The following is a 230686-nucleotide window of genomic DNA, read 5'->3' on the forward strand; positions in this document are numbered from 1 at the left end:
ACATGCTGTTGTCAGCATAACTATTTGCAGCGTGGTAGGGATACTCATACGCTCCATTCCGGTACCGTTATTCCACTCAGGACGTAATTCAGGAATTGAACCCATAAGTACGACCAGAATGATACCGGTAAGGAAAATCAGCAATCCTCTCTTCGCCTCTTTTGTCACTATATTGGCTGTTCGCTCTTCAGCTTTTACTGATTCAAACTCACCTTCAGCAACCCTGCGTTGGAATTCCGGATCATTTTTAAGCTCATGACCTCTTTTAAAGACGAACAGGCAGCCGACAACGCAGCCAAGGAACGTTCCGGGAACGGTGACTAACAAGATATCTAAAGCAGAGACATGTAATCCAGCAAGGACAGCAATTGTCCCTGTAACGACCGCACTGACCGGGCTGGCAATAAGCCCAAAATTGGCAGCGATTACTGACATCGACATGGCTCTCTCTGGCCGTACCCTGGCATCTGCTGCAATTTCAGCAATGACTGGATAAACCGAAAAGGCAACATATCCTGTTCCGCAGATAGCAGTAAAAAGGTAAGCGACTGCGGGGCCGAGGAAAGTGATCGCGCCCGGCCACTTTCTGAGGATCCGTTCTGCCATCGTAACGAATAAATCAAGCCCGCCAGCCGCCTGGAGGATTGTGATGCAAGTGATAACCGCAAGGATAATAGAAATAACAGTGAAAGGAGGTGAGTCGGGAGGGAGTCCAAAACCAAAAGTCAGGATAGCGAGTCCTAACCCGCCAGCAGCCCCCAGGCCAATCCCACCAAAACGCCCACCTATACCGATACATATAAGTACTATCGCAAACTGAGTTACGAATAACACCATAATTAATTCCTTTTTATTAACAAATGGCTTGGTATAATTTGAATAATAGGGGCTATAATCTTACCATAACAGTATATTAAGCAATCTAACTTATTAGATTATTTATACTCATCAGTTTTGCAGCACTTTAATCCGAGAGTGTTTATGGATAACAAAAACGAACTGTTTGAAAGTATTAAAAATTATCTGCTTGATGATGCTAACCGCAATGCTGATGGTCGCATTGAAACTGAAACTGAGCTTGCCGTTCGTTTTAATACATCAAGATATAAAGTTCGTCAGGCGCTTAGCACACTGGTACAGATGGGAATGTTGGAACGATCTCCTCGTCGTGGCAGCGTCTTGAAGAATTTGGAACAGCACAACATAAATCACCAGTTGTTAATGCAGTTTGATTTGTCTGGGTTTGATATCACAGAATTTACAGAGGCAAGGATCCTGATTGAGTGCGCGATTATCCCTCTGGCAACGCGTAGAATTTTTCCGGCGATGCTCTCCAAACTTGAAAATGAGCTAAGGCTTATTGAAGAGAATGCGGATAACCCCCAGGTGGCCGATCGTCACGATAGAGATTTTCATTTGCTCTTGCTACAGGCGAGTGGCAACCGGGTGCTGCAGGTTTTCTCTGATGTCCTCATTACTTATTTTGAGAAAACAAGGGAGTCGTTACCTGCGAACGATCGTCAGTATTTTCTTGATACGGCGGCAAAACAGAGGGAAATACTGCTTCATATTAAAAAAGGGGATGCGCAGATGGCATCGGAGTTGATGAGAGCACATTTGCTGGAAAAACGGCTGTAAGTCTTCTGTTAATCTGGTCAGAGCATGTTTACCGTTGGGTCCCCGCAACGCCGGGGATTTTTTTTACCTGAGATTAACCTGATTTAGTGAGCTATTCCTCAGCACTTATTTGTTATTGCTGTATCTTCTGCGTGAATGAAGCGAATGCTTCATATTCAAAAGGAGAATATTGAAATGGGAAAACTCACGGGCAAAACAGCATTGATTACGGGCGCATCTCAGGGTATTGGCGAAGGGATCGCCAGAACATTTGCCCGCCATGGCGCGAACCTAATCCTGCTGGATATCTCCGATGAGATTGAAAAACTGGCGGATGAGTTGGCTGGGCGCGGGCACCGTTGCACCGCCGTACACGCTGACGTCAGAGATTTTGCGTCGGTCACGGAAGCGGTAAAACGCGCGAAGAAGATTGAAGGCAAAATCGATATTCTGGTCAACAATGCGGGCGTATGTCGCCTCGGCAACTTCCTTGATATGAGCGATGAAGATCGCGATTTCCACATTGATATCAACATTAAAGGCGTCTGGAACGTGACGAAAGCCGTTCTGCCGGAGATGATTGCGCGCAAAGACGGGCGCATCGTAATGATGTCCTCTGTGACCGGCGATATGGTTGCCGATCCGGGCGAAACGGCCTACGCGCTGTCGAAAGCCGCAATCATCGGTTTGACCAAATCTCTGGCGGTGGAATACGCGCAGTCCGGCATTCGCGTTAATGCTATTTGCCCGGGCTACGTTCGTACGCCGATGGCGGAAAATATCGCTCGTCAGTCTAATCCGGAGGATCCTGAATCCGTATTAGTCGAAATGGCAAAAGCGATCCCGATGCGCCGCTTGGCCTGCCCACTTGAGGTTGGTGAACTGGCGGCATTCCTGGCGTCGGATGAGTCCAGTTACTTGACTGGCACGCAAAACGTGATTGATGGCGGCAGCACCCTGCCTGAAAGCGTTAGCGTCGGCGTCTGATTGATGCCGGTCTCCTCCCCGTGTGCTGGGGAGGAGGTACCCTTATTCTCTTTTCAACTTTCAAATCATCAAACGGTATATAAAACCGTTACTCCTTTAGCACTGGTTATAAATATGATGACCATAAGAAAGTCATTAAATTTATAAGGGTGCGCAATGGCCGTTAACTTACTGAAAAAAAGAACCCTGACGCTGGCAGCAATGCTGTTGCTGGTGGGTCAGGCGCAGGCAACGGAGCTGCTGAACAGTTCATACGATGTCTCTCGCGAGCTGTTTGCCGCCCTTAACCCGCCGTTTGAACAGCAATGGGCGAAGGATAACGGCGGTGACAAACTGACGATTAAACAATCTCATGCCGGGTCATCAAAACAGGCGCTGGCGATTCTGCAGGGGCTGAAAGCCGATGTGGTGACCTATAACCAGGTGACCGATGTGCAGATCCTGCATGACAAAGGCAAGCTGATCCCAGCCGACTGGCAAAGTCGTCTGCCGAATAACAGTTCGCCATTCTATTCCACCATGGCGTTTTTGGTGCGTAAGGGTAACCCGAAGAATATCCACGAATGGAACGACCTGGTTCGCCCGGACGTGAAACTGATTTTCCCGAATCCGAAAACCTCCGGTAACGCGCGTTATACCTATCTGGCTGCGTGGGGTGCGGCAGATAAAGCGGATGGTGGGGATAAAGCCAAAACTGAACAGTTCATGACCCAGTTTCTGAAAAACGTGGAAGTGTTTGATACCGGCGGTCGCGGGGCAACCACCACATTCGTGGAACGCGGCCTGGGCGATGTGCTGATCACCTTTGAATCAGAAGTGAACAACATCCGTAAACAGTATGAAGACCAGGGCTTCGAAGTGGTGGTGCCGAAGGTCAACATTCTGGCGGAGTTCCCGGTGGCCTGGGTAGATAAAAATGTGCAGGCTAACGGTACTGAAAAAGCGGCAAAAGCGTACCTGAACTGGCTGTACAGCCCGCAGGCGCAAGCCATCATTACCGATTTCTACTACCGCGTGAATAATCCGCAGGTGATGGACAAACTGCAGGATAAATTCCCGCAGACCGAACTTTTCCGCGTGGAAGACAGGTTTGGCTCGTGGCCTGAGGTAATGAAAACGCACTTTGTCAGCGGCGGTGAGTTGGACAAACTGTTGGCGGCGGGGCGTAAGTAAATGTTTGCTGTTTCTTCCCGACGCGTGCTGCCCGGCTTTACCTTAAGTTTGGGCACCAGCTTACTGTTTGTCTGCCTGATTTTGCTGCTGCCGCTTAGCGCGCTGGTGATGCAATTGGCGCAAATGAGCTGGGCGCAATACTGGGATGTGATTACCAACCCGCAGGTGGTGGCGGCTTATAAAGTGACGCTGCTGTCGGCGTTTGTGGCGTCGATTTTTAACGGCGTGTTTGGTTTGCTGATGGCGTGGATCTTAACCCGCTATCGCTTTCCGGGCCGTACGCTGCTGGATGCGCTGATGGATCTGCCGTTTGCGCTGCCTACGGCGGTAGCAGGTCTGACGCTGGCATCGCTTTTTTCGGTCAACGGTTTCTACGGCGAGTGGCTGGCGAAGCTGGATATTAAAGTGACCTACACCTGGCTTGGCATTGCGGTGGCGATGGCTTTTACCAGCATTCCATTCGTGGTGCGTACCGTGCAGCCGGTGCTGGAAGAGTTAGGTCCGGAGTATGAAGAAGCGGCGGAAACGCTCGGCGCTACGCGCTGGCAGAGCTTTCGTAAAGTGGTACTGCCGGAGCTGTCTCCCGCGCTAGTCGCGGGCGTTGCGCTCTCGTTTACCCGCAGCCTCGGTGAGTTTGGCGCGGTTATCTTTATCGCCGGAAACATCGCATGGAAAACGGAAGTGACCTCGCTGATGATTTTTGTTCGTTTGCAGGAGTTTGACTACCCGGCCGCCAGCGCGATTGCATCTGTGATCCTCGGGGCTTCGTTGCTGCTGCTGTTTTCAATTAACACCCTGCAAAGTCGCTTTGGTCGACGCGTGGTAGGTCACTGATGGCAGACATTACCCAATTGAAACGTTATGGCGCACCCCGCATCAACTGGGGGAAATGGTTTCTGATCGGCACGGGCATGCTGGTATCAGCCTTTATTTTGCTGGTGCCGATGGTTTACATCTTCGTGCAGGCGTTCAGCAAGGGGTTGATGCCGGTATTACACAACCTGGCTGATCCGGACATGCTGCACGCCATCTGGCTGACGGTGCTGATTGCGCTGATTGCGGTGCCGGTGAACCTGGTGTTTGGCGTGTTACTGGCCTGGCTGGTGACCCGCTTTAACTTCCCTGGACGCCAGTTGTTGCTCACATTACTGGATATTCCATTTGCCGTTTCACCGGTGGTCGCCGGCCTGGTCTATCTGCTGTTTTACGGCTCTAACGGCCCGCTTGGCGGATGGCTGGATGAACACAACCTGCAAATTATGTTTGCCTGGCCGGGAATGGTGCTGGTGACGGTGTTCGTGACCTGTCCGTTTGTGGTGCGCGAACTGGTGCCGGTGATGTTAAGCCAGGGCAGCCATGAAGATGAGGCGGCGGTTCTGCTTGGCGCATCCGGCTGGCAAATGTTCCGTCGCGTTACGCTGCCGAATATCCGTTGGGCATTGCTGTACGGCGTGGTGCTGACCAACGCCCGTGCGATTGGCGAGTTCGGTGCGGTATCGGTGGTTTCTGGCTCGATTCGCGGTGAAACCTTGTCTTTGCCGTTACAGATTGAATTACTGGAGCAGGACTACAACACAGTCGGCTCCTTTACCGCCGCGGCGCTATTAACGCTGATGGCGATTATTACCCTGTTTTTGAAGAGCATGTTGCAATGGCGCCTGGAAAACCAGGAGAAACGCGCGCAGCAGGAGGAAAATCATGAGCATTGAGATTGCCAATATTAAGAAGTCTTTTGGTCGCACCCAGGTGCTGAACGATATCTCGCTGGATATTCCTTCAGGTCAGATGGTCGCCCTGTTGGGGCCTTCTGGATCGGGCAAAACCACGCTGCTGCGCATCATCGCCGGGCTGGAGCATCAGTCCAGCGGGCATATCCGTTTCCATGGCACTGACGTCAGCCGTTTGCACGCCCGCGACCGTAAGGTGGGGTTCGTGTTTCAGCACTATGCGCTGTTTCGTCATATGACCGTTTTCGACAATATCGCTTTTGGTCTGACTGTTCTGCCACGGCGGGAGCGCCCGAATGCGGCGACGATCAAAGCAAAAGTGACCAAACTGCTGGAGATGGTTCAACTGGCTCATCTGGCGGACCGTTTCCCGGCACAGCTTTCCGGTGGGCAAAAGCAGCGCGTGGCGTTGGCGCGTGCGCTGGCGGTAGAGCCGCAGATCTTGTTGCTCGACGAGCCGTTTGGCGCGCTCGATGCTCAGGTGCGTAAAGAACTGCGTCGCTGGCTGCGTCAGTTGCATGAAGAGCTGAAGTTCACCAGCGTGTTTGTTACCCACGATCAGGAAGAAGCGACGGAAGTCGCAGACCGCGTGGTGGTGATGAGCCAGGGTCATATCGAGCAGGCCGATGCGCCCGATCAGGTATGGCGCGAACCGGCTACCCGTTTTGTCCTGGAATTTATGGGTGAAGTTAACCGCCTGCAAGGGACGATTCGCGGTGGACAATTCCACGTGGGCGCACATCGTTGGCCGCTGGGCTATACGCCTGGCTATCAGGGTCCGGTGGATCTGTTCCTGCGTCCGTGGGAAGTGGACGTCAGCCGTCGTACCAGTCTGGATTCGCCGTTGCCGGTACAGGTGCTGGAAGCCAGCCCGAAAGGACACTACACCCAATTAGTTGTGCAACCCTTGGGGTGGTATAACGAACCGCTGACGGTGATTATGCAGGGCGATGATTCCCCGAACCGCGGCGAACGTCTGTTTGTTGGGCTGCAAAATGCGCGTTTGTATAATGGCGACCAGCGTATTGAAACGCGTGAAGAGGAACTTGCCCTGGCGCAAAGTGCCTGATAGGTTAATTCGTATAGTTATCATCCGGTGGCGCTGCGCTTACCGGGCTTAACGGGTGGTGCATGACCTGTAAGCCGGGTAAGCGCAGCGCCATCCGGTATTTTATTGAGCTGAAAACGTGAACACATTAGAACAAACAATTGGCAATACGCCTCTGGTAAAATTACAACGTCTGACGGCGGATAACGGCAGTGAAATTTGGGTCAAGCTGGAAGGCAATAATCCCGCAGGTTCAGTGAAAGACCGCGCGGCGTTGTCGATGATCGTTGAAGCGGAAAAGCGCGGGGAAATTCAGCCTGGCGACGTGCTGATTGAGGCCACCAGCGGTAATACGGGTATTGCGCTGGCGATGATTGCCGCGCTGAAAGGCTACCGCATGAAGCTCCTGATGCCAGACAACATGAGCCAGGAGCGACGTGCGGCGATGCGTGCTTACGGGGCTGAACTGGTTCTGGTGACCAAAGAGCAGGGGATGGAAGGGGCGCGTGATTTAGCCCTTGAGATGGCGCAGCGCGGAGAAGGTAAACTTCTCGATCAGTTTAATAATCCTGATAACCCGTATGCGCACTACAAGACTACCGGACCCGAAATCTGGCAGCAGACGTCAGGCCGTATTACCCATTTCGTCTCCAGTATGGGGACGACAGGCACCATTACCGGCGTGTCGCGTTTTCTGCGTGAACAGGAAAAACCCGTCACCATCGTTGGCCTGCAGCCGGAAGAAGGCAGTAGTATTCCGGGCATTCGTCGCTGGCCGGCGGAATATATGCCGGGCATTTTCAACGCCTCGCTGGTGGATGAGGTGCTGGATATTCATCAGAGCGATGCGGAAAACACCATGCGTGAACTGGCCGTTCGCGAAGGGATTTTTTGCGGAGTGAGTTCTGGCGGCGCGGTTGCGGGCGCGTTACGCGTGGCGCGCGCGACACCGGGGGCGGTGGTGGTGGCGATCATCTGCGATCGCGGCGATCGCTACCTTTCCACCGGGGTCTTTGGCGAAGAGCATTTCAGCCAGGGATTAGGTATTTAATTTGTCGGCCTGATAAGCGTAGCGCTAGCAGGCAACTGTACGGCACGCTCGCCGGATGACGACGCAAAGCGTCTTCTCCGGCCCGCACTGTTCAATCGTTACGTTTTTCTACCAACTTATCAAGGAATTGCCACAGCGTCTCATTCATCTGCTGGTAATCCCAGGTGCGCATCTCTTCAACAGCGCGAATAAAGCGTTTCCCTTTCGCTTCGGCCAGTTCTTGCTCAGAGTGCTGAATTAATCCTTCGACCGCTTCGGCGGTAAACTCCATATGGCACTGAAAACCATAGACGAAATTACCGTATTGTACGATTTGTCGCGGACATCCCTCGCTTGTGGCAAGAATTGTCGCCTGGTCGGTCAATCCCGGCATGTCATTGTGCCAGTGACCCACGTTGAGCGGTGAGCCGAAATGGCTGAACAACGGATGCTGTTGGCCTGCCTCGGTCAGGGCGATCGGATAGTGACCAATCTCTTTTTCCGGGCTTTGGCACACCTTCGCGCCCAGTGCTTCGCCGATTAACTGCGACCCCAAACAGATCCCCACCACGATTTTTCGTGCCGCAATCGCCTGATTTATCAGATGCTGCTCTGCCTGAGAGTCAAAGTATGGGCACTCTGCGAGCGTGGTGCGGGGTGACTGCGGCCCACCAAATACCACCAGCATATCGAAGCCATCGGCATTAGCGGGAACAGTTTCTCCGGCGTAAACGCGCGACCAACTGATGGTATAGCCGCGTGATTCGGCCCACGGCAGGTACGCGCCAGCAGATTCGAAAGACTCATGAATAACAAAATGAACTCGCACTTTTCCTCTCCTGTTAGCGCTTTAGCGCCTGATGGATATCAGTCGCCAGCTTATCAATGTCGCTGTCTGCTAATGTTGACAGCGTAATGCGCAAGCCATGCGCAGGCGTATTGACGCCAAACACTTCGCCTTCACGTACCAGCCAGCCGGACTTTGCCAACGCAAAAGCGATCGCCTGGCTGTTATCTTCTAGCGGCAGCCACAGATTAAGACCGTCGCAGTCGGGCAGCGTAATGCCATGAAGCCGCAGAGCCGCTGTCAGCTTTTGCTGCTGGGCGGCGTAAAACTGCTGAGTTTGCGCCAGCGTGTGTTGATAAGTCTCGTCACTCAGGCAGGCGCAGGCCAGATCCTGCAGCAGATGGCTGACCCACTGACTGCCGGCGTTGAGCCGTAAACGCAGTTTCGCGGAAGTGAGTGGATCGCTGGCAACGATGGCCAGGCGTAAATCCGGGCCTAAAGTTTTCGACATTGAGCGGACAATCGCCCAGCGCGTGGTTTCCTTCGCAATCACCGGATACCAACGGCATGCGGACAGCAGCGCAAAGTGGTCGTCGACGATCACCAGCGTCTGGGGATAGCGGGCCAGGATTTCCTGCAATTGCGCCGCGCGGGATGCGCTCAGACTGCATCCTGTCGGATTATGGGCGCGCGGCGTCAGAATCACTGCCCGCGCGCCTTTCTGTAGCGCGATTTCCAGCATGTCTGGCTGCATGCCTTCGCTGTCAACGTTGACCGGACTGGCGGAGAATCCGGCATAACGCAGCATGTTGATGCTGCTCAAAAAGCATGGATCTTCTACCACAACGCTGTCGCCAGGCAGTAAATGGGCGCACAGCAGGCGCTCAATGGCATCAATGGCGCCGCTGGTGATATCAATTTCTCCCGTGGCTGGCATCGCATCTTGCATCCATTGCGCGGCCCACGCCTTAAGGCCGGGTGATACAGCGGCATCACCGTACAAACGAGGATTCTTATTTATTTGCGCGAAATAACGGCTGAGGTCGGGAAGACGCGCGGGGGCTGGATTACCGCCGGAAAGATCGATAAGCGCGGTATCTGGATTGCCGCCTTCCAGCGCAACGGGGGCTGAAATCCCCTTGATTACCGTGCCGTTACGTCCCTGGCTTTGTGCCAGCCCGGAGGTGACCAGGCGTTTATAAGCCGCCGCGACAGTATTACGGTTAACGTTCAATGCTGTTGCCAGTTCACGCACCGGCGGCAACGTTTCTCCTGCTGCCAACGTGCCTGTAGCGACATGTTGACGAATACTGTCAAAAATTTCGTTAGCGGTTTTTCCGTCGATCATTATTGACCTATGACAAAATGAATTTTAGCATATGACGATAATAGTGAGGCGTAAGCCCGCTGTCCAGCGAGAGGAGAAATTTATGGAGCAGGGGAGTGATATTCAGTCAGTGCTCTTCGGCGACAAGCATCGGGCGTTACAGACCGATATCGTCGCCGTCCAGTCACAGGTGGTTTATGGCAGCGTAGGCAACAGCATCGCCGTTCCGGCCATTAAAGCGCAGGGATTACGCGTGACGGCAGTGCCTACGGTGCTGTTCAGTAATACCCCGCATTATGAAACATTTTACGGCGGCGTTATTCCGGCCGACTGGTTTAGCGGGTATCTCCGCGCCTTGAATGAGCGTGATGCTTTGCGCGAGCTGAAGGCGGTGACGACAGGCTATATGGGCAGTGCAGAGCAAATCGCTCTGTTAGCACAGTGGCTGAAAACGGTGCGGGCTACGCATCCGACAGTGTGCATTTTGGTCGACCCGGTGATTGGGGATACGGACAGCGGTATGTATGTAAAAGCTGAAATTCCGCAGGCCTACCGTCAGCACCTGCTGCCGCTGGCTCAGGGACTGACGCCGAACGTGTTTGAACTGCAAATGCTGAGCGGAAAGCCGTGTCGTACGCTTGATGAAGCCATCACGGCGGCGCAATCGCTGCTTACCGAAACGCTGAAATGGGTGGTGATCACCAGCGCGCCGGGGGATAGCGAAGATATTATTAACGTGGCGGTAGTGACGGCTGAAACGGTTGAGGTGTTCGCTCATCCACGGGTTAAAACGGATCTGAAGGGAACTGGCGATCTGTTTTGTGCTGAACTGGTGAGCGGTATTGTGCTGGGTAAAGCGCTGACAACCGCGACGCACGATGCAGCACAGCGCGTACTGGAAGTGATGAAATGGACCAATCTGTGCGGTTGTGATGAGTTAATTCTGCCACCGGCAGGGGAGGCGCGATGAAGAGTTACCGGCTGGTGGTTCGCCAGAATGGGCGTATGGTTGGACATTTTGACACCAGCGGGGCAACGGCGCTGGAAGATATCTGTGTGGCGCGGGCCATGTTTGGCATCGCGGGTGGCTACAATTGTGAACTGTTAGTGGCGGATTCGGAGCGACGGATGCTGGAAAGCGGGCCGGAAGGGATGAAAATCCTGATGCGCGAGGCGTGTTACCGACCGGTCACCTCACAAATTTAGCGTTATCCGGCAGATTTTGAGGTCTGCCAGATAAAAAAATGGCGCCATCAGGCGCCATTCTTCTCTGCAGCAAGAATTACTTCTTGATGCGGATAACCGGAGTTTCACCCACTGTCACGCTACCGGACAGTTTGATCAGCTCTTTGATTTCGTCCATGTTGGAGATAACAACCGGAGTCAGGGTAGACTTGGCTTTTTCTTCCAGCAGCGGCAGATCGAATTCAATAACCGGGTCGCCCACTTTAACGCGCTGACCTTCTTCAGCGATGCGCTTAAAGCCTTCGCCTTTCAGTTCAACGGTATCAATACCGAAGTGAACAAACAGCTCAATGCCGCTGTCGGATTCGATAGAGAAAGCGTGGTTGGTTTCAAAGATTTTGCCGATGGTGCCATCAACAGGGGCGACCATTTTGTTACCGGTTGGTTTGATAGCGATGCCATCACCAACGATTTTTTCAGCAAAAACTACATCCGGCACGTCTTCGATGTTGACGATCTCGCCAGAGAGCGGAGCAACAATCTCAATAGTTCCGGTGTCTTTCTTATCATCAGAAACCAGAGATTTCAGTTTATCGAACAAACCCATGATCTTCTCCTAAGCAGTAAATTGGGCCGCATCTCGTGGATTAGCAGATTGTTTTTTCTTCAATGAACTTGTTAACCAGCGTCATTAACTCGTCCGTTGTCGGTTGAGCAAGAGCCTGCTCTGCTAACACCTTCGCATCTTCGAAGTTCGTGTTACGGATAATCTTCTTAATGCGCGGGATAGAAATGGCGCTCATAGAGAATTCGTCCAGACCCATCCCCAGCAACAGAAGTGTAGCACGTTCGTCGCCTGCAAGCTCACCACACATGCCAGTCCATTTGCCTTCCGCATGAGAAGCATCAATAACTTGCTTGATCAGCGTCAGCACAGATGGCGACATCGGTTGGTAAAGGTGTGAAATCATATCATTACCACGGTCAACTGCCAGGGTGTACTGCGTTAAATCATTGGTGCCGATACTAAAGAAATCAACTTCTTTGGCTAAATGACGCGCAATTGTTGCCGCTGCCGGTGTTTCCACCATCACGCCAATCTCAATGCTTTCGTCAAATGCTTTACCTTCATCGCGCAGTTCCTGTTTGTAGATTTCGATCTCTTTGCGTAGTGCGCGCACTTCTTCAACAGAGATGATCATTGGGAACATGATGCGCAGTTTGCCGAAAGCAGAGGCGCGCAGGATTGCGCGAACCTGATCCCGCAGGATCTCTTTACGATCCATGGCGATACGTACGGCACGCCAGCCCAGGAACGGGTTCTCTTCTTTCGGGAAGTTCATGTACGGCAGCTCTTTATCGCCGCCGATGTCCATGGTACGGACGATGACCGCCTGAGAGCCACAGGCTTCAGCAACGGCTTTATACGCGGCAAACTGTTCTTCTTCAGTCGGCAGCGATTCACGGTCCATGAACAGGAATTCGGTGCGGTACAGACCAACACCTTCGGCGCCATTACGCTCAGCGCCTTCAACGTCACGAACGGTACCGATGTTGGCGCAAACTTCTACCTGATGTCCGTCCAGCGTGATAGCCGGGAGATCTTTCAGCTTAGCGAGTTCCGCTTTTTCGGTAGCAACCTGCTCCTGAACGGCGCGCAGTTGCTCAATAACTTCATTGGTCGGATTGACGTAAACCTGGTTGTTTACGGCATCCAGAATCAGATAGTCGTCGTTTTTAACCTGAGAGGTGACGCTACCCGTACCTACGATGGCTGGCAGTTCCAGAGAACGCGCCATGATAGAAGTATGGGAAGTCCGTCCGCCCGCGTCGGTGATGAAACCCAGCACCTTGTTCAGGTTCAGCTGTGCGGTTTCTGACGGGGTCAGGTCTGCAGCTACCAGGATAACTTCTTCCTGAATAGCGCTCAGGTCGATAATAGCCAGACCCAGGATGTTACGCAGCAGGCGTTTACCGATGTCACGTACGTCAGCCGCACGTTCTTTCAGGTATTCATCATCCAGCTCTTCAAGGGCTGTGGCCTGACCTTCGATAACTTCATGCGCAGCTGCATCAGCCGTCATGTGCTTATCTTTAATCAGGGCTATGATTTCCTGCTCCAGCTCCTCATCTTCGAGCAGCATGATATGCCCTTCAAAGATGGCTTCTTTTTCTTCACCGAACGTTTCACCAGCTTTGGTTTTGATCGCTTCCAGTTGCGCAGATGCCTTGGCACGACCGCTCAGAAAACGTTCAACTTCCTGATCAACCTTGTCGGCAGAAATTTTTTTCCGGTCAATGACGATCTCGTCTTCTTTCAGCAGCAATGCTTTACCGAAAGCGATACCCGGGGATGCTAAAATGCCTGAAATCATAACCCTACCTTACTTGTGACTGATATTTAAAAGAACTCGTTGAACTTACTCGAGTTCAGCCATCAGTTTAACCAGATGCTCAACTGCTTTCTGCTCGTCTTCACCTTCTGCGGACAGGGTGACAACGGTACCCTGAGTCAGGCCCAGAGTCTGCAGTTTAAACAGGCTTTTGGCGCTAGCGCTTTTGCCGTTGGAAGTCACAGTAATTTCAGAAGTAAAGCCTTTTGCTTCTTTAACAAACTGAGCAGCAGGGCGAGTATGCAGACCGTTCGGAGCGGTAATGGTAACTTCTTGCTGGAACATTATATTTCCCCAACTTATAGGTTTAGTGTTGTGGAACTAAAGTCTAGCCTGGCGGTTCAACTTTAGCCTGTATTGTTAGCATCGGCGTAAACTGGACGCGACACAAAAGGAGTTCGGTGCAATCCGTTGCTGGCAACTTCTTGCCGCTGACGTTTCGTTCGTCATTAAACATTATGCCGCGAAAGGAAGAGTTGAACCAAATCATAAAATCGATTCAGCTAGCGCTTTTCCTGTAACGATTAATTTCGCGCATCAAAATAATTAGTTTGGTTAAATACCAGTTCCGGCGGGTTGAATCAATGCCAGGAGAGTTGAAAATTTGAAGCAGGCCACAAAAAAGCACCCCAAAGGGTGCTTTTTTACGCGTTTTTAACATGCTGGCATTACTGTTGCAGTTCTTTCTCTGTGAAGAGATCGGCAAACAGTGCAGTGCTCAGATAACGCTCACCCGATGACGGTAGGATAACCACAATATTCTTGTTGGTAAAGGATTCATCTTCCTGGAGCTTAAGCGCGGCAGCCACGGCTGCGCCAGAAGAGATCCCCGCCAGAATACCTTCTTCTTCCATCAGGCGGCGCGCGGTAGAAATAGCTTCATCATTGGTGATGGCAACGACTTTATCAATAAGCTTCAGATCAAGGTTGCCAGGAATGAAGCCCGCGCCAATACCCTGAATTTTATGCGGGCCAGGTTTGAGTTCTTCACCCGCCAATGCCTGGGCGATAACAGGGGAGTCAGTAGGTTCTACCGCGACGGTGATCAGATCGGTTTTGCCTTTAGTGCCTTTAATGTAACGGGTCACGCCAGTTAGCGTACCGCCGGTGCCGACGCCGGAAATAAAGACATCAACCTGGCCATCGGTATCTTCCCAGATTTCCGGGCCGGTGGTTTTTTCGTGAATTTCCGGGTTCGCCGGGTTGCTGAACTGCTGCAGCAGCAGGAATTTTTCCGGATCGCTGGCTACGATTTCTTCCGCTTTCTGAATTGCGCCCTTCATACCTTTTGCGCCTTCAGTCAGCACCAGGTTCGCGCCCAGCGCTTTTAAGAGCTTGCGGCGCTCAATGCTCATGGTTTCCGGCATGGTCAGAGTCAGTTTGTAACCACGGGCGGCGGCAACGTAGGCCAGCGCAATCCCCGTGTTGCCGCTGGTCGGTTCTACCAGCTCAACGCCAGGTTTCAGTACACCACGTTTTTCGGCATCCCAAATCATATTGGCACCGATACGGCATTTGACGCTAAAGCTTGGGTTGCGTGATTCCACCTTCGCCAGAATGCGTCCGTTACCGATACGGTTCAGTCGAACCAGCGGCGTATGACCGATAGTCAGCGAGTTATCTTCAAAAATCTTACTCATGGCCTGTCCTTAACTGTATGAAATTGGGATACCGCTTCAGCATACCTGTTGAGAAAGTATGGGGAAGTAAGGAATTCGCATATCTATATGCTGATGAGAAATAATGCGTAGCAGTATGGAATAAGAGCGGGCATAAGCCAGCCCGCTTTTACACATTTTTGCATTACTTCCATAACGCATGTTTAGCACGATAGCAGTCTACCCACATCGCCGTGGCACCACAAACCGCTACCGGCATGATGAACAGATTGAGCACCGGAATCATGGTGAACAGGCTGGTCAACGCGCCAAACTGCATATTGGTCACCTTGCGCGTGCGCAGCGCGACGCGCATCTCCTTAAAAGGCACCTTATGGTTATCAAAAGGATAATCGCAGTACTGAATGGCCAGCATCCACGCGCTGAACAGGAACCACAGGACCGGGGCGACGGTCTGCCCAATGCCTGGAATAAAATAGAGGATCAGCAACACGAAGGCGCGCGGGAGATACCACGCCAGCTTTTGCCATTCGCGTTTCATAATGCGCGGAACGTCTTTCATAATGCCGAGAATGCCGGTGTCGGGTGGTGTTGCGCCTGTTAAGCGCGCTTCCAGCTGTTCAGCCAGCAGACCGTTAAACGGTGCGGCGATCCAGTTGGCGATAGTGGAGAACAGGTAGCCGAACACCAACAGCACGGAAATGGTCACAATCGGCCACAGTAAATAGCTGAGCCACTGAAGCCAGTCAGGGACGTGACTCATCAGCGCGGGAACCCAGTTACCGAGTTGTGTAAATAACCACCAGAATGCGCCGCCCATCAGCAGGATATTCACCAGCAAAGGCAGAATAACAAAACGACGAATGCCCGGTTGGGTAATGAGCTTCCATCCCTGAGAAAAGTAATAAAGGCCGCTGCGAGGTACAACTGCAGATGATGAAACCATGGTCAGGACGTACTCCTTGTTATATAAGCTCTGGTAAACTGTGCGTATCTTACCGGGTTGTTGAGCGTTAAGCTGTTCGGAAATGTTCGAAAAAACAGCAAAAAGCACAATTTTGTTCATCTTTATGCCGTGAAAGCCAAGAGTACACTTGCACTTGGCGTAATCGACAAATACTCTTAGTGAGTAAATGTTTGCCGTGGTGGCAAGGTGTTAGAACAACAGAGAATATAATGATGCAGGATTTGCGTCTGATATTAATCATTGTTGGCGCGATCGCCATAATCGCTTTACTGGTACATGGTTTTTGGACTAGCCGTAAAGAGCGGTCTTCTATATTCCGCGATCGCCCACTGAAACGCATGAAGTCTAAACGTGAAGACGAGGATTCGTTCGACGACAACGTCGAGGAAGACGAAGGCGTGGGCGAAGTTCGCGTTCATCGTGTGAATCATGCTCCCGGTAATGCGCAGGAACATGGTGTTCCTCCTCAGTCGCCGCAACACCAGTACCAGCCGCCTTATGCGTCTGCTCAGCCGCGTCAGCCTGCGCAGCAGCCTGCACAAGCGCCGGTACCGCCGCCGCATGTTCAGCAGCCGCAGCAGCCGGTGCAACATCAGCCTGTTCAGCAGCCACCTGTGCAGCAACCTGTTGCCCCGCAGGTTCAGCAACCTGCTCAGCAAGCACCGCAACCTGCGCCGCAGACCTTCCAGCCAGCAGAGCCTGTCGTTGAACATCAACCGCAGCCCGAGCCGGTAGTAGAAGAAGCGCCTGTTGCTGAAAAACCGCAGCGTAAAGAAGCGGTCATCATTATGAACGTTGCTGCTCATCATGGTAGCGAGCTCAACGGGGAAGTGCTGCTCAACAGCATTCAGCAGGCCGGTTTCAAATTTGGCGATATGAATATTTTCCATCGTCATTTGAGCCCGGATGGCAGCGGTCCGTCGCTGTTCAGCCTCGCTAATATGGTTAATCCGGGAACGTTTGACCCAGAAATGACCGGCGACTTCAGCACCCCTGGCGTGACTATTTTTATGCAGGTTCCGTCCTACGGGGACGAGCTGCAAAACTTTAAGCTGATGCTGCAGTCCGCACAGCACATTGCCGATGAAGTGGGGGGTGTGGTGCTCGACGATCAACGTCGCATGATGACGCCGCAGAAACTGCGCGAGTATCAGGACCGCATCCGCGAAGTTAAAGAATCTCTCGCCTGATTTTCCTCTGGCGTGACATTTCCTTTCTAAACCCCCGCCTGTCGGGGGTTTTTTATCATTGATGGTGCGATATGGAATCAATCGAACAACAACTGACAGAACTGCGAACCACGCTTCGCCATCATGAGTATCTCTACCATGTGATGGACGCGCCGGAAATTCCCGATGCGGAATACGATCGCCTGATGCGCGAACTGCGCGAGCTGGAAGCGCAGCATCCGGACCTTGTTACCCCCGACTCGCCAACCCAACGCGTTGGCGCAGCGCCGTTAACCGCGTTCAGCCAGATTCGCCATGAAGTGCCGATGCTGTCGCTGGATAACGTGTTTGATGAAGAGAGTTTTCTCGCTTTCAACAAGCGCGTGCAGGACAGGCTAAAGAGTACCGATAAACTGACCTGGTGCTGTGAACTGAAACTGGACGGCCTGGCGGTGAGTATCCTGTATGAAAACGGTGTGCTGGTCAGCGCTGCAACGCGTGGTGATGGCACCACGGGTGAGGATATTACCTCTAACGTGCGCACCATTCGCGCAATCCCGTTAAAACTGCGTGGCGAAAACATCCCTTCACGTCTGGAAGTGCGCGGTGAAGTGTTCCTGCCACAGGCCGGATTTGAAAAAATTAACGAAGAGGCCCGCCGCACTGGCAACAAAGTGTTTGCTAACCCGCGTAACGCGGCGGCCGGTTCATTACGCCAGCTCGATCCTCGTATCACAGCGAAGCGACCGCTTACTTTCTTTTGCTATGGCGTTGGTGTGTTGGAAGGCGGCGTGCTGCCAGATACCCATCTGGGCCGCCTGCTGCAATTTAAAGAGTGGGGCCTGCCGGTAAGCGATAGAGTGGCGCTTTGCGACTCCCCGGAGGAAGTACTTGCTTACTATCACAAGGTTGAAGAAGACCGACCAACGCTGGGATTTGATATCGATGGCGTGGTGATCAAAGTCAACTCTATGGCGTTGCAGGAGCAATTGGGCTTTGTTGCCCGCGCGCCGCGCTGGGCTGTGGCCTTTAAGTTCCCGGCACAGGAGCAGATGACTTTCGTACGCGATGTTGAGTTTCAGGTTGGACGTACCGGGGCGATTACGCCCGTCGCCCGCCTTGAGCCGGTCCAGGTTGCCGGGGTGCTGGTCAGTAACGCAACGCTGCATAACGCTGATGAAATCGAGCGTCTGGGGTTGCGTATTGGCGATAAAGTCGTCATTCGCCGTGCGGGCGATGTCATCCCGCAGGTGGTGAACGTCGTACTTTCTGAACGCCCGGAAGATACCCGCGAAATTGTGTTTCCAGCGCATTGTCCGGTTTGTAACTCTGATGTTGAACGTGTGGAAGGCGAAGCGGTCACTCGCTGCACCGGCGGTTTAATCTGTGGAGCACAGCGTAAGGAATCGCTGAAACACTTTGTTTCCCGCCGCGCGCTCGACGTTGACGGTATGGGCGACAAAATTATCGATCAACTGGTCGAGAAAGAGTATGTCCACACGCCGGCGGATCTTTTCACCCTGACCGCCGGTAAACTGACGGGGCTTGATCGTATGGGGCCGAAGTCGGCGCAAAACGTGGTCAACGCGCTGGAAAAAGCGAAAGAAACCACGTTTGCCCGTTTCCTCTATGCGCTAGGCATTCGTGAAGTCGGCGAAGCCACGGCTGCTGGTCTGGCGGCGTATTTTGGCACGCTCGACGCGCTGGAAGCCGCTTCTATTGAAGAGCTGCAAAAAGTGCCGGATGTCGGCATTGTGGTGGCGACGCACGTGTTTAATTTCTTCGCCGAAGAGAGCAACCGCGAGGTAATTGTTCAACTGCTGGCGCAGGGGATCCACTGGCCAGCGCCGGTGGTCATTAACGCTGAAGAAATCGACAGCCCCTTCGCAGGTAAAACGGTGGTGCTGACCGGGAGCCTGAGCCTGATGTCGCGCGATGACGCCAAAGCGAGACTGACCGAGTTAGGTGCAAAAGTGGCCGGTAGCGTGTCGAAGAAAACCGATCTGGTGATTGCCGGTGAAGCGGCGGGTTCGAAACTGGCAAAAGCACAGGAACTGGGTATTGCCGTGATCGATGAAGCTGAAATGATCCGCTTACTGGGTGCCTGAGATGGAAAAAGAGCAGCTGGTTGACATCGCTAATACTGTGATGCCCTTTGGCAAATATAAAGGGCGTCGATTGATTGATGTCCCGGAAGAGTATCTGCTGTGGTTTGCCCGTAAGGATGAATTCCCGCCGGGCAAGCTTGGCGAGCAGATGCAAATCACGCTGCTGATTAAAACTGAGGGGCTGACGCAACTGGTGCAGCCCCTGAAACGTCCTCTTTAAGCCTTCGCGGCGCGGCTTTTCTGTTGCGCCTGCAATGCGTCCGTCTGTTGCTTGTAGCGACGCGCCAGCACGGCGCACACCATTAGCTGTATTTGATGGAAGATCATCAACGGTAGCACCATCATCCCAATCACCGAAGTCGGGAACAAAATATTTGCCATTGGGATCCCGTTCGCCAGGCTCTTTTTCGAACCGCAGAACACAATGGTGATTTCATCAGCTTTGTTAAAGCCGCATTTGCGCGCAACAAAGACATTTATGCCAATCACGATTGCCAGCAGTATGATGCTGACCACCACGATAAACAGCAGTGAACCCACCCCCACTTTGTGCCAGATCCCGTTAACGACGGCTTCACTGAAGGCGGAGTAAACCACCAGTAAAATGGATGATTGATCCGTTTTCGCGATCCATTTTTTATGTCGAGAAACCCAGTTTCCAATCCACGGACGTGAAAGGTGGCCTAGTACGAACGGCAGTAGCAGCTGCAACATGATTTTTCCCACCTGCTCCAGGCTACCTTCTGCGCCGTGCATATTCATCACCAGCCCTACCAGCAGCGGCGAGAGAAAAATACCCAGCAGGCTGGAGGCCGAAGCAGAACAAACGGCGGCGGCAACGTTACCGCCCGCAAGCGACGTAAAAGCGATGGCCGACTGCACAGTGGCAGGCAAAATACACAGGTACAGGAAACCGGTGTACAGCATCGGGTCAACGTTGACCGGCGCCCACCAGGCGAACAGAACGCCCAAAACCGGGAAGACAATAAACGTGCTGCACATCACCCACAGATGCAAACGCCAGTGGCTACCACCGGCAATAATGGCTTCACGCGAGAGTTTCGCCCCGTGCATAAAAAACAGCAGGGCAATGGCGGCGGTGGTTAAGCCTTCAAAGAAAGGCACAAAACCACCTTCGGCCGGGAAAAAGGACGCCAGCAAAACAACGGTAATCAGCGTTATCGTGAACGGATCAAGAATACGAAAAAGTTTCATAAAGACTCCTGAAATTCGGTAGTAACATTTTGCTTTTTTCCGTTTGAGAAATAAAATTGATTTATTGCATCCATATATGAATCGAATAGATGAATTACTCTCTGCGTCAGTTGCGTATCTTTGTCACCGTCGCTCAGGCCAAAAGCTTTAGCCGGGCGGGGGATATCATCGGCTTAAGCCAGTCGGCGGTCAGCCATAGTGTAAAAGAGCTGGAAGGGCAGACGGGTGTGCGGTTATTGGACAGAACCACGCGGGAAGTGGTACTGACGGAGGCCGGACACCAGTTGGCGGCGCGGCTGGAACGTATTCTGGATGAATTGCACAGCACGCTGCGCGAAGCCGGACAGGTAGGAACGCAGTTAACCGGCACGGTGCGGGTTGCCGCCAGCCAGACGATCTCTGCTCATCTTATTCCGCAGTGTATTGCCCAGAGTAATCAGCTTTATCCGGCTATCGATTTTGTGCTGCACGACCGGCCACAGCAGTGGGTGCTGGAGAGTATTCGCCAGGGAGAAGTGGATTTTGGCATTGTGATTGATCCCGGCGCAGTCACCGATTTGCAGTGTGAAGCCGTGCTGTCCGAACCGTTCCTGCTGCTGTGTCGCCAGGATCATCCGTTAGCCCAACGAGAGTGGGTGAACTGGCAGGATTTGTATCACGAACGCCTGGTGCTACAGGATTATGCTTCCGGTAGTCGACCGCTGATCGACGCTGCGCTGGCCCATTTTTCCATTGATGCCAATATCGTTCAGGAGATTGGCCATCCCGCCACGCTGTTTCCGATGGTTGAGGCGGGGATTGGCATCAGCGTGCTGCCCGCGCTGGCGCTCCCCTTACCGCAGGGCAGTCACTTGCAGGTTAAGCGCCTGACGCCGGTTGTTGAACGGCAACTGATGCTGGCCCGACGTAAAAACCGCTCTTTATCAACCGCTGCTCAGGCGCTGTGGGATGTGGTGCGTATGCAGGCCAGTGAATTAACCGCAGCCCGCGCCCGCGATCCGTTGTATCAGTTATAACGCTCACACTGGTGGTTATCAGAGGGGAAATGGTTCTTCTCTGCATAGCAAAAAGGCGCCTTTAGGGCGCCTTTTTACATTGGTGGGTCGTGCAGGATTCGAACCTGCGACCAATTGATTAAAAGTCAACTGCTCTACCAACTGAGCTAACGACCCGAAGTGGTGGGTGATGACGGGATCGAACCGCCGACCCCCTCCTTGTAAGGGAGGTGCTCTCCCAGCTGAGCTAATCACCCACTTCGGTACTTCACATTTTAACAAGAAATCCAGCTGGCGAGAAAGTGGTGGGTGATGACGGGATCGAACCGCCGACCCCCTCCTTGTAAGGGAGGTGCTCTCCCAGCTGAGCTAATCACCCACTTCTCAATTTCTTGTTTTACACGGCGGAGACTACATAAAGTAGTTGGTGGGTGATGACGGGTTCGAACCGCCGACCCCCTCCTTGTAAGGGAGGTGCTCTCCCAGCTGAGCTAATCACCCCCGCTGTGTGGAGTCGCATTATAGGGAGAGTTGAAAATGAGTCAACGCATTTTCTAAAGAAATTGTTCGTTCGTCGTAAATTTAAACAAAATGATCGCAAAACAGTCCGTGCGGCATGATTTGTATACGAAAATGGCAAAGCGTAATGTTCCAACCTGAACAACATTGAGGAATCAGACCACGGTGATAGAATACGAGCCTGATAATCTTCCCTGGATTTGCCGGTTGTCGGCATCTTTATAAACGTAAGGCCATTTCATGAAAATCAAAACTCGCTTCGCGCCAAGCCCGACAGGCTACCTGCACGTCGGCGGTGCGCGTACTGCTCTTTATTCCTGGCTTTTTGCACGCAACCATGGCGGTGAGTTTGTGCTGCGTATTGAAGACACCGATCTCGAACGCTCCACTCCGGAAGCTATTGAAGCCATTATGGATGGCATGAACTGGCTGAATCTGGAATGGGATGAAGGCCCGTACTTCCAGACCAAACGTTTTGATCGCTACAACGCGGTGATTGATGAAATGCTGGAAGCAGGCACCGCATATAAATGCTACTGCTCTAAAGAGCGTCTGGACGCGCTGCGCGAAGAGCAGATGGCGAACGGTGAGAAGCCGCGTTACGACGGCCGCTGCCGCCACGGCCACGAGCATCACGCTGCTGATGAACCTTGCGTGGTTCGTTTTGCCAACCCGCAGGACGGTTCCGTTATTTTTGACGACCAGATCCGTGGGCCGATCGAATTCAGCAACCAGGAGCTGGATGATTTGATCATTCGCCGTACCGACGGTTCCCCGACCTACAACTTCTGCGTTGTTGTCGACGACTGGGATATGGAAATCACCCACGTTATTCGTGGTGAAGACCATATCAACAACACTCCGCGTCAGATCAATATCCTGAAAGCGCTGAACGCGCCGGTGCCAGTGTACGCACACGTATCAATGATCAACGGTGACGATGGTAAAAAACTCTCCAAACGTCACGGTGCGGTCAGCGTTATGCAATACCGCGACGACGGTTACCTGCCGGAAGCGCTGCTGAACTATCTGGTGCGTCTGGGCTGGTCCAGTGGCGATCAGGAAATTTTCACCCGTGAAGAGATGATCAAACTGTTCTCCCTCGGTGCGGTGAGCAAGTCTGCGAGTGCGTTTAACACTGAAAAACTGCAGTGGCTGAACCATCACTATATTAATGCGCTGGCGCCGGAATATGTAGCAACCCATCTGCAATGGCACATTGAGCAGGAAAATATCGATACCCGCATAGGCCCGCAGCTGTCAGAGCTGGTTAAACTGCTCGGTGAGCGCTGCAAAACGCTGAAAGAGATGGCGCAGAGCTGCCGCTATTTCTACGAAGACTTTGCCGAGTTCGACGCTGATGCAGCGAAGAAACACCTGCGCCCGGTTGCGCGTCAGCCGCTGGAAGTGGTTCGCGACAAGCTGGCTGCGATTAGCGAGTGGACGGCAGAAAACGTGCACCATGCGATTCAGGCAACGGCTGATGAACTGGAAGTTGGCATGGGTAAAGTCGGGATGCCGCTGCGCGTAGCCGTTACCGGCGCGGGTCAGTCCCCAGCGTTAGACGTTACGGTGCATGCGATTGGTAAATCCCGCAGCATTGAGCGTATTAATAAAGCGCTGGCGTTTATTGCTGAGCGTGAAAGCCAGCAATAAGACTGATTGACCGATGAAACAACGGCAGGAGCGTATCCTGCCGTTTTTTTTGCCTGTTATTCAGACTCATCAATACCCAAACGAGTAAGAAAAGTGCGAATACCTTCGCGCGAAATATACATCGCCAGCTTTTCTTGTTCCGTGGGGGACATGTTGTCCAGTGCGCTAATTATCTGGCGACACGCGTGGCTGCGTACTACGTGGGTGTATTCTGCCAGCGGTTCTTCAGCCTGATAAACTTCAGGGACTTTGCGAAAAGCGGGAATATTGAGCAGAAACGCGCGGACGCTGGAGTCAATATGAATCAGTCTTGCACGACCACCTTTAACGCCGGGAAACTTTTCGGTAGTCCAGTTTTGTTCTCTGATCCAACGATTGACGGTTTGTTTGGCAACCCCGAGACATTCCGCCAGCTCTTCGGTCGTCATTTTGCTGCGTAATTTTTTCATATTATTTGTTTTCGCGGATCCCTAAACGCTGTAATAAACCCGTAATGCCTTCACGCAGGATCAGTGAGGTAAACATTTTCTGTTCTGTCGGCGTCATTTCTTTGGCGAGCCTAATCAGCAGCGCTTCAACAGAGGTATCGCCGGATATCGATAAGTTATCTGACAAACCTTCGGCTGAACGCTCAGCGCTGCGAATGTATTCACGAACTTGTTCGGTGACGTGAACCAGCCGGGCTTTACCGCCCTGAACGCCTGGTTTTGGTGATGTCGCCCAACCTTCTTTGCGTACCCATTTATTGATGGTCTGTCGGCTGTATCCGGTCAGATTAGCAAGTTCTTCTGGCGTCATCCGTTCCTTGAACATAACGATTCCCTGAATAGTCGTGGGGTTAATTAGTGGTTCATTTTATAGCACCATTTTAGTAGAAACCGTGACGCGTTTAACTACTGAATGCGAGTTGTTACGCAATGTTCTTCATTTGACTGCTTTTTCAGCGATTGAATTCTATGAGTTAATTTTGCCGTTGACACACGCGAAGGGAATTCATATGATGCCGCCCGTCAACTCGACAAGCTTTACGTAATGGGGCTATAGCTCAGCTGGGAGAGCGCTTGCATGGCATGCAAGAGGTCAGCGGTTCGATCCCGCTTAGCTCCACCAAATTTAATCCCAATGAATTTGGTACGTACGTAAAAGCATCGTGGGGCTATAGCTCAGCTGGGAGAGCGCTTGCATGGCATGCAAGAGGTCAGCGGTTCGATCCCGCTTAGCTCCACCAAAATTTAAACCCTCGCTGAAAAGCGGGGGTTTTTTGTTTCTGCATCCTGCCAGTTCTTACTCTTTATCTCTTCGGTTTGCTGAATCGCAGGCATAAAAAAACCGGGGAGAATATGAATCTCCCCGGTCTTATTACTGCGACGTTGTCTTACGCTTACAGCACCAGTGCGGCGATAGATGCGGACAGTACGCTCACCAGCGTAGAGCCGTACACCAGCTTCAGACCAAAGCGAGAAACCACGTTACCTTGCTCTTCGTTCAGGCCTTTAATCGCACCGGCGATAATACCGATGGAAGAGAAGTTAGCGAAGGAAACCAGGAACACGGACAGGATGCCTTCTGCGCGCGGGGAGAGCGTAGCGGCGATTTTCTGCAGATCCATCATCGCAACGAATTCGTTGGAAACCAGTTTAGTTGCCATGATACTGCCTACCTGCAGCGCTTCGCTGGACGGCACACCCATTACCCATGCAACCGGGTAGAAGATGTAACCCAGGATGCCCTGGAAGGAGATGCTGTAGCCAAACCAACCGGTCACGGTGGCGAACAGAGCGTTCAGGGCAGCGATCAGTGCGATGAAACCAATCAGCATCGCCGCAACGATAATTGCCACTTTGAAACCAGCCAGAATGTATTCACCCAGCATTTCGAAGAAACTCTGGCCTTCGTGCAGGTTAGACATCTGGATATTTTCTTCGCTGGCGTCAACGCGGTACGGGTTGATCAGCGACAGCACGATAAAGGTGCTGAACATGTTCAGAACCAGCGCCGCAACCACATACTTCGGTTCCAGCATGGTCATGTACGCGCCGACGATAGACATGGAAACAGTCGACATCGCCGTTGCTGCCATGGTGTACATACGGTTACGAGACATTTTGCCGAGAATATCTTTATAGGCGATAAAGTTCTCGGACTGACCCAGGATCAGAGAGCTGACGGCGTTGAAGGATTCCAGTTTGCCCATACCGTTTACTTTGGATAACAGGAAACCAATCGCGCGGATGATTACCGGCAGTACGCGGATATGCTGCAAAATACCGATCAGGGCGGAGATGAAGACGATCGGGCAAAGCACTTTCAGGAAGAAGAATGCCAGGCCTTTATCGTTCATGCTACCGAAGACAAAGTTTGTCCCTTCATTAGCAAACCCGAGCAGTTTCTCAAACATCTCGGAGAAGCCTCTCACGAAGCCCAGACCGACATCAGAGTTCAGGAAGAACCATGCCAGTAACACTTCGATAACAAGCAATTGAATAACATAACGAATGCGGATTTTTTTACGGTCACTGCTTACCAGCAGTGCGAGTACCGCAACCACGGCAAGGGCCAGGACAAAATGAAGAACGCGGTCCATATTTGCTCCAAATATGAGGCAGGTTTAGTTTTCGTGCACATTCTATGTAACAACCATAAAGAAAACGAGATCAAACACACACTATAATAAGGACCTGTGACGAGATTCAAAATTAGTGATCGGTGATACACTTCCGTTATGTTTAGTATGGAAGTGAAAAGTTATGTCATTGTGCTATTCTCATAACAATAATTAAACATCTCGCCGGTATTTCCAGAATCCTTATCGATCCATAGACAAACGCTATCAGAGAAATCAACGTCACCCATTAAAATGAATTTGATAATCATTCTCAGTAGGCGTAGCTTGAAATATAGCAAAGGCTATGTTTCTGAGGCACTAAAATGACTAACGATCGCGTTGAGAGTAGCAGTGGGCGGGCAGCGCGCAAGTTGAAGCTCGCATTAATGGGACCTGCGTTCATTGCGGCGATCGGCTATATCGATCCGGGTAACTTCGCCACCAATATCCAGGCAGGGGCCAGCTTTGGTTATCAATTGCTGTGGGTGGTGGTCTGGGCAAACCTGATGGCGATGCTGATTCAGGTGCTGTCGGCAAAACTCGGCATTGCTACGGGTAAAAACCTGGCGGAGCAAATTCGCGATCACTATCCTCGCCCGGTGGTGTGGTTCTACTGGGTGCAGGCAGAAATTATCGCTATGGCAACAGACCTTGCTGAGTTTATTGGCGCTGCGATTGGCTTCAAACTGATCCTCGGCGTTTCCTTATTGCAAGGGGCCGTACTCACCGGTATCGCGACGTTCTTAATTCTGATGCTGCAGCGTCGCGGTCAAAAACCGCTGGAAAAGGTGATTGGCGGCCTGCTGCTGTTTGTGGCCGCGGCTTACATTGTGGAGCTGGTTTTTTCCCAACCGAACTTTGCGCAGCTTAGTAAGGGAATGGTGATCCCAAGCCTGCCTAATTCCGAAGCGGTGTTTCTGGCCGCTGGGGTGCTCGGTGCGACTATCATGCCGCACGTCATTTATCTGCACTCTTCCTTAACTCAGCATTTGCACGGCGGAACACGCCAACAGCGCTATGCGGCCACTAAATGGGATGTGGCTATCGCCATGACGATTGCCGGATTTGTCAATCTGGCGATGATGGCGACGGCTGCCGCTGCATTTCATTTTAGCGGGCATACCGGTATTGCCGATCTCGATCAGGCGTATCTGACCCTTGAACCGTTGTTGAGTCACGCTGCAGCGACGGTGTTTGGTTTAAGCCTGGTGGCTGCGGGACTCTCTTCTACCGTGGTCGGTACGCTGGCGGGGCAGGTGGTGATGCAAGGGTTTATCCGTTTTCACATTCCGCTATGGATACGCCGTACCGTCACCATGATGCCATCATTTATTGTAATTCTGATGGGATTGGATCCGACCCGTATTCTGGTGATGAGTCAGGTGTTGCTCAGTTTTGGTATCGCGCTGGCGCTGGTGCCGCTGCTGATCTTCACCAGCGACAGTAAGCTGATGGGGGATCTGGTCAATCGTCGTTGCGTTAAACAGATTGGCTGGGTCATTGTGATACTGGTCGTGGCGCTCAATCTCTGGCTACTGGCAGGCACGGCGATGGGGCTATAATCAACCGTGACTCGCGACGGGTCACGGTTTTAATTGAGCTTTTCCTCTATGATGTGCCCTGCATAATTAACTGGCAGGCGTTCATGAATCATTTTGATCTCTCTTTCCTGAAATATCTCCAGGACAACAGTCCGCTCCCCGTTGAAGAGGCCGTCGAGCGTTTCGGTAAAACGCTCTCCACGCTAAAACGGACAATGAAAGAGCTCAATGAACTTCTGCCAGAGAATGTCCAGCTACATCAGGATAATCAGTTTATTACCACCCGGATTGGCTACAGCGAATACCGACAGTTTTTAGCGCGCGTCCAGTTTAATCGCTATATCACTACGGCAGAAGAGAGGGTGAAGGATCTCTTTGTGGCGCTCTGTTTGCACGATGTGGTGAATAAAAATGATTATTACAAAAAATTTTATGTCAGTGCGGGAACGGTAAAAAATGATAATCCCGTCATGATGAGCCTGGTGCAGGAACGCGATCTGATTGTGCAAAGTATCCCGCGTAAGGGCTCCCGGCTTGCGGGGGATGAGTTCCAGCTGCGGCTGGCGGCGTGCATGACGATACTAAAAACGGTCGAAATTGGTGAGGATCACCGACTTATCGCCCACCAGGCCAATGAGCCGACAGGCCGTTCAATTGCCGAACAGTTTCTTCATCAGTGTGCTGCAGAGATAAACCAGGCGGCAGACTATTACGAAGATAAAATCAGTCCGGTCATCGCCCTGGGATATAACGGCAGAAAATACTTACTGGTCTATCTTAGCCTTGCTCTGCACCGTATCCGCAGGGGACACAGAATTACGGAGAGTTCGGCGGCTGAGTTTTTGACAACCTTTCCTTATGCCGTATTGCCTGATGCGGATGAAAATATCTGTCTGGATCTGCTGATTGCTTCACTGACGTTTACTCATCGCCCCTTCACATTATACGACGCCCGGCTGGTCTCTTACGTTAAGCGCACCTGTCACGCTTTAGCCGGATGTCTGGAAAACACCATTCACAATCAGCACGCCTGGTTTGCGGAGATTTATAATTTTATCTATGCCGCCATCATCCAGAATAAATTTCATCTCTGGTTCGATGATAAAAAGCTCCATGATGTCCAGCGACGCTATCCTGAGCTATGGGATCATGTCCAGTATGCGGTGAAGGAGATTGAACATCACTGGCAAACGACCTTTTCTGCTATTCACCTGGCAACCCTGGTGCTGATTATCAAAAAGTATGCGCTCAAAAATCGGGTTGTTGGCGATAAGAAAAAGCGGGTCATTATTGTGACGAACTCGTCAGAGAGTAAGGTCGGCTATTTTAAAGAGATGCTTTTCTCCCGCTTCCATATTGAAATCCCCGCCTGCATCAACATCAATGAGATTGCGCGGCTTCAGCAGCTCGAATTCGACCTGCTGATTACCTTCACAAACAAGATATCGAGTCATCTCCGCTACGCCGGGCTGGATTATGTCAAAGTGAATTTCTGGCTCACGCAGGACGATCTCCTGTTATTACGCGAAAATGGACTTCCCTCCGCGCGCAAAAAAATACCTGCTGAGGACTTTATTCAGCAGGTTCAGGGAATGAGCCAGGAGGCGTTAAAAATTTTTCTTGATACGCATTACAGTGATATTTTTATTTAGCCAGAGGTTGCGAAACGCCGCGACACCAGACGGCTTCCAGGTTTAACTCTGCACCCAACACGAGAATATCGGCATCTTTTCCTGACGTCAGGCTGCCTTTTCTCGCGTCAACACCCGCCAGGATTGCCGGATTAAGGCAGGCAATCTGCGCGGCTGAAACCCAGCCTTTTTCCAGCCTGTCGACCACATTTTTCACGGAGTCCAGAAAGCTCATCTCCAGTTTGCACACTTCGGACCACTCCGTGGGTGAAACCGTTCGGGTCTTTCCGCTGTGGTCGGTGATTTCAAGACAATGATTGTGAATGCGAAACGTCTCCTGGCGCAGGTAATGGTGGAATTCAGATCCTTCGGGAAAATCTACATATCCCAGACAATCGCTGACCATGACCAACCGGCGATCTTTTTTCAACCGATAGAGAATGTCGAACACTTCTGGTCGCAACGTAATCCCGCTCTGCTTTGCCACCTCGGCATACGTATTCTGATGGTACATCAGCGCCCCCACCACGCCAGGTTCCCGGTGATGCAGCCCGCGCATGGCGCTAAAGGCATGGGTAAAGTGGGTTAAACCGGCTTCAATGGCGAGGGTGGTTTCATCAAAGGTGGCGTCGGTATGACCGGCTGACACGGTGACGCCTGACTGGCGTAAATAGCGGATTAGCGCCAGGGCGCCCGGCAGTTCGGGGGCGAGCGTCATCAGACGGATATTTCCCCTCGCGGCGTGCTGATAGCGTTTGAACCCTTCGATACCGGGTGGTTGAATCGCGTCCTTGCTCTGCATTCCGCTGTATGCAGGGTTAATAAAGGGGCCTTCCATATGAATACCCACCGCTTCGGCACCATCTTCCGCTTTTGCGTCTGCAATCCAGTCTGCGGCGGTGGAAAGACTCTCCAGCAAGAACGTTTCCGGCTGGGTGGCTGATGTTGCAAGCCACGCGGTAACCCCGGCGTTAACCAGATCCCGGCTCATCGCCTGCAAAGAACGGCGTTCACCTCTCCAGGCAAACGACCCTCTCCCCCAGCCGTGAACGTGAATATCCACAAAACCGGGCATCAGCATGGCATGGCGATAATCGACGATTTTTCCTCGCGGTGTACTGTCGAGGCCAGAAATACGTCCGCTTTCAATATGCAGATAGCCGCTTTCGATTCCATTCGGGGTGACAATGCGTTCACTTGCCAGAGAAAGCAGGGGATCAGCCATTGTCTTTCTCCCATACGCGAGCGGCCGTTTCCTCGGCGATTTCTGCGCAAAGGCCGATGTAGTGAGCAGGATCCAGCAGCGTATTAATTTCTGAGTCGCTAAAGTGCTGGCGAATAAGAGGGTCATCACGCAGCACATCAGCGTAGGGGATGCCTTCATGCGTGCTGCGCATTGCCAGTTGGTAGACGCGTTCATGTGCGGCATCTTTGCCCAGCCTTTCCACCAGCTGCATCATGATTTTTTCGCTATTAATAAGACCATGCGTTAACTGCACATTCTGGCGCATACGCCCAGGATTGATGACCAGCGTTCGCGTCAACTCTTCGGCTCGCATCACAATCTCAGCCATTAACTCCATACTCTCCTGAATATTACCGTCAAAGATAAAGTAAGCGGAGCTGTCTGCTTCGAAGGGACGTGGGCTGACATACAGGCAGGAGGTCATTACTGAGTACAATTTCTGCGCGTTGGCGATGATCCCCTTCGCCAGTTTAGGATTCACTTTTTGCGGCATGGTGCTGCTGCCAACGGTGCCTTTAGTAAAGGCTTCTGAAACTTCGGCAAACTCTTCGCTTGAGGTCTGATAAACCTCTTCGGCTATTTTGTGTAACGTCGTCGCCAGCAGGCACAAATTACTGATGTATTCAGTGCGGTAAATGCGCGAGTTGCGGGAGGGAATCGCCATTGAATGCATTCCCAGCTTTTGGGCAACGCTATCCTGAACCCGGCGGCCGGTTTCACCGGTCGCGTGGAAGGCGCCCACGGCTCCCCCCATCATCACGGTAAAGACGCGTTTTTCCGCTTCCCGCATGCGCTGCTGGGCGCTCAGTAACTCATCAATCCACACGGCGGCTTTATAGCCCCAGGTGATGGGCAGCGCGTGCTTACCGTGGGTACGTCCGGCCATAATCGTTGCTTTATGGTCAGATGCCATCTTTGCCAGGTTACGCAGAATATCGTCCACAAAACCCTGCATGATGGTATCGAACTGCTTTGCCAGATAAAGCTGTGCGGTTTGCTGAATATTCTGCGTGGTGACGCCGTAATGCACGTATTTTCCGCTTTCACTGTCACAGGCTTTGACCAGCACTTTGATGACCGGAACGAAGCCGTGACCAATCTCGCGCAGCAGGCGTTCCATTTCCGTCAGGTCAATCTTATCCACGTGGCAGTTAGCGGTAATATTGACTGCGGCGCTGGCGGGGATCATGCCGTGTCCGGCCTGTGCCTGAGCCAGGGCGGCTTCAACATCGAGCCATGACTGTACCCGCGCTGGCTGCGCGAGCAGAGATTTCATTCCTCGATCGTCGATCGTTTTGCTTTTTGAATCATACAGTGCACGCATTACTATCTCCTTGAATTTATTTCGCACCGACGAGGCGGTCGTCTACCGCGTTACGGACAAATTCTACGTGTGGGCCGAATACCACATGAACATGGTTGCTGGAGGGGATAAAGGTTCCCAGCGAGCCAGATTCTTTAAGAATGGCCATGTCCATTTTTTTCTGATCTTTCAAATCAATACGTAACCGTGAAACGCAGTTTTCAACGCGCTTGATATTGTCTGTCCCGCCCAGCCCCTGAATCACCAGTTCGGCGACTTTGTCGTACTCTTTATTGTTCAGTAAGGTGCTGTCAGCGATTTCACTCTCGCGGCCTGGGGTCTTAATATCAAATTTACCGATCGCGAAGCGGAAGACGAAATAGAAGACAACAAAGTTAATCACGCCGAGGATAATTAAATTAATCCATTGGGTGTGTTCATACATCAAACCGAAAATACCAAAATCAAAAATGGTGCCGCGAATATAGCCGATGGAGACTTCCAGTAATTGCAGTGGAATGGTCAATAAGCCACAGAGTACCGCATAGACAATAAAGAGTTTTGGCGCGATAAACAGGAAGGAGAACTCCAGCGGTTCGGTAATATTCCCCAGCATGGCGGTTAGCACCACGGTCAGGATCATCCCTTTGGCAAATTTCTTATTCTTGAAATAGGCCATGTGGTACATCGCCAGACCAATCGCCGGAACGCGGAACAGCGTCGTGAGCATTTGTGATGAGGCAAGATAGCTGGTGAGCGTCGGCATATACTCTTTCCAGGCCGGATGGGTGGGACCAAGCTCAAACAGGATTTTATTGATAGCGGGCAAAATACCGACATAGGTCTGCCCGTCAATCAGGTACGTACCGCCTGCCGCGGTGAAACGCACGGTGGAACTGAGAACGTGGTGCAGGCCAAACGGGATCAGCAGGCGATTGAGCGTCATATAGATACCTGCACCAATGTTGGGTGCCATCATTATTGTTGATATGGCGCGCATACCTGCGGTAAACAGATCCCAGATAAAAGGAATGATCAAGCCGACGGGAATGGAAAAAGCAATGGCTAAGATCGCGACGGATTTTTTACCGCTGAAAAAGGCGAAAGCGAGAGGTAATTGCAGCCGGTAAAAACGGTCGGTTATTTTAGCTGCCAGCAGCCCGGCAATAATGCCGCCCAGCGCTTCGATTTTCAGCGTCTGAATACCTAATACCATTCCCTGTCCGACCAAAGCCATATCCTCTTTCGCTAGCGTACCCGCCAGCTTAAGATGCACATGCATGGCGATAAGCAGAGTCAGGTAAGCCACGACGGATGCAAATACAGCAATCCCTTTTTCTTTTTTAGACATACCGTAGGCGACACCCATCGCGAACAGTAAAGGAATATTATTAAAAACGACGCTGCTGATTAATCCCAGAGAAGAGAGAATTGCTCTGAAAATTTCATTGCCCAGAAAGGGGAGTTTATCAATCATATAGCTCTGCCCTAACGCAGCGCTAATTCCCATGACCATCCCCACAGGCGCCAGTACGGCGATCGGTAATAATAGCGATCGACCGAATGTCTGAATTTCATTCTTAAAATTAGCATTCATAAGTTAATCCTGACGTGAATTCTCTTGAGGATAAGATACGTTCAGGAGATTTTTGCTCAAGGGCAAATAGTGAAAAATAAAAAGCGCAGGATTTGACCATAAAAAAGCAGCCTGCAGGCTAATGCTGGTCACTTAAGGATTGATTAGCCGCAAAGGTATTTTTTATTAAAGCGAAACGGATTGAACTGAAAGTCAGCGTACTGAAGCGATCCGAAGGAAGACGACATAAGGCGAATGGATCACGAAGTGACGATTTTCCTGCCGGAAGCCTGGGTGGCAAGGGAGACGGTGAGCCTCCCTTGCCCGTTACGGGAATGAGGGTTTCAGAGAAACAATGAACATACGGTGAACGGAACCCTTTGCCATTGTTAAAAATTCTCTGTTACCACAGGTTCCTTTTCTTAATGACGATGCCCGTGACCGCCGCGCCCACGACCGCGATGGTCGTCACGGTCATTCCAGCCTTCTCGGTAGCCGCGTTCATAAGCTTTGCGTTTATCCCAGCCACGATGGTAGCCGTTGTCATGACGCCACCAGCGATTTTTGCGCCACTCATAGTTATGGTGCCAGTAATCCCGGTCGCGCCAGCGGCCGCCATCCCAGTAGTTACCGTAATTATCGCGATCGCCAATTTGCAATTTTATTGATGGCAGCAGGGTGATTTCGCCAGCGTTCGCGGCCAGCGGTGTAAAAGCCATTAAGACTGCCGCCAGAATCAGTGACCTGAACATGTTTTCTCTCCTTCACGATCGAGCCGTAGCCGGCCTGTTAACGTAATATTACGGGGCAGTAAAGCCCCGTTTCATCGCCACAACTCTTAAATCGCAAGTGAGAGCACTTTTTGTTAATAAATGTGTCTTTATTTCAACCGACTCAGAATGGCATCAATCTCCGCGCACTCTTCAGGCGTAAAGTGACGGTTTGCCAGCATGCCGACGGCATCTTCAATTTGCGCCGGTTTACTGGCGCCAATCAGCACAGACGTAACTTTGTCTTCCCGAAGAACCCACGCGAGCGCCATCTGAGACAGCTTTTGTCCCCGTCGCTCTGCCAGTGCGTTCAGCGCTCGAACTTTTTCCAGTTTTTGTGGGGTGATCTGGTCCGGATTCAGAAAACGGCTGGTGCTTGCGGCGCGAGAATCCGCAGGAATACCGTTCAGATAGCGGTCGGTTAACTGCCCGCCAGCCAGCGGTGAGAAGGCGATACTACCGACGCCTTTTTCCTGTAAAAGCGACAGCAGGCTCTCTTCGACCCAACGCTCAAACATAGAATATTTGGGCTGATGAATAAGGCATGGCGTACCTAAATCGTCGAGTATTTCAATCGCTTGTCTGGCAAGTTCAGCCGGATAGTTAGAGAGGCCTACGTACAGCGCTTTGCCCTGACGGACGATATGATCCAGTGCGCGCATGGTTTCTCTGAGCGGTGTTTCAGGGTCGGGGCGATGGTGGTAGAAGATATCGACATACTCCAGCCCCAGACGCTTCAGGCTTTGATCGAGGCTGGCAATCAGGTATTTGCGTGAACCCCAGTCCCCGTAAGGGCCTTCCCACATGGTGTAACCCGCTTTGGTGGAGATGATCAGCTCATCTCGCCACGGTAAAAAATCTTCCTGCAGGATGCGACCAAAATTTCGCTCCGCTGAACCCGGCGGTGGACCATAGTTATTCGCCAGATCAAAATGGGTGATCCCCAGATCGAATGCACGCTGTAACAGCGCCCGACTGTTCTCGACCTGCGTGGTATCACCAAAATTGTGCCACAACCCCAGTGATACAATCGGGAGCTTGAGGCCGCTCTGACCACAGCGGCGGTACTCCATTGTCTGATAACGATTTTCAGCAGCCTGATAAGCCATATAGCCTCCTGTCAGATAAGGTGTGACTTTGAGTGTATACGTTTACACAAGGCCAGCTGCAATTAAATTTAGGGATGAAAACTGTACATCTTGCTTTCCACCCCCTTCACAGCGACTTTCCTGGACAGTCATCACAGTTCTTCGATACTCAACATGAGGTTACCGTCAGAAGGAAAGCTGTCATGCAAACCCCGTATTCCGTTGCTGATTATCTGCTGGACAGGCTGGCAGGCTGTGGTGTTGGTCATCTCTTTGGTGTGCCTGGCGATTATAATTTGCAGTTTCTTGACCACGTGATTGAACATCCCAGCGTACGTTGGGTCGGGTGTGCGAACGAGTTGAATGCGGCTTATGCTGCGGATGGCTATGCCCGGGTATCCGGGGTGGGGGCGCTGCTCACCACGTTTGGCGTGGGTGAGTTAAGCGCGATTAACGGTATCGCGGGAAGCTATGCGGAATATGTTCCTGTTTTGCATATTGTTGGCGCGCCCTGTCGCGGTGCTCAACGTCGCGGGGAGTTGATGCATCACACCCTTGGGGACGGTGATTTTCAGCATTTTTATCGTATGCAGCAGGCGGTGACGACGGCCAGCGCAGTGCTGGATGAACAAAACGCCTGTTATGAAATTGACCGCGTGCTGCGAACAATGCTCATCGAACGCAGGCCGGGCTATCTGATGTTACCTGCTGATGTGGCAAAACAGCGGACCACGCCGCCGAATGACATCCTGATTGTTCCTCTGAGCGAGCCAGAAAGCAGCGTGGCAGAAGCGTTTCGCTACCATGCCCGCGAGCGGTTACTGGACAGCCCGCGCGTAGCGCTTCTGGCAGACGTTCTCGCGCAACGCTTTGGCCTGCAGCCGGTATTGCAACGCTGGATGGCGGAAACGCCGATGGCCCACGCCACGTTGTTGATGGGCAAAGGGCTATTCGATGAGCGCCATCCGGCGTTTGTCGGCACCTACAGCGCTGGAGCCAGCAGCGACTATGTACGTCAGGCGATAGAAGATGCCGACACGATAGTGTGTGTTGGCACACAATTTGTTGACACTCTGACCGCCGGGTTTACGCAACAGCTACCACAGGAGCGCACGATTGAGGTGCAGCCACATGCCTCACGGATTGGAAACCGTTGGTTTAACGTCCCGATGGAGCAGGCGGTAACCACCTTGCGGGAACTGTGTCTGGAGATGTCCTTTTCACTGCCGCCAGAACGTCCGCCAGTTAGACGTATTCAGGTTGAGAAGGGACCTCTGACGCAGGAAAATTTCTGGCATACGGTGCAGCAGTATCTGGCGCCCAATGACATTATCCTCGTCGACCAGGGGACCGCTGCATTTGGCGCGGCTGCGCTCACGCTACCCGGTGAAGCGGAGGTGCTGGTTCAGCCGCTGTGGGGGTCTATCGGCTACGCGCTCCCGGCTGCATTTGGCGCGCAAACCGCCTGCCCGGACCGCCGGGTGATCCTGATTATTGGCGATGGTGCGGCGCAGCTCACCATTCAGGAACTGGGCTCTATGCTCAGAGACGGGCAATCTCCCGTTATTTTGCTGCTAAATAATGACGGCTATACCGTGGAGCGGGCTATACATGGGGCAAATCAGCGCTATAACGATATCGCCGCCTGGAACTGGACGCAGGTGCCGCAGGCGTTTCGTCGTGAATGTCAGGCGGAGTGCTGGCGTGTGGAGCAGGCGGTACAACTGGAAGAAGTGCTGGCCCGTTTGTCCCATCCGCAACGATTGTCGTTAATTGAGGTGGTACTACCGAAAGCCGATCTTCCTGAGCTATTGCGCACGGTGACCCGTGCGCTGGAAACGCGTAACGGAGGCTAACTACTTATCGGTACGCTCGGCGATCATCATCGGTTTGCCCGCCAGCAGCAGCCAGGCGGGCAGCATGACGATGCACAGGAGCGGCAGCAGGGTGGAATCTGGCACCACCACTGCTGCCATAAACAGGCTCAGCCAGGCGTCACGGGTGACGACCAGCACCAGTCCAAGAATCGCGCAGGAGACGGTAATGGCCGCTGGCACCGCTTCAACGTGGGCGTGCAGCATCAGGCCAAGCGCGACCCCAACGAATACTGCCGGGAAAATTCGCCCGCCGCGAAAACCACTCGCAGCTGCAACCACTAATGCCGCCAATTTGATCACGGCGAGCATGAAATAATCCGATGCTCCCAGCGTCTGGCTAAATGCCATTTGCTGCATTTCGTCCAGACCTTTAAACAAGGTAAGCGGTCCGCCGATAACGCCTAAAATGCCGAGGATTAAGCCGCCTGCCCCAAGAATCAGGACCGGGTGTTTCAATCGATGCATTAAATGGTGTAAACGCGGCAGACACCAGACAGCCACCATCCCGGCGGCAATGGCGATGGCGGCAACGACCGCACCGCTGAGGATATCGATCACGTGCATCTGCGTGTAGTGCGCGATGGGCAGTGAAAAATGGGGGTGAAAAAACAGACTGGTGGTCAGCGAGCCCGCGGCGGCGGCCATTAACGGTGCAAACAGGCGATCCCATAAGGGAACATTGTCCGAGCTATTCAGCGTTTGTGAAAAGACCAGCGCGGCGGCAACGGGGGTGCCAAATAGCGCGCCGATGGTGCCGGCAGAGGCGAGGATGGTCCAGTCCAGCTTAGCAATGCGGGGAAACATACGGCTGCCGAGCGCCACAGCCAGTGCGATATTTACGGTCATGATCGGGTGTTCCGGACCCAAACTGACGCCACCCGCCAGGCCGAGGATGAGCGCTGCCAGCAAGCCCGGAATTGCTGAGGTGGGGACCGGCATTCCAATTAACGGCTCACAGGCAGGATCCGGTCCCGCGTGACCCTGGCTGTAGCGAATAACTAACCCGACCATGATCCCCGTGAGCGTCAGCATGCCGATAATCCACAGCGGAGAGTCCTGGGCAATACCGATGCTAACGGGCAGGCGTTCCCACAAAAATTGCTGTAAAACGGACGCCACTTTCATCACAACGATCAACACCAGGCTGGAGGCAATACCAATAATTAGCGCAGGAGTTGATAGCAAGAGCATCGTTCTGGCTCGTGGATGAAGCATATTCTATTCCTTAAAACAGAGTCATAGACATAGTTTGCACAGCCTGCGCAACCGCATCGCTGCAAATGGTGCTGAAACGATAAAGTAATTATGTGATCTGGATCGATTTTCCACGGGCATCAGCCTTCAGGGCGTTGTTGTTATGCCCCCATGAATTTACAGTGTGGCAAAGATTTATTCTGACTTTAGCGGAGCAGTGGAAGAATGACAAAATATGCTTTAGTAGGTGATGTTGGCGGCACCAACGCGCGTCTTGCTCTGTGCGACATTGCCAGCGGCGAGATTTCGCAGGCAAAAACCTATTCCGGGCTGGATTACCCAAGCCTCGAGGCGGTAGTACGCGTATACCTGGATGAGCATAGCGTCAGCGTTGAGGATGGTTGTATTGCCATTGCCTGTCCGATAACCGGTGACTGGGTGGCAATGACCAACCATACCTGGGCATTCTCTATTGCTGAGATGAAAAAAAATCTGGGCTTCAGCCATCTGGAAATCATCAATGATTTCACCGCCGTGTCGATGGCGATCCCGATGCTGAAGAAAGAGCATTTGATCCAGTTTGGCGGTGCGGAACCTGTTGAAGGCAAACCGATTGCTGTCTATGGCGCAGGTACCGGACTCGGCGTGGCGCATTTGGTGCATGTAGATAAACGCTGGGTGAGCTTGCCTGGTGAAGGCGGTCACGTGGATTTTGCGCCTAACAGCGAAGAAGAAGGGATTATCCTTGAGGTCCTGCGTGCGGAAATTGGTCACGTTTCCGCAGAGCGCGTACTGTCAGGTCCGGGGCTGGTTAATCTGTATCGCGCCATCGTCAAATCAGACGGGCGCCTGCCGGAAAATCTGCAGCCGAAGGATATCACCGGGCGTGCGCTGGCTGATTCCTGTATCGACTGTCGTCGCGCGCTGTCGCTGTTCTGCGTCATCATGGGGCGTTTTGGCGGCGATCTGGCGTTAACGCTGGGCACGTTTGGCGGTGTGTACATCGCTGGCGGCATCGTACCGCGCTTCCTCGACTTCTTTAAAGCTTCGGGTTTCCGTGGTGGTTTTGAAGATAAGGGGCGTTTTAAAGCCTATGTACAGGATATTCCGGTATATCTGATCGTGCATGATAACCCGGGCCTGCTTGGTTCCGGTGCGCATCTGCGCCAGACGCTGGGCCATATTTTGTAAGACCAACGCCGGACGGTGCACAGCGCTTATCCGGCTTACATATATCCCGCAAAACCGCGTTTATTACGCGGTTTTTTTATGCCTGCCGCCCGCCTTTCCGACCTTCGTCACATTTCCGAATGGCGGGATTATTTGTCCAGTAAAAGCATTATTTGTCTGATAACGGTCGTTACTTTCCCCGGACCATAATTTCACTCGTTAACTATTACGAGGAAATGATTATGAGCAAAAAACTGATTGCCGTTTGCGCGTGCCCAATGGGGCTGGCCCATACCTTTATGGCGGCTCAGGCGCTGGAAGAAGCCGCGGTTGAAGCGGGTTATGAAGTGAAAATTGAAACCCAGGGTGCGGACGGAATTCAAAATCGCCTGACGGCGCAGGATATCGCAGAGGCAACGTTGATCATCCATTCTGTTGCCGTTACTCCGGAAGATAACGAGCGTTTTGAGTCGCGTGACGTCTATGAAATTACGTTACAGGACGCGATAAAAAATGCAGCCGGCATCATCAAAGAGATCGAAGAGATGGTTGCCGCTGAACAACAATAATTATCGACAGGGAATTACGTATGGCCATTAAAAAACGCAGTGCAACCGTTGTGCCTGGCGCATCTGGTGCGGCAGCGGCAATAAAAAATCCACCGGCCTCCCGCAATAGCTTCTGGGGCGAACTTCCGCAGCATGTGATGTCGGGTATTTCGCGCATGGTACCGACGTTAATTATGGGCGGGGTAATTCTCGCCTTCTCGCAACTGATCGCCTATAGCTGGCTCGATATTCCTGCTGACACCGGCATCATGGATGCGCTGAACAGCGGAAAATTCAGCGGTTTTAATCTCTCATTACTGAAGTTTGCCTGGCTGTCGCAATCTTTTGGCGGCGTGCTGTTTGGTTTTGCTATTCCGATGTTTGCCGCGTTTGTCGCCAACTCTATCGGCGGTAAGCTGGCGTTTCCGGCGGGGTTCATTGGTGGACTGATGTCCACTCAGCCCACGCAGATACTGAATTTTGACCCAGCGACGCTGCAATGGGCAACCAGTGCTCCCGTCCCGTCAACCTTTATTGGCGCGCTGATTATCTCGATTGTCGCCGGGTATCTGGTGAAGTGGATGAACCAAAAAATCCAGTTGCCTGATTTCCTGCTGGCATTCAAAACCACCTTTTTACTGCCCATTCTTTCCGCGATCTTCGTCATGTTGGCGATGTATTACGTGATAACGCCGTTTGGCGGGTGGATCAACGGCGGAATTCGTTCACTGCTGACGGCGGCTGGAGAGAAAGGCACGCTGATGTACGCGATGGGGATTTCTGCGGCAACGGCGATTGACCTCGGCGGTCCGATTAATAAAGCCGCAGGATTTGTCGCCTTCAGCTTTACTACCGATCACGTTCTGCCGGTAACCGCACGCTCTATTGCCATCGTGATTCCTCCAATTGGCCTCGGGTTGGCTACGCTTCTCGATCGGCGCTTAACTGGCAAACGCCTGTTCAACGCACAGCTCTACCCGCAAGGGAAAACGGCAATGTTCCTCGCGTTTATGGGCATCAGCGAAGGGGCGATCCCGTTTGCACTGGAAAGCCCCATCACGGCAATTCCATCCTATATGGTTGGCGCTATTGTCGGATCGACGGCTGCCGTCTGGCTGGGGGCGGTGCAGTGGTTCCCGGAATCGGCCATCTGGGCATGGCCGCTGGTCACTAACCTCGGCGTCTATATGGCGGGGATCCTGTTAGGTGCGGTGATTACGGCGCTGATGGTGGTGTTCCTGCGCAACATGATGTACCGCAAAGGCAAATTGCTGATTGAAAGCCTCTGATTAGAAGGATTGTGACCATGAGCTTACTTGCCTCGCTGCGTGACTGGCTAACGGCGCAACATCTCGATGCGATGCTGCTGTCATCGCGGCAGAATAAACAGCCGCATATGGGGATCTCCAGCGGTTCAGGGTTTGTGTTTATCAGCCATCAAAGCGCGCATATTCTGGTCGACGCCCGTTACTACACCGATGTTGCTACGCGTACTCAGGGCTATCAGATCCATCTACTTGATGGCGCGCAGACGCTGTATTCACGGGTGAATCACATTATTGCTGACGAAAAGCTGCAGACGGTGGGATTTGAAGGCGAGCAGGTAAGCTGGAATACGGTGAATGGATGGTCGGGCAAACTGCGTGCCCGACTAGTGAGTGCCGTGCCGGATGTGCTCCGGCAGGTAAAAACGGCGCAGGAGATAGCCTGCATTCGCGAAGCCTGCCGGATAGCTGACCTTAGTGCTGAACATATTCGCCGCTTTATTCAACCTGGGCTCAGTGAGCGCGAAATCGCCGCTGAACTGGAGTGGTACATGCGCACGCTCGGTGCAGACAAACCCTCTTTTGACACCATTGTCGCCAGCGGCTGGCGCGGCGCGCTGCCGCACGGTAAAGCCAGCGACAAGCGTGTCGAGGCGGGTGAGTTCATCACGCTGGATTTTGGTGCGCAGTATCAGGGCTATTGTTCGGATATGACGAGAACCTTTCGCATCCCAGACGCAAACCAGCCAGCGCAAGAAAGCCCGCTGTTTTCCGTGTATCAGATTGTCCTGGCGGCGCAGCGGGCGGCGGTGGCAGCAATTCGACCAGGTCGGCGTTGCCATGAGGTTGACGCCGCAGCCAGGCAGGTCATTACGCAGGCGGGCTATGGTGATGAGTTTGGTCACAATACCGGACACGCTATCGGCATTGAGGTGCATGAAAATCCCCGTTTTTCCCCCACCGACGCGACGCTTCTGGCGGCTGGCATGCTGCTCACCGTTGAGCCGGGTATTTATCTGCCGGGGCAGGGAGGCGTGCGTATTGAGGACGTGGTGCTGGTTACGCCAGACGGCGGCGAGGTGCTCTACACCATGGCGAAAACATTGTTACACACGGGAGAAGCGTAATGGACTTATCGCTACTGAAGGCGCTGAGTGAGGCGGACGCGATCGCCTCTTCAGAACAGGAAGTGCGGCAGATCCTGCTTGAAGAGGCGGATCGTCTGGATAAAGAGGTGCGCTTTGACGGCCTGGGATCGGTGCTGATCCGTCTGAATGAATCAACCGGTCCGAAGGTAATGATCTGCGCGCATATGGATGAAGTGGGATTTATCGTGCGCAGTATTTCCAGCGAAGGAGCGATCGATGTATTGCCGGTGGGAAATGTGCGTATGGCGGCCAGGCAATTGCAGCCGGTGCGGATCACTACCCGTGAAGAGAGCAAAATTCCCGGTCTGCTCGACGGAGAGCGCAGCGGTAATGACGTCAGTGCGCTGCAGGTGGACATTGGCGCGCGGTCTTATGAAGAGGTACTTCAGGCCGGCGTACGCCCTGGCGATCGCGTCACCTTTGACACGACGTTTCAGGTTTTGCCGCACCAGCGAGTCATGGGCAAAGCCTTTGATGATCGACTTGGATGTTATTTGCTGGTGGCGCTCCTGCGCGAATGGCATAACGCCATTCTCCCATGCGAGGTCTGGCTGGTGGCCAGTTCCAGTGAAGAAGTGGGACTGCGCGGAGGACAAACAGCAGCACGTGCGGTCGCCCCGGATGTGGCGATCGTGCTGGATACCGCCTGCTGGGCCAAAAACTTTGATCATGGTGCGGCCAACCATCGGCAGATTGGTAATGGCCCGATGCTGGTGTTAAGCGATAAATCGCTGATTGCCTCGCCAAAGCTGACGGCGTGGGTTGAAAGCGTGGCCACCGATGCGGGTATTACCCTGCAGCTTGACATGTTCAGTAACGGCGGCACTGACGGCGGGGCGGTGCACGTAAGCGGCACGGGGATCCCCACGGTTGTCATGGGGCCAGCTACGCGGCATGGACACTGCGCGGCGTCGATTGCCGACTGCCGTGACATCATCCAGACGCAGCAGTTGTTGTCGACTCTTCTTTCACATCTTACGTGCGAAACCGTGGTTCATCTGACGGATTTCAGGTGCTGATTTCGCGCTAAACAGGAGTTGTTATGCTAACGATTCAATTTCTTTGCCCGTTACCCAATGGCCTGCATGCGCGTCCGGCGTGGGAGCTGAAAGAGCAATGCAGCCAGTGGCAAAGTGAGGTGATATTTCTTAACCATCGCCAGAACGCCAGGGCAGATGCGAAAAGCTCGCTGGCGCTGATTGGCACCGGGACGCTGTTTAATGACAGTTGTAGCTTAACCATCACCGGTCGCGATGAAGAACAGGCCCGACGAGCGCTGGAGGAGTACCTCCTGCACCGGTTTATTGACAGCGACAGCGTTCAGCCGACGCCGGCGGAACTGGCGGCGCATCCGTTGCCGCGTTCGCTGATTCGCCTCAACCCAGACCTTCTTTATGGCACCGTGCTGGCAGGGGGCGTAGGGGCAGGTTCGCTCACGCTTTGGCAGAGCGATAATCTGGAAAGCTATCGCGCGATTGCGCCGAGTGCGGAAGACAATACCCAGCTGGAGCATAGTCTGGCGACGCTTGCCGAACAGCTCAATCAGCAACTGCGCGAGCGTGAGGGTGAGAGTAAAACCATCCTCAGCGCCCATCTGTCTCTGATTCAGGACGACGAGTTTGCCGGGAATATTCGTCGCTTAATGCTGGAGCAGCATCTGGGGTTAGGGGCGGCGATTATCGCCAATATGGAGCAGGTGTGCGACAAGCTGTCGGCCTCCGGTAGCGATTACCTGCGCGAGCGCGTTAGCGATATCCGTGATATCAGCGAACAACTGCTGCACATCACCTGGCCTGAAAGACGTCCGCGCAATGCGCTGGTGCTGAATAAGCCGACGATTCTGGTCGCTGAGGATTTGACACCCAGCCAGTTTTTAAGCCTCAATTTGCAGCATCTGTCAGGCATGATCCTGGAGAAAACAGGGCGCACATCGCATACCCTGATCCTCGCTCGCGCGTCGACTATACCGGTGCTTAGCGGCTTGCCGCTGGAGGCCATTAGCCGCTATGCAGGGCAGCATGCGGTACTGGATGCCCGCTGTGGGGTACTGGCCATCAATCCAGACGATGCGGTTCGCGGTTATTACGCGATTGCGCAGAAGCTGGCCGATGAATGCCAGCGGCGGCAGGCGCTGGATGCCGCTCAGCCCGCGCTGACCAAGGATAATCAGCGTATTGACGTTGCAGCGAATATCGGTACCGCGCTGGAAGCGCCGGGGGCGTTTGCCAATGGCGCGGAAGGGATTGGGCTGTTTCGTACTGAAATGCTGTTTATGGACCGCGACAGCGCTCCCGACGAGCAGGAACAGTTTGAAGCCTACCAGCAGGTCTTATTGGCCGCGGGCGACAAGCCGGTTATCTTTCGCACCATGGATATTGGGGGGGATAAAAATATCCGTTACCTCAATATTCCGCAGGAAGATAATCCGTTCCTGGGCTACCGCGCGGTGCGAATTTATCCAGAGTTTGCTGGACTGTTTCGCACGCAGCTGCGCGCCATCTTACGTGCGGCAACCTTCGGCAATGCGCAGCTGATGATCCCAATGGTGCACAGCCTTGACCAGATTTTGTGGGTAAAAAGCGAACTGCAAAAAGCGCTGGTGGCACTGAAAGCCGACGGTTTACGCCATGCTCCGACAATTTCATTGGGGATTATGGTTGAAGTGCCGTCGGTGTGTTACATCATCGACCATTTCTGCGATGAGGTGGATTTCTTCAGTATTGGTTCAAACGACATGACCCAGTACCTGTACGCCGTCGATCGTAATAACCCGCGCGTTTCGCCGTTGTACAACCCGATTACGCCGTCGTTCCTGCGAATGTTGCAGCAGATTGTCCGCGTGGCGCACGAACGCGGTAAATGGGTGGGCATTTGCGGCGAACTGGGGGGCGAAGGACGCTATTTACCGCTGCTACTGGGCTTAGGACTCGACGAGCTGAGCATGAGCAGTCCACGTATTCCGGCGGTGAAAAGTCAGCTTCGTCAACTGGAGGGCCAGGCATGCCGTGAACTCGCCATACGGGCCTGTGAGTGCCGTAGCGCTCAAGAGATAGAAGATCTGCTCAACCAGTTTGCACCGCAGAAAGACGTGCGTCCGCTGCTGGCGCGGGAGAATATCTTTGTTGGTGAATCTCTGAGTAACAAAGAGCAGGTGATTCAGTTTCTGTGCGGCAATCTGGGTGTTAATGGGCGAACTGAACATCCGTTTGAGCTGGAGGAAGATATCTGGCAGCGCGAAGAGATAGTCACCACTGCTGTCGGTTTTGGTGTGGCTATTCCTCACACTAAGTCCCAGTGGATCCGCCATTCCAGCATCAGTATTGCCCGGTTTGCTCATCCCGTTGACTGGCAGTCAGAGATGGGCGAAGTGGAACTGGTTATCATGCTGACGCTGGGGGCTGATGAAGGCATTAACCACGTGAAGGTCTTCTCGCAGCTGGCGCGTAAGCTGGTGAACAAGCCGTTCCGCCAGTCGTTGTTTGCCGCTGAAAATGCCGACAGTATTCTCGCGTTGCTGGAGGCGGAACTGACGTTTTAAGCTTCACTGAAAGAGCGCTCTCCAGCCTGCGACGATCTGGTTGCAGGCTGGATGAACGCGACCGGAAAGCGACATCATCAATGCGGCGCGTTTGGCACCGGCAGTTTCCCGGCTCTTAAGAGCGTCATTTCTTGCTTACAGAGCAGAACTACCGCCTGGCGAGCTTTAACACGGCGGGAGGTAAGGGCTCTTTTCACGGTCTGACGATCCGCACCTGATTCCAGCATCTGAAAACACATCAGGGAGAGTGCACGTCTGTTTTTCATCGCATATTCACTTTATTGAGTAAGCCTGCAGGGGGAGCTACATGCCGTTATTTTACAACGATGCAAACGGATATTACTAACCTGTTGGTGTTGTCTCACTTAACGTGCTGACTGAAAACGTACGCTGTACTCTCCCGGCGTCAGGCCAAACTGACGCCGGAACAGGCGGCAGAAATAATTACTGTCCTGATACCCGCACCGCTGTGCGACTTCGCTAATCGACAGATGGTATTTCTGTAAGATGATGCGCGCCTTCGCCATTCTGACCCACCGCAGGTACTCGACGAACCCCATGGTGCCGTGCTGGGCAAACACTTTTGACAGGTGGTTGGGCGTGATATTAAAAAACTGCGCTACGCTTTCCCGGGTCAGCGGTTGGGCATAGTTATCCTGCACCCAGTTACACATACTGTGATAGAGAAATTCAGCGCGCGGACGCTCTGTGTCAGGGCGGGTATTCACCACGCTACGACACAGATGCAGCAGGCTAAGCACCAGCGGCTGAATAATATCCTGGGCCTGAGAAGAGCGGCTTAAATGGGTTAATGCGGTGAGCATCGCCTCGCCTTCGCCGCGCTGCGGATGTGGTAACTCAATACGGCGGATCGGACGTAACAGCGATGCCGTTCGATTATCGTAAAAAGAGAGCCCCAGCCAGGCCGGAGAAAACACCAGACTCAGTAGCATCACGGGTTTATCGCTGCCGGGCAAATTCGCTGCTTTCGCCGGGATAAACAGCATGTCGCCTTCAGGCAGACTATACTGCTGTTTTTCCAGTTGATTACTGTATTCGCCACGCAGCACGATATCGAGGCGCGGAAGGTCAATACACAAACTGCCGGACGGTAACGTGCTGGGCTGGGACGCGAACCACACGCGGCCAAGACGCTGCGGGTTCAATACCAGGCCGCTGAACAGATCGGCGAAAAACTGTTGGTCTGCGGGGAGGCCAGGCTCTTTCATCACTCTTTCTCTGCGCTATAAGTGCATTAACTGCCTGAACTCTTTCACTTTACTCCGACTCACCGGGATTTCAAATTCCAGATCTTTTAAGCGCAAAATGTAGGTGTTGTTAAACCAGGGTTCGATCTCGCGGATTTTATTCAGATTCACACAGAACGAGCGGTGGCAGCGGAAGAAATGCGAAGCAGGCAATTTGCTGCAAAATTCAGTGATGTTCATCGGCATCACGTACGATTCGCGCCGGGTGTAGACAAACGTCATCTTTTCATGGGCTTCTGCGTAGTAGATGTCGTTGATCGGGGTCACGATGATCCGCTCATCTTTGATCAGATTGATCGTATCGTTTTCGCGGGTCACCGGACTGGCAGGGGAGGTTCCCGTTTGCTGTTGCTGCCAGGCTGCTTCCAGCTTTTGCAGCATGCCGACGATGCGTGATTCCTGATACGGCTTCAGGATGTAGTCAAAAGCCTCCAGTTCAAAGGCTTCAACAGCGTGCTCTTTCCACGCGGTAATAAAGACAATAAAGGGCTTGTGCGCGAACTGGCTGATGTTTTGCGCCAACAGGACGCCATCCAGCGAGGGAATATTGATATCCAGAAAAATGGCGTCAACGCGGTTGTGCTGGAGATATTTCAGCACGTCCAGACCGTCGTCAAATGTGCCGACAATCTCCATCTGGCTGTGCTCTTTTATCAGCCAGCTAAGTTCCTGTTGGGCCAGGAATTCATCTTCAACAATGATGACTTTCACGACTTCACTCCTGGTTAAAGCAACAATGTGGCCGGTGCGGCTGCGGGCGAGTGCTGATTAGGCACATAAAAGGCAATCTCTGTGCCTGGCTCCAGACGGCGGATATGGAGGCCCTCGCCGTAGAGCAGCTTAACGCGATGATGCACATTTAACAGACCAATTTTATTGCCCGGCATTTCATTGGATTCGACCCGTTCAATCACTTTTGGATCGATGCCGTGGCCCGTATCCCGCACGGCAATCCGTACCCGATTACCGCACTCCGCAACGCTGATGGTGACCACCCCTTTTCCTTTGCAGGGTTGAATCCCATGGACGATAGCGTTCTCTACCAGCGGCTGAATCAGCAGGCTGGGAATATAACAGCTTACCTCTTCATCGATATCATAAATAACCGTCAGCTTGTCGCCAAAACGGGCCTGTTCGATGGCGATGTAATCCTTGATTTGATATAGCTCTTTTTTGATGTCGATCTGCTCATCGTCTTTTAATTCAATATTATAGCGAAGATAGCGCGATAAATTAAAAATCAGCTGGCGCGCAGTGTCTGGATTCAGCCGCACCGACGATGAAATTGCGTTCAGGGCGTTAAACAGGAAATGGGGATTTATTTTACTTTGTAGCGCACGCAGCTCTGCCTTATTTGCCATTTCGCGTAGCTGCTCCGCCCGGGAGACTTCCAGCTGAGTCGAGATAATTTGCGACAGGCCGATGGCCATTTCTTGTAGCGAGGAGGTTATCTGGTGGGCGTGACAGTAGTAGATTTTTAGCGTACCGGTGACAACACCTTTCTCCCAAAGCGGAATCACCAGCATGGAGTGTATTTCCGGCGTACGGTGCGCTTCATCATTGTTTTTTATGATGATTTTTCCGTAATTGATCGCCTGTTGCGTAGTCGGACTGACGAAATCATCATTATCGCGGTAGTTAAGTTCACCCACGCCAACGTAGGCCAGCACGTGCTGGGTGTTGGTAATAGCGACGGCATCAGCATGGATATCATGGCGAATAATTTCGCACACCTGGCGAAGCGATTCGCTATTGACCTGGCGAAAAAGCGGCAGAGTTTTGTTGGCGATATCCAGAGCCAGCTTAGCCTGCTTCGCGGCGCTGGCTTCTTTCTCGCCTTCCACGCTTTGCACCAGCATGACGATAAAACCAATGCAGACACTACCCAGAATCATTGGGATGCCGATTTTCGAAACGATATCCAGCCCCAGTTCGGTGGTGGGCGCCCAGGCGACGACGAGGATCATGGTCAGAGATTCGCACAGCATTCCGCCTAAAATACCCGCACGCCAGTGTTGCGCTTTGGGGATCCTACGGTTGATCCAGCCGGCAATGCAGCCTGCCAGAATGCTGGTGATAAAGCAGGGCAGGGCGGTTACGCCGCCGATGTCGATCAGGTAGCGGTGGGTGCCCGCGATCAGGCCTGTAATGATACCGACCCAGGGACCGAACAGAATTCCCCCTGACATGACGGCGATAATACGTACGTTAACCAGTGAGCCTTCAACCGGTACGCCGGACCAGGTACTGAACAGGGCAAACATTGAGAAAATCGCGGTAACGGCGAGCAGCTCTTTCGGGGAGTGGGCTGACTTGTGCAACAGTTCGCGAAACAGGCGGATACGAATCAGGAAAAACAGACAGAACAGCATCAGCGCTGCCCGGTCGAATACCGCCAGCAGCATATTGAATATTTCGTGCACGGGTGACTCTTGCGCAAGGGTTAAACCTCTATGATAGGTAACCTGAGGCTGGATGACCAGCACACCCGCAGCCTGTGGCTAATGGGGAAAAACCTTAATATTAAAAGGGGATTGTTGCATGGTTGTTGTATTTACAATGCCTGTCCTGTCAACGGAGCGCGCAAAGTAATATGTTTAACAATAAAATGTTAAATGGTGGTAATTTTAAGCGGAGTGTGAAAAATTTTATTTCCTCATTTTTTCTGGCTATTCCTCTTTTACCTCAATAAAAAATATTTTGTTTTGCCTCTCGACAGAAGGAAATTATTCAGGCTATTTTCTAAACGTGCCACCATCGTGGCAGCGTCGCTCGGACGGTCCGGGCGCTAACGTTAATCTGAGGATATTATGGCTGACTCCCGCCCTGAACGTCGCTTTACGCGTATTGATCGCCTTCCCCCTTACGTTTTTAACATCACTGCTGAGCTAAAGATGGCTGCGCGTCGGCGCGGCGAAGATATTATCGATTTCAGCATGGGGAACCCGGATGGGGCCACGCCTCCTCACATTGTCGAAAAACTCTGTACCGTGGCGCAGCGCCCGGATACGCACGGTTACTCCACCTCGCGCGGCATTCCGCGTCTGCGTCGGGCGATTTCCCGTTGGTACCAGGAACGCTATGACGTTGAGATCGATCCGGAATCCGAAGCGATTGTGACGATTGGCTCGAAAGAAGGATTGGCGCACCTGATGCTGGCCACGCTGGATCACGGCGATACGGTCCTCGTACCGAACCCGAGCTATCCGATCCATATTTATGGCGCGGTGATTGCCGGCGCGCAGGTACGTTCAGTGCCGCTGGTCGAAGGGGTCGATTTCTTTAATGAGCTGGAGCGCGCGATTCGCGAAAGCTACCCGAAACCGAAGATGATGATCTTAGGTTTTCCTTCCAACCCGACTGCGCAGTGCGTCGAGCTGGAGTTCTTCGAAAAAGTTGTGGCCCTGGCTAAACGCTATGACGTGCTGGTGGTTCATGACCTGGCCTATGCCGATATCGTCTACGATGGCTGGAAAGCGCCGTCGATTATGGAGGTACCGGGCGCTCGTGATGTCGCGGTGGAGTTTTTCACCCTATCGAAAAGCTACAACATGGCGGGCTGGCGTATCGGTTTTATGGTAGGTAACAAAACGCTGGTGAACGCGCTGGCTCGAATTAAGAGCTATCACGATTACGGAACCTTTACTCCGTTGCAGGTTGCAGCAATCGCCGCGCTGGAAGGCGATCAGCAGTGCGTGCGGGATATTGCTGAGCAATATAAACGTCGTCGAGATGTGCTGGTTAAGGGGCTGCATGAAGCCGGGTGGATGGTCGAGATGCCCAAGGCCTCGATGTACGTTTGGGCGAAAATCCCAGAGCAATACGCCGCGATGGGCTCACTTGAATTTGCCAAGAAACTGCTGAACGAGGCGAAGGTATGCGTTTCGCCGGGGATTGGTTTTGGTGATTATGGTGATACGCACGTGCGCTTTGCGTTAATTGAAAACCGCGACCGTACCCGCCAGGCGATCCGTGGCATCAAAGCAATGTTCCGCGCCGATGGCGTACTGCCTGCCAGTGCAAAATCGGCCACTGAAAGTACCGACTAACAACACGTTTTCCCAAAAGCAAACAGGAGCCATCAGGCTCCTGTTTTTTTGCTGCGTCTTTTAATTTAGATCATCAGGGCGAAAGTACCGGCCCAAACGATGACCATAAAAGAAATGCCCATAAAGAAATATTTCACTTTTCATCTCTCCGCGTACCTGAGGTACGTCTAAATGAACATATGCTAACCTGACAGAGAGCTGATGCACGCGTAAACGAAATGGAGAATTCCCTTCGTTTGCTTGTCTGCATCACCTCAGAATTCTGAGCTTTTATGCTCCAGACGGCGCTAATGTACGCCTAAAAATGAGGTGAGACAAGAGGCATTTTTTTATTTAATTTTAATAACTTACAAGTGTCGTGATTCGGCGACAGTTTAATTTCTATCGGTAATAAATTGCTATTGAGCGACGGAATGTTTACTCGGAGAATTCTCATATCTCCATGATGTTAATGCGGTTAATTTTTCGCGGAATGAGATTATGAAAAGGTTAAAAATGACCAGATTAATGATGTTAGCACTCGTTCTTACGCCAGTGACGTCGATGGCGGCCTCGCCGATGGCATTCAATTTCAGCTGCGCAAGTATTGGTGGTGTGAATAGTGATGGTAAAGGCAATATCTGGATTGATGGCACTAAGGCGACGGTAAAGGCCTTCAATGAAAATTACTGGGAAGCAAAAAGCGGTAACAATACCGTGTCTATCTCCCGTAAAGATGACGGGAATCCGGACGTTTCCTGGACCGGGCCTAATCGTAAGCACGGGATTTGCCTGCCTGAAGACAATATCGACTTTTCAGGGGCAAAGAAATCGACCAGCAACGGGCCTTCTTTTTCCTGTTCTGCGGTAGCAAAGGGCAGTATCGAAGAGGTTATCTGTCAAAGTCCTTCGCTCTCAGCCATGGATTTGGCATTGAACGGGGCCTACAAGCAGGCGCTGGTGAAATCGAGTAATAACCCGACTCTTAAAGCAGAGCAACGCGGCTGGGTGAAAGGGCGTAACGAATGCTGGAAAGAGCAGGATAAGCCAGCGTGTATAGCCCGTAACTACAATGAGCGAATGGCTGAATTACAGAACAAGTGGGGCGTGAAGTAATTCAGCCGCAGAAAAAAAGAAAGGCCTTTCGGCCTTTCTTTTTAGATGTACAACGAGGCTTCACCCATCGGGCGAGTTTTGAAGCGACGGTGGATCCAGAGATACTGCTCGGGCGCGCGCATGATCTCTTTTTCGATAATTTTGTTCATATACGCCGCTGCCTGGCTTTCATCTGTTGGATAACCTTCCATTTCTGGCGTGATGAACAGGCGGTAACCGGAGTTATCTGCTTTTCTCACCATGGTTACGGTCAGCATCGCTGCGCCCGATAACCGTGACAGCACGTAAGTACCGTTGGTGGTCGCGACGTTTTTGACTGCGAAGAAGGGGGCGAATGAACTCCCTTTACGACCGTAGTCCTGATCGGGGGCAAACCATACCGCTTCCCCTTTTTTCAGGGCGCCGACAATACCGCGCAGATTATTTCTGCCGATCATGGCCTTGTTGGAGCGCATACGACCGCGGGTTTGGATCCACTCCATCAACTTATTGTTGTGCGGGCGATAGGTTGCCATCATCGGTTGGCAAAGTCCCATTACGCGACCACCCAACTCGAGTGACATAAAGTGTACGCCTACCACCATCACGCCACGGTTTTGCATCTGTGCGCGTTTCAGGTTGTCCAGCCCTTCTACATCAAACCATTTGCGTACCCGGCGATCCGGCCAGAACCAGGCCATACCCGTTTCAAGCAGGGCCATGCCGAGTGAACGGAAGTTCTCATCGACCAGTTTGTCTCTTTCTTCTTGCGACAGATTTGGGAAACAGAGTTCGAGATTTTTATGAGCAATAGATTCACGGCGCTTTAAAAATGGACGAGCCAGCGTGCCTGTACGGGTACCAAGAAAACACAATACCGGATAGGGAAGCTGTACCAGTAACCAGAGCACACCGACGCCAAACCATGTGAGCCAGTAGCGCGGATGCAAAAACGCGCGTGAAAATTTACATTGGGGGAACATAAGCACCTGTTGTTGATACGAAATAGGTGTATCGCGAAGATTCTTTAGTCTGCCGCTTTACAGTCTGTACTGATCGTTAGGCCGCCATGAACGACATTGGTTCCTGTAAAGAGTGTAAAACTGAGTCAGGACAAAACCAGGAAGGGGCATGAATGATCGGACGCTCAATGTACACCCGAATATTAATGTCAGCCAGAAATAATTACTCAAGATTCGTAAATGTTTTTACGGCGATTAAGGTCAAAAATGAGTCGATATATAATGTGTTGTTTTTATGACGATTAAATAAACGGCTGTCGAATAAATTAGTAGTCAGCGATTGAGTGATTTTTGTAACGAAAATGTTGCTTAAATTGCGAACCATTGGGAATTGTCTTAGAATATAAACTCAAGGGAGTGTAAGGACTTACGTAAATTTTTACGGCAAACAGGAGGTATCGCTATGTTCTATTTTTGGATCTTTCTCGCGTTGAGCATTCTGAGCGTCAGTTGCTATATCTGGCAGGTTATGGGGACTGCGGCGTCAATAAGTGCTTTTATCGGCATGGCCATACTCACGGCATTAATTTACGTTTTTACTATGCAGTTGACCAATGGTAACGAGATGGTTACCGGATTATTCCTTTTTCTTGCCCCAGCATGCGGTTTGATCATCCGCTTTATGGTGGGTTACGGTAAGCAATAAATTATCACGTTGAGCTATTTATTCTTTATCTGAATGTATTGAAGTGCCAGCATCGCTGGCACTTTTTGCGAGACTGAAATCGGCTACCGGGCATCAGCCAACTGGAGTGACGCTTCCTCTTGCTGAGCGTTTTTCCGCTGTTGTTCGAGTTCCAGCGCGCCGCGATGAGAGAGGTAGCAGAACAGGATGCAGCAGACAATCCCGCCCATCAACAGATAGAAGCCGCCATGCCATCCCATTTTATCGACCATCACGCCAAACAGGCTGGTTCCCAGCGATGCGCCAAAAATGTAGCTCATGAATCCGCGTAACCCTACCGCAGAACCTACTGCGAAGCTGGGGACGATTTCCATGGTCTGCACGGAGGCCAGGAACTGCGGAACATAAATCAGGCAACCCACGATGGCGGCAAAAATAGTGACCATCAGCAGCGATTCACTTTTCCAGTAACCGATCAGGCAGACGAAAATCAGCGCCATACAGATCATGGCCAGCGGCATGCGACGGCCTTTAAACAGTTTATCGGTGAGCCAACCCGCCAGTAATGTGGAAGGAATTGCCGCCCATTCGAAAAACAGAAAAGCTATGCTCATTTGCTCTTTCGAGAAATGTTTTTCGGTTAATAAATAAATTGGCAGCCAGCTAATCATACCAAAACGCACCATATAGACAAAAACGTCTACCAGTGAAACATACCAGGCATTTTTATTACGCAATACATAGGTGCAGAAGATCTGGAAGGCACTCATATTTTCTGGCGCCTGGACAGCGTGTCGGGAATTTAATACGACTTTTTCTTCCGGCATCATTTGTTCCAGAGCCGGTAAACCCTCCTGGCGTGGTGAACCTTTCCCCAGCATCAGCACAATAAAAGCAAACAGTACGGCAACACAGGCCGGAACAATATAGCTGGCGCTTTGCCAGTGTTCACTCCCCAAAATGGCAAACGCGGCGCCAACAATCGGGGCGACAATACCACCGCCAACGTTGTGTGAGATATTCCAGAATGCGCCAACGCGTCCACGTTCTTTACGTGGAAACCAGTTAGCGATGGTAATAAATGAAGGGCCAACGCCCATCCCCTGAAACAAACCGTTGAAAACGACCAACGCGGCGAATATCCAGAATCCGGTACTGAACCCCAGGCCTACGTTGACGATAGCGCACAGGATCAGGCCGCATGCCATGAAGACTTTCGGGCTGGCCTTGTCTGCCAGACTGCTCATAATACCTTTACTGATCCCATAGGCAATAAGCATGCAGCTGCTGAGTAAACCAATCTGCGTAGCGCTGAGATCCAGGTGCTCCTTCAGATATGGAGTCGAAAGCGTGAAGTTATTGCGCACAATATAGTACGCAAGATAGCCAAGAAATACGCTGAGTAATGCCTGAATTCGGTATCGGCCATAAGTTGCCTGGACTTTCTCCGCCGGGACTTTATTCGCCGCTGGTCCTGCCTTAAATATTGATAACATATCATCACCTAATTTTTTATTGATGTGAATATCAGGATTTTTCGCAGTGAAGAGTGAAATAGACGGCAAAGAAACTCAAGTTGATGAAATGTGTCACTATTGACTCAATTTGCGGGCGGCGTGGCAGATTTTGACTCTTTTTTAATAATGGATTTTCAATTCTATTCTTTCACGGGCATTTTTATCATCGGCGTGTGCGGGTATTAACAAATTTAGACTGCATTTTCGGGTATTCTTTACTGATGTCGTCACTTTCCGTTTGGTTATTCTACGAATAACCTTATTCTTCCCCCCAGCGGTGATAAACGGGTAAGTTTTGTCTCAATATTATTTTTTGTACATGTTGGTATTTATGAACGGGATCACAAACAGACTGTTGGGCCGGGGGCGTTTTTGGGCATTCTTGCTCTGTTTTATGTCGCTGTCGGCGAGCTGCCAGGTCCTGGGTAAAGAGCTGGTGATGGCGACCACCTTTTCCCCAGGGGCCACGGCCTGGATTATCCAGCGCTGGCAGACGGAGCCAGGGTCAGTGATGATTCGCACGTTAAACCGGACCAGCGGTTCGCTGGAACAGTTGCTGGATACTGCGAATGCAGAAAACGTCGATCTGATTTTGACCTCATCACCCATGCTGTTGCAGCATCTTCAGGAGCACCAGAAGCTGGCACCTTTCGATAATGCGCTGCCTGAAAGCCAGCGGCTGGTGCCAGACTCGATTCGCTCGACCTCCGTGGCTGTGGCGATATCAGGGTTTGGCCTGTTGATTAACCGTTCTGCGCTGGCGGCGCGGCATCTTCCGCCGCCTGCCGACTGGGGGGATTTAACGCAGCCTAAATATCAGAACGCGCTGTTGATGAGTAGCCCGTCGCGTTCCGATACCAACCACCTGATGGTTGAGTCGCTGCTGCAACAGAAAGGGTGGGAAGAGGGCTGGGCGACGCTGTTGGCCAGCGCCGGTAATCTGGTAACGATTTCATCACGCAGTTTTGGCGTGGCCGACAAAATTAAGAGCGGTCTGGGCGTGGCGGGGCCGGTTATTGATAACTATGCCAACCTGTTGCTTAACGATCCGCACCTTACTTTTACCTATTTCCCTCGCTCGGCGGTGTCACCCACCTATGTTGCCGTACTCAAGAATAGCCAGCACCCCAACGAAGCGCGTCGCTTTATCCGCTATCTGTTAAGCCCGGAAGGACAGCGGATCCTTGCGGATGCGAACACGGGGAAATATCCGGTCACGCAGCTCGCGCCTGATAACCCACGCGCCGCTCAGCAGGCTATTTTGATGAGCCAGCCCGCGCTTAATTATCGGCTGATCCTTAAGCGGCAACAGTTGGTGCAGCGGATGTTTGATACCGCCATCAGTTTCCGACTCGCGCAGCTGAAAGATGCCTGGCGGGCGCTATACAGTGCGGAAGCGCGCCTGAAACGCCCGCTACCCGAAATCAGAGCATTACTGACCAGCGTCCCGATAGACGCCAGAAGTAGTGAAGATGAGGCCTGGCTTGCGCAATTTGAGAATAAAAGCGTAGCCGAACAGCAGATGATGGAGTGGCAGCTCTGGTTTCTTAAAAATCAGCGTCAGGCGATATCCAAACTGGAAGAGTTAAAATGAAAGGTGGTTCGATACTGCAACGCCTGCGCCAGCTCAGCATCAGCAGCAGCCTGCGGGGAGCGTTTCTGACGGGCGCATTACTGACGTTGAGCGTAAGCTGCGTCAGTTTGTACTCCTGGCATGAGCAGAGCTCGCAGATACGTTATTCACTTGATGATTACTTCCCGCGCGTACATTCCGCTTTTTTGATAGAAGGAAATCTCAACCTGGTTGTGGATCAGCTTAATGAATTCCTGTTGGCCCCTAACACCACGGTGAGGCTGCAACTGCGCAATCAAATTATTTCTCATCTGGACAAAATTGAGGTGCTGAGCCGGGGATTACAATCGGCAGAACAGCAGCAGTTGGCGGTGATTTTGCAAGACAGTCGGGCGCTGATGGCGGAGCTGGACCGGGTGCTCTACAACATGTTCCTCGTGCGCGAAAAGGTGAGTGAACTCTCCGCGCGCATCGACTGGCTACATGATGATTTTACAACCGAGCTGAATTCGCTGGTGCAGGATTTTACCTGGCAGCAGGGGACGTTGCTGGATCAAATTGAGGCCAAAAACGGCGATGCAGCGCAGTATCTCAAACGTGCCAGAGAGGTACAAAACGAGCAGCAGCAGGTCTACACCCTGGCAAGAATTGAAAATCAGATCGTGGATGATTTACGCGACAGGCTCAATGAACTGAAGTCGGGTAGCGACGACGGGATGCTGGTGGAGAATCATATCCGCTATCTGGAGAACCTGAAGAAAACGGCGGATGAAAATATCCGTACCCTCGATGACTGGCCCAGTACTATCACCCTGCGGCAAACCATTGATGAGTTACTGGAAATCGGGATGATGAAAAATAAAATGCCCGATACCATGCGCGATTATGTCGCCGCGCAAAAAGCGCTCGTTGATGCTAACCATGCCAGAGAGGCAACGCTCGGGCGCTTTCGAACACTGCTTGAGGCGCAGTTGGGGAGTAGCCATCAGCAAATGCAGATGTTTAACCAGCGGCTGGAACAAATTGTTCGCGTCAGCGGTGGACTTATTCTGCTGGCGACGCTGCTGGCGCTACTTCTCGCCTGGGGGCTCAACCATTACTTTATTCGTTCGCGTCTGGTGAAGCGTTTTACCGCACTCAACCAGGCCGTGGTGCAAATTGGTCTTGGCAAAACGGATGCCACCATCCCGGTTTATGGGCGCGATGAGCTCGGGCGCATCGCAGGATTGCTGCGCCATACTCTGGGCCAGTTGAGTGCGCAAAAAAATCAGCTGGAGCAGGAAGTGACAGAGCGCAAGGAGATAGAGTCCGATCTCCGGGCAACGCAGGATGAACTGATCCAGACGGCAAAACTGGCAGTGGTTGGACAGACCATGACCACGCTGGCGCACGAGATTAACCAACCGCTGAATGCGCTGTCGATGTACCTGTTTACGGCGGGAAGGGCAATTGAACAAGGACAATCCGCTCAGGCCAGAAGTACGTTAACCAAAGCGGAGGGGCTGATTACCCGTATTGATGCCATTATCCGTTCGCTGCGTCAGTTTGCACGTCGGGCCGAGCCGGGCGCGCCTTTGCATCCGGTCGATCTGCGACAAACATTCAGCGCCGCCTGGGAACTGTTGGCCATGCGGCATAAGCCTCAGCAGGGTACGCTGACGCTTCCAGCCCAGAGTGTATGGGTGACAGGTGATGAAGTGCGTATTCAGCAGGTGCTGGTAAACGTACTGGCAAATGCGCTGGATGCCAGTCCGACTGGCGCGCAAATAGAGGTTCACTGGCAGGCTGAGGGCAGCCGATTGTGCGTCTTTGTCTGCGATAACGGCCTCGGCTGGCCTGAGGCGTTATTGCCATCACTGTTAAAGCCGTTTACCACCAGTAAGGATGTGGGGCTCGGTATTGGCTTATCGATTTGTGTATCGTTAATGGGGCAAATGAACGGCGAACTGCGCCTGGCGTCGACACCGGGGCGTAATGCCTGCGTCGTTATGCAATTTAATCTGACGGATGTAAACGATGTTGTGTGATGACTATTCTGTTCTGCTGATTGATGATGATGCCGATGTTCTCGACGCTTACACTCTGTTGCTTGAACAAGAGGGGTACCGTGTCTATGCATGCAATAACCCTTTTGATGCCCGAAACTGGCTGCAAGCCGACTGGCCGGGGATTGTTCTGAGCGATGTGTGTATGCCTGGCTGCAATGGAATAGACCTGATGACGTTGTTTCATCAGGATGATAATCAGCTCCCTATTCTGCTTATCACCGGGCATGGCGATGTCCCGATGGCGGTGGAGGCAGTAAAGAAAGGCGCATGGGACTTTCTGCAAAAACCGGTCGACCCCGGCAAACTGCTGTCGCTGGTAGAGGATGCGCTGCGTCAGAGACAATCCGTGATTGCCCGTCGCCATTATTGCCAGCAAAAGCTTCAGGTTGAACTGCTCGGCTACAGTGACTGGGTCAATCAGTATCGTCAACGTCTGCAACACCTGGCGGAAACGGATATTGCCGTCTGGTTTTATGGCGAGCCGGGAACGGGACGTATGACCGGAGCCCGGTATTTGCATCAGCTTGGGCGCAGCGCTGATGGGCCGTTTATCCGCGGTGAACTGACGCCCGGGAACGCGGGACTACTCAATGACCTTATTGCACAGGCGCAAGGAGGAACGCTGGTCCTGAGCCATATTGAATGCCTGACGCGTGAACAGCAGCACCATCTGGTGCATCTGCAAAGCCAGGAGCGGCGTCCGTTTCGTCTGATAGGCATTGGTGACACATCGTTAGTGGAACTGGCGGCAACCAACCAGATTGTGGCCGAACTCTACTACTGTTTTGCGATGACGCAAATCGGTTGTCAGCCGCTGTCACAGCGTCCGGATGATATTGAGCCGCTGTTTCGTCATTACCTGCAGAAAGCCTGTCTGCGCCTGAACCATCCCGTGCCCGAGGTTGAAGGGGAGTTACTGAAAGGCATGCGGCGTCGCGTGTGGTTAAGTAATGTCCGGGAACTGGCGAATGCCGCCGAGCTTTTTGCCGTTGGGCTACTCCCGCTGGCTGAAACCGCGAATCCGCAACTGCATCTGCCTGAACCAACACCGCTCGATCGGCGGGTTGAAGAGTACGAGCGACAGATCATTACTGAAGCGCTAAATATTCATCAGGGGCGCATTAACGAAGTGGCGGAGTATTTACAAATCCCGCGTAAAAAATTGTATTTACGCATGAGAAAATACGGGCTGAGCAAAGAACACTATAAGTTTTAGTCGACAGAATTGGGGGCGAAGGGACGCCGAGAGTATTTCGGTGGCGGCGTTGGCGTTCACCGAAATAGGCAACGGAAGTCCGGGTGATTATCTGGTTGTTTTTCTTACCACATCAAATCATCAGGGATGACAAAATCAGCATACGGATCGTCTTCGTCCTTCGCTTCCTGGCTCAGCTCGCAATTTAAAACAATATAACTTGCATCGCGCTGCGCAATCTTGTCGGCGACGACCGCCGGGATAATGGCGTATTCGCTATCGTTGCCGCTTTCAGCCGTCAGTCGGGCAATGGCCAGACGGCCCTTGATCAGCTGAGACTGAGTCACCTTATCAACATAGACTTTTTTGATCAGGTTATTATCAGTAAAGTTGTAACCAATATCGCCACGGGTAATGGTGATTTTATTCATTTCAATCAGTTGCTTGATCTGGGCTTTATATTCTTTAGACAGCGCGGCCTGTTTCTGCTGTTCGCTGAGCTGCTTGTCGCGCTCAATTTGCGCTTTTTTATTCTCTTCAACCGCTTCTCTGGCTTCGCGAGCCTGAACGCGCGATTTCTTCGCCGTTCTTTGCACTTTGGCCATTTTTTTGCTGCTGACCAGACCTGCCTTAAGCATCTGTTCTTGTAGGGTAAGTTTTGTCATCGTCGCTTCTAATCCAATAAAATCGTTGTCAGGATTATAACCTTAACGTTCGGCGGGATGCCAGAAAATGGCCGTGCCACGACGGTTATCTCCAGTAGGCGTCACCGTTCTGTGTCTTACTCCTTTTCCGAATCGTGTTGATAGTTAACCCGTTTTTTAATAAGAAATAATATGCTGAATGATTTAACTAACTTGAGAATAGATATCATAAATACAAATATTCCAGTGATTTATCCTGATTGTCATAATCAAATAGAGTTATTTTGGCAGGTATTTAATCTAAAAAACAATCAGTTGTCTCTTGATCAAATTTAAAGTGCAGCCTCATTGCGCCGATAACCATAATGAAAATATGGACAATGGAGGGAAGTGGCATGTGGTGGGTTTATCGAATGCCGATGAAAATGAAGTTAATAATCGCGCTACAACCACTATTATTGGCGTTATGTTGGTTTGCTGGTTCAGGAATATTGACGCGCATTGAGACAGAACGGCAGATGGAAAATATTGCTCAACTGACAGCGCTCGCGCGTAGTGCCGGAAATGTGGTGCATGAGCTGCAAAAAGAACGGGGAATGAGCGTCGGATTTCTGGGGGCAGAAGGGAAGACGTTCAAAGATGAGTTAACCGCGCAGCGGGCTTTAACCGATCGCGAGATCGAGGTCTTTGTGCGTTCACTGTCCGATACTGCATTGCCAGAAGGGGATGCCGCCAATTCTGTCACCACGTTTAAGAAAAACATTCTGTCGCTTGCCACCATCCGGGAAAACGTCACGCGATTGGGGCTTCCGGCCTCCGATGTCGTTAAGTTTTATACTAATGTCATTGCTGATGTGCTGAGTTTTGTGGGCAGGTTGGGACAGTTGACGGATTCAGGCGAGATGGCGAACGCATTCGCCGCCTACTACAACTTGCTGAATTTGAAAGAACAAGCAGGTATTGAACGCGCGCTGCTGTCAAATATCTTTTCCTCCGGTCATTTCGCCGAGGGGCAGTTACATCAACTCAGTGATGTCGTCAGTAAACAGAACGTCTGGCTGGCACAATCGTTGCGTCTGAGCCCTCCGGAACAGGCGGCCATGCTGGAAAGCCGCTTACAGTCCACAGAAGCGTCAAAAGCCCTCTCATTTCGCGAAACCGCGTTTAGTCATGCCGCGAACGGTGGATTTGATGTCGATCCTACTGTCTGGTTCAAGGTTCAAACCCAGCGTATTGAAGTGATGCGGCAGATAGAAGATGTGACGGCGAATCTTCTGTTAGCGAATGCGGAAAAACTCGCGCAGGATGCACGAAAAAACTGGCAAATATATATGATTGTCAGCTTGTTATCGCTCCTGGCATCATTGGCGTTCGCAGGGGCAATCGCTATCAATATGCATCGTCAATTTAGTGACACGCTCCGCAAGATTGCGGGTATGAACGGCGATCTGACTCAACGACTGGCGACCCCGGGGAAAGATGAGCTTTCCTCACTTAATCGCGCCTATAACACGATGCTGGAAAGTATTCAGCATATCGTCCAGGAGATTAAACAAGGCTCCGTGGTTTTATCTGATGCCAGCAGCAGTATTACGGCGGGTAATCAGGACCTTGCCCAACGCACGGATGAACAGGCAGCATCAATAGTACAAGCGGTGGCCAGTATGGAACAGCTCTCCACGACGATTACGCAAACGGCGGACAATGCCCGCGAAGCGGAGCATCTGACAATAAGGCTGGAAAAAGAGGTCCGCCAGGCCAGTAACGTCGCCAGTGCGGCAAATCAAAGCATGGGGGATATTCGCTCTTCCAGTGAGAAAATCTCGAATATTGTGACCTCGATAGACGATATTTCGTTTCAGACTAACTTGCTGGCGCTGAATGCGGCAGTGGAAGCTGCACGGGCAGGAGAGATGGGCAGGGGGTTTGCGGTTGTCGCCAGTGAAGTGCGGAATCTTTCGCAGCGTTGTGCCAAAGAAGCTAATCAGATCCGCGAGCTGGTCGCGCAGAATATGGTAAAAATTAGTGAGGGTGTTGAGCGGGTTACGGCGTCCGCTACCGCGCTAGAAGCCGCGGCGGACAATACCACCAGCATGAAGCAATATATTGCGGATATCGCTCGTGTAGCGACGGAACAATCGCAAGGGGTAACTCAGATTAACCTGGCACTGCGACCTATGGAGCAGGTCACGCAGCAAAACGCGGCGTTGGTTTCTCAGGCCGCGAGCGACAGCCAGCGCCTGGACAATCTGTCTGTCACCATGAAGGATCTGGTCAATCGTTTTGTTGTCTGACCTGACGCCGTTTAACCGACCCGGACAACATACCGGGTCGGTTCATCCCCTGGCGGGGAAATAGTATTAACGATAAATTGCTACAACGGGTTTTCCGTCATCGCCTATGGTTCCCCGGTACATACCTTCAGAGTTGAAGGACATGGTGTAATTACCGGCTTTATCAAGCACAATTACTCCACCGCTGCCATTCAGCGCCTTAACTTCATCCAGAGCATTCTGCGCTGCGTCTTTTAAAGGGGTATTGCGGTATTTCACCTGGGCTGCAATGTTATACGCGGTCAGCGTGCGGATAAACATTTCTCCTGAGCCGGTTGCGGATACCGCCACGGTTTCATTGTCGGCATAATTTCCTGCGCCAATGATAGGTGAATCCCCCACACGTCCGTAACGTTTGTTGGTCATTCCGCCTGTAGACGTTCCGGCAGCGAGATTACCGTCTTTATCCAGAGCAACAGCGCCGACAGTGCCATATTTATAGTCATACATCATTGGATCAGCGAACAGGGCAGCGCTCTTTCCATCGTGATCAAGGAGCACTTTTTCTTTTTTGATTGCATTCTGTAATTGCTGCCAGCGAAAATCTGTTTTGAAATAAGCAGGATCAACGGTTGCGAGTCCCTGTTCTTTTGCAAAGGTATCCGCGCCTGTCGAGACCATGAGGACGTGCGGGCTTTGAGTCATAACGGCATACGCCGCATTAATTGGGTTTTTAACCGTGGTTACACCGGCAACAGCACCGGCTTTTCGGGTTTTCCCATCCATAATGGACGCATCCAGTTCATTGCGGCCATCGTGGGTAAACACGGCACCTTTACCTGCATTGAAGAGAGGAGAATCTTCCATCACATTAATCGCTTTCTGAACGGCTTCCAGGCTGCTACCGCCTTTATTCAGAACCGCATAACCTGCATTCAGAGCTTCAGTGAGTTTTTCTGTATACTGCTTTTCCTGTTCTGGTGTGATGGTATCTTTTGTAATGGTACCGGCACCACCATGGATCACCAGCCTTATCGGCGATTGCGCGTCTCCCCATGCGGGAGCTGTCAGTAAGGTACAAAGGGTCAAAGTAGCGATACTGGTCTTGATTCTGATCATATGAATAAATTCCTTTTTTCTGAGTGATGAATCATTTCCGATAATGTTTCTCATTACCGGTATTAATCAGCCTGTTTATGGAGAACTTATTCCTGACAAACTGGCTAAAGATTAATCATGGCTATACTTCAATAATCATAATTTTAGTTAATTGATTTTAGTCAAAATATATTTTTAATGATTGATTTATCAAAAAATGAAGCGTTTCCGCAGAAGTTTCTATCATTCCACTGACCATACTCGCAGGCTTCCGGTTGCAGTCTGTCGCTGGTAAAGTGAGCAACCAATACCGAGATGTGGCCAGAAGGGAATTCCGAGTGACCGAACGTATTGATTATCAGACTGAAAAATACAGCTTTACTGAGGCGACTGAAAGTTCCCGTCTGGCTGGCCAGTGGGCTGATGTTATTGCTGAATGTCGGGAAATGAAGGCGGGTCCGGAAGAGCGTCTGCGTATTGCTTTATTGAATGTGGACTATGTGACCAGCTTTGAGCTGCCTTTCCGTTTGTTATTACTCCGTACCCCGCAACTGATTGCCAGCGTTCGTGAAGAGCTACAGCTTAGTCAGAAAAACGTAATCTTTAACGGCAAACGCTTTGGTTGTGTTTACAGCCTGAAAGCGAGTCTCGGCGGGATACCGGATGAATTTCAGTACCGCCTGTCGCATCGTATTCGACGCATTAATCGTGCAGGTTCAAGCGAAGCGCCATATCAGCAAATTGCTAAAACGGTAAAAGCACCGCGTGAGCGTCTGAAGCTGGCACTGGAATCAGGCCTTGATGTCACTGCTTTGGACGGGCTTTTCTGGTTTGGCAGCCAACGTATTGCTGCTGACGTACTGAGGCTGAGAAAATCAGGGATGCGGATAGCTACAGAGCAGACAATGGTGTCCGATAATCTTACTGCAACGGTGAGGAATGTACCGTTTTATCGCCTGGCTTAGGGATGAACTGACAGGTAAATGAAAGGATTTTAGCCGGATGCATTTAATTAAAAGTGTCCCCTGCAGGAATCGAACCTGCAACTAGCCCTTAGGAGGGGCTCGTTATATCCATTTAACTAAGGGGACGAAGCGGCACGAGTATAGCGTTTTTTACTCACAACGGTAAGCCTCAGGCCGCCCAACTGCTCAAACCGTCACCATTCAAGCCTGTTTTTTCTGGTTTTTCTGCTTTTGCTCATTCCGCCTGGCTTGCAACCTGGCTTCTTCTTTGCGTTTATTGCTCATATCATTGCGGATCTGCGCGTGGCTCATCAGCGCGAAGATAAACGTCCCGCCACAGATATTCCCGGCGAGCGTAGGGAGAGCAAAGGGCCAGAAGAAATCACTCCAGTGCAGCGTACCATTAAAGACCAAGTAGAGAATTTCCACCGAGCCGACGACGATGTGCGTGGTATCGCCCAGCGCAATCAGCCAGGTCATCAGAATAATGACCACAATTTTTGCTGCCCCGGCGGCGGGAAACATCCATACCATTGTGGCAATTAACCAGCCAGAAATGATGGCGTTGGAAAACATCTCCGTTGGCGTGTTTTTCATCACATCCATGCCGATTTTGACAAAAGCATCGCGGGTTTCTTCATCAAAAATCGGCATATGCTCAAACGCCCATGCGGCAACCCCGGTGCCAATAATATTACCCAGCAGAACCACGCTCCACAGGCGCATCAGCAGGCCAAAATTGCCGAGCGTAGGGTTTTGCATTACCGGCAGGACGGCGGTGACGGTATTTTCGGTAAACAGTTGCTGGCGGGCCATAATGACAATTATAAAGCCGAAGGTATAACCGAGGTTCTCCAGCAAAAATCCTCCAGGCACACCTTCCAGTTGCACATGAAAAATTCCTTTAGCCAGTAGCGAGGCGCCCATCGAGAGTCCCGCAGCGATGGCTGACCACAGTAGCGCCATCGCGTCGCGCTCCATTTCTTTCTCCCCATCCTGGCGGATATGTTCATGGATCGCCATGGCGCGGGAGGGGAGTCTATCCTCATCGACCTCAATCTTTTTACCCTCTAGCTTTTCGTCACTGTCGACCTGGAGTTCGTCGCTGTGCCGATCAATCTTTTCGTTCTCAATGTCATTCATAGCCGAATCCTGAATTAGCACGTATTGCTAAAGCGTAGCGGCTTTTGTCCGAAAATCAGCGGGAGAAAGTCTGAGATAGCAAAAATGGTAACGTTAGTTTTTATTGGGGTAGCTAGAATAGAGCCGCCGCGGAGTGCGCATTACCAGGCTATGATCAAATCAGTAACACAGGGTATATAGACATCATTTGACGTGCTGTTACAATCGCTCACATCTAAACAGGCGGATACGTCATCGTTCCGTCATGGATGGCAATCAGCGATAGCCATAATACACAGGGAGACACTTATGAAGCTTCGCCTGTCGGCGCTTGCGCTGGGAACCACACTTTTGGTGGGGTGTGCGAGCTCTGGTACTGAACAGCAGGGGCGTTCGGACCCATTTGAAGGGTTCAACCGCACCATGTACAACTTCAACTTTAATGTTTTAGATCCATACGTTGTTCGACCGGTGGCAGTTGCCTGGCGTGATTATGTCCCGCAGCCGGCGCGTAACGGTTTGAGCAATTTTACCGGCAACCTTGAAGAGCCGGCCGTTATGGTCAACTACTTCCTGCAAGGCGACCCCTATCAGGGGATGGTGCACTTCACCCGTTTCTTCCTGAACACCCTGTTAGGTATGGGCGGATTTATCGACGTGGCGGGTATGGCTAATCCGAAGTTACAGCGCGTTGAACCACACCGTTTTGGTAGTACGTTAGGCCACTATGACGTTGGTTACGGACCGTATATGCAGCTTCCATTCTACGGCAGCTTCACGCTGCGTGATGATGGCGGCGACATGGTGGATACGCTGTATCCGGTACTGTCCTGGCTGACCTGGCCGTTGTCGATAGGTAAATGGACGGTTGAAGGGATTGAAACCCGCGCGCAACTGCTTGATTCCGACGGTCTGCTGCGTCAGTCTTCCGACCCTTACATCATGGTGCGAGAAGCTTACTTCCAGCGTCATGACTTTATTGCGAACGGTGGGAAACTCAAACCAGAAGAAAACCCGAACGCGAAAGATATTCAGGACGATTTAAAAGAGATCGATTCCGAGTAAGGAAGGATGAAAATAAAAAGGTGAGCTAAAAAGCTCACCTTTTTTATATCTGAAGAAAATCAGAATGCGTAGTTGAAGTTGGTACCGAACAGCCAGGCTTTACCTTCAGAATCGAAAGTATACGGGCCTTCTTTGACGGTCACTTTCTGGCCGTGCATATAAGAAACGCCTACGTCAATGGACGCGTCATCATTGAAGGCGTAAGTGGTACCCGCACTCAGCCACAGACGGTCCTGGTCCGGAATGGAGATGGAACGCTTGCTCGCAGGAACCGGGCTATCGTCATAGGCGATACCGGTACGGAAGGTCCAGCTTTTATCCATGTAATAAGTCGTACCCAGCGCGATGCGGTAAGAATCTTTGAACCCTTCTTCTTTATAGAACAGCGTCTGCCCGTTGGTGCCGGTTGCTTTCAGTTCCTGGAACTGACTCCAACTGGTGTAAGCCATGCTGTAGTGAATAGCCCACTGTGGTGCAACGCGGTTGTAACCCGACAGTTCCCACATTTCCGGTAGGTTAAGCGTCAGAGAACCTGGGACAGTGGCGTTGGTGGTTCCCCAAGGGAACGCCGTGCCTGCGCCAGGTAACGCGTTGGCCTGGGTGCGGATGCCGCTCTTGTAATCGCCATCGAAGTCGATTTTGACTTCAGAACGATACGTTAAACCGTAGCGGTTATTTTTATCCAGCTCGTACAAAATACCAGCGTTCCAGCCGTAACCCCATTCGTCACCTTTCAGGCTGGCAATTTTCTGGCTGACTTTTGGCAATGCAGCAGTTTGTTCACCGGAATAACGCTCAATTTTTGCATCGGCATAGACGGCATTAAAACCAACGCCAAAGCTCCAGCTATCATTCAGACGGTAGGCACCGCTCAGGTTCAGGTTGACCGTTTTAAGATCGGTCTTCCCGCCGTATTCGCCGACGATGTAGTTATCGTTAAATTCGGTTGCCAGGCCATAGTTTGACGTGACAGAAGCCCCCCAACCAAACTGTTCGTTGATCGGCATCACGAAGTGAGCATTGGGAACCCACGCCGTAGGCGCGATGTTGTCCGCATCGGTGCTGCGACCGGTGTATGGCGATTTACCGGAAATATTCACGTCTGGATCGATATACACCGCACCCGCTGAAAAAGTAGGGCGGTCAAACATCATAATCAGCGCCGGGTTACGACTGGCGTTACCTGCATCATCTGCAATAGCGCCTTCACCCGAATATGCCCGGCCAAGGCCAGAGGAAGAAAATTCGTTTAACTGAAAGCCTGCAGACCAGGCCTGTGTGGAGATAATTGCCACTGCGACTGCGAGAGCAGACTTTGTAAACAGGGTTTTCTGGCTCATGACCATAACCTCATTGATTTATTTTTATACAAACAATGTTACATACCGTAACAGGAGCGCGAAGTGTAGGGTCTGAGGTACAACTTAGAAATCAGACCAGTGCCGAGAGTATAGGTCTGACCAGCTGAAATGTTGCAAGTATGTTTATAAATATTTTCAATTCTGATCTCGGAAACGCGATCCAGCTGGCAAAATTGCGGGTATGCACACTCACCTGTTTGGGTGATTTTTGTTTTAGATCATTTTTAAGTGTGATTTCGGTCACTTATCCCATTTCATACAATTAACGACTGGAGAGGCGAATAATGGGAGCGTAAAATATCCCCATCGTTTATCTGGCACCACAGGTGCGAATACAGAGGAAATCTACAATGAGTAAATGCAGTGCTGATGAAACCCCGGTTTGCTGCTGTATGGATGTTGGCACCATCATGGACAACTCCGATTGCACCGCGTCATACAGCCGTGTGTTCGCGAATCGTGCAGAGGCAGAAGAAACGCTGGCCGCTCTGACTGAGAAGGCGCGTGGCGTGGAATCTGAGCCTTGCCAAATCACCTCGACCTTTACTGAAGAGTCTGAAGGTGTGCGTCTGGATATCGACTTTGTTTTTGCCTGTGAAGCTGAAACGCTGATCTTCCAGCTGGGCCTGCGTTAATCCCTTCTTTAAAAGCCCTTGTTACCCGGTAGCAAGGGCTTTTTCGTCACTGTCAGTGATTATTCACTGTGTCATAGCTCCCACTTTCTTTTCTCCCTGCTTGGCTAAATGTAAAAAATTGGTTAAGACTGTGATCAGGTCAGACCACTTATTTTTATTTTTTACAGGGGAGTGTTATGAGTCAGGCTTTACCGCTGGTTACCCGCCAGGGCGATCGCATCGCCATCGTAAGCGGATTGCGTACGCCATTTGCCCGCCAGGCAACCGCGTTTCATGGCATTCCCGCCGTAGATTTGGGGAAAATGGTCGTTGGCGAGCTGCTGGCGCGCAGCGAAATTTCTGCTGATGTGATTGAGCAACTGGTCTTTGGCCAGGTGGTGCAAATGCCCGAAGCCCCAAATATTGCTCGTGAAATCGTGCTGGGAACCGGGATGAATGTGCACACCGATGCCTACAGCGTAAGCCGAGCCTGCGCCACCAGTTTCCAGGCGGTGGCGAATGTCGCGGAAAGCCTGATGGCGGGGACTATTCGCGCAGGAATTGCCGGCGGTGCGGACTCCTCGTCAGTTCTGCCTATTGGCGTTAGCAAAAAGTTGGCGCGGGTGCTGGTGGATGTCAATAAGGCCCGGACCACCGGTCAGCGTCTTAAACTTTTCTCCCGACTGCGCTTACGTGACCTGATGCCCGTACCGCCAGCCGTCGCCGAGTATTCCACCGGTTTACGCATGGGGGATACGGCCGAGCAAATGGCCAAAACTTATGGGATTACGCGAGAGCAACAGGATGCCCTGGCGCACCGTTCTCATCAGCGCGCCGCTCAGGCGTGGTCTGAAGGAAAACTGGCAGATGAGGTGATGACCACCTACGCGCCACCTTTCAAAGATCCTTTTTCAGAAGATAACAATATTCGCGGTAACTCTACGCTGGCCGATTACGCCAAACTGCGTCCGGCCTTTGACCGAAAGCACGGCACCGTTACCGCGGCGAACAGTACCCCGCTAACCGACGGCGCAGCCGCCGTGATTATGATGACGGAATCGCGTGCGAAAGAGTTGGGGCTGGTGCCGCTGGGATACCTGCGTAGTTTTGCCTTTACCGCCATCGATGTCTGGCAGGACATGCTGTTGGGGCCGGCGTGGTCAACGCCGCTTGCCCTGGAGAGAGCGGGTCTGACCATGGCTGATTTAACCCTGATCGATATGCATGAAGCATTTGCCGCACAAACGCTGGCGAATCTTCAACTGCTGGGTAGCGAACGTTTTGCCCGCGAAGTGCTGGGCAGGGCGCATGCCACGGGCGAGGTCGATGACAGTAAATTTAATGTGCTGGGCGGATCGATTGCCTATGGACACCCCTTCGCCGCCACCGGTGCTCGCATGATCACCCAAACCCTCCATGAGTTACGACGCCGTGGCGGTGGTTTTGGTTTAGTGACAGCCTGTGCTGCAGGTGGTCTGGGTGCGGCAATGGTTCTGGAGGCGGAATAATGGAAATGACATCGGCTTTTACACTAAACGTACGTCTGGATAACGTCGCTGTTGTCACCATTGATGTGCCCGGAGAGAAAATGAATACCCTGAAGGCGGAATTTGCCTCCCAGGTTCGGGTCATTCTGAAACAAATTCGCGATAACAAAGCATTACGCGGCGTGGTGTTCATTTCGGCGAAACCCGATAACTTCATTGCCGGGGCGGATATCAACATGATTGGTCGCTGTCGCAGCGCGCAGGAAGCTGAAACGCTGGCACGCCAGGGGCAGCAGATTATGGCGGAAATTAATGCCTTGCCGATCCCCGTTATCGCCGCAATTCATGGCGCCTGTCTCGGCGGTGGCCTGGAGATGGCGCTGGCGTGCCACAATCGTATTTGTACCGATGATGCTAAAACCGTACTGGGTTTACCGGAAGTGCAGCTTGGTCTGCTGCCTGGCTCTGGCGGTACCCAGCGGTTGCCCCGTCTGATTGGCGTCAGTACCGCGCTGGATATGATCCTCACCGGAAAACAACTACGCGCAAAACAGGCGCTGAAAGTGGGTTTAGTGGATGAAGTTGTACCGCATACCATTTTGCTGGAAGCGGCCGTAGAACTGGCCAAAAAGGACAGTCCCGCACACCGTACTCTGCCGGTGCGAGAGCGTGTGCTAGCGGGGCCGCTGGGGCGGGCGCTGTTGTTCCGCATGGCCAGTAAAAAGACGGCGCAAAAAACGCAGGGCAACTACCCTGCAACAGAACGTATCCTTGAGGTCATCGAAACCGGCCTGGCGCAAGGCAGCAGCAGCGGTTACGACGCCGAAGCCCGCGCGTTTGGCGAACTGGCGATGACATCTCAGTCTCAGGCGCTGCGGCACATCTTTTTTGCCAACACCGATGTGAAAAAGGATCCCGGAAGTGATGTGAAGCCCGGCCCGCTAAACAGTGTAGGCATTTTGGGCGGCGGTCTGATGGGGGGCGGTATTGCCTATGTGACGGCCTGTAAAGGCGGCTTGCCAGTGCGTATCAAAGATATAAATGCCAAGGGAATCAACCACGCGCTGAAGTACAGCTGGGATCAGCTTGAAACGAAGGTTCGCCGCCGTCATATCAAAGCCAGCGAGCGTGATAAACAGCTGGCGCTGATTTCGGGATCAACCGATTACCGTGGCTTCGCTCATCGCGACCTAGTTATTGAAGCCGTATTTGAAGATCTGGCGTTAAAACAACAGATGGTGGCAGAAGTTGAGCAAAATTGCGCATCTCATACCATTTTTGCCTCTAACACCTCATCTTTGCCGATTGGCGATATTGCGGCGAACGCTGCCAGGCCTCAACAAGTAATTGGTTTGCACTTCTTTAGCCCGGTGGAAAAAATGCCGCTGGTCGAGGTTATCCCGCATGCCACGACTTCTGAGCAGACAATTGCCACAACCGTTAAACTGGCGAAAAAGCAGAGCAAAACACCGATAGTGGTCAGAGATAAGGCCGGATTTTATGTTAACCGCATTTTAGCGCCATACATTAACGAAGCTATTCGTATGCTGACCGAAGGCGAGCGGGTTGAAGCCATTGACGCTGCGCTGGTTAAGTTTGGTTTTCCGGTCGGGCCAATCCAACTTTTGGATGAGGTCGGAATTGATACGGGCACTAAAATTATACCAGTGCTTGAAGCTGCATATGGAGAACGTTTTAGCGCGCCTGCAAATGTTGTTGCTTCAATTTTGAATGACGATCGCAAAGGTAGAAAAAATGGTCGGGGTTTCTATCTTTATGGAGCGAAAGGGCGTAAAAGCAAAAAACAGGTCGACCCTGCAATTTATACGCTTATTGGCGTCCAGGGGCAGGGCCGACTCACCGCCGCGCAGATCGCTGAGCGGTGTGTCATGTTAATGCTCAATGAAGCAGCACGCTGTTTCGATGAGAAGATTATCCGCAGCGCGCGTGATGGTGATATCGGCGCTGTATTTGGTATTGGTTTTCCGCCCTTCCTCGGCGGCCCGTTCCGGTATATGGATTCGCTCGGCGCGGGTGAAGTGGTTGCTGCTCTGCAACGACTGACCACGCAATACGGCTCGCGGTTTACGCCGTGTGAGCAGTTATTGCAGATGGCGGAACGCGGTGAAAGATTCTGGAGTAATGGGGAAACTGACCTGAATTCATGAGGTCAAAGGTAGGATGAATCCGCACTGAATGTATGGGTCGCGCTCAAAATGTAAACAGAGATTGACTATACTTACGCCGTTGAGGTAAAAAACAGCGTTTCATTCGGTGAATGGATAAGGCACAATGCCGGCCACCACATCGTTACCACGGTCAATAGGGGCTGTGGATAAAGGTGTCGGTGATTCTGGTTAACAAAAGCGGTGCAATATGCAAGTTTTTATCATGCGTCACGGCGACGCAGCCCTCGATGCCGCCAGTGATTCGGTTCGTCCTTTAACCTCCTGTGGTTGTGACGAATCTCGCCTGATGGCGAACTGGCTGAAAGGTCAAAAAGTGGATATCGAACGTGTTCTGGTGAGCCCGTTCCTACGAGCCGAACAAACGCTGGATGTGGTGGGGGAGTGTATGAACCTGCCAACCGGTGTGGATGTTTTGCCGGAGCTGACTCCCTGCGGCGATGTCGGTCTGGTCAGCGCCTATTTACAGGCTCTGGCCAATGAAGGTATCGCCACGGCGCTGGTCATCTCTCACTTACCTTTAGTGGGGTATCTGGTGTCTGAACTTTGCCCTGGCGAAACACCGCCGATGTTTACCACATCAGCGATTGCCAGCGTAACGCTTGATGAGAGCGGGAAGGGTACTTTTAACTGGCAGATGAGCCCGTGTAACCTAAAAATGGCAAAAGCGATTTAAAAAGCCTGGAATCGGATAAGGCACAGCCGTCATCCGGAAAATCAAAGAGCCGCAAATGCGGCTCTTTCTGTTTTTCTGCATCAGGGAAGTTCGGGCGGTTGCCACTCTTCCACTTCAATCAGCAGCAGCAGCGCGGCGTCGCCACCGTACTCTTTTGGCGCTTGATGAAAGGCCATCACGTGCGGATGCTGCGCCAGCCAGAGCGGCGTTTGCTGCTTAAGAATATGTTTTCCGTGACCATGCATTACGCAAGCGCAAAACACATGCTCACGACGACAGGCGGCAATCAGCGCGCCTAACTCCTGTTTGGCCTGCTGCTGGGTCAGCCCGTGCAGATCGAGAAACAGCTCCGGGGAGTAATCGCCACGGCGCATTTTCTTCAGTTCGAAATGGCTGACGTCGGCACGCAGATATCTTACCGGGCCGTCCGTATTCAGCAGCGGCTGAAACTCGTCCGAGAAATAGTGACTGGCATCAGCTTGTTCCTGCAGCAGCCTTTTAACCGGAACCTCGGTAATTTTTTTACGTAGCGGTCGGTGAACAATGGTGTCCTGTTTAATTTTACGCGTGCCGGTCATCAGCTGGCGAAACAGCGTCTGATCCTCCTCGCTGAGCGATGTTTTCTTTTTCATTCGAGAGTCTCATCTTTTATTTTTCGTTAGTTTAACCCGACTCGGCGGGCATCCGATCGCTTAAAACGCAATTTTCGCGCTCAGGCCCTGTGTGAATGCTGATTTATCGCCGTCTTCGTGGCAAACTAGCCGCCGAAATTAATACGAGCATGCCCTGGAGGAATACGTGGATAAAATTTTCGTCGATGAAGCAGTGAGTGAACTGCATACCATTCAGGACATGTTGCGTTGGGCGGTCAGCCGTTTTAGCGCGGCGAACATCTGGTATGGCCATGGCACGGATAACCCATGGGACGAGGCCGTACAACTGGTGCTGCCGTCACTTTATCTGCCGCTGGATATTCCAGAAGATATGCGTACCGCGCGTCTGACTTCCAGCGAGCGCCATCGCATTGTTGAACGCGTGATTCGCCGCGTCAACGAGCGCATTCCGGTCGCTTATTTGACCAACAAAGCCTGGTTCTGCGGGCATGAGTTTTATGTTGATGAACGCGTGCTGGTACCACGTTCGCCGATTGGCGAGCTTATTAATAACCGCTTTGCGGGCCTTATTAATGAGCAGCCACAGCATATCCTTGATATGTGTACCGGCAGCGGCTGTATTGCCATTGCCTGCGCCTATGCTTTCCCGGAGGCCGAAGTGGATGCGGTGGATATTTCCACCGACGCGCTGGCGGTGACCGAACACAATATTGAAGAGCACGGCATGATCCATCATGTTACGCCGATCCGTTCCGATCTGTTCCGCGATCTGCTGAAAGTCCAGTATGACCTGATTGTGACCAATCCGCCGTATGTCGATGCGGAAGATATGTCCGATCTGCCAAACGAATATCGTCATGAACCTGAGCTGGGTCTGGCGTCTGGCAGTGATGGACTGAAACTTACCCGCCGCATTCTGGGTAACGCTCCGGACTACCTGTCAGATAACGGTATTCTGATTTGTGAAGTCGGAAACAGCATGGTACATCTGATAGAGCAATACCCGGATGTACCGTTCACCTGGCTGGAGTTCGACAACGGCGGTGACGGTGTATTCATGCTGACCAAAGAGCAGTTAGTTGCTGATCGCGAGCACTTCAGCATTTATAAAGACTAAATACACGCGCACATACACAACACTCATAACGGAGCCGTGATGGCAGGAAACACAATTGGGCAACTCTTTCGCGTAACCACTTTCGGTGAATCACACGGGCTGGCGCTCGGTTGTATTGTCGATGGTGTTCCGCCGGGCATTTCTCTGACAGAAGCTGACCTGCAGCACGATCTCGACAGACGCCGTCCGGGTACATCGCGCTACACTACGCAGCGTCGTGAGCCGGATCAGGTGAAAATCCTCTCCGGCGTGTTCGAGGGCGTTACCACCGGCACCAGCATTGGCCTGTTGATCGAAAATACCGATCAGCGTTCACAGGATTACGGCGCGATTAAGGACGTTTTTCGTCCAGGACACGCCGACTATACCTATGAGCAGAAGTATGGCCTGCGTGACTACCGTGGCGGCGGACGCTCATCCGCACGTGAAACGGCGATGCGCGTTGCGGCCGGAGCGATTGCCAAAAAATATCTGGCGGAAAAATTCGGCGTTGAAATTCGCGGCTGTCTGACGCAGATGGGTGATATTCCGCTGGAGATCAAAGACTGGTCCCAGGTGGAACTTAACCCGTTCTTTTGTCCAGACCCGGATAAACTCGAAGCGCTGGACGAACTGATGCGTGGGCTGAAGAAAGAGGGCGACTCCATCGGGGCGAAGGTGACCGTTGTTGCAAGCGGCGTACCAGCGGGTCTCGGCGAACCTGTATTTGACCGCCTGGATGCTGATGTCGCTCACGCGCTGATGAGCATTAACGCCGTTAAAGGCGTTGAGATTGGCGACGGTTTTGACGTTGTTGCACTGCGCGGCAGCCAGAACCGTGATGAAATCACCAAAGAAGGTTTCCAGAGTAATCATGCGGGCGGCATTCTTGGTGGGATCAGCAGTGGGCAACAAATCATTGCTCATATGGCGCTGAAACCGACCTCGAGCATTACCGTTCCAGGGCGCACTATTAATCGCTTTGGTGAAGAAGTCGAAATGATCACCAAAGGTCGTCACGATCCGTGTGTTGGGATCCGCGCCGTGCCAATCGCCGAAGCGATGCTGGCGATCGTGTTGATGGATCACCTGCTGCGTCAGCGGGCGCAAAATGCGGACGTGAAGACCGATATTCCACGCTGGTAAGAGATGAAAAAAACGGCACTTGCGGCGCTGGCTCTGTTTGCCAGCACCGCCTGTCTGGCGGCGACGCCCTGGCAGAAAATTACCCATCCGGTTGCAGGCAGCGCGCAGTCTATCGGCGCATTCTCCAATGGCTGTATTGTTGGCGCAGATACGCTGCCTGTACAGTCAGAACACTATCAGGTGATGCGCACCGATCAGCGCCGTTACTTTGGCCATCCGGATCTGGTGATGTTTATCCAGCGTCTGAGTAATCAGGCCAACAATCTGGGGCTGGGTACGGTGTTAATCGGCGATATGGGCATGCCGGCCGGTGGGCGATTCAATGGCGGTCACGCCAGCCACCAGACGGGACTGGATGTAGATATTTTCCTGCAACTGCCGAAAACCCGCTGGACCCAGTCGCAACTGCTGCGGCCGCAGGCGTTAGATCTGGTCTCACAGGATGGCAAACGTGTCGTGCCGTCACTCTGGAAGCCGGAGATTTTCAGCCTGATCAGGCTGGCGGCAAAAGATAATGAAGTCACGCGTATTTTCGTGAATCCGGCGATTAAGCAGCAACTTTGTCTGGATGCAGGGACCGACAGGGACTGGTTGCGTAAAGTGCGGCCATGGTTCCAGCATCGTGCGCATATGCACGTACGGTTACGTTGTCCTGCCGACAGTCTTGAGTGCGAAGATCAACCGTTACCACCACCGGGTGACGGCTGCGGCGCGGAGCTGCAAAGCTGGTTCGAACCTCCGAAACCTGGAACCACCAAGCCTGAGAAGAAGACACCGCCGCCGTTGCCGCCTTCCTGCCAGGCGCTACTGGACGAGCATGTACTCTAATGGATCATTTTGCCTCTCTGTTTATGGTGTCGCCACTGCTGTTAGGTGTGCTTTTTTTCGTGGCGATGCTGGCAGGTTTTATTGATTCTCTGGCCGGAGGCGGTGGTTTACTCACTATCCCGGCATTGATGGCGGCCGGAATGCCACCCGCGCAAGCGCTGGCCACCAATAAGCTGCAGGCCTGTGGAGGATCTATCTCTTCCTCCCTCTATTTTATTCGCCGGGGCGTGGTTAATCTGGCGGATCAGAAGCTCAATATCTTCATGACTTTTATCGGTTCAATGAGCGGCGCGCTGTTGGTTCAGCACGTGCAGTCAGATATTCTGCGCCAGATCCTGCCGGTTCTGGTTATCTGTATTGGCCTTTACTTTCTGTTGATGCCGAAAGTGGGGGAGGAGGACCGACAGCGTCGGTTGCATGGGTTGCCTTTCGCGCTGGTGGCCGGGGGCTGCGTCGGCTTTTATGATGGCTTTTTTGGTCCGGCTGCGGGGTCGTTCTACGCGCTGGCCTTTGTCATGCTGTGCGGCTACAACCTGGCGAAATCGACGGCCCACGCCAAAGTATTAAATGCCACATCGAATATCGGCGGGCTGTTGCTGTTTGCCCTCGGCGGCAAAGTGATTTGGGCGACCGGATTTGTGATGCTCATTGGCCAGTTTATTGGCGCACGGATGGGCTCACGGCTGGTGCTCAGTAAAGGACAAAAACTCATTCGGCCAATGATCGTCATTGTCTCCGCCGTGATGAGCGCCAAGCTACTTTATGATAATCATGGACAGGAGATTCTCCACTGGCTGGGGATGAACTAATGAATAATACCCATCACTACGAACAGTTAATTGAGATTTTTAACGGCTGCTTTGCCGATGAATTTAATACCCGTCTGATTAAAGGCGATGACGAACCGATCTATCTTCCTGCGGATGCGGAATTACCGTATCACCGTATCGTTTTTGCGCATGGCTATTACGCCAGCGCGTTACACGAAATTTCACACTGGTGCATCGCCGGTAAGGCGCGGCGTGAACTGGTCGACTTCGGTTACTGGTATTGTCCGGACGGACGCGACGCGAAGACGCAATGCAAGTTTGAAGACGTGGAAGTGAAGCCGCAGGCGTTTGACTGGCTGTTTTGCATGGCGGCGGGCTACCCGTTTAACGTCAGTTGCGACAACCTTGAAGGGGACTTTGAACCGGATCGCGTGGTATTCCAGCGCCGTGTCCATGCTCAGGTGATGGAGTACCTGGAAAAGGGGATCCCTGAACGTCCGGCGCGCTTCATTAACGCGTTACAGAATTATTATCACACGCCTGAACTTAAGGCGGAACAATTCCCGTGGCCCGAAGCGCTCAACTGAAGTCGCTGCCACGTTTACAATGAGGAAAGAAGATGATCGCGGAGTTTGAATCACGCATTCTGGCATTAATCGACGATATGGTAGAGCACGCCAGCGATGATGAGTTGTTTGCCAGTGGCTATTTGCGTGGACACCTGACGCTGGCCGTGGCCGAACTGGACGCTGGCGAGGACCATTCCGCTGAGGCATTGTACGCCAATGTGACCAGCAGCCTGGAAAAAGCCATCAGCGCAGGCGAACTATCGCCGCGTGACCAGGCGTTGGTGAAAGAAATGTGGGACACTCTGTTCCAGAAGGCTACTGCACAATAATTGCGGTAAATTGTGCCGGATGGCGATGCTCTGGTGTCTTATCCGGCCTACCTTGTTGGGGGGGGGTAGGCCTGATAAGCGTAGCGTCATCAGGCCATGACGAGAGGGCACCCCATTCTTTTATTTCACAGCTTTACCCTTCAATAACTTCCTGACCCACAGACGATTTGGATTTAGCGCCGCCAGCGTGCTGGCATCCATGGGAATCGGTTCATTGCTCATTTGCGAAGCCAGAATTTCTGCACACAGCGGGGCAGTACACAGCCCGCGCGATCCCAGCGCGCCCAGCATAAATAAATCGGAATAAACTGGCGCGCTTACGGCGTGCTCTTTGTCTGCAGCAAGTGTGGTGTACTGGCTGAGCGTGGCGTCATAGTCCGCGACGTTGCCGACCATTGGCATGTGATCGCGCGTGGCGCAGCGCACCCCGCAGCGGGCGGCATTGTCACTAACGTCTACCTCTTTTGCCCACACAGCGTTCGGGAAGCAGTCGATTAAGCGTTGACGGTTTTGTTGCTGATCGTCCTCGCGATACGCTGTCTCTTCACTCCCACGATGATAGCTGGCGCCAATGCAGTGCTGCTGATTTTGCGGGTTGTGCGGCGTGAGGTAGCCGTCATAGCACAGCACCTGACGTAGCGCTGAAAGTGCAGGTGTGGTGGGAATATGACTCACCTGACCGCCCACGGAGTACACCGGTAGCGGCTGCGTTTGCTCAAAGCTGCTAATGAGATGGCCGTTAGCCAGAACGACTGCTGCGTGAGAGGCGGTTTCTCCACTGGAAAACTGCAATTGCCAGCTTGCTGTCTGGCGAGTCAGTGAGGTCAGCGTATGGTGGTAGCGGGTGCGTAATCCCAGGGTTGTTGCATAGTCCAGTACCGCGGCGGTTAACTGCGCCGGGTACAGCCATCCTCCGGCCGGATACTGAATCCCGCCGCATCCGGTTTCCACACCTGTTGTATGTAAAACCTGCTGTGCGTCAACCCCGACGGCGAGCGCAGCGGGCAGTTCAAGGGACAGCATCTGGGTGATTTTTTGCTGGCTTTTCTCATCCCACGCGAGTTGCGTCACGCCGCACCAGTCATGCGCGAACTCAACGGGGAGGGTGTCATACAGTCGACGGGCGAAGGTAAACGCAGTGGGGAAAAAGAGATTAATGGCCGCGTCATGTTTGCTAAGTAGGGGGTAGAGCGCCCCTTGGCGATTACCGGAGGCGCCCCCGGCAGGTTTATCGTCGGCGCAATACAGCGTGACCTGCCAGCCGCGGCGCAATAACGCCAGTGACAGCAATGCGCTGGCAATTCCTCCACCAATAATGGCGGCTTCGCGCTTATCTGTTCCCGTACGCGCAAACCATGGCGCCGAGGACGTGAGCGCCTGAGTCTGTTCCATCACGCCACAGAGCATTTCGCGTTTGCGCCCAAAGCCTTTACATTTTTGCATTGTAAACCCGGCTTCCTGCAACCCCCGACGTACAAAGCCTGCCGAGGTAAAGGTTGCCAGCGTCCCGCCGGGACGAGCCAGTCGGGCCATCGCGTTAAACAGCGTTGGCGTCCACATATCCGGGTTTTTTGCCGGTGCGAAACCGTCCAAGAACCAGGCGTCCACCTTTTGATTCAGAGAGTCATCCAGCGTACTGGTCAGTTCGTTAATATCGCCAAACCACAGATCCAGCGTGACGCGCCCATCATCAAGCAGCAGGCGATGACATCCCGCCAGCGGCAGCGGCCATTGTTCTTGCAGTGCCGTGGCCCACGGGGCAAGTTCTGGCCAGTGCTGGTGGGCTAAGGTGAGATCTTCACGCGTCAGCGGATATTTTTCAAAGCTGATGAAATGTAATCTTTCCAGGGTAGCTTCTGGGTGGGTATCGCGAAAATCGGCAAATGCCTGCCAGAGCGTGAGGAAGTTAAGTCCGGTGCCAAACCCGCTTTCTGCCACCACGAAGAGGGGACGTGAATGCGCAGGGAATCGTTGTGCGAGATGGTTACCGCCGAGAAAGACGTAACGTGTCTCTTCCAGCCCGTTATCATTAGAAAAATAGACATCGTCAAAATCTCGGGAAACAGGTGTACCCTCAGCGTTGAATTCAAGGTTGGCAGGTTGTATAGCGTATTGTTTCACGTAAGTTACTCGTCTGACAGGCTGTGCCCCGATCTTAGCGATGAGTGCCTGGCTGCGCAAATTTCCACATAAAATGGCTGATCGGACTTGTTCGGCGTACAAGTGTACGCTATTGTGCCATTCGAAACTTTAAAATAGTGCGACTTACAGAGGTATTGAATGAAACGTGCAGTGATTACTGGCTTGGGCATCGTTTCCAGCATCGGTAATAACCAGCAGGAAGTCCTGGCATCTCTGCGTGAAGGACGTTCAGGGATCACTTTCTCTCAGGAGCTGAAGGACTCCGGCATGCGTAGCCACGTTTGGGGCAACGTAAAACTGGATACCACTGGCCTCATTGACCGCAAAGTAGTGCGCTTCATGAGCGACGCATCCATCTATGCATTCCTATCAATGGAGCAGGCAGTGGCTGATGCCGGCCTGGCTGCAGAAGATTACCAGAACAACCCGCGCGTTGGCCTGATTGCAGGTTCCGGCGGCGGCTCCCCACGTTTTCAGGTGTTCGGCGCTGACGCAATGCGTAGCCCACGTGGTCTGAAAGCGGTTGGCCCGTATGTGGTCACCAAAGCGATGGCGTCCGGCGTTTCTGCCTGCCTCGCAACGCCGTTCAAAATCCACGGCGTAAACTACTCCATCAGTTCTGCCTGTGCGACATCTGCGCACTGCATCGGTAACGCGGTAGAACAAATTCAGTTGGGCAAACAGGATATCGTTTTTGCTGGCGGCGGCGAAGAGCTGTGCTGGGAAATGGCGTGTGAATTCGATGCAATGGGCGCGCTGTCTACCAAATACAACGACGATCCGTCAAAAGCTTCCCGTACCTATGACGCAAACCGCGACGGTTTCGTTATTGCTGGCGGCGGCGGTATGGTCGTGGTTGAAGAAATGGAGCACGCTCTGGCACGTGGCGCGCACATCTATGCGGAAATCGTCGGTTACGGCGCAACGTCCGATGGCGCAGACATGGTTGCTCCGTCTGGCGAAGGCGCAGTACGTTGCATGCAGATGGCGATGCACGGTGTAGACACGCCGATCGACTACCTGAACTCTCACGGTACCTCAACTCCGGTAGGCGACGTGAAAGAACTGGGCGCAATCCGCGAAGTGTTTGGCAACAACAGCCCGGCAATCTCCGCAACCAAAGCGATGACAGGTCATTCACTGGGCGCGGCTGGCGTGCAGGAAGCTATCTACTCTCTGCTGATGCTGGAACATGGCTTTATCGCGCCAAGCATCAACATTGAAGAGCTGGATGAGCAGGCGGCAGGTCTGAACATCGTGACCAAACCGACCGAGCAGGCGCTGACCACCGTGATGTCCAACAGCTTCGGCTTTGGCGGCACCAACGCTACGCTGGTTATGCGTAAGCTGAAGGCGTAAGTCTAAGATTGAATACTAAAAAAGGGAGCCAACAGGCTCCCTTTTTACCGTGTTTACTTCGGCATTTTTTCGTATTCCGGCGCGATCTCAGCCGACCATGCTCTGGCTCGCGTAATCTCTCCGGCATTGTAAATGGGCTGCTCGTAATGACGACCCATGTCCCGGACACGATAAATTTTCCACCGTCCTTCCTCCCAACGGGTATAAACCTCCAGTTGAATAGGGGCTGACTCAGTGCCTAACTGCAGGTTCAGTTTTTCACCGCCGAGGAATGGCTGCGCCTGTCCAACCCGCAACAGCGGGATCCATGCCGGTGCGTAATCCTGCACATACATAAAGTAGTCCGCTTGCACGATCTCCTGCTCATAAAGCGTATCAATTAGCGCCAGACGCCCGATAACCTCTTTTGCGACATAGCGTTGCAGTAATGCTGATGTTTCGCGGGGCGCATCCGGATCCTGAGTGTAGTTCTTCATCCACGAAAGATAGAACTGTTTCACATCCTGCGTGCTGTCACGGTGAGAAGGGGTACAGCCACAAATCAGCAGGATGAGAACAATCAGTAGAAAAGCTTTCATTACTTCTTCCTGTAAATGGTGTATGACGGCTTTGCGGTCCGATAACCTGGACCGGCCCACATGTCTCGCTGTTTGAAGTCGGAATACCAGTCATGACCGTCATATATCGCCATGTGACCGCTCGGGTTTCCATTAGCATAAGGTTGAATGATGATGACATCCCCTTCGCGCGGCTCTTCAAGCGCGCCAATGGCGCTGAAACCGGCGTTTTTCAGCATCGGACCATAATCTTTGGCATGGTAAGTGCGCCCAAGAGTAACGCCGCCTGCCTGAACAGCTTTGCGGGTATATTCCGCACAGCGCCCTTGTGAATGTGAACTCGCGTGCGATTTGGCGTAATTGACCGCCACCTTTTTATCCCAACTCATAACGACTCCTGTTAATAACATACGTAATAGCAATTACGTGATGCTTTAACAGTATTTACGCAATTGGAAATGGCAAATAGTGCTATTAATATTCTCAATATATTAAGCTGGGATATTTATTAATTTATATGCTCGATAAATTACGAGTGATCTATTTAATATTAAGTATTACTTGTTTTATCCTCTGGCTGCTGGCGTGGATAGCGTGACGGCCAAATCACGTCTGGCGAGGTTTCGAGCGCCTGCGCAATGATCTGTTCCGCTCTGGGCCAGCTTCGGGTAAATACATTGCGCAGTGAATCGGGTGATAATCCAGCCGCACGAGAAAGATCTCTGAGCGTGATTCCTTTTTTTTCCAGTGCACTTTTAATATCTGCACGATGCCAGTCTTGGCTTTTGTGTTCCATTCTGTAATCCTAAGGAAATGTGTTATCGGCGCCGATATTTTTCAGGGTATAAACCAGAGAAACAAAAGAATGTAACTTTCTTTTTGGTCACTGGAATATTGCCAGAATAAAACTGAAATTTCGCGCAAAAGAAAAAATATTTTTTATTCCACAGGCAGAAAGGAAAGAAACTAATGGCAAAAGAGTGGTTCACGGTAAAGGAATGTCTTGAATTGCCGGGGTTTCCAGGAAGCGCGCCTGCGGTTCGTTCCCGTTTAAACATGTACAGTGAAGGCAAAGAGGGCGTGAAGCGCAAACGTGTTAAATCAAAGGCTGAGGAGTTCCATATCTCCATTTTCCCTTTGTATGTCCGTCCTTACCTGAAAGAAACTGAAAAGGTGCTGGCCTTAGAGAGCCGTTGCGTACAGGAAGCAGAACCGAAAGAGATTTGGGATATGATGTTCAGACTGCTGACGCCGGGGCAGCGCAAGCAGGTGACCGGACTGTTTGGCACAAAAGGAATTGATGCTGTATTTCCTTTTTTATTCGACGAAAAGTCGTCTTTACCGTGAACCAACCTGGTGAGATTTCAGGGTTGACAAATTTAGTGGCTCACAGGCAGACTTCGCACTCAACATTATCTATCTGATAATGCGTAAGCGTTTAACGTTATCCAACGCACCTTAATCCTGAAAGTCAGGTAGAGGGGGCGTGGACATTCCTCGCCTTACTCTGCATTTTGGAGTAACGCATGACAGCTGTAACCCAACAAGAAAAAACACCTTCGGCGAACTTTTCGCTGTTTCGTATCGCTTTTGCAGTTTTCCTGACCTATATGACGGTCGGTCTACCTTTGCCCGTTATTCCTCTGTTTGTGCATCAGGAGCTGGGCTATGGCAACACCATGGTTGGTATCGCCGTAGGCGTACAGTTTCTGGCAACGGTATTAACGCGCGGCTACGCCGGGCGCTTAGCCGATCAATATGGCGCCAAACGTTCGGCGCTACAGGGGATGTTTGCCTGTGGATTGGCGGGTGCGGCGTGGCTGTTAGCCGCGCTATTGCCTGTTTCTGTCCCTGTAAAATTTGCATTGTTAATCGTCGGGCGTTTGATCCTCGGTTTTGGCGAAAGCCAACTGCTCACCGGAACGCTGACCTGGGGGCTTGGGCTGGTCGGTCCAACACGCTCGGGTAAGGTGATGTCGTGGAACGGGATGGCGATTTACGGTGCGCTGGCCGCCGGTGCACCGCTGGGCTTGCTGATCCATAGCCACTTTGGCTTTGCGGCGCTGGCGGGAACGACAATGGTATTACCGCTGCTGGCATGGGCATTCAACGGCACCGTTCGCAAAGTGCCTGCTCATGCAGGAGAACGCCCTTCGTTATGGAGCGTGGTAGGGCTTATCTGGAAACCGGGCCTGGGCCTGGCGCTGCAGGGCGTTGGCTTTGCGGTGATCGGTACGTTTATTTCACTCTATTTTGTCAGCAATGGCTGGACGATGGCGGGGTTCACCCTGACCGCGTTTGGCGGGGCGTTTGTGCTGATGCGCATTCTGTTTGGCTGGATGCCGGATCGGTTCGGAGGCGTGAAGGTAGCCGTTGTCTCCTTACTGGTTGAAACCGCGGGGCTGATTCTGCTGTGGCAGGCCCCATCAGCATGGATTGCGCTGCTCGGGGCGGCATTAACCGGGGCAGGGTGTTCGCTTATCTTCCCGGCATTGGGCGTAGAGGTTGTGAAGCGAGTGCCCGCGCAGGTTCGCGGTACGGCGCTGGGCGGTTACGCCGCGTTTCAGGATATCTCCTACGGCATAAGCGGCCCGGTCGCCGGGGTGCTGGCCACCGCGTACGGTTATCCCTCGGTATTCCTTGCCGGAGCGATATCCGCCGTGGTGGGGATTGTCGTGACGCTGCTTACGCTGCGCAAAGGTTAAGCGACCAGCCAGAAAATGGCTAATGCGATCATTAACGCGACAAACAGCAGTCCCGGTCGTGCCGACAGAGATTTTACCGTTTCAATCATCGGCGCGAACGGGCTGTAAATAGGCTGAAGATGGCGCGGATCGTTTAGCTCGCGTTCCCGTTCTACGCGGCGCAGGAAGATTTGATTCAGCAAGTCCTGTACCTGCACCGTGGTCAGAATCGTTTGTGGTTGGATCTGATACGTCTGCTGCGCGTACTCTTTTATTGCCGTCAGCTCATTCGGCTCTAATGGCAGCTTCAGCGCCGCCTGGAGCGTTTGTAGCGTCGGGGCGCTTTGCAGGCTGAGGGTCTGGCGCGCCTGCAGCCAGGTGACCAGATGAGTAAACTGTTTGGCGGGGATCAGCTCACCGCTTTTTACGCCAGACAGCTCTAACATTGACTGCCAGATCATCTTACCTGACTCTCCCGTGGCCGCCGCCAGTTTGGTAACCAACTGGTTCAGCGTATTGTGCTCTGCGGGTAATAACGGACGATCGGTGGCCGGGCGCTGTTGCGGTTGCGGTATAGAAAGCTGCCCTTGTTGCAGCAGCGTGAGCACGTTCTTCAACTGCTCAGGCGTGAGCTGGCTGAGCGCCGTTTGCCCATACTGCTGACGGATAAAATCACTTACCGCCTGACGGTTATTTCCCTGACTCAGTAATTCAGTGAGCTGTGAGAGAACCTGACGATTAGCATGATTTTGCTGAGCAACACCCAGCCGCTGATTCAGGTTTTGCTCCGCGGCAGGAAAGTGACGTGATTGCAGCGGCGTATCACTTTTGACGCCCAGATCGTGCTTCATTCCGGCCCACACCTCGGCGCTTTGCTGTTGGGTGAGTGAAATCAGACGGGTAATCAGTCGTTCCAGCACGGTACGTTGTTGTGTGGATAACGGTTGTTCACCCGCAGCAGAAGGGGCATTTTGGCCTTCGCCGGGAGGGCGTGCGGGTGTACCTGAAATGGGCTGCATCATCTCTGTTCCTTAAATCTGTGCTGACCAGGTCTCGCAGTATGCCTGGCGGCGAGATTATGGCACACTTGCCCGGTTAACTCTCGTTCTCAAACAGGTGCGAAAGACGTGAAAATCCTCGTTGATGAAAATATGCCCTATGCCCGCGAACTGTTCAGTCGTTTGGGGGAGGTCAAAGCGGTTCCCGGTCGCCCGATTCCCGTTGCCGAACTGGATGATGCGGATGCCTTAATGGTGCGCTCGGTGACGAAAGTAAATGAATCACTGCTTAGCGGAAAACCGGTTCAATTTGTCGGCACGGCAACCGCAGGCACGGACCATGTGGATGAAGCTTGGCTTGCGCAGTCGAAGATCGGCTTTTCCGCAGCGCCCGGCTGTAACGCGATTGCGGTCGTAGAATATGTTTTTTCAGCGTTGCTGATGCTGGCGGAGCGCGACGGGTTTGCGTTACGCGATCGTACTGTAGGCATCGTAGGCGTGGGCAATGTGGGCGGACGTTTGCAGGCACGTCTGGAAGCACTGGGGATCCGCACGCTGCTGTGCGATCCGCCGCGAGCCGATCGCGGTGATGAGGGAGATTTCCGCTCGCTGGACGAACTGGTAGAGCAAGCCGATGTGTTGACTTTCCATACGCCGCTGTTTAAAGACGGACCGTACAAAACGCTGCACCTGGCAGATGATGCGCTGATTAGCCGGCTGAAGCCGGGCACCATTGTGATCAACGCCTGCCGCGGGCCAGTCATCGACAATACGGCATTGCTGAACCGATTGAATGCCGGGCAGTCGCTGAGCGTCGTGCTGGATGTCTGGGAAGGGGAGCCGGATCTCAATGTGGCATTGCTGGAGAAAGCCGATATCGGCACGGCGCACATTGCCGGGTATACCCTGGAAGGAAAAGCGCGCGGCACCACGCAGGTCTTTGAGGCTTTTAGCAAGTTTATTGGTCGCGAACAACACGTTGCGCTCAATACCCTGTTACCTGCGCCGGAATTTGGTCGTATCACTCTGCATGGCCCGTTAGATCAGCCAACGCTGAAAAGGCTGGTGCATTTAGTGTATGATGTGCGCCGCGATGATGCGCCGCTGCGTAAAGTCGCTGGAATTCCGGGTGAGTTTGATAAGCTGCGTAAAAATTATCTTGAGCGCCGTGAATGGTCGTCTTTATACGTGATGTGTGACGACGCAACGGCTGCTGCCTTGCTGTGTAAGCTGGGTTTTAACGCTGTTTATCACCCGGCACATTAATGTCTTCTTAATGCTCCCTGTCGAATAATGCGACAGGGACGCTTACGTATTTCTGGAGTAAATCACCATGTCTGAAGGCTGGAATATTGCCATTCTGGGCGCAACGGGCGCCGTAGGCGAAGCCCTGCTCGATACGCTGGCTGAACGCCAGTTCCCGGTCGGTGAAATTTATGCGCTGGCGCGTAATGAAAGCGCGGGTGAGCATCTGCGTTTTAACGGTAAATCGGTCCTTGTTCAGGACGTTGTAGACTTTGACTGGACGCAGGCGCAACTGGCATTTTTTGTTGCGGGCGCTGAAGCCACCGCCGCATGGGTGGAAGAAGCGACCAATGCCGGTTGCCTGGTTATCGACAGCAGTGGCCTGTTCGCGCTTGAGCCGGACGTTCCGCTGGTGGTTCCGGACGTTAACCCGTTCGTACTGGCCGATTACCGCAACCGCAATGTGATTGCGGTCCCTTCCAGCCTGACCAGCCAACTGCTGTCTGCGCTGAAGCCGCTAATTGATGACGGCGGGCTGTCACGTATTACGGTGACCAATATTATTTCTGCTTCCGCTCACGGTAAAAAAGCCGTAGATGCGCTTGCCGGACAGAGCGCGAAACTACTGAACGGCATCCCGATTGACGATGACGATTTCTTTGGTCGTCAGCTGGCGTTCAACATGCTGCCGCTGCTGCCGGATCGCGAAGGTAGTGTGCGCGAAGAGCGTCGTATCGTCGATGAAGTGCGCAAAATTATGCAGGACGACGGGCTACTTATCTCCGCCAGCATCGTGCAGTCGCCGGTATTTTATGGCCACGCACAGATGGTGAATTTTGAAGCTCTGCGTCCGTTGGCGGCGGAAGAAGCACGCGATGCGTTTTCACGCGGTGAGGACGTAGTGTTGTCAGAAGAGACCTATATCCCGACGCAGGTTGGCGATGCGTCAGGTACTCCGCACCTTTCAGTTGGCTGTGTGCATAACGATTACGGGATGCCGGAACAGGTTCAGTTCTGGTCTGTGGCAGACAACGTACGCTTTGGCGGCGCGTTGATGGCGGTAAAAATTGCGGAAAAACTGGTGCAGGAGTACCTGTACTAATGTCTGACCTGCAACAGCCGTCAACCCATAAAATTGCGCTGGGCATTGAGTATGACGGCAGCAAATATTATGGCTGGCAGCGCCAGAACGAAGTGCGTAGCGTTCAGGAAAAACTGGAAAAAGCGCTCTCTCAGGTGGCGAATGAACGCATCACTGTCTTTTGTGCGGGACGCACGGATGCGGGCGTTCATGGCACAGGGCAGGTCGTGCACTTTGAAACGACTGCCCAGCGTAAAGATGCAGCCTGGACACTGGGGGTAAATGCGAATTTACCTGGTGACATCGCTGTGCGCTGGGTGAAAGCTGTACCCGATGATTTCCATGCCCGATTTAGCGCCACGGCTCGCCGTTATCGCTACATCATCTACAATCATCGGTTGCGCCCTGCGGTTTTAGGTAAAGGGGTAACCCATTACTATGAACCGCTGGACGCTGAGCGTATGCATCGTGCGGCCCAGTGTTTGATTGGTGAAAATGATTTTACCTCGTTTCGGGCGGTGCAGTGTCAGTCGCGCACACCGTGGCGTAACGTGATGCACATTAACGTTGAACGTTTTGGTGCATATGTGGTGGTGGATATTAAAGCGAATGCCTTTGTACATCATATGGTCAGGAATATTGTCGGCAGCCTGATGGAAGTAGGCGCCAACAACCAGCCGGAGAGCTGGATAGCAGAACTGCTAGCGGCGAAGGACAGAACGCTGGCAGCGGCAACGGCGAAAGCGGAAGGACTGTATCTGGTTGCAGTAGATTACCCGGAACGGTTCGACCTGCCAAAACCGCCTATGGGCCCGCTATTTCTGGCGGACTAATTTGAGTCGTATAAAGGCAAAACTATGGACCTGATTTACTTTCTTATCGATTTTATCCTGCACATTGATGTGCATCTGGCGGAGCTGGTTGCGGAATACGGTATCTGGGTATACGCGATTCTGTTTCTGATCCTGTTCTGCGAAACCGGGCTGGTGGTGACGCCGTTCCTGCCGGGAGACTCGCTGCTGTTTGTCGCTGGCGCGCTTTCTGCGCTGCCAACTAACGATCTCAATGTTCATCTGATGGTGATGTTGATGATTGTGGCGGCGATTATCGGCGATGCGGTGAACTACACGATTGGCCGTTTGTTCGGTGAAAAACTCTTCAGTAACCCGAACTCTAAAATTTTCCGTCGCAGTTACCTGGATAAAACCCATGCGTTCTACGAGCGTCATGGCGGCAAAACGATTATCCTCGCGCGTTTCGTACCTATTGTACGTACATTTGCACCGTTTGTTGCCGGTATGGGACACATGTCCTACCGTCATTTTGCGATGTATAACGTCGCAGGCGCGCTGCTGTGGGTATTGCTGTTCACCTATGCAGGCTATCTGTTCGGCGATCTACCGATCGTTCAGGAAAACCTGAAATTACTGATTGTGGCGATCATCGTCCTTTCCGTATTGCCGGGCATAATTGAAGTGATTCGCCATAAACGCGCTGCGTCACGGGCTGCAAAATAGAAAGTAACTCAGCGGTTCGACCACTTTTTTATCCAAAGTTTCGGGCTGTTATGTTTTAATGTGCAACATTCATGGTCTGTTAGGGGCAAAAATGGCATTATGCGCCCCTTATAACAAAGCTGACTAGGGTTCAGGCAGAAAGGTCACCAATGAGCTGGATTGAACGAATTAAAAGCAACATTACTCCCACCCGCAAGGCAAGCATTCCTGAAGGGGTGTGGACCAAGTGTGATAGCTGCGGTCAGGTTTTATACCGTGCTGAGCTGGAACGTAATCTTGAGGTCTGTCCGAAGTGTGACCATCATATGCGCATGTCGGCGCGCAATCGCCTGCATAGCCTGTTAGATGAAGGTTCTCTTGTGGAACTGGGTAGCGAGCTTGAGCCGAAAGATGTGCTGAAGTTTCGTGACTCCAAAAAGTACAAAGACAGACTGGCTTCTGCGCAGAAAGAAACTGGCGAGAAAGATGCGCTGGTGGTAATGAAAGGCACGCTGCACGGTATGCCGGTCGTTGCTGCTGCATTCGAGTTCGCGTTTATGGGCGGCTCCATGGGCTCTGTGGTCGGCGCGCGTTTTGTCCGTGCCGTTGAGCAGGCGCTGGAAGATAACTGTCCGCTGATCTGCTTCTCCGCTTCTGGCGGGGCGCGTATGCAGGAAGCGCTGATGTCTCTGATGCAGATGGCGAAAACCTCTGCTGCGCTGGCGAAAATGCAGGAACGCGGTTTACCGTATATTTCTGTACTGACCGACCCAACAATGGGCGGTGTTTCTGCTAGCTTCGCGATGCTGGGCGATCTCAACATTGCAGAACCGAAAGCACTGATCGGCTTTGCTGGTCCGCGTGTTATCGAGCAAACCGTACGTGAGAAACTGCCGCCGGGATTCCAGCGTAGCGAGTTCCTGATTGAAAAAGGCGCTATCGATATGATCGTCCGCCGTCCTGAAATGCGCCTGAAACTGGCAAGCATTCTGGCGAAGCTGATGAATCTTCCTACGCCGAATCCGGATGAGCCGCGTGAAGGCGAGGTGGTACCTCCGGTTCCCGATCAGGAATCAGAGGCCTGATAGTTTACTCTATGGGTTTCGGGTTGCAGGCAGGCGATAAGAGAGTTGATCCCGATGAGCTTACACAGGTAAGTGATTCGGGTGAGCGAGCACAGCCAACGCATCTGCAACGTGAAAAACAACGTGTAAAAAAGGGCAGGCCGGTTGGTGCTGCCCTTTTGCTTTTCTCAACGTAAAGAATCTACAGCCATCATGGACAATAAACGTATTCCTCAAGCCGCGTCGCCCCTGGCATCGTGGCTTTCTTATCTGGAAAACCTGCACAGTAAAACCATCGATCTCGGCCTGGAACGCGTAAGTCAGGTGGCGCGCAAACTGGGTGTGTTGAAACCCGCGCCATTTGTTTTTACGGTGGCGGGAACCAACGGGAAAGGCACAACCTGCCGTACGCTGGAATCTGTGCTGACCGCAGCAGGTTATAAAGTTGGCGTTTACAGTTCGCCGCATCTGGTGCGCTACACGGAACGCGTACGCGTGCAGGGACGTGAACTGCCGGAATCAGCGCATACAGCCTCGTTTGCTGAGATTGAAGATGCGCGTGGCGACATTTCCCTGACCTACTTTGAATACGGTACGTTATCGGCGCTCTGGTTGTTTAAACAGGCCCAACTGGATGTCGTCATCCTGGAAGTTGGGTTAGGCGGTCGCCTTGACGCGACCAATATCGTGGATGCCGATGTTGCGGTGGTCACCAGCATTGCGCTTGACCATACTGACTGGCTGGGCCCGGATCGCGAAAGCATTGGTCGTGAGAAGGCGGGAATTTTCCGTGCAGAGAAACCGGCTATCGTCGGCGAGCCGGAAATGCCTTACACCATTGCCGATGTTGCACAAGAGAGCGGGGCGATTTTGCAACGCTGCGGCGTGGACTGGCGCTATGCGGTCACGGAGAACGACTGGTCCTTTACGGACGATCACGGCACGTTGGCGCACCTGCCGTTGCCGCAGGTCCCACAACCTAACGCCGCGACCGCACTGGCAGCACTGCGCGCAAGCGGGCTTAACGTCAGCGAGCAGGCCATTCGTGATGGTATTGAACAGGCGATTTTACCGGGGCGCTTCCAGATTGTGAGCGAGTCGCCGCGGGTGATTTTTGATGTTGCCCATAACCCGCATGCGGCGGAGTATCTGACCGGCCGTCTGAAAAAATTAGTGAAAAGCGGGCGTGTACTTGCGGTTATCGGTATGCTACATGATAAAGATATTGCCGGTACGTTAGCCTGGTTAAAAAGCGTGGTTGACGCCTGGTACTGTGCGCCCCTGGAAGGGCCGCGTGGTGCTACTGCAGAACAACTGCTGGAGCATCTGGGCAAAGGCTACGCCTATGACAGCGTGGCGCAGGCATGGTCTGCGGCGCTAGCTGAGGCGAAGCCAGAAGATACCGTGTTGGTGTGTGGATCGTTTCACACTGTCGCACATGTCATGGAAGTGATAGACGTGGGGAGAAGCGGTGGCGAGTAAGTTTCAGAATCGATTAGTCGGCACAATTGTGCTGGTCGCGCTGGGGGTGATTGTGCTCCCCGGGCTGCTTGACGGGCAGAAAAAGCATTATCAGGATGAGTTTGCGGCGATCCCGCTGGTGCCGAAACCCGGCGATCGCGATGAACCAGACATGATGCCTGCAGCAACGCAGGCGCTGCCGACGCAGCCGCCGGAAGGGGCGGCAGAAGAGGTGCGCGCGGGCGATGCTGCCGCGCCATCGTTGGATCCGTCACGTTTGACGACGGCAAACAGCGCGGAGTTAGATCCTGTCCCCGCGCCTGTAGAACAGCCGAAACCCAAACCGAAGCCGCAGCCGGTTGCCGTCGCTCCGACGCCAGCACCGGCTCCAGCGCCGAAACCGGCCGCGGTGGAACCGCCAGCGCCAACCGGCAAAGCGTACGTTGTACAGCTCGGTGCGCTGAAAAATGCGGATAAGGTCAATGAGATCGTGGGTAAACTTCGTGGCGCGGGCTTCCGGGTATATACTTCCCCGTCAACGCCGGTGCAGGGTAAAATAACCCGTATTCTCGTAGGACCTGACGCCTCCAAAGATAAGCTGAAGAACTCGCTGGGCGAGCTGCAGAAGATCTCCGGTCTGAGTGGCGTAGTGATGGGGTACACCCCTAATTAAGGGATTGCGCTGTTCACGGCGCTGCTCTTAATTCAGGCCGGATAGGGCGTTTATACCGCTATCCGGCAGTGCCCGAAGAGGCATAAAACGGTATGGCGTTGAAGATTTTTTCAGCGCCATTTTTATTTACGCGTGGAAAGGAAATCCCTACGCAAACGTTTTCTTTTTCTGTTAGAATGCGCCCCGAACAGGACGACAGGGCGTTAAATCGTGGGACACTTATGGTCTGGATTGATTACGCCATTATCGCGGTGATTGGTTTTTCCTGTCTGGTTAGCCTGATCCGTGGCTTTGTTCGTGAAGCATTATCGTTGGTGACTTGGGGTTGTGCTTTCTTTGTCGCCAGCCATTACTACACTTACCTGTCTGTCTGGTTTACGGGCTTTGAAGACGAACTCGTTCGAAATGGGATTGCTATCGCGATACTGTTTATCGCGACACTTATCGTCGGCGCTATCGTTAACTTTGTGATAGGCCAACTGGTAGAGAAAACAGGCCTGTCGGGTACCGACAGGGTGTTGGGGATCTGCTTTGGTGCTCTGCGAGGAGCGCTGATCGTCGCCGCCATACTGTTCTTTCTCGATACCTTTACCGGTCTGTCGAAAAGTGAAGACTGGAGCAAGTCGCAGCTGATCCCGCAGTTCAGTTTCATCATCAGATGGTTCTTTGACTATCTGCAAAGCTCGTCAAGTTTCTTGCCCAAAGTATAAACTTTGGGTTGTTGCTGAACGAGGAAAAGACGTATGTGCGGTATTGTCGGTATCGCCGGTGTTATGCCGGTAAACCAGTCGATTTATGACGCGTTAACGGTGCTCCAGCATCGTGGTCAGGATGCCGCAGGCATCATCACCATTGATGCCAACAACTGCTTCCGCTTGCGTAAAGCAAACGGAATGGTGAGCGATATTTTTGAAGCGCGCCATATGCAGCGTTTGCAGGGCAATATGGGCATCGGTCATGTGCGTTACCCAACGGCTGGCAGCTCCAGCGCCTCCGAAGCTCAACCTTTTTACGTCAACTCACCGTATGGCATCACGCTTGCCCATAATGGCAACCTGACCAATGCGCATGAGCTGCGTAAAAAGCTGTTTGAAGAAAAGCGCCGCCACATCAATACCACTTCAGACTCTGAAATTTTGCTGAATATTTTCGCCAGCGAGCTGGATAACTTCCGCCATTATCCGCTGGAAGCCGATAATATTTTTGCTGCTATTGCGGCAACCAACCGCCAGATCCGCGGCGCCTATGCCTGCGTGGCGATGATTATTGGCCACGGTATGGTTGCCTTCCGCGATCCTAACGGTATCCGTCCGCTGGTACTGGGTAAACGCGATATCGGGGATGGTCGTACCGAGTATATGGTGGCCTCCGAGAGCGTGGCGCTGGATACGCTGGGCTTTGAATTCCTGCGCGATGTGGCACCTGGCGAAGCGGTGTATATCACCGAAAAAGGTCAGCTGTTTACTCGCCAGTGTGCTGATAACCCAGTCAGCAATCCGTGCCTGTTTGAATACGTTTACTTCGCACGTCCTGACTCCTTTATCGACAAGATTTCCGTTTACAGCGCCCGTGTAAATATGGGGACCAAGCTTGGCGAAAAAATTGCTCGCGAGTGGGAAGATCTGGATATTGACGTGGTGATCCCGATTCCGGAAACCTCCTGCGATATCGCGCTGGAAATTGCCCGTATTCTCGGTAAGCCGTACCGTCAGGGTTTTGTGAAAAACCGCTACGTGGGCCGTACCTTTATCATGCCCGGCCAGCAGCTGCGCCGTAAATCCGTGCGCCGTAAGCTGAACGCCAACCGTGCGGAATTCCGTGATAAAAACGTGCTGCTGGTGGATGACTCCATCGTGCGCGGTACCACCTCGGAACAGATTATCGAGATGGCGCGTGAAGCCGGAGCGAAGAAAGTGTATCTGGCCTCTGCGGCCCCGGAAATTCGCTTCCCGAACGTTTATGGTATCGATATGCCTACGGCGACGGAGCTGATTGCTCATGGTCGCGAAGTGGACGAGATTCGCCAGATAATCGGTGCAGACGGTCTTATCTTCCAGGATCTGAACGATCTGATTGAAGCGGTCCGCGCTGAGAACCCGGATATTCAGCAGTTTGAATGTTCAGTGTTTAACGGCGTGTACGTCACCAAAGACGTCGACCAGCAATATCTCGATTTCCTTGACTCCCTGCGTAATGACGATGCCAAAGCAATTTTGCGTCAGAACGAAGCGGAAAACCTCGAGATGCATAACGAAGGGTAATGTTCTGTTGCAGGTCAGGACACATAGAGTGGACTGACTTGCAACTGCGCATAAAAACCTGCAAAGTCAGCCCTGAAGCAAGTAAGGGCGAAAAAATGAAACGACTCATTGTAGGGATTAGCGGTGCCAGTGGCGCGATTTATGGCGTGCGCCTGCTGCAGGTTTTGCGTGACGTTACTGATGTGGAAACCCATCTGGTGATGAGTGCTGCTGCCCGACAGACGCTGGCGCTGGAAACTGACCTCTCTGTACGCGACGTGCAGGCACTGGCGAATGTAAATCACGATACGCGCGATATCGCCGCCAGTATCTCTTCCGGCTCTTTTCAGACCGCCGGAATGGTAATATTACCTTGTTCAATCAAAACGCTTTCAGGCATCGTCCACAGTTACACCGATGGACTGCTTACCCGTGCGGCAGACGTGGTGTTGAAAGAACGCCGCCCGCTGGTGCTGTGCGTGCGTGAAACGCCGCTGCATCTGGGGCATCTGCGGCTGATGACGCAGGCGGCAGAAATTGGCGCGGTGATTATGCCGCCAGTCCCGGCATTCTATCATCGCCCGCAAACGCTAGATGATGTGATTAATCAAACAGTTAACCGCGTACTCGACCAGTTTGATATCTCCCTTCCACAGGATCTGTTCACCCGCTGGCAAGGGGCGTAAAACCGTTCCATCAGCGTGCAAAGAAACATCCGTTGCCCTGTTTCAGGGCAATTTTGTAACCGCGATCATATCCTCAACATTTAATTCGTTAAAACTCCACGAAACGCTGCGGTTCAACCGTCAGACCTGCTATCTTCAAAATCAGGACATTATTGCAACGTTTTATTAACATATTTAACGTCGAATATCCTCATCGACGCGAAAATGGCATAAGACCTGCATGAAAAAGTCTGCAAACACACAACACAACGTAAAACATAATAAAATTACGCCACTTGAGGGTTATGTATGAAGAAGACGGTTCTTGCTTTGTCTTTGCTGGTAGGACTCTCCGCCACCGCGGCCAGCTACGCAGCACTTCCGCAGACGGTTCGTATTGGTACAGATACAACGTACGCACCTTTTTCCTCTAAAGATGCCAAAGGCGACTTTGTCGGCTTTGATATCGATCTGGGAAATGAGATGTGTAAGCGCATGCAGATTAAATGTACCTGGGTAGCCAGCGACTTTGACGCGCTGATCCCGTCGCTGAAAGCGAAAAAAATTGATGCCATCATCTCCTCGCTTTCAATCACTGAGAAGCGTCAGCAAGAGATTGCGTTCTCAGACAAGCTTTACGCAGCAGACTCACGTCTGATCGCTGCGAAAGGTTCCCCAATTCAACCGACTCTTGATTCCCTTAAAGGTAAACATGTTGGCGTACTGCAAGGCTCGACTCAGGAAGCCTATGCTAATGACAACTGGCGCAGCAAAGGCGTAGATGTGGTGGCCTATGCGAACCAGGACCTTATCTATTCTGACCTGACAGCGGGTCGTCTGGACGCGGCGTTGCAGGATGAAGTCGCGGCCAGCGAAGGCTTCCTGAAGCAGCCTGCCGGTAAGGACTACGCTTTTGCTGGTCCGTCGGTGAAAGATAAAAAATACTTTGGTGACGGCACAGGGATTGGCTTGCGCAAAGATGATGCAGAGCTGAAAGCTGCTTTCGATAAAGCGCTGGGCGAACTGCGCAAAGACGGCACCTACGACAAAATGGCGAGCAAGTATTTTAACTTCAATGTCTACGGCGATTAATACGCCGCAGCGGGGAATGGACTGCACCATTGCGGGTAACCATTACGGTGCATAATAAATTCAGTGCACTGTTTTGGTGCTTTTGTCGCTGTCTTAATAAGCATGAGTGCATACTTAAGCGCTTTTCATGCAAATAAATACCGTCGACAGGGTAGAATGCTTTGCCTTGTCGGCCCGATTAATGGCACGATAACTGCACCTGGTCCTGTAAAGATCCCCTATAAAAGACAGTCTGTTGAGGATAGTTATGAAAAAACTGGTGTTGTCTCTTTCTCTGGTCCTGGCTTTCTCCAGTGCTACCGCAGCATTTGCAGCCATTCCGCAAAAAATTCGTATCGGTACCGATCCTACTTATGCGCCGTTCGAATCGAAAAATGCACAGGGTGAATTAGTCGGTTTTGATATCGATCTGGCTAAAGAGCTGTGCAAACGTATCAATACACAATGTACCTTCGTGGAAAACCCGCTGGACGCGCTTATCCCTTCGTTAAAAGCGAAGAAAATCGATGCGATTATGTCCTCGCTTTCCATCACTGAAAAACGTCAGCAGGAAATCGCCTTTACCGACAAGCTTTATGCAGCCGACTCGCGTCTGGTTGTCGCTAAAGATTCTGCTATTCAGCCAACCATTGAGTCGCTGAAAGGTAAACGTGTTGGCGTGCTGCAGGGCACGACTCAGGAAACCTTCGGCAACGAGCACTGGGCGCCAAAAGGCATTGAAATTGTCTCTTATCAGGGGCAAGACAATATCTATTCTGACCTGACTGCTGGGCGTATTGATGCTGCTTTCCAGGATGAAGTCGCAGCCAGCGAAGGCTTCCTGAAACAGCCGGTCGGTAAAGATTACAAATTCGGCGGCCCATCTGTAAAAGATGAGAAGTTATTCGGCGTGGGTACCGGTATGGGGCTGCGCAAAGATGATAACGAACTGCGCGAAGCACTGAACAAAGCCTTTGCCGAGATGCGAGCTGACGGTACTTACGAGAAGCTGGCGAAAAAGTACTTCGATTTTGATGTTTACGGCGGTTAATCACCGCAGGTGCTGATAAAGCCCGTAGATTTTTGACGTGTTGAATTTATGCCTGATGGCGCTGTGCGTATCCGGTCTACAGCGATTTTGTAGGCCGGATAAGGCAAAGTCGCCATCCCGCATTTAACAGTTTGTCTGAAATCAAAAGAGGCTTATTACTCCACCACACACGACAGGACAGGCAGCATGTTGTATGGCTTTTCAGGTGTTATTTTACAGGGCGCAATTGTTACGCTGGAGCTGGCACTTAGCTCGGTGGTACTGGCGGTTCTGATAGGCCTTGTCGGCGCGGCAGCAAAGCTGTCGCAAAGCCGGGCGCTGGCGCTTATTTTCGAAGGGTACACAACGCTTATCCGCGGCGTGCCCGATCTGGTCTTAATGCTGCTCATCTTTTACGGATTACAAATCGCGCTGAATACCCTTACCGATGCAATTGGTATCAGCCAGATTGATATCGATCCGATGGTCGCGGGTATTATTACGCTCGGGTTTATCTACGGAGCCTATTTTACCGAAACATTTCGTGGCGCATTTATGGCCGTGCCAAAAGGCCATATTGAAGCCGCGACGGCATTCGGTTTTACCAGTTCACAAATATTTCGCCGCATTATGTTCCCGGCGATGATGCGCTATGCCTTACCGGGAATTGGCAACAACTGGCAGGTCATTCTTAAGGCCACGGCGCTGGTATCGTTGCTCGGCCTGGAAGACGTGGTGAAAGCCACTCAGCTTGCCGGAAAAAGTACCTGGGAGCCGTTCTATTTTGCCGTAGTGTGCGGGGTCATCTATCTGGTGTTTACCACAGTTTCTAATGGTGTGCTGCTGTACCTTGAGCGCCGCTATTCCGTGGGTGTGAAGAGGGCTGACCTGTGATTGAGATTATTCAGGAATACTGGAAGTCCCTGCTGTGGACCGACGGGTATCGCTACACCGGCGTGGCTATCACCCTGTGGCTTCTGATTTCATCGGTGGTGATGGGCGGGATACTGGCGCTGTTTTTGGCAATTGGTCGTGTTTCCAGTAATAAATTTATCCAGTTTCCCATCTGGCTGTTCACCTATATTTTTCGTGGGACGCCGCTGTACGTCCAGTTGCTGGTGTTTTATTCCGGGATGTATACGCTGGAGATAGTCAAAGGCACGGACTTCCTCAACGCGTTTTTCCGCAGTGGGCTAAATTGCACCGTGCTGGCGCTGACGCTGAATACCTGCGCCTATACCACGGAGATTTTCGCCGGGGCTATTCGTTCCGTACCCCATGGTGAGATTGAAGCCGCGCGCGCTTACGGTTTCTCGTCGTTTAAACTGTATCGCTGCATTATTTTGCCTTCCGCGCTGCGTATTGCGCTGCCGGCTTACAGCAATGAAGTTATTTTAATGCTGCACTCCACGGCGCTGGCGTTTACCGCAACGGTGCCTGATTTGTTGAAAATCGCCCGCGATATCAACTCGGCAACGTATCAGCCGTTTACCGCCTTCGGTATTGCCGCTGTTCTGTATTTGATTATTTCGTATGTCCTGATCAGTCTGTTCCGTAAAGCGGAAAAACGCTGGTTGCAGCATGTATCCTCTAAATGATTCGAGTAACACGATGTCTGAAAATAAATTAAACGTTATCGATTTACATAAGCACTACGGCGAACATGAAGTGCTGAAAGGGGTATCGCTGCAGGCCAATGCGGGTGATGTTATCAGTATTATTGGCTCGTCAGGTTCCGGTAAAAGTACCTTCCTGCGCTGCATTAACTTTCTCGAGAAACCGAGCGCCGGGTCGATTGTGGTGAGTGGTCAGAACATTGGTCTGGTACGCGACAAAGACGGCCAGCTTAAGGTTGCAGACAAAAATCAGCTGCGCTTGCTGCGCACGCGACTGACGATGGTCTTTCAGCACTTTAATCTGTGGAGCCACATGACGGTGCTGGAAAACGTGATGGAAGCGCCGATCCAGGTGTTGGGGCTGAGCAAGCAGGACGCTCGCGAACGTGCGGTGAAGTATCTGGCGAAAGTGGGTATTGATGAGCGCGCTCAGGGCAAATATCCGGTGCATCTGTCCGGTGGTCAGCAGCAGCGTGTCTCCATTGCTCGTGCGCTGGCGATGGAACCGGAAGTGTTACTGTTTGATGAACCCACGTCGGCGCTTGACCCGGAGCTGGTGGGCGAAGTGCTGCGCATTATGCAACAACTGGCCGAAGAGGGAAAAACCATGGTGGTCGTGACCCACGAAATGGGGTTTGCCCGTCATGTCTCCACGCACGTGATTTTCCTGCATCAAGGGAAGATTGAAGAAGAGGGCGATCCGGAGCAGGTATTTGGTAATCCGCAAAGTCCGCGTTTGCAGCAGTTCCTCAAAGGTTCGTTGAAGTAAGTCACCTGCCCGGAGGCGCTACGCTTTCCGGGCCTGGGATTTTAGCGCGTCGCACTCCAGACGATAAACCCAGTCGTCGTAGGCGATACCATCAATCTCATACGCCTTTTCCAGCACCTGCGTACGCACGAACCCCGTTTTTTCCAGAATCCGTATTGAGCCCTTATTATCCGCCAGTGCGTAAGCATTTATCGCTGTGACCGCCGCGTGCTCGAAGGCGTACTGGCACACCGCGCGTACGGCTTCGCTGGCAATACCTTTCCCCTGCGCCTGTGGCATGATGGCGTAGCCGAGGTCGGCTTCGTGCGGGTAGAGATGGCTGATTTGCAGACCAATATCGCCGAGCGGCGTCGGGTTGTTGTGCTCGCGGATGACAAAAGTGTGCTGTGCGGCAAGGCGTCTGGCGAATAACAGACGCGTATCTTTCGCCGGGGCGATGTTGCCCATATAGCGCATGACTTCAGGACATTCACGTAGTTTCTGGAAAAATGACCAGTCAGAAAACTGAAACAAAGAGAGGGTAAGTCGGGGAGTCGAAATTATCGCCATAACGTCGCCATTGCAGAAATCTGGCCTATAACCTTACCACCACAACGGCGACCGTGAATAGCGCTTAGGGGTTATCGGATGACATCCGCCAGCGCTTCTTCTAAATCGTACCAGCGAAACGCGAAACCGGAGGCTTCCAGGCGTTTTGGCAACGCTCGCTGCCCGCCGAGAACCAGCACTGAAGATTCGCCCATCAGCAACCGCATTGCGGTGGCGGGAACGCGCAGAATGGCAGGACGGTTCAGGGCGTGGCCCAGCGCGTGGGCAAACTGCTCATTGTGCACCGGGTACGGTGAAACCATATTGAAGGGACCGCGCAGATCGTTATCCAGCAGCCAGAGAATTCCGTTGACCATATCATCAATATGGATCCAGGCCATATACTGGCGTCCGTTGCCAATTGGTCCGCCTAAGCCAAGACGAAACGGCGGGACCATTTTCGCCAGAATGCCGCCAGCAGAGGCCAGTACCACGCCGGTGCGCAGCATACACACGCGGGTTTTGTCGCTTTGCGCGGTGCTGGCAATTTGCTCCCAGCGGGCGCACAGCTTATGGGTAAATTCGTTATGCGGCGGCTCTTCTTCTGTGACCACCACTTCGCCTAAATCGCCGTAGTAACCGGTAGCGGAACCGGAGATTAGCACTGCGGGCGGTGTCTCGCTGGCATTGATTAAATCGACCAGCTTCTGCGTGATGACCCAGCGGCTCTGACACAGGCGTTCCTTTTGCTGGGCACTCCAGCGCTTGTCCGCAATCGGCTCTCCGGCAAGGTTAATGACGGCATCAATGTCATTGAGATTTTGCCGCTCTTCCAGCCCTTTGGACAGCGTAACCCGGGAGTCGAGAATCTGACGCGCCTTATCAGGAGAACGGGTCACTACGGTTATCTGATGCCCCAGCTCCAGCAAGCGGGGGATCAGATGACGTCCAATCAGGCCAGTACCGCCGGTAATCAGAATCTGCATGTCGCCTCCCGGGTTATGTTTAGCGCTGCCAGCTCAGCGTCATAGAGACTGAGTCGGCGTAACGTAATGCGTGAAGTTTATCTATCTCTACTTGAGCATAAGTGACCCAGTGATGTTCGCGTGCGATGTCGAGCACATCTTGAGTTAATTTTTCTAACAATGAGAAGCGGTTACCCTCCACGTGGGCAATGATGCTCTTGGTGATAGTGCGATAATTCAGCGCGTCGTTGATATCTTCGCTGGTACGGGCTTTGTCTGCCGGGTAGTGAATGGCAATGTTGATGACGATATCCTGGCGGTTAAGGATCTCCTCTTCTTTGATGCCGATAAAAGTGCGCAGACGAAGGTTTTTTATACGAATAATTGCGTCAGGTTGTGACATTGCAGGTTTCCTCCATGTATGAACCTTTGCATGATACACGAGAACCGAATCGCGTCACCGCTTCTCACTTTGTGCTTGTTGCATGGCGCGTTCCGTTGCGGGACGCGTACGGATGCGTTCATGCCAGTTATTGACCGCCGGGTAGTTGTCGAGGTCGATGCGCTGACGCTGATGGGCGTGGATCCACGGCCAGCAGGCAATGTCGGCAATGCTGTAGTGATCGCCTCCCAGCCAGGGGGACGTTTCCAGACGTTTATTCATCACGTTGTACAGGCGCTGGGTTTCAACCTGGTATCTTTCAATGGCGTAGGGAATCGTTTGTGGGGCGTAGTGGCTAAAATGATGATTCTGACCCAGCATGGGTCCGAGGCCGCTGACCTGCCAGAACAACCACTGCAGTGTAGTGTGGCGTTCACGTAACTCACCGCTCAGCAGCTTACCGCTCTTTTCTGCCAGATAGAGTAAAATTTCTCCGGACTCAAACAGGCTGATGGGCTTTCCGCCGTCTACCGGGACACTGTCGATAATGGCCGGGATTTTATTGTTTGGTGAGATTTGCAGAAAATCAGGGTGAAACTGGCTACCTTTGCTGATATCGACATGAATCAGACGGTATTGCAGTTGTGCCTCTTCAAGAAACAGCGTGATTTTGTGACCGTTTGGCGATGGAGTGTAATAGAGATCGATCATTTTCAGCGTCCGTTTTGTCATGAACCGGGTCATAACAAGTATAGAGCCTGTTGGCGTGCGTGAGTTTTCATCAAGTGACAGTGAGAGAAAGACTCTATATTTTGAAGGCAAGCCAATACATTTCAGAGGACATTATGAGCAAATCTGCAATTACGCTGTGGTCAGATGCCAATTTTTTTTCCCCTTACGTGCTGTCTGTTTATGTCGCTCTGCAAGAGAAAGGACTGCCTTTTACGCTGAAAACCGTTGATCTCAACAGCGGCGAACACTTGCAACCTTCATGGCAAGGGTATGCGTTAACGCGGCGCGTACCGGTGCTTGAAATCGACGTTTTCGAGCTGAGCGAATCATCAGCGATTACCGAGTTCCTGGAAGAGAGCTTTGCACCACCGCAGTGGGAACGTATCTACCCACACGATGTGCAAAAGCGCGCGCGGGCGCGCCAGGTTCAGGCGTGGATCCGCAGCGATCTGATGCCTATCCGTGAAGAACGCTCAACGGACGTAGTTTTTGCTGGCGTGAAGAAAGGTCCGTTAAGCGAAGCGGGAAAAGTCAGTGCGGAGAAATTGTTCGCCACTGCGAGCCATTTATTGAGCCACGGGAAGCAGAATTTATTTGGCGAATGGTGTATTGCCGACTGCGATTTAGCGCTAATGCTGAATCGTCTGGTCCTTAACGGCGATGAGGTTCCCGAAGCGCTTGCAGAATATGCCGCCTTCCAGTGGCAGCGCGCTTCAGTCCAGCGTTTTATCGCGCTTTCAGCGAAGCGTTCCTGCTGAAAAACGGGGCGTAATCCAGTATCATTACAGGGTACTTTTCAACGAGGAGTGAGTGATGAAACTGATGTTCGCATCGGACATTCATGGTTCGTTGCCAGCCACGGAACGCGTACTTGAACGGTTTGCCGCAAGCGGTGCGCAATGGCTGGTGATATTGGGTGATGTTTTAAACCACGGACCGCGTAATGCGCTCCCGGAAGGCTATGCGCCTGCGCAGGTTGCTGAGCGGTTGAATGCGCTGGCAGCGCGGATTATCGCGGTGCGTGGCAATTGTGACAGCGAAGTGGATCAGATGCTTCTGCATTTTCCGATGACCGCGCCGTGGCAGCAAATTCTGACAGAAAACCAGCGACTCTTTTTGACGCACGGGCATCTTTTTGGCCCGCAAAATATGCCGGCGCTCAACGTGGGAGATGTGCTGGTTTATGGGCATACACATTTGCCCGTCGCTGAGCGTCAAGGGGATGTTTACCACTTCAATCCCGGCTCGGTAAGCATCCCGAAAGGGGGCTTTGCGGCAAGTTACGGGATTCTGGATGATAATGTTCTCAGCGTAATGGCACTCAATGATCAAAGTGTTATTGCACAGGTCGAGATTAATCCGTAATTTACCCCACAAACATAAACGCGCCGTAAGAGCGCAAGAAAAAAGAAGGTTTCCTGATGGTGGAACAGCGTCGTTTGGCAAGTACGGAATGGGTGGATATTGTGAATGAAGACAACGAAGTCATTGCACAATCCAGCCGGGAACAAATGCGGGCGCAACGCTTACGCCATCGTGCAACGTATATCGTCGTGCATGATGGTATGGGCAAAATTCTGGTTCAGCGTCGTACTGAGACAAAAGATTTTTTGCCCGGCATGCTGGATGCCACCGCTGGCGGTGTTGTGCAGGCTGACGAGCAACTACTGGATTCAGCGCGCCGTGAAGCGGAAGAGGAACTGGGGATTGCGGGCGTACCGTTTGCCGAGCATGGGCAGTTTTATTTTGAAGACCAGAACTGTCGCGTCTGGGGCGGGCTGTTTAGCTGTGTTTCCCACGGACCGTTTGCGCTTCAGGAAGAAGAGGTTAGTGAAGTTTGCTGGCTGACGCCGGAAGAAATTACCGCGCGCTGCGACGAATTTACGCCGGACTCACTGAAAGCCCTGGCGCTGTGGATGACCCGCAACGCTAAGAATGAAGGGGCGAAAGCCGAAAAGCAGGAAGAAGCTGAGTAAAATCTGCTCATCCGGCCTACAGCGTCGAGAAGTCGTGTAGGCCGGGCAATCGTTTGTTAATGGTAACCCATTATCTGCGCGCCAATCACCACCACGCTGGACATAATAAACAGCAGTCCCAACAGCGTGGCGCCTACCTTCAGCCAGTTACGAAAATCCACCCGACACACGCCTAACGTTGCCATCAGCGATGCCGACGTAGGATAGATAATATGACTGAATCCGTCGCCAAACTGGAAGGCCAGTACGGTGACCTGACGGTTTACGCCAACCAGATCGCCTAAGGGTGCTAATAACGGCATGGTCAATGCAGCCTGACCAGAGCCAGAAGTAACGAAGAAATTAAACACCGCCTGGAACAGCAGCATAAACCACGCCGCGATGGCGTTATCCAGCCCGCTGATGCCGTTGGCAATGCTGTGCAGCAGCGTGTTCAACACGCTGGCTTCCCCCGCTTCTCCATTACCGACCAGCAGTAATATGCCCTTGGCAAAACCGACCAGCAGGGCAGGGGCAATCATCATTCGCGCGCCTTCAGTGAATGAGGAGGCCATGATGTTGACCGTCATGCCGTTGAGACGAAAGACCACGCCGATAATGCCAATTACCAGGCCCATGGTGAAGAACTGGCTGGCTATCTCAGGAATAAACCACGCGTTGACGATCACGCCCCAGACAACCCAAATCATTACCGCAGTCAGCACCAGCAGCACCAGCCAGTCGCCCAGCGTGAAGCGTCGTTCCACAACGTCGTCCTGCTGTTCGCGAAAGAAACGGTCGGATTCATGTACCCGGGACAAAAGCGGATTCTTTTTGATGCGTGCCGCATAGGCCAGCGTGAAGGTCAGCCCTATCAGGGTCGCAACCACCCACACAATGATACGCAGGCCGGAACCAGAGAGTACCGGCACGCCCGCAATCCCCTGCGCGACGACCACGCAAAACGGGTTCATCCATGAGCTGGCGAATCCAATTTGAGTCGCAATATAGGTGACCAGAACGGTGGTGATACTGTCGTAACCTAACCGTACCATTAACGGTGCGATAATAATGGCAAAGGCGACCGCCTCTTCTCCCATGCCAAACACCGCGCCGCCTAATGAGAAGAGAACAAACAGCACCGGGATAAACAGGACTTCGTTTCCTCGCGTATGGCGGATGAGCGCCAGGATGCCGTTATCGATGGTTCCGGTACGCATAACGATGCCGAATGCGCCGCCAATCACCAGCATAAACATAATAATGCCGACGGCAGTGCCGAATTTAGAGCCGGAGGTTAACCCTTCAAACGGAAAATTCATCAAGCCCGGGCGCTCATCACCGGTGGTGAAAAACTGCACCCGGTGATACTGCTCTTCGCCCGCGTCGTTGGTCAGAATTCGAAAAGAGTGGGGGTCGACCACCTTACGGGTTTTGGTTTGTCCATCAACCTGATACTGCACTTCCTGACTGTCGAACATCCCGACGGGAACAACCCATGTCGCCAGACTGGTTAAAATGGCAACGAAAAAAATAATCACCAACGTATCGGGCATCGCCCATTTTTTAGCTGGCTGTGTTTCTGTTACTGCTGACATGAAAGACTATCCCTGTTGCAATGCAAAAGAGGATAAGTATGCAAACAGGAGAATAGTTATTCATTGATGCAGCGCATCCTGGCAAATGTTTCAGAATATGCCAACGAGAAAAACAGGTATAAAAAAACCGGAAATATAAGCTATTTCCGGTTTAATAAGCAGAAGTGTTGCCGGATAAGACATCCGGCACACTCGACAGATTACTGCTGCTGTTGGGAAGACTGGATCGCGGTCAGAGCGATGGTGTAGACGATGTCGTCAACCAGCGCGCCACGAGACAGGTCGTTCACAGGCTTGCGCATACCCTGCAGCATCGGCCCGATGGAGATCAGGTCGGCAGAACGCTGTACCGCTTTGTAGGTGGTGTTGCCGGTGTTCAGATCCGGGAAGATGAACACGGTAGCACGACCTGCAACCGGAGAGTTCGGCGCTTTGGATTTTGCTACGTCAGCCATAACGGCGGCGTCATACTGCAGCGGACCGTCGATCATCAGGTCAGGACGTTTTTCCTGCGCCAGACGCGTGGCTTCACGAACTTTTTCTACGTCGCTACCTGCACCAGAAGTACCGGTGGAGTAGGAGAGCATTGCTACGCGCGGTTCGATACCGAAGGCAATGGCGGATTCAGCGGACTGAATCGCGATTTCTGCCAGTTGCTCTGCAGTCGGATCCGGGTTGATCGCGCAGTCGCCGTATACGTAAACCTGATCCGGCAGCAGCATGAAGAACACGGAAGACACCAGGGAACTACCCGGTGCAGTTTTGATCAGCTGCAGCGGCGGACGGATGGTGTTCGCGGTGGTATGAACTGCACCAGAAACCAGACCGTCAACGTCGTCCTGTTCCAGCATTAGGGTACCGAGAACCACGTTGTCTTCCAGCTGTTCGCGGGCAACGGTTTCGGTCATACCTTTGTTTTTACGCAGTTCGACCAGGCGAGCAACGTAGCTTTCGCGAACCACATCTGGATCAACGATTTCTACGCCAGCGCCCAGCTCAACGCCCTGAGAGGCCGCAACGCGGGTGATCTCATCCGGGTTGCCCAGCAGTACGCAGGTTGCGATACCGCGTTCAGCACAGATAGCCGCTGCTTTAACGGTACGCGGCTCGTCACCTTCCGGCAGAACAACACGCTTGCCGGCTTTACGTGCCAGCTCGGTCAGCTGATAACGGAACGCTGGCGGAGACAGACGACGGCTGCGCTCAGAGGTCGCGGTCAGGGATTCAATCCAGTCAGCGTTGATGTAGTTAGCAACGTATTCCTGAACTTTCTCAATACGTTCGTGATCGTCAACCGGAACTTCCAGGTTGAAGCTCTGCAGGCTCAGAGAGGTCTGCCAGGTGTTGGTGTTCACCATGAATACCGGCAGGCCGGTTTCAAATGCACGTTCGCACAGTTTAGTGATACGCGCGTCCATTTCGTAGCCGCCAGTCAGCAGCAGGGCACCGATTTCCACGCCGTTCATGGCTGCCAGGCATGCTGCAACCAGCACGTCAGGACGATCGGCGGAAGTCACCAGCAGAGAACCGGCACGGAAGTGCTCCAGCATGTGCGGAATGCTGCGTGCGCAGAAAGTCACAGACTTCACGCGACGGGTATTGATATCACCTTCGTTAACGATAGTGGCGTTCAGATGACGCGCCATATCGATTGCACGCGTTGCGATCAGATCGAAGCTCCATGGCACCGCGCCCAGAACCGGCAGCGGGCTGGATTCTTGCAGTTTAGCCGGATCAACTTTGATCACTTTTGCTTTGGAAGAGTCGTCGAAAATCTCGGACAGATCCGGGCGAGTACGGCCCTGCTCATCAACCGGTGCGTTCAGTTTGTTAACGATTACGCCGGTGATGTTGGTGTTTTTCGCGCCGCCGAAGCTGCTGCGAGTCAGTTCAATACGCTCGTTCAGCTGTTCCGGGGTATCGGTACCCTGAGACATTACGAAGACGATTTCTGCGTTCAGCGTTTTCGCGATTTCGTAGTTCAGAGACTGCGCGAACTGATGTTTGCGGGTTGGGACCAGGCCTTCAACCAGTACAACTTCAGCGTCTTTAGTGTTCGCGTGGTAGTTCGCGATGATCTCTTCCATCAGCACATCTTTCTGATTGCTGGACAACAGAGATTCAACGTGGCTCATCTTCAGCGGCTCAGCGGCTGGCAGAGAAGAGTTAGCACGGACGATGCTGGTAGTCTGGTCTGGCGCATCGCCACCGGCACGCGGTTGAGAGATCGGCTTGAAGACGCTCAGACGAACGCCTTTGCGTTCCATTGCGCGGATCACGCCAAGGCTGACGCTGGTCAGACCGACGCTGGTTCCGGTAGGGATCAGCATAATAATACGGGACACGGTTTATCCTCTTTCGTTACCGTCGATGTAGACGGGTTACAAAACAGCACCGCCAGCTAGGCTGGCGGTGTGAAATCAGGCAGTCAGACGGCTCGCGTCTTGCGCGATAACCAGTTCTTCGTTGGTTGGGATAACCACCGCAGGACGGGTACCTTCTTTGTTGATGAAACCAGATTTGCCGAAACGTGCGGCCAGGTTACGTTCGTGGTCAACTTCAAAGCCCAGAACGCCCAGTTTGCCCAGAGACAGTTCACGAACCATCGCTGCGTTTTCACCAATACCACCGGTGAAGACAACTGCATCCAGACGACCATCCATCAGCGCAGTGTAAGAACCGATGTATTTCGCCAGACGGTGACAGTAAACGTCCATTGCACGTTTAGCGTCTTCTTTAGTCGCGTAGTTATCTTCAACATAACGGCAGTCGCTGGTGACTTCGGTCAGACCCAGCAGGCCGGACTCTTTGGTCAGCATTTTGTTGATCTGGTCAACGCTCATGCCCAGGGTGTCGTGCAGGTGGAAGATGATCGCCGGGTCGATGTCACCGGAACGCGTACCCATCACCAGACCTTCCAGCGGGGTCAGACCCATGGAGGTATCAACACATTTACCGTTACGGATAGCAGATACAGAACCGCCGTTGCCCAGGTGGCAAGTGATGATGTTGAGCTCATCAACCGGTTTGTTCAGAATTTTTGCCGCTTCCTGAGTCACGAAGAAGTGGCTGGTACCGTGCGCGCCGTAACGACGAACACCGTGTTCTTTGTACAGGCTGTATGGCAGAGCATAGAGGTAAGACTCTTCCGGCATGGTCTGATGGAACGCGGTGTCGAACACAGCCACGTTTTTGTCTTTCAGATTCGGGAAGGATTTCAGCGCTTCTGCGATACCGATCAGGTGTGCAGGGTTATGCAGCGGTGCAAAAGAGGCTGCGTCTTTGATACCCTGAATAACAGAATCGTCGATAACCACAGAGCCGGTGTATTTCTCGCCGCCGTGAACAACACGGTGACCAATCGCAGTCAGCTGAGCAGACAGTTCTGGTTTTTGTGCCAGAATAGTATTAACGATAAAATTCAGCGCTTCACTGTGAGCGGCGCCTGCACCTAAAGCCGCTTCTTGTTTACCGCCGTCCATTTTCCACTTGATACGTGCTTCTGGGAGATGGAAACATTCGGCTAAACCAGAGAGGTATTCTTCACCGTTTACTGCATCGATGATGGCAAATTTCAGTGAGGAGCTACCGCAGTTCAGAACCAGTACTAACTTACTCGACATGGAAGTACCTATTTATGATACGTGGCTAAAAAAACGTCAGGAAGTCATAGAGCGTAGCGCATGATGACACCGACGTTTATGATTAACATCATGCGCCATAGTCTTTTTGGGCACGATGGAATAAATACCTTTGAGTCTATGTCATTTTGCGTATTTTTCAGCCAATGGCATACTATGTGTCAATTTGACGACTCAATGATTTTGGACTAAAGGCCTTACAGGCCGGCACAGGATACCTGAATGTGGGTATTAAAGACAAAATGTTTTGAACGATGTCCTTTGTAGTTGTTGTTTTGCACAAATTTTTTAATTTTTATATGTGAAGTTGAGGTAACCGCCATGTCGACACCGGATAATCGTTCCGTCAATTTTTTTAGCTTGTTTCGCCGGGGGCAGCACTATGCGAAGACGTGGCCAATGGAAAAGCGCCTCGCACCTGTGTTTGTAGAGAACCGCGTGATCCGCATGACGCGTTACGCGATCCGTTTTATGCCGCCTATCGCCGTCTTCACCTTATGCTGGCAAATTGCGTTAGGTGGGCAGTTGGGACCGGCCGTGGCGACTGCGCTGTTTGCGCTCAGCCTGCCGATGCAGGGCATGTGGTGGCTGGGTAAACGTTCTGTAACGCCGCTGCCGCCTTCAATACTCAACTGGTTCTACGAAGTTCGGGGTAAATTGCAAGAAGCCGGGCAGGCGCTCACTCCGGTAGAAGGAAAGCCTGATTATCAGGCGCTGGCTGACACGCTTAAGCGCGCCTTCAAACAACTGGATAAAACTTTCCTTGATGATTTGTAATTGACCCCTGATTACGCATATAAAAGAAGGCACAAGATGCCTTCTTTTTTTTCATCGCAGTAGTAGTGATACAGGAGTCCCAAATGGAAATGACCAACGCTCAACGTCTGATTTTGTCTAATCAGTACAAAATGATGACTATGCTCGATCCCACTAACGCCGAGCGTTATCGTCGTTTGCAGACGATTATTGAACGCGGTTACGGCTTGCAGATGCGCGAGCTGGATCGTGAGTTTGGTGAGCTGACGGAAGAAACCTGTCGTACGATTATCGATATTATGGAGATGTATCACGCATTACATGTGTCCTGGACTAATCTTAAGGACGCGCAGGCTATTGATGAGCGCCGCGTGACCTTCCTTGGCTTTGACGCCGCAACGGAAGCCCGTTACCTCGGGTACGTACGTTTTATGGTTAATGTGGAAGGTCGTTATACCCACTTTGATGCGGGTACGCATGGCTTCAACGCCCAGACCCCGATGTGGGAAAAATATCAGCGTATGCTGAATGTCTGGCACTCTTGCCCGCGCCAGTATCACCTGAGTGCGAATGAAATTAACCAAATCATTAATGCCTGAGGGGGCGAGCGTGCAGTGCAAAGGTTTTCTGTTTGATCTGGATGGAACGCTGGTCGATTCCTTACCCGCAGTAGAACGCGCGTGGTGCAACTGGGCCGATCGTTTTGGCCTCGATCACGCCGAGGTGCTCGGCTTTATTCATGGCAAGCAGGCCATTACCTCCCTGCGACACTTTATGGTGGGCAAATCTGAGGCTGAGATCGCCGCGGAATTCACCCGCCTGGAGCAGATCGAAGCGACGGAAACCGCGGGGATCACTGCGCTGCCGGGAGCGGTTGATTTACTCAACCACCTCAATAAAGCGGGTATTCCATGGGCGATTGTGACCTCCGGATCCATGCCGGTCGCACGAGCGCGTCATCGTGTCGCGGGGCTGCCTTCTCCTGAAGTGTTTGTCACCGCCGAGCGGGTAAAAAGAGGCAAACCCGAGCCAGACGCCTATCTGTTAGGCGCCCAGCTTCTGGGTCTTGCGCCACAGGAATGCGCGGTGGTGGAAGATGCGCCCGCTGGGGTGCTTTCAGGACTGGCTGCAGGGTGTCATGTGATAGCGGTCAACGCGCCTGTGGACACGCCGCGTCTGGATGAGGTCGATTTTTCGCTGACCAGTCTGGAACATATTTCTGTGACCAAACAGCCTAACGGAAATGTGGTCGTGGTAAGAAATACCTGAACATGATTTAGCCCCAGATTGTTGGGGCTTTTTTATGGCAGAATCGATCCATCCCTCTCATTTAACAAGGATATGTTGTGAACGGTGAATTGACATGGGTTCTCTCATTGCTGGCGATTGCCGTCGTCTTGTTTGTCACTGGCAGAGTGCGTATGGACGCGGTCGCTTTGCTGGTCATCATTGCCTTTGTTCTGAGCGGAACATTGAGCATCACAGAAGCCTTTTCCGGATTCAGCGATCCTAACGTTATTTTGATAGCGGCATTATTCATTATCGGCGACGGCCTGGTGCGTACCGGGGTGGCGACGGTAATGGGTGCCTGGCTGGTGAAGGTGGCTGGCAGCAGTGAAGTCAAAATGCTGGTGTTGCTGATGATTACCGTTGCCGGGCTCGGGGCGTTTATGAGTTCGACCGGCGTGGTCGCCATCTTTATCCCGGTGGTCTTAAGCGTTTCCATGCGCATGGAAATTTCCCCTTCACGCCTGATGATGCCGCTGAGCTTTGCCGGCTTGATAAGCGGCATGATGACGCTGGTGGCGACGCCGCCTAACCTGGTCGTCAACAGTGAACTGTTACGTGAAGGACTCAACGGGTTCAGCTTTTTTAGCGTTACCCCGCTGGGGCTGGTGGTTCTGGTACTCGGCATAATTTATATGCTGCTGATGCGCTTTATGCTCAAGGGAGAAGATTCCAGGCAGCCGGGAGACGGCTGGAAACGCCGGACCTTTCGCGATCTGATTAAAGAATATCGCCTGACCGGGCGCGCGCGTCGCCTGGCGATTCGTCCCGGTTCTCCTATGATTGGCCAGCGTCTGGATGATCTGAAGCTGCGTGAGTGCTACGGGGCAAACGTGATTGGCGTGGAACGCTGGCGTCGCTTTCGTCGCGTAATAGTCGACGTTAACGGGGTTTCTGAGTTTCGCGCCCGTGACGTATTGCTGATTGATATGTCCGCGGCCGATGTCGACCTGCGTGAATTTTGCAGTGAACAGTTTCTGGAACCGATGGTACTGCGCGGCGAATACTTCTCGGAGCAGGCGCTTGATGTGGGGATGGCCGAGATCTCTCTGATCCCTGAATCGGAATTGATCGGCAAAACGGTACGGGAAATCGCTTTTCGTACCCGTTACGGGCTGAATGTCGTTGGGCTGAAGCGCGATGGCGCGGCTCTGGCTGGAGCGGTGGTGGATGAGCCATTGCTGATGGGCGATATCATATTAGTGGTGGGCAACTGGAAGCTCATCACACTGTTGGGACAAAAAGGGCGTGATTTTGTCGTGCTGAATATGCCCGAGGAAGTCAGTGAAGCTTCTCCGGCGCACAGCCAGGCACCGCATGCGATTTTCTGTCTGGTGCTGATGGTTGCTCTGATGCTCACTGATGAAATTCCCAATACGGTGGCTGCGATCATCGCTTGTCTACTGATGGGGAAATTTCGCTGTATTGATGCCGAAAGTGCCTATAAAGCGATTCACTGGCCAAGCATTATTTTGATTGTCGGGATGATGCCCTTCGCGCTGGCTTTACAAAAAACCGGCGGTGTCGACTTGGTGGTGAAAGGGCTGATGGATGTCGGTGGCGGGTATGGCCCGTATATGATGTTGGGCTGCCTGTTCGTGCTGTGTGCGACTATCGGGTTATTTATCTCCAACACCGCGACGGCGGTGCTGATGGCGCCAATCGCGCTGGCGGCTGCAAAGTCGATGGGCGTTTCACCGTATCCTTTTGCGATGGGGATTGCGATGGCAGCATCCGCAGCCTTTATGACACCGGTCTCTTCGCCGGTAAACACTCTGGTGCTCGGACCTGGCAACTACAGCTTTAGCGATTTCGTGAAGATTGGCGTACCGTTTACCATCATTGTGATGGCGGTGTGCGTGGTGATGATCCCGATGCTGTTTCCGTTTTGATTTTGTTGGCGGATGGCGACGGGGATATCTTCGCCGCCACCGGGTCATGCGTTTATAGCGGAGAATCCTGGCTGATTTCATCTAATGAGAGGTGAAAACTCGGGACAAACACGTCCATAAAGTAGTCCATCTCTTCGCTGCGTCGCGACTCCAGCGTTTTTTCCAGACGCGTCTTGGCAAGCAGGAATTCGTTATTACCGGCAGAGAGTTCCTCCAGACACTTCAGATACGCGCACAGGGCATCGGCCTGTTTAACAATCGATCTCTCTTCTTCACTTAAGGCATGTTCATCAATGAGCGGCGCAAAAATATCGCGCAGTTCATCAGGTACCATATCGACCAGCTTTTGCTGAGCAATTTTCTCTATCGCTTTATATTCCTGCGCAATCTGCGAGTTGAAATATTTCACCGGGGTAGGGAGATCACCGGTCAGCACTTCTGACGCATCGTGATACATCGCCAACAGAGCAATACGCTCAGCATTAACCTGACCACCAAATTTGCGGTTTTTGATCGCGGCCAGCGCATGGGCAACCATGGCAACCTGCAGACTGTGTTCAGACACGTTTTCGGTGCGCACGTTGCGCATCAGCGGCCAGCGATTAATGAGCTTCAGACGGGAGAGGTGGGCAAAAAAATGGCTCTGCTTCATAACGACCCTTATATGATGGCAACCTAAGAGTCATTTTGCGCAGAGAAGGCTGTCAGATGCAAATACTCGTCATTCATCCGACAGCCTTTGTTTAATTACAGCTGGTGATACCCTGACAGGAAACGCTCAAATTTACTCAGCGACATTTCAATATCGTCAATACGCGGCAGCGTGACGATGCGGAAATGATCCGGCCACGGCCAGTTGAACGCTGTTCCCTGAACCAGCAGTACTTTTTCCTGCAGCAGGAAGTCGAGCACCATCTTCTGGTCGTCATGAATGTTGAAGCGTTTAGCATCAATTTTCGGGAACATATACAGCGCGCCGCGCGGTTTTACGCAGGAGACACCAGGAATGTCATTGAGCAGTTCCCAGGCGCGGTTGCGTTGTTCATACAAACGCCCACCAGGCATGATAAATTCGCTGATGCTCTGGTATCCGCCCAGTGCGGTCTGAATGGCATGTTGCGCCGGAACGTTGGCACACAGGCGCATAGAGGCCAGCATCTCAAGACCTTCAATATATCCTTTAGCATGTTTCTTCGGCCCGTTCAGCACCATCCAGCCCTGACGGAAACCGGCAACGCGATAGGTTTTTGACAGGCCATTGAAGGTGATGGTCAGCAGATCCGGCGCCATTGCAGCAATGGAGTGGTGTTCAGCGTCGTCGTAGAGAATTTTGTCGTAAATCTCATCCGCAAAGATGATGAGGTTGTTCTGGCGAGCAATCTCAACAATCTCCATCAGCAGCTCTTTAGAGTAAACAGCGCCGGTTGGGTTGTTTGGGTTGATGATGACGATCCCACGCGTACGCGGAGTGATTTTGGCGCGGATATCATCCAGGTCCGGGAACCAGTCTGATGATTCGTCACACAGGTAGTGCACGGCATTACCGCCGGAGAGCGATACAGCCGCCGTCCACAGCGGATAATCAGGAGCAGGAACCAGCATTTCGTCCCCACTGTTCAGCAATGCCTGCATAGCCTGCACAATTAATTCAGAAACGCCGTTGCCGATATAAATATCTTCCACGGTTACGTCGCGCATACCACGGGCCTGGTAATGCTGCATAATCGCTTTACGGGCGGAATAAAGGCCTTTTGAGTCGCAATATCCTTGCGCTGTTGGCAAATTGCGGATCACATCCACCAGTATTTCATCTGGCGCTTCAAACCCGAATGGCGCCGGGTTGCCGATGTTCAGTTTCAGAACTTTATTGCCTTCTTCTTCCAGGCGCTTTGCTTCCTTCAGAACCGGGCCGCGAATGTCATAACAGACGTTTTCTAATTTGCTGGATTTTTCAATGGGGGACATGAACGTTGACCTTTTTAGCTGTGAATGCCACTCCCTGCCATGGAAGTCAGCCCAGCACAATGTACTCCCACGGCGGTGAGTTTTGAAGGGTCTTTAGTAGAAGATTTTGAAAAGCTATGAAGTGATAATTAACTGTTAACAACTAAATAATGTAAATATCATGAGATAATAATCTATCTAGATGCGTTTTGTTGGTAGTATGTTTTGTTTTATTGGTTTGGTTGTGGTGATTTGTTTGGTCAAAAAAAGTTAAGCCTGTAAAGCGAAATGTCACGGGTGTCTAAGCTGGATGAGGTAATTCGAAAATACTGAGGTTTTAACTGCGGGACCTGTTATCGGCCTGATCCGTACGTGATACGGTGTGAATTCATTGTTAAGCAGAATTAATGAATTGAAGAATTCTTAATTAATTATTATTTAATATTTAAACGACATTAAATTGAATGGGCCAATAATAGCAAAACCGCTGCTCTGACATAACACCTGGTAGCCTGGAATTATTCACGATAACACTTATAAATATAGTGGTTTTAGGTTAAGATAAGTCTCATGAAATGGTAAGTAGTCTGAATTTTAAGATAATTCAAATGTTTGTTGGTTGTTCCTAACACACTGAAAAGTTAGTTTTTAATGTGTAAATTATTGTTCGTTAACTTTTTTTTAAATTTACAAAATTTACATGTTTTCCCTAAGTCAGAATCATCCAGCAGCTAAAAATTCGGCTCTTTCTCGTTGCTATATTCCGATGAATATCACGGGAATTAAAATAGCCAGGAAAGAGAATTGTTTCGTTTGTTAAACCAAATACATCCTTATTTTCACTTGGTTACACTAAGCGAAACTGCGAGGGAGGCACATTACAAATGGAGTTGTTTGATTCCAAATGCACAGCATTAACCCGGTATGACCCGCGAGTAAGTGAAAAACTATGATAAATGCAAATCGTCCGATAATTAACCTCGACCTCGATCTGCTGAGAACCTTCGTTGCTGTTGCCGACCTGAATACCTTTGCGGCTGCGGCAGCTGCGGTATGTCGAACTCAGTCTGCGGTGAGTCAGCAAATGCAGCGTCTTGAGCAACTCGTGGGGAAAGAGTTGTTCGCGCGCCATGGACGCAACAAACTACTGACCGAACATGGTATACAACTGTTGGGTTACGCCAGAAAAATACTGCGCTTTAATGATGAGGCATGCTCATCATTAATGTTTAATAATCTTCAGGGAGTGTTAACTATCGGTGCTTCTGATGAATCAGCCGATACCATACTGCCTTTCCTGCTCAACCGAATAAGTTCGGTTTATCCGAAGCTTGCGCTGGATGTGAGGGTCAAGCGTAACGCCTACATGGTGGATATGCTGAAGTCGCAAGAAGTGGACTTGGTTGTGACTACCAACCGTCCTGGCGATTTTGAATGTCTGAATCTGCGTACCTCGCCAACGCATTGGTACTGTGCTGCCGAATATATTCTGCAAAAAGGTGAGCCAGTACCGTTGGTTCTGCTGGACGATCCGAGCCCGTTTCGCGATATCGTGCTGGCGACATTAAATGCTGCTCAGATCCCGTGGCGTCTGGCTTATGTTGCTTCAACATTACCTGCGGTTCGCGCGGCGGTAAAAGCAGGGCTCGGCGTCACTGCGCGGCCTGTTGAAATGATGAGTCCAGATTTACGCGTACTGGGCGCCGCCGACGGATTACCGCCATTGCCTGATACTGAGTATCTGTTGTGCTGCGATCCGTCCACGCAAAATGAGTTGGCAGAAGTTATCTTTAAGTCGATGCAAACGTATCAAAATCCTTGGCAATACAATCAGTTTACCCCTGAAGGGGGAGATGACTCGCTGATTGTTGAAGGCGACTTTGAGTAATCCGTCACATAAAATCGTTTTAAAATGTTAGTGTAAAAAAGAGCCTCTGGTGATGAAAAAACATCCAGCGGCTCTTTTTTTATGTAAATATTGCCGCTTTATGTCATTTGCTATACTAAAACTTAACAAAATCAGAAGGTAAAAAAACGGCCTGACACCTGGCTGAAAAATAAGCAGCAGCGTTACTAATTGTTTCCATGTTAAAAAACTAGAGAAATTGTTGCTGTTTTTTATGGTGAATTAACAAAAGCGTGTCACAGATCAAGAAAATACTCCCATTTAGGGGGAGGCATCTGGGTGAATTCCTGTCAAAATAGGCGAGTATTATCTTTTTTACTTCACTACGGACACGATTCAACAACATTAAAAATGACCGATGATGCGATCGAAATTGGTCTAAATAGCACTTTATGTTAATGAAGTTGGAGCGGTGTAAAATAATGTGAGGAAACTTTTGTTAAAGTTGACAAAAGGTTATAGAAAGGAGTAAAAAACCCCATCAATTAGCTGTATAAAATGGTTTTTCACAGTGATTGTAAGGTTTTTTTTATTCCTCCCCATGAATCGATGTGGCGTTCATCTGCCGAAAAGAGCAGAGAATTTGGCGCTACTTTTGATGAGTAAGCAATGAGTATGTCAACATCCACTGAAATCATCGCTCATCACTGGGCATTCGCTATCTTTCTTATTGTTGCCATTGGCCTGTGCTGCCTGATGCTCGTCGGCGGCTGGTTTTTAGGTGGTCGCGCGCGCGCGAGATCTAAAAACGTGCCGTTTGAATCAGGTATCGACTCGGTCGGCACCGCCCGCTTGCGCCTGTCTGCCAAGTTTTATCTGGTAGCCATGTTCTTCGTTATCTTCGACGTTGAAGCGCTGTATCTGTTCGCATGGTCAACTTCTATCCGTGAAAGCGGCTGGATTGGCTTTGTGGAAGCTGCAATTTTTATTTTTGTGTTACTGGCAGGTCTGGTTTATCTGGTGCGTATTGGCGCGCTGGACTGGACGCCCGCGCGTTCACGCCGCGAGCGTATGAACCCGGAAACGAACAGTATCGCTAATCGTCAACGCTAACCGCGAGGCATTAAGATGGATTATACGCTCACCCGCATAGATCCTAACGGTGAGAACGACCGTTACCCCCTGCAAAAACAGGAGATCGTAACCGACCCCCTGGAGCAAGAAGTTAACAAAAACGTGTTCATGGGCAAGCTGCATGACATGGTTAACTGGGGCCGTAAAAACTCAATTTGGCCATATAACTTTGGCCTTTCCTGCTGCTACGTTGAGATGGTGACCTCGTTTACCGCCGTGCACGATGTGGCCCGTTTTGGTGCGGAAGTACTGCGTGCATCGCCGCGTCAGGCTGACCTGATGGTCGTAGCCGGAACCTGCTTTACCAAAATGGCGCCGGTTATTCAGCGCCTCTACGATCAGATGCTGGAACCGAAATGGGTTATTTCCATGGGCGCATGCGCCAACTCCGGCGGTATGTACGACATCTATTCTGTGGTGCAGGGCGTTGATAAATTTATTCCGGTCGATGTGTACATCCCGGGATGCCCGCCGCGTCCGGAAGCGTATATGCAGGCTCTGATGCTGCTGCAAGATTCCATTGGCAAAGAACGCCGTCCGCTCTCCTGGGTGGTTGGCGATCAGGGCGTTTATCGCGCCAATATGCAGTCAGAACGCGAGCGTAAACGCGGCGAACGTATTGCTGTAACGAATCTTCGTACACCAGACGAGATTTAATTTGCGCCTGTCGGCAGCAGCACTTCCTTCGCTTATCACTACATAAATAGCGCGAAGCACTGCCGACCACCACGGACCATTTGCAATGGTGAACAATATGACCGACTTAACCGCGCAAGACGCTGTATGGCAAACACGGGATCACCTTGATGACCCGGTCATTGGCGAACTGCGCAACCGTTTTGGGCCGGATGCCTTTACCGTTCAGGCGACTCGCACCGGGGTACCTGTTGTTTGGGTCAAGCGTGAACAATTACTGGAAGTTGGCGATTTCTTAAAGAGACTGCCGAAACCTTACGTCATGCTGTTTGACTTACACGGCATGGACGAACGTCTGCGTACGCACCGCGAAGGGTTACCTGCCGCGGATTTTTCCGTTTTCTATCACCTGATCTCCATTGAACGCAATCGCGATATCATGCTCAAGGTGGCATTGTCTGAAAACGACCTGCGCGTACCGACGTTCACCAAACTGTTCCCGAACGCCAACTGGTATGAGCGTGAAACCTGGGAAATGTTTGGCATCGACATCGAAGGTCACCCGCACCTGACGCGTCTGCTGATGCCGCATACCTGGGAAGGTCATCCGCTGCGTAAAGACTACCCGGCGCGTGCGACCGAATTCGATCCGTTTGAGCTGACTAAAGCCAAACAGGATCTGGAAATGGAATCACTGACCTTCAAACCAGAAGAATGGGGCATGAAGCGTAGTTCCGAAAACGAGGACTTCATGTTCCTCAACCTCGGTCCTAACCACCCGTCTTCTCACGGTGCGTTCCGTATTGTGCTGCAGCTTGATGGCGAAGAAATCGTCGACTGCGTGCCTGACATCGGCTACCACCACCGTGGCGCTGAAAAGATGGGTGAACGTCAGTCCTGGCATAGCTACATTCCGTACACCGACCGTATCGAGTACCTCGGCGGCTGCGTTAACGAAATGCCTTACGTACTGGCCGTTGAGAAACTGGCTGGCATCACCACGCCGGATCGCGTCAACGTGATTCGCGTTATGTTGTCTGAACTGTTCCGTATCAACAGCCACTTGCTGTACATCTCCACGTTCATCCAGGACGTCGGTGCGATGACGCCGGTCTTCTTCGCCTTTACCGACCGTCAGAAAATCTATGACGTAGTGGAAGCGATCACCGGTTTCCGTATGCACCCGGCCTGGTTCCGTATCGGCGGTGTGGCACACGATCTGCCGCGCGGTTGGGACAAACTGCTGCGTGACTTCCTCGACTGGATGCCAAAACGTCTGGATTCCTACGAGAAAGCCGCACTGCGTAACACCATCCTGAAAGGCCGTTCGCAAGGCGTTGCCGCTTACGGTAAGAAAGAAGCGCTGGACTGGGGTTGTACCGGTGCTGCGCTGCGTGCGACCGGTATTGATTTTGACGTGCGTAAAGCGCGTCCATACTCTGGCTACGAAAACTTTGACTTTGAAGTCCCGGTTGGCGGCGGCGTGTCCGACTGCTATACCCGCGTGATGCTGAAAGTTGAAGAGCTGCGCCAGAGTCTGCGCATCCTTGAGCAGTGCCTCAATAACATGCCGGAAGGCCCGTTCAAAGCGGATCACCCGCTGACTACGCCGCCGCCGAAAGAGCGCACGTTGCAACATATCGAAACCCTGATCACCCACTTCCTGCAAGTTTCGTGGGGACCGGTTATGCCGGCAAACGAGTCCTTCCAGATGGTGGAAGCGACCAAGGGTATTAACAGTTACTACCTGACCAGCGATGGCAGCACCATGAGTTACCGTACCCGTATCCGTACCCCGAGCTATGCGCACCTGCAGCAGATCCCGGTAGCGGTACGTGGCAGCCTGGTGTCCGACCTTATCGTCCACCTGGGTAGTATCGATTTTGTTATGTCAGATGTGGACCGCTAATTATGCACGAGAATCAACAACCACAAACCGAGGCTTTTGAGCTGAGTGCGGCTGAGCGTGAAGCGATTGAGCACGAGAAGCACCACTACGAAGACCCGCGTGCGGCGTCCATTGAAGCGCTGAAAATCGTTCAGAAACAGCGTGGCTGGGTGCCGGATGGGGCGATCTATGCGATCGCTGATGTGCTGGGGATCCCGGCAAGCGACGTAGAAGGTGTTGCCACGTTCTATAGCCAGATCTTCCGTCAGCCGGTAGGTCGCCACGTGATCCGCTACTGCGACAGCGTGGTGTGCCATATCAACGGCTATCAGGGGATCCAGGCTGCGCTTGAGAAAAAACTCAACATCAAGCCGGGGCAGACGACCTTTGACGGTCGTTTTACGCTGCTCCCGACCTGTTGCCTGGGGAACTGCGATAAAGGGCCGAACATGATGATCGATGAGGATACTCATGCTCACCTGACCCCGGAAGGCATTCCCGAACTGCTGGAGCGGTATAAATGAAAGACATTATCCGTACTCCCGAAACGCATCCGCTGACCTGGCGTCTGCGTGATGACAAACAGCCGGTCTGGCTGGACGAATACCGTAGCAAGAACGGCTACGAAGGTGCACGTAAGGCCCTGACCGGGCTGTCACCGGACGAAATCGTTAATCAGGTAAAAGACGCTGGCCTGAAAGGGCGCGGCGGTGCGGGCTTTTCCACCGGTCTGAAGTGGAGCCTGATGCCGAAAGACGAATCCATGAACATCCGTTACCTGCTGTGTAACGCCGATGAAATGGAGCCGGGTACCTATAAAGACCGTCTGCTGATGGAACAGCTGCCGCACCTGCTGGTGGAAGGCATGCTGATCTCCGCGTTTGCGCTGAAAGCGTACCGTGGTTACATCTTCCTGCGTGGTGAATATATCGAAGCGGCTGTGCATCTGCGTCGCGCGATTGCCGAAGCAACCGAAGCCGGCTTGCTTGGCAAAAACATCATGGGCACCGGTTTCGACTTCGAACTGTTTGTCCACACCGGGGCAGGACGCTATATCTGCGGTGAAGAGACGGCGCTGATTAACTCCCTTGAAGGTCGTCGTGCTAACCCACGCTCTAAGCCGCCGTTCCCGGCAAGCTCTGGCGCTTGGGGTAAGCCGACCTGCGTTAACAACGTCGAAACCCTGTGTAACGTACCGGCTATCCTCGCGAACGGCGTGGAGTGGTACCAGAACATTTCGCAGAGCAAAGACGCGGGCACCAAGCTGATGGGCTTCTCCGGTCGCGTGAAGAACCCTGGCCTGTGGGAACTGCCTTTCGGTACTACCGCGCGCGAGATCCTCGAAGATTACGCGGGCGGCATGCGCGATGGCCTGAAATTCAAAGCCTGGCAGCCGGGCGGCGCGGGTACGGACTTCCTGACTGAAGCGCACCTCGATCTGCCGATGGAATTCGAAAGCATTGGTAAAGCCGGTAGCCGTTTGGGCACCGCGCTGGCAATGGCCGTCGATCACGAGATTGGCATGGTTCCTCTGGTGCGTAACCTGGAAGAGTTCTTTGCCCGCGAGTCCTGCGGCTGGTGTACGCCGTGCCGTGACGGTCTGCCGTGGAGTGTGAAAATTCTGCGCGCGCTGGAGCGTGGCGAAGGCCAGCCTGGGGATATCGAGACGCTTGAGCAACTGTGTCGTTTCCTCGGCCCGGGTAAAACCTTCTGTGCACACGCCCCGGGTGCGGTGGAGCCGCTGCAGAGCGCCATTAAATATTTCCGCGAAGAATTCGAAGCTGGCATCAAGCAGTCCTTCAGCAATACCCATCAGATTGGTGGTATTCAGCCGAACCTGCTGAAAGAGCGCTGGTAATAGCAGGGTAACCCTGAATCGCGATCAGAAATTCGATTAACGCTCGGTTTTAGACCGAGCCAACTGGAAGCATGCTGACTATGGCTACGATTCATGTAGACGGCAAAGAATATGAGGTCAACGGAGCGGACAACCTGCTGGAAGCTTGTCTGTCTCTCGGCCTTGATATTCCGTACTTTTGCTGGCACCCGGCGCTGGGAAGCGTCGGTGCTTGCCGCCAGTGTGCGGTGAAGCAATATCAAAACGCGGAAGACACGCGTGGTCGCCTGGTGATGTCTTGTATGACACCGGCCACCGAAGGCACCTTTATTTCAATTGATGACGAAGAAGCGAAGCAGTTTCGCGAAAGCGTAGTGGAGTGGTTGATGACTAACCACCCGCACGACTGTCCGGTCTGTGAAGAGGGCGGTAACTGCCACCTTCAGGATATGACCGTCATGACCGGTCATAGCTTCCGTCGCTACCGCTTCACGAAGCGTACTCACCGCAACCAGGACCTGGGGCCGTTCATCTCTCACGAAATGAACCGCTGCATCGCCTGCTATCGCTGCGTACGTTACTACAAAGATTACGCCGATGGTGCGGATCTGGGCGTCTATGGCGCACATGACAACGTCTACTTTGGTCGTCCGGAAGACGGTACGCTCGAAAGCGAATTCTCCGGTAACCTGGTGGAAATTTGCCCGACCGGCGTCTTCACCGATAAAACGCACTCCGAGCGTTATAACCGTAAATGGGACATGCAGTTTGCGCCGAGCATCTGCCAGCAGTGTTCTATCGGTTGTAACATCAGCCCGGGCGAGCGCTACGGTGAACTGCGTCGTATCGAAAACCGCTACAACGGTACCGTTAACCACTACTTCCTCTGCGACCGTGGTCGTTTTGGCTATGGTTACGTGAACCTGAAAGACCGTCCGCGTCAGCCGGTACAGCGTCGTGGCGATGACCTGATCACGCTGAACGCCGAACAGGCGATGCAGGGCGCGGCAGATATTCTGCGTCAGTCGAAGAAAGTGATTGGTATCGGCTCTCCGCGTGCCAGCGTTGAAAGTAACTTCGCGCTGCGTGAACTGGTCGGTGCGGATAACTTCTATACCGGTATTGCCCAGGGCGAGCAGGAACGTCTGCAACTGGCTCTGAGCGTGCTGCGTGACGGCGGTATTCATACCCCGGCACTGCGCGAAATCGAGTCATACGATGCGGTTCTGGTCCTGGGCGAAGATGTCACCCAAACCGGCGCGCGCGTTGCGCTGGCAGTACGTCAGGCGGTGAAAGGTAAAGCGCGTGAAATGGCGGCGGCGCAGAAAGTGGCCGACTGGCAGATTGCGGCAATCCTCAACATCGGCCAGCGCGCCAAGCACCCGCTGTTCGTTACCAACGTCGATAACACCCGTCTGGATGATATCGCGGCATGGACCTACCGTGCGCCGGTTGAAGATCAGGCGCGTTTAGGTTTCGCGATCGCCCATGCGCTGGATAACAACGCCCCGGCGGTTGACGGTATCGACCGTGACCTGCAGAACAAAATTGACGTCATCGTTCAGGCTCTGGCCGGGGCGAAGAAACCACTGATTATTTCCGGTACCAACGCCGGTAGCGCCGACGTGATTCAGGCTGCTGCCAACGTGGCGAAGGCGCTGAAAGGCCGTGGCGCAGACGTCGGGATCACCATGATTGCTCGCTCTGTTAACAGCATGGGGCTGGGTATGATTGGCGGTGGTTCCCTCGACGACGCGCTGACCGAGCTGGAAACAGGTCGTGCTGACGCCGTTGTGGTGTTGGAAAATGACCTGCATCGCCATGCTTCAGCAACGCGTGTGAACGCCGCGCTGGCGAAAGCGCCGCTGGTACTGGTTGTTGACCATCAGCGCACGGCTATTATGGAAAACGCCCATCTGGTGCTTTCCGCCGCTAGCTTCGCCGAAAGCGATGGTACGGTAATTAACAACGAAGGTCGCGCCCAGCGTTTCTTCCAGGTCTATGACCCATCCTACTACGACAGCAACACCGTAATGCTGGAAAGCTGGCGCTGGCTGCACTCGCTGCACAGTACCGTGCAGAGTCGTGAAGTGGACTGGACGCAGCTCGACCATGTTATCGACGCGGTCGTTGAGAAGTTACCGCAGTTGGCGGGTATTAAAGATGCCGCGCCGGATGCAAGCTTCCGTATCCGTGGACAGAAACTGGCACGTGAACCGCACCGCTACAGTGGTCGTACCGCAATGCGCGCCAACATCAGCGTTCACGAACCACGCCAGCCGCAGGACAAAGACACCATGTTCGCTTTCTCTATGGAAGGGAACAACCAACCGTCTGCGCCGCGTTCGCAAATTCCGTTTGCCTGGGCTCCGGGCTGGAACTCCCCACAGGCGTGGAACAAGTTCCAGGATGAAGTGGGCGGTAAACTGCGTCATGGCGATCCGGGCGTGCGTCTGATCGAAGCTTCGGCAGATGGTCTGGATTACTTCACAACCGTTCCGGCGAGCTTCCAGGCTCAGGATGGTCAGTGGCGTGTCGCGCCTTACTATCATCTGTTTGGTAGTGACGAAATGTCCCAGCGTGCGCCTGTCTTCCAGACCCGTATGCCGCAGCCGTACATCAAACTCAACCCGGCTGATGCCGCGAAGTTGGGTGTGAATGCCGGTACGCGCGTTTCTTTCAGCTACGATGGCAACACGGTTACGCTGCCGGTTGAAATCGCTGAAGGATTAACGGCAGGGCAGGTTGGTTTGCCAATGGGTATGCCTGGCATCGCGCCAGTTCTGGCTGGTGCACGTCTTGAGGATCTGCAGGAGGCACAACAATGAGTTGGATTACACCCGATCTGATTGAGATCCTGCTGAGCGTTCTCAAAGCGGTCGTGATTCTGCTGGTGGTGGTCACCTGCGGGGCATTCATGAGCTTTGGCGAACGTCGTCTGCTCGGTCTGTTCCAGAACCGTTACGGACCGAACCGTGTTGGCTGGGGCGGTTCGCTCCAGCTGGTTGCGGACATGATCAAGATGTTCTTTAAAGAAGACTGGATCCCGAAATTCTCGGATCGCGTCATCTTTACCCTGGCACCGATGATCGCCTTCACCTCGCTGCTGCTGGCTTTCGCCATCGTGCCGGTGAGCCCGAACTGGGTGGTTGCTGACCTGAACATCGGGATCCTGTTCTTCCTGATGATGGCAGGCCTCGCGGTATACGCGGTGTTGTTCGCAGGCTGGTCCAGTAACAACAAATACTCGCTGCTCGGTGCGATGCGCGCGTCTGCGCAGACGCTGAGCTACGAAGTATTCCTCGGACTTTCCCTGATGGGCGTGGTGGCGCAGGCCGGTTCATTTAACATGACCGACATCGTCAACAACCAGGCTGATATCTGGAACGTTATTCCGCAGTTCTTTGGTTTTGTCACCTTTGCCATCGCGGGCGTGGCGGTGTGTCACCGTCACCCGTTTGACCAGCCAGAAGCCGAGCAGGAACTGGCCGACGGTTACCACATTGAATACTCCGGTATGAAATTCGGTCTGTTCTTCGTGGGTGAGTACATCGGCATCGTCACCATTTCTGCACTGATGGTTACCCTGTTCTTCGGTGGCTGGCATGGTCCGTTCTTACCGCCATTCGTCTGGTTCGCGCTGAAAACCGCGTTCTTCATGATGATGTTCATTTTGATTCGTGCGTCGTTACCGCGTCCTCGTTATGACCAGGTAATGTCCTTCGGCTGGAAAGTCTGTCTGCCGCTGACGCTCGTCAACTTGCTGGTAACGGCGGCTGTCATTCTCTGGCAGGCGCAATAAGGGACACAAAGACCATGACCTTAAAAGAATTGTTAGTAGGTTTCGGCACCCAGGTACGCAGTATCTGGATGATCGGCCTGCATGCGTTCGCGAAACGCGAAACGCAGATGTACCCGGAAGAGCCGGTCTATCTACCGCCCCGTTTTCGTGGTCGTATCGTTCTGACCCGTGACCCAGACGGCGAAGAGCGCTGCGTTGCCTGCAACCTGTGTGCGGTAGCGTGTCCGGTAGGCTGTATCTCTTTGCAAAAAGCAGAGACCAAAGACGGCCGCTGGTATCCGGAGTTTTTCCGCATTAACTTCTCACGCTGCATTTTCTGCGGCCTGTGCGAAGAAGCCTGTCCGACAACGGCTATTCAGCTTACTCCAGATTTCGAGCTGGGTGAGTACAAGCGCCAGGACCTGGTTTACGAGAAAGAGGATCTGCTGATCTCCGGTCCGGGTAAATACCCGGAATATAACTTCTACCGGATGGCAGGTATGGCAATCGACGGCAAAGATAAGGGCGAAGCAGAGAACGAAGCCAAGCCTATCGACGTCAAGAGCCTGTTACCGTAAGGAGAGGGGCAATGGAGTTCGCTTTTTATATCTGTGGCCTGATAGCCATTCTCGCAACCTTGCGGGTGATCACCCACACCAATCCGGTACACGCACTGCTGTACCTGATTATTTCGCTGCTGGCGATTTCCGGGGTGTTCTTCTCGTTAGGTGCTTACTTCGCGGGGGCGCTGGAAATAATCGTCTACGCGGGCGCCATCATGGTGTTGTTCGTGTTCGTGGTCATGATGCTCAACCTCGGTGGTTCTGAAATTGAACAGGAACGCCAGTGGCTGAAACCGCAGGTGTGGATTGGACCGGCGATTCTGTCGGCCATCATGCTGGCGGTTATTGTTTATGCCATTCTGGGTGTTAACGATCAGGGCATCGACGGGACGCCAATTAGCGCGAAAGCTGTCGGTATTTCCCTGTTCGGACCGTATGTACTGGCGGTCGAGCTGGCTTCGATGCTGCTGCTGGCAGGTCTGGTTGTGGCCTTCCACGTAGGGCGCGAAGAGCGTTCTGGTGAAGTGCTGAGCAATCGCACCGATGACCGCGCGAAAAGAAAAACGGAGGAGCACGCATGATCCCCTTACAACATGGACTGATCCTCGCGGCTGTCTTATTCGTACTGGGCTTAACCGGTCTGGTTATCCGCCGCAATCTGCTGTTTATGCTGATCGGGCTGGAAATCATGATTAACGCCTCCGCGCTGGCCTTCGTGGTCGCCGGAAGCTACTGGGGCCAGACCGATGGTCAGGTGATGTATATTCTCGCCATCAGCCTTGCGGCTGCGGAAGCGAGCATTGGACTTGCGCTGTTGCTGCAACTTCATCGCCGTCGCCAGAACCTGAACATCGATTCAGTAAGTGAGATGCGTGGATGAACATGCTTGCCTTAACCATTATTCTGCCATTTATTGGCTTTGTATTACTGGCGTTCTCTCGCGGTCGTTGGTCAGAAAATCTGTCCGCGACCGTGGGTGTCGGGTCGATTGGCCTGGCGGCGCTGGTGACCGCGTTTGTTGGCGTTGACTTCTTTGCTAATGGTCAACAGGCCTACAGCCAGCCGCTGTGGACGTGGATGTCTGTCGGTGACTTCAATATCGGTTTTAACCTGGTGCTGGACGGCCTGTCGCTGACCATGCTCAGTGTGGTGACCGGTGTGGGTTTCCTGATCCACATGTTCGCCTCCTGGTATATGCGCGGTGAAGAGGGATACTCCCGTTTCTTCGCCTACACCAACCTGTTTATCGCCAGCATGGTGGTTCTGGTACTGGCGGATAACCTGCTGCTGATGTACCTCGGCTGGGAAGGCGTGGGCCTGTGCTCCTATCTGCTGATCGGTTTCTATTACACCGATCCGAAGAATGGCGCTGCGGCAATGAAAGCCTTCGTCGTGACCCGTGTGGGTGACGTGTTCCTCGCCTTCGCATTGTTTATCCTCTACAACGAGCTGGGCACGCTGAACTTCCGCGAAATGGTGGAACTGGCACCTGCTCACTTTGCCGATGGTAACAACATGCTGATGTGGGCAACCCTGATGCTGCTGGGCGGTGCGGTGGGTAAATCCGCGCAGCTGCCGTTGCAGACATGGCTTGCTGACGCGATGGCAGGTCCGACGCCTGTCTCCGCGCTGATCCACGCCGCGACGATGGTTACCGCCGGTGTCTACCTGATTGCACGTACTCACGGCCTGTTCCTGATGACGCCGGAAATCCTGCATCTGGTGGGGATTATCGGGGCTATCACTCTGGTACTGGCTGGTTTCGCCGCGCTGGTACAGACCGACATCAAACGCGTTCTCGCATACTCCACCATGAGCCAGATTGGTTATATGTTCCTGGCTCTCGGGGTTCAGGCGTGGGACGCGGCGATTTTCCACCTGATGACGCACGCCTTCTTTAAAGCGCTGCTGTTCCTGGCATCCGGCTCGGTTATCCTGGCCTGTCACCACGAACAGAACATCTTCAAGATGGGCGGTCTGCGTAAGTCTATTCCGCTGGTGTATCTCTGCTTCCTGATCGGTGGCGCGGCGCTGTCGGCTCTGCCGCTGATTACCGCAGGCTTCTTCAGTAAGGATGAGATTCTGGCCGGTGCGATGGCGAACGGTCATATCAATCTGATGGTTGCAGGTCTGGTTGGTGCGTTCATGACCTCTCTGTACACCTTCCGTATGATTTTCATCGTGTTCCACGGTAAAGAGCAAATTCACGCTCACGCAGGGAAGGGGATTACACATCATCTGCCGCTGATTGTGCTGATGATCCTGTCCACCTTCGTTGGCGCACTGATTGTGCCACCGCTGCAGGGTGTACTGCCTGCGACGACCGAGCTTGAGCATGGTCGCGTGATGACCCTGGAAATTACCTCCGGTATCGTCGCGATTGCAGGCATTCTGATCGCTGCATGGCTGTGGCTGGGTAAACGTACGCTGGTGACGTCGATTGCCAACAGTGCGCCAGGCCGTCTGCTGGGTACCTGGTGGTATAACGCCTGGGGCTTCGACTGGCTGTACGACAAAGTGTTCGTCAAGCCGTTCCTGGGCGTTGCATGGCTGCTGAAACGCGATCCGCTGAACGCAATGATGAACATTCCGGCGATCCTTTCCCGCTTTGCAGGTAAAGGCCTGTTGTTAAGCGAGAACGGCTATCTGCGTTGGTATGTAGCATCAATGAGCATCGGTGCCGTCGTTGTGCTGGCTCTGTTGATGGTACTGCGTTGATCGTAAAGTGAATTTTATCCAAATTCGTTGAAAATCAGGCCTCTATTAGGGGCCTTAAAAAGGAATAAAAATCGCCATGTTACTACCCTGGCTAATATTGATTCCCTTTATCGGTGGCTTCCTGTGCTGGCAGACCGAACGCTTTGGCGTGAAGGTGCCGCGTTGGATCGCGCTGATTACCATGGGACTGACGCTGGCGCTTGGCCTGCAACTTTGGTTGCAGGGCGGCTATTCACTGACGCAATCCACTGGCATTCCGCAGTGGCAGTCTGAGTTTGTCCTGCCGTGGATCCCACGCTTTGGCATCTCGATTCATCTTGCTATCGACGGTCTGTCGCTGCTGATGGTGGTGCTGACCGGCCTGCTCGGTGTTCTGGCGGTACTTTGCTCCTGGAATGAAATCGAAAAATACCAGGGCTTTTTCCACCTGAACCTGATGTGGATCTTAGGCGGCGTAATCGGCGTGTTCCTTGCCATCGACATGTTCCTGTTCTTCTTCTTCTGGGAAATGATGCTGGTGCCGATGTACTTCCTGATCGCGCTTTGGGGGCATAAAGCCTCTGACGGTAAAACGCGTATCACGGCAGCAACCAAGTTCTTCATTTATACCCAGGCGAGTGGTCTGGTGATGTTGATTGCCATCCTGGCGCTGGTGTTTGTGCACTACAAAGCGACCGGCGTGTGGACTTTCAACTATGAAGAATTGCTGAATACTCCGATGTCCCACGGCGTGGAATACCTGCTGATGCTGGGCTTCTTCATCGCTTTCGCGGTGAAAATGCCGGTGGTTCCGCTGCACGGCTGGTTGCCGGATGCTCACTCCCAGGCACCGACCGCAGGTTCCGTTGACCTGGCAGGTATCTTGCTGAAAACCGCAGCCTACGGTCTGCTGCGCTTCTCCCTGCCGCTGTTCCCGAATGCGTCAGCGGAGTTTGCACCTATCGCAATGTGGCTTGGCGTCATCGGCATCTTCTACGGCGCGTGGATGGCCTTTAATCAGTACGACATCAAACGTCTGATTGCTTACACCTCCGTATCCCACATGGGCTTCGTACTGATTGCTATCTACACCGGCAGCCAGCTGGCATACCAGGGTGCGGTGATTCAGATGATCGCGCACGGCCTGTCCGCAGCTGGTCTGTTCATCCTGTGTGGTCAGTTGTACGAACGTCTGCACACGCGTGATATGCGTATGATGGGCGGCCTGTGGGGCAAAATGAAATGGTTGCCTGCACTGTCAATGTTCTTCGCAGTGTGTACGCTGGGTATGCCGGGTACAGGTAACTTCGTTGGCGAATTTATGATTCTGTTCGGCAGCTACCAGGTGGTTCCGGTTATTACCGTGATCTCGACATTTGGTCTGGTGTTTGCTTCTGTTTACTCGCTGGCGATGCTGCATCGCGCTTACTTCGGTAAGGCGAAGAGCCAGATTGCCAGTGTTGAACTGCCAGGGATGTCGCTGCGTGAGCTGTTTATCATCCTGTTGCTGGTCGTGCTTCTGGTACTGCTTGGCTTCTATCCGCAGCCGATTCTGGATACCTCGCATTCTGCGATGAGCAACATCCAGCAGTGGTTTGTTAATTCCGTTACTACTACAAGGCCGTAAATCGCCATGACAATAACTCCACAACACCTGATTGCGCTGCTACCGCTGCTGATCGTCGGCTTGACGGTGGTGGTTGTGATGCTCTCCATTGCGTGGCGACGCAATCACTTCCTCAATGCCACGCTGTCGGTCATTGGGCTTAACGCCGCACTGGTTTCGCTCTGGTTTGTTGGCCAGGCGGGCGCTATGGACGTCACCCCGCTGATGCGGGTTGACGGTTTCGCCATGCTCTACACCGGGCTGGTGCTGCTGGCGAGTCTTGCCACCTGTACCTTCGCTTACCCGTGGCTGGAAGGCTACGACGACAACCGGGAAGAGTTCTATCTGCTGGTGCTGATTGCCGCGCTCGGCGGTATTCTGCTGGCTAACGCTAACCATCTGGCGGCGCTGTTCCTTGGTATTGAGCTTATCTCTCTGCCGCTGTTTGGTCTGGTTGGCTATGCGTTCCGTCAGAAACGTTCGCTGGAAGCCAGTATCAAATACACCATTCTGTCTGCCGCAGCGTCTTCCTTCCTGCTGTTTGGTATGGCGCTGGTGTACGCGCAGTCTGGCAACCTGTCGTTTGTCGCGCTCGGTAAGAGCCTCGGCGACGGTATGCTGCAAGAACCGCTGCTGCTGGCGGGCTTCGGTCTGATGATTGTTGGCCTCGGCTTTAAACTCTCACTGGTTCCATTCCACCTGTGGACGCCAGACGTATACCAGGGCGCTCCGGCTCCGGTTTCCACCTTCCTGGCGACGGCGAGCAAAATCGCTATCTTCGGCGTGGTGATGCGTCTGTTCCTGTACGCACCGGTAGGTGATAGCGAAGCGGTACGGATCGTGCTGGGTGTGATTGCCTTTGCTTCCATTATCTTCGGTAACCTGATGGCGCTGAGCCAGACCAACATCAAACGTCTGCTTGGTTACTCTTCTATCTCTCACCTCGGTTACCTGCTGGTGGCGCTGATTGCCCTGCAGAGCGGCGAGATGTCGATGGAAGCGGTTGGCGTTTACCTGGCCGGTTATCTGTTCAGCAGCCTCGGCGCGTTCGGTGTGGTCAGCCTGATGTCCAGCCCGTACCGCGGCCCGGATGCAGACTCTCTGTTCTCCTACCGTGGTCTGTTCTGGCATCGCCCAATCCTTGCGGCGGTGATGACGGTGATGATGCTGTCTCTGGCGGGTATTCCGATGACGCTGGGCTTTATCGGTAAGTTCTACGTACTGGCGGTGGGTGTGCAGGCTAATCTGTGGTGGCTGGTTGCCGCCGTGGTGGTGGGTTCCGCGATTGGTTTGTACTACTACCTGCGCGTTGCCGTGAGCCTGTACCTGAGCGCACCGCAGCAGCTGAATCGCGATGCGCCGTCCAACTGGCAGTACAGCGCGGGCGGTATCGTGGTGTTGATTTCTGCCCTGCTGGTACTGGTGCTGGGTATGTACCCGCAACCGTTGATCAGCATCGTGCAGTTAGCGGCTCCGCTGATGTAATTCGTCATGCTGTGATCGAAAAAGAGTCTGGACAATGTCCAGACTCTTTTTTTTACCTGTCTATACTCGTCATACTTCAAGTTGCTGGGGTGTCAGGCCGAAAGTTGACGGCTCACCAGCGGGCCGCTGATGCCTTTCGCTGTGCGATCCATCACTTCCTGAATTACTGAAGACAGCTCATTGACTTCGAATTTGGCCACGTAACCATCTGCTTTCACTCGGCGTACGTGATCTTCATTGGCGCTACCGGAAAGTGAGGAGTGGATAACGACCGGGATCTTCTTCAGGCGTTCGTCGGTTTTTATCTTACGGGTAAGCGTAAAACCGTCCATCTCCGGCATTTCCAGATCGGTGAGCACCAGCGCAATCTTCTCGCTGATTGGTTTACCTTCCGCTTCTGCTTCTTCAGATAGCTGTTGTATCTTTTCCCACGCATCCTGGCCTGTCACATGCATCAAGTGTGGGATCTCCATGGCGTTAAGCCCTTTTTCCAGCATCGCGCGAGCCACTTTGGAATCATCAGCCACAATCGCCACCGCACCCGGCGTAATGTTGAACTTATTGGTTTTCAGCTCTGTTGCGCGCAGGTCGTGGTTCGACGGTACGATGTCGTACAGGATCTGTTCGACATCGAGCACCAGCGCCAGATTGTTAGTCTCTTTGTTGTCGTCCAGACAGGCGATACTGGTAATGTAGCGACCATTGACGGCTTTTTCGGCGGTATGCACCTGTTGCCAGTCCAGACGCATAATGTTTTCTACCGACTCCACCGCAAACGCCTGAACGCTGCGGGCATATTCCGTGATCAACAGGATGTTGAGTCCGGTCTCTGGCTTACAGCCCGCGACGGCAGGCAGATCAATCACCGGGATCACCTGATCGCGAATGTTAACCATACCCAGCAACGGGGCTTTCATACCTGCGGGACGCGTAAAGGTCGGCATCGGTACGATTTCACGCAGTTTGAATACGTTGATGCCAAACAGTTCTGATTTCTGCTCCTCGACGGATTTGCCAAGGCGAAACAGCAGCAGTTCAAAACGGTTAGACAGGGTTAGGTTTGTCCTGTCATCAATATCTTTCTGGAAATTGTTCATCCTGTCCTCAGTGTGAAAGCCAGCCTTTCCACTGTTATCGGCACTGAGGCGGAAAAATGGAGCATTAAACGGTGAAAATGGCGAAATCGTGAGCCAGTTCAGTGTCTGGAAATATCGCTTTGCACTCTTCGAGTAACCGCTGACAGCCTTTTTCATCGTAGCGTGAGCTAACGTGGGTCATGATTAGGCGTCCCACTCCGGCCTCAAGCGCCAGCTGGGCGGCTTGTCGGGTCGAGCTGTGACCGCGGCTGTTGGCTTTTTCCTCCATTGAGGAGTCCAGTGTGGTTTCATGTACCATCACATCCACACCGCGTGCCAGTTCAATGGCGGACGCGCAAGGTCCTGTGTCGCCGAAAATAGCCACAGATTTTCCTCTGGTGGCAGGGGCGAGAAAATCGGCGCCGTTAATCGCTCGACCATCCTCCAGCACGATGGTTTTCCCGGCTTTCAAATCCTGGAACCACGGGCCCGCTTTAACACCAGCCGCCTTCAAGGCGCTGGCGTCAAGTGCCCCCGGTTTGTCGTGCTCTTCAACACGAAAACCGTAGCACTCCAGCGGATGCTCCAGCGGGTACGCCGTTACTTTACGCAGGCCGTCATCGACAATTTCACCCGCGGTGATTTCGACAATATCCAGCGGATAATCGGTCCAGGAGCCGCTCAAACGCAAAGCCGTTTCGGTAAACTCTCGCAATCCCTTTGGTCCGTAAAGCGTCAGTGGCTGGACGTTCCCGGCCATTGAGCGACTGCACAGCAGCCCCGGTAAACCAAACAGGTGATCGCCGTGTAGATGGCTGATAAAAATACGCTCGAGTTTTCCAGGGTTAAATGGCGTGGTCAGCATCTGATGCTGCGTTCCTTCACCACAATCGAAAAGCCACAGCCCCGCCTGAGTCGGGTGTTGCAGATTCAGTAAAATTGCCGTTACATTGCGTGAGCGCGTGGGGACTCCCGCAGACGTGCCTAAAAATAGTAATTCCATCTTCGCGTTACACTTTTCGCCATCAATAAGGCAGGGTGTTCAGGTTATCACAACAAAGGGGCAGACTATGATTCACTGGCAAGATCTCCACCATGCAAAGCTCAATACACAGCAGTTGTACGCCATTCTTGAGCTTCGCTGTGCGGTATTTGTTGTTGAGCAACGGTGTCCGTATCAGGATGTGGATGGTGATGACCTGAGTGGTGAAAACCGGCACATTCTGGGTTGGCATAACGATGAACTGGTGGCGTATGCGAGGATTCTGAAAAGCGATGATGAGCTTGAGCCGGTCGTCATTGGGCGGGTGATCGTAAGCGAAGCGCTGCGGGGTGAAAAATTGGGGCAACAGCTAATGACTCAGACGCTGGCCTCCTGTACGCAGCATTGGCCGCACAAGGCGCTGTATCTGGGGGCGCAGGCACATTTGCAATCATTCTATGCGCGCTTTGGCTTTGTGCCGGTCACGGATATCTATGACGAAGACGGTATTCCACACGTCGGAATGGCGCGGGAAGCACATCAGGCGTAAACAGGCGCAAACACGCCTGATTGTCTATAGTTAGCGGGTACGTCAATAGAAAGGGAGAATAAAATGTCTTTTCATTCTTATGAATCACATATCGATGACGATCTGGAATTATTGAGTGAAACGCTGGAGGAGGTGCTGCGTTCTTCCGGCGATCCAGCCGATCAAAAATACCTTGAGTTAAAAGCGCGGGCAGAGCGGGCGTTAGAAGAGGTGAGAAATCGCGTCAGCCATGCCTCTGACAGCTACTATTACCGCGCGAAGAAAGCCGTTTGCCGGGCGGATGATTATGTGCATGAAAAACCCTGGCGCGGAATCGGCGTTGGTGCCACGGTCGGTTTAGTGATGGGATTATTGTTAGCACGGCGATAAATTCCATTCCGTCAGCGCATTTGTACGTACTCCCTAACTGGGGGTACTGCTTTTTCTGCTCAGTACCCCGTATAATGTGAGGTTTTTAACAGGGAGAGGTCCGCGTGCATTCAATCACTACTGCGCTGGAAAGTCTGATGCGTCATTTGTCGCAAGAGATACCAGCAGCACCTGGAATTCGTATTTACGATATCCCTTTCCCACTGAATGATGCGTTTGACGCTTTAGGATGGCTGGCCAGTCAACCTGTCTGGCCCCAGTTTTACTGGCAACAGCGTAATGGCGATGAAGAAGCCGCCGTACTGGGCGCTGTTGCCACATTTTCCTCGCTCGAATTAGCCCAGCATTTTTTACACCAGCATGATGATAATCCTGAACTGCGTATCTGGGGCCTGAATGCCTTTGAGCCTCAGCGCGGCCATTTGTTATTGCCACGGCTGGAGTGGCGACGTTGCGCCGGGGTGGCGAGCTTACGCTTACATCTCTTTAGCGACGTGTCGCTGCGTGAAGACGCCGCGCAGGCGGTGGCGTTTATCTCATCGCTCGCTAACGTAAAGCCGCTGCCCGCATTGCGTCTGCGTTTGACGGGAGAACAGAACTGGCCGGATAAAACTGGCTGGACAGACCTGATAAAACTCGCCACGCAAACGATCAATGGGGAACAACTCGATAAGGTCGTGCTGGCGCGGGCGACCGATTTACAGTTTTCTCAGTCGGTTAACGCCGCGGCCGTGATGGCTTCCAGTCGTCGTCTAAACCTGAACTGCTACCATTTCTTTATGGCGTTCTCCGCAAAGTGTGCGTTTCTTGGTTCTTCCCCTGAACGTTTGTATCGGCGGCGTGACACGGCGCTGCGCACCGAGGCGCTGGCGGGAACCGTTGCCAACCACCCTGAGGATCATCGGGCCTGGCAGTTGGGGGAATGGCTAATGAAAGATGATAAAAACCAGCGCGAGAATATGCTGGTGGTCGAAGATATTTGCCAGCGTCTGCAAGGCTGTACGCAAACTCTTGATGTGCTGCCGCCGCAGGTGCTCAGACTGCGCAAAGTGCAGCACCTGCGCCGCTGTATCTGGACGGAACTGAATCAGGCTGATGATACGCTTTGTCTGATGCAGCTCCAGCCCACGGCGGCAGTCGCAGGTATTCCGCGTGAGCTGGCGCGTGAATTTATCCAACATAATGAACCGTTTGAACGCGAGTGGTATGCCGGTTCTGCGGGTTACCTTTCTCTGCGCCAAAGCGAGTTTTGCGTGTCATTACGGTCGGCGAAAATTAGTGAAAATGTGGTACGCCTGTATGCCGGGGCAGGGATCGTGCGTGGTTCAGATCCTGAACAGGAATGGCAAGAAATAGACAATAAAGCGGCAGGACTGCGCACTTTATTACAGATGGAAGGGTAATGAGTTGTATATTACCGACTCATATCAAAAATCCATTTATTCGATTCTTTATACTGTGTCGCAATATTGATACCGGACAATCTCATGTCAGTAAGCGCATTTAACCGACGCTGGGCGGCGGTCATTCTGGAAGCACTCACTCGCCACGGCGTCAGGCATGTCTGCATTGCCCCTGGCTCTCGTTCTACACCGTTGACTCTGGCGGCTGCGGAAAACCCCGCTTTTATTCACCATACTCATTTTGATGAGCGTGGCCTTGGGCATCTGGCCTTAGGTCTGGCAAAAGTCAGCCGGCAGCCTGTCGCTGTGATTGTGACGTCCGGTACGGCGGTGGCAAATTTGTATCCCGCGTTGATTGAAGCGGGCCTGACCGGTGAAAAGCTGATTCTACTCACGGCTGACAGACCTCCTGAGCTTATCGACTGCGGCGCTAACCAGGCGATTCGTCAGGCCGGAATGTTTGCCTCGCATCCATCGCAAACGCTCTCTTTACCGCGCCCGACCCAGAACATTCCGGCTAGTTGGCTGGTATCCACCATTGATAACGCCTTAGCTGCGCTGCATAGCGGGGCGGTTCATATCAATTGCCCATTTGCAGAACCGCTGTATGGCGACATGGACGAAACGGGGATTGACTGGCAGCAGCGCCTTGGCGACTGGTGGCAGGATGATAAACCCTGGCTGCGTGAGTCGCGTCGGCTGGAAAGCGACAAACAGCGTGACTGGTTTTTCTGGCGACAAAAACGCGGCGTTGTTGTTGCAGGCCGCATGAGCGCGGAAGAGGGCAAAAAGGTTGCGCAGTGGGCGCAGATGCTAGGCTGGCCGCTGATTGGCGATGTTCTGTCGCAAACCGGACAACCTTTGCCGTGCGCCGATCTGTGGCTGGGAAATGCGAAAGCGGTCACTGAATTACAGCAGGCGCAGATTGTGGTGCAGCTTGGCAGTAGCCTGACCGGAAAACGGCTCCTGCAATGGCAGGCCAGCTGTGATCCGCAGGAATACTGGATTGTCGATAATATCGAAGGCCGCCTCGATCCGGCTCACCATCGTGGGCGCAGACTGGTAGCGGCGGTTGGCGACTGGCTGGAGCTGCATCCGGCGGAGAAACGTCAGCCCTGGTGCGTGGAGATCCCACGCCTGGCGCAACTGGCCTGGCAGGCGGTAGAAGCCCGTCGCGACGCGTTTGGTGAAGCGCAATTAGCCCACCGTATCCGCGAATACTTGCCGGAGCAGGGGCAACTGTTCGTAGGCAACAGTCTGGTAGTGCGCCTGATTGATGCGCTGTCGCAGCTTCCGGCGGGTTACCCGGTCTATAGCAACCGTGGCGCGAGCGGCATTGACGGCCTGCTGTCAACGGCAGCAGGCGTACAGCGTGCCAGTGCGAAATCGACGCTGGCTATCGTCGGCGATTTATCTGCGCTGTATGACCTCAATGCGCTGGCGTTATTGCGCCAGGTTTCCGCGCCGTTTGTCCTGATAGTGGTCAATAATAACGGCGGGCAAATTTTTTCCCTGTTGCCGACGCCAGCAAGCGAACGCGAACGGTTCTACCTGATGCCGCAGAACGTGCATTTTGAGCATGCTGCCGCCATGTTTAACCTTAAATACCAGCGCCCGGAAAATTGGGAGCAACTGGAGAGCGCGCTGACTAACGCCTGGCGTACTCCGGCGGCAACGGTGATTGAGCTGGTGGTAAACGAAACTGATGGGGCGCAAACCCTGCAGCAACTGCTGGCGCAGGTAAGCCATCTATGATCCTGCACGCGCAGGCGAAAGTGGGCCAGACGGGATTTCCCTGGCTGGTTTTCCTGCACGGTTTTTCCGGTGATTGTCGGGAATGGCAGAGGGTTGGCGAAGCGTTTAAGAATTATTCGCGGCTGTATATCGACCTGCCGGGACACGGTGGCTCCGCTGACATCAGCGTGAGCGGATTCGACGACGTAAGCGCTTTGCTGCGTAACACGTTGCTTAGTTACAACATACTTAAATACTGGTTGGTAGGTTACTCTCTTGGCGGCAGAGTCGCGATGATGGCGGCTTGTCAGGAGATGCCAGGACTGTGCGGTCTGGTGGTTGAAGGTGGACATCCAGGCTTGCAAAGTGAGGAGGCGCGCGTTCAGCGTCGCCTCGCTGATGGTCGCTGGGCTGCGCGTTTTCGCGCTGAGCCGTTGTGCGAGGTGTTTATTGACTGGTATCAACAGCCGGTTTTTTCCTCGCTGAATGCGGCGCAAAGAGAAGCGCTGGTCGCACTGCGTAGCCAGAATAACGGGCATACGCTGGCAGCGATGCTGGAGGCCACCTCGCTAGCGGTACAACCTGATTTACGTGCGCAACTCACTACGCGCACATTTCCGTTTTATTATTTATGTGGTGAACGTGACGATAAATTCCGTGCTCTGGCGGCGGAAATATCCGTACCAAGCCATGTGATTCGTAATGCCGGACACAACGCGCATCGGGACAATCCCGCTGGCGTGGTGGACTGTCTGGCTCAGATTCTGCATCGCTGACTATAGGACATTTTATGATCTATCCTGATGAAACAATGCTTTACGCACCGGTAGAATGGCACGATTGCTCTGAAGGCTACACCGACATTCTCTACGAGAAATCCACCGATGGTATCGCAAAAATCACCATTAATCGTCCGCAGGTACGCAATGCCTTCCGTCCGGTCACCGTGAAAGAGATGATCCAGGCGCTGGCGGATGCTCGCTATGATGACAACATTGGCGTGATTATTCTGACCGGTGCTGGCGACAAAGCGTTCTGCGCAGGTGGCGATCAGAAAGTGCGCGGTGACTACGGCGGATACCAGGATGATTCCGGTGTGCATCACCTGAACGTACTGGACTTCCAGCGCCAGATTCGTACCTGTCCGAAGCCGGTAGTGGCGATGGTTGCAGGCTTTTCCATCGGCGGCGGCCATGTGCTGCACATGATGTGTGACCTGACCATTGCGGCTGAAAACGCCATCTTCGGCCAGACCGGTCCGAAAGTTGGTTCCTTCGATGGCGGTTGGGGGGCCTCTTACATGGCGCGTATTGTCGGTCAGAAAAAAGCGCGTGAAATCTGGTTCCTGTGCCGTCAGTACGATGCGAAGCAAGCGTTGGATATGGGCCTGGTAAACACCGTGGTTCCGCTGGCCGATCTGGAAAAAGAGACCGTACGCTGGTGTCGTGAAATGCTGCAAAACAGCCCGATGGCGTTGCGCTGCCTGAAAGCTGCACTGAACGCCGACTGCGATGGTCAGGCTGGTCTGCAAGAGCTGGCGGGTAACGCCACCATGCTGTTCTACATGACGGAAGAAGGTCAGGAAGGCCGTAACGCCTTTAACCAGAAACGTCAGCCGGATTTCAGCAAATTTAAACGGAATCCGTAATGCGTAGCGCGCAGGTATACCGCTGGCAGATCCCCATGGACGCGGGGGTGATTCTGCGCGACAGGCGGTTAAAAACGCGTGACGGGCTGTACGTTCGCCTTTGTGACGGCGAGCGCGAAGGGTGGGGAGAGATCTCCCCGCTGCCGGGCTTCAGTCAGGAGAGCTGGGAAGAGGCGCAAACCGAGCTGCTGGCCTGGGTCAACGGCTGGCTACAGGGGGATTCTTCCTTACCGCAGCTGCCTTCGGTCGCCTTTGGCACAAGCTGCGCGCTGGCCGAACTGGCTGGCGTATTGCCAGAGGACGCAGACTACCGTGCTGCGCCGCTGTGTACGGGCGATCCTGATGATCTGGTACTGCAACTGGCGGACATGCCGGGTGAAAAAGTAGCGAAGATCAAGGTCGGACTGTATGAAGCGGTTCGCGACGGTATGGTCGCCAACCTGCTGCTTGAGGCTATCCCGGAGCTGCATTTGCGACTTGACGCCAACCGAGCCTGGACGCCGTTGAAAGCCCAGCAGTTCGCGAAGTACGTTAATCCAGAGTACCGCGGGCGCATTGCTTTTCTCGAAGAGCCATGCAAAACCCGCGATGACTCTCGTGCTTTTGCGCGTGAAACCGGCATTGCCATTGCCTGGGATGAAAGCCTGCGTGAAGCGGATTTCATCTTCGAAGCCGAAGAGGGCGTCAAGGCAGTGGTTATCAAACCTACGCTGACGGGCAGTCTCGAAAAAGTGCGCGAACAGGTAGCAGCGGCGCATGCGCTTGGTCTCACCGCTGTTATTAGTTCGTCGATCGAGTCGAGCCTGGGCTTAACCCAACTGGCGCGAATTGCGGCCTGGCTGACGCCGCAGACCATTCCGGGGCTGGATACCTTGAGCCTGATGCAGTGCCAGCAGGTACGCACCTGGCCGGGTAGCGCATTGCCGTGTATCGATGTTGATGCGCTGGAACGCCTGCTATGACCCAGCGGGAAATGCCCGATAGCGTAAGCATATCGGGCCTGGTACAACCCGATGACTGGCCGTGGCGTCACTGGCGACAGGTTCGTGCAGAGGTGCCTGCTCTACGCCTCAACGATGAAGTATTAAGCTGGAGCGAGCTTTGCACGCGCGTTGACCATCTGGCCAGCGGTTTTGCCGCTCAGGGCGTGGAAGAGGGCGATGGCGTCCTGCTTCGCGCCTGGAATCATCCACGTGCTTTGCTGGCCTGGCTGGCATTGCTGCAATGTGGGGCGCGGGTTTTACCTATGAACCCACAGCTGCCTCAATCGCTGCTTGACGCGCTGGTCCCGGACTTAACGCTGCGTTTTGCGCTGGATCTTGAGGCAGCTAATGTTCTCGCGGGACTCCATCCGTTGCAGATGCAGGCAGTGCCAGGCAAGCATGCCGCCGCGTGGTTACCCCAGCGTTTGAGTACGATGACGTTAACCTCAGGTTCTACCGGATTGCCAAAGGCAGCGGTGCATACCTGTCAGGCTCATCTGGCAAGCGCGCAGGGCGTGCTGTCATTAATGCCGTTTGACGCTGAAGATGACTGGCTGCTCTCGCTGCCGCTGTTTCATGTTTCCGGCCAGGGTATTTTGTGGCGTTGGTTGTTTGCCGGGGCACGAATGACCGTACGCGATAAGCAGCCGTTGGAGCAAATGCTGGCTGGATGCACTCATGCTTCGCTGGTGCCCACGCAGCTGTGGCGCCTGCTGGTCAACAAAACGGCGGTAACGCTCAAAGCAGTGCTCCTGGGGGGCGCGGCAATTCCTGTTGAATTGACGGAACAGGCGCGCGAGCAAAGGATTCGCTGCTGGTGCGGTTACGGTTTAACGGAGTTTGCTTCTACGGTCTGTGCGAAAGAAGCGGATGGCCTGGCGGATGTGGGGTCGCCCCTGGCAGGCAGAGAAGTCAGAATCGTTGGTGGTGAAGTCTGGCTGCGTGCCGCCAGCATGGCACAAGGTTACTGGCGTAACGGGCAGCTGATTCCTTTAGTAAACGCGGAAGGCTGGTTTGCCACCCGCGATCGCGGGGTGTTGAAGGACGGCAAGTTAACCATTGTCGGTCGGATGGACAATCTGTTCTTTAGCGGCGGGGAAGGCATACAGCCGGAAGAGGTGGAACGCGTGATTGCTGCGCATCCGCATGTTCTGCAAGCCTTCATTGTGCCGATAGAAGACAAAGAGTTTGGTCATCGCCCGGTGGCGGTCGTTGAGTATGACACCAATGCGGGTGACACCAATCTGGCAGAGTGGGTGAAAGATAAGCTGGCCCGCTTTCAGCAACCGGTATGCTGGCTGACATTGCCACCCGAACTAAAATCCGGAGGGATTAAAATCTCTCGTCGTGCGCTGTCAGATTGGGTAAGTGCTTCATTCTTAAAATTAAGCAAACAGTAATTACATTTCTCACTTTCGCTATTGAGTCGCTATTGTCATTTTGTTTATCTGCTAATGTGTAACCTGTTGTGAAATTTTTTAACAAAAGGTGCGCTATGGAATGGCATGTGAAGAAGTCTTGCTGTCACAAAAAAGCAGGCAGGCTCTATATCGTACTTTGTGATGGCGGCGGTTCGCTAAAGATGCTGGCTGAGGCTCAATCTTCCGAGTGGGTTAAGCCCGGAGACCTCCTTTCACCGCTGAAAGATGCACTGTATTGCATTAATCGCGATACCTCACGGTTAATCAAAATAATTGATGCCAGACAGTACATGTGCGACGAATGGGAACGCCTGTTACCACTGTCTGAAGATAAATAATCTCAGGGTTGGCGCTGGTGTGAAGGTAAAAAAATCGTCAGTAGCCCTGCCATGATGCACAGCACTCCGGCGAGCGCTTTCGCTGAAAATATTCCCTGCCAGCCGGGCAGGATCATTGATGCAACCCACACCAGTACATAGCTCAGGCTGAGCAGGGCATACGCTTTGCTCAGTGCGAGCTGGTGCAGCGCTTTATGCCAGCAAATCACCGACAGTAAATACCCTGCCAGTCCGGCATACAGAGCAAACGCGCCAACGCTAAGAGAGAATACGGCAGAAATGAATTGCTGCGGCTGCAGCATTGGCGGCAGATTATCCATCGCAAAGCCGAGACTCAACTGGGCGGCTGAAGTGATAATAACGCTGCATAATCCCCAAAAGATGCCCATTACACCGCACTCCCAAGAATAAAGATGCCGGTGATGATTAACCCCACTCCCAGCCAGTGGCGCGGGGTGACGGGTTCGCGCCAGATTTTCCAGGCAGCCAGAGTCACCCATACAAAATTAAGACTCAGCATGGGGTAGGCGATGCCGACCGGAATGTTCTGCAGCACTGCCAGCCATAGCAGCATAGCCAGACCGAGACTTGCCAGAGCAAGCCCAATCCATAGCGTAATGTGGCGTTTTCGCGCTCGAACGGGAACGGGTCGCGACGCCTGCTTCTGGCATAATTGACCGCAGACGCTGAGCAGGCTGGCGAGAACTAAGGCTATCCAGATCATTTCGGCCGATACTGAATCAGGACCAGACGCCCCTGATTATCGATATAGTCAGCGGGAGGGATAGCAAGTCGATTAATATCTTCATCCTTATCGACTGAAAGCACGAGCGTAATGTTTCCTTGCTGACGATGTTGCGCTAACCACTCGGCAAAGTTCCCCCGCCCGACAAAACGCCCCTGGGCATCCGGGTAGTTAAGGCCATATTTTAACTCGCCCGTTTGTCCGTACATTATGATGTCGTCACGCTTCAGGCTCCAGGCCAGCCCCGCGGCGACGCCAACGCTGTCGGTGAGAATATAACGACTCGACTCCAGCGACTCTTTGGTCATCTCGACAAAAAATTGTGGCTGTTTAGATTCCATCACCCGGTCAGGAATGGAGAAGCCAAACAACAGTGCCAGGCCTAATGGACACAGCGCTGCGAACGTCCAGTTCTTCTCGCGGTTATTTAGCGTATAGCAGCCAAAGAGCGTCCAGATGATAAAAATGCCCCACGCACAAAACACCTTATAGGTTTCGATATGCGACCAGACCGGCGTCTTTAATGGACCCAGTGTAGAAACAATAAACGTGGCGACAATGCCGGTTACACCGAACAGAACGTTGATCCAGCCATTCACGCGCAGCGCGGTTGCACCTTTTTGCGCGGCCTGCAGGCCGAACCGCGCCGTCAATATTGCCAGCGGCGCGAAGCAGGAAAGAATATAGGTCGGCAGTTTTCCTTTCGCGATGCTGAAAAACAGGATTGGCATGATAATCCAGCTCAGCAGGTACAGTGCGCTGCGCGGAACATCCCGTTCACGCCAGCCCGTACGCAGCGCGCCGGGGAGCAGCCCGAGCCACGGTAATGCGCCTGCCACCAATACCGGAACGTAGTACCAGACGGGGGCCTTATGTTGGGCATCCTCCTGCGCGAAGCGTTGAATATGTTCAACCCAGAAGAAGTAATGCCAGAAATCCGGCTCACGCCGGGCAATCGCTATTCCCCAAGGCAGCACAGTCACGATGCAACCGAGTACTGCCAGCAGACCGTAGATAATGAGATCTTTCCAGCGCTTTTGTACGAAAACCCACGGCAGTACGCTGAGTACAGGAACGGCGAGTGCCAGGAAACCCTTGGTCATCACGCCCATGCCGCAGGTTAACCCTAACAGCAGAAAGGCGGTAATTTTGCGCGTTCTGCTGGTGGCTTGCATCCCTTCCCAAAAGCAGCACATGCCCGCCATTAGCCAGAGCGCAATGATGGGATCAAGTACCGCGTAGGTGCCGATGCTGTAAACCGAAAAAAACGTTAAAAAGATAACCGAAGAGAGTACGGCGGTGCGCTTATCCCGCCACAACCGCATGGCAAGCCAGGCAACCATTAGCGCCGTCAGCAAAGTGGCAAAAATGGCTCCTGCTCTGACGCCGAAATTATTGGCGCCAAACAGCCATTGCCCGATGCTGTTTAACCAGTATCCGGCAATCGGTTTTTCAAAATACCGCAGCCCTAAAAAGTGCGGAACGATCCCGTCGCCAGAGGTCAGCATTTCCCGACTGATTTCGGCATAGCGCGTTTCATCAGGTTGCCACAGCAGGCGACTGTTGATGGGGAGAATAAAATACAGCGCAATAAAAGCGATAAATGCCAGGGTGTAGCGGACAGTAAGTTTCATCTTGTCACACTCACTGGTTGTTGGCGGCCGACCCATCCCTCTCTGCCGGGTATTTTGCCACGCACGATCTGCCCTGTTGGCAGCGAACTGACATCGTCCGGTAACAGGTCGCCGAGCGGGCAAAATGTTATCCCCATGTCTGCGGCGCGAGTAAGCAGCTCGTCAAAATTCTGCTGAAAGGCGATGCCTTCAACTTCCGCATGAATGGTATACACCGGTGTTCCTCTGCTCATCTGGATGTGGGAGAGAATGTGAGCGTTGAAGTCCACCGCCTGGACTTCCTGACCAACCACTTCATCCCAGGTGGGTAGCGTGACGGGAATTTGCGGCGTACCTGTTTTCCCGGATGTCAGCACCGGACGGAATAACGACGTTCCCCGACAGTCGCTGTTATAACGCAGATGGAACGTTTCTTTGGCGTGGACGACGCGATCGTCGGCACGCCATCCGGCAACGGCAGAACAAGTGACGGGTTGTCCGATAAGAGTTTCAAGGGCCGTGATGCCTCGTGAAATATCATCAATCAGCTGTTTGTCATTCCAGTTTCCGCTTCGCGCCTGCCAGGCATGGTGATCCCAGGCATGCAGACCGGTTTCATGAAGCAGGGCGGTTTGCGCAATGATCGCCGCGTTGGCCTGGCCGATCTCTTTTCCCGGCCAGGCGGTTCCCGCCAGCAATATATCCCATCCGTAAAGTGATGCGGCGTTTGAGCGCAGCATCTTCCACAGAAATTGTGGTTTCACAAGACGCCAGAGATGGCGTCCCATGTTGTCCGGCCCAACGCTAAAGAAAAAACTTGCCCGCACGTTATGTCGGTTCAATGTCTCCAGCAGGCGGGGTACGCCTTCGCGCGTCCCCCTGAAAGTATCGACATCTATGCGCAAGCCGACTTGGGTCATGATGTGTGTTCCGTGATATTCACACTGCGTAAGAAGAAGTCCAGCGTCTCTTCTACCGTTTCCTGCATCTCAATGGTGGGCTCCCAGTTCAGGCAGCGTTTCGCATTGCGGATGTTGGGCTTACGATGTTCAACGTCTTGATAACCTTTACCATAGTAGCTGCTGCTTTCGACGTCACGGAAACCGGCAAACGGCGGGAAGTGGCTACGCAATGGATGTTTTTCAAAGCAGGTAAGCAGCATTTCTGCCAGTTCCTGAATACTCGCTTCGTTCTGCGGATTACCGATGTTGATAATCTCACCGTCGCAGCGTCCGCCTTCGTTTTCAATGATGCGGTACAGGGCTTCGATACCATCCCGAATGTCGGTAAAGCAGCGTTTTTGCTTGCCGCCTTCAATCAGCTTAATCGGTGAACCTTCCACCAGATTGAGGATCAGTTGGGTAATGGCGCGTGAGCTGCCGATACGCGCGGCGTTAAGGCTGTCCAGACGCGGCCCCATCCAGTTAAACGGGCGGAACAGGGTGAAGCGCAATCCCTCTTTTTCGCCGTACGCCCAGATTACGCGGTCCAACAACTGCTTGGAAACGGAGTAGATCCAGCGTGGTTTATTCACCGGACCGACGATCAGATTCGAGCTGTCCTCATCGAAGACTTTGTCGGTACACATGCCGTAGACTTCGGACGTTGACGGGAAAATGATGCGCTTACGGTATTTCACGCAGTAGCGAATGATTTTCAGGTTCTCTTCAAAATCGAGCTCAAATACGCGCAGCGGGTTGCGGGTATATTCGATTGGCGTTGCGATCGCCACCAGCGGCAGCACGACGTCGCATTTTTTAACATGGTATTCAATCCATTCGGAGTGAATGCTGATGTCGCCTTCGACGAAGTGGAATCGCGGATGCTGCAGAAAACGTCCAATGGCGTCACTGCCAATATCGAGCCCATACACTTCGTAATGATCTTCTTGCAGCAGGCGTTCGGTCAGATGGTTACCAATGAAGCCATTAACGCCGAGGATCAGCACACGGGTACGGCATTTGCTGGTGGCAACCGACTGGCTGTTCAGGCGAGAACCTGGTACCAGGCCCAGAACCTGCGCCAGTTGCGACCCTTGCATTGCAATACCATCGCCAGCTTGTCCGGTAATAATTTCCAGGGCGCCATCGCCGCAGGCGATCAGCAAAGGAGAAACGGAGATGACGGTACCCGGTTGGGCCGCTGAGTCATTTACGCAAACGCGCGATGACCAGACGGTGAACTTTTGTGTGCCGACATAGCTATATGCGCCCGGCCACGGATCGCTGACGGCGCGGACCTGGTTATGCAACTCCGCGGCAGGTGTGTTCCAGTCGAGGAAGCTATCTTCCGGTGTACGGCGACCAAAACAGGTAGCATCTGCTTCCTGTTGGGGGCGTTCTGCATAATCCCCGGTTTTAATCGCGGGCAGTGCCTGTTCCAGCAGGTGACGCGCAGCCTGGCACAATTTATGGTGCAGCGTTAACGCCACGTCATCTGGCGAAATAGCGACGCGCTGCTGGGCAATAATGGCGCCAGCATCCGCGCGTTTGACCATGCGGTGAAGCGTGACGCCGGTTTCGGTTTCGCCATTGACCAATACCCAGTTCAGCGGCGCGCGACCACGGTATTTCGGCAGCAACGAACCATGCAGATTAAAAGCCCCGGCAGGCGCAAGACTGAGGATCTCATCACTCAGTAAATGACGATAGTAGAACGAGAAGATAACATCCGGCGCCAGTTGGCTAATGCGTTCAATCCATAAGGGATGATTGACCTCGTCCGGGGCGTAAACCGGAATTCCGGCGCTGGCGGCAAGGCGGGAAACCGATCCAAAAAATGCTTTTTCGCCCGGATTATCGGTGTGCGTGAAAATGGCAGCGATTTCATAACCTGCATCCAACAAAGCCTGGACACCCTGACATCCCATATCGTGATAGGCAAATACGATGGCTTTCATGCGCGGTTTTCCTCGGTTGGCTGCGTGGTTTGTGGGCGGATAACGTGTTGAACAAAATAGCGGGGGCGGGCGCGGACATCGTTATAGATGCGACCGATATATTCGCCGAGTAAACCCATGCCAATAAACTGTGCGCCGATAAAGGTAAACAGGACGGCAAACAGCATGAATACCCCTTCCGCGGCCCACTGTGGACCGAGCGTCAGACGCAGAACCACAAGCAGGATAGACAAGGTAAAGCCAGTGGCGGCGATTACGCTACCCAACAGGCTCAACATACGAAGTGGCGTTGTGGTCAGACAGGTCACCAGGTCATACATCAGGTTGATCAGACGCATAAAGCTGTATTTGGAGTCACCAAATTCTCGCTCTGCATGGTGTACCGGGATTTCCGTAGCGCGCCGGGCAAAAATGTTGGCCAGAATCGGGATAAAGGTGCTGCGCTCCTGGCAATGCAGCATGGCATCGACAATGTGGCGGCGATAAGCGCGTAACATGCAACCGTAGTCGCCCATCGCTTTACCGGTGGTGCGCTGAATCAGATGGTTAATCATTCGCGATGCGGTCTTACGAAATACGCTGTCCTGACGGTTCTGACGTACCGTGCCGACCACATCGAAGCCTTCATCTGCGGTGGCGACCAGCCGTGGGATCTCCTCCGGCGGGTTTTGCAAATCGGCATCCAGTGTGATGATCACGTCGCCGGTGACATGACTGAAACCGGCCATAATCGCCGAGTGTTGCCCGTAATTGCGATTCAATAAAATAGAAACAATGTGGCTGTTCGGTGCCTGGGAAGCGTCCATCATCAGCTGTGCGGAATGGTCGCTGCTGCCGTCATCAATTAGCAAAATTTCATAGTCTTTGCCCAATTTTTCGCAGGCAGCGCTGGTACGTCTGATTAACTCCGGTAAGCTTTCCTGCTCATTAAAAACGGGAATGACCACCGAGACTTTTTTGATCGGTGCTGCTTCAAACATGGTTATTGTCCTGCAATCTCGTGAAGTGCCGTAATTACCCGCTGGGTGTCATCGGCGGTCATATCGGGGAATAACGGCAGTGAGCAAATGCGCGCACTATTCCATTCTGTATTGGGGAGCGAAAGGGTAGTGAAGCGTTCGCGGTAATATTTTTGCGTATGGGCCGCACGAAAATGCAGACCGGTGCCGATATTTTTGGCCTTTAACGCCTCCATTAAGGCATCTCTGCTCAGACCGCAGCGGGCTTCGTCAACGCGGATGATGAACAGGTGCCAGGCGTGAACGTGCGCCCACTGGGGCAGACTCAGTGGTTGAAATGGCGTATCGGCCAGCGCCTGTTGATACTCGCGGGCAATTTGCGCCCGGCGTGAGTTCAGGTGTTCCAGTTTATTTAGCTGTACCAACGCAATGGCGGCATTGATATCCGTGAGGTTGTACTTGTACCCTGGCGCAAGCACTTCGGCCTGCGGCGCCCGGCCATAGGTTTGTCGATCAAAGGCATCAACGCCCAGACCGTGAAACTTCAGGCTGCGAAGCCGTTGGGCAAGCTGGCTGTCGTCGGTAACGATCAACCCGCCTTCGGCGCAGGTAATATTTTTGATGGCGTGAAACGAGAATATTGCCGTGCCGCGCGCGCCGACATGACGACCTTTATACAACGTCCCTACGGCGTGGGCCGCATCTTCTATAATCGGAATGCCATAGCGTTCGCCAATGGCATAAATCGCGTCCAGGTCGGCGGGGGCGCCTGCGTAATGTACCGGAATAATGGCTTTGGTTCGCGGGGTGATGGCGGCCTCAATTTGCTCCGGTGTGACCATGAGCGTATCGCGGTCGACGTCGATCATGACTGGCGTCGCACCCAACAGGACAATCATGTTGAGGGTAGAAACCCACGTCATTGACGGTGTAATGATCTCATCGCCTGCACCGATGTCCAGCGCCATCAGCGTGATGTGCATTCCTGCCGTAGCGGAGCAGACGGCGACGGCGTGTTGATTTCCCGTGAGCTGGCAGAAGGCTTCTTCCAGCTGTTGATTTTTCGGGCCGGTGGTTATCCATCCAGAGTCCAGAACCGTCTTCACAGCAGCAAGTTCTTCTGCCCCCATTGCCGGGCGAGAGAAAGGCAAAAAGTCAGACATCATTATTCCTTCAAGCCATTTAACGCCACCGACATTTTATTTTTAGTGATAAACAGGGGCGTCGTTAATTATTTCATCAGGCTTCAAAGGGTAATGACGGAAGGTTAATTTATCCTTAAGAGTTTAAGGTTTGGGAAAGAGAGAGGAATAGCGTATTTTTTATTTATCTTAATGAAAAAAAGATCATGTAGGTTCTTGAGTAGTTTGGACGACATTGCTGTTATCTGCAGACTGATGAGCGCAATGCCGCTATTAAGAATGCTAATTATATGCCGTTATTAAAATGATAATTTACAGTAATCCTTTCAAGGTTAACGTTTTACGCGTGGCGATATTTAAATCGTAAGAGCCGAGATCTTCCGCTTTAACCCAGGCGAATGCCTGGAATTCTTCGTTAATCTTCACTTCACGATTAGCCGCCACACAATCGAAGATGAGATAAATCATATAAATCTCTTCCTGACTGCCATCGGCGTACGTTTTGGTGCGAACATCGTCACTGAAGGTCCATGGCGTAATATCTGATAACACCAGTTGTTCGCCCAGCTCTTCTCTTACTTCACGGCGCAAAGCTTCTTCAATACGTTCACCCGGTTCAACGCCGCCGCCAGAAAGCGCCCACTGACCGGGGAACACACCGCGGTCGTCAGCCATTTTGCACAGTAAATAACAGCCATCGTTTTGAATTAATGGGCAAACAATTGTTCTTTGGCGCATAAGTCGAATCCTTGTAGGGGGAGGTATAGAAAATTCCATCGTGCACGCATCTTACCTTTTGCTGACGGTAGAAAAAACGCTTCATCGACGAATAACGCCGCTTTGCCAGGGAAAACAGGATGTTTGTTGAAAATGGCGTTCTGCTGCCCTCAGCGGTGTAATTGCTACAAGAATTTAACCTTATCTAAATCTTGTGAGTAGTATTTGCTTACAATATGTTATTGCATCGCTTTTTTAGTGCATTGATTCCTCGTGATCTAACAGTACAATTCACCGGTTTTGGGGCTATGTTTTGATTCTTGCTGGAAAGGATAGAAAATGAAAAAAAGTTTAATGTTGGGTTTTGCCGGAATGCTGTTTGTTTCCGCGTCGGCGAGCGCGATTAGCATCAGCGGCCAGGCTGGCGAAGACTACACCAACCTGGGGTTCGGTATGGGTACTGAGACCACCGGTTTGGCCGTCAGCGGTAACTGGATGCATAACGATGACGACGGCGATGCGGCCGGGCTGGGACTGGGTCTGAATATTCCTCTCGGTCCGCTGCTGGCAACGGTCGGTGGGAAAGGCATTTATACTAACCCGAATGATGGTGACGAGGGTTACGCGGCGGCGGTCGGTGGCGGTTTGCAGTGGCCGATTGGCGACAGCCTCCGCCTGTTTGGTGAGTATTATTACTCTCCCGATTCTCTTTCCAGCGGTATCGACAGCTATGAAGAAGCGAATGCAGGTGCGCGTCTGACCATTATGCGTCCGCTGAGCATTGAAGCCGGTTATCGCTACCTGAACCTGGCAGGCAAAGACGGTAACCGCGATAACGCGATTGCTGACGGCCCGTACGTTGGGGTTAACGCGAGTTTCTGATTTTTCCGGCGCGGCGTTCAGTCGCGCCTTCCCCCCTCCATGCGTTATAGTGTTTTCATCATAAAAGCAGGAGAACACGATGTTAAACGTGGAGATGCTATCCACCGGGGATGAAGTGTTGCACGGACAAATCGTCGACACGAATGCCGCCTGGCTGGCCGATTTTTTCTTTAATCAGGGGTTACCACTAACCCGTCGCAACACGGTAGGTGACAATCTTGATGATTTGGTCGCCGTTTTGCGTGAGCGTAGCGAACATGCCGATGTACTGATCGTTAACGGCGGTCTGGGACCAACCAGCGATGATTTGAGCGCGCTGGCGGCGGCCACGGCAAAAGGTGAAGGGCTGGTGCTGCATGAAGCATGGCTCGCCGAGATGACGCGTTATTTCCGCGATCGTGGACGCGTGATGGCACCGAGTAACCGCAAACAGGCTGAGCTACCTGCCAGTGCGGAATTCATCAATAATCCGGTAGGAACCGCGTGTGGGTTTGCCCTGAAGCTTAACCGCTGCCTGATGTTCTTTACCCCGGGAGTGCCATCAGAATTTAAAGTCATGGTTGAGCATGAGATCCTGCCGCGTTTGCGTGAGCGTTTTTCGCTGTCTCAACCCCCGCTATGCCTGCGATTAACCACCTTTGGTCGTTCTGAAAGCGAGCTGGCGCAGAGCCTGGATCCGCTGCAATTGCCTCCGGGAGTGACAATGGGCTACCGCTCGTCAATGCCGATTATCGAACTAAAGCTGACCGGGCCGGATTCCCAACGGGAAGCTATGCTGGCGCTGTGGCCAGAAGTTAAGCGGGTTGCCGGGCAGAATATGATTTTCGAAGGTACGGAAGGTTTACCCGCGCAAATCGCCCGTACGTTGCAGGAACGGCAATACAGCCTGACGCTAAGCGAACAATTTACCGGTGGTCTGGTGGCGCTGCAGCTTTCGCGCGCGAATGCTCCGCTGTTGGCGAGCGAAGTGGTTCCGCCCCAGGAAGAAACGCTGGCGCAAACGGCACACTGGATAACCGAACGACGCGGCAACCATTATGCCGGGCTGGCGCTGGCGGTATCGGCTTTCGAAAACGAACATATTAACTTTGCGCTGGCAACGCCTGATGGAACGCATGCCTTACGCGTACGGCTGAACGCTAATCGTTATAGTTTGTCGGTGCGTCAGGAAGTGTGCGCAATGATGGCGCTCAATATGCTGCGCCGTTGGCTCAACGGGCAGGATATTGCCACCGAACACGGTTGGATAGAAGTGGTTGAATCCCTGACGCTGCCTTCCTGACTTGCACTGTCTCACGCGCTTGTTATGGGAAGGCATTCTGGCCTTCCCGTTATCAGTCCAACCTGTTGTACTCTCTGTAAAAAAATCCGTGCGTTAGTTCACAATTATGCTCGTTTTTTCTCCAGCCAGCTGGAAGAACGAGAGGATTTGATGCGCTTCACAATTTTAACCCCCTTAACCTACCACACTGATTCCAGTATCTAAGACTGGAGTCCAGTATGTTGGAATCAAGCAAAGTTCCCGCGCTCACCAGGGCGATCGAAATACTCAATCTCATTGCGCGTATCGGCCCATGTAGCGCCGCCACCATCATAGAGGCGCTGGGTATTCCAAAAAGCACCGCGTACCTGTTACTTAACGAACTGAAGCGTCAGCGCTTTATCAGCATTGATCATCAGGAAAATTACTGCCTGTGGACCAAGCTGGTTGAGTTGTCCGGGCATGCGCTGAGCAAGATGGATTTACGTGAACTGGCGCGTCCCCGGCTGACACAGCTGATGGATGAGACAGGGTTACTTTGCCATCTCGGGATCATCGACCACGAAAGCGCGTATTACATTCTGAAAGTGGAATCGTCATCCACTATCAGCGTGCGCTCCCACGAAGGGAAAAGTCTTTCGCTCTATCGCTCGGGTATCGGCAAATGCCTGCTGGCCTGGCAACCGGCAGCCGCACGAAAAGCCATTATTGAACAGCTGATATGGGAACAGGCAACGCCGACCACTATCACCAGGCCACAGCAGTTGAATGACGAGCTGGAGCGTATTCGACAGCGTGGATGGAGCTTTGATAATGGCGAAGATTATCCCGATGTTCGCTGCGTTGCAGCGCCTGTTTTTAACGCTAACAATGAACTGACCGCCGCGATTTCAGTCGTCGGCACTCGTCTGCAAATTAACGAAGAGAACCGTGATTATCTGGCCGGTAAAGCGATTGCCTGCGCCAGGGATATTTCACGCCTGTTGGGATGGAAAAGTCCCTTCGACTCACTCGCTTCATAAAAAGGAGAACACCATGACCCTACCTAAAATTAAACACGTTCGTGCCTGGTTTACCGGTGGTGCTACGGCGGATAAAGGCGCTGGCGGCGGCGACTATCACGATCAGGGCGCTAACCACTGGATTGACGATCATATCGCCACGCCAATGAGCAAATATCGTGAATATGAGCAATCGCGCCAGTCCTTTGGCATCAACGTATTAGGAACACTGATTGTTGAAGTGGAAGCTGAAAACGGACAGACCGGTTTTGCTGTTTCCACGGCAGGGGAGATGGGGTGCTTTATTGTGGAAAAGCATCTCAATCGTTTTATTGAAGGGAAATGCGTCAGTGATATCAAACTCATTCACGACCAGATGCTGGGCGCAACGATGTACTACTCCGGCTCCGGCGGTCTGGTGATGAACACCATCTCGTGCGTGGATCTGGCGCTGTGGGATCTGTTTGGCAAGGTGGTGGGTTTACCGGTCTACAAACTATTGGGTGGCGCGGTACGCGACGAAATTCAATTCTACGCGACCGGTGCGCGCCCTGATCTGGCGAAAGAGATGGGCTTTATTGGCGGCAAAATGCCAACCCATTGGGGGCCGCACGACGGGGATGCAGGGATCCGCAAAGATGCGGCAATGGTAGCCGACATGCGTGAGAAATGCGGTCCGGATTTCTGGTTGATGCTCGATTGCTGGATGAGTCAGGACGTGAACTATGCCACCAAACTGGCCCATGCCTGCGCACCGTCTAATCTGAAGTGGATCGAAGAGTGTCTGCCGCCGCAGCAGTATGAAGGCTATCGCGAGCTGAAACGTAACGCCCCGGCGGGGATGATGGTCACCAGCGGTGAACACCACGGGACGCTGCAGTCCTTCCGCACACTCTCAGAAACCGGCATCGATATCATGCAGCCTGATGTGGGCTGGTGCGGTGGGTTAACCACGCTGGTGGAAATTGCCGCTATTGCTAAATCGCGCGGACAGCTGGTGGTGCCGCATGGTTCCTCGGTTTACTCGCACCACGCGGTAATCACGTTCACCAATACCCCGTTCAGCGAGTTTTTGATGACCAGCCCGGATTGTTCAACGATGCGTCCACAGTTTGATCCGATCCTTCTGGACGAACCGGTACCCGTCAATGGCCGCATTCATAAGTCGGTGCTCGACAAACCAGGATTTGGCGTCGAGCTTAACCGCGACTGCAATCTGAAGCGCCCTTATAGCCACTAATGACCAGTGCGTTGCCAATGCCACGGCAACGCCCTCATTTCTTTGAGGATCTTGCTATGAGTACCACGTTACTTGATGGTGTGGTGAAGAAAAACCGCGCCCGTTTGATTCCCTTTATGCTGGCGCTGTATGTGCTGGCGTTTCTTGACCGCTCGAACATCGGTTTTGCCAAAGAGACCTATCAGATTGATACCGGTCTGAGCAACGAAGCTTATGCGTTGGGCGCGGGGATTTTCTTTGTGGTTTACGCCTTTCTGGGGGTTCCTGCCAACCTGTTGATGCGTAAATTTGGTGCCAGAACCTGGATTGGTACCACCACGTTGCTGTGGGGATTCCTCTCTGCGGCGATGGCATGGGCGGATACTGAATCGAAATTCCTGATTATCCGTACTCTGCTGGGGGCGGCAGAGGCGGGCTTCTTCCCCGGTATGATCTACCTGACGTCCCAGTGGTTCCCCCAGCGTAACCGCGCCAGCATCATGGGGCTGTTCTACATGGGGGCGCCGCTGGCGTTAACCCTGGGATCGCCGCTTTCCGGTGCGCTGTTGGAGATGCACGGGTTTATGGGGCATCCGGGATGGTTCTGGATGTTCGTTATCGAAGGTTTACTGGCGGTAGGCGCGGGTGTTTTCACCTTCTTCTGGCTGGATGATACCCCGCAGCAGGCGCGTTTCCTGAGCGCGGAGGAAAAGGCGATGCTCATTAGCCAGTTGACAAGTGAAGAGGAAAAAAAGGTCACTTCACGCCTGTCGGATGCGCTGCGTAATGGCCGTGTCTGGCAACTGGCGATTATCTATCTGACGATCCAGGTGGCGGTGTATGGCCTGATCTTCTTCCTGCCAACTCAGGTTGCTGCGTTGTTAGGGACAAAAGTGGGCTTTACGGCTTCGGTCGTGGCGGCAATACCGTGGGTGGCGGCGCTGTTTGGTACATGGCTTATTCCTCGCTACTCCGATCGCACCGGCGACCGGCGTAATGTTGCCGCGCTGACGCTGCTGGCGGCAGGAATCGGCATTGGCCTTTCCGGGCTGGTTTCACCGGTACTGGCGATTGTGGCGCTCTGCGTCGCGGCGGTCGGTTTCATTGCGGTACAGCCGGTGTTCTGGACGATGCCAACGCAACTTCTTTCCGGGACAGCTCTGGCGGCGGGGATCGGCTTCGTCAACCTGTTTGGTGCCGTCGGCGGCTTTATTGCTCCCATTCTGCGCGTCAAAGCCGAAACGGTGTTTGCCAGCGATGCGGCGGGTCTGCTGGTCCTCGCGGGCGTCGCGATTATTGGCTCGCTAATCATCTTTACGCTGAGTGTGAACCGTTCAGTTTCACAAGCAGGCGCTGCGCATCATTAATCTTATCTACGTTGTAAGGATCGTTATGAACGCATTGTTATCAAATCCCTTCAAAGAAGGATTACGCAAAGGGGAAGTCCAGGTCGGCCTGTGGCTTAGTTCGACCACCTCTTACATGGCGGAGATTGCCGCGACGTCGGGCTATGACTGGCTGCTGATTGATGGAGAACACGCGCCGAACACGGTGCAGGATCTTTACCATCAGTTGCAGGCGATTGCGCCTTATGCCAGCCAGCCTGTGGTTCGCCCGGTGGAGGGCAGTAAAGCGTTGATCAAGCAGGTGCTGGATATTGGCGCGCAGACGCTGCTTGTCCCGATGGTCGACAGCGCAGAGCAGGCGCTTCAGGTGGTTTCCGCGACTCGTTATCCACCGCTCGGCGAGCGTGGTGTCGGCGCCAGCGTGGCACGGGCGGCGCGCTGGGGGCGTATCGACAATTATATGGCCCAGGCTAATGAATCACTCTGCCTGCTGGTACAGGTCGAAAGCAAAGCGGCACTGGATAATCTGGATGCCATTCTGGACGTTGACGGTATTGACGGTGTCTTTATTGGCCCGGCGGATCTTTCTGCGTCGTTGGGCTATCCGGATAATGCCGGACACCCGGAGGTGCAGCGGATCATTGAGCAAAGCATTCGCCGTATTCGCGCAGCCGGAAAAGCAGCCGGTTTCCTCGCTGTTGACCCAGCAATGGCGCAGAAATGTCTGCAATGGGGAGCAAATTTTGTCGCGGTAGGCGTGGATACCATGCTTTATACCGAAGCGCTGGATCGCAGGCTGGCAATGTTTAAGCCAGACCAGAGTAAGCAAACGTTGAAAAGTAGTTATTAATATCGGGCCCGGTGGTGTAGCGCCATCGGGCCTGAAATAGCTCCTAATGGTGATGCTCTGTCACGTCGTCAGCAGAAAATCCGGTAATGGTCAGGACTGTCTCATGATCGATGCCTCGCTCCAGCATCATGCGGGCAATACGTAATGCTTCTTCTCGTGTTCCTTTTAGCCAGCCTTCCTGCAATCCATTGTGATGGCCTTCCTGGCGTAGTTTCTCTGCGATCGTCATCAATTTCTCCTTGTTATGGGGTGAGCGCCCGGCAATTTCACGGATAAATTCGCTGACATGAGAAGCCTCACCGCGCTGTAGCAGATAATTAAACAGCGTTTGCAACTGGCTGTCATTAACGGTACGAGTAACTAAAAGCGCGACCAGCCTGTCCACCAGTCCCATCACATCGCGATCGCGGATATGTTTTTGCATCAGTTCAAGTAGAGCGATACGCCGATGCTGCATAATCTCGTCGTCAGATACCACAGTGATGTCCACTAGCGGAAATGCTTCTGAGTAAAGCTTGCGCGCCAGTTGTGGGTAATCAAATTCGTCCAGCCAGTTGAGCGACCACGGATACGGGCTCTGTTGCCCGTGATAAAAAAGCATGGGGATAACCAGAGGTAGCGTTCTGTATCCGGCATCCAGGTGATATTGCATGGCGGCAGTGGCATAACGCATCAGGCGAAATGCCATGTGTTGTACCGCTGTACTCTGATGTTCGATAACGCAGTAGATGTAGCCTTCACCTTCGCGGGTTTTTAACGACCACAATACGTCGGAATAGTAAGCACGGAGATCCTTTTCGATAAAACTGGTAGGCTCCAGCTTCAGCGTTTGCAGGTCACATATCTCGCGTAATGCGACGGGAAGGTGAATTTCAAGAAAATCGCGAGCCATCTCAGGATAAGAAATTATCTTTTTAAAAACCGCATCATGCGGTGTTGATGTTGCTGATTTAGCCATGGTAGTCCGTCACCAGAGGAAGAAGATGGCGTGACGGTACCCACGGATGACGCGGGCTGCATTCGTGGAATTGATTCTTTGCGTGGAGGAGTCAGAGATAAATACGTCCGGTTGCAACGTATTCAGTTATGTACAACGGCATTCGCAAAAATGCCCGGTAGCCAACGCCACCGGGCAACAGAATTAACCTAACGCTTTGGCAAGCAGGGTGATGGGGTGTTCGCAGCGTTTGCTTGTCGACATCTCAATCTGCCATTTACAGGTTTCGCAGTCGGTGACGACGATATCAGCGCCGCTGTCTTCAATCTGGCGGAACAGCGGTGCGCCAATGGACTGCGATGTCGGGTAGTTTTCCTTTTTAAAGCCGTATGTCCCGGCAATCCCGCAGCATTGCGAGTCCAGCACCGTTAGCTCCAGCCCTGGAATTTGTCGTAGCAGTTCCAGCGTGTAGAGCGTCCAGCCCATTTTCTCCATGTGGCATGGCGTGTGGTAGACCACTTTCAGCGGCAGCGTTTTCAGCGGCAGCGTTTTGCCTTCATCCAGCTTGCGCCACAGCCAGCGGGTTGCCAGTTCAATGTGTTCGCGTAGACCTGAGTTGTCGACGTCCAGCACTTCCGGATATTCATCACGCAGCGCAAAGGTGCAGGTTGATGAGGTGGCGATCACCGGAATGCCTTTGCCGTCAATTGCTTCTCTGAGGGAGGCCACGTTGCTCACCGCCTGCTTACGCGCTTTATCGGTAAAGCCGTTGGCAATCAGCGGTACGCCGCAGCATTTCTCTTTGCTCAGCAGTTGCACCCCGGTTCCCATCGCATTCAACACTTTGATCAGGTCTTTGCCGAGCTGCGGATGGTTATAATTCACAAAACAGCCGTGGAAAAAGGCAACCTGATCCTGATATTGCGCTTGCTGTGCGGCAACGCTGCGATACCAGCGGCGGAAGGTACCGAAAGAGTACTTCGGCAGCGTACGGCGATGGTCGATTTTTAGCGCGTAATCCAGCAACTGACGCACCGGTTTGAGTGAGGTGGCGGTATTCACTATCGGGGCGAACGGTGTGGACACGCTACCCATCAAATCGGTATGGCTTAAGACGAAGTTACGCAGCGACGGACGCGTAGTGTCGTATTTGGCGCGCGCGCGTTGGATGATATCGCCAATCTTCACATCTGACGGACAGGCCACTTCGCAGCGCTTACAGTTGATGCAGTATTTCAGCGCATCGTCATATAACGCGCCATCTTTCAGGCGCAGACGCTCACCGTCCGGTCCGGCCTGTTTAGGACCAGGGTAGTTCGGATTGACGCGACTTACCGGGCAGGCCGTGGTGCACACCGTGCATTTGATACAACTTTCAAAACGTGTGTCGCTCATTGCTGGCCTCCTGCACGTTTCGCAATATGATGTGCGGCGTGTAAGGCGCTAACAGCGCACACGCCGCCTCCGCAACCCTGGGCGATAGGGTCGAATCCGCCGAGAACGGAACCGATGGCATACATGTTCTCTATCGTTTGTCCCGCCAGCGACGGGCGCAGCCCGGCATCGGTCGTAACGCCAAATTGCTGCCACGGTTGTGGGTCGAAGACGTCACGCTCATACCACTCGGCGCGCGTGGCGGTTTGCTGTACATCCAGCCCCAGGATAGGTTCGTAGATGGCCTCACGCGTGGCGACCAGCCCGCTGCTGAAGAAGCTGCCGCTGGCGAGCACGGCGAAACGTGGCCGCAAAGGAATATCGGCATGATTACGGGTCCAGATTTCGCTGACCACGCCGTCCTGACAGGTGATTTTCTTCACTTCATCACCCGGCATCCAGACGCCGCCCTGGCGCACAAACTGGCGCTGCAATTTGTTATGCAAACGCATACCCAGTACCGAAGGCGGTAGGGTCGGTAACAGCGTCAGCGAGCAGGGGAGGCGCTCGTTAAGCCATTGCCAGAGCTGTTCATCCGCCAGACCGAAGCAGGCCGGCATAATTATCATGTCGCAGGTTTTTGCTACTGGCAGTAAAGCGTCATAGAGCAGCGACCATTTATCTTCGTTATCCAGCAGGCGCGCAATATTGACGGCGCGAAACTCGGTCGGGTTATCACGCAGGACATCCAGCTCAGGCAGATCGATTTCTGCCGTCTCGACGCTGAGATTGCGTTGACGCAGCGACGCCGCGGCGAGATGTGCCTGAAAATCCAGTAAACCGCTAATACCTACAACGCAGATACGCTGCGCGGACAGCGGCCAGACCGGAACTTCCGGGGAACTTAACCAGGTTGAGCGCAGCGTTCCCAGCGGGGTGATGCGTTGATGTGACTGATGTACCTTGCCTTGCAAATGCGTTCCGCATTCTTCCAGCAGATTTTGCGCCTGCTGGGCCAGCTCCAGGACGTTGTGCGTTCCGATGGTGCTGTACGGGTGCGCGGGTGCCTGAGTGCGCAGCGCATTCAGGCCTGCTTCTATATCCGTCACCGGTTGGCCATCGGGTAAGTTGCTGAGCAAATCCAGTGAGCCGGAGGAGAAATGCAGGGCGCTTTGGCCGCGAGTGACAATCGTGCAGCGTAAACCGCTTTTTTGCAGTTGCAGGCCGCACAGTAGTCCGGCCAGGCCGCCGCCGATAATGACGGTATCAAATTTCATCCTGGTGCTCCTTTTCCAGACCGCACAATCCCTGATAGACCCAGCGTGTGAATTCGCTTTCGCGCAGCGCATCTCCCCAGGCGATAGGCTGCACGCCTTTCCAGCGTTCATTGAGGAAATCGGAAAGCTGAGTGATAGATTGCGCGGCGGTGGTGACATTAAAACGTTGCAGCAAACCTGCGGCGCGGCAGGCACACAATTCGCCCTGGCAGGTCCCCATTCCAACACGGGTACGGCGACGCAAATCCAGCAGGCTGTTGACGGTCAAATTCTCGACGGCGTACTGCACTTCACCTGCAGTGACCGCTTCGCATTCACAGACCAGGCTGCGGTGCTGACGACCTTCGCTAAGCCACGCAGGGGTGCGATCGCCGTGACGGTAGACCGCTGAGCCGCGCAGTGGCGCGGGCAACGAGATCACGCGTTTGAGCGTATGCTCGGTCGATTCTTGTGAGCCAGGCAGCGCCGTGTCTGCCGTTGTGCAAGGTTGGGTATTGCCCAGTTTACGGCAAACGGCATCGGTGGCCCACTCTGCCATCAGGCGGTAGGTCATCAATTTGCCGCCGGTAATGGTGATAAACCCGTCCAGTCCGTCACGCTGGGCGTGATCGAACAGTACAATCCCACGGCTGACGTTACGTCCACTTGGATCGTCGTCGCTGGCTACCAGAGGACGCACGCCGGAGTAGGCGCGTAAAATGCGCGTTTTCGCCATAATCGGCGCCAGTTTTTCGCCTTCACGCAGCAGTATATCGACCTCTTCTGCGGTGACGCGGTTGCTGTCGATATCATCGTAATCAATGTGCTGTGAGGTGGTGCCAATCAGCGAAATGGTATCACCGGGCACCAGGATATCGGCGTCAGACGGCTTACGACAGCGGTTGATGACATGCTGGTTAATGCGGTGATCCATAATCAGCAGCGAACCTTTGGCCGGGAACATACGGATGCTCAGATCGGCATATTCCGCAATGCGCTGGCCCCAGATCCCGGCGGCGTTGACGACTACCGGTGCATGCAGAGACTGCATCTCACCCGTCAGATGATTGCGTACGTTCACGCCGCAAACCGTTGCCCCTTCACGAATCAGTCCCGTCACTTCATGCGCCGTTAAGATTACTGCGCCATGCTCACGCGCATCCAGCATGTTGGCGGCGGTTAAGCGGAAAGGATCAACCGTGCCGTCCGGCACTTTTACCGCGCCAATCAGCTGTGGGTTGACGGAAGGTTCGATAATGCGCGCCTGCTTAGGGTCAATTGCTTCTGCGCGAATACCGGCCTCTTCACAGGCGCGAATAAAGGTTGCCTGGAAGGAGAGTTCATCTTCCGGCAGGGTAATAAACAGACCGTCCGTCGGCTCAACGCAATGACGGGCGATACGTTTGAGAATTTGGTTTTCGCTGATGCACTCCCGGGCAGATTCAGCGTCGGTGACGGCGTAGCGTGCACCGCTGTGCAGCAGACCGTGGTTACGTCCGGTCGCCCCTGTGGCGATATCGTGGCGTTCCACTAAGATGACGCGCAACCCGCGCAGCGCACAATCGCGTGCGATCCCTGCACCTGTTGCTCCTCCACCAATGATAATCACGTCACTTGTTTGCGAGTCGCGAATTTTCATTGTTTTTCCTCACAGTTCGTTTTTTATCATTTAGCCACATAAAAAACATGGATTGTTTGATTTCGCGCATAATCGCTCATTATTCGAAAATGAAACGTGATTTCGTGCGCCTTTATGAACATTTGTCATAAATCTGTAACAATATGTGCAGCGTTTCACATTTTTGTTATGTATCTTTCCTTAACATCGCGGCCACACTGGGAGCGGTAGGGTAGTAATGACGAACTGCAGTGTTTACTTCGAATGAAAGACGGCCACGGAGGCTACACTATGTTGAGCATTTTTAAACCAGCGTCACACACGGCGCGTTTGCCTGCAGCGGAGATCGACCCGACATATCGTCGATTACGTTGGCAGATCTTTCTGGGGATATTCTTTGGCTATGCCGCGTACTATCTGGTACGTAAGAACTTTGCCCTTGCGATGCCGTATCTGGTTGAGCAAGGTTTCTCGCGTGGCGATCTGGGTTTTGCGTTATCCGGTATCTCCATTGCTTACGGATTTTCGAAATTCATCATGGGGTCCGTTTCGGATCGCTCGAATCCGCGCGTTTTCCTGCCAGCGGGTCTGATTCTGGCCGCCGCAGTCATGTTGTTCATGGGCTTTGTGCCGTGGGCGACTTCGAGCATTGCGGTTATGTTTGTGCTGCTGTTCCTCTGCGGATGGTTCCAGGGAATGGGGTGGCCGCCGTGTGGTCGTACCATGGTGCACTGGTGGTCGCAGAAAGAGCGTGGGGGCATTGTCTCCGTCTGGAACTGTGCGCACAACGTGGGCGGTGGTCTGCCTCCTCTGTTGTTCCTGCTGGGTATGGCCTGGTTCAATGACTGGAAAGCGGCGCTGTACATGCCTGCTTTCGGTGCGATCGTCGTCGCGCTGTTTGCTTTTGCTCTGATGCGTGATACGCCGCAGTCTTGTGGCCTGCCGCCTATCGAAGAGTACAAGAACGACTACCCGGACGATTACAACGAGAAAGCGGAAGAAGAGCTGACTGCGAAGCAGATCTTCATGCAATACGTACTGCCGAACAAACTGTTGTGGTACATCGCTATCGCCAACGTGTTTGTTTATCTGCTGCGCTACGGCATCCTGGACTGGTCCCCGACCTATCTGAAAGAAGTGAAACATTTCGCGCTGGATAAATCATCCTGGGCCTACTTCCTGTATGAGTATGCGGGTATTCCGGGCACGCTGCTGTGCGGCTGGATGTCGGATAAAGTCTTCCGTGGCAACCGTGGTGCGACCGGCGTGTTCTTTATGACGCTGGTGACTATCGCGACTATCGTCTACTGGATGAACCCGGCAGGCAACCCGAACGTGGATATGGCTTGTATGATTATCATCGGCTTCCTGATCTACGGTCCGGTAATGTTGATTGGTCTGCATGCGCTGGAACTGGCACCGAAAAAAGCGGCGGGTACGGCGGCTGGCTTTACCGGTCTGTTTGGTTATCTCGGCGGTTCCGTAGCGGCGAGCGCCATTGTTGGCTATACCGTTGACTTCTTCGGTTGGGACGGCGGCTTTATGGTGATGATTGGCGGTAGCGTGCTGGCGGTTATTCTGCTGGTGGTCGTCATGATTGGCGAAAAACGCCATCACGAAGAGATCGCACTGAAGCGTAACGGGGGCTAATAGATGAAAACCACATTGAAAAGTCTCAGCGTGGCGCTAATGCTGACAGGTATTGTGGTGAGCAGCGCGGCGGTTGCCGCAGAAAAAATCGTGATTGCGCACCGTGGCGCCAGCGGTTATCTACCGGAGCATACGCTGCCAGCAAAAGCGATGGCTTATGCTCAGGGGGCTGATTACCTGGAACAGGATTTGGTGATGACCAAGGACGACCATCTGGTTGTCCTGCATGACCACTACCTTGACCGCGTCACCGATGTTGCCGAGCGTTTCCCGGATCGTGCGCGTAAAGATGGGCGCTACTACGCTATCGACTTTACGCTGGATGAGATTAAATCGCTGAAATTTACCGAAGGCTTTGATATCGAAAATGGCAAAAAGGTCCAGACCTACCCAGGGCGTTTCCCGATGGGTAAATCTGATTTCCGTGTGCACACTTTCGAAGAAGAGATTGAGTTCGTTCAGGGATTAAATCATTCAACCGGTAAAAACATTGGCATTTACCCGGAAATGAAAGCGCCGTGGTTCCATCATCAGGAAGGGAAGGACATTGCGGCTAAAACGCTGGAAGTGCTGAAAAAGTACGGGTACACCGACAAGAATGACAAGGTTTATCTACAGTGTTTTGATGTCGCAGAGTTAAAGCGCATTAAGAATGAACTGGAACCGAAGATGGGGATGGATCTCAATCTGGTACAGTTGATTGCGTACACTGACTGGAATGAAACTCAGGAGAAAAAGCCGGACGGTAGTTGGGTTAATTACAACTACGACTGGATGTTTAAACCGGGTGCCATGAAGCAGGTTGCGCAGTATGCGGACGGCATTGGGCCGGACTATCACATGCTGATTGATGAGAAGTCGAAGAAAGGCAATATCTCGTTAACGGGCATGGTACAGGACGCGCATCAGAATAAGATGGTGGTGCATCCTTATACCGTTCGTGCCGATCAACTGCCGGATTACACCACTGACGTAAACCAGCTGTATGACATTCTGTATAACAAGGCGGGCGTTGACGGGCTGTTCACCGACTTCCCCGACAAAGCAGTGACATTCCTGAATAAAGAGTAATGGCACAAGGTCTGTGATGCACCTCCGGTCACAGGCCTGGTTGGATCAAACGTTATTAACGGCTAGATAAGGCCGTCTGCCGTCAACGTGGCCATACCTGCCTCCAGGAGAAATAAAGAGCTGCCGTCCATCGGCGGCTCTTTTTTAGTCGTAATTTTTATCCCGCCACGCGTTACAGCTCTATTTCAATATCGCCTTTTGCCCGACAGCAGCAGGGCAAAATTTCACCTGGCTGAATGAAGGCCAGAGGTTCGGCAATCCAGTCGACCTGTCCCGCTACCAGACGGGTACGGCAGGAGCCGCAATAACCTGCGCGGCACTGGTATTCAACTTCAACATTGTGCGATTCGAGCGCGGCAAGCAGGGAAGGGTGTTCATCCTGGCACAGCAGTTGTGTGCCAGAGATGCGCAGAGTAACGCGGCCCATCAGAGCTGGAAGTTACTCAGGTCGTCGGTATCGACTTCCGAATCGATCTGGCCGACCAGGTAAGAGCTGACTTCCACTTCCTGCGGCGCAACCTGCACGTTATCAGACACCAGCCAGGTGTTGATCCATGGGATTGGGTTAGAGCGGGTCTGGAACGGCAAGTCGAGTCCGACAGCCTGCATACGGATGTTGGTGATGTACTCAACGTACTGGCACAGAATATCTTTGTTCAGGCCAATCATTGAGCCGTCACGGAACAGATAATCCGCCCACTCTTTTTCCTGCAGCGCGGCCTGTACGAACAGGTCGTAACATTCTTGTTTACACTCTTCGGCGATTTCCGCCATTTCCGGATCGTCCACACCGCTGCGCAGTAGATTCAGCATATGCTGGGTCCCGGTCAAATGCAGGGCTTCATCGCGGGCGATCAGGCGAATAATTTTCGCGTTGCCTTCCATCAGTTCGCGTTCGGCGAAGGCGAAGGAGCAGGCGAAGCTGACGTAGAAGCGGATCGCTTCCAGCGCGTTCACGCTCATCAGGCACAGATACAGCTTCTTCTTCAGTTCACGCAGGCTTACGACAACCGTTTTACCGTTAACGGTATGCGTGCCTTCGCCCAGCAAATGCCAGTAGCTGGTCATCTCAATCAATTCGTCGTAATAGCTGGAAATGCCTTCCGCGCGTTTCTGGATCTGCTCGTTGGTGACGATGTCATCAAACACCACCGCCGGATCGTTCACGATGTTACGAATGATGTGGGTGTAGGAACGGGAGTGGATCGTTTCTGAAAACGCCCATGTTTCCACCCAGGTTTCCAGCTCAGGGATCGAGATTAACGGCAGCAGCGCCACGTTCGGGCTACGTCCCTGAATGGAGTCCAGCAGCGTTTGATACTTCAGGTTGCTGATGAAGATATGCTTTTCATGTTCCGGCAGCGCCTGGAAGTCGATGCGATCGCGAGAAACATCAACTTCTTCCGGACGCCAGAAGAAAGAGAGCTGCTTTTCGATCAGTTTTTCGAAGATGTCATATTTTTGCTGATCGTAGCGGGCGACGTTCACCGGCTGGCCGAAGAACATCGGTTCCAGAAGTTGGTTATTTTTCGTCTGTGAAAAAGTGGTGTATGCCATTGATGTGAATCCTTTGTGGGATGAGTGCCGGATGGCGTTACAAGCACCCTTTCCGGCCTACAAACCAAGCTACTGTAGGCCGGGTGAGCCTGGTGCCACCCGGCATCGTTCATCAGATCTTACATGCGCCGCTTTCGCAGCCATCGTCCTGAATGGACGGCACCAGATCGTCCTGAGAATCTTCCGCACCGTCACGGGTGTTTTGATAATACAGCGTTTTGACACCAAATTTGTAGGCGGTGAGCAGGTCTTTCAGTAACTGCTGCATCGGTACTTTTCCGGATGGGAAGCGCGACGGATCATAGTTGGTGTTGGCGGAAATCGACTGATCGATAAATTTCTGCATGATACCTACCAGCTGCAAATAGCCATCGTTGTTCGGCATTTCCCACAGCAGTTCGTACGCGTCGTGCAGGTGTTCGTAGTCCGGCACGACCTGGCGCAGAATACCGTCTTTCGACGCTTTGATGCTCACATAGCCGCGCGGTGGTTCAATACCGTTGGTGGCGTTAGAGATCTGCGAAGAGGTCTCCGATGGCATCAGGGCTGACAGCGTGGAGTTACGCAGACCGTGCGTTTTGATGGATTCGCGCAGTTGTTCCCAGTCCAGATGCAGCGGCTCGTTGACAATAGCATCGAGATCTTTTTTATAGGTATCGATCGGCAGAATACCTTTGGAGTAGGTCGTTTCGTTAAACCACGGGCACGCGCCTTGCTCTTTCGCCAGCTCGTTAGAGGCTTTCATCAGGTAATACTGAATGGCTTCAAAGGTTTTGTGAGTCAGGTTGTTCGCGCTGCCGTCAGAATAACGCTTACCGTTTTTCGCCAGCCAGTAGGCGTAGTTGATCACGCCAATACCCAGCGTACGGCGACCCATCGCGCCGCGTTTGGCGGCAGGAATCGGATAATCCTGATAATCGAGCAGCGCATCCAGCGCGCGCACCGCCAATTCGGCCAGCTCTTCCAGCTCGTCCAGGCTGTTGATAGCACCGAGGTTAAATGCGGACAGCGTACACAGCGCAATTTCGCCGTTTTCGTCGTTAACGTCGGTCAGCGGTTTGGTCGGCAGGGCGATTTCCAGGCACAGGTTAGACTGGCGCACCGGAGCGACAATTGGATCAAACGGGCTATGGGTGTTGCAGTGGTCAACGTTCTGAATATAGATACGCCCGGTAGAGGCACGTTCCTGCATCATCAGAGAGAACAGTTCAACGGCTTTCACGCGTTGCTTGCGGATACTGTCGTCGTTTTCATATTTGGTGTACAGACGTTCGAATTCGTCCTGGTCAGCGAAGAACGCATCATACAGGCCCGGGACGTCGGACGGGCTGAACAGCGTGATGTCGCCGCCCTTCAGCAGACGGGTGTACATCAGTTTGTTGATCTGTACGCCGTAGTCCATGTGACGCACGCGGTTGCCTTCGACGCCACGGTTGTTTTTCAGGACCAGCAGGCTTTCAACTTCCAGGTGCCACATTGGGTAGAACAGCGTTGCAGCACCGCCGCGTACGCCGCCCTGGGAGCAGGATTTTACCGCGGTCTGGAAGTGCTTGTAGAACGGAATACAACCGGTGTGGAACGCTTCTCCGCCGCGGATCGGGCTACCCAGCGCACGGATGCGACCGGCGTTGATACCGATGCCGGCGCGCTGGGAAACGTATTTCACAATCGCGCTGGAGGTGGCGTTGATGGAGTCCAGGCTGTCGCCGCACTCGATCAGTACGCAGGAGCTGAACTGACGGGTAGGGGTACGCACGCCAGACATAATCGGCGTCGGCAGCGAAATTTTAAACGTAGAAACGGCGTCGTAGAAACGTTTTACGTATTGCAGACGCGTTTCACGCGGATAGTTAGAGAACAGGCAGGCCGCTACCAGAATGTAGAGGAACTGCGCGCTTTCATAAATCTCACCGGTAACACGGTTTTGTACCAGGTATTTACCTTCTAACTGCTTCACCGCAGCGTAGGAGAAGGTCATATCACGGTCGTGTACGATGAACGAGTCCATCTGCTTGAACTCTTCTTCCGTGTAGTCTTCCAGCAGATGATTGTCGTATTTGCCCATTTCAACCATTTTCACGACATGGTCGAACAGTTTCGGCGGTTCAAACTCGCCGTAGGCTTTTTTGCGCAGATGGAAAATCGCCAGGCGAGCAGCCAGGTACTGATAATCCGGTGCCTCGCGCGAGATCAGGTCGGCGGCAGCTTTGATGATTGTTTCATGGATATCGGATGTCTTGATACCGTCATAAAACTGAATGTGGGAGCGCAACTCGACCTGAGAAATCGATACGTTATTCAGTCCTTCTGCCGCCCAATCCAGAACTCGGTGGATTTTGTCGAGATTGATGCGCTCTGTACTACCATCACGCTTTGTCACCAGCAGACTCTGATTCATGTGGTTTTTTACCTGTCCGTGAAAGAAAAAATATCCCCCATATTATCCACAAAGTCATGTTGTGACTAAGTCTGTGGATAAATACTATATGTAGGGGTTGTTTGATAAAGTAGACGCTATATGGTGAGTATTCTAGTAGGGATTCTTTTCAGTACAAGAGTTGATTTTGAGGTTAAATTGAGGTTGCAAAAGGGTAATAATCGCTAAGTGCGCGTCTTATAAGGCCTGGCGAGGATGTCAATAATTGAGAAAAAAAATAGAAAATTTGATCGAGTGCTGATTTCTTCATCTAAGGCAAGGTAAGTTCTTATGACCTGGCGCAAAAATTGCCCTGACGATCCTACTCAGGATTGGTAGGCGATGCGCAGGCCCGAAAGCTGCGCACTATCAGGCACTGTGCCGGATTGCGGCGTTGCACGCCTTATCCGGCCGGGTGGAGGGGGTTAATCTGCTTGCGCGGTAGTGTGTAGCATATAGTTCACATCAACGCCGGGGCCGAGTTTAAAACTGTTGGTGATCGGGTTGTAGTGCAGGCCGGTCATATGACGCTCTTTCAGCACGGTCTGGTCAACCCACTCTAACAGTTCAGCCGGCTTAATGAATTTTTTCACATCATGCGTGCCTTTCGGCACCATACGCAAAATATATTCCGCGCCGACCACCGCCATTAGCCAGGATTTGCCGTTGCGATTAAGCGTGGAGAAAAACACTTCGCCGCCCGGTTTGACCAGTCTGGCGCAGGCCCTGACCACCGACTGCGGGTCCGGTACGTGCTCCAGCATTTCCATGCAGGTCACAACGTCATACTGATGCGCATGTTTTTCCGCATGTTCTTCAACCGTTTCTTGAACGTATTCCACCTGGATACCACTCTCCAGCGCATGCAGTTTTGCTACCTGTAACGGTTCAAAGCCCATGTCCAGACCGGTGACGGTTGCGCCTTCGCGCGCCATGCTTTCTGCCAGAATGCCGCCGCCGCAGCCGACGTCGAGTACCTTTTTACCAAACAGGCCGCCTGAGCGCTCCGTGATATAGCCCAGGCGCAGCGGGTTAATACGGTGCAGTGGCTTAAATTCACCCTCAAGATCCCACCAGCGTGACGCGACTGCTTCAAACTTGGCAATTTCTTCCTGATCAACGTTGTGAGTTACCGGAGGTTTTTCGGCATTCATTGGGGCTTCTACTCCTAAATTTGCGATGCAAATGAGTATATCAGCCTGACGGGATGAATAAAGCCTCTGTCAGGGGGGAATCCATTTACCTGAATCTGCACGGATGTGTTATAATTTGCGACCTTTGAATCCGGGATACAGTAGAGGGATAGCGGTTAGATGAGCGACCTTGCGAGAGAAATTACACCGGTCAACATTGAGGAAGAGCTGAAGAGCTCCTATCTGGATTATGCGATGTCGGTCATTGTTGGCCGTGCGCTGCCGGACGTCCGAGATGGCCTGAAGCCGGTTCACCGTCGCGTACTTTACGCCATGAACGTATTGGGCAACGACTGGAATAAAGCCTATAAAAAATCTGCCCGTGTCGTTGGTGACGTAATCGGTAAATACCACCCTCATGGTGATACCGCCGTTTACGACACCATTGTTCGTATGGCGCAGCCATTCTCCTTGCGTTACATGCTGGTAGATGGTCAGGGTAACTTTGGTTCTGTCGATGGCGACTCCGCAGCGGCGATGCGTTATACGGAAATCCGTATGTCGAAAATCGCCCATGAGCTGATGGCTGACCTGGAAAAAGAAACGGTGGATTTCGTCGATAACTACGACGGCACCGAACAAATTCCTGACGTCATGCCAACCAAAATTCCTAACCTGCTGGTGAACGGCTCGTCCGGTATCGCGGTAGGTATGGCAACCAACATTCCGCCGCACAACCTGACGGAAGTGATCAACGGCTGCCTGGCATACATTGACGATGAAGACATCAGCATTGAAGGGCTGATGGAACATATTCCGGGTCCGGACTTCCCGACCGCCGCGATCATCAACGGTCGTCGTGGTATTGAAGAAGCCTACCGTACCGGCCGTGGCAAGGTGTACATTCGCGCGCGCGCGGAAGTCGAAGCGGATGCCAAAACTGGCCGTGAAACCATCATCGTCCATGAAATTCCGTATCAGGTGAACAAAGCGCGCCTGATCGAGAAAATCGCCGAGCTGGTAAAAGACAAACGCGTTGAAGGTATCAGCGCGCTGCGTGACGAGTCTGACAAAGACGGTATGCGCATCGTGATTGAAGTGAAACGCGACGCAGTCGGGGAAGTGGTTCTGAATAACCTCTACTCCCAGACCCAACTGCAGGTTTCTTTCGGTATCAACATGGTTGCGTTGCACCATGGACAGCCGAAAATCATGAACCTGAAAGATATTATTGCTGCGTTTGTACGTCACCGCCGTGAAGTCGTAACCCGCCGTACTATCTTTGAACTGCGTAAAGCCCGCGACCGTGCGCACATCCTTGAAGCACTGGCGATTGCGCTGGCGAACATCGATCCGATCATCGAACTGATCCGCCGTGCGCCGACCCCGGCAGAAGCGAAAGCAGCGCTGGTCGCGCGTTCGTGGGAGCTGGGTAACGTTTCTGCCATGCTGGAACGTGCCGGCGATGATGCCGCGCGTCCTGAATGGCTGGAGCCGGAATTTGGCGTGCGTGACGGTCAGTACTACCTGACTGAACAGCAGGCCCAGGCCATTCTGGATCTGCGTTTGCAGAAACTGACTGGCCTTGAGCACGAAAAACTGCTCGACGAATACAAAGAGCTGCTGGAGCAGATCGCTGAACTGCTGCACATTCTGGGCAGCGCCGATCGTCTGATGGAAGTCATCCGTGAAGAGATGGAGCTGATTCGTGAACAGTTCGGCGACGCACGTCGGACCGAAATCACCGCGAACAGCGCTGACATCAACATCGAAGATCTGATTAGCCAGGAAGATGTTGTCGTGACCTTGTCTCATCAGGGCTACGTGAAATATCAGCCGTTAACCGATTACGAAGCGCAGCGTCGTGGCGGTAAAGGCAAATCTGCAGCACGAATTAAAGAAGAAGACTTTATCGACCGCCTGCTGGTGGCCAACACCCATGACACGATCCTCTGCTTCTCCAGCCGCGGTCGTTTGTACTGGATGAAGGTTTATCAGTTGCCGGAAGCAAGCCGTGGTGCGCGTGGACGTCCTATCGTCAACCTGCTGCCACTGGAAGCTAACGAACGTATCACCGCAATTCTGCCAGTACGTGAGTACGAAGAAGGCGTCAACGTCTTCATGGCAACCGCCAGCGGTACCGTGAAGAAAACAGCGCTGACCGAGTTCAGCCGTCCGCGTTCAGCCGGTATCATTGCGGTTAACCTGAACGAAGGCGATGAGCTGATTGGCGTTGACCTGACGTCTGGTAGTGACGAAGTTATGCTGTTCTCTGCTGCCGGTAAAGTGGTGCGCTTCAAAGAGGGGGCTGTTCGTCCGATGGGACGTACCGCGACCGGCGTACGCGGTATCAAACTGGCGGAAAGCGACAGCGTGGTATCGCTGATCGTTCCGCGCGGTGAAGGTGCTATCCTCACCGTTACCCAGAACGGCTACGGTAAGCGTACGGCGGCGGAAGAGTATCCGACCAAGTCTCGTGCGACCCAGGGCGTTATCTCCATCAAAGTCACCGAGCGCAACGGTTCCGTTGTCGGCGCAGTGCAAGTTGAAGATACCGACCAGATCATGATGATCACCGATGCAGGTACGCTGGTGCGTACTCGCGTGTCGGAAATCAGCGTGGTAGGGCGTAACACCCAGGGCGTTATCCTCATCCGTACTGCGGAAGATGAAAACGTTGTGGGTCTGCAACGCGTTGCTGAACCGGTTGATGATGAAGAGCTCGACTCCATCGACGGTAGCGCTGCTGAAGGGGACGAGGATATCGCGCCTGAAGCGGAAAGCGATGACGATGCAGCGGACGACGCTGAAGAGTAATTAAGACGTGATAAAAAGGGCCGGAAATATCCGGCCCTTTTTTTTAATTCATTCGCTCTACTATCATCGCAATGCCCTGACCGCCGCCGATGCACAACGTGGCCAGTCCAAGCGTTTGATCCCGTGCCTGTAGCGCATGCAGCAGCGTCACCAGTATTCGCGCGCCGCTGGCGCCGATAGGGTGTCCCAGCGCAATTGCCCCACCGTTGACGTTAACCTTTTGCGGATCAAACCCCAGCGTTTTACCAACGGCAAGAAACTGAGCAGCAAATGCCTCGTTAGCTTCGATCAGATCGATATCAGAAAGCTGTAAGCCGCTCAGTTGCAGTGCCTTCAGCGTGGCGGGAACCGGCCCCATCCCCATCATAGCCGGAGCTACGCCGCCACTGGCCCAGGCTTTGATCCGCGCCAATGGCTTCAGCCCAGCCTCCAGTGCTGCGGACTCTTCCATTACCACTAATGCCGCTGCACCGTCGTTGATCCCCGAGGCGTTACCTGCGGTGACGGTTCCTGCTTTATCAAAGGCTGGACGCAATGCGGCGAGGCCTTCGGCCGTCGAGTCTGCTTTGGGGAATTCGTCACGCTCAAAGATGATGGTTTTCTTCCGTGATGACACGCTGACGGGCACGATTTCAGCCTCAAATGCGCCAGACTCGATTGCGGCAACGGCTTTACGCTGCGACTGTAGAGCCAGTTCATCCTGCATTTCGCGGCTGATGCCATACTCTTTGGCAACATTTTCTGCAGTGATCCCCATGTGGTAACCATGCTCGGCGCAGATCAGGCCATCGCGCAGAATCACGTCGGACAATTGCCCATCACCGAGGCGATAGCCCCAGCGGGCTTTTGCGTCTAACAGGTAGGGGGCCAGGCTCATGTTTTCCATCCCACCCGCGACGATCGCCTGGGCTTGTCCGGCCTTGATAGCGAGGGCGGCAAGCGCCACGCTTTTCAGGCCAGAGCCGCACACTTTGTTGACGGTAAAGCCGCAAACGGTGTCGGACAGGCCGCTTTTTAATAATGCCTGACGCGCTGGGTTTTGCCCGAGTCCTGACTGCAGCACGTTGCCCATAATCACCTCGTCCACGCGCTGTGGGTCAAGGTGCGCGCGTTCAAGAGCGGCTCTAATGACGATTGATCCAAGCTCGACGGCACCCGTAGTTGCCAGTGCGCCGTTAAAACTGCCGATTGCGGTACGTGCCGCGCTGACGATGACACAGTTTTTCATTTTTCAGTTCCTTTAATTAAGTTGTTGCCGTCAGAACAAGGTCAATCCAATAACAAAAATGACGCCGGAGAAGAGCAGGGCGGTGATGCAGTAGCCCATAATGTCGCGTACTCCGAGACCGGCGATGGCCAGCGCGGGTAGCGCCCAGAACGGTTGTGCCATGTTCATCCACTGCTCACCGTAGGCGATGGCCATGACTGATTTGCCAAGATCGGCACCCAGCGCCTGAGCGGCAGGCATGACGAACGGTCCCTGAATAACCCAATGGCCACCGCCGGATGGCACGGCAAAGTTAATCAGGGCTGAACTGAAGAAAGTCATCAGTGGGAAGGTATCTTTGTTGGCAACGTTGATGAAAAATTCAGTAATGAGCCCACCGAGGCCGGAGTGCTCCATCATCAACTGAATACCGGCATAGAAGGGGAATTGCACCAGAATCCCGGCGGTACTCCGTGCGGCAGCACTAACGGCACGCATATAGGCCATCGGCGTTTTGTGCAGCAGCAGACCGGCAATCATAAACATCAGGTTGACGGTGTTGATGGTGATGTTGAAACCTTTCTCGGCAAAGTAGATACCCAGATAGGCAATCCCTAATGCACCGATGAGCAGCGCCAGAATGCGGCTCTCTTCCAGTTTTTCAGATGGCGGCGCATCCGGCGGCAGTTTCTTTTGAAAATCAGCTTCTTCCAATAAAAGTTTTGGATCGATGCTCACCACATCTGAAGGTTTTGGCGTCATCATCCGGGTGATAAACGGCATCACCACAATCAGGCCGAGCGTGATGAAAATATTGAAGCCGGTGAACAGGGTATCCGCGACAGGAATGAGGCCCGCTACGTGCTCGACCGGGTTGCCAGGCGTTGCCGCCAGCAAAGGCATTGAGCCGGAGAAGCCGCCGCCCCAGGTCAGGAACCCGATGTAGGCGCAGGCAATCAGTAACGGATAATCGGAACCCGGTACCCGACGAGCAACTTCGCGGGCGAACATCGCCCCGACCACCAGACCAAATCCCCAGTTAATAACGCAGGCAACTGAACCAAAAAACGTCACCAGCATGACGCCCTGAGCGGGGGTTTTGGCGGCTGATGCCGCCGTACGCAGCAGGCTTTTCACCGGCCCGGAACTGGCTAACGCATGGCCGGTTACGATGATCAGCGCCATCTGCATACCAAACGCCAGCAGGTTCCAGAAACCGTCACCCCAGAATTTCACCATGCTGATGGGGGTCTGCGGCGTTAACCACAGCGCGATACCAAAGGTCAGCAACGTTAATAACATGGCGAAAATCAGTGGGTCGGGCAGCCAGCGGCTGACTACCCGTGTCATAAAGCGAGCGATGCGGCCAATCATGCGTCACCTCGCAGGATGCGCAGATCGTCGGCAATTTCAAACTGTGCTTCGGTTTTTTCACATAGCGTTGCGATGTCGCATCCTTCGACGATTTCAGTCAGCCACATCTTGCCATCTATAAAGCGGAATACAGCCAGCTCGGTGACCAGCATATGCACAGCATGCTGTGCAGTGAGCGGCATGGTGCATTGACGCAGGATTTTTGCGGAGCCGTCTTTTGCGCAATGCTCCATGGCGATAATGACTTTACGCGCACCGGTCACCAGATCCATTGCGCCACCCATGCCGGGCACCATCTTGCCGGGAACCACCCAGTTGGCGAGGTTTGCCTGCTCATCGACCTGCAACCCGCCAAGCACACAGGCATCAACATGACCGCCGCGAATCAACGCGAACGACATGGCGCTATCAAACATTGCCGCGCCCGGCAAAATACCGCACGGTTGGCCGCCCGCGTTCACCAGATCAGGATGGGCGGTGGTGACTGGGCCCAGTCCCAGAAAACCGTTCTCAGATTGCAGCGTAATGTGAATATCAGCAGGTAAGTAGTTGGCTACCATCGTTGGCAGGCCGATACCTAAGTTGACGATATCGCCATCGCGAAGTTCTTGCGCCACCCGGCGCGCAATACGTTGTTTAGCATCCATGATTAGCTCTCCTGTGGAATGACGATATGGTCGATAACGGCGCCGGGGGTCACAATCTGGTCAGGCTGTAGCTCCCCTGTTTCAACCATTTCGTCCGGTTCGACCAGCGTGATATCAGCGGCGAGGGCAATCAGAGGGTTAAAGTTACGGGCGCTGAGCTGGTAGGTGAGGTTGCCAAGCATGTCAGAACGGTGGGCGCGAATAAGCGCTAAATCGGCGCGTAAAGGGCGTTCAAGCAGCCAGGTTTTACCCTCAAGCGTCATGGTTTGCTTACCTTCTTCCACGATGGTGCCAACGCCCGTGGGGGTGAGAAAGCCGCCAAGACCCGCGCCGCCGCAGCGAATCTGTTCGATCAGGGTACCTTGCGGAACCAGCTGTACATCCATCTCGCCGGCAATCATGCGACGACCGGTTTCCGGGTTTGTACCAATGTGCGAGGCAATCACTTTGCTCACCCGCCCATTGACGATCAGGGGGCCGATACCGGTATCGACAAAGGCGGTATCGTTAGCAATCAGCGTCAGATCTCTGACGCCGGACTCCAGCAGGGCTTCAACCAGACGAGGTGGTGTGCCAACGCCCATAAAACCACCGACCATGATGGTCATGCCGTCACGAAAGAAGCCCGCAGCGTCTTGTAAGGTAATCAGTTTTGTTTTCATTATGTTTCCCTTTTTGCATACTCCATTTTGGGTACGCTCAGGGAATTGCAAGCAGGGTGCCAGAATGACTAAAGAAACGTATTAATGTTTAGTTGATTGAATTTATTGGTTTATTTTTATGGTCCTGGTGAAAGGAGACCACGAGGGGTTATGCAGAATTTTGCGCAGTGTGCAAAATTCTGCATAGCAAATTTGCGTATCAGGAACCCGATGGGTCGATGCCGTACTCTTGTAATTTATACATCAGAGCGCGACGGCTAATTCCCAGCATCAGCGCCGTGCGGGTGCGATTGCCGTCCTGATTGTCGAGGACTTCGAGGATAATTCGTTTTTCCTCACGCTTAATCTCTTCTTTCAGATTGCGTTCCCCGGAGTAAGTCGGTTTTGCCTCTGTTGTGGAGCTCACCGGGTTGCGCAACGGATCGGGGAGATCGTCGGCAAAGATCACCGCGCCGGTATTCATAACGACTGCACGTTCGATGACGTTTGACAGTTCGCGAATGTTACCGGGCCAGGGCCAGGCGGTGAGGATCGACATCGCCGTCGGGTCGATCTCGATAATATCCCGCTGATTTTCAGAGCTGAATTTTTGTAAAAAGTGGTTTGCTAATAAGGCAATATCTTCACGACGCTCGCGTAAGGGCGGCAAAGTCAGATGGATAACGTTGAGCCGGTAAAACAGGTCTTCGCGAAACGTTCCTTCCTTCACCATCGTTTGCAGACAGCGGTTGGTGGCGGCGACGATTCGAATGTCAACGCGAATGGTCTGGTGCCCGCCGATGCGTTCAAACTCCCTCTCCTGCAAAATGCGCAGCAGCTTGGCCTGCAGCACCAGCGGCATCTCGCCAATTTCATCAAGCAATAAAGTTCCCTGATGAGCGCGTTCGAACAATCCCTGGCGCAACGTCTGTGCCCCGGTAAACGCGCCTTTTTCGTGACCAAATAGCTCGCTTTCCAACAACGACTCCGGCAGGGCCGCGCAGTTAATTTTGATAAAGGGGCCATTGGCGCGTTTGCTGTTGTAGTGAATGGCGCGGGCGATCAGCTCTTTTCCTGTGCCGCTTTCACCGCTAATCAACACGTTTGCCTGGGAGAGGGCGATTTTCGCCGTATCTTTACAGATATCCATCATACGCGGGCTGGTGGTCAGAATGTGTCCCCACTGCCAGCTGGTGGTCAACGCTTTATGCAGATTGCGGATTTCCTGTTTCATCTCCTGCAGTTGCAATGCGCGTTGAATCACCATGCTTAGCTCGTCGAGATCAAAGGGCTTAATCACGTAGTCGAATGCGCCGCTACGTAAAGCTTCTACTGCGGTTTCTACTTCAGCGTAAGCGGTCATCAGTATGACGGGGATCCGTGGTTGCTGCGTGCGCATAACTTTCAGCGCGTCGATACCGTCCATCTCCGGCATGCGAATGTCCATCAGCACCACGTCTGGCTGCGTTTCGCTAAACAGGCTCAGTGCGGCTTTCCCGTCGCTGGCGCAATGTGTCTCATGCCCTTGCAGGGAAAATGCGGTGGCAAGCATACGGCGAACATTTTCTTCATCATCAACGATGAGAATACGATAGGTCGTTTTCATTCTGACGGATTTCCCTGCGGGTTAAGAGGTAAAATCAGAGTGAATATCGCCCCGCAGCCAGGCTGGCTGGTTACGTGGATATCCCCCTGATGCGCGTTGATGATGCGCTGGCTCAGCGCCAGTCCAAGACCGGTGCCTGATGCTTTTGTCGTAAAAAAGGGATCGAATATTTTCTTCTGTATGGCGAGATCGATACCGTTGCCATTATCTTCAATCATCACGGCCTGTTGCGAGGCCGAGTATTGCCAGGTACGGATGCGAATTTCGCCTCGCGCAGCGATCGCCTGCACCGCATTGATTAAAATATTGAGGATCACCTGTTTGATGAGTTCGCGATCGGCGACGATCGGCGGCAGGCTGGGATCTAATTCCGTTGTAAAGGCGATCCGTGCCTGCAGGCCAGCGGTTTGCACCAGGATTAGCGTCTCTTCAATGAGCGCATTGAGCCGAATCTGTTGCCACTGACTTTGTCGTGGGCGTGAGAAATCTAACAGTTGTTGAATAACTTTATTGATGGAATCAATTTCATTCAGCACAACAGATAAATATTCCTGATGTTCCGGCAGCGAGGTTTGCTGGCGGATGATCTGGACGTAGCCACGAATTGCGGTCAGCGGGTTTCGCACTTCATGCGCGACGCCGGCCATCAGCTCACCCAGGGTGGCAAGCCTTTCGGTTTGCGCCAGTCGACGCTGGGTCTCTTTACGGGCGGTTAAATCGGAGAAAATAACCAGCGCGCCAATCAGCTCGCCGTGTGCGTTATGGATCCGACTGGTGGTTACACTGATCTCAATGGTGCGTTCTCGTCCTGGAAAGCTAATCTCCTGGGCCACATGTTCAGTACCGTGCTCAAGGGTGTCCAGTACCGGGCTATAAAACTGCGTATTGGCAAAGAGCGTCGCATAGGGCTGTCCGACCAGCTCATGCAGCGTGTAGCCTGTTATCTGTTCTGCCGCCGGGTTCATGGTGGTAACGTCGCCTTGCCTGTCGATGGCGATCACGCCATCTGCGGCATTTTCAATGATCAGATCGTTAAGGGTTTTGGTTTCCCGTAGCGTTTGTGCCAGCGCATTGACGCTACGGCTGATTTGTCCCAACTCGCCGGGGAGTTCAGGCAATCGGGTAGGGGTTTTTTGTGCCAGCGTGGAAAGCCCATCGGTGATGATGTCGATATTCGCACTGAGTCGACGTGAGAAGTGCACGATGAGCAGCAGGCTACAGATGAGCCCGGCAACCAGTACGGCAATAATCCTGACGTCCATTCTCCAGGCCTGCTGGCGGATATCTTCGGTGAGCTCATTGGCCCAGATATACCCAATAACCTCTCCCTGGCGCGCTATTGGGATCATCGAATTGAGTATGTCGCCGCGAACCTGTCGCCCGGAATAGACCACAGGCGCGTTGCTACTCATCACTTCGCGTCCGGGATGATCCTCGGTGATGGTGATACCTACGTTGCCTTGGTAAAGCGCGGAGGGGGCGTAGGTGATAATGGCATCCAGCGCTTTGTGATAATACCCGGCGCCAATGCCGGGAAACGCTTGCGTAATGCGCTCGGTGATGGGGGCCAACTCTTGATTAAGCGCGCGAATGCGTGCTTCACGCGGCAAATTTGGGTAGTGACTAAAGCGGTCGCCCAGCGCATCGTTTAGCAGGGTTAGCACCGATGACAGTTTTTTCTCTTTTTCAGATAAGACTGCTGAACGGCCTTCAGTTTCTACGATATAACCTATAGATATCGTCGGAATGATGACCATCAGGATGGCCATCATGATCATTTGGTTGCGTAATCGTCGTGGGTATAACCGACGAGCCAGCCATCTCAGGTCGCGCATTCTGACATCCGTGCAGTGTTTTTCAGGCAAACGACGATTATCACGGGTTAAGACAATGGTTTCAGAGCGGTGTATCATATTCCCGTAAAGAGAGGGCATTGCGACGCCGGACATTTACCGCTACCTTAACCACACTCTATTAATGCCCTGAAGCGGAGCTTCGCCCCTTTGAAATACCTTGCTTCCGTTCATTCAACGCTAAAAGTCTCACGCTATCTGTTCAGGGCGTTGGCGCTCCTGATCTGGGGGCTAATCGCATTTGCCTCCGTTTTCTACATCGTGAATGCGCTGCACCAGAGAGAGTCCGAGATTCACCAGGAGCTTAACCTCAGTTCCGATCAGGCCCAACGTTACATTCAGCGCACCTCTGATGTGATTAAAGAGCTGAAATATATCGCGGAGAATCGCTTAACGGCGGAAAACGGCGTGATGTCGTTGCGCGCGCGGGATGATAAAACCGCCGTGCCAAACTTCGAGCCGCTGTTTGCCGACTCCGACTGCTCGGTGATGGGCAACGCCTGGCGAGGTTCGCTGGAATCGCTGGCGTGGTTTATGCGCTACTGGCGGGATAACTTTTCCGCGGCCTATGATTTGAATCGTGTGTTCCTGATCGGCAGCGATAACCTTTGCATGGCCAATTTCGGTCTGCGTGATATGCCTGTCGAACGTGACGGGGCGTTGAAGGCGCTGCATGAGCGCATTATTAAGTATCGCAATGCACCGCAGGACGAAAACGGTAATAACCTGTTCTGGATTAGCCAGGGGCCGCGGCCGGGGATAGGCTATTTCTATGCGCTGACGCCGGTTTATCTCGCTAATCGCCTGCAGGCGCTGTTGGGTGTGGAACAGCCTATCCGCATGGAGAACTTTTTCACGCCTGGCAGTTTGCCGATGGGAGTGACCATCCTTGATGAAAATGGTCATGCGCTGATTTCGCTCACCGGCCCCGAGGGGAATATTAAGGCTGAACCTCGCTGGATGCAGGAGCGCTCCTGGTTTGGCTATACGTCGGGTTTTCACGAACTGGTGCTGAAGAAAAACCTGCCCCCGTCATCGCTAAGCATTGTGTACTCCGTACCGGTTGACCTGGTGCTGGAGCGGATCCGCATGATGATCCTGAACGCTATTCTGCTGAATGTGCTGGTTGGCGCGGCGTTATTTATGCTCACGCGCATGTATGAGCGGCGCATTTTTATTCCTGCGGAAAGCGATGCCCAGCGTCTGGAAGAGCACGAGCAGTTTAACCGTAAAATCGTGGCTTCTGCGCCGGTTGGGATTTGTATTCTGCGTACGATAGATGGCATTAACATCCTGAGTAATGAGCTGGCGCACACCTATCTCAACATGCTGACGCATGAAGACCGGCAACGGTTAACGCAAATTATCTGCGGCCAGCAGGTCAATTTTGTTGATGTGCTGACCAGCAACAATACCAATCTGCAAATCAGCTTTGTGCACTCGCGCTATCGTAATGAAAACGTGGCAATTTGTGTGCTGGTTGACATCAGCGCGCGCGTTAAAATGGAAGAGTCGTTGCAGGAGATGGCGCAGGCGGCGGAGCAGGCGAGCCAGTCCAAATCGATGTTCCTTGCGACGGTAAGCCACGAGCTGCGTACGCCGCTGTATGGCATTATCGGTAACCTTGATTTGTTGCAAACCAAAGAGTTACCCAACGGAGTGGATCGCCTGGTGACGGCGATGAACAACTCTTCCAGCCTGCTGTTGAAAATTATCAGCGATATTCTCGATTTCTCGAAAATTGAATCTGAACAGCTGAAGATTGAACCGCGCGAGTTTTCACCGCGAGAAGTAATGAATCATATTACGGCTAACTATTTGCCGCTGGTGGTTCGCAAACAGCTGGGGTTGTACTGCTTTATCGACCCGAATGTACCGGTGGCGCTCAATGGTGATCCGATGCGTTTGCAGCAGGTGATTTCCAATCTGCTGAGTAATGCTATCAAGTTTACCGATACCGGCTGCATTGTGCTGCACGTGCAGTGCAACGAAGACTATCTCAGTATTCGCGTGCGTGATACCGGGGTTGGGATCCCAGCCAAAGAGGTCGTCCGCTTGTTCGATCCTTTCTTCCAGGTGGGAACCGGCGTACAGCGTAATTTCCAGGGAACCGGGCTTGGTTTGGCTATCTGTGAAAAACTGATCAGCATGATGGATGGGGATATTTCCGTCGATTCTGAACCGGGAATGGGTAGCCAGTTTATGCTGCGTATTCCGCTTTATGGCGCGCAGTACCCGCTGAAAAAAGGTATCGAAGGGCTTGTCGGCAAACGTTGCTGGCTGGCGGTGCGTAACGCGTCGCTGTACCAGTTTATTGAATCCAGTCTGGCGCGTAACGGGATGACGGTGCAGTGCTATGAGGGACAGCAACCGGATGCGGATGACCTGCTGATTGCCGACGATGTGCTGGACCAGGCGTGGCAAGGACGTGCCGCGGTGATTTTCTGCCGTCGTCATATCGGTATTCCGCTGGAAAGGGGGCTTGGGGAGTGGGTGCACAGCGTGGCATCGCCTCACGAATTGCCCGCGCTGTTGGCGCATATCTACAGCCTTGAGCTGAGCAGTGAAGAGCTTTCAACGGCGTTGCCAGCCCCGGATAAAGTTGCTGCAACTAACGATGACATGATGATTCTGGTGGTCGACGATCATCCTATCAACAGGCGTTTACTGGCCGATCAGTTGGGATCGTTGGGGTATCAGTGTAAAACCGCGAATGACGGCGTGGACGCACTCAATGTACTGAGTAAAAACCATATCGACATCGTGCTGAGCGACGTTAACATGCCGAACATGGATGGTTATCGCCTGACCCAGCGTATTCGCCAGTTAGGATTAACCCTGCCGGTTGTCGGCGTGACGGCCAACGCGCTGGCTGAAGAGAAGCAGCGTTGTCTGGAGTCAGGTATGGATAGCTGTCTGTCTAAGCCGGTGACGTTAGATGTATTGAAGCAAACGCTGACGGTCTATGCGGAAAGAGTGAGAAAGGCGCGGGAATAAAAGAGGCCGGATGGGGGCATTTGCCTTATCCGGCCTACGGAACACGCACAACATCGTGTCATTCGTAGGCCTGATAAACGCCGTGCCATCAGGCACGTCGATGTTAAAAGAATTACTCTTTGTCTGACGGACTCAGCGTGACGGAAGAAAGGTAATTCAACAGGGCGATATCGTTTTCCACACCGAGTTTCATCATTGCCGACTTTTTCTGGCTGCTGATGGTTTTAATACTGCGGTTGAGTTTTTTCGCGATTTCAGTAACCAGGAAACCTTCGGCAAACAGGCGCAGAACTTCGCTCTCTTTCGGTGACAGACGTTTGTCGCCGTAGCCGCTGGCGCTGATTTTTTCCAGCAGACGAGAAACGCTTTCCGGGGTGAATTTCTTACCCTTCTGCAGCGCGGCAAGCGCTTTCGGCAGATCTGTTGGCGCGCCTTGCTTCAGGACAATTCCTTCAATATCGAGATCCAGTACCGCGCTCAGGATTGCCGGGTTGTTGTTCATGGTGAGAACAATAATCGACAGGCTCGGGAAATGGCGCTTGATATACTTAATTAACGTGATCCCGTCACCGTATTTATCTCCTGGCATGGAGAGGTCGGTAATCAACACATGAGCATCTAACTTAGGCAAATTGTTGATCAGTGCAGTGGAGTCTTCAAATTCGCCGACAACGTTTACCCACTCGATTTGCTCAAGTGATTTACGAATACCGAACAGTACAATCGGGTGGTCATCGGCAATAATTACGTTCATAGTGTTCATGTATTGGGCTACCTTGCTACAGCAAGCTCTTGACGTAATCGTCAATGTCGCTGATGTATTTTTCTATACCTGGAGCATCTTTCTCTTGAATAAGATGTTCCAGCGCTTCACATAACTGCTTGCCGGGTACCAGATTAAGCATGGCAAACACGCCTTTCAGGCGATGGGCCGTTTGGGCTAACGCAGCGAAATCGCTGGTTGCTGCCTCAGTATACAACCTCTTAACATCATCCGGTACTGTGTCTACAAAGAGTGCATAGTAACCACTGGCATGAAGTTCGGCGTTTTCATCTCCGCCGAGGGGGAGTTCCTGGATCTCTTCTTGTGCCAGCTGCTCTTCTATCAGCTCGAGGACAGCTTCCTGCATAGCATTGCTCATATTAAAGTTGACGCGCAGCTGACCAGGGCCAATTTTCCGCACGCCAGACTCATCATCGCTTAAAAGAAGGCCTGAGGCAGTAAGATTAGACGGATTATCTGTTAAAAAGAGATCATATTCTTGACTATTCAACCGCTCATCAGGCGTGATGCAGGTTGCTCCCCAGTTCTCCAGTTGGTGTAATACGATGCTGCGTACGTCATTAGAGGTGACATCAACCATTATGCAGACGTCATCTAACAAACGCTCTTCACTTTCAGCATGTTGATCGTGCAGCGGCATTTTAACATGGACTATATAACGTGTTCCAAGTTCTTCCCGCGCTTTAATGTTCAGATGTCCACCTAGCTTGCGGGCGAGCTGATCGCATAACCAGAACGTCAGCGGGTTGGCCTTGCTATACCGATCGCCCTGGGTGTCATTGATGAACGGGAAGTGCAGGTTATCAACTTCATTCAACGTGACACCTTGCCCGGTATCCAGAATGCGGAAGGTCAGGCGTTCAGTCTCCGACTCATCCTGGTCGACTTCCAGCGTGATTTTGCCAATTTGCGTGGTGGTTACCGCATATTGGATCAGCAACAGCAAAATACGGCGCAGGGCATCGCGGTCGCCGCGGCGTTCATCATGGGCGCTAAGGTGATTTTTAATCAGTAGCTGCAGCCCTTTACGTTTAATGGCTGGCAGAACCTCCGGAACCACGTCATCAATTAACGACTGCACGGAAAACAGCGTCGATTCACTTTTCCAGGCGTCGCTTTCCAGCAGGTTGGCCAACTGGATTTCATCTACCATACGCACCAGAACGTCTGCCTGATTGGCCAGTTTCTGGCTGTCCGGGCTATTCAGTGCGGCAGCATTAGCGGCAAGTGTTTTCGCCGGGTCTTTCAGTGCGCTGCCGATATTCTGCATAAAGGCCGCCCGGGCCTGCTGGTTTTTCTCATACAGTCGCTGCGCTTGCTTCAGCTTCTTATTAACCAGCACTTCGCGGTCCTGGTCACGAATAATAAAGATCTGCGTTCTCGATGAGATCTGGCTGCGGAACAGCCGGATCTCATACAGCTCATTATTGATGGTGGCCTGAATCACCCCCTGATGCTGCTCCGCCATACTGGTAATGTTTTGCAAATTTAAATGCGGTAGCAGGTGGTCGGCAATTTTATTGCTGATAACCGTGCGGTTTGCTTCTTGATCGTGCACCAGCAAGCCCAGAGGCAGCAGGGACACAATCTCTTCATTGATGGCGCGCAGAACACGCAGTTCATTATTTGCCGCAAGGTTTGGTACCACTTCGGTGGAACGGGCAGGGAGGTGGCGAAAGGTGGTATAGCCAAACAGCGCCAGGGCCAACAAAGCAATGTTGAGTAACAGCGGCAGCAGAATGCTTTGTAAGGTGTCGAGCAGCAATGAGCCAAACGGAACCTGCCACACCAGCCGCATATCCGTTGAGTTTAGCGCCGAAGAGATCTCAATTTTACTGTTGTTGAAATTAATGCTGACGCTGTCAGGCGACTCTTTTTCATTCAGATGCTCGGTTGTTGACGTGGCATCTGGAACCAGATGGAAGCTGTCCAGCGGCATGCCGGGTGGGATCAAGTCATTAATCGGCAGGTCAAAGGCGACAACCGTTGCCAGATGTCCAGGCTGATTAAAGGTCGTGCGTAGCGTGAAGTAATGCCCGTTCTGCCACGCCAGACGGCGCAGTGAAGAGAAGCTTTCACGTTCATCCAGCGCATTGGCCTGTTGTAACATTTCCGCGCGCCGTGAATCGACAATATTACCAATCGTCGACTCTTTAAAACCGGAAGTCAGATCTTTTAGCGGCAACGTTGAGATAAGGATCAGGCTATTGTCCTGACCATTCAGGTAATACATAGACCACGGAACATTTTCCGCGCCCCACAGCGTATCAAGATAGGTTGAGATGCGTTGGGTCATCTCCAGCGTAGAACTGTCATGGGAACCGAAAATCAACGCCTCGGTCTTTCTGCGCGGTTTCTCAAGATAATAGACGTCTTGTTTCAGACGCGTTTCCTGCAGTCCTTCTGCACCAGGTGAACTGGCCGTGGCGGCAATATTGTCATAGATTTGCCAGGTCACGTATCGCCAGGTATCGACCCTTTTATGAATGGCATGGGTGATATCGACAATCTGATAGCTCTTATCCTTTAACCAGGTGTTGACGGCGCTCTGGACCATAACGCCCATCATCACCAACAGCACAACGATCAGTAATAAGAAGAAACGGGTAATACTTCCCGGTAGCAGGGAGAATCGGGTAGAAGCCGTTGTGTCAGACTGACTCATTCGTGTTTATGACCTGTTAAACGACGCGAAAGATGATGGGGCAGTATAAAGGGTAATATATGAATTGCCACACTTACACCACGCCGGATGGCCCGCATTTTTTACGCTCCATTCTGTTGCAGCCATCACAATGCAAAGGTGTACAGTGGATAAAGGCGGGTACAAATATTTGTACGGAATGTATACATTTAGCATTAAATAACAAGAAATTATTAATCAGATTTATATCTGAATACGACGCAATGAGATAGTTAATAGTTGTTATAGTTTTGCATCGGTAGCACAGAACGGTAAGTTTTGTGTAAAGAAGGGTAAAAAAAAACCGAACGCGAAGCATTCGGTTGAAATAGGGGTAAACAGACATTCATGAATGAATGACGGTAATAAATAAAGTTAATGATGATAGCGGGTCTATTTTAGTTGCGAGTGAAGATTTTGTTTTGTCATTCAGTGCTATAATTATTTTCAATGTAACTTATTGATTTTAAATTTAATTAAAACAGTTCTTGATTATTTGTGCTTATTTTGCCTGTTTTTTGATTTTAAAAAAGTTCCCTCGTATTAATATTTTGAAACATCTATGCCGATAAATGAAACACCTTAAAAGTTTTAGTATCATATTCGTGTTGGATTATTCTGTGTTTTTGCGGAGAATGAAGTTGCCGACTGGTTAATGACCTTAATCAGTATGCAGTGGCATAAAAAAGCAATAAAGGCATATAACAGAGGGTTAATAACATGAAAGTTAAAGTACTGTCCCTCCTGGTACCAGCACTGCTGGTAGCAGGCGCAGCAAATGCGGCTGAAATTTATAACAAAGACGGCAACAAATTAGACCTGTACGGTAAAGTAGACGGTCTGCACTATTTCTCCGACAACAAAGGTGATGATGGTGATAAGACTTACATGCGTATTGGCTTCAAAGGCGAAACCCAGGTTAACGACCAACTGACCGGTTACGGCCAGTGGGAATACCAGATTCAAGGCAACCAGAGTGAATCCAGCAACGACGCCTGGACGCGTGTGGCATTCGCAGGCCTGAAATTCGCTGATGCAGGTTCTTTCGACTACGGTCGTAACTACGGTGTAACTTATGATGTAACGTCCTGGACCGACGTCCTGCCAGAATTCGGCGGTGACACCTACGGTGCGGACAACTTCATGCAGCAGCGTGGTAACGGTTATGCGACCTACCGTAATACAGATTTCTTTGGCCTGGTTGATGGTCTGAACTTTGCCCTGCAGTACCAGGGTAAAAACGGCAGCGTAAGCGGTGAAAACGAAGGTGGTCGTAGCCTGCTGACCCAGAATGGCGATGGTTACGGCGGCTCTCTGACTTACGATCTCGGCTCTGGCTTTGGTATCGGTGGTGCGATCACTACCTCTAAACGTACCGCTGATCAGAATGCTCTTGGCGTGTACGGTAACGGTGACCGTGCAACGGTTTATACCGGTGGTCTGAAATACGACGCTAACAACGTTTACCTGGCTGCACAGTACTCCCAGTCCTATAACGCAACCCGTTTCGGTACCTCTAACGGTAGCAACCGGACTGCTGCATATGGCTTCGCAGATAAAGCACAGAACTTTGAAGTTGTGGCACAGTACCAGTTCGATTTCGGTCTGCGTCCTTCCGTGGCTTACCTGCAGTCAAAAGGCAAAGACATCAGCAATGGCTTCACCAACTACGGTGACCAGGATATCGTGAAATATGTTGATGTTGGCGCGACTTACTACTTCAACAAAAACATGTCTACCTATGTTGATTACAAAATCAACCTGCTGGATGACAATGCGTTTACCCAGGCAGCAGGTATTGCTACCGATGATATCGTAGCGCTGGGTCTGGTTTACCAGTTCTAATCTGCGCTCATGTCGTTAAAAGGCCCTGCGGGGCCTTTTTTAATGCCGTTTTTTCGTCGTACAAACAACGATTTTTGGTGTACTCTTGCGCCCGTTCGCATGAGGATAATTACGTATGGAAGTGAATTTCTATCGCGCAGCACTACTGGCTGTGACGATCTTTTTTGTCGGGTGCGATGAAGCCCCGAAACCTGCCCAGACCACACAACCTGCCACCGTTCTGGAAGGTAAAACCATGGGCACTTTCTGGCGGGTTAGTGCGGTGGGCGTAGATGCCAAACGCGCCGGGGAACTGCAGGCGAAGATCCAGGCTCAGCTGGATGCCGACGATCAGCTTCTCTCTACTTATAAAAATGATTCTGCGTTAATGCGCTTTAACCTGTCGAAAAGCCTGTCGCCATGGCCGGTTAACGATGCTATGGCCGATATCGTGACTTCGGCGCTACGCATTGGCGCAAAAACCGGTGGGGCCATGGATATTACCGTGGGGCCGTTGGTCAATCTGTGGGGCTTTGGCCCGGATCAGCAACCGGTGCATATTCCTACGCAGGCGCAAATTGATGCCGCAAAGGCGCAAACCGGGCTTTCACATCTGAAGGTTGTTAATGAGGCGCATCGGAACTACCTGCAAAAAGATTTGCCCGAGCTGTACGTGGATCTCTCGACCGTTGGCGAAGGTTATGCCGCCGATCATCTGGCACGATTAATGGAGCAGGAAGGGATCGCCCGTTATCTGGTTTCCGTTGGTGGAGCATTGAACAGCCGCGGTATGAATGCAGACGGGCTTTCGTGGCGAGTCGCAATTCAGAAACCGACCGATCGCGAAAACGCGGTGCAGGCGATTGTCGACATTAACGGGCATGGCATTAGCACCTCCGGCAGCTACCGTAACTATTATGAGCTGGATGGTAAGCGCCTTTCCCATGTTATTGATCCGCAAACCGGTCGTCCGATTGAACACAACCTGGTATCTGTAACGGTAATCGCACCAACGGCGCTGGAGGCTGACGGCTGGGATACCGGATTGATGGTTCTCGGCCCGGAAAAGGCCAAAGAGGTGGTGCGTCGTGAAGGACTCGCGGTCTATATGATTATAAAAGAGGGCGAGGGGTTTAAAACCTGGATGTCGCCGCAGTTTAAAAGCTTCCTGCTCAGCGAAAAAAATTAAAAAGCAAGATTGCGGGTTTTTGTATCCGGCTATGGGGACACACTGAGGCTAAGCGCTATGCTTAACAAAGGAGTCCATAATGAAAAATCGTTTACACATAACTGATGATGACCGCTGGCAATCCGTTGTGGATCGTGACGCCGACGCTGACGGTCAGTTTGTTTTCGCCGTCCAGACTACCGGCATTTTCTGCCGTCCGTCCTGTCGGGCGAAACATGCGCTGCGCAAAAATGTCAGTTTCTTTGCCGATGCCCGGCAGGCGCTGGCCGCCGGTTTTCGTCCCTGTAAACGTTGTCAGCCGGATAAAGACAGCGCCCACCAGCATCGGCTGGAGAAAATAGCCCACGCCTGCCAGTTACTGGAGCAGGAATCTCCCCTCACGCTGGACGAGCTGGCGCAGCAGGTGGCGATGACCCCGTATCACTTACATCGCCTGTTCAAAGCCACAACGGGCATGACCCCCAAAGCGTGGCAGCAGTCCTGGCGCGCCCGCCGTCTGCGCGATGCCCTGGCGAAAGGCGTTCCGGTAACGCAGGCAATTCTCAACGCCGGATTTCCCGACAGCAGCAGCTACTACCGAAAAGCAGATCAGACGTTAGGCATGACCGCAAAGCAATTTAGTAAAGGTGGCGACAACGTTTCTGTACGCTATACCCTGGCAGATTGCTCTCTGGGTCGCTGTCTGGTGGCGGAAAGCGAACGCGGTATCTGCGCGATCTTACTTGGTGATGATGACGCTACGTTGGTTGCGGATCTGCATGAGCTGTTTCCCGCCGCTCAGGATGTGCCAGCAGATGCCGATTTTCAGCAGCGCGTGCGCGAAGTGATCGCCGCAATCAATGCGCGTGACGCGCCGTTATCGCTGCCGCTGGATATCCGGGGAACCGCATTTCAGCAGCAGGTGTGGCAGGCGTTGCGCGCAATTCCGTGCGGCGAAACGATGAGCTACCAGCAACTGGCCAGCGCCATTGGCAAACCGAAGGCGGTGCGTGCGGTGGCCAGCGCCTGTGGGGCGAATAAACTGGCAATCGTCATCCCGTGTCACCGGGTGATCCGCGGCGATGGCGCGCTTTCTGGCTACCGGTGGGGCATTGCGCGCAAAGCACAGTTACTGCAACGTGAAACGACTGGCGAGGAAACATAATGCTCGATCTCTTTGCGGATGCGAAACCTTGGCAGGAGCCGCTGGCGTCAGGCGCGGTTATTCTGCGACGCTTCGCTTTTGACTGCGCACCGTCTCTGCTGCAGGCGATAGCGGCTATCGCCAGACAGTCGCCGTTTCGCCAGATGGTGACGCCCGGCGGCTACACGATGTCGGTGGCAATGACCAACTGCGGTCGTCTGGGTTGGACGACCGATCAACATGGTTACCTTTATTCTCCTTTTGATCCGCTAACCGGCGCGCACTGGCCGCCGCTGCCGGATGCATTCGCTGACCTGTGCCAACAGGCAGCGACGGCGGCGGGCTATGCTGATTTTCAACCCGATGCCTGTCTGATTAACCGCTACACGCCAGGGGCAAAACTGTCCTTACATCAGGATAAAGACGAGCCCGACCTGCGGGCGCCGATTGTCTCGGTGTCGCTAGGATTGCCGGCCATCTTTCAATTTGGCGGCTTGCGCCGTAATGACCCCTTAAAGCGTTTGCTGCTGGAACATGGCGATGTAGTGGTGTGGGGCGGTACTTCGCGGCTGTTTTATCATGGGATCCAGCCGCTTAAGACGGGGTATCATCCGTTGACCGGAGACTGTCGCTACAATCTGACGTTTCGTCAGGCGGGTAAAAAGGAATAAAAATAAGAATTATTATTGCTGTCAGCGAAGAGATGTTTAAACTGCGGGCTGTTATTACTTGTCCGGGTTGTTCGCATGGAACTTTTACTTCTTGTCTGGCGGCAGTATCGCTGGCCATTTATCAGCGTCATGGCGCTCAGCCTCGCCAGCGCTGCGTTGGGGATTGGGCTGATTGCGTTTATCAACCAGCGTCTGATTGAAACGGTCGACACCACGCTGATGGTGCTGCCGGAGTTTCTTGGCCTGTTGTTGCTATTGATGGTTGTTACTCTCGGCTCTCAGCTGGCGTTGACCACGCTCGGCCACCACTTTGTCTACCGCCTGCGTAGCGAATTTATCAAACGTATTCTGGATACCCACGTCGAGCGTATTGAACAGCTTGGCAGCGCCTCGTTGCTGGCCGGTTTAACCAGCGACATTCGCAACATCACCATCGCCTTTGTTCGTCTGCCTGAGCTGGTGCAGGGGATTATCCTGACCATCGGATCGGCGGCGTATCTGGCGATGCTGTCGACCAAAATGCTGCTGGTGACGGCTATCTGGATGGCAATCACCATCTGGGGGGGATTTGTGCTGGTGGCGCGGGTGTATAAGCACATGGCTACCCTGCGCGAAACGGAAGACAAGTTGTACAACGATTATCAGACGGTGCTGGAAGGGCGCAAAGAGCTGATGCTCAACCGCGAGCGCGCCGAGCATATCTTTAATCAGATGTACGTCCCGGATGCCAAAGAGTACCGTCACCATATTATTCGCGCCGATACCTTCCACCTGAGCGCGGTCAACTGGTCAAACATTATGATGCTGGGCGCCATTGGCCTGGTGTTCTGGATGGCGAATAGTCTGGGCTGGGCGGATACCGCCGTGGCGGCGACTTACTCACTGACGCTGTTATTCCTGCGTACACCGCTGCTCTCTGCCGTTGGCGCGCTACCAACCCTGCTCACTGCGCAGGTGGCTTTCAACAAGCTGAATAAATTCGCACTGGCACCTTTTAAGGCCGAATTCCCGCGCCCAACCGCTTTTCCAAACTGGCAAACGCTGGAACTGCGTAACGTGGTTTTCCACTATCAGGATAATGCCTTTTCCGTAGGGCCGGTCAATCTGACGATTCATCGCGGTGAACTGATCTTCCTGATTGGCGGCAACGGCAGCGGGAAATCTACGCTGGCGATGTTACTGACCGGGCTATACCAGCCGCAGTCAGGTGAAATTTTGCTTGATGGTAAGGCCGTGGCCGTTGAAAAGCCGGAAGATTATCGCAAGCTGTTCTCCGCCGTGTTTACCGACGTCTGGCTGTTCGACAAACTGCTGGGGCCGGAAGGTAAAGAAGCCAATCCGCAGCTGGTAGCGAAGTGGCTGGAACATCTTAAGATGGGTCACAAGCTGGAGATGAACGATGGCCGCATCCTCAATCTGAAGCTGTCAAAAGGGCAGAAGAAACGCGTGGCGCTGCTGCTGGCTCTGGCGGAGGAGCGCGACATCATTCTGCTGGATGAATGGGCTGCCGATCAGGATCCCCATTTCCGTCGTGAGTTCTATCAGGTCCTGTTACCGCTGATGCAAGAAATGGGTAAAACTATCTTCGCCATTAGCCATGACGATCACTATTTTATTCACGCCGATCGTCTGCTGGAAATGCGTAACGGACAGTTGAGTGAACTGCTGGGCGATGAGCGTGATGCCGCCTCGCGTGACGCGGTGGCCCGCACTGCGTGATCCCACATGCCGCCGGTTTTTTATCCACCCGGCGGCACTGTTTATTGTTATTTACATAAATCGGCATCATGATTAATGATATTTCATATCATGGATTTATGATTAATGCCTGTAACAAACAAAAACAGCGCCAGACTGCGTGATGAAGAGCGTGCGCGTCTTATCTGGCTGCTGACCACTGATAAAGCCGTTGTTTCAACGCTATTGGGCAAGCTTACCCTGGCTGAGCAATATGACGTCGGCACGTTAGCCGACGATATTGCTGAGGTAGGGGCGCTGGTCGCCCACCTGCCGCCGCCCGATCTGGCGGATACCCTCGAAGCATTACCTTCTGAAGAGCGTCACGCCCTGTGGCGACTGGTCGAAAGTGAAAAGCGCGGTAACGTCCTGCTTGAGGCGTCTGAAAACGTCTGGGACGACCTGATCGATGAGATGAGCGACCGTGAGCTGCTGGATGCGTTGCAATACCTTGATATCGACGAACAGATTTATCTGGTTCAGCACCTCCCTCGTAACCTCACGGGTCGACTGTTGGCGACGTTACCGGCCGAGGAGCGGGCGCGCGTCCGCCAGGTGCTGCACTACGAGAAGAATCGCGTCGGTGCGATTATGGAGTTCGAAGTTATCACCGTGCGTCCGGACGTGACGCTGGAAGTGGTGCAACGCTACCTGCGGCGGCTGGGTAAAATGCCGGAGAACACCGATAAACTCTTCGTGACCGACCGCAATAAAGTGCTGGTCGGGGAACTGACGCTCACCTGTATTCTGCTCAATGACGTGCAGCGAAAAGTCAGCGAGGTGATGGAAGATGATCCGCTCACCTTTTCTCCGGAAGATATCGCCGAACACGCCGCGCGAACCTTTGAACGTGACGACCTGGTCAGTGCCGCGGTCGTTGACTCTTCAGGTAAACTGATGGGCCGTTTAACCATCGATGAGATCGTCGATGTGGTCTATGAAGAAACCGATACCGATCTGCGTCGAATGGGCGGCTTAAGTGCCGGAGAGGATGTGTTTGCCCCCGTCACGAAAGCGGTTAAAACCCGCTGGGCGTGGTTGGCCGTTAACCTTTGTACCGCCTTTATCGCTTCGCGAGTGATCGACGGCTTTGAACATACAATTTCGCAACTGGTCGCGCTGGCCTCGCTGATGCCGATTGTGGCGGGGATCGGCGGCAACACCGGGAATCAAACCATCACCATGATTGTTCGCGCGCTGGCGCTACAAAATATTCAGCCGGGAAACCTGACGTTTTTGATCCTGCGCGAAATGGGCGTGGCGTTGATTAATGGCCTCGTGTGGGGCGGAATTATGGGCGGCATTACCTGGTGGCTGTACGATGACATGGCGCTCGGCGGCGTAATGACCCTGGCGATGATGCTCAATTTGCTGATGGCGGCGTTGATGGGCGTTATTATTCCGATGACGATGGTGAAGCTCGGGCGCGACCCGGCGGTCGGCTCGAGCGTCATGATTACGGCAATCACCGATACCGGTGGTTTCTTTATTTTTCTCGGTCTGGCAACGCTGTTTCTGATGTAGCCGCACGTTTGCCTCTGACGATACGCGGCAGAATGAGCATCGTCATCACCCCGGCAACCACGCCAAGCGCCAGGTTGCCGGTTGACACCGTCGCCGCGACGGTCATCAGCATCACCAGCGTTTCAGTAACGGGGAGTTGCCGCAGCGTAGCGGGCTGGATGCTGTGCCAACTGAAGGTTTTCACCGCCACAATCACCATAATTCCCGCCAGCACCGACATGGGGATTTTCGCCATTACTTCGCTTAAGGCGGTGACCAGCAACAACAGCACCAGCCCGGCGGCGACCGTCGAGATGCGGCTGCGTCCTTTGCCCATCTCGACGTTAACGATGGTTTGACCAATCATCGCACACCCGGCGATGCCGCCATAAAAACCGGCCAGAATATTGGCTATCCCCAACCCGGCGCTCTCGCGATTCTTATTCGACGGCGTAACCGTCAGGTCATCCACCAGACGGGCGGTTAACAGCGACTCCATTAATCCGACAAAAGCGATGCTCAGCGCGCAGGGCCAGATAATCGCCAGCGTTTGCAGGTTGAGCGGTACCAATAACTGCGTGAATCCCGGCAGGCCGCCGCGCATTGAACCTTCGTCACCGACGGTCGGTAATAGTTGTCCGCTGGTGACAGTGAACACCGTCAGCAGCACGATGGCGATAAGCGGCGCGGGGATCGCTTTAATAAACCGCGGAACCCACAGCACAATCAACAGGGTCAGGACAAACAGCCCCCAGATTAGCGGGCTTTTACCCCAGAAATGCGGGACCTGGGCAAAGAAAATCAAAATACCCAGCGCGTTCACAAAACCGGTCATGACGGCTGTAGGAATGAATCGCATCAGACGCGCCATCCCCAATACGCCAAACAGGATCTGAATAATCCCGGCCAGCACCACCGCAGGCAGGATGTACTGGACGCCGTGTTGATGCACCATCGGGCCAATCACCAGCGCGACCGATCCTGCCGCTGCGGTAACCATTGCCGGACGGCCACCTAAAAATGACATTGCCAGGCACAGTACGACTGAGGCTATCAGGCTGACTTTAGGATCGACGCCGGCGATAACGGAAAAAGAGATCACTTCCGGGATCAGCGCCAGGGCGGTTACCACACCGGCCAGCGTTTCGCGAACCAGTAAACGGGGTTGGCGCAGCACTGCGCGCGTCGCGTGCTCCGCTACTGCGACAGAGGAGGGTTGAGTGACAGACATCGTTACTCTTAGGTCAAAAATGGCCCGATACAGCAGACCGACAGGCATCCGTGCGGTGAATAGCAAAGCGCAGCATAGTACCTGTCTGACGGACCGGTTTCCAGAAATGATTGTCAATAACCGTATAAACTATCAACGTATTAATAACATTTTTAAAAATTAAATATAATTTATAAACAATATTTAAATATTTTTACTTAAGTGTTACCGTTGATGCCGCTCGATTTTCACCTGCATTAAAAGCAAAAAAGCGATACTAAAAGTAAGGCATTAACATTATGAAAAAAGTGACTGCCATGCTCTTCACCATGGCCGTTGGGCTGAATGTTGTCTCGATGGCGGCAAAAGCGAAAGCGGCGGAAGAGCAGGAAACGGATGTACTGTTGATTGGCGGCGGCATCATGAGCGCCACGCTGGGAACCTATTTACAGGAGCTGGAACCGCAATGGTCAATGACCATGGTTGAGCGACTGGATGGTGTAGCGCAGGAAAGCTCAAACGGCTGGAATAACGCCGGAACAGGCCACTCCGCACTGATGGAGCTGAACTACACGCCTAAAAAGGCCGACGGTAGCATCAGCATTGAAAAGGCAGTCGAAATCAACGAAGCCTTCCAGATCTCCCGCCAGTTTTGGGCCTATCAGGTCAATAATGGCGTAATGCATGAACCACGCTCATTTATCACCACCGTTCCGCACATGAGTTTTGTCTGGGGTGACGAGAACGTGAACTTCCTGCGTGCCCGTTACACCGCACTGCAGCAGAGCACGTTATTCCGTGGCATGCGTTATTCCGAAGATCACGCGCAGATTAAAGAGTGGGCGCCGCTGGTCATGGAAGGCCGCGATCCGAAGCAGAAAGTCGCGGCAACGCGTACCGAGATTGGTACTGACGTAAACTACGGCGAAATCACGCGCCAGCTGATTGCCTCGTTGCAGAAAAAGCCCAACTTTGCGCTGCAGCTGAGTACCGAAGTGCGTGGCTTTAAACGCAATGCCGACAATAGCTGGACCGTCACGGTCGCCGATCTGAAAAATAACGAAGCGGAACATGATATTAAGGCGAAGTTTGTCTTTATCGGTGCCGGTGGCGCTGCGCTGAAGCTGTTGCAGGAAACCGACATTCCTGAAGCGAAAGGTTATGCCGGATTCCCGGTTGGCGGGCAGTTCCTGGTTGCGGATAATCCGGACGTGGTGAATCGCCACCTGGCGAAAGTGTACGGCCAGGCCTCCGTTGGCGCGCCGCCGATGTCCGTGCCGCACATCGATACCCGTATCCTTGATGGCAAACGCGTCGTGCTGTTTGGGCCATTCGCGACATTCTCCACCAAGTTCCTGAAAAACGGTTCATTGTGGGATCTGCTCAGCTCGACCACCACCTCGAACTTTATGCCGATGGTCAACGTGGGTCTGGATAACTTCGATCTGGTGAAATATCTGGTAAGCCAGGTGATGCTCAGCGATGACGACCGTTTTGCCGCGCTGCAAGAGTACTATCCGCAGGCGAAAAAAGAAGACTGGCGTTTATGGCAGGCGGGCCAGCGTGTGCAGATCATTAAAAGTGATGCGGAGAAGGGCGGTGTGCTGCGTCTGGGTACCGAAGTCGTCAGCGATAAAGAGGGCACCATTGCCGCGCTGCTGGGCGCTTCTCCGGGTGCATCAACCGCGGCGCCGATTATGCTGCATCTGATGGAAAAAGTGTTTAAAGATAAAGTGGCCAGCCCTGAATGGCAGGCGAAACTGAAAACCATTATTCCGTCTTATGGTACCAAGCTGAACGGTAACGTTGAAGCTACGGAACAAGAGCTGCAATACACCAGTGATGTTCTGGGGCTGAAATATGACAAGCCGCAGGCTGCTGATGAAGCGCCGAAACCTCAGGCGCAACCGCAGCCTGAGCAGAAAACTGTAGCGGATATCGCACTGTAAATAAAATGCCGGATAAGGCGGTACGCCGCCCTCCGGCACATTCTTACTTATCGCGCGACTGCGTCCTGAATCTTCTCTTCCGCTTTCCAGATACGGTATTTCACTTCCACGTTCTCCGGCGTATAGACCACAATCGGTAACTTGCTGTTGTAGCGCAGCATGCCGTCATCACCCAGATACGCGGTAATAAATTTCTTCTCTTTCTTACCGTCAGGGCAGGCCATCATGGTTGAAACCGGAGACGTCACTTTGTCGAAGACATAGTAGTCATATCCCCAACCTTCCAGCGTTTTGCTGTCCAGTTCTCCGCCCAGGCGGTGTTGGTTGCAGTCAACTTCCAGCGTTTGTCCGATCAGCAGTTCTACTTTAAGAGTAGATTCATCTTTCTCAGGGGTAAGCTGAATAACCTGGCGCTTCATACCCTTTTCCGCCTTAGGATAAGGGGCGACTTTTTCCAGCGGCTGAGCGCCGGCATCGTTACTGGCAGCCCATGCAGAGGCGCTGGCAAAGGCGGCGAAAAGTACGGCAGGGACAATTGTTTTCATCTTATTGTTCACAGTGTTTCCTTTCTTCTGTCTTATGAACGAGTCTGGGGCAGGTTAACATATTTACATAATCGATTAATCTGGATTTACTTATATTTTAAGTGTATTTGGTAGAGGTCTGCTTTCAGATTAGCGATATATTCTAAGAATAATCTTAATTATAAAATCATTCTCTTTTTGAGAGGTTCGTTATATACAGTGTTATATAACTCATTGAAATGTGAGCAAAAGCGCATTTTTTCCCGCCAACTCAACACTCCTTTGATCCGGCAACAGCATTTACCCCGATTGGGGTATGCACCTCTAACACATCCTGAAATATCTTACGACTAAAAATAACTACTCATAAATAGTGCAGTTTTTTATGTCGTTCAACCCGCCAGGGAAGGGCGTCATTATGGAAGGACAATGTCATGGTTGATTTATCCCGTCGAAGCATGTTGACAGGCAGTTGGCGAAACGCCAACTCAGGGATCCGTCCGCCCTGGAGCAAGGAAGACTCTCACTTTCTGGCCCATTGCCTTCGTTGTGACGCCTGCATCCAGGCGTGTGAAACCGACATCCTGCAGCGAGGCCAGGGCGGTTACCCGAGCGTAAATTTCAAACGCGGCGAGTGTAGCTTTTGCTATGCCTGCGCAGAGGCCTGTTCTGAATCCCTTTTTCTTCCGCGCCACACCAGGGCATGGGATCTGAATTTTACGATTGGGGAAAACTGTCTCGCACATCAGTCCGTTGAATGTCATCGCTGTCAGGATAGCTGTGAACCCATGGCCATAACCTTTCGTCCCACGCTGTCCGGCATTTATCAGCCGCAGCTCGACAATCAGGACTGTAACGGATGTGGCGCATGTGTCGCTATCTGCCCGGTATCAGCCATTAACGCGGAGTACAACCATGGACAATAACTGGCAGGTCTGCAGCCTGGTCGTTCAGGCCAAAAGTCAGCATATCAATGATATCGCCACGCAGTTGCGTTCGTTCCCCGGTTGCGAAGTTGCACTCAGCGATGTGGAAAGCGGTCAACTGATCGTGGTGGTGGAAGCTGAGCACAGCGAAACGTTAATGAAAACTATTGAGTCAGTGCGCAACGTTGCGGGCGTGCTGGCGGTGTCGCTGGTTTATCACCAGCAGGATGAGCAAGGTGAGGAAACACCATGAAACTCAGTCGTCGTAGCTTTATGAAAGCTAACGCCGTTGCGGCCGCTGCGGCGGCTGCCGGGTTAAGCGTGCCGGGCGTAGCCCGTGCGGTAGTCGGTCAGCAAGAAGCCATCAAATGGGACAAAGCCCCGTGCCGTTTTTGCGGGACGGGCTGTGGCGTATTGGTCGGGACGCAGCAAGGGCGTGTTGTGGCATGCCAGGGCGATCCGGATGCGCCGGTTAACCGTGGGCTTAACTGCATCAAAGGTTACTTCCTGCCGAAAATCATGTACGGAAAAGACCGTTTAACGCAGCCGATGCTGCGCATGAAGGACGGTAAGTATCACAAAGAAGGCGAGTTCACCCCGATTAGCTGGGACCAGGCCTTTAACGTGATGGAAGAGAAATTCAAAACGTCCCTGAAAGAGAAAGGCCCGGAGTCTATCGGTATGTTCGGCTCGGGTCAGTGGACGATTTGGGAAGGTTATGCCGCTGCCAAATTGTTTAAAGCGGGTTTCCGTTCGAATAACATCGACCCGAACGCGCGTCACTGCATGGCGTCAGCGGTAGTCGGCTTTATGCGTACCTTCGGTATGGATGAACCGATGGGCTGCTATGACGATATCGAGCATGCAGATGCTTTCGTCCTGTGGGGCGCGAATATGGCGGAGATGCACCCGATCCTGTGGTCGCGCATCACCAACCGTCGTCTGTCCGATCCCAATGTTAATGTCGCGGTGCTCTCCACCTTCCAGCACCGCAGCTTTGAGCTGGCGGATAACGGCATGGTCTTCACGCCGCAAACCGATCTGGTGATCCTCAACTACATCGCTAACTACATCATTCAAAACAATGCGATCAACCAGGAATTCTTTAGCAAGCACGTTAATCTGCGTAAAGGCGTGACGGACATTGGCTACGGTCTGCGTCCAACCCATCCGCTGGAAAAAGCGGCGAAAAACCCGGGATCCGATGCCTCTGAGCCGATGAGCTTTGAGGATTACAAAGCCTTTGTTGCCGAGTACACGCTGGATAAAACCGCCGAAATGACCGGCGTACCGAAAGATCAGCTGGAACAGCTGGCGCAGCTGTATGCCGATCCGAAGAAAAAAGTCATCTCCTACTGGACGATGGGCTTCAACCAGCATACCCGCGGCGTGTGGGCCAACAACCTGGTCTATAACCTGCACCTGTTGACCGGTAAAATCTCCCAGCCAGGCTGCGGTCCGTTCTCTTTGACCGGTCAGCCTTCCGCCTGCGGTACCGCGCGTGAAGTCGGTACGTTCTCCCACCGTCTGCCTGCGGACATGGTGGTTACGAACGAAAAACACCGCGATATCTGTGAGAAGCACTGGAATATTCCGGCGGGGACCATTCCGGCAAAAATCGGTCTGCATGCCGTGGCGCAAGACCGTGCGCTGAAAGATGGCAAGCTCAATGTCTACTGGGCGATGTGTACCAACAACATGCAGGCCGGTCCGAACATCAACGAAGAGCGTATGCCGGGCTGGCGCGATCCGCGCAACTTCATCATCGTCTCCGATCCGTACCCGACGGTCAGCGCTCTGTCGGCCGACCTGATCCTGCCGACCGCGATGTGGGTAGAGAAAGAAGGTGCTTACGGTAATGCGGAACGCCGTACACAGTTCTGGCGTCAGCAGATTAAAGCGCCGGGTGAATCGAAATCGGATCTGTGGCAACTGGTGCAGTTCTCTCGTCGCTTCAAAACAGAAGAAGTGTGGCCGGAAGCGCTGTTGGCACAGAAACCGGAACTGCGCGGCAAAACGCTGTATGACGTACTGTTTGCCACGCCTGCAGTGACGAAATTCCCGGTGGCTGAACTGGCAGAAGATCAGCTGAACGATGAATCCCGCGAGCTGGGTTTCTATCTGCAAAAAGGGCTGTTCGAAGAGTACGCCTGGTTTGGCCGCGGTCACGGGCATGACCTTGCGCCATTTGACGATTACCACAAAGCGCGCGGTTTACGCTGGCCGGTCGTTGAGGGCAAAGAGACCCAGTGGCGCTACAGCGAAGGCAACGACCCTTACGTGAAAGCGGGTGAAAGCTACAAGTTCTACGGTAAGCCGGACGGCAAAGCGGTCATCTTCGCGCTGCCATTTGAACCTGCCGCAGAAGCGCCGGATAAAGAGTACGACCTGTGGCTGTCTACCGGACGTGTGCTGGAGCACTGGCATACCGGCAGCATGACGCGTCGCGTACCTGAGCTGCACCGTGCTTTCCCGGAAGCTGTGCTGTTTATCCATCCGCTGGATGCAAAAGCACGCGATCTGCGCCGTGGCGACAAAGTCAAAGTGGTTTCCCGTCGTGGTGAAGTTATCTCGATAGTTGAAACGCGCGGGCGTAACCGTCCACCGCAGGGGCTGGTCTACATGCCGTTCTTCGACGCCGCACAGCTGGTGAACAACCTGACGCTGGATGCGACGGATCCGCTCTCCAAAGAGACGGATTTCAAGAAGTGCGCTGTGAAACTGGCGAAGGTGTAACGCGTTATGTCCCGGTCAGCAAAACCCCAAAATGGCCGCCGCCGCTTTCTGCGCGATATGGTTCGCGCAGCGGGCGGACTGGCCGTCGTTGGCGTGGCGCTGGGGTTGCAACAGCAAACCGCACGTGCAACCGGCGTGCGGCTGCGCCCGCCAGGCGCACTGAGCGAGGAGGCATTCGCCAGTGCCTGCGTGCGCTGTGGTCAGTGCGTTCAGGCCTGCCCGTATGACACGCTGAAGCTGGCGACGCTGGCCTCAGGGTTGGCTGCCGGTACGCCGTATTTTGTCGCGCGTGATATTCCCTGCGAAATGTGTGAAGACATTCCGTGCGCCAAAGTTTGCCCCAGCGGCGCGTTGGACAGGGACATTGAATCTATTGACGATTCACGCATGGGGCTGGCGGTACTGCTGGATCACGAAAACTGCCTCAACTATCAGGGATTACGCTGCGACGTTTGCTATCGCGAATGCCCGAAAATCGATGAGGCTATCACCCTGGAGCTGGACCGCAACATGCGTACCGGCAAGCATGCGCGGTTTATTCCGACCGTACACAGCGATGCCTGTACCGGCTGCGGGAAATGCGAAAAAGTCTGCGTCCTGGAGCAGCCAGCAATAAAAGTGCTACCCCTGTCGCTGGCGAAAGGGGAGTTAGGACACCATTACCGCTTCGGTTGGCTGGAGGGGAACAATGGCAAATCGTAAACGTGACGCCGGGCGTGAAGCGCAGGCAAAAAAAGGATGGTGGAAGAGTCATCGCTGGCTGGTGCTGCGTCGTCTGAGCCAGTTTCTGATACTGGCGATGTTCCTTAGCGGCCCGTGGCTTGGCGTCTGGATCCTGCATGGCAATTACAGTAGCAGCCTGTTGCTGGACTCCATCCCGTTCACCGATCCGCTGATTACCCTGCAAAGCCTGGCCAGCGGACACCTGCCGGCGACGGTTGCGTTAATGGGGGCGGTCATCATCACGGTGCTGTATGCCCTGGCGGGTAAGCGACTGTTTTGCAGTTGGGTTTGTCCCATGAACCCTGTCACCGATTTAGCCAGTTGGTTGCGCAGAAGGTTTGACCTGAATCAGTCTGCAACCCTGCCGCGCCATATACGGTACGTCCTGCTGGTGGTTATCCTGGTCGGTTCCGCCGTGACCGGTACGCTGCTGTGGGAGTGGATAAACCCAGTCTCTCTGCTCGGACGGAGCCTGGTCATGGGATTTGGCAGCGGGGCGCTGCTGATCCTCGCGCTGTTTTTATTTGATCTACTGGTCGTTGAGCATGGCTGGTGCGGGCATCTTTGCCCACTGGGTGCGCTGTATAGCGTGGTGGGGAGTAAAGGTGCATTAACCGTTTCGGCAAAAGAACGTAACAGATGTAACCGCTGTATGGATTGTTTTCATGTTTGCCCGGAACCGCATGTGCTACGTGCGCCGGTGCTGGATGAGCAAAGTCCGGTGCAGGTAACCAGCCGCGATTGCATGGCCTGCGGTCGCTGTGTGGATGTCTGTTCTGAGGATGTTTTTACAATAACAACACGATGGAGTTCGGGAGCGAAATCATGAAAAGCCATGACCTGATTAAAGCGCTGAGTCAATGGACGGCTGCGCTGGCCCTGGTAGTCAGTGGGGCCGTTTGGGCTGCAAACGGAGTGGATCTGAGTCAGTCACCGGAAGTCTCAGGGACACAAGAAGGGGCGATTCGCATGCCGAAAGAGCAAGTGCGTATGCCGCTGAACTATGTGAATCAGCCGCCGATGGTTCCGCACAGCGTTGAAGGGTATCAGGTGACGACTAATACTAACCGCTGCCTGCAATGTCACGGTGTGGAAAGCTATCGCACCACCGGTGCGCCGCGCATCAGTCCGACGCACTTTATGGACAGCGACGGTAAGGTATTGGCTGAAGTCGCGCCGCGTCGTTATTTCTGCCTGCAATGTCACGTGCCGCAGGCTGACGCCGCGCCGATTGTTGAAAATACCTTCACCCCCTCGAAAGGTTACGGGAAATAAGAGGTCATTATGGAAAATTCTAACCGTAAACCAGGCTGGATTAAGCGCGTCTGGCAATGGTGGCGTCGCCCCAGCCGTCTGGCGCTCGGCACGCTGTTGTTAATCGGCTTTGTGGGCGGCATTATTTTCTGGGGCGGCTTTAATACCGGTATGGAAAAGGCCAATACAGAAGAGTTCTGCATTAGCTGTCACGAAATGCGCAATACGGTGTACCAGGAATACATGGAAACCGTACACTACAACAACCGTAGTGGTGTGCGAGCGACTTGCCCTGATTGCCACGTCCCACATGAGTGGGGTCCGAAAATGATTCGTAAGATCAAGGCCAGTAAAGAGCTGTACGCGAAAGCACTGGGGCTGATAGATACACCGCAGAAATTTGAAGACCATCGTTTAACGATGGCGCAAAATGAGTGGCGGCGTATGAAAGATAACAATTCGCAAGAGTGTCGAAACTGTCACAACTTCGAGTTTATGGATTTAACCGCCCAGAAAGGCGTTGCGGCCAAAATGCACGACCAGGCCGTGAAAGACGGGCAAACCTGTATTGACTGTCATAAAGGGATAGCGCACAAACTGCCTGATATGCGCGAAGTCAAACCGGGATTTTAACAGGATGTAGATAACCAGGTATGCTTGAAGCCAGAGAATTACTTTGCGAGCGGGATGACAGAATACTGTTCAGCGATTTGTCATTTCGCGTCAACGCAGGGGAATGGGTACAAATTACCGGCAGCAACGGCGCAGGGAAAACCACTTTGCTGCGGTTACTTACCGGGCTGGCGCGTCCCGACGCAGGGGAGGTTTGCTGGCAAGAGCAACCGCTGCATCACGTGCGGGACAGCTACCATCAACAACTGCTGTGGATCGGACATCAGCCGGGGATAAAAACCCGGCTTTCGGCGTTGGAAAACCTGCGTTTCTTTCACCATGACGGCGACGTCGCACAGTGTCTGGCTGCGCTGGCGCAGGCGGGGCTTGCCGGATATGAAGATATCCCGGTGAATCAACTCTCCGCCGGACAACAGCGGCGCGTGGCGCTGGCCCGTTTGTGGCTGACCCGCGCCCGGCTGTGGATCCTCGACGAACCCTTTACCGCCATTGATGTGAACGGCGTTGAGCGACTGACTCAGCGTATGGCGCAGCATACGGAGCAGGGCGGTATTGTTATTCTCACCACCCACCAACCGCTCAATGTCGAGACCGATAAAGTGCGACGTATTGCGCTGACCAGCGAGAGGGCAACGCAATGATGTGGCGAATCTTCCGTTTAGAACTACGAGTTGCGTTTCGTCATAGTGCGGAAATCGCCAATCCTTTATGGTTCTTCCTGATTGTTATTACGCTGTTCCCGCTGAGCATTGGGCCGGAGCCGCAACTGCTGGCGCGTATTGCACCGGGCATCATCTGGGTTGCGGCGCTGCTGGCGTCGTTGCTGGCGCTGGAGCGCCTGTTTCGTGATGATCTGCAGGACGGCAGCCTTGAGCAACTGATGCTGTTGCCGCTGCCGCTGCCGGCAGTGGTGCTGGCGAAAGTGATGGCGCACTGGGTCGTGACCGGCCTGCCGCTGCTGATCCTCTCGCCGCTGGTGGCGTTGCTGCTCGGCATGGACATGTACGGCTGGAAAATTATGGCGCTGACCTTGTTACTCGGGACGCCGACGCTGGGCTTCCTCGGCGCGCCGGGCGTGGGGTTGACGGTGGGCTTAAAGCGCGGCGGCGTGCTGTTAAGCGTGCTGGTACTCCCGCTCACCATACCCTTACTGATTTTTGCGACCGCGGCGATGGATGCGGCTTCCATGCACTTACCGGTTGAAGGGTACATGGCGATTCTGGGCGCGTTGCTGGTCGGCAGCGCCACGCTAAGCCCGTTTGCCACAGCTGCGGCGTTACGGATAAGCGTGCAGTAGCGCAGTTGAGATATGCAGGCCGGGCAAGGCGCTCCGGCACAATGGATATTAATTTACGGAGTCTGGTGACTGAACTATGTGGAAAACACTTCATCAATTGGCGATGCCTCCTCGGCTCTATCAGATCTGTGGCTGGTTTATCCCGTGGCTGGCGATTGCCAGCGCGGTGGTACTGATAACCGGATTGATCTGGGGCTTTGGCTTCGCGCCTGCGGATTATCAGCAGGGGCAGAGCTATCGCATTATTTATCTGCACGTTCCGGCAGCAATCTGGTCGATGGGTATTTATGCATCGATGGCCGTTGCCGCGTTTATTGGCCTGGTCTGGCAGATGAAAATGGCCAATCTGGCGCTGGCCGCGATGGCGCCCATTGGTGCCGTGTTTACCTTTATTGCGCTGGTGACGGGCTCTGCATGGGGCAAACCGATGTGGGGCACCTGGTGGGTCTGGGATGCCCGACTCACCTCTGAACTGGTGCTGCTGTTTCTCTACGTTGGCGCCATTGCGCTGTGGCATGCCTTTGACGACCGCCGTCTGGCTGGTCGCGCTGCCGGCATTCTGGTGCTGATTGGCGTGGTCAACTTGCCGATTATTCACTACTCGGTCGAGTGGTGGAATACGCTGCATCAGGGGTCGACCCGTATGCAGCAGAGTATCGATCCGGCAATGCGCGCGCCGCTGCGTCTGGCGATCGTCGGCTACCTGTTACTGTTTGTCACGCTGGCGCTGATGCGCATGCGTAACCTGATTTTGATGATGGAAAAACGCCGCCCGTGGGTGAGCGAACTGATCTTAAAAAGAGGCCGCCAATGACCCCTGCATTTGCATCATGGAGTGATTTTTTCGCGATGGGCGGTTACGCCTTGTATGTCTGGCTGGCTGTGGCGATGAGCATTGTCCCGCTGGTGGCGCTGGTGCTGCATTCTGCGTTACAGCATCGTGCAATCTTACGCGGTGTCGCGCAGCAGCGGGCGAGAGAAGCGCGCATGCGCGCGGCGCAAGTGCAACGGGAGGCGGCGTGAATATTCGACGTAAAAATCGGTTATGGATAGCCTGCGCGGTCCTGGCAGGTCTGGCTTTGACCATTTCGCTGGTGCTCTACGCGCTGCGTTCCAATATCGATCTGTTCTATACGCCGGGAGAGATACTCTACGGTAAGCGCGAAACGCAGCAAATGCCTGAAGTCGGCCAGCGCCTGCGCGTGGGCGGTATGGTAATGCCTGGCAGCGTAAAGCGCGATCCGCAGTCGTTGAAGGTGAATTTCAGCATCTATGACGCCGAAGGTGTGGTGGATGTCACCTATGAAGGCATTCTGCCGGATCTGTTCCGCGAAGGGCAGGGCGTCGTCGTTCAGGGCGAACTGGACGGGGGAAATCATGTGCAGGCCAAAGAAGTGCTTGCTAAACATGATGAAAATTACACCCCGCCGGAAGTCGAAAAAGCGATGCAGGAAAACCACCGTCGCCCGGAAAGTGTTTATAAGGATAAAACGTCATGATGCCTGAAATTGGCAATGCGCTGTTGTGCCTTGCGCTTGGCGTTGCATTACTGCTGTCGGTCTATCCGCTTTGGGGCGTAGCGCGTGGCGACGTGCGGATGATGGCCTCCGCGCGTCCCTTTGCCTGGGTACTGTTTATCTGTGTGATGGGGGCGTTCCTGATTCTGGTCAACGCCTTCGTGGTTAATGACTTTACCGTGACCTACGTCGCCAGCAACTCCAACACCCAGCTTCCGGTCTGGTATCGGGTGGCGGCGACGTGGGGGGCGCATGAAGGCTCGCTGCTGCTGTGGGTGCTGCTGTTGAGCGGCTGGACGTTCGCCGTTGCAGCGTTCAGCCAGCGCATGCCGCTGGATATCGTCGCCCGCGTGCTGGCGGTCATGGGAATGGTCAGCGTCGGTTTCCTGCTGTTTATTCTGTTTACCTCCAACCCGTTTGCCCGCACGTTGCCGAACTTCCCGATTGAAGGACGTGACCTGAACCCGCTGTTGCAGGATCCGGGGCTGATTTTCCATCCGCCGCTGCTGTACATGGGGTATGTCGGCTTCTCGGTCGCCTTTGCGTTTGCGATTGCTGCGCTGATGAGCGGACGACTGGACAGCACATTCGCCCGTTTTTCGCGTCCGTGGACGCTGGCGGCGTGGGTGTTTCTGACGCTGGGCATTGTGCTCGGTTCGGCCTGGGCCTATTACGAGCTGGGCTGGGGCGGCTGGTGGTTCTGGGATCCGGTTGAAAACGCCTCGTTTATGCCATGGCTGGTGGGAACGGCGCTGATGCACTCGTTGTCGGTAACCGAACAGCGCGCCAGCTTTAAAGCCTGGACGCTGTTGCTGTCAATCTGCGCATTCTCACTTTGTCTGTTAGGTACTTTCCTGGTGCGCTCCGGCGTACTGGTGTCGGTGCATGCTTTCGCCTCCGATCCGTCGCGCGGGATGTTTATTCTGGCCTTTATGGTGCTGGTAATTGGCGGCTCCCTGCTGCTGTTTGCGGTGCGCGGTCACAAGGTTCGCTCACGGGTGAACAACGCGCTGTGGTCGCGTGAATCACTGCTGCTGGGGAATAACGTCCTGCTGATTGCCGCCATGCTGGTGGTGCTACTGGGCACGCTGCTGCCGCTGGTGCACAAACAGCTGGGGCTGGGCAGCATTTCGATTGGCGAGCCGTTTTTCAACACCATGTTCACCTGGCTGATGGCGCCGTTCGCACTGTTGTTGGGGATTGGGCCATTAGTGCGCTGGGGCCGTGACCGACCGCGTAAACTGAAAACGCTATTGCTTATCGCGTTTGTCACCACCCTTGTTCTGTCGCTGCTGCTGCCGTGGCTGCTTGAGGATCGCATTGCCGCCATGACAGTGGTGGGGCTGGCGATGGCGTGCTGGATATTCGTACTGGCGATGTCCGAAGCGTTCCTGCGTATTTCCCGTGGGACAAAGCTAACGCCAAGCTACTGGGGCATGGTATCGGGTCACGTCGGGCTGGCGATTACCATTGTTGGTATTGCCTTTAGCCAGAACTACAGCGTTGAACGCGATGTGCGCATGAAAGCGGGTGATAGCGTTAGTATCCATAACTATCAGTTCACTTTCCGCGAAGTGAAAGATATTACCGGGCCAAACTACCGGGGCGGCGTTGCCATTATTGGCGTTACCCGAGATGGTAAGCCGGAAGCCACGCTGCATGCGGAAAAACGCTTCTATAACAGCACCAGTTCGATGATGACCGAAGCGGCAATTGACGGCGGATTCACGCGCGATCTGTACGCTGCGCTGGGTGAAGAACTGGATAATGGCGCATGGGCTGTACGCCTGTACTACAAACCGTTTATTCGCTGGATTTGGGCCGGAGGATTGCTGATGGCGCTGGGCGGGTTGTTCTGCCTGTTTGATCCACGCTATCGCCAGCGGACGCGTCCTCGCGCCGCGGTGCAAAAAAATGCGTCGGAGGCTGTATGAAGCGCAACGCACTGTTAATTCCGTTTATTATTTTTCTCATCATTGCGGCGGCGCTGTTGTGGCAGCTCGCGCGTAACGCTCAGGGGGACGATCCCACTAATCTGGAATCGGCGCTGATCGGCAAACCTGTTCCGACATTCCGCCTGGAGTCACTGGAAAATCCGGGTCAGCACTATCAGGCCGATGTGCTGACGCAGGGCAAACCGGTATTGCTGAACGTCTGGGCGACCTGGTGCCCGACCTGTCGCGCCGAGCATCAGTATCTGAATCAGCTGTCTGCGCAAGGCGTGCGGGTAGTGGGTCTGAACTATAAAGATGATCGTCAGAAAGCCATTGTCTGGCTGAAAGAGCTTGGTAATCCTTACTCATTAAGTCTGTTTGACGGCGACGGTATGCTCGGTCTGGATCTAGGCGTGTACGGTGCTCCGGAGACGTTCCTGATCGACGGCAAAGGCATTATTCGCTATCGCCATGCCGGCGATCTGAACGCCCGGGTGTGGGAGAGCGAGATCAAACCGTTATGGGACAAGTACAGTAAGGAGGCTGCGCAATGAGATTTTTACTGGGCCTGCTAATGCTGGTTATCTCGGGATCCGCGCTTGCGACTATCGACGTGATGCAGTTTAAGGACGAAGCGCAGGAGCAGCAGTTCCGCCAGCTTACTGAACAACTGCGTTGTCCTAAATGCCAGAACAACAGCATTGCCGATTCTAACTCGATGATTGCCACCGACCTGCGTCAGAAAGTGTACGAACTGATGCAGGAAGGAAAAAGCCAGAAAGAAATTGTCGATTACATGGTGGCGCGCTACGGCAACTTCGTCACGTACGATCCGCCGTTAACGCCGCTTACCGTGCTGCTGTGGGTGATGCCGGTGGTAGCGATTGGTCTGGGGGGCTGGATTATTTTCGCCCGTACTCGCCGACGCGTCCGGGTGAAACAGGAAGAGTTTCCTGACGATGTTATTCCGAATGGCAAGCGCGGTGGATTCGGGTTGTTTGTGCCTGGGATCGTGGTGGCGCTGGTGGTTGGCGCAGTAAGCTATTACCAAATCGGCAGCTATAAGCAGGTTCAGGTCTGGCAGCAGGCCACTGCTCAGGCTCCGGCGCTGCTGGAACGGGCGTTGGATCCGAAAGCGGAACCGCTCAATGAAGAAGATATGGCGCGTCTGGCGCTGGGGCTGCGCACACGTTTACAAGCCGATCCCGCAAATGTTGAAGGCTGGATCATGCTTGGACGCATTGGCATGGTTCTCGGTAACGCCAGTACGGCCACTGAAGCCTATGCCAATGCCTATCGACTGGATCCTAAAAACAGCGATGCGGCGCTGGGCTATGCGGAAGCGCTGACCCGTTCTTCCGATCCTGATGATAACCGTCGGGGAGGGGAGCTGCTACGCCAACTGGTGCGTGGCGAACATGCCAACGTGCGGGTTCTCAGCATGTACGCTTTCAACGCCTTTGAACAGCAGCGCTTCGGCGAGGCGGTTGCGGCGTGGGAGATGATGCTGAAACTATTACCTGCCAACGATACCCGTCGGGCGGTAATAGAACGGAGCATTAAGCAGGCGATGGAGCAGCTAACGCCGCAGGAGAAATAAGTATCCAGAATAGCCCCGATAGCGCTTAGCATATCGGGGCTATCCGGCCTCTTCATGGATTACTGCATTCCGCGCGTTTGTAAAAACAGGATGGTGGCAGCAACGCGAGAGCGCACATTGAGTTTGCGCAGCAGGTTGCGAATATGCACTTTCACTGTCTGTTCGGAAATATTCAGCACTGACGCAATCTGTTTGTTCGACAGCCCCTGAGCCAGTTCATGCAATACATCCAGTTCACGTTCGGTGAGAATGCTGAAGGGATCTTCTTGTGCGCCGAACAGATCGCGTTCGCGCAGATATTCGCTGACGCGTGTGCTAAAAGCTTTACCGCCTTTGGCGCCGCTGCGAATGGCCTCCAGCAGGACTTCAGGATCGCTGTCTTTGAGTAAATAACCATCCGCGCCGGCATCAATTAAGGCGTACACATCGCTGGCGGCATCCGAGACGGTAAGAATAATAATTTGCGCGGTGACGCCATCCCGGCGCAGCGCATTCAGGGTGTCCAGTCCGCTCATGCCTTTCATATTGAGATCCAGCAGGATCACATCCAGGTCCAGACGGTTAGCCAGATCGATAGCGCTGGCACCGTCACCTGCTTCCGCGACTACGTTAAATGCGGGATCCAGTTGCAATAATTGACTAATTCCTCGCCGCATTAGTGGGTGGTCGTCGACAATCAGCACCCGAAAAGGCGTTGCTTCAGGCATACTATTCTCCTGAGTTTTTATTAGTATCATTATTGTTTTCAGCGCATCACTCGTCTAGTTTCATCGCGCTGATGAGAGGGTAAATTTTACCCCAATTTGTGCATGGGTAAGTAGTAAAACCTGTGCTAAAGGCCGGGGTAATAATAAGGAACGTGGAATCGCGGGCATAAAAACACCAACCATGAAGGTTGGTTTTTCTGGGATTTTTGGTCGGCACGAGAGGATTTGAACCTCCGACCCCCGACACCCCATGACGGTGCGCTACCAGGCTGCGCTACGTGCCGACGCTATGGCTGCTAATACTACTGCTTTCCGCTGCGAATGCAAGGGGAAGCATCGCTAAGTGATTTATAATTAATCAGTTAGCAATAAATCGTTTCTCATCCGTCAGAACCTGTAGCAGCAGGCTTAGCTGCGGTTTCTGATCTTTTATTTTTTCGCCGCGTAAATCATAGGTCTGATAATTACCGTTGTTGTTCAGCACCAGCGTCATCTCTGGCGTAGTAACGGCCATCGTGCTGCCGTCGGCGGCGGTAACCCAGTAATGGCGGCGGTTTGCATTGAACAGATCCTGCCCCTGCGAGTATTCGTTAGCAGGCGTGCTGACGTGCAGCAGGCGCTGCATAAGCGTTGTCATCAGGTCTGTATGATCGGTCAGGCTATTGATGCGTTGGGCAGGCGTTCCCGGCCAGTGAATAACTAGAGGAACCTGCAGATGACCACGCGACCAGGCAAAATTGTTCTCTTCCTGAGTCAGCGGCACGCCCCGACCTGCGGTAATAATCACCACCGTGTTGTTCAGTTTACCGGAGTCGCGCAGGGCACTTAGAATACGGTTAATATTGGCATCCACATCCTGAGCGGCGCTGGCATAGCGTTTGGCAAAGTTCTTCTGGTTGCTGTTATCAAGGTTCGTCCCGTTAAAGGAGACCCACGAGAACCAGCGGTTATCTTCCTGCGCGTAGCGCCCCAGCCAGTTAATCCACTGGCTTGCGGTTTGTTCGTCAGATTGCGTTTGTACGCTTGGCATGGAGAAGTCTGACAGCAGCGCCTGGCGATACAGCGGGCTGGTAAAGCCATCCGAGGAGAATAGCCCTAACTGGTAACCCTGCTGGTTCAGTGCAGTAATCAGCGCCGCAGGCGTACGGGTCGACAAAATGCCGTCCATGTAGCTTGGCGAGACACCATAGAACAGGCCAAAGATGCCGTTATCCGTGGTGTTGCCTGAGCTCATGTGACGCGTAAACGAGATATTCTGCCCGGCGAATTCAGCCAGCGCAGGCATCTGTTTTTCAAAGCGTGAGTAGTTCAGACCGTCGACGGTAATCAGCAGCACGTTCTGACCGGTGCCCATATCGCGATAGCGCAGTTCGCTGAGCGGGTACTGCACGGAAACCGCTTCCGGATTGCCCTGTTCGATCAGGCGTCGCTGATACTCTTGCGCATCCAGCAGGCCATGTTTTTCCAGGAATTTACGTGCCGTCATCGGGTAGGAGAGCGGCAGATTCGCGCGCTGCATGGTAATCGGGCGATAGAAATTGGCATCCGCCCAGATATACACCACGTGCGAGGCGATAAAGGAAACGAAGAAGAATGCTGCTAACGGTTTGGCAAAATGGCGACGACGCGTCAGGCTGCGCAGCTTTTGCCAGCTCCAGGTTGCAAACAGCATTTCAATTAACAGAATAACCGGTACGCTGATAAACATCAGCTGCCAGTCACGCGCCGCTTCATTCTGGTCTGGGTTGATGACCAGTTCCCAGACGATTGGATTGAGATGCAGGTGGAAGCGGGTGAAAACTTCGCTGTCGATTAGCAACAGCGTCATGCCAGCCGTCGCCAGAATAGCTGATAAGAATCGCATCAGCCTCTGGGACATGACGATAAACGTCAGGGGAAACAGGATCAGCAGATAGGTGGCGAACACCAGAAAGCTAAAATGCCCGACAACGCTCAGGTAGGAATAAACACGACCTGCAAGGGTTGTCGGCCAGTCGGCGACAAACAGGTAACGGCTACCGAGCACCATGGCCAACAGAATGTTGAACAAGGCAAACCAGTGCCCCCAGCTAACCATCTGGGAGACTTTCTCACGGTAGCGTTGACGATGAGTTACCATAAACTGTTGTTCGTTTCCCCGGAGCAGGCTCTTAATGCGCTTGGTCGTCGTTTACCGAAGACTGCAATGCGCGGGCAAAAGAGTTGGCAATCGCCTGGCGCTGGGCCGGTGCGATGCTTGTATTGATAAGGTTAGTCACCATATTTCCCAGTACCATCAGGGAAAGGTCGGTCGGCGCCTTATGTTTTTCCAGTACGTTGAGCATCTCATTCAGCAGTTGTTCAACGTGTTCGTCACTATAGCGGGAAATTTGTGGCATAAATCGAAATCAGTCTGTTCATGAAAGGGCAACATATTACCGTACAGACAGTTTTTTTTCTGCTTTTTTATCTTCTATTGCGTCACTGCCCGGCAGGTGGTTGAATACCGCCCGGTCTAAAAGGAGAGTTTATCATGAGTCTGGATATCAACCAGATTGCCCTGCACCAGCTTATCAAACGTGACGAGCAGAACCTTGAGCTGGTCTTGCGCGATTCATTACTGGAACCGACAGCGACCGTTGTCGATATGATGGCTGAGTTGCATCGGGTGTACAGCGCCAAGAATAAAGCTTATGGCCTGTTTAGCGCAGAGAGTGAACTGGCGCAAACGCTGCGGTTACAGCGTCAGGGCGAAGAGGATTTTCTGGCCTTTAGTCGTGCAGCGACAGGGCGCTTGCGGGACGAACTGGCGAAATATCCTTTTGCCGATGGCGGCATTGTCCTGTTCTGCCATTACCGCTATCTGGCGGTAGAGTATCTGCTGGTCGCCGTGCTGAACAATTTAAGCAGTATGCGCGTCAATGAAAATCTGGATATCAACCCGACGCACTATCTGGATATCAATCATGCGGATATCGTGGCGCGTATTGATTTAACCGAGTGGGAAACCAACCCGGAGTCCACGCGCTATCTGACGTTCCTGAAAGGGCGGGTAGGGCGCAAAGTCGCCGATTTCTTTATGGACTTCCTGGGTGCCAGCGAGGGGCTTAACGCCAAAGCGCAAAACCGCGGCCTGTTGCAGGCGGTCGATGACTTTACCGCCGAGGCGCAACTCGATAAAGCAGAACGCCAGAACGTGCGTCAGCAGGTGTACAGCTACTGCAACGAGCAATTGCAGGCCGGTGAAGAGATCGAGTTGGAGTCGCTGTCCAAAGAGCTTTCCGGCGTCAGTGAAGTCAGCTTCAGCGAATTTACCGCTGATAAAGGCTACGAACTGGAAGAGAGCTTCCCGGCAGATCGCAGCACGCTGCGCCAGTTAACCAAATTTGCCGGAAGCGGCGGCGGGTTAACCATCAACTTCGACGCCATGTTACTGGGTGAGCGTATTTTCTGGGATCCAGCCACAGATACTTTGACCATCAAAGGTACGCCGCCGAACCTGCGCGATCAGCTACAGCGTCGTACTTCGGGCGGGAAATAAAGCCGTTTGCCGGATGGGGGCGTTAACGCCCCCATCCGGCCTGTGTGATTCATCTTTACCGCCAACAAAATCCCATAAAAAAACCCCGCCGAGGCGGGGTTTTTCTTCAACTTGTAAGCGATTACGCGCGAACGAAGTCGATGTGTGCCAGCTTCGGCTTGAACGGGTGACGCTGTACTGCCTGAGCTTTAACTTTCACTTCTTTACCGTCAACAACGATGGTCAGAACTTCGCTGTAGAATTCAGCTTTAGCTTGCATGTTCATAACTGCATCGTGATCCAGTTCGATAGCAACCGGGGCTTCTGCGCCACCATAGATGATTGCCGGGAACTTGTTAGCGGCACGCAGGCGGCGGCTCGCACCCTTACCCTGCTCTTTACGTACTTCAGCGTTGATAGTAAACATTTAAATCTCTCTTTAATAATTCCTGCTACAGGCGACCCAGCAACAGGTAAGTGATCTGCTTTGCGTATGCAAAAGCGGGCGAGATTCTATACTTAAACGGCTGGTACATCAATCAAAAGTACGATTAACCGCGTAATTCATGTGCCCGACGATAGCGTCCTTCATAATCGAAGACCTTTTCACGGACCTGCCAGTACTGACCTTTCATGCGCGCCACCACGAAATCAGGATGACGTAACAGCGCCTGCTGGGCGAGGATATCGGCGGCGGTTATCCAGCGTAAGGGAATGCCGGGCGTTCGGGTGTGCGGGCGAATAAACAGTTGCTCGAAAGCCGTACGTTGCGCGGGAGTTTGCAGGCGAAAGCGTTCGCTAACATCGGCACCATCTTCATCGTAATAGGTGATTTTTAGCCATTCGCCTTTTTCATCCTGGCCGTTTTGTAACACCATGCCGCTACAGCGCAGGACCAGCGCATCTTTGAGCCTGAGCGCGGCTTTCAGCATGTCATCCGGGTCAACCAGCACCGTGTCGCACTCCCGACAACGGCGGGCGGCGATATCATTTTCCGCGTTGCATTGTGGGCAGTTTTTAAATCGAAAACGAAAATCGCATTGTTCGCGATGGCCGCCATCATCTTCAAACCACCCCTGACAGCGGCGGCCAAAGTGTTCAATCAGCGTGCCGTCTGCCGTTGTTTTGCCCCAGAAGGTGTTTGCAAACCCGCAGGCGGGACAGAACACCTGCACCGGAACGTTATCGCTTTTCCCTTTCGGCGCCCCCACTTCCGGCGCGTAAAGATCGTGCGGGTTACCGGCATAATCGAGGATCAGACAGTCGGTTTTACCCGGCGCCAGGCGCAGGCCGCGACCGACAATTTGTTGGTAAAGGCTAACTGACTCCGTCGGGCGCAGAATGGCGATAAGGTCGACGTGCGGGGCATCGAAGCCAGTGGTCAGGACCGACACATTCACCAGATAGCGAAAGCGCTGGGCTTTGAACTCTTCAATCAGTACATCACGCTCAGCGCCAGGCGTGTCTCCAGTGATTAGCGCGGCATCGTCAGCAGGCAGCAGGCCCAGAATTTCTTTGGCGTGCTCCACTGTGGCGGCGAAAATCATCACCCCTTTGCGCGTCTGGGCAAACTCGACAATCTGGCTGATGATATGCGGCGTTATTCGCTGCTGCTTTTTCAGTTCCTGATTGAGATCTGTTTCGCTAAACAGGCCGTTACTCTGCGCCTGCAGGCGGCTGAAGTCATACTGCACTACCGGCATGTCGAGGCGTTCTGGCGGCGTCAGGTAGCCGTGTTTAATCATGTAACGCAACGGTAATTCATAAATGCAGTCACGAAACAGCGCTTTTTCATCGCCGCGCACCATACCGTGATAATGAAAGTGATAAATCCAGCCTTTGCCCAAACGAAAAGGAGTGGCAGTAAGCCCGAGCAGGCGTAAGTGGGGATTTACTTTGGTCAGGTGAGTGAGGATTTGCTGATATTGACTCTCGTCATCATCACCAATACGGTGACATTCATCGACGATAAGCAGCGAGAACTCTCCCTGAAAGGCGTCAAGATTACGCGCTACCGACTGTACGCTGCCAAATACCACTTTCCCGTGGCTCTCTTTACGCTTCAGTCCTGCGGCAAAAATATCGGCTTCCAGCCCCAGCGCGCGATATTTGGCATGGTTTTGCGCGACCAGTTCTTTAACGTGCGCCAGTATCAGTACGCGACCACGCGCCACGCGGGCCAGTTCAGCAATCACCAGGCTTTTTCCCGCACCGGTTGGCAGGACGATAACCGCTGGCGTGCGATGGTGGCGGAAATGGTTGAGCGTGGCATCCACGGCTTCTTTTTGGTACGGGCGAAGAGTAAAAATCATGGGCTCATTAAGGTAAGCAGCAACAATGTATAGTATGCCATGAATCATTTCCCTTGAGGGATGGTGTAACGCCGCTATACTGGGCGGATAATCGTCCCACTTTTCGGGCGCAATCCCGCTTCTTGTTTTTTACAGGCAAAAATCACACTCATGCGACTTGATAAATTTATCGCTCAGCAACTCGGCGTCAGCCGCGCTATTGCCGGGCGTGAGATCCGTGCTAACCGCGTTACCGTCGACGGTGAAATCGTCAAAAACAGTGCCTTTAAGCTGCTGCCAGAACACGACGTAGAATATGACGGCAATTCCCTGATTCAACAAAATGGCCCGCGCTATTTTATGCTGAATAAACCTCAGGGCTATGTTTGCTCAACGGATGACCCGGATCACCCGACAGTGCTCTATTTCCTTGATGAGCCGGTTGCCTACAAACTGCATGCGGCAGGGCGCCTGGATATCGACACCACCGGACTGGTGCTGATGACCGATGACGGACAGTGGTCGCATCGCATCACTTCGCCACGTCACCATTGTGAGAAAACCTATCTGGTGACGCTGGAGTCGCCGGTGGCAGGTGACACCGCCGAACAGTTTGCCCATGGCGTACAACTGCATAATGAGAAAGACCTGACCAAACCGGCCGTGCTGGAGGTTATTACGCCAACTCAGGTGCGATTGACCATCAGCGAAGGGCGCTATCATCAGGTTAAACGTATGTTTGCCGCCGTCGGTAACCACGTTGTGGAACTGCACCGTGAACGGATTGGTGACATCAAGCTTGATGAGGATCTGGAGCCGGGTGAATACCGTCCATTGACCGAAGAAGAAATCGCCAGCGTTAACTTAACCCCGCGTTAATTTCAGGAGCTAAATGTGACCACCCGGCAGAACTCGTCAATTGCCATTGTCTTTATCCTTGGCTTGTTAGCCATGCTGATGCCGTTGTCGATTGATATGTATCTTCCGGCACTACCTGTTATCTCTGAACAGTTTGGTGTGCCTGCAGGTAGCGCGCAGATGACCCTCAGTACCTATATTCTTGGGTTCGCGGTGGGGCAGTTACTCTATGGTCCAATGGCTGACAGCATTGGGCGCAAGCCGGTGATTCTGGGCGGGACGCTGGTGTTTGCGGCGGCGGCAGTTGCCTGTGCGCTGGCACAAACTATCGATCAACTGATCGTGATGCGTTTCTTCCATGGTCTGGCTGCGGCAGCGGCGAGCGTGGTTATCAACGCCCTGATGCGCGATATCTATCCGAAGGAAGAGTTTTCGCGCATGATGTCATTTGTCATGCTGGTCACGACAATTGCACCCTTACTGGCACCCATCGTGGGCGGCTGGGTATTGGTATGGCTGAGCTGGCACTACATCTTTTGGATCCTCGCCGTGGCGGCTATTCTGGCGTCGGTGATGATCTTTACGCTGATCAAAGAGACCTTGCCGGTTGACCGCCGCCAGCCGTTTCGCTTGCGTACTACTCTCGGCAACTTTGCCTCGCTGTTTCGCCACAAGCGTGTACTGAGCTATATGCTGGCCAGTGGGTTTAGTTTTGCCGGGATGTTCTCGTTCCTGAGCGCCGGACCTTTTGTTTACATTGAGATCAACCACGTTTCACCGCAGCACTTCGGCTATTACTTCGCGCTGAACATTGTTTTCCTGTTCGTGATGACCATCATCAACAGCCGCTTTGTTCGTCGGGTTGGGGCGTTGAATATGTTCCGTACTGGCCTGTGGATCCAGTTCGTGATGGCGGGCTGGATGGTCTTTAGCGCGCTGTTCGGGGTTGGTTTCTGGGCGCTGGTGGTGGGTGTTGCGGCGTTTGTTGGCTGCGTGTCGATGGTGTCATCCAACGCCATGGCGGTCATTCTGGATGAATTTCCACATATGGCGGGAACGGCGTCATCGCTGGCAGGGACGTTCCGTTTTGGCATTGGCGCCATCGTTGGGGCGCTGCTGTCACTGGCGACCTTTAACTCGGCCTGGCCGATGATCTGGTCGATAGCGTTTTGCGCTACCTGCTCAATTCTCTTCTATCTCTACGCCAGCCGCGCCAAAAAACGGTGATCTATTACACAACCTGGGGGCGATAGGGCCTCCAGAGTTGATGTACATCAACCGAAAATCTATCAATTTCCCCGCTTATGTTTATTTTATGTAAAATCAATTTATGTAAAAAGTCACATCATTGTAGTTAAAAAGGTTGAGTTAGATCGCAGAAACGAGTACATATAGCGCGGAAATATGCCAGAACCGTTGAATAAATTTAAATATTTGGTTCGGAAAGTGGCATAAAGTCAGGGTGTAAACGTTTACGAACTGTTTAAAGACGTATTGTCAATGATGTGTTAATATTGATGTAAAATAATTGTGAAGTGATTGTACTTCCAGGGAAAGAAAGTGATGACATTACAACTCTCAATCGTTCATCGTCTGCCACAGTGCTATCGTTGGTCGGTGGGTTTCGCAGGTTCAAAGGTTGAACCGATTCCGCAAAACGGTCAGAGCAATGAGAACAGCCTGGTGGCGCTCAAATTGCTTAGCCCTGATGGCGACAGTGCGTGGTCAGTCATGCATAAACTCAGCCAGGCCCTCAGCGACATTGAGGTACCTTGTTCCGTGTTGGAATGCGAAGGAGAGCCGTGCCTGTTTGTGAATCGCCAGGATGAATTTGCCGCGACCTGCAGACTGAAAAATTTCGGCGTGGCCATCGCAGAGCCGTTTTCAAATAACAATCCGTTTTGAGCGTCAGCTTAGCGCGAGCAGCTGACGCGTATATGCCTGCTGTGGCGCGTTAAATACGTGCTCGCATTGTCCTTGCTCCACGACCTCTCCCTGCCTTAGCACAATAACCTGATGGCATAACGCGCGTACTACGTGCAAATCATGGCTGATAAAGATATAAGCCAGGCGATGCTTTTCCTGTAAAGACTTTAACAACGTCAGGATTTGCGCCTGTACGGTTCTGTCGAGCGACGATGTTGGTTCATCCAGAATGATCAGGGAAGGCTTGAGAATCAAGGCTCTGGCAATGGCTATGCGTTGACGTTGACCGCCGGAAAACTCCGCCGGGTAACGATGCCGCGTTTCGCTATCCAGTCCCACTTCCGCCATTACCGCTTTCACCTGCGCTTCGCGCTGCTCGGCTGACAGGGTTGGCTGATGAACGCGCAGTCCCTCCTCAATAATCTGTAGCACGCTCAGGCGCGGGTTCAGCGAGGAGTTGGGATCCTGAAAAACAACCTGAATGCGGTGACGTACCGGTAACAGCTGGCGGCGATTTAAGGTATGCAGCGCCAGGCCATCGAACACAATGCTTCCCTGTGAGGTGATTAACCTCAGTAGCGCCAGCCCGGTAGTGCTTTTCCCCGATCCTGACTCCCCGACCAGCCCCAGCGTTTCACCGGGCCGGAGGGAAAAACTGACGTTGTTAACCACAACGTTATGGTCCACCACGCGCTTCAGGATACCTTTACGGATGGGGAAGGCAACGCAGAGTTTTTCCACTTCCAGCAATGGCGCTTGCCCAGCAGGTACAGGCACCGGATCGCCGGAAGGTTCGCTGTTTAACAATTTCTGCGTGTAGGGATGTGTTGGCGCAGTGAGCAGCTGTGCTGCTCGATTTTGCTCAACGCACTGGCCGTTTTGCATCACCGCAACGGTATCGGCGAGTTTTTTCACAATGCTGAGGTTGTGGGTGATAAACAGTAATCCCATGTTCAGCTCGCGCTGTAGCTCCCGCAGCAGCTGCAGGATTTGCGCCTGTACGGAGACATCCAGCGCGGTGGTCGGTTCATCGGCAATAAGCAGCTCCGGTCGCGTAAGCAGCGCCATGGCGATCATCACGCGCTGGCGTTCACCGCCGGATAGCTGGTGCGGATAGTCTGCGAGACGTTTGGCCGCCTGACGGATGCCGACGCGATCCAGACAGGTCAGTATTTCTGCCCGCGCGGCCTCCCGACGCATTCCCCGATGCAGCGACAGCACTTCATACAGCTGTTTTTCAAGGTTGTGAAGCGGGTTTAGCGACACCATTGGCTCCTGGAAAATCATGGCGATTTTATTCCCGCGAACGCCGCGAAGCGTCTGCTCATCGGCATGAAGCAATGATTCACCATGAAAACGGATGTCGCCGGAAAGGTAGACTGCGGGAGGGGTCGGTAATAACCGTAGAATAGAAAGTGCGGTCACGCTTTTACCCGAACCGGACTCGCCCACCAGCGCCAGAGTTTGCCCGGCTTCAACCCTCAGTGAGAGGGTATTGACCACAGTGCGCACGGTCTCCTGTTGGCGAAAACCTACCGATAAATTTTCAATAGCTAACAGCGGTTGTGTCATCTTAAATCGCCTTGTTGGGATCGAACGCGTCGCGTACCGCTTCACCAATAAATATCAGTAGCGATAATAGCAGGGCAACGGAGATGAACGCGGTGATGCCAAGCCACGGTGCCTGCAGGTTGTTTTTACCCTGTAACAGGAGTTCTCCCAGCGATGGCGAGCCAAGCGGTAAGCCGAAGCCAAGAAAATCCAGCGAGGTCAGAGTGGTGATCGAGGCGCATAATATAAACGGTAAAAAGGTCAGGGCGGCGACCATCGCATTGGGCAGCATATGGCGCAGAATAATACTGCGATCGCTCACGCCAAGCGCCTGAGCGGCACGAATGTAATCAAAGTTTCGGGTACGTAAAAATTCCGCGCGTACCACGCCAACCAGGCTCATCCAGCCAAACAGCACGGTAATGCCCAGTAGCCACCAGAAGTTTGGCTGGACCACGCTCGACAGCAGTATGATCAAAAACAGCGTTGGCATACCTGACCAAACCTCAATGAATCGTTGCCCCCACAGATCCACCTTGCCGCCATAATAGCCCTGGATTGCGCCAGCCATGATCCCCATCACGCTGGAGCACAGGGTTAGCATTAATCCAAACAGGACAGAAATACGAGTGCCGTAGAGGATCCGTGCCAGCACATCACCGCCGTTGGCGTCCGTTCCCAGCCAGTTTTGTGCAGAAGGCGGGGAAGGGAAGGGCTTATCAGTGGCAAAGTTAATGCTGGTGGCTCCAAAGCGTATCGGCGCCCACAGGATCCAGCCCCGGTTTTCCAGGCGCTGCTGTAACCACGGATCCTGATAATCAGCCTGGGTCGCCAATGGTCCGCCGAAGTCGCTTTCACTGTAGTTTTTGAACAGGGGGAAATACCAGCTACTGTCGTAGCGCACCAGTAGCGGCTTATCATTGGCAATCAGTTCTGAACACAGGCTAAGGCCGAAGAGCAGTAGAAAAATCCACAGCGACCAATAGCCGCGACGGTTATGGCGAAAACGCGCCCAGCGGGCCTGATTGACGGGGCTTAATCGCGACATTAGCGTCCCTCAAAATCAATACGGGGATCGACCAGCGTGTAGCTGATGTCGCTGAGGATATTCAGCAGCAGACCGATCAGGGTGAAGATATAGAGCGTGCCAAACATTACCGGGTAGTCACGTGATACGGTGGATTCATAACCCAGTAGTCCCAGACCGTTAAGCGAAAACATCACTTCAATCAGCAGCGAACCGGTAAAAAACATGCTGATAAACGTTGCCGGGAAGCCAGCGATTACCAGCAACATGGCATTGCGAAACACATGTTTCCACAGAATGTTTTTCTCGCTGACCCCTTTGGCGCGCGCGGTGACGACATACTGTTTGCGTACCTCATCCAGAAATGAGTTTTTGGTCAGCATGGTTAGCGCGGCAAAACCCCCAACCACCGTCGCCAGCACTGGCAGGGTAATATGCCAAAGGTAGTCGGTCACTTTCTGATACCAGGGCAGGGAATCAAAATTGGCGGAAACCAGTCCGCGAAGCGGGAACAGGTCGTAATAGCTGCCCCCGGCAAAAAAGACGATCAGTAAAATCGCAAACAAAAAAGCCGGTATGGCATAGCCAATAATAATGAATGCGCTGCTCCAGACATCAAATCGGCTGCCGTTGTGAACGGCTTTGCGGATCCCAAGCGGTATCGACACCAGATAGATAATGAGCGTACTCCATAGCCCCAGCGTGACGGAAACAGGCAGGCTGTCTTTGATAAGCGTCAGCACTGAGGCGCTACGAAACAGGCTGTCGCCGAAATCGAAACGAATATAGTCCCAGAGCATTTTGAAATAACGCTCATGAATGGGCTTATCGAACCCGTAACGGCGAGTGATTTCGGCGATCACTTCCGGGTCAAGACCACGGCCACCTCGGTAATTACTGTCGCTGATATTGCCGACGCCGGTTTGCGCGTGGCTGGCGCGAATGCCTTCACTACCCGCGCCGGGTAATGCCCCGCTTTGTCCGAACTCAATAGCGGCGACGGCCTGCTCAACCGGACCACCGGGGGCAATCTGCACGATAAAAAAGTTGATGGTGATGATGGCCCAAAGCGTTGGGATCACCAGTAGCAGGCGTCGAATCAGATAAGCGCCCATTTATTCTCCCTGCCGTCTGGCTGCTGGCAGTTTCGCCGCTTTGTTAACGTCGTACCACCAGTTGTCGAGACCAATGGTATAAATGGGGCGAATAGCTGGATGCGAAAACTTATCCCACCAGGCGATGCGATCCTCTGCCATAAACCACATCGGCAACATGTAGTAGTTCCAGGTTAATACCCTGTCCAGTGCCCGACCGAGTGGGATTAGTTTGGCTTTATCACCCTGCGCCGCGATGATTTGGTTGATCAGTTTATCAATCACCGGGCTTTGCACGCCCGGGGCGTTATAGCTGGAGTCAATATATTCAGAGGCCCAGAGAATTTGCAGGTCCGAACTTGGCCACGGCATTGCGCGATACAATCTCGGCATCATGTCATAGTCACGACTGCGCAGCCGGTTTGTGATTTGTGAGTTATCAACCTGGCGGATGTTCATTGTAATGCCTAAGCGCTGCAGGTTGTGCTGGAACGGCAGCACCCACTGACTGTTACTGCCCGCCGGGAGCAACAGTTCAAAGCTCAGGGGTTTACCGTTGGCGCTGTTTACGCGCTGTTGTCCCTTAAGTACCCATCCGGCCTGCTCCAGTAAGGCATCGGCTTTCAACAGGTTGTCACGATCGTAGCCATCGCCTTTTGATTTCGGCGGCTGATAAATTTGGCTGAAGACCTCAGGAGGGAGATCTTTTTTCAAGGGCGCAAGTATCACCAGTTCATCCGCATCGGGGTAATTTTTAGCGGCATACTCGGTATTCTGAAAATAGCTGTTGGTCCGACTCCAGGCGTTATAGAACAGAGCTTTATTCATCCATTCAAAATCAAAGGCCAGGGTGATGGCTTCTCGCACCCGTCGGTCGCTGAACACCGGGCGCTGAATATTAAACGCCAGCCAACGCGTATCCTGGGCGGATTCGTTTTTTTGCTCATCTTTGATGATGTAATGATTCGCGAAATTTTTACCGGTATAACGTGTCGCCCAGTTTTTGGCATCGTTTTCAAGACGCAGGTCAAACGCTCCGGCCTTAAACGCTTCAAAGGCGACGTTGTCATCCAGATAGTAGTCGTAGCGGATGGTATCAAAGTTCCAGCGGCCACGGTTGACGGGCAGATTAGCGGCCCAATAATCGTTGACGCGCGAATAGACAATGTACTGACCCATCTTCCATTTCGTGATGCGATAAGGACCGCTGGCGAGCGGAGGCGATGATAAGGGATCGCTGAGCTTATGATCTTTCCAGTACTTCTCTGGCATCACGGGTAATGAAAACAGGCTGAGCATGTCCTCTTTACCCGGTTTGGCTAATTCAATACGTACGGTTAATGGCGCGATCGCTTTTACCGTTGTTCCCTTGTAGACCAGGCGAAATTGCGGCACGCCTTCAGTCATAAATTTGTGGAAGGTGAATGCGACATCGCTGGCAGTAATGGGGGAGCCATCGTGAAAACGCGCCCGCGGATTGATGGCGATTTCTACCCAGGAATAGTCATCAGCATAGCGTGCGCTGTCGGCGATGAGCGGATAATAGCTGCCAGGTTCATCGTCAGAGGTAGTAAACAGCGTATCGTAAAGCGTTTCGGTACGTGCTCCGGGATTACCGCGCATCGCATAGCGGTTGAAGTTATCGAACGTGCCGATGGCGGAGAGGGTGATTTGCCCGCCTTTGGGGGCCGCAGGGTTGACGTAATCAAAGTGATTAAAGTTAAACGCGTACTTTGGTTCGCCCAGTACGGCAAAAGCATAGCTTTCTTTGATGGACTGCGCCTCGGCGCTAAACCCGATGAGGGCGATAAACAGCAGCAATACGCGAGGGATCATTAAAAGCGATTTCCTTTTCCTGCCACAACCCGACGGGCATCATGCCTGAAAGATAAGGGATGTGGCGGCGAGTGAGAGTATATGATTCGCATACTGCGATCACCACGTCGGCTTATTGGGCTGCGCCATCCAACGCACGAAATCAGCAAGTTTTAATGGTCGGCTAATCCAGTATCCCTGGAAAAAATGCACTCCACGATCGCGCAGCCAACGGGCTTGCTCAGGCGTTTCAACCCCTTCAGCAACCGTCAGCATATTAAGACGCTTAGAGAGTGTCAACACGGCGTCCAGAACCGGAGAGGTCAGGGTCTCTGTTCCAATGGCGTTAATAAAGCCGCGATCGATTTTCAGGTAGTCAACGGTAAAGCGTTCCAGATAAATCAGCGCGCTATGACCGGTGCCAAAATCATCAATGGCAATTTCAAAACCTGCGGAATGAAGCCATTCAAAAAGCTTTGTGGCTTCGTGTTGATTAAGCATATCCCGTTCGGTGATCTCCAGCACCATCTGGAAATGGTTTGCGGGAAGCGAGGCCTGCAGGTGATGAATGTCGTCTTTAAACGTCTCGCCGTGCAGATGCGTTGGCGCGATATTGATCCCCAATTTTGCACCAGCGGGTAACACTTTTTGCAGCATCGGTGCGTCCTGGGCTATCAACTTAAAGAGATGCTGGGTCAGCGGGACAATCATTTTCTGGGATTCGGCGTAGTGAATAAAAGCATCCGGTGGGATCTCACCCGTTGTCGGATGATTCCAGCGTAATAACACCTCTACACCTTTCACCTCCAGTGTCTGCACCTCTACGACGGGCTGGTACACCACATAAAACTGGTTATGTTTGATAGCGTTGAGGATATCTTTGCCCGGACGTAAACGGATGGTGTAGATGTAGTACCAGAGAAGAAGCGCAGCAATAATCCCCGCCATGCATCCCAACATAATCGAATACCAGACATCGGTATAGGTCCACTCATCGGCATATAAACGAATCTGTAGCGGAATACCTTCCAGGGTCGCCTGCCGCCAGTGAGAGTGGGGCAGAGCGGAGGCATCAATAATCCGTGATGAAAATGTTGAAATCGCGTTATCACCGACGACTATGGCAATACCGTTAAAATCATCCTGTCGGGCGGTATAAAGCAGGTAAGGGGCCAGATTAATATTCAGTGAGGTAAACACGCCGCTATCAGTGAACGATGGGTTCCGGTGCCAAATCATTATCGCCGGCTTGTTCGGCATCATGGGCGTACCGGGGAGTAATTCCACATCAATATTTCTGCTGATATCGAGGCTTGGGACCAGATCTAAAATCGGGGTGAACATTGCTCCCGTTGCGGAGGAGCAGAAAGCAATGCCGTTTTTGACCAGTAAAAATGCGCGAACGTTGAGGCTAAAGGCTGCGCTGGAGGTCAGTTGAGCAGCGACTTGTTGACAACTGTTGGCGACCAGTGGCTGAAGGTCATCTGTGGTGGATTTGAGATCGGCGAAGTAGCTGCTGACATAATTCTGGATATCGGAAAGGAGCGTGTCGTACTTAATGTCTCGTTTATGCCAGGTCACGAAAAATTGCAGGGTACTCACCAGGAGCGCGACGATAAGCCCCGTTAACATACAGGAAAGCAGGATTTTCTGATTGGATGAAGAGGAGCGTTTAAACATAGTTCCTTATGTTTACCTGAGTTAACCGCTTATTCTGTATGAATATAACCTGAAATGACTCACCTTGTGAGATTTTTCTTAGTCACAAGACAAAGCAAAAAAAAAGCACCGCCGAAGCAGTGCTTTTCAAAATGTCTCATCAGGATAGCCAAGGGATAGCTGCCAAACGAAATTAACTGCGGCTCAGGACCCGGCGAGCTTCGTTGTAACGTTTTTTCCAGTAAGGTTCGTTCATGCTGGAAATGATAACGCCGCTGCTGGTCGAGGCGTGTACAAACTGGTTGTTGCCGATATAAATACCGACGTGACGGCCAGTGGAGCCAGCACGGAACAGAACCAGATCGCCTGTGCGCAGGTTAGTGCGCGAAACGGATTTACCCGTTTCCTGTTGTTCGTAGGTTGAGCGAGGAAGCTCTAAACCAAATTGCTCGCGGAACGTACGTTGTACGAAGCTTGAACAATCAATACCTTTTTTGGTGCTGCCGCCAAGGCGGTAACGCACGCCTTTCCAGTCAGCATACTGGTCCATAATACGTGATTTAACATCGATATTACGGACCATATTTTCAAATTCATCCTGAGAGGCTTG

The 230686-nt window shown here is 53.0% G+C and carries 210 protein-coding genes and 8 tRNA genes (2 of these 218 cut by a window edge); 129 read left to right on the plus strand and 89 right to left on the minus strand.

Annotated features, from left to right (window positions below):
- A protein-coding gene (locus GFC06_RS11170) for an anaerobic C4-dicarboxylate transporter family protein (RefSeq protein WP_016153936.1) crosses the window boundary here: on the minus strand, positions 1-837 show its 5' portion. Its footprint begins 480 nt before the window's first position; the window shows 837 of its 1317 coding nt (coding positions 1-837); the start codon lies at positions 835-837; the stop codon falls past the left edge of the window.
- A 144-nt stretch (positions 838-981) separates the two neighbouring features.
- Here GFC06_RS11170 and GFC06_RS11175 point away from each other — a divergent pair, with 144 nt between their 5' ends.
- From GFC06_RS11175 to cysM, 7 genes are all read left to right on the plus strand, one after another.
- Positions 982-1638, plus strand: a complete 657-nt coding sequence (locus GFC06_RS11175) for a FadR/GntR family transcriptional regulator (RefSeq protein ID WP_016153935.1) — start codon at positions 982-984, stop codon at positions 1636-1638.
- A gap of 174 nt (positions 1639-1812) precedes the next feature.
- Positions 1813-2604, plus strand: coding sequence for an SDR family oxidoreductase UcpA (gene ucpA, locus GFC06_RS11180; protein ID WP_016153934.1), 792 nt, complete (start codon positions 1813-1815; stop codon positions 2602-2604).
- Between the two features lie 156 nt (positions 2605-2760).
- Entirely contained in the window at positions 2761-3777 is a 1017-nt protein-coding gene (locus GFC06_RS11185) for a sulfate ABC transporter substrate-binding protein (protein WP_131379744.1), read from the plus strand.
- A complete protein-coding gene (cysT, locus tag GFC06_RS11190; RefSeq protein ID WP_003038061.1) occupies positions 3778-4611 on the plus strand; it encodes a sulfate/thiosulfate ABC transporter permease CysT in 834 nt (277 codons plus the stop codon).
- Entirely contained in the window at positions 4611-5486 is an 876-nt protein-coding gene (gene cysW, locus GFC06_RS11195; protein ID WP_016153932.1) for a sulfate/thiosulfate ABC transporter permease CysW, read from the plus strand. Before cysT ends, cysW begins: the two co-directional genes overlap by 1 nt.
- Positions 5476-6573 (plus strand): sulfate/thiosulfate ABC transporter ATP-binding protein CysA, encoded by a 1098-nt coding sequence (gene cysA / locus GFC06_RS11200; protein WP_016153931.1) that lies wholly within the window; start codon positions 5476-5478, stop codon positions 6571-6573. The genes cysW and cysA overlap by 11 nt, the downstream gene beginning before the upstream one ends.
- Positions 6574-6691: 118 nt before the next feature.
- On the plus strand, positions 6692-7603 hold the full coding sequence (gene cysM, locus GFC06_RS11205) for a cysteine synthase CysM (RefSeq protein ID WP_153690160.1): 912 nt from the start codon (positions 6692-6694) through the stop codon (positions 7601-7603).
- A 91-nt stretch (positions 7604-7694) separates the two neighbouring features.
- Here the strand turns inward: cysM and GFC06_RS11210 are convergent, their stop codons facing one another.
- Positions 7695-8411, minus strand: a complete 717-nt coding sequence (locus GFC06_RS11210) for a type 1 glutamine amidotransferase (RefSeq protein ID WP_016157091.1) — start codon at positions 8409-8411, stop codon at positions 7695-7697.
- A 13-nt stretch (positions 8412-8424) separates the two neighbouring features.
- Positions 8425-9717, minus strand: a complete 1293-nt coding sequence (gene ptsJ, locus GFC06_RS11215) for a MocR-like B6 salvage transcription factor PtsJ (protein ID WP_153690161.1) — start codon at positions 9715-9717, stop codon at positions 8425-8427.
- Positions 9718-9799: 82 nt separating this feature from the next.
- Here ptsJ and pdxK point away from each other — a divergent pair, with 82 nt between their 5' ends.
- Entirely contained in the window at positions 9800-10666 is an 867-nt protein-coding gene (gene pdxK, locus GFC06_RS11220; RefSeq protein ID WP_047499829.1) for a pyridoxine/pyridoxal/pyridoxamine kinase, read from the plus strand.
- The gene (locus tag GFC06_RS11225; protein WP_016153926.1) at positions 10663-10902 is read left to right on the plus strand and encodes a hypothetical protein; all 240 of its coding nucleotides are present in this window, start codon (positions 10663-10665) and stop codon (positions 10900-10902) included. Before pdxK ends, GFC06_RS11225 begins: the two co-directional genes overlap by 4 nt.
- Before the next feature lie 76 nt (positions 10903-10978).
- On the opposite strand, the gene crr is transcribed toward GFC06_RS11225, so the two are convergent.
- The 5 genes from crr to cysZ form a co-directional block, all read right to left on the minus strand.
- Positions 10979-11488, minus strand: a complete 510-nt coding sequence (crr, locus tag GFC06_RS11230; protein WP_000522253.1) for a PTS glucose transporter subunit IIA — start codon at positions 11486-11488, stop codon at positions 10979-10981.
- Positions 11489-11528: 40 nt separating this feature from the next.
- Positions 11529-13256, minus strand: a complete 1728-nt coding sequence (ptsI, locus tag GFC06_RS11235; RefSeq protein WP_016153925.1) for a phosphoenolpyruvate-protein phosphotransferase PtsI — start codon at positions 13254-13256, stop codon at positions 11529-11531.
- 45 nt (positions 13257-13301) lie between these two features.
- A complete protein-coding gene (gene ptsH, locus GFC06_RS11240; protein WP_002913505.1) occupies positions 13302-13559 on the minus strand; it encodes a phosphocarrier protein Hpr in 258 nt (85 codons plus the stop codon).
- A 383-nt stretch (positions 13560-13942) separates the two neighbouring features.
- Positions 13943-14914: a cysteine synthase A gene (gene cysK, locus GFC06_RS11245; protein ID WP_005121957.1), complete on the minus strand. Its 972-nt coding sequence runs from the start codon at positions 14912-14914 to the stop codon at positions 13943-13945.
- A 163-nt stretch (positions 14915-15077) separates the two neighbouring features.
- Positions 15078-15839, minus strand: a complete 762-nt coding sequence (gene cysZ, locus GFC06_RS11250; RefSeq protein ID WP_016153924.1) for a sulfate transporter CysZ — start codon at positions 15837-15839, stop codon at positions 15078-15080.
- A 230-nt stretch (positions 15840-16069) separates the two neighbouring features.
- Here cysZ and zipA point away from each other — a divergent pair, with 230 nt between their 5' ends.
- The 3 genes from zipA to GFC06_RS11265 all read left to right on the plus strand — a co-directional run bounded on the left by zipA (position 16070) and on the right by GFC06_RS11265 (position 19357).
- Positions 16070-17050 (plus strand): cell division protein ZipA, encoded by a 981-nt coding sequence (gene zipA, locus GFC06_RS11255; protein ID WP_047499827.1) that lies wholly within the window; start codon positions 16070-16072, stop codon positions 17048-17050.
- Positions 17051-17121: 71 nt separating this feature from the next.
- Complete coding sequence (ligA, locus tag GFC06_RS11260) at positions 17122-19137, plus strand: NAD-dependent DNA ligase LigA (RefSeq protein WP_049282268.1); 2016 nt, start codon at positions 17122-17124, stop codon at positions 19135-19137.
- Position 19138: 1 nt separating this feature from the next.
- Positions 19139-19357 carry a DUF3820 family protein gene (locus tag GFC06_RS11265; protein ID WP_153690162.1) on the plus strand — a complete coding sequence of 73 codons (219 nt, stop codon included), beginning with the start codon at positions 19139-19141 and terminating at the stop codon, positions 19355-19357.
- Here the strand turns inward: GFC06_RS11265 and GFC06_RS11270 are convergent.
- Positions 19354-20352 (minus strand): bile acid:sodium symporter family protein, encoded by a 999-nt coding sequence (locus tag GFC06_RS11270; protein ID WP_153690163.1) that lies wholly within the window; start codon positions 20350-20352, stop codon positions 19354-19356. The genes GFC06_RS11265 and GFC06_RS11270 overlap by 4 nt on opposite strands.
- 89 nt (positions 20353-20441) lie before the next feature.
- On the opposite strand from GFC06_RS11270, the gene GFC06_RS11275 reads away from it, so the two are divergent.
- Positions 20442-21368 carry a LysR family transcriptional regulator gene (locus GFC06_RS11275; protein ID WP_016153919.1) on the plus strand — a complete coding sequence of 309 codons (927 nt, stop codon included), beginning with the start codon at positions 20442-20444 and terminating at the stop codon, positions 21366-21368.
- Positions 21369-21448: 80 nt separating this feature from the next.
- On the opposite strand, the gene GFC06_RS11280 is transcribed toward GFC06_RS11275, so the two are convergent.
- The 4 genes from GFC06_RS11280 to GFC06_RS11295 form a co-directional block, all read right to left on the minus strand.
- A tRNA-Lys gene (locus GFC06_RS11280) sits at positions 21449-21524 on the minus strand.
- 4 nt (positions 21525-21528) lie between these two features.
- Positions 21529-21604: transfer RNA gene (locus GFC06_RS11285), tRNA-Val, on the minus strand.
- A gap of 46 nt (positions 21605-21650) precedes the next feature.
- Positions 21651-21726, minus strand: a tRNA-Val gene (locus GFC06_RS11290).
- Between the two features lie 46 nt (positions 21727-21772).
- Positions 21773-21848, minus strand: a tRNA-Val gene (locus GFC06_RS11295).
- A 258-nt stretch (positions 21849-22106) separates the two neighbouring features.
- Between GFC06_RS11295 and gltX the strand changes: the two genes are divergently transcribed.
- Positions 22107-23522, plus strand: a complete 1416-nt coding sequence (gltX, locus tag GFC06_RS11300) for a glutamate--tRNA ligase (RefSeq protein ID WP_137380939.1) — start codon at positions 22107-22109, stop codon at positions 23520-23522.
- 56 nt (positions 23523-23578) lie between these two features.
- Here the strand turns inward: gltX and GFC06_RS11305 are convergent, their stop codons facing one another.
- Positions 23579-23971, minus strand: a complete 393-nt coding sequence (locus GFC06_RS11305; RefSeq protein WP_016153914.1) for a MerR family transcriptional regulator — start codon at positions 23969-23971, stop codon at positions 23579-23581.
- Between the two features lies 1 nt (position 23972).
- Positions 23973-24335 carry a YfeC-like transcriptional regulator gene (locus GFC06_RS11310; RefSeq protein ID WP_047499824.1) on the minus strand — a complete coding sequence of 121 codons (363 nt, stop codon included), beginning with the start codon at positions 24333-24335 and terminating at the stop codon, positions 23973-23975.
- 221 nt (positions 24336-24556) lie between these two features.
- Here GFC06_RS11310 and GFC06_RS11315 point away from each other — a divergent pair.
- Together GFC06_RS11315 and GFC06_RS11320 are read left to right on the plus strand one after the other, a co-directional pair.
- A tRNA-Ala gene (locus GFC06_RS11315) sits at positions 24557-24632 on the plus strand.
- A gap of 42 nt (positions 24633-24674) precedes the next feature.
- Positions 24675-24750: transfer RNA gene (locus tag GFC06_RS11320), tRNA-Ala, on the plus strand.
- A 153-nt stretch (positions 24751-24903) separates the two neighbouring features.
- Here GFC06_RS11320 and nupC read toward each other — a convergent pair.
- Entirely contained in the window at positions 24904-26106 is a 1203-nt protein-coding gene (nupC, locus tag GFC06_RS11325) for a nucleoside permease NupC (RefSeq protein ID WP_016153912.1), read from the minus strand.
- Positions 26107-26379: 273 nt separating this feature from the next.
- Between nupC and GFC06_RS23590 the strand changes: the two genes are divergently transcribed.
- The 3 genes from GFC06_RS23590 to GFC06_RS11335 all read left to right on the plus strand — a co-directional run bounded on the left by GFC06_RS23590 (position 26380) and on the right by GFC06_RS11335 (position 29320).
- Positions 26380-26454, plus strand: a complete 75-nt coding sequence (locus GFC06_RS23590) for a hypothetical protein (RefSeq protein ID WP_422651152.1) — start codon at positions 26380-26382, stop codon at positions 26452-26454.
- Positions 26451-27689: an Nramp family divalent metal transporter gene (locus tag GFC06_RS11330; RefSeq protein ID WP_153690164.1), complete on the plus strand. Its 1239-nt coding sequence runs from the start codon at positions 26451-26453 to the stop codon at positions 27687-27689. Before GFC06_RS23590 ends, GFC06_RS11330 begins: the two co-directional genes overlap by 4 nt.
- An 83-nt stretch (positions 27690-27772) precedes the next feature.
- Positions 27773-29320, plus strand: coding sequence for a BglG family transcription antiterminator (locus GFC06_RS11335; protein WP_153690165.1), 1548 nt, complete (start codon positions 27773-27775; stop codon positions 29318-29320).
- Here the strand turns inward: GFC06_RS11335 and GFC06_RS11340 are convergent.
- The 5 genes from GFC06_RS11340 to mgrA form a co-directional block, all read right to left on the minus strand.
- The gene (locus tag GFC06_RS11340) at positions 29313-30524 is read right to left on the minus strand and encodes an N-acetylglucosamine-6-phosphate deacetylase (RefSeq protein ID WP_047358786.1); all 1212 of its coding nucleotides are present in this window, start codon (positions 30522-30524) and stop codon (positions 29313-29315) included. The genes GFC06_RS11335 and GFC06_RS11340 overlap by 8 nt on opposite strands.
- The gene (locus GFC06_RS11345; protein ID WP_049281513.1) at positions 30517-31869 is read right to left on the minus strand and encodes a class-II fumarase/aspartase family protein; all 1353 of its coding nucleotides are present in this window, start codon (positions 31867-31869) and stop codon (positions 30517-30519) included. The genes GFC06_RS11340 and GFC06_RS11345 overlap by 8 nt, the downstream gene beginning before the upstream one ends.
- Positions 31870-31885: 16 nt before the next feature.
- A complete protein-coding gene (locus GFC06_RS11350) occupies positions 31886-33445 on the minus strand; it encodes a PTS transporter subunit EIIC (RefSeq protein ID WP_019077337.1) in 1560 nt (519 codons plus the stop codon).
- A gap of 401 nt (positions 33446-33846) precedes the next feature.
- Complete coding sequence (ypeC, locus tag GFC06_RS11355) at positions 33847-34176, minus strand: DUF2502 domain-containing protein YpeC (RefSeq protein ID WP_016153906.1); 330 nt, start codon at positions 34174-34176, stop codon at positions 33847-33849.
- A gap of 128 nt (positions 34177-34304) precedes the next feature.
- The gene (mgrA, locus tag GFC06_RS11360; RefSeq protein WP_016153905.1) at positions 34305-35303 is read right to left on the minus strand and encodes an L-glyceraldehyde 3-phosphate reductase; all 999 of its coding nucleotides are present in this window, start codon (positions 35301-35303) and stop codon (positions 34305-34307) included.
- Between the two features lie 182 nt (positions 35304-35485).
- Between mgrA and GFC06_RS11365 the strand changes: the two genes are divergently transcribed.
- Entirely contained in the window at positions 35486-37138 is a 1653-nt protein-coding gene (locus tag GFC06_RS11365) for an alpha-keto acid decarboxylase family protein (protein ID WP_153690166.1), read from the plus strand.
- Here the strand turns inward: GFC06_RS11365 and GFC06_RS11370 are convergent, their stop codons facing one another.
- Entirely contained in the window at positions 37139-38374 is a 1236-nt protein-coding gene (locus tag GFC06_RS11370; protein ID WP_053389666.1) for an ion channel protein, read from the minus strand.
- A 204-nt stretch (positions 38375-38578) separates the two neighbouring features.
- Here GFC06_RS11370 and glk point away from each other — a divergent pair, with 204 nt between their 5' ends.
- From glk to ptsP, 6 genes are all read left to right on the plus strand, one after another.
- Positions 38579-39544: a glucokinase gene (glk, locus tag GFC06_RS11375; protein ID WP_016153902.1), complete on the plus strand. Its 966-nt coding sequence runs from the start codon at positions 38579-38581 to the stop codon at positions 39542-39544.
- Between the two features lie 221 nt (positions 39545-39765).
- Positions 39766-40092, plus strand: a complete 327-nt coding sequence (locus GFC06_RS11380; RefSeq protein ID WP_003028254.1) for a PTS fructose transporter subunit IIB — start codon at positions 39766-39768, stop codon at positions 40090-40092.
- A 20-nt stretch (positions 40093-40112) separates the two neighbouring features.
- Complete coding sequence (locus tag GFC06_RS11385; protein WP_019077334.1) at positions 40113-41360, plus strand: PTS fructose transporter subunit IIC; 1248 nt, start codon at positions 40113-40115, stop codon at positions 41358-41360.
- A 17-nt stretch (positions 41361-41377) separates the two neighbouring features.
- The gene (gene ypdF, locus GFC06_RS11390; protein WP_153690167.1) at positions 41378-42463 is read left to right on the plus strand and encodes an aminopeptidase; all 1086 of its coding nucleotides are present in this window, start codon (positions 41378-41380) and stop codon (positions 42461-42463) included.
- A complete protein-coding gene (gene ypdE / locus GFC06_RS11395) occupies positions 42463-43503 on the plus strand; it encodes an aminopeptidase (RefSeq protein ID WP_153690168.1) in 1041 nt (346 codons plus the stop codon). Before ypdF ends, ypdE begins: the two co-directional genes overlap by 1 nt.
- A gap of 23 nt (positions 43504-43526) precedes the next feature.
- On the plus strand, positions 43527-46022 hold the full coding sequence (gene ptsP / locus GFC06_RS11400; RefSeq protein ID WP_153690169.1) for a phosphoenolpyruvate--protein phosphotransferase: 2496 nt from the start codon (positions 43527-43529) through the stop codon (positions 46020-46022).
- A gap of 77 nt (positions 46023-46099) precedes the next feature.
- On the opposite strand, the gene GFC06_RS11405 is transcribed toward ptsP, so the two are convergent.
- The 4 genes from GFC06_RS11405 to GFC06_RS11420 all read right to left on the minus strand — a co-directional run bounded on the left by GFC06_RS11405 (position 46100) and on the right by GFC06_RS11420 (position 49713).
- On the minus strand, positions 46100-46288 hold the full coding sequence (locus GFC06_RS11405; protein ID WP_032931709.1) for a hypothetical protein: 189 nt from the start codon (positions 46286-46288) through the stop codon (positions 46100-46102).
- Positions 46289-46387: 99 nt separating this feature from the next.
- The gene (locus GFC06_RS11410) at positions 46388-47251 is read right to left on the minus strand and encodes a helix-turn-helix domain-containing protein (RefSeq protein ID WP_153690170.1); all 864 of its coding nucleotides are present in this window, start codon (positions 47249-47251) and stop codon (positions 46388-46390) included.
- A 15-nt stretch (positions 47252-47266) separates the two neighbouring features.
- Entirely contained in the window at positions 47267-48001 is a 735-nt protein-coding gene (ypdB, locus tag GFC06_RS11415) for a two-component system response regulator YpdB (RefSeq protein ID WP_016153896.1), read from the minus strand.
- Positions 48002-48015: 14 nt separating this feature from the next.
- The gene (locus GFC06_RS11420) at positions 48016-49713 is read right to left on the minus strand and encodes a sensor histidine kinase (RefSeq protein WP_029139619.1); all 1698 of its coding nucleotides are present in this window, start codon (positions 49711-49713) and stop codon (positions 48016-48018) included.
- Positions 49714-50100: 387 nt separating this feature from the next.
- On the opposite strand from GFC06_RS11420, the gene alaC reads away from it, so the two are divergent.
- Entirely contained in the window at positions 50101-51339 is a 1239-nt protein-coding gene (gene alaC, locus GFC06_RS11425; protein WP_153690171.1) for an alanine transaminase, read from the plus strand.
- 65 nt (positions 51340-51404) lie between these two features.
- On the opposite strand, the gene ypdK is transcribed toward alaC, so the two are convergent.
- Positions 51405-51476, minus strand: a complete 72-nt coding sequence (gene ypdK / locus GFC06_RS11430) for a membrane protein YpdK (RefSeq protein WP_010723117.1) — start codon at positions 51474-51476, stop codon at positions 51405-51407.
- A 343-nt stretch (positions 51477-51819) separates the two neighbouring features.
- Here ypdK and GFC06_RS11435 point away from each other — a divergent pair, with 343 nt between their 5' ends.
- Positions 51820-52434, plus strand: a complete 615-nt coding sequence (locus GFC06_RS11435) for a lysozyme inhibitor LprI family protein (protein ID WP_016153893.1) — start codon at positions 51820-51822, stop codon at positions 52432-52434.
- Between the two features lie 41 nt (positions 52435-52475).
- Here GFC06_RS11435 and lpxP read toward each other — a convergent pair whose 3' ends face one another.
- Complete coding sequence (gene lpxP / locus GFC06_RS11440) at positions 52476-53396, minus strand: kdo(2)-lipid IV(A) palmitoleoyltransferase (RefSeq protein ID WP_016157070.1); 921 nt, start codon at positions 53394-53396, stop codon at positions 52476-52478.
- A gap of 442 nt (positions 53397-53838) precedes the next feature.
- Here lpxP and GFC06_RS11445 point away from each other — a divergent pair, with 442 nt between their 5' ends.
- Positions 53839-54081, plus strand: coding sequence for a DUF2545 family protein (locus GFC06_RS11445; protein ID WP_019077325.1), 243 nt, complete (start codon positions 53839-53841; stop codon positions 54079-54081).
- Between the two features lie 83 nt (positions 54082-54164).
- Here GFC06_RS11445 and pgtP read toward each other — a convergent pair whose 3' ends face one another.
- Positions 54165-55556 carry a phosphoglycerate transporter PgtP gene (pgtP, locus tag GFC06_RS11450; protein WP_016153890.1) on the minus strand — a complete coding sequence of 464 codons (1392 nt, stop codon included), beginning with the start codon at positions 55554-55556 and terminating at the stop codon, positions 54165-54167.
- 421 nt (positions 55557-55977) lie between these two features.
- On the opposite strand from pgtP, the gene pgtC reads away from it, so the two are divergent.
- From pgtC to pgtA, 3 genes are read left to right on the plus strand one after another with little or no spacing between them, the layout of a single operon-like run.
- Positions 55978-57171, plus strand: coding sequence for a phosphoglycerate transport regulator PgtC (gene pgtC, locus GFC06_RS11455; protein ID WP_369707203.1), 1194 nt, complete (start codon positions 55978-55980; stop codon positions 57169-57171).
- An 11-nt stretch (positions 57172-57182) separates the two neighbouring features.
- Positions 57183-59177 (plus strand): two-component system sensor histidine kinase PgtB, encoded by a 1995-nt coding sequence (pgtB, locus tag GFC06_RS11460; RefSeq protein WP_194831217.1) that lies wholly within the window; start codon positions 57183-57185, stop codon positions 59175-59177.
- Positions 59167-60414, plus strand: a complete 1248-nt coding sequence (gene pgtA, locus GFC06_RS11465) for a two-component system response regulator PgtA (RefSeq protein ID WP_016153887.1) — start codon at positions 59167-59169, stop codon at positions 60412-60414. The genes pgtB and pgtA overlap by 11 nt, the downstream gene beginning before the upstream one ends.
- A gap of 104 nt (positions 60415-60518) precedes the next feature.
- Here pgtA and GFC06_RS11470 read toward each other — a convergent pair whose 3' ends face one another.
- Complete coding sequence (locus tag GFC06_RS11470) at positions 60519-61058, minus strand: DUF2058 domain-containing protein (RefSeq protein ID WP_016153886.1); 540 nt, start codon at positions 61056-61058, stop codon at positions 60519-60521.
- Between the two features lie 374 nt (positions 61059-61432).
- On the opposite strand from GFC06_RS11470, the gene GFC06_RS11475 reads away from it, so the two are divergent.
- The gene (locus GFC06_RS11475; RefSeq protein ID WP_153690173.1) at positions 61433-63331 is read left to right on the plus strand and encodes a methyl-accepting chemotaxis protein; all 1899 of its coding nucleotides are present in this window, start codon (positions 61433-61435) and stop codon (positions 63329-63331) included.
- A 66-nt stretch (positions 63332-63397) separates the two neighbouring features.
- Here the strand turns inward: GFC06_RS11475 and GFC06_RS11480 are convergent, their stop codons facing one another.
- Positions 63398-64429: an isoaspartyl peptidase/L-asparaginase family protein gene (locus GFC06_RS11480; RefSeq protein WP_019077319.1), complete on the minus strand. Its 1032-nt coding sequence runs from the start codon at positions 64427-64429 to the stop codon at positions 63398-63400.
- A gap of 317 nt (positions 64430-64746) precedes the next feature.
- Between GFC06_RS11480 and GFC06_RS11485 the strand changes: the two genes are divergently transcribed.
- Complete coding sequence (locus GFC06_RS11485; protein ID WP_053389554.1) at positions 64747-65373, plus strand: ECs1377 family protein; 627 nt, start codon at positions 64747-64749, stop codon at positions 65371-65373.
- Between the two features lie 54 nt (positions 65374-65427).
- On the opposite strand, the gene GFC06_RS11490 is transcribed toward GFC06_RS11485, so the two are convergent.
- Both GFC06_RS11490 and GFC06_RS11495 read right to left on the minus strand, forming a co-directional pair.
- A tRNA-Arg gene (locus GFC06_RS11490) sits at positions 65428-65499 on the minus strand.
- A gap of 75 nt (positions 65500-65574) precedes the next feature.
- The gene (locus GFC06_RS11495; protein ID WP_103766587.1) at positions 65575-66516 is read right to left on the minus strand and encodes a formate/nitrite transporter family protein; all 942 of its coding nucleotides are present in this window, start codon (positions 66514-66516) and stop codon (positions 65575-65577) included.
- A 288-nt stretch (positions 66517-66804) separates the two neighbouring features.
- On the opposite strand from GFC06_RS11495, the gene mlaA reads away from it, so the two are divergent.
- A complete protein-coding gene (gene mlaA / locus GFC06_RS11500) occupies positions 66805-67560 on the plus strand; it encodes a phospholipid-binding lipoprotein MlaA (protein ID WP_003028190.1) in 756 nt (251 codons plus the stop codon).
- 59 nt (positions 67561-67619) lie between these two features.
- Here the strand turns inward: mlaA and fadL are convergent, their stop codons facing one another.
- Positions 67620-68900, minus strand: a complete 1281-nt coding sequence (gene fadL / locus GFC06_RS11505; protein WP_016157062.1) for a long-chain fatty acid transporter FadL — start codon at positions 68898-68900, stop codon at positions 67620-67622.
- 371 nt (positions 68901-69271) lie between these two features.
- Here fadL and GFC06_RS11510 point away from each other — a divergent pair, with 371 nt between their 5' ends.
- From GFC06_RS11510 to sixA, 4 genes are all read left to right on the plus strand, one after another.
- Positions 69272-69556 (plus strand): YfcZ/YiiS family protein, encoded by a 285-nt coding sequence (locus tag GFC06_RS11510; RefSeq protein ID WP_003834838.1) that lies wholly within the window; start codon positions 69272-69274, stop codon positions 69554-69556.
- A 176-nt stretch (positions 69557-69732) separates the two neighbouring features.
- A complete protein-coding gene (fadI, locus tag GFC06_RS11515) occupies positions 69733-71043 on the plus strand; it encodes an acetyl-CoA C-acyltransferase FadI (protein ID WP_016153879.1) in 1311 nt (436 codons plus the stop codon).
- A complete protein-coding gene (gene fadJ / locus GFC06_RS11520; RefSeq protein ID WP_153690174.1) occupies positions 71043-73190 on the plus strand; it encodes a fatty acid oxidation complex subunit alpha FadJ in 2148 nt (715 codons plus the stop codon). Before fadI ends, fadJ begins: the two co-directional genes overlap by 1 nt.
- 208 nt (positions 73191-73398) lie before the next feature.
- Positions 73399-73884 (plus strand): phosphohistidine phosphatase SixA, encoded by a 486-nt coding sequence (sixA, locus tag GFC06_RS11525; protein ID WP_003028179.1) that lies wholly within the window; start codon positions 73399-73401, stop codon positions 73882-73884.
- Between the two features lie 80 nt (positions 73885-73964).
- Here sixA and smrB read toward each other — a convergent pair whose 3' ends face one another.
- Positions 73965-74516, minus strand: coding sequence for an endonuclease SmrB (gene smrB, locus GFC06_RS11530; RefSeq protein ID WP_016157059.1), 552 nt, complete (start codon positions 74514-74516; stop codon positions 73965-73967).
- Positions 74517-74682: 166 nt separating this feature from the next.
- Here smrB and prmB point away from each other — a divergent pair, with 166 nt between their 5' ends.
- From prmB to GFC06_RS11560, 6 genes are read left to right on the plus strand one after another with little or no spacing between them, the layout of a single operon-like run.
- Positions 74683-75615 (plus strand): 50S ribosomal protein L3 N(5)-glutamine methyltransferase, encoded by a 933-nt coding sequence (gene prmB, locus GFC06_RS11535; RefSeq protein WP_153690175.1) that lies wholly within the window; start codon positions 74683-74685, stop codon positions 75613-75615.
- Between the two features lie 39 nt (positions 75616-75654).
- Positions 75655-76740, plus strand: a complete 1086-nt coding sequence (gene aroC / locus GFC06_RS11540) for a chorismate synthase (RefSeq protein ID WP_153690176.1) — start codon at positions 75655-75657, stop codon at positions 76738-76740.
- Between the two features lie 3 nt (positions 76741-76743).
- Positions 76744-77568, plus strand: coding sequence for a penicillin-insensitive murein endopeptidase (mepA, locus tag GFC06_RS11545; RefSeq protein WP_016153875.1), 825 nt, complete (start codon positions 76744-76746; stop codon positions 77566-77568).
- Complete coding sequence (locus tag GFC06_RS11550; protein ID WP_016153874.1) at positions 77568-78377, plus strand: sulfite exporter TauE/SafE family protein; 810 nt, start codon at positions 77568-77570, stop codon at positions 78375-78377. The genes mepA and GFC06_RS11550 overlap by 1 nt, the downstream gene beginning before the upstream one ends.
- Positions 78377-78925, plus strand: a complete 549-nt coding sequence (locus tag GFC06_RS11555) for an elongation factor P hydroxylase (protein ID WP_153690177.1) — start codon at positions 78377-78379, stop codon at positions 78923-78925. The genes GFC06_RS11550 and GFC06_RS11555 overlap by 1 nt, the downstream gene beginning before the upstream one ends.
- A gap of 32 nt (positions 78926-78957) precedes the next feature.
- Positions 78958-79236, plus strand: a complete 279-nt coding sequence (locus GFC06_RS11560) for a YfcL family protein (protein ID WP_016157057.1) — start codon at positions 78958-78960, stop codon at positions 79234-79236.
- Between the two features lie 120 nt (positions 79237-79356).
- Here the strand turns inward: GFC06_RS11560 and mnmC are convergent, their stop codons facing one another.
- The gene (gene mnmC / locus GFC06_RS11565; RefSeq protein WP_194831195.1) at positions 79357-81357 is read right to left on the minus strand and encodes a bifunctional tRNA (5-methylaminomethyl-2-thiouridine)(34)-methyltransferase MnmD/FAD-dependent 5-carboxymethylaminomethyl-2-thiouridine(34) oxidoreductase MnmC; all 2001 of its coding nucleotides are present in this window, start codon (positions 81355-81357) and stop codon (positions 79357-79359) included.
- A gap of 159 nt (positions 81358-81516) precedes the next feature.
- On the opposite strand from mnmC, the gene fabB reads away from it, so the two are divergent.
- Entirely contained in the window at positions 81517-82737 is a 1221-nt protein-coding gene (gene fabB / locus GFC06_RS11570) for a beta-ketoacyl-ACP synthase I (RefSeq protein ID WP_141875461.1), read from the plus strand.
- 53 nt (positions 82738-82790) lie between these two features.
- Here fabB and GFC06_RS11575 read toward each other — a convergent pair whose 3' ends face one another.
- The 3 genes from GFC06_RS11575 to GFC06_RS11585 all read right to left on the minus strand — a co-directional run bounded on the left by GFC06_RS11575 (position 82791) and on the right by GFC06_RS11585 (position 84090).
- Positions 82791-83315, minus strand: a complete 525-nt coding sequence (locus tag GFC06_RS11575; protein WP_153690179.1) for a YbjP/YqhG family protein — start codon at positions 83313-83315, stop codon at positions 82791-82793.
- Positions 83315-83683, minus strand: coding sequence for an NlpC/P60 family protein (locus tag GFC06_RS11580; RefSeq protein ID WP_016153868.1), 369 nt, complete (start codon positions 83681-83683; stop codon positions 83315-83317). Before GFC06_RS11580 ends, GFC06_RS11575 begins: the two co-directional genes overlap by 1 nt.
- A gap of 161 nt (positions 83684-83844) precedes the next feature.
- Complete coding sequence (locus tag GFC06_RS11585; RefSeq protein ID WP_141875460.1) at positions 83845-84090, minus strand: helix-turn-helix domain-containing protein; 246 nt, start codon at positions 84088-84090, stop codon at positions 83845-83847.
- Positions 84091-84263: 173 nt separating this feature from the next.
- Between GFC06_RS11585 and GFC06_RS11590 the strand changes: the two genes are divergently transcribed.
- Both GFC06_RS11590 and GFC06_RS11595 read left to right on the plus strand, forming a co-directional pair.
- Positions 84264-84641: a hypothetical protein gene (locus GFC06_RS11590; protein WP_047500873.1), complete on the plus strand. Its 378-nt coding sequence runs from the start codon at positions 84264-84266 to the stop codon at positions 84639-84641.
- Between the two features lie 179 nt (positions 84642-84820).
- Positions 84821-85999 (plus strand): MFS transporter, encoded by a 1179-nt coding sequence (locus GFC06_RS11595; protein WP_016153865.1) that lies wholly within the window; start codon positions 84821-84823, stop codon positions 85997-85999.
- On the opposite strand, the gene flk is transcribed toward GFC06_RS11595, so the two are convergent.
- Positions 85996-86997, minus strand: a complete 1002-nt coding sequence (flk, locus tag GFC06_RS11600; protein WP_016153864.1) for a flagella biosynthesis regulator Flk — start codon at positions 86995-86997, stop codon at positions 85996-85998. The genes GFC06_RS11595 and flk overlap by 4 nt on opposite strands.
- 108 nt (positions 86998-87105) lie before the next feature.
- On the opposite strand from flk, the gene pdxB reads away from it, so the two are divergent.
- The 15 genes from pdxB (at position 87106) to hisP (ending at position 101387) form a co-directional block, all read left to right on the plus strand.
- Positions 87106-88242, plus strand: a complete 1137-nt coding sequence (gene pdxB / locus GFC06_RS11605; protein ID WP_016153863.1) for a 4-phosphoerythronate dehydrogenase PdxB — start codon at positions 87106-87108, stop codon at positions 88240-88242.
- 67 nt (positions 88243-88309) lie between these two features.
- Positions 88310-89323: an aspartate-semialdehyde dehydrogenase gene (locus GFC06_RS11610; protein ID WP_016157051.1), complete on the plus strand. Its 1014-nt coding sequence runs from the start codon at positions 88310-88312 to the stop codon at positions 89321-89323.
- Positions 89323-90135, plus strand: coding sequence for a tRNA pseudouridine(38-40) synthase TruA (gene truA / locus GFC06_RS11615; RefSeq protein WP_016157050.1), 813 nt, complete (start codon positions 89323-89325; stop codon positions 90133-90135). The genes GFC06_RS11610 and truA overlap by 1 nt, the downstream gene beginning before the upstream one ends.
- A 24-nt stretch (positions 90136-90159) precedes the next feature.
- The gene (locus tag GFC06_RS11620; protein ID WP_016153860.1) at positions 90160-90819 is read left to right on the plus strand and encodes a DedA family protein; all 660 of its coding nucleotides are present in this window, start codon (positions 90160-90162) and stop codon (positions 90817-90819) included.
- A 149-nt stretch (positions 90820-90968) separates the two neighbouring features.
- Positions 90969-91883: an acetyl-CoA carboxylase, carboxyltransferase subunit beta gene (gene accD, locus GFC06_RS11625; RefSeq protein WP_016153859.1), complete on the plus strand. Its 915-nt coding sequence runs from the start codon at positions 90969-90971 to the stop codon at positions 91881-91883.
- 192 nt (positions 91884-92075) lie between these two features.
- Positions 92076-93344, plus strand: coding sequence for a bifunctional tetrahydrofolate synthase/dihydrofolate synthase (gene folC, locus GFC06_RS11630; RefSeq protein WP_047500877.1), 1269 nt, complete (start codon positions 92076-92078; stop codon positions 93342-93344).
- The gene (gene dedD / locus GFC06_RS11635) at positions 93334-93996 is read left to right on the plus strand and encodes a cell division protein DedD (RefSeq protein ID WP_016153857.1); all 663 of its coding nucleotides are present in this window, start codon (positions 93334-93336) and stop codon (positions 93994-93996) included. The genes folC and dedD overlap by 11 nt, the downstream gene beginning before the upstream one ends.
- A 221-nt stretch (positions 93997-94217) precedes the next feature.
- Complete coding sequence (cvpA, locus tag GFC06_RS11640; RefSeq protein ID WP_005129678.1) at positions 94218-94706, plus strand: colicin V production protein; 489 nt, start codon at positions 94218-94220, stop codon at positions 94704-94706.
- A gap of 33 nt (positions 94707-94739) precedes the next feature.
- Complete coding sequence (gene purF / locus GFC06_RS11645) at positions 94740-96257, plus strand: amidophosphoribosyltransferase (protein ID WP_005129677.1); 1518 nt, start codon at positions 94740-94742, stop codon at positions 96255-96257.
- 95 nt (positions 96258-96352) lie between these two features.
- A complete protein-coding gene (locus tag GFC06_RS11650) occupies positions 96353-96922 on the plus strand; it encodes a UbiX family flavin prenyltransferase (RefSeq protein ID WP_019077299.1) in 570 nt (189 codons plus the stop codon).
- A gap of 288 nt (positions 96923-97210) precedes the next feature.
- Entirely contained in the window at positions 97211-97993 is a 783-nt protein-coding gene (gene argT / locus GFC06_RS11655; RefSeq protein WP_006683634.1) for a lysine/arginine/ornithine ABC transporter substrate-binding protein ArgT, read from the plus strand.
- A 247-nt stretch (positions 97994-98240) separates the two neighbouring features.
- A complete protein-coding gene (gene hisJ / locus GFC06_RS11660) occupies positions 98241-99023 on the plus strand; it encodes a histidine ABC transporter substrate-binding protein HisJ (RefSeq protein WP_003028120.1) in 783 nt (260 codons plus the stop codon).
- A 186-nt stretch (positions 99024-99209) separates the two neighbouring features.
- Positions 99210-99896, plus strand: a complete 687-nt coding sequence (locus GFC06_RS11665) for a histidine ABC transporter permease HisQ (RefSeq protein WP_016153853.1) — start codon at positions 99210-99212, stop codon at positions 99894-99896.
- Complete coding sequence (gene hisM / locus GFC06_RS11670; protein ID WP_003028116.1) at positions 99893-100600, plus strand: histidine ABC transporter permease HisM; 708 nt, start codon at positions 99893-99895, stop codon at positions 100598-100600. Before GFC06_RS11665 ends, hisM begins: the two co-directional genes overlap by 4 nt.
- Before the next feature lie 13 nt (positions 100601-100613).
- Entirely contained in the window at positions 100614-101387 is a 774-nt protein-coding gene (gene hisP / locus GFC06_RS11675; RefSeq protein WP_016153852.1) for a histidine ABC transporter ATP-binding protein HisP, read from the plus strand.
- Positions 101388-101405: 18 nt separating this feature from the next.
- Here hisP and GFC06_RS11680 read toward each other — a convergent pair whose 3' ends face one another.
- The 4 genes from GFC06_RS11680 to yfcG form a co-directional block, all read right to left on the minus strand.
- Positions 101406-101936, minus strand: coding sequence for a GNAT family N-acetyltransferase (locus GFC06_RS11680; protein ID WP_016157046.1), 531 nt, complete (start codon positions 101934-101936; stop codon positions 101406-101408).
- A gap of 71 nt (positions 101937-102007) precedes the next feature.
- Positions 102008-102901 (minus strand): TIGR01777 family oxidoreductase, encoded by an 894-nt coding sequence (locus GFC06_RS11685; protein WP_016153850.1) that lies wholly within the window; start codon positions 102899-102901, stop codon positions 102008-102010.
- A gap of 19 nt (positions 102902-102920) precedes the next feature.
- Positions 102921-103283 carry a dihydroneopterin triphosphate 2'-epimerase gene (gene folX, locus GFC06_RS11690; RefSeq protein ID WP_016153849.1) on the minus strand — a complete coding sequence of 121 codons (363 nt, stop codon included), beginning with the start codon at positions 103281-103283 and terminating at the stop codon, positions 102921-102923.
- A 54-nt stretch (positions 103284-103337) separates the two neighbouring features.
- Entirely contained in the window at positions 103338-103973 is a 636-nt protein-coding gene (gene yfcG, locus GFC06_RS11695; protein WP_141875537.1) for a GSH-dependent disulfide bond oxidoreductase, read from the minus strand.
- Positions 103974-104107: 134 nt separating this feature from the next.
- Here yfcG and yfcF point away from each other — a divergent pair, with 134 nt between their 5' ends.
- From yfcF to yfcD, 3 genes are read left to right on the plus strand one after another with little or no spacing between them, the layout of a single operon-like run.
- Positions 104108-104752: a glutathione transferase gene (gene yfcF / locus GFC06_RS11700; RefSeq protein WP_153690180.1), complete on the plus strand. Its 645-nt coding sequence runs from the start codon at positions 104108-104110 to the stop codon at positions 104750-104752.
- Positions 104753-104807: 55 nt separating this feature from the next.
- Positions 104808-105359 carry a phosphodiesterase gene (yfcE, locus tag GFC06_RS11705; RefSeq protein WP_016153846.1) on the plus strand — a complete coding sequence of 184 codons (552 nt, stop codon included), beginning with the start codon at positions 104808-104810 and terminating at the stop codon, positions 105357-105359.
- Between the two features lie 56 nt (positions 105360-105415).
- Positions 105416-105970 (plus strand): NUDIX hydrolase YfcD, encoded by a 555-nt coding sequence (gene yfcD / locus GFC06_RS11710; protein WP_006683645.1) that lies wholly within the window; start codon positions 105416-105418, stop codon positions 105968-105970.
- A gap of 56 nt (positions 105971-106026) precedes the next feature.
- On the opposite strand, the gene yfcC is transcribed toward yfcD, so the two are convergent.
- From yfcC to ackA, 3 genes are all read right to left on the minus strand, one after another.
- On the minus strand, positions 106027-107547 hold the full coding sequence (yfcC, locus tag GFC06_RS11715; protein ID WP_016157044.1) for a putative basic amino acid antiporter YfcC: 1521 nt from the start codon (positions 107545-107547) through the stop codon (positions 106027-106029).
- A 200-nt stretch (positions 107548-107747) separates the two neighbouring features.
- Positions 107748-109892: a phosphate acetyltransferase gene (pta, locus tag GFC06_RS11720; protein WP_016153844.1), complete on the minus strand. Its 2145-nt coding sequence runs from the start codon at positions 109890-109892 to the stop codon at positions 107748-107750.
- 75 nt (positions 109893-109967) lie between these two features.
- Positions 109968-111170, minus strand: a complete 1203-nt coding sequence (ackA, locus tag GFC06_RS11725) for an acetate kinase (protein WP_016153843.1) — start codon at positions 111168-111170, stop codon at positions 109968-109970.
- A gap of 339 nt (positions 111171-111509) precedes the next feature.
- On the opposite strand from ackA, the gene yfbV reads away from it, so the two are divergent.
- The 4 genes from yfbV to GFC06_RS11745 all read left to right on the plus strand — a co-directional run bounded on the left by yfbV (position 111510) and on the right by GFC06_RS11745 (position 115123).
- Complete coding sequence (gene yfbV / locus GFC06_RS11730; protein ID WP_016153842.1) at positions 111510-111965, plus strand: terminus macrodomain insulation protein YfbV; 456 nt, start codon at positions 111510-111512, stop codon at positions 111963-111965.
- 83 nt (positions 111966-112048) lie between these two features.
- On the plus strand, positions 112049-112543 hold the full coding sequence (locus GFC06_RS11735) for a YfbU family protein (protein WP_016153841.1): 495 nt from the start codon (positions 112049-112051) through the stop codon (positions 112541-112543).
- Complete coding sequence (locus tag GFC06_RS11740) at positions 112536-113213, plus strand: sugar phosphatase (RefSeq protein WP_153690739.1); 678 nt, start codon at positions 112536-112538, stop codon at positions 113211-113213. Before GFC06_RS11735 ends, GFC06_RS11740 begins: the two co-directional genes overlap by 8 nt.
- Before the next feature lie 77 nt (positions 113214-113290).
- On the plus strand, positions 113291-115123 hold the full coding sequence (locus GFC06_RS11745; RefSeq protein WP_153690181.1) for an SLC13 family permease: 1833 nt from the start codon (positions 113291-113293) through the stop codon (positions 115121-115123).
- Between the two features lie 52 nt (positions 115124-115175).
- Here GFC06_RS11745 and yfbR read toward each other — a convergent pair whose 3' ends face one another.
- The gene (gene yfbR, locus GFC06_RS11750; protein WP_003028083.1) at positions 115176-115775 is read right to left on the minus strand and encodes a 5'-deoxynucleotidase; all 600 of its coding nucleotides are present in this window, start codon (positions 115773-115775) and stop codon (positions 115176-115178) included.
- A gap of 95 nt (positions 115776-115870) precedes the next feature.
- Positions 115871-117088 carry an alanine transaminase AlaA gene (gene alaA, locus GFC06_RS11755; RefSeq protein WP_005129483.1) on the minus strand — a complete coding sequence of 406 codons (1218 nt, stop codon included), beginning with the start codon at positions 117086-117088 and terminating at the stop codon, positions 115871-115873.
- A 928-nt stretch (positions 117089-118016) separates the two neighbouring features.
- Here alaA and lrhA point away from each other — a divergent pair.
- The 14 genes from lrhA to nuoN all read left to right on the plus strand — a co-directional run bounded on the left by lrhA (position 118017) and on the right by nuoN (position 134540).
- Entirely contained in the window at positions 118017-118955 is a 939-nt protein-coding gene (gene lrhA, locus GFC06_RS11760) for a transcriptional regulator LrhA (protein WP_016153838.1), read from the plus strand.
- 627 nt (positions 118956-119582) lie between these two features.
- Positions 119583-120026, plus strand: coding sequence for an NADH-quinone oxidoreductase subunit NuoA (nuoA, locus tag GFC06_RS11765; RefSeq protein WP_003028077.1), 444 nt, complete (start codon positions 119583-119585; stop codon positions 120024-120026).
- Positions 120027-120041: 15 nt separating this feature from the next.
- A complete protein-coding gene (gene nuoB / locus GFC06_RS11770; RefSeq protein WP_003028075.1) occupies positions 120042-120704 on the plus strand; it encodes an NADH-quinone oxidoreductase subunit NuoB in 663 nt (220 codons plus the stop codon).
- A gap of 85 nt (positions 120705-120789) precedes the next feature.
- Positions 120790-122592: an NADH-quinone oxidoreductase subunit C/D gene (nuoC, locus tag GFC06_RS11775; protein ID WP_016153837.1), complete on the plus strand. Its 1803-nt coding sequence runs from the start codon at positions 120790-120792 to the stop codon at positions 122590-122592.
- Between the two features lie 2 nt (positions 122593-122594).
- Complete coding sequence (gene nuoE, locus GFC06_RS11780) at positions 122595-123095, plus strand: NADH-quinone oxidoreductase subunit NuoE (protein ID WP_003028069.1); 501 nt, start codon at positions 122595-122597, stop codon at positions 123093-123095.
- Positions 123092-124429, plus strand: coding sequence for an NADH-quinone oxidoreductase subunit NuoF (gene nuoF / locus GFC06_RS11785; RefSeq protein ID WP_016153836.1), 1338 nt, complete (start codon positions 123092-123094; stop codon positions 124427-124429). The genes nuoE and nuoF overlap by 4 nt, the downstream gene beginning before the upstream one ends.
- Before the next feature lie 80 nt (positions 124430-124509).
- Positions 124510-127236: an NADH-quinone oxidoreductase subunit NuoG gene (gene nuoG, locus GFC06_RS11790; protein ID WP_032931989.1), complete on the plus strand. Its 2727-nt coding sequence runs from the start codon at positions 124510-124512 to the stop codon at positions 127234-127236.
- On the plus strand, positions 127233-128210 hold the full coding sequence (nuoH, locus tag GFC06_RS11795; protein ID WP_016153834.1) for an NADH-quinone oxidoreductase subunit NuoH: 978 nt from the start codon (positions 127233-127235) through the stop codon (positions 128208-128210). Before nuoG ends, nuoH begins: the two co-directional genes overlap by 4 nt.
- 14 nt (positions 128211-128224) lie before the next feature.
- Positions 128225-128767 carry an NADH-quinone oxidoreductase subunit NuoI gene (nuoI, locus tag GFC06_RS11800; RefSeq protein ID WP_005129470.1) on the plus strand — a complete coding sequence of 181 codons (543 nt, stop codon included), beginning with the start codon at positions 128225-128227 and terminating at the stop codon, positions 128765-128767.
- An 11-nt stretch (positions 128768-128778) separates the two neighbouring features.
- Positions 128779-129333: an NADH-quinone oxidoreductase subunit J gene (gene nuoJ / locus GFC06_RS11805; protein ID WP_016153833.1), complete on the plus strand. Its 555-nt coding sequence runs from the start codon at positions 128779-128781 to the stop codon at positions 129331-129333.
- Positions 129330-129632 carry an NADH-quinone oxidoreductase subunit NuoK gene (nuoK, locus tag GFC06_RS11810; RefSeq protein ID WP_006683663.1) on the plus strand — a complete coding sequence of 101 codons (303 nt, stop codon included), beginning with the start codon at positions 129330-129332 and terminating at the stop codon, positions 129630-129632. The genes nuoJ and nuoK overlap by 4 nt, the downstream gene beginning before the upstream one ends.
- Entirely contained in the window at positions 129629-131470 is a 1842-nt protein-coding gene (gene nuoL, locus GFC06_RS11815) for an NADH-quinone oxidoreductase subunit L (protein WP_016153832.1), read from the plus strand. Before nuoK ends, nuoL begins: the two co-directional genes overlap by 4 nt.
- A gap of 76 nt (positions 131471-131546) precedes the next feature.
- Positions 131547-133076 carry an NADH-quinone oxidoreductase subunit M gene (gene nuoM, locus GFC06_RS11820; protein ID WP_016153831.1) on the plus strand — a complete coding sequence of 510 codons (1530 nt, stop codon included), beginning with the start codon at positions 131547-131549 and terminating at the stop codon, positions 133074-133076.
- A gap of 6 nt (positions 133077-133082) precedes the next feature.
- Positions 133083-134540: an NADH-quinone oxidoreductase subunit NuoN gene (gene nuoN, locus GFC06_RS11825; RefSeq protein WP_049281489.1), complete on the plus strand. Its 1458-nt coding sequence runs from the start codon at positions 133083-133085 to the stop codon at positions 134538-134540.
- Positions 134541-134632: 92 nt separating this feature from the next.
- Here the strand turns inward: nuoN and GFC06_RS11830 are convergent, their stop codons facing one another.
- Both GFC06_RS11830 and rbn read right to left on the minus strand, forming a co-directional pair.
- Complete coding sequence (locus GFC06_RS11830; RefSeq protein WP_016157041.1) at positions 134633-135637, minus strand: chemotaxis protein; 1005 nt, start codon at positions 135635-135637, stop codon at positions 134633-134635.
- Positions 135638-135701: 64 nt separating this feature from the next.
- On the minus strand, positions 135702-136619 hold the full coding sequence (gene rbn, locus GFC06_RS11835) for a ribonuclease BN (RefSeq protein ID WP_047359224.1): 918 nt from the start codon (positions 136617-136619) through the stop codon (positions 135702-135704).
- Positions 136620-136686: 67 nt separating this feature from the next.
- Between rbn and GFC06_RS11840 the strand changes: the two genes are divergently transcribed.
- The 9 genes from GFC06_RS11840 (at position 136687) to pmrD (ending at position 145044) form a co-directional block, all read left to right on the plus strand.
- Positions 136687-137148, plus strand: a complete 462-nt coding sequence (locus tag GFC06_RS11840) for a GNAT family N-acetyltransferase (RefSeq protein WP_016153827.1) — start codon at positions 136687-136689, stop codon at positions 137146-137148.
- Positions 137149-137211: 63 nt separating this feature from the next.
- The gene (elaB, locus tag GFC06_RS11845; RefSeq protein WP_049281488.1) at positions 137212-137517 is read left to right on the plus strand and encodes a stress response protein ElaB; all 306 of its coding nucleotides are present in this window, start codon (positions 137212-137214) and stop codon (positions 137515-137517) included.
- A 104-nt stretch (positions 137518-137621) separates the two neighbouring features.
- The gene (menF, locus tag GFC06_RS11850; RefSeq protein WP_049281487.1) at positions 137622-138920 is read left to right on the plus strand and encodes an isochorismate synthase MenF; all 1299 of its coding nucleotides are present in this window, start codon (positions 137622-137624) and stop codon (positions 138918-138920) included.
- 84 nt (positions 138921-139004) lie between these two features.
- Positions 139005-140675, plus strand: a complete 1671-nt coding sequence (menD, locus tag GFC06_RS11855; RefSeq protein ID WP_016153825.1) for a 2-succinyl-5-enolpyruvyl-6-hydroxy-3-cyclohexene-1-carboxylic-acid synthase — start codon at positions 139005-139007, stop codon at positions 140673-140675.
- Positions 140672-141430, plus strand: a complete 759-nt coding sequence (menH, locus tag GFC06_RS11860) for a 2-succinyl-6-hydroxy-2,4-cyclohexadiene-1-carboxylate synthase (RefSeq protein WP_153690182.1) — start codon at positions 140672-140674, stop codon at positions 141428-141430. Before menD ends, menH begins: the two co-directional genes overlap by 4 nt.
- Positions 141431-141444: 14 nt before the next feature.
- Positions 141445-142302: a 1,4-dihydroxy-2-naphthoyl-CoA synthase gene (gene menB / locus GFC06_RS11865; RefSeq protein ID WP_003027671.1), complete on the plus strand. Its 858-nt coding sequence runs from the start codon at positions 141445-141447 to the stop codon at positions 142300-142302.
- The gene (gene menC / locus GFC06_RS11870; protein ID WP_049281484.1) at positions 142302-143264 is read left to right on the plus strand and encodes an o-succinylbenzoate synthase; all 963 of its coding nucleotides are present in this window, start codon (positions 142302-142304) and stop codon (positions 143262-143264) included. The genes menB and menC overlap by 1 nt, the downstream gene beginning before the upstream one ends.
- Entirely contained in the window at positions 143261-144685 is a 1425-nt protein-coding gene (menE, locus tag GFC06_RS11875) for an o-succinylbenzoate--CoA ligase (RefSeq protein ID WP_153690183.1), read from the plus strand. The genes menC and menE overlap by 4 nt, the downstream gene beginning before the upstream one ends.
- A gap of 95 nt (positions 144686-144780) precedes the next feature.
- Positions 144781-145044, plus strand: coding sequence for a signal transduction protein PmrD (pmrD, locus tag GFC06_RS11880; RefSeq protein WP_153690184.1), 264 nt, complete (start codon positions 144781-144783; stop codon positions 145042-145044).
- Between the two features lie 2 nt (positions 145045-145046).
- Here pmrD and arnF read toward each other — a convergent pair whose 3' ends face one another.
- The 8 genes from arnF to nudI all read right to left on the minus strand — a co-directional run bounded on the left by arnF (position 145047) and on the right by nudI (position 153140).
- Positions 145047-145433, minus strand: coding sequence for a 4-amino-4-deoxy-L-arabinose-phosphoundecaprenol flippase subunit ArnF (gene arnF / locus GFC06_RS11885; RefSeq protein WP_016153820.1), 387 nt, complete (start codon positions 145431-145433; stop codon positions 145047-145049).
- A complete protein-coding gene (arnE, locus tag GFC06_RS11890) occupies positions 145433-145768 on the minus strand; it encodes a 4-amino-4-deoxy-L-arabinose-phosphoundecaprenol flippase subunit ArnE (RefSeq protein ID WP_016153819.1) in 336 nt (111 codons plus the stop codon). Before arnE ends, arnF begins: the two co-directional genes overlap by 1 nt.
- Positions 145765-147423 (minus strand): lipid IV(A) 4-amino-4-deoxy-L-arabinosyltransferase, encoded by a 1659-nt coding sequence (gene arnT, locus GFC06_RS11895; protein WP_153690185.1) that lies wholly within the window; start codon positions 147421-147423, stop codon positions 145765-145767. The genes arnE and arnT overlap by 4 nt, the downstream gene beginning before the upstream one ends.
- Positions 147420-148322 (minus strand): 4-deoxy-4-formamido-L-arabinose-phosphoundecaprenol deformylase, encoded by a 903-nt coding sequence (gene arnD / locus GFC06_RS11900; protein WP_153690186.1) that lies wholly within the window; start codon positions 148320-148322, stop codon positions 147420-147422. Before arnD ends, arnT begins: the two co-directional genes overlap by 4 nt.
- Positions 148319-150301, minus strand: a complete 1983-nt coding sequence (gene arnA / locus GFC06_RS11905) for a bifunctional UDP-4-amino-4-deoxy-L-arabinose formyltransferase/UDP-glucuronic acid oxidase ArnA (protein WP_153690187.1) — start codon at positions 150299-150301, stop codon at positions 148319-148321. The genes arnD and arnA overlap by 4 nt, the downstream gene beginning before the upstream one ends.
- On the minus strand, positions 150298-151281 hold the full coding sequence (arnC, locus tag GFC06_RS11910; RefSeq protein WP_049281478.1) for an undecaprenyl-phosphate 4-deoxy-4-formamido-L-arabinose transferase: 984 nt from the start codon (positions 151279-151281) through the stop codon (positions 150298-150300). The genes arnA and arnC overlap by 4 nt, the downstream gene beginning before the upstream one ends.
- Positions 151282-151283: 2 nt before the next feature.
- The gene (gene arnB, locus GFC06_RS11915; protein WP_153690740.1) at positions 151284-152423 is read right to left on the minus strand and encodes a UDP-4-amino-4-deoxy-L-arabinose aminotransferase; all 1140 of its coding nucleotides are present in this window, start codon (positions 152421-152423) and stop codon (positions 151284-151286) included.
- A 291-nt stretch (positions 152424-152714) separates the two neighbouring features.
- Entirely contained in the window at positions 152715-153140 is a 426-nt protein-coding gene (nudI, locus tag GFC06_RS11920; RefSeq protein WP_016153813.1) for a nucleoside triphosphatase NudI, read from the minus strand.
- Between the two features lie 318 nt (positions 153141-153458).
- Here nudI and GFC06_RS11925 point away from each other — a divergent pair, with 318 nt between their 5' ends.
- The 6 genes from GFC06_RS11925 to yfaU all read left to right on the plus strand — a co-directional run bounded on the left by GFC06_RS11925 (position 153459) and on the right by yfaU (position 159678).
- Positions 153459-154001, plus strand: a complete 543-nt coding sequence (locus tag GFC06_RS11925) for a YfaZ family outer membrane protein (protein ID WP_016153812.1) — start codon at positions 153459-153461, stop codon at positions 153999-154001.
- Positions 154002-154080: 79 nt separating this feature from the next.
- Positions 154081-155283 (plus strand): nicotinamide mononucleotide deamidase-related protein YfaY, encoded by a 1203-nt coding sequence (locus GFC06_RS11930; protein WP_075847736.1) that lies wholly within the window; start codon positions 154081-154083, stop codon positions 155281-155283.
- Positions 155284-155501: 218 nt separating this feature from the next.
- Positions 155502-156284, plus strand: coding sequence for an IclR family transcriptional regulator (locus GFC06_RS11935; protein ID WP_016153810.1), 783 nt, complete (start codon positions 155502-155504; stop codon positions 156282-156284).
- Between the two features lie 13 nt (positions 156285-156297).
- On the plus strand, positions 156298-157503 hold the full coding sequence (rhmD, locus tag GFC06_RS11940; RefSeq protein WP_016153809.1) for an L-rhamnonate dehydratase: 1206 nt from the start codon (positions 156298-156300) through the stop codon (positions 157501-157503).
- A gap of 56 nt (positions 157504-157559) precedes the next feature.
- Positions 157560-158849 (plus strand): MFS transporter, encoded by a 1290-nt coding sequence (locus tag GFC06_RS11945; protein ID WP_047500910.1) that lies wholly within the window; start codon positions 157560-157562, stop codon positions 158847-158849.
- A 25-nt stretch (positions 158850-158874) separates the two neighbouring features.
- Complete coding sequence (gene yfaU, locus GFC06_RS11950; RefSeq protein WP_153690188.1) at positions 158875-159678, plus strand: 2-keto-3-deoxy-L-rhamnonate aldolase; 804 nt, start codon at positions 158875-158877, stop codon at positions 159676-159678.
- A 43-nt stretch (positions 159679-159721) separates the two neighbouring features.
- Here yfaU and GFC06_RS11955 read toward each other — a convergent pair whose 3' ends face one another.
- The 4 genes from GFC06_RS11955 to glpA form a co-directional block, all read right to left on the minus strand.
- Positions 159722-160636, minus strand: a complete 915-nt coding sequence (locus GFC06_RS11955) for an Rpn family recombination-promoting nuclease/putative transposase (protein WP_153690189.1) — start codon at positions 160634-160636, stop codon at positions 159722-159724.
- A gap of 183 nt (positions 160637-160819) precedes the next feature.
- Entirely contained in the window at positions 160820-162010 is a 1191-nt protein-coding gene (gene glpC / locus GFC06_RS11960) for an anaerobic glycerol-3-phosphate dehydrogenase subunit GlpC (RefSeq protein ID WP_016153805.1), read from the minus strand.
- Positions 162007-163266 carry a glycerol-3-phosphate dehydrogenase subunit GlpB gene (gene glpB, locus GFC06_RS11965; protein WP_046275944.1) on the minus strand — a complete coding sequence of 420 codons (1260 nt, stop codon included), beginning with the start codon at positions 163264-163266 and terminating at the stop codon, positions 162007-162009. Before glpB ends, glpC begins: the two co-directional genes overlap by 4 nt.
- A complete protein-coding gene (gene glpA / locus GFC06_RS11970; protein WP_016157025.1) occupies positions 163256-164884 on the minus strand; it encodes an anaerobic glycerol-3-phosphate dehydrogenase subunit A in 1629 nt (542 codons plus the stop codon). Before glpA ends, glpB begins: the two co-directional genes overlap by 11 nt.
- A 270-nt stretch (positions 164885-165154) precedes the next feature.
- On the opposite strand from glpA, the gene glpT reads away from it, so the two are divergent.
- Complete coding sequence (glpT, locus tag GFC06_RS11975; protein ID WP_016153802.1) at positions 165155-166513, plus strand: glycerol-3-phosphate transporter; 1359 nt, start codon at positions 165155-165157, stop codon at positions 166511-166513.
- 3 nt (positions 166514-166516) lie between these two features.
- Entirely contained in the window at positions 166517-167584 is a 1068-nt protein-coding gene (gene glpQ, locus GFC06_RS11980; protein WP_016157024.1) for a glycerophosphodiester phosphodiesterase, read from the plus strand.
- A gap of 172 nt (positions 167585-167756) precedes the next feature.
- Here the strand turns inward: glpQ and yfaE are convergent, their stop codons facing one another.
- The 4 genes from yfaE to ubiG all read right to left on the minus strand — a co-directional run bounded on the left by yfaE (position 167757) and on the right by ubiG (position 172711).
- Positions 167757-168011 (minus strand): ferredoxin-like diferric-tyrosyl radical cofactor maintenance protein YfaE, encoded by a 255-nt coding sequence (gene yfaE, locus GFC06_RS11985; RefSeq protein ID WP_016153800.1) that lies wholly within the window; start codon positions 168009-168011, stop codon positions 167757-167759.
- Positions 168011-169141: a class Ia ribonucleoside-diphosphate reductase subunit beta gene (nrdB, locus tag GFC06_RS11990; RefSeq protein ID WP_016153799.1), complete on the minus strand. Its 1131-nt coding sequence runs from the start codon at positions 169139-169141 to the stop codon at positions 168011-168013. Before nrdB ends, yfaE begins: the two co-directional genes overlap by 1 nt.
- 112 nt (positions 169142-169253) lie before the next feature.
- Positions 169254-171539 (minus strand): class 1a ribonucleoside-diphosphate reductase subunit alpha, encoded by a 2286-nt coding sequence (gene nrdA / locus GFC06_RS11995; RefSeq protein ID WP_016153798.1) that lies wholly within the window; start codon positions 171537-171539, stop codon positions 169254-169256.
- 443 nt (positions 171540-171982) lie between these two features.
- On the minus strand, positions 171983-172711 hold the full coding sequence (gene ubiG, locus GFC06_RS12000) for a bifunctional 2-polyprenyl-6-hydroxyphenol methylase/3-demethylubiquinol 3-O-methyltransferase UbiG (RefSeq protein ID WP_016157023.1): 729 nt from the start codon (positions 172709-172711) through the stop codon (positions 171983-171985).
- Between the two features lie 159 nt (positions 172712-172870).
- On the opposite strand from ubiG, the gene gyrA reads away from it, so the two are divergent.
- On the plus strand, positions 172871-175507 hold the full coding sequence (gene gyrA / locus GFC06_RS12005) for a DNA topoisomerase (ATP-hydrolyzing) subunit A (protein ID WP_016153796.1): 2637 nt from the start codon (positions 172871-172873) through the stop codon (positions 175505-175507).
- A 43-nt stretch (positions 175508-175550) separates the two neighbouring features.
- Here the strand turns inward: gyrA and GFC06_RS12010 are convergent, their stop codons facing one another.
- The 6 genes from GFC06_RS12010 to atoS all read right to left on the minus strand — a co-directional run bounded on the left by GFC06_RS12010 (position 175551) and on the right by atoS (position 182817).
- Positions 175551-176735 carry an acetyl-CoA C-acetyltransferase gene (locus GFC06_RS12010; protein WP_151222482.1) on the minus strand — a complete coding sequence of 395 codons (1185 nt, stop codon included), beginning with the start codon at positions 176733-176735 and terminating at the stop codon, positions 175551-175553.
- 30 nt (positions 176736-176765) lie between these two features.
- Positions 176766-178088: a TIGR00366 family protein gene (locus tag GFC06_RS12015; RefSeq protein WP_153690190.1), complete on the minus strand. Its 1323-nt coding sequence runs from the start codon at positions 178086-178088 to the stop codon at positions 176766-176768.
- Entirely contained in the window at positions 178085-178735 is a 651-nt protein-coding gene (locus GFC06_RS12020; protein ID WP_016157021.1) for a 3-oxoacid CoA-transferase subunit B, read from the minus strand. The genes GFC06_RS12015 and GFC06_RS12020 overlap by 4 nt, the downstream gene beginning before the upstream one ends.
- A 2-nt stretch (positions 178736-178737) precedes the next feature.
- Positions 178738-179397 carry an acetate CoA-transferase subunit alpha gene (gene atoD / locus GFC06_RS12025; RefSeq protein WP_016157020.1) on the minus strand — a complete coding sequence of 220 codons (660 nt, stop codon included), beginning with the start codon at positions 179395-179397 and terminating at the stop codon, positions 178738-178740.
- A gap of 199 nt (positions 179398-179596) precedes the next feature.
- Positions 179597-180982: an acetoacetate metabolism transcriptional regulator AtoC gene (atoC, locus tag GFC06_RS12030; RefSeq protein ID WP_153690191.1), complete on the minus strand. Its 1386-nt coding sequence runs from the start codon at positions 180980-180982 to the stop codon at positions 179597-179599.
- Positions 180979-182817, minus strand: a complete 1839-nt coding sequence (gene atoS, locus GFC06_RS12035) for a two-component system sensor histidine kinase AtoS (RefSeq protein ID WP_049281517.1) — start codon at positions 182815-182817, stop codon at positions 180979-180981. Before atoS ends, atoC begins: the two co-directional genes overlap by 4 nt.
- Positions 182818-182985: 168 nt before the next feature.
- On the opposite strand from atoS, the gene rcsC reads away from it, so the two are divergent.
- Positions 182986-185832: a two-component system sensor histidine kinase RcsC gene (gene rcsC / locus GFC06_RS12040; protein ID WP_153690192.1), complete on the plus strand. Its 2847-nt coding sequence runs from the start codon at positions 182986-182988 to the stop codon at positions 185830-185832.
- 112 nt (positions 185833-185944) lie between these two features.
- Here the strand turns inward: rcsC and rcsB are convergent, their stop codons facing one another.
- Positions 185945-186595 carry a response regulator transcription factor RcsB gene (gene rcsB / locus GFC06_RS12045; RefSeq protein ID WP_003027592.1) on the minus strand — a complete coding sequence of 217 codons (651 nt, stop codon included), beginning with the start codon at positions 186593-186595 and terminating at the stop codon, positions 185945-185947.
- Positions 186596-186611: 16 nt separating this feature from the next.
- Complete coding sequence (rcsD, locus tag GFC06_RS12050; RefSeq protein ID WP_153690193.1) at positions 186612-189281, minus strand: phosphotransferase RcsD; 2670 nt, start codon at positions 189279-189281, stop codon at positions 186612-186614.
- Positions 189282-190019: 738 nt separating this feature from the next.
- Between rcsD and GFC06_RS12055 the strand changes: the two genes are divergently transcribed.
- From GFC06_RS12055 to mgtE, 6 genes are all read left to right on the plus strand, one after another.
- A complete protein-coding gene (locus tag GFC06_RS12055) occupies positions 190020-191144 on the plus strand; it encodes a porin OmpC (RefSeq protein ID WP_016157015.1) in 1125 nt (374 codons plus the stop codon).
- Between the two features lie 115 nt (positions 191145-191259).
- On the plus strand, positions 191260-192312 hold the full coding sequence (gene apbE / locus GFC06_RS12060) for an FAD:protein FMN transferase ApbE (protein WP_016153786.1): 1053 nt from the start codon (positions 191260-191262) through the stop codon (positions 192310-192312).
- Between the two features lie 79 nt (positions 192313-192391).
- The gene (gene ada / locus GFC06_RS12065) at positions 192392-193456 is read left to right on the plus strand and encodes a bifunctional DNA-binding transcriptional regulator/O6-methylguanine-DNA methyltransferase Ada (RefSeq protein WP_153690194.1); all 1065 of its coding nucleotides are present in this window, start codon (positions 192392-192394) and stop codon (positions 193454-193456) included.
- A complete protein-coding gene (alkB, locus tag GFC06_RS12070) occupies positions 193456-194106 on the plus strand; it encodes a DNA oxidative demethylase AlkB (protein ID WP_016153784.1) in 651 nt (216 codons plus the stop codon). Before ada ends, alkB begins: the two co-directional genes overlap by 1 nt.
- Before the next feature lie 75 nt (positions 194107-194181).
- Positions 194182-195825, plus strand: a complete 1644-nt coding sequence (locus GFC06_RS12075; protein WP_103766564.1) for a multidrug ABC transporter permease/ATP-binding protein — start codon at positions 194182-194184, stop codon at positions 195823-195825.
- A 105-nt stretch (positions 195826-195930) separates the two neighbouring features.
- Positions 195931-197367 (plus strand): magnesium transporter, encoded by a 1437-nt coding sequence (gene mgtE / locus GFC06_RS12080; protein WP_016153782.1) that lies wholly within the window; start codon positions 195931-195933, stop codon positions 197365-197367.
- On the opposite strand, the gene GFC06_RS12085 is transcribed toward mgtE, so the two are convergent.
- Positions 197330-198577: a SulP family inorganic anion transporter gene (locus tag GFC06_RS12085; protein WP_153690195.1), complete on the minus strand. Its 1248-nt coding sequence runs from the start codon at positions 198575-198577 to the stop codon at positions 197330-197332. The two genes, mgtE and GFC06_RS12085, sit on opposite strands and share 38 nt — an antisense overlap.
- A gap of 278 nt (positions 198578-198855) precedes the next feature.
- On the opposite strand from GFC06_RS12085, the gene mqo reads away from it, so the two are divergent.
- On the plus strand, positions 198856-200505 hold the full coding sequence (gene mqo / locus GFC06_RS12090) for a malate dehydrogenase (quinone) (RefSeq protein WP_049281468.1): 1650 nt from the start codon (positions 198856-198858) through the stop codon (positions 200503-200505).
- A gap of 47 nt (positions 200506-200552) precedes the next feature.
- On the opposite strand, the gene eco is transcribed toward mqo, so the two are convergent.
- Positions 200553-201050 (minus strand): serine protease inhibitor ecotin, encoded by a 498-nt coding sequence (gene eco / locus GFC06_RS12095; RefSeq protein ID WP_029139607.1) that lies wholly within the window; start codon positions 201048-201050, stop codon positions 200553-200555.
- A gap of 413 nt (positions 201051-201463) precedes the next feature.
- On the opposite strand from eco, the gene napF reads away from it, so the two are divergent.
- The 15 genes from napF to GFC06_RS12170 all read left to right on the plus strand — a co-directional run bounded on the left by napF (position 201464) and on the right by GFC06_RS12170 (position 213649).
- A complete protein-coding gene (napF, locus tag GFC06_RS12100) occupies positions 201464-201955 on the plus strand; it encodes a ferredoxin-type protein NapF (protein WP_153690196.1) in 492 nt (163 codons plus the stop codon).
- Positions 201945-202208 (plus strand): chaperone NapD, encoded by a 264-nt coding sequence (gene napD / locus GFC06_RS12105; RefSeq protein WP_016153776.1) that lies wholly within the window; start codon positions 201945-201947, stop codon positions 202206-202208. The genes napF and napD overlap by 11 nt, the downstream gene beginning before the upstream one ends.
- Positions 202205-204691, plus strand: coding sequence for a nitrate reductase catalytic subunit NapA (gene napA, locus GFC06_RS12110; protein WP_153690197.1), 2487 nt, complete (start codon positions 202205-202207; stop codon positions 204689-204691). Before napD ends, napA begins: the two co-directional genes overlap by 4 nt.
- A 6-nt stretch (positions 204692-204697) precedes the next feature.
- The gene (napG, locus tag GFC06_RS12115) at positions 204698-205393 is read left to right on the plus strand and encodes a ferredoxin-type protein NapG (protein WP_016153774.1); all 696 of its coding nucleotides are present in this window, start codon (positions 204698-204700) and stop codon (positions 205391-205393) included.
- Positions 205380-206243, plus strand: a complete 864-nt coding sequence (napH, locus tag GFC06_RS12120; RefSeq protein ID WP_049281464.1) for a quinol dehydrogenase ferredoxin subunit NapH — start codon at positions 205380-205382, stop codon at positions 206241-206243. Before napG ends, napH begins: the two co-directional genes overlap by 14 nt.
- Positions 206240-206689 (plus strand): nitrate reductase cytochrome c-type subunit, encoded by a 450-nt coding sequence (gene napB, locus GFC06_RS12125; RefSeq protein ID WP_016153772.1) that lies wholly within the window; start codon positions 206240-206242, stop codon positions 206687-206689. Before napH ends, napB begins: the two co-directional genes overlap by 4 nt.
- A 9-nt stretch (positions 206690-206698) precedes the next feature.
- Positions 206699-207301 (plus strand): cytochrome c-type protein NapC, encoded by a 603-nt coding sequence (gene napC / locus GFC06_RS12130; protein WP_003027548.1) that lies wholly within the window; start codon positions 206699-206701, stop codon positions 207299-207301.
- A gap of 20 nt (positions 207302-207321) precedes the next feature.
- Positions 207322-207942 (plus strand): cytochrome c biogenesis heme-transporting ATPase CcmA, encoded by a 621-nt coding sequence (ccmA, locus tag GFC06_RS12135; protein ID WP_016153771.1) that lies wholly within the window; start codon positions 207322-207324, stop codon positions 207940-207942.
- Positions 207939-208598, plus strand: a complete 660-nt coding sequence (ccmB, locus tag GFC06_RS12140; protein ID WP_003027542.1) for a heme exporter protein CcmB — start codon at positions 207939-207941, stop codon at positions 208596-208598. The genes ccmA and ccmB overlap by 4 nt, the downstream gene beginning before the upstream one ends.
- Positions 208599-208674: 76 nt before the next feature.
- Positions 208675-209412 carry a heme ABC transporter permease gene (locus GFC06_RS12145; RefSeq protein ID WP_016153769.1) on the plus strand — a complete coding sequence of 246 codons (738 nt, stop codon included), beginning with the start codon at positions 208675-208677 and terminating at the stop codon, positions 209410-209412.
- Positions 209409-209621, plus strand: coding sequence for a heme exporter protein CcmD (gene ccmD / locus GFC06_RS12150; RefSeq protein ID WP_016153768.1), 213 nt, complete (start codon positions 209409-209411; stop codon positions 209619-209621). Before GFC06_RS12145 ends, ccmD begins: the two co-directional genes overlap by 4 nt.
- Entirely contained in the window at positions 209618-210097 is a 480-nt protein-coding gene (gene ccmE, locus GFC06_RS12155) for a cytochrome c maturation protein CcmE (RefSeq protein WP_016153767.1), read from the plus strand. The genes ccmD and ccmE overlap by 4 nt, the downstream gene beginning before the upstream one ends.
- Positions 210094-212049 (plus strand): heme lyase CcmF/NrfE family subunit, encoded by a 1956-nt coding sequence (locus GFC06_RS12160; RefSeq protein WP_153690198.1) that lies wholly within the window; start codon positions 210094-210096, stop codon positions 212047-212049. The genes ccmE and GFC06_RS12160 overlap by 4 nt, the downstream gene beginning before the upstream one ends.
- Positions 212046-212603, plus strand: a complete 558-nt coding sequence (gene dsbE, locus GFC06_RS12165) for a thiol:disulfide interchange protein DsbE (RefSeq protein WP_003834613.1) — start codon at positions 212046-212048, stop codon at positions 212601-212603. Before GFC06_RS12160 ends, dsbE begins: the two co-directional genes overlap by 4 nt.
- Entirely contained in the window at positions 212600-213649 is a 1050-nt protein-coding gene (locus tag GFC06_RS12170) for a cytochrome c-type biogenesis protein CcmH (RefSeq protein ID WP_131405172.1), read from the plus strand. Before dsbE ends, GFC06_RS12170 begins: the two co-directional genes overlap by 4 nt.
- A gap of 59 nt (positions 213650-213708) precedes the next feature.
- Here the strand turns inward: GFC06_RS12170 and narP are convergent, their stop codons facing one another.
- From narP to GFC06_RS12190, 4 genes are all read right to left on the minus strand, one after another.
- Positions 213709-214356, minus strand: a complete 648-nt coding sequence (gene narP / locus GFC06_RS12175) for a nitrate/nitrite response regulator protein NarP (protein WP_016153764.1) — start codon at positions 214354-214356, stop codon at positions 213709-213711.
- A 207-nt stretch (positions 214357-214563) separates the two neighbouring features.
- Positions 214564-214640 (minus strand) — tRNA-Pro (locus tag GFC06_RS12180).
- 74 nt (positions 214641-214714) lie between these two features.
- A complete protein-coding gene (gene yejM / locus GFC06_RS12185) occupies positions 214715-216475 on the minus strand; it encodes an LPS biosynthesis-modulating metalloenzyme YejM (protein WP_016153760.1) in 1761 nt (586 codons plus the stop codon).
- A 31-nt stretch (positions 216476-216506) separates the two neighbouring features.
- Positions 216507-216734, minus strand: coding sequence for a YejL family protein (locus tag GFC06_RS12190; RefSeq protein ID WP_003027506.1), 228 nt, complete (start codon positions 216732-216734; stop codon positions 216507-216509).
- Positions 216735-216868: 134 nt separating this feature from the next.
- Here GFC06_RS12190 and yejK point away from each other — a divergent pair, with 134 nt between their 5' ends.
- The gene (gene yejK / locus GFC06_RS12195) at positions 216869-217876 is read left to right on the plus strand and encodes a nucleoid-associated protein YejK (RefSeq protein ID WP_016157002.1); all 1008 of its coding nucleotides are present in this window, start codon (positions 216869-216871) and stop codon (positions 217874-217876) included.
- Positions 217877-217997: 121 nt separating this feature from the next.
- On the opposite strand, the gene rplY is transcribed toward yejK, so the two are convergent.
- Entirely contained in the window at positions 217998-218282 is a 285-nt protein-coding gene (rplY, locus tag GFC06_RS12200; RefSeq protein WP_016153758.1) for a 50S ribosomal protein L25, read from the minus strand.
- Positions 218283-218406: 124 nt separating this feature from the next.
- Complete coding sequence (locus GFC06_RS12205; RefSeq protein ID WP_049282328.1) at positions 218407-220167, minus strand: DEAD/DEAH box helicase; 1761 nt, start codon at positions 220165-220167, stop codon at positions 218407-218409.
- 150 nt (positions 220168-220317) lie between these two features.
- Between GFC06_RS12205 and rsuA the strand changes: the two genes are divergently transcribed.
- From rsuA to GFC06_RS12220, 3 genes are all read left to right on the plus strand, one after another.
- Positions 220318-221025 (plus strand): 16S rRNA pseudouridine(516) synthase RsuA, encoded by a 708-nt coding sequence (gene rsuA, locus GFC06_RS12210; RefSeq protein ID WP_049282329.1) that lies wholly within the window; start codon positions 220318-220320, stop codon positions 221023-221025.
- 15 nt (positions 221026-221040) lie between these two features.
- A complete protein-coding gene (locus GFC06_RS12215; protein ID WP_153690199.1) occupies positions 221041-222231 on the plus strand; it encodes a Bcr/CflA family multidrug efflux MFS transporter in 1191 nt (396 codons plus the stop codon).
- Positions 222232-222564: 333 nt separating this feature from the next.
- On the plus strand, positions 222565-222909 hold the full coding sequence (locus GFC06_RS12220; RefSeq protein WP_029139605.1) for a YejG family protein: 345 nt from the start codon (positions 222565-222567) through the stop codon (positions 222907-222909).
- A 3-nt stretch (positions 222910-222912) separates the two neighbouring features.
- On the opposite strand, the gene yejF is transcribed toward GFC06_RS12220, so the two are convergent.
- The 6 genes from yejF to mepS all read right to left on the minus strand — a co-directional run.
- On the minus strand, positions 222913-224502 hold the full coding sequence (gene yejF, locus GFC06_RS12225) for a microcin C ABC transporter ATP-binding protein YejF (RefSeq protein WP_047500955.1): 1590 nt from the start codon (positions 224500-224502) through the stop codon (positions 222913-222915).
- A gap of 1 nt (position 224503) precedes the next feature.
- The gene (locus GFC06_RS12230) at positions 224504-225529 is read right to left on the minus strand and encodes an ABC transporter permease (RefSeq protein ID WP_016153752.1); all 1026 of its coding nucleotides are present in this window, start codon (positions 225527-225529) and stop codon (positions 224504-224506) included.
- Positions 225529-226623, minus strand: coding sequence for a microcin C ABC transporter permease YejB (locus GFC06_RS12235; RefSeq protein WP_016153751.1), 1095 nt, complete (start codon positions 226621-226623; stop codon positions 225529-225531). Before GFC06_RS12235 ends, GFC06_RS12230 begins: the two co-directional genes overlap by 1 nt.
- Positions 226624-228438, minus strand: coding sequence for an extracellular solute-binding protein (locus GFC06_RS12240; protein ID WP_047500957.1), 1815 nt, complete (start codon positions 228436-228438; stop codon positions 226624-226626).
- A 99-nt stretch (positions 228439-228537) separates the two neighbouring features.
- Positions 228538-230097: a cyclic di-GMP phosphodiesterase gene (locus tag GFC06_RS12245; RefSeq protein ID WP_049282332.1), complete on the minus strand. Its 1560-nt coding sequence runs from the start codon at positions 230095-230097 to the stop codon at positions 228538-228540.
- Positions 230098-230269: 172 nt separating this feature from the next.
- Positions 230270-230686, minus strand: partial view of a bifunctional murein DD-endopeptidase/murein LD-carboxypeptidase gene (gene mepS, locus GFC06_RS12250; protein ID WP_003027474.1) — the 3' portion only. Its footprint extends 153 nt past the window's final position; the window shows 417 of its 570 coding nt (coding positions 154-570); its start codon lies beyond the right edge, outside the window; its stop codon occupies positions 230270-230272.

It is taken from the genome of Citrobacter braakii (genome assembly GCF_009648935.1).
Taxonomy (GTDB): domain Bacteria; phylum Pseudomonadota; class Gammaproteobacteria; order Enterobacterales; family Enterobacteriaceae; genus Citrobacter; species Citrobacter braakii.

Bases quoted from the DNA above. Each gene is read 5' to 3' on its own strand.
- GFC06_RS11175 (WP_016153935.1), top strand. From the start codon at position 982: ATGGATAACAAAAACGAACTGTTTGAAAGTATTAAAAATTATCTGCTT.
- ucpA (WP_016153934.1), top strand. From the start codon at position 1,813: ATGGGAAAACTCACGGGCAAAACAGCATTGATTACGGGCGCATCTCAG.
- GFC06_RS11185 (WP_131379744.1), top strand. From the start codon at position 2,761: ATGGCCGTTAACTTACTGAAAAAAAGAACCCTGACGCTGGCAGCAATG.
- cysT (WP_003038061.1), top strand. From the start codon at position 3,778: ATGTTTGCTGTTTCTTCCCGACGCGTGCTGCCCGGCTTTACCTTAAGT.
- cysW (WP_016153932.1), top strand. From the start codon at position 4,611: ATGGCAGACATTACCCAATTGAAACGTTATGGCGCACCCCGCATCAAC.
- cysA (WP_016153931.1), top strand. From the start codon at position 5,476: ATGAGCATTGAGATTGCCAATATTAAGAAGTCTTTTGGTCGCACCCAG.
- ptsJ (WP_153690161.1), bottom strand. From the start codon at position 9,717: ATGATCGACGGAAAAACCGCTAACGAAATTTTTGACAGTATTCGTCAA.
- pdxK (WP_047499829.1), top strand. From the start codon at position 9,800: ATGGAGCAGGGGAGTGATATTCAGTCAGTGCTCTTCGGCGACAAGCAT.
- GFC06_RS11225 (WP_016153926.1), top strand. From the start codon at position 10,663: ATGAAGAGTTACCGGCTGGTGGTTCGCCAGAATGGGCGTATGGTTGGA.
- crr (WP_000522253.1), bottom strand. From the start codon at position 11,488: ATGGGTTTGTTCGATAAACTGAAATCTCTGGTTTCTGATGATAAGAAA.
- ptsI (WP_016153925.1), bottom strand. From the start codon at position 13,256: ATGATTTCAGGCATTTTAGCATCCCCGGGTATCGCTTTCGGTAAAGCA.
- ptsH (WP_002913505.1), bottom strand. From the start codon at position 13,559: ATGTTCCAGCAAGAAGTTACCATTACCGCTCCGAACGGTCTGCATACT.
- cysK (WP_005121957.1), bottom strand. From the start codon at position 14,914: ATGAGTAAGATTTTTGAAGATAACTCGCTGACTATCGGTCATACGCCG.
- cysZ (WP_016153924.1), bottom strand. From the start codon at position 15,839: ATGGTTTCATCATCTGCAGTTGTACCTCGCAGCGGCCTTTATTACTTT.
- zipA (WP_047499827.1), top strand. From the start codon at position 16,070: ATGATGCAGGATTTGCGTCTGATATTAATCATTGTTGGCGCGATCGCC.
- ligA (WP_049282268.1), top strand. From the start codon at position 17,122: ATGGAATCAATCGAACAACAACTGACAGAACTGCGAACCACGCTTCGC.
- GFC06_RS11265 (WP_153690162.1), top strand. From the start codon at position 19,139: ATGGAAAAAGAGCAGCTGGTTGACATCGCTAATACTGTGATGCCCTTT.
- GFC06_RS11270 (WP_153690163.1), bottom strand. From the start codon at position 20,352: ATGAAACTTTTTCGTATTCTTGATCCGTTCACGATAACGCTGATTACC.
- GFC06_RS11275 (WP_016153919.1), top strand. From the start codon at position 20,442: ATGAATTACTCTCTGCGTCAGTTGCGTATCTTTGTCACCGTCGCTCAG.
- gltX (WP_137380939.1), top strand. From the start codon at position 22,107: ATGAAAATCAAAACTCGCTTCGCGCCAAGCCCGACAGGCTACCTGCAC.
- GFC06_RS11305 (WP_016153914.1), bottom strand. From the start codon at position 23,971: ATGAAAAAATTACGCAGCAAAATGACGACCGAAGAGCTGGCGGAATGT.
- GFC06_RS11310 (WP_047499824.1), bottom strand. From the start codon at position 24,335: ATGTTCAAGGAACGGATGACGCCAGAAGAACTTGCTAATCTGACCGGA.
- nupC (WP_016153912.1), bottom strand. From the start codon at position 26,106: ATGGACCGCGTTCTTCATTTTGTCCTGGCCCTTGCCGTGGTTGCGGTA.
- GFC06_RS11330 (WP_153690164.1), top strand. From the start codon at position 26,451: ATGACTAACGATCGCGTTGAGAGTAGCAGTGGGCGGGCAGCGCGCAAG.
- GFC06_RS11335 (WP_153690165.1), top strand. From the start codon at position 27,773: ATGAATCATTTTGATCTCTCTTTCCTGAAATATCTCCAGGACAACAGT.
- GFC06_RS11340 (WP_047358786.1), bottom strand. From the start codon at position 30,524: ATGGCTGATCCCCTGCTTTCTCTGGCAAGTGAACGCATTGTCACCCCG.
- GFC06_RS11345 (WP_049281513.1), bottom strand. From the start codon at position 31,869: ATGCGTGCACTGTATGATTCAAAAAGCAAAACGATCGACGATCGAGGA.
- GFC06_RS11350 (WP_019077337.1), bottom strand. From the start codon at position 33,445: ATGAATGCTAATTTTAAGAATGAAATTCAGACATTCGGTCGATCGCTA.
- ypeC (WP_016153906.1), bottom strand. From the start codon at position 34,176: ATGTTCAGGTCACTGATTCTGGCGGCAGTCTTAATGGCTTTTACACCG.
- mgrA (WP_016153905.1), bottom strand. From the start codon at position 35,303: ATGGCTTATCAGGCTGCTGAAAATCGTTATCAGACAATGGAGTACCGC.
- GFC06_RS11365 (WP_153690166.1), top strand. From the start codon at position 35,486: ATGCAAACCCCGTATTCCGTTGCTGATTATCTGCTGGACAGGCTGGCA.
- GFC06_RS11370 (WP_053389666.1), bottom strand. From the start codon at position 38,374: ATGCTTCATCCACGAGCCAGAACGATGCTCTTGCTATCAACTCCTGCG.
- glk (WP_016153902.1), top strand. From the start codon at position 38,579: ATGACAAAATATGCTTTAGTAGGTGATGTTGGCGGCACCAACGCGCGT.
- GFC06_RS11380 (WP_003028254.1), top strand. From the start codon at position 39,766: ATGAGCAAAAAACTGATTGCCGTTTGCGCGTGCCCAATGGGGCTGGCC.
- GFC06_RS11385 (WP_019077334.1), top strand. From the start codon at position 40,113: ATGGCCATTAAAAAACGCAGTGCAACCGTTGTGCCTGGCGCATCTGGT.
- ypdF (WP_153690167.1), top strand. From the start codon at position 41,378: ATGAGCTTACTTGCCTCGCTGCGTGACTGGCTAACGGCGCAACATCTC.
- ypdE (WP_153690168.1), top strand. From the start codon at position 42,463: ATGGACTTATCGCTACTGAAGGCGCTGAGTGAGGCGGACGCGATCGCC.
- ptsP (WP_153690169.1), top strand. From the start codon at position 43,527: ATGCTAACGATTCAATTTCTTTGCCCGTTACCCAATGGCCTGCATGCG.
- GFC06_RS11405 (WP_032931709.1), bottom strand. From the start codon at position 46,288: ATGAAAAACAGACGTGCACTCTCCCTGATGTGTTTTCAGATGCTGGAA.
- GFC06_RS11410 (WP_153690170.1), bottom strand. From the start codon at position 47,251: ATGAAAGAGCCTGGCCTCCCCGCAGACCAACAGTTTTTCGCCGATCTG.
- alaC (WP_153690171.1), top strand. From the start codon at position 50,101: ATGGCTGACTCCCGCCCTGAACGTCGCTTTACGCGTATTGATCGCCTT.
- GFC06_RS11435 (WP_016153893.1), top strand. From the start codon at position 51,820: ATGAAAAGGTTAAAAATGACCAGATTAATGATGTTAGCACTCGTTCTT.
- lpxP (WP_016157070.1), bottom strand. From the start codon at position 53,396: ATGTTCCCCCAATGTAAATTTTCACGCGCGTTTTTGCATCCGCGCTAC.
- GFC06_RS11445 (WP_019077325.1), top strand. From the start codon at position 53,839: ATGTTCTATTTTTGGATCTTTCTCGCGTTGAGCATTCTGAGCGTCAGT.
- pgtP (WP_016153890.1), bottom strand. From the start codon at position 55,556: ATGTTATCAATATTTAAGGCAGGACCAGCGGCGAATAAAGTCCCGGCG.
- pgtA (WP_016153887.1), top strand. From the start codon at position 59,167: ATGTTGTGTGATGACTATTCTGTTCTGCTGATTGATGATGATGCCGAT.
- GFC06_RS11470 (WP_016153886.1), bottom strand. From the start codon at position 61,058: ATGACAAAACTTACCCTACAAGAACAGATGCTTAAGGCAGGTCTGGTC.
- GFC06_RS11475 (WP_153690173.1), top strand. From the start codon at position 61,433: ATGTGGTGGGTTTATCGAATGCCGATGAAAATGAAGTTAATAATCGCG.
- GFC06_RS11480 (WP_019077319.1), bottom strand. From the start codon at position 64,429: ATGATCAGAATCAAGACCAGTATCGCTACTTTGACCCTTTGTACCTTA.
- GFC06_RS11495 (WP_103766587.1), bottom strand. From the start codon at position 66,516: ATGAATGACATTGAGAACGAAAAGATTGATCGGCACAGCGACGAACTC.
- mlaA (WP_003028190.1), top strand. From the start codon at position 66,805: ATGAAGCTTCGCCTGTCGGCGCTTGCGCTGGGAACCACACTTTTGGTG.
- fadL (WP_016157062.1), bottom strand. From the start codon at position 68,900: ATGAGCCAGAAAACCCTGTTTACAAAGTCTGCTCTCGCAGTCGCAGTG.
- GFC06_RS11510 (WP_003834838.1), top strand. From the start codon at position 69,272: ATGAGTAAATGCAGTGCTGATGAAACCCCGGTTTGCTGCTGTATGGAT.
- fadI (WP_016153879.1), top strand. From the start codon at position 69,733: ATGAGTCAGGCTTTACCGCTGGTTACCCGCCAGGGCGATCGCATCGCC.
- fadJ (WP_153690174.1), top strand. From the start codon at position 71,043: ATGGAAATGACATCGGCTTTTACACTAAACGTACGTCTGGATAACGTC.
- sixA (WP_003028179.1), top strand. From the start codon at position 73,399: ATGCAAGTTTTTATCATGCGTCACGGCGACGCAGCCCTCGATGCCGCC.
- smrB (WP_016157059.1), bottom strand. From the start codon at position 74,516: ATGAAAAAGAAAACATCGCTCAGCGAGGAGGATCAGACGCTGTTTCGC.
- aroC (WP_153690176.1), top strand. From the start codon at position 75,655: ATGGCAGGAAACACAATTGGGCAACTCTTTCGCGTAACCACTTTCGGT.
- mepA (WP_016153875.1), top strand. From the start codon at position 76,744: ATGAAAAAAACGGCACTTGCGGCGCTGGCTCTGTTTGCCAGCACCGCC.
- GFC06_RS11550 (WP_016153874.1), top strand. From the start codon at position 77,568: ATGGATCATTTTGCCTCTCTGTTTATGGTGTCGCCACTGCTGTTAGGT.
- GFC06_RS11555 (WP_153690177.1), top strand. From the start codon at position 78,377: ATGAATAATACCCATCACTACGAACAGTTAATTGAGATTTTTAACGGC.
- GFC06_RS11560 (WP_016157057.1), top strand. From the start codon at position 78,958: ATGATCGCGGAGTTTGAATCACGCATTCTGGCATTAATCGACGATATG.
- fabB (WP_141875461.1), top strand. From the start codon at position 81,517: ATGAAACGTGCAGTGATTACTGGCTTGGGCATCGTTTCCAGCATCGGT.
- GFC06_RS11575 (WP_153690179.1), bottom strand. From the start codon at position 83,315: ATGAAAGCTTTTCTACTGATTGTTCTCATCCTGCTGATTTGTGGCTGT.
- GFC06_RS11580 (WP_016153868.1), bottom strand. From the start codon at position 83,683: ATGAGTTGGGATAAAAAGGTGGCGGTCAATTACGCCAAATCGCACGCG.
- GFC06_RS11585 (WP_141875460.1), bottom strand. From the start codon at position 84,090: ATGGAACACAAAAGCCAAGACTGGCATCGTGCAGATATTAAAAGTGCA.
- GFC06_RS11590 (WP_047500873.1), top strand. From the start codon at position 84,264: ATGGCAAAAGAGTGGTTCACGGTAAAGGAATGTCTTGAATTGCCGGGG.
- GFC06_RS11595 (WP_016153865.1), top strand. From the start codon at position 84,821: ATGACAGCTGTAACCCAACAAGAAAAAACACCTTCGGCGAACTTTTCG.
- flk (WP_016153864.1), bottom strand. From the start codon at position 86,997: ATGCAGCCCATTTCAGGTACACCCGCACGCCCTCCCGGCGAAGGCCAA.
- GFC06_RS11610 (WP_016157051.1), top strand. From the start codon at position 88,310: ATGTCTGAAGGCTGGAATATTGCCATTCTGGGCGCAACGGGCGCCGTA.
- truA (WP_016157050.1), top strand. From the start codon at position 89,323: ATGTCTGACCTGCAACAGCCGTCAACCCATAAAATTGCGCTGGGCATT.
- GFC06_RS11620 (WP_016153860.1), top strand. From the start codon at position 90,160: ATGGACCTGATTTACTTTCTTATCGATTTTATCCTGCACATTGATGTG.
- accD (WP_016153859.1), top strand. From the start codon at position 90,969: ATGAGCTGGATTGAACGAATTAAAAGCAACATTACTCCCACCCGCAAG.
- folC (WP_047500877.1), top strand. From the start codon at position 92,076: ATGGACAATAAACGTATTCCTCAAGCCGCGTCGCCCCTGGCATCGTGG.
- cvpA (WP_005129678.1), top strand. From the start codon at position 94,218: ATGGTCTGGATTGATTACGCCATTATCGCGGTGATTGGTTTTTCCTGT.
- purF (WP_005129677.1), top strand. From the start codon at position 94,740: ATGTGCGGTATTGTCGGTATCGCCGGTGTTATGCCGGTAAACCAGTCG.
- GFC06_RS11650 (WP_019077299.1), top strand. From the start codon at position 96,353: ATGAAACGACTCATTGTAGGGATTAGCGGTGCCAGTGGCGCGATTTAT.
- argT (WP_006683634.1), top strand. From the start codon at position 97,211: ATGAAGAAGACGGTTCTTGCTTTGTCTTTGCTGGTAGGACTCTCCGCC.
- hisJ (WP_003028120.1), top strand. From the start codon at position 98,241: ATGAAAAAACTGGTGTTGTCTCTTTCTCTGGTCCTGGCTTTCTCCAGT.
- GFC06_RS11665 (WP_016153853.1), top strand. From the start codon at position 99,210: ATGTTGTATGGCTTTTCAGGTGTTATTTTACAGGGCGCAATTGTTACG.
- hisP (WP_016153852.1), top strand. From the start codon at position 100,614: ATGTCTGAAAATAAATTAAACGTTATCGATTTACATAAGCACTACGGC.
- GFC06_RS11680 (WP_016157046.1), bottom strand. From the start codon at position 101,936: ATGGCGATAATTTCGACTCCCCGACTTACCCTCTCTTTGTTTCAGTTT.
- GFC06_RS11685 (WP_016153850.1), bottom strand. From the start codon at position 102,901: ATGCAGATTCTGATTACCGGCGGTACTGGCCTGATTGGACGTCATCTG.
- folX (WP_016153849.1), bottom strand. From the start codon at position 103,283: ATGTCACAACCTGACGCAATTATTCGTATAAAAAACCTTCGTCTGCGC.
- yfcG (WP_141875537.1), bottom strand. From the start codon at position 103,973: ATGATCGATCTCTATTACACTCCATCGCCAAACGGTCACAAAATCACG.
- yfcF (WP_153690180.1), top strand. From the start codon at position 104,108: ATGAGCAAATCTGCAATTACGCTGTGGTCAGATGCCAATTTTTTTTCC.
- yfcE (WP_016153846.1), top strand. From the start codon at position 104,808: ATGAAACTGATGTTCGCATCGGACATTCATGGTTCGTTGCCAGCCACG.
- yfcD (WP_006683645.1), top strand. From the start codon at position 105,416: ATGGTGGAACAGCGTCGTTTGGCAAGTACGGAATGGGTGGATATTGTG.
- yfcC (WP_016157044.1), bottom strand. From the start codon at position 107,547: ATGTCAGCAGTAACAGAAACACAGCCAGCTAAAAAATGGGCGATGCCC.
- ackA (WP_016153843.1), bottom strand. From the start codon at position 111,170: ATGTCGAGTAAGTTAGTACTGGTTCTGAACTGCGGTAGCTCCTCACTG.
- yfbV (WP_016153842.1), top strand. From the start codon at position 111,510: ATGTCGACACCGGATAATCGTTCCGTCAATTTTTTTAGCTTGTTTCGC.
- GFC06_RS11735 (WP_016153841.1), top strand. From the start codon at position 112,049: ATGGAAATGACCAACGCTCAACGTCTGATTTTGTCTAATCAGTACAAA.
- GFC06_RS11740 (WP_153690739.1), top strand. From the start codon at position 112,536: ATGCCTGAGGGGGCGAGCGTGCAGTGCAAAGGTTTTCTGTTTGATCTG.
- yfbR (WP_003028083.1), bottom strand. From the start codon at position 115,775: ATGAAGCAGAGCCATTTTTTTGCCCACCTCTCCCGTCTGAAGCTCATT.
- alaA (WP_005129483.1), bottom strand. From the start codon at position 117,088: ATGTCCCCCATTGAAAAATCCAGCAAATTAGAAAACGTCTGTTATGAC.
- lrhA (WP_016153838.1), top strand. From the start codon at position 118,017: ATGATAAATGCAAATCGTCCGATAATTAACCTCGACCTCGATCTGCTG.
- nuoA (WP_003028077.1), top strand. From the start codon at position 119,583: ATGAGTATGTCAACATCCACTGAAATCATCGCTCATCACTGGGCATTC.
- nuoB (WP_003028075.1), top strand. From the start codon at position 120,042: ATGGATTATACGCTCACCCGCATAGATCCTAACGGTGAGAACGACCGT.
- nuoC (WP_016153837.1), top strand. From the start codon at position 120,790: ATGGTGAACAATATGACCGACTTAACCGCGCAAGACGCTGTATGGCAA.
- nuoE (WP_003028069.1), top strand. From the start codon at position 122,595: ATGCACGAGAATCAACAACCACAAACCGAGGCTTTTGAGCTGAGTGCG.
- nuoF (WP_016153836.1), top strand. From the start codon at position 123,092: ATGAAAGACATTATCCGTACTCCCGAAACGCATCCGCTGACCTGGCGT.
- nuoG (WP_032931989.1), top strand. From the start codon at position 124,510: ATGGCTACGATTCATGTAGACGGCAAAGAATATGAGGTCAACGGAGCG.
- nuoH (WP_016153834.1), top strand. From the start codon at position 127,233: ATGAGTTGGATTACACCCGATCTGATTGAGATCCTGCTGAGCGTTCTC.
- nuoI (WP_005129470.1), top strand. From the start codon at position 128,225: ATGACCTTAAAAGAATTGTTAGTAGGTTTCGGCACCCAGGTACGCAGT.
- nuoJ (WP_016153833.1), top strand. From the start codon at position 128,779: ATGGAGTTCGCTTTTTATATCTGTGGCCTGATAGCCATTCTCGCAACC.
- nuoK (WP_006683663.1), top strand. From the start codon at position 129,330: ATGATCCCCTTACAACATGGACTGATCCTCGCGGCTGTCTTATTCGTA.
- nuoL (WP_016153832.1), top strand. From the start codon at position 129,629: ATGAACATGCTTGCCTTAACCATTATTCTGCCATTTATTGGCTTTGTA.
- nuoM (WP_016153831.1), top strand. From the start codon at position 131,547: ATGTTACTACCCTGGCTAATATTGATTCCCTTTATCGGTGGCTTCCTG.
- nuoN (WP_049281489.1), top strand. From the start codon at position 133,083: ATGACAATAACTCCACAACACCTGATTGCGCTGCTACCGCTGCTGATC.
- GFC06_RS11830 (WP_016157041.1), bottom strand. From the start codon at position 135,637: ATGAACAATTTCCAGAAAGATATTGATGACAGGACAAACCTAACCCTG.
- rbn (WP_047359224.1), bottom strand. From the start codon at position 136,619: ATGGAATTACTATTTTTAGGCACGTCTGCGGGAGTCCCCACGCGCTCA.
- GFC06_RS11840 (WP_016153827.1), top strand. From the start codon at position 136,687: ATGATTCACTGGCAAGATCTCCACCATGCAAAGCTCAATACACAGCAG.
- elaB (WP_049281488.1), top strand. From the start codon at position 137,212: ATGTCTTTTCATTCTTATGAATCACATATCGATGACGATCTGGAATTA.
- menD (WP_016153825.1), top strand. From the start codon at position 139,005: ATGTCAGTAAGCGCATTTAACCGACGCTGGGCGGCGGTCATTCTGGAA.
- menH (WP_153690182.1), top strand. From the start codon at position 140,672: ATGATCCTGCACGCGCAGGCGAAAGTGGGCCAGACGGGATTTCCCTGG.
- menB (WP_003027671.1), top strand. From the start codon at position 141,445: ATGATCTATCCTGATGAAACAATGCTTTACGCACCGGTAGAATGGCAC.
- menC (WP_049281484.1), top strand. From the start codon at position 142,302: ATGCGTAGCGCGCAGGTATACCGCTGGCAGATCCCCATGGACGCGGGG.
- menE (WP_153690183.1), top strand. From the start codon at position 143,261: ATGACCCAGCGGGAAATGCCCGATAGCGTAAGCATATCGGGCCTGGTA.
- pmrD (WP_153690184.1), top strand. From the start codon at position 144,781: ATGGAATGGCATGTGAAGAAGTCTTGCTGTCACAAAAAAGCAGGCAGG.
- arnF (WP_016153820.1), bottom strand. From the start codon at position 145,433: ATGGGCATCTTTTGGGGATTATGCAGCGTTATTATCACTTCAGCCGCC.
- arnE (WP_016153819.1), bottom strand. From the start codon at position 145,768: ATGATCTGGATAGCCTTAGTTCTCGCCAGCCTGCTCAGCGTCTGCGGT.
- arnT (WP_153690185.1), bottom strand. From the start codon at position 147,423: ATGAAACTTACTGTCCGCTACACCCTGGCATTTATCGCTTTTATTGCG.
- arnD (WP_153690186.1), bottom strand. From the start codon at position 148,322: ATGACCCAAGTCGGCTTGCGCATAGATGTCGATACTTTCAGGGGGACG.
- arnA (WP_153690187.1), bottom strand. From the start codon at position 150,301: ATGAAAGCCATCGTATTTGCCTATCACGATATGGGATGTCAGGGTGTC.
- arnC (WP_049281478.1), bottom strand. From the start codon at position 151,281: ATGTTTGAAGCAGCACCGATCAAAAAAGTCTCGGTGGTCATTCCCGTT.
- arnB (WP_153690740.1), bottom strand. From the start codon at position 152,423: ATGTCTGACTTTTTGCCTTTCTCTCGCCCGGCAATGGGGGCAGAAGAA.
- nudI (WP_016153813.1), bottom strand. From the start codon at position 153,140: ATGCGCCAAAGAACAATTGTTTGCCCATTAATTCAAAACGATGGCTGT.
- GFC06_RS11925 (WP_016153812.1), top strand. From the start codon at position 153,459: ATGAAAAAAAGTTTAATGTTGGGTTTTGCCGGAATGCTGTTTGTTTCC.
- GFC06_RS11930 (WP_075847736.1), top strand. From the start codon at position 154,081: ATGTTAAACGTGGAGATGCTATCCACCGGGGATGAAGTGTTGCACGGA.
- GFC06_RS11935 (WP_016153810.1), top strand. From the start codon at position 155,502: ATGTTGGAATCAAGCAAAGTTCCCGCGCTCACCAGGGCGATCGAAATA.
- rhmD (WP_016153809.1), top strand. From the start codon at position 156,298: ATGACCCTACCTAAAATTAAACACGTTCGTGCCTGGTTTACCGGTGGT.
- GFC06_RS11945 (WP_047500910.1), top strand. From the start codon at position 157,560: ATGAGTACCACGTTACTTGATGGTGTGGTGAAGAAAAACCGCGCCCGT.
- yfaU (WP_153690188.1), top strand. From the start codon at position 158,875: ATGAACGCATTGTTATCAAATCCCTTCAAAGAAGGATTACGCAAAGGG.
- GFC06_RS11955 (WP_153690189.1), bottom strand. From the start codon at position 160,636: ATGGCTAAATCAGCAACATCAACACCGCATGATGCGGTTTTTAAAAAG.
- glpC (WP_016153805.1), bottom strand. From the start codon at position 162,010: ATGAGCGACACACGTTTTGAAAGTTGTATCAAATGCACGGTGTGCACC.
- glpB (WP_046275944.1), bottom strand. From the start codon at position 163,266: ATGAAATTTGATACCGTCATTATCGGCGGCGGCCTGGCCGGACTACTG.
- glpA (WP_016157025.1), bottom strand. From the start codon at position 164,884: ATGAAAATTCGCGACTCGCAAACAAGTGACGTGATTATCATTGGTGGA.
- glpT (WP_016153802.1), top strand. From the start codon at position 165,155: ATGTTGAGCATTTTTAAACCAGCGTCACACACGGCGCGTTTGCCTGCA.
- glpQ (WP_016157024.1), top strand. From the start codon at position 166,517: ATGAAAACCACATTGAAAAGTCTCAGCGTGGCGCTAATGCTGACAGGT.
- yfaE (WP_016153800.1), bottom strand. From the start codon at position 168,011: ATGGGCCGCGTTACTCTGCGCATCTCTGGCACACAACTGCTGTGCCAG.
- nrdB (WP_016153799.1), bottom strand. From the start codon at position 169,141: ATGGCATACACCACTTTTTCACAGACGAAAAATAACCAACTTCTGGAA.
- nrdA (WP_016153798.1), bottom strand. From the start codon at position 171,539: ATGAATCAGAGTCTGCTGGTGACAAAGCGTGATGGTAGTACAGAGCGC.
- ubiG (WP_016157023.1), bottom strand. From the start codon at position 172,711: ATGAATGCCGAAAAACCTCCGGTAACTCACAACGTTGATCAGGAAGAA.
- gyrA (WP_016153796.1), top strand. From the start codon at position 172,871: ATGAGCGACCTTGCGAGAGAAATTACACCGGTCAACATTGAGGAAGAG.
- GFC06_RS12010 (WP_151222482.1), bottom strand. From the start codon at position 176,735: ATGAAAAACTGTGTCATCGTCAGCGCGGCACGTACCGCAATCGGCAGT.
- GFC06_RS12015 (WP_153690190.1), bottom strand. From the start codon at position 178,088: ATGATTGGCCGCATCGCTCGCTTTATGACACGGGTAGTCAGCCGCTGG.
- GFC06_RS12020 (WP_016157021.1), bottom strand. From the start codon at position 178,735: ATGGATGCTAAACAACGTATTGCGCGCCGGGTGGCGCAAGAACTTCGC.
- atoD (WP_016157020.1), bottom strand. From the start codon at position 179,397: ATGAAAACAAAACTGATTACCTTACAAGACGCTGCGGGCTTCTTTCGT.
- atoC (WP_153690191.1), bottom strand. From the start codon at position 180,982: ATGAAAACGACCTATCGTATTCTCATCGTTGATGATGAAGAAAATGTT.
- atoS (WP_049281517.1), bottom strand. From the start codon at position 182,817: ATGCGCGACCTGAGATGGCTGGCTCGTCGGTTATACCCACGACGATTA.
- rcsB (WP_003027592.1), bottom strand. From the start codon at position 186,595: ATGAACACTATGAACGTAATTATTGCCGATGACCACCCGATTGTACTG.
- rcsD (WP_153690193.1), bottom strand. From the start codon at position 189,281: ATGAGTCAGTCTGACACAACGGCTTCTACCCGATTCTCCCTGCTACCG.
- GFC06_RS12055 (WP_016157015.1), top strand. From the start codon at position 190,020: ATGAAAGTTAAAGTACTGTCCCTCCTGGTACCAGCACTGCTGGTAGCA.
- apbE (WP_016153786.1), top strand. From the start codon at position 191,260: ATGGAAGTGAATTTCTATCGCGCAGCACTACTGGCTGTGACGATCTTT.
- ada (WP_153690194.1), top strand. From the start codon at position 192,392: ATGAAAAATCGTTTACACATAACTGATGATGACCGCTGGCAATCCGTT.
- alkB (WP_016153784.1), top strand. From the start codon at position 193,456: ATGCTCGATCTCTTTGCGGATGCGAAACCTTGGCAGGAGCCGCTGGCG.
- GFC06_RS12075 (WP_103766564.1), top strand. From the start codon at position 194,182: ATGGAACTTTTACTTCTTGTCTGGCGGCAGTATCGCTGGCCATTTATC.
- mgtE (WP_016153782.1), top strand. From the start codon at position 195,931: ATGCCTGTAACAAACAAAAACAGCGCCAGACTGCGTGATGAAGAGCGT.
- GFC06_RS12085 (WP_153690195.1), bottom strand. From the start codon at position 198,577: ATGTCTGTCACTCAACCCTCCTCTGTCGCAGTAGCGGAGCACGCGACG.
- mqo (WP_049281468.1), top strand. From the start codon at position 198,856: ATGAAAAAAGTGACTGCCATGCTCTTCACCATGGCCGTTGGGCTGAAT.
- eco (WP_029139607.1), bottom strand. From the start codon at position 201,050: ATGAAAACAATTGTCCCTGCCGTACTTTTCGCCGCCTTTGCCAGCGCC.
- napF (WP_153690196.1), top strand. From the start codon at position 201,464: ATGGTTGATTTATCCCGTCGAAGCATGTTGACAGGCAGTTGGCGAAAC.
- napD (WP_016153776.1), top strand. From the start codon at position 201,945: ATGGACAATAACTGGCAGGTCTGCAGCCTGGTCGTTCAGGCCAAAAGT.
- napA (WP_153690197.1), top strand. From the start codon at position 202,205: ATGAAACTCAGTCGTCGTAGCTTTATGAAAGCTAACGCCGTTGCGGCC.
- napG (WP_016153774.1), top strand. From the start codon at position 204,698: ATGTCCCGGTCAGCAAAACCCCAAAATGGCCGCCGCCGCTTTCTGCGC.
- napH (WP_049281464.1), top strand. From the start codon at position 205,380: ATGGCAAATCGTAAACGTGACGCCGGGCGTGAAGCGCAGGCAAAAAAA.
- napB (WP_016153772.1), top strand. From the start codon at position 206,240: ATGAAAAGCCATGACCTGATTAAAGCGCTGAGTCAATGGACGGCTGCG.
- napC (WP_003027548.1), top strand. From the start codon at position 206,699: ATGGAAAATTCTAACCGTAAACCAGGCTGGATTAAGCGCGTCTGGCAA.
- ccmA (WP_016153771.1), top strand. From the start codon at position 207,322: ATGCTTGAAGCCAGAGAATTACTTTGCGAGCGGGATGACAGAATACTG.
- ccmB (WP_003027542.1), top strand. From the start codon at position 207,939: ATGATGTGGCGAATCTTCCGTTTAGAACTACGAGTTGCGTTTCGTCAT.
- GFC06_RS12145 (WP_016153769.1), top strand. From the start codon at position 208,675: ATGTGGAAAACACTTCATCAATTGGCGATGCCTCCTCGGCTCTATCAG.
- ccmD (WP_016153768.1), top strand. From the start codon at position 209,409: ATGACCCCTGCATTTGCATCATGGAGTGATTTTTTCGCGATGGGCGGT.
- GFC06_RS12160 (WP_153690198.1), top strand. From the start codon at position 210,094: ATGATGCCTGAAATTGGCAATGCGCTGTTGTGCCTTGCGCTTGGCGTT.
- dsbE (WP_003834613.1), top strand. From the start codon at position 212,046: ATGAAGCGCAACGCACTGTTAATTCCGTTTATTATTTTTCTCATCATT.
- GFC06_RS12170 (WP_131405172.1), top strand. From the start codon at position 212,600: ATGAGATTTTTACTGGGCCTGCTAATGCTGGTTATCTCGGGATCCGCG.
- narP (WP_016153764.1), bottom strand. From the start codon at position 214,356: ATGCCTGAAGCAACGCCTTTTCGGGTGCTGATTGTCGACGACCACCCA.
- yejM (WP_016153760.1), bottom strand. From the start codon at position 216,475: ATGGTAACTCATCGTCAACGCTACCGTGAGAAAGTCTCCCAGATGGTT.
- GFC06_RS12190 (WP_003027506.1), bottom strand. From the start codon at position 216,734: ATGCCACAAATTTCCCGCTATAGTGACGAACACGTTGAACAACTGCTG.
- yejK (WP_016157002.1), top strand. From the start codon at position 216,869: ATGAGTCTGGATATCAACCAGATTGCCCTGCACCAGCTTATCAAACGT.
- rplY (WP_016153758.1), bottom strand. From the start codon at position 218,282: ATGTTTACTATCAACGCTGAAGTACGTAAAGAGCAGGGTAAGGGTGCG.
- GFC06_RS12205 (WP_049282328.1), bottom strand. From the start codon at position 220,167: ATGATTTTTACTCTTCGCCCGTACCAAAAAGAAGCCGTGGATGCCACG.
- rsuA (WP_049282329.1), top strand. From the start codon at position 220,318: ATGCGACTTGATAAATTTATCGCTCAGCAACTCGGCGTCAGCCGCGCT.
- yejF (WP_047500955.1), bottom strand. From the start codon at position 224,502: ATGACACAACCGCTGTTAGCTATTGAAAATTTATCGGTAGGTTTTCGC.
- GFC06_RS12230 (WP_016153752.1), bottom strand. From the start codon at position 225,529: ATGTCGCGATTAAGCCCCGTCAATCAGGCCCGCTGGGCGCGTTTTCGC.
- GFC06_RS12235 (WP_016153751.1), bottom strand. From the start codon at position 226,623: ATGGGCGCTTATCTGATTCGACGCCTGCTACTGGTGATCCCAACGCTT.
- GFC06_RS12240 (WP_047500957.1), bottom strand. From the start codon at position 228,438: ATGATCCCTCGCGTATTGCTGCTGTTTATCGCCCTCATCGGGTTTAGC.
- GFC06_RS12245 (WP_049282332.1), bottom strand. From the start codon at position 230,097: ATGTTTAAACGCTCCTCTTCATCCAATCAGAAAATCCTGCTTTCCTGT.